At 55.7% G+C, this 230,686-nt stretch carries 209 protein-coding genes, 1 tRNA gene and 3 pseudogenes (2 of these 213 only partly in view); 84 read left to right on the forward strand and 129 right to left on the reverse strand.

The features are described 5' to 3' along the window. The 18 genes and pseudogenes from O4G22_RS01520 to O4G22_RS01605 form a co-directional block, all read right to left on the reverse strand. On the reverse strand, positions 1-2,131 hold the 5' portion of the coding sequence (locus tag O4G22_RS01520; protein ID WP_306701989.1) for a hypothetical protein. 128 nt of this gene lie to the left of the window's left edge; only the first 2,131 of its 2,259 coding nucleotides appear in the window; it begins with the start codon at positions 2,129-2,131; its stop codon lies off the left edge, out of view. Between the two features lie 63 nt (positions 2,132-2,194). Further along, positions 2,195-3,478, reverse strand: coding sequence for a hypothetical protein (locus O4G22_RS01525; RefSeq protein ID WP_148669318.1), 1,284 nt, complete (start codon positions 3,476-3,478; stop codon positions 2,195-2,197). 209 nt (positions 3,479-3,687) lie between these two features. After that, positions 3,688-4,176, reverse strand: a complete 489-nt coding sequence (locus O4G22_RS01530) for a hypothetical protein (RefSeq protein WP_087393766.1) — start codon at positions 4,174-4,176, stop codon at positions 3,688-3,690. Further along, a complete protein-coding gene (locus tag O4G22_RS01535) occupies positions 4,173-4,421 on the reverse strand; it encodes a hypothetical protein (protein WP_087393764.1) in 249 nt (82 codons plus the stop codon). The genes O4G22_RS01530 and O4G22_RS01535 overlap by 4 nt, the downstream gene beginning before the upstream one ends. Positions 4,422-4,506: 85 nt before the next feature. Beyond that, on the reverse strand, positions 4,507-6,102 hold the full coding sequence (locus O4G22_RS01540) for an ADP-ribosyltransferase (protein WP_102739341.1): 1,596 nt from the start codon (positions 6,100-6,102) through the stop codon (positions 4,507-4,509). Then, on the reverse strand, positions 6,096-6,395 hold the full coding sequence (locus O4G22_RS01545; protein WP_102738826.1) for a hypothetical protein: 300 nt from the start codon (positions 6,393-6,395) through the stop codon (positions 6,096-6,098). Before O4G22_RS01545 ends, O4G22_RS01540 begins: the two co-directional genes overlap by 7 nt. Continuing rightward, complete coding sequence (locus O4G22_RS01550) at positions 6,392-7,132, reverse strand: replicative DNA helicase (protein ID WP_306713904.1); 741 nt, start codon at positions 7,130-7,132, stop codon at positions 6,392-6,394. The genes O4G22_RS01545 and O4G22_RS01550 overlap by 4 nt, the downstream gene beginning before the upstream one ends. Then, positions 7,065-7,742 (reverse strand): DnaB-like helicase N-terminal domain-containing protein, encoded by a 678-nt coding sequence (locus tag O4G22_RS01555; protein ID WP_306713905.1) that lies wholly within the window; start codon positions 7,740-7,742, stop codon positions 7,065-7,067. Before O4G22_RS01555 ends, O4G22_RS01550 begins: the two co-directional genes overlap by 68 nt. A gap of 21 nt (positions 7,743-7,763) precedes the next feature. After that, a complete protein-coding gene (locus tag O4G22_RS01560) occupies positions 7,764-8,534 on the reverse strand; it encodes a hypothetical protein (protein ID WP_306713489.1) in 771 nt (256 codons plus the stop codon). A 640-nt stretch (positions 8,535-9,174) separates the two neighbouring features. After that, a pseudogene (locus O4G22_RS11550) lies at positions 9,175-9,663 on the reverse strand (DNA cytosine methyltransferase); the annotation flags it as partial. After that, the gene (locus O4G22_RS01570; RefSeq protein ID WP_306701993.1) at positions 9,656-10,078 is read right to left on the reverse strand and encodes a hypothetical protein; all 423 of its coding nucleotides are present in this window, start codon (positions 10,076-10,078) and stop codon (positions 9,656-9,658) included. The pseudogene O4G22_RS11550 and the gene O4G22_RS01570, both read right to left, overlap by 8 nt. Further along, entirely contained in the window at positions 10,071-10,322 is a 252-nt protein-coding gene (locus O4G22_RS01575; RefSeq protein ID WP_065529054.1) for a hypothetical protein, read from the reverse strand. The genes O4G22_RS01570 and O4G22_RS01575 overlap by 8 nt, the downstream gene beginning before the upstream one ends. Then, a complete protein-coding gene (locus O4G22_RS01580; RefSeq protein WP_306701994.1) occupies positions 10,319-10,744 on the reverse strand; it encodes a RusA family crossover junction endodeoxyribonuclease in 426 nt (141 codons plus the stop codon). Before O4G22_RS01580 ends, O4G22_RS01575 begins: the two co-directional genes overlap by 4 nt. A 9-nt stretch (positions 10,745-10,753) precedes the next feature. After that, positions 10,754-11,305, reverse strand: coding sequence for a hypothetical protein (locus tag O4G22_RS01585; protein ID WP_306701995.1), 552 nt, complete (start codon positions 11,303-11,305; stop codon positions 10,754-10,756). Positions 11,306-11,310: 5 nt separating this feature from the next. Next, positions 11,311-12,480 (reverse strand): hypothetical protein, encoded by a 1,170-nt coding sequence (locus O4G22_RS01590; RefSeq protein ID WP_306701996.1) that lies wholly within the window; start codon positions 12,478-12,480, stop codon positions 11,311-11,313. Then, positions 12,471-13,478: an ATP-binding protein gene (locus O4G22_RS01595; RefSeq protein WP_215709458.1), complete on the reverse strand. Its 1,008-nt coding sequence runs from the start codon at positions 13,476-13,478 to the stop codon at positions 12,471-12,473. The genes O4G22_RS01590 and O4G22_RS01595 overlap by 10 nt, the downstream gene beginning before the upstream one ends. Positions 13,479-13,920: 442 nt before the next feature. Next, positions 13,921-14,112, reverse strand: a complete 192-nt coding sequence (locus O4G22_RS01600) for a hypothetical protein (RefSeq protein ID WP_306701997.1) — start codon at positions 14,110-14,112, stop codon at positions 13,921-13,923. A 71-nt stretch (positions 14,113-14,183) separates the two neighbouring features. Then, positions 14,184-14,396 carry a hypothetical protein gene (locus O4G22_RS01605; RefSeq protein WP_155844495.1) on the reverse strand — a complete coding sequence of 71 codons (213 nt, stop codon included), beginning with the start codon at positions 14,394-14,396 and terminating at the stop codon, positions 14,184-14,186. Between the two features lie 129 nt (positions 14,397-14,525). Between O4G22_RS01605 and O4G22_RS01610 the strand changes: the two genes are divergently transcribed. From O4G22_RS01610 to O4G22_RS01635, 6 genes are all read left to right on the forward strand, one after another. Further along, complete coding sequence (locus O4G22_RS01610) at positions 14,526-15,428, forward strand: LexA family protein (RefSeq protein WP_306701998.1); 903 nt, start codon at positions 14,526-14,528, stop codon at positions 15,426-15,428. Between the two features lie 15 nt (positions 15,429-15,443). Next, positions 15,444-16,196 carry a DUF5131 family protein gene (locus O4G22_RS01615; protein WP_249850636.1) on the forward strand — a complete coding sequence of 251 codons (753 nt, stop codon included), beginning with the start codon at positions 15,444-15,446 and terminating at the stop codon, positions 16,194-16,196. Positions 16,197-16,205: 9 nt separating this feature from the next. Further along, the gene (tcmP, locus tag O4G22_RS01620) at positions 16,206-17,303 is read left to right on the forward strand and encodes a three-Cys-motif partner protein TcmP (RefSeq protein WP_249850635.1); all 1,098 of its coding nucleotides are present in this window, start codon (positions 16,206-16,208) and stop codon (positions 17,301-17,303) included. Positions 17,304-17,493: 190 nt separating this feature from the next. Further along, complete coding sequence (locus O4G22_RS01625) at positions 17,494-17,700, forward strand: type II toxin-antitoxin system HicA family toxin (RefSeq protein WP_249850634.1); 207 nt, start codon at positions 17,494-17,496, stop codon at positions 17,698-17,700. A 305-nt stretch (positions 17,701-18,005) separates the two neighbouring features. Next, positions 18,006-18,980 carry a tetratricopeptide repeat protein gene (locus tag O4G22_RS01630; protein ID WP_102732301.1) on the forward strand — a complete coding sequence of 325 codons (975 nt, stop codon included), beginning with the start codon at positions 18,006-18,008 and terminating at the stop codon, positions 18,978-18,980. Then, positions 18,977-19,924, forward strand: coding sequence for a tetratricopeptide repeat protein (locus O4G22_RS01635; protein ID WP_022198320.1), 948 nt, complete (start codon positions 18,977-18,979; stop codon positions 19,922-19,924). Before O4G22_RS01630 ends, O4G22_RS01635 begins: the two co-directional genes overlap by 4 nt. Before the next feature lie 209 nt (positions 19,925-20,133). On the opposite strand, the gene O4G22_RS01640 is transcribed toward O4G22_RS01635, so the two are convergent. The 9 genes from O4G22_RS01640 to O4G22_RS01680 all read right to left on the reverse strand — a co-directional run bounded on the left by O4G22_RS01640 (position 20,134) and on the right by O4G22_RS01680 (position 27,187). Further along, positions 20,134-21,198 (reverse strand): tyrosine-type recombinase/integrase, encoded by a 1,065-nt coding sequence (locus O4G22_RS01640; protein ID WP_162378719.1) that lies wholly within the window; start codon positions 21,196-21,198, stop codon positions 20,134-20,136. Positions 21,199-21,328: 130 nt separating this feature from the next. Further along, positions 21,329-21,405: transfer RNA gene (locus O4G22_RS01645), tRNA-Arg, on the reverse strand. Positions 21,406-21,472: 67 nt separating this feature from the next. After that, entirely contained in the window at positions 21,473-21,970 is a 498-nt protein-coding gene (gene ybeY, locus O4G22_RS01650; protein ID WP_179218596.1) for an rRNA maturation RNase YbeY, read from the reverse strand. Further along, a complete protein-coding gene (locus O4G22_RS01655; protein WP_306701999.1) occupies positions 21,954-23,720 on the reverse strand; it encodes an HD family phosphohydrolase in 1,767 nt (588 codons plus the stop codon). Before O4G22_RS01655 ends, ybeY begins: the two co-directional genes overlap by 17 nt. Before the next feature lie 5 nt (positions 23,721-23,725). Next, positions 23,726-24,775 carry a phosphate acyltransferase PlsX gene (plsX, locus tag O4G22_RS01660; protein ID WP_094137513.1) on the reverse strand — a complete coding sequence of 350 codons (1,050 nt, stop codon included), beginning with the start codon at positions 24,773-24,775 and terminating at the stop codon, positions 23,726-23,728. A gap of 148 nt (positions 24,776-24,923) precedes the next feature. Then, positions 24,924-25,115: a 50S ribosomal protein L32 gene (gene rpmF, locus O4G22_RS01665; RefSeq protein WP_094137512.1), complete on the reverse strand. Its 192-nt coding sequence runs from the start codon at positions 25,113-25,115 to the stop codon at positions 24,924-24,926. A 23-nt stretch (positions 25,116-25,138) separates the two neighbouring features. Further along, positions 25,139-25,630: a YceD family protein gene (locus O4G22_RS01670; RefSeq protein ID WP_143245752.1), complete on the reverse strand. Its 492-nt coding sequence runs from the start codon at positions 25,628-25,630 to the stop codon at positions 25,139-25,141. Positions 25,631-25,740: 110 nt separating this feature from the next. Continuing rightward, complete coding sequence (locus O4G22_RS01675) at positions 25,741-26,085, reverse strand: histidine triad nucleotide-binding protein (RefSeq protein WP_295977757.1); 345 nt, start codon at positions 26,083-26,085, stop codon at positions 25,741-25,743. A 55-nt stretch (positions 26,086-26,140) separates the two neighbouring features. Then, on the reverse strand, positions 26,141-27,187 hold the full coding sequence (locus O4G22_RS01680) for an L-threonylcarbamoyladenylate synthase (protein ID WP_297547123.1): 1,047 nt from the start codon (positions 27,185-27,187) through the stop codon (positions 26,141-26,143). Positions 27,188-27,449: 262 nt separating this feature from the next. On the opposite strand from O4G22_RS01680, the gene O4G22_RS01685 reads away from it, so the two are divergent. After that, positions 27,450-27,980 carry a shikimate kinase gene (locus O4G22_RS01685; protein WP_297547125.1) on the forward strand — a complete coding sequence of 177 codons (531 nt, stop codon included), beginning with the start codon at positions 27,450-27,452 and terminating at the stop codon, positions 27,978-27,980. A 164-nt stretch (positions 27,981-28,144) separates the two neighbouring features. On the opposite strand, the gene rpsP is transcribed toward O4G22_RS01685, so the two are convergent. From rpsP to O4G22_RS01720, 7 genes are all read right to left on the reverse strand, one after another. Then, entirely contained in the window at positions 28,145-28,387 is a 243-nt protein-coding gene (gene rpsP, locus O4G22_RS01690; protein ID WP_012419329.1) for a 30S ribosomal protein S16, read from the reverse strand. 337 nt (positions 28,388-28,724) lie between these two features. Further along, on the reverse strand, positions 28,725-29,627 hold the full coding sequence (locus O4G22_RS01695; RefSeq protein ID WP_297547127.1) for a tyrosine recombinase XerC: 903 nt from the start codon (positions 29,625-29,627) through the stop codon (positions 28,725-28,727). A 10-nt stretch (positions 29,628-29,637) separates the two neighbouring features. After that, positions 29,638-30,480 carry a hypothetical protein gene (locus O4G22_RS01700; protein WP_306713907.1) on the reverse strand — a complete coding sequence of 281 codons (843 nt, stop codon included), beginning with the start codon at positions 30,478-30,480 and terminating at the stop codon, positions 29,638-29,640. 133 nt (positions 30,481-30,613) lie between these two features. Continuing rightward, complete coding sequence (gene yajC / locus O4G22_RS01705) at positions 30,614-30,934, reverse strand: preprotein translocase subunit YajC (RefSeq protein WP_157738216.1); 321 nt, start codon at positions 30,932-30,934, stop codon at positions 30,614-30,616. 8 nt (positions 30,935-30,942) lie between these two features. Continuing rightward, the gene (tgt, locus tag O4G22_RS01710; protein ID WP_306702001.1) at positions 30,943-32,076 is read right to left on the reverse strand and encodes a tRNA guanosine(34) transglycosylase Tgt; all 1,134 of its coding nucleotides are present in this window, start codon (positions 32,074-32,076) and stop codon (positions 30,943-30,945) included. 5 nt (positions 32,077-32,081) lie between these two features. Then, positions 32,082-32,678: a tRNA (guanosine(46)-N7)-methyltransferase TrmB gene (trmB, locus tag O4G22_RS01715; protein WP_295977746.1), complete on the reverse strand. Its 597-nt coding sequence runs from the start codon at positions 32,676-32,678 to the stop codon at positions 32,082-32,084. 129 nt (positions 32,679-32,807) lie between these two features. Next, positions 32,808-33,530 carry an NUDIX hydrolase gene (locus O4G22_RS01720; RefSeq protein ID WP_094137504.1) on the reverse strand — a complete coding sequence of 241 codons (723 nt, stop codon included), beginning with the start codon at positions 33,528-33,530 and terminating at the stop codon, positions 32,808-32,810. 215 nt (positions 33,531-33,745) lie between these two features. On the opposite strand from O4G22_RS01720, the gene O4G22_RS01725 reads away from it, so the two are divergent. Next, positions 33,746-34,264 (forward strand): septal ring lytic transglycosylase RlpA family protein, encoded by a 519-nt coding sequence (locus tag O4G22_RS01725; RefSeq protein ID WP_094137503.1) that lies wholly within the window; start codon positions 33,746-33,748, stop codon positions 34,262-34,264. A 4-nt stretch (positions 34,265-34,268) separates the two neighbouring features. On the opposite strand, the gene rnhC is transcribed toward O4G22_RS01725, so the two are convergent. Continuing rightward, complete coding sequence (gene rnhC / locus O4G22_RS01730) at positions 34,269-35,153, reverse strand: ribonuclease HIII (RefSeq protein ID WP_306702002.1); 885 nt, start codon at positions 35,151-35,153, stop codon at positions 34,269-34,271. A gap of 192 nt (positions 35,154-35,345) precedes the next feature. Between rnhC and O4G22_RS01735 the strand changes: the two genes are divergently transcribed. From O4G22_RS01735 to O4G22_RS01750, 4 genes are all read left to right on the forward strand, one after another. Next, complete coding sequence (locus O4G22_RS01735) at positions 35,346-35,678, forward strand: HU family DNA-binding protein (protein WP_256150996.1); 333 nt, start codon at positions 35,346-35,348, stop codon at positions 35,676-35,678. A gap of 106 nt (positions 35,679-35,784) precedes the next feature. Beyond that, entirely contained in the window at positions 35,785-36,417 is a 633-nt protein-coding gene (locus O4G22_RS01740; protein WP_306702003.1) for a hypothetical protein, read from the forward strand. 79 nt (positions 36,418-36,496) lie between these two features. Continuing rightward, complete coding sequence (locus tag O4G22_RS01745; RefSeq protein WP_094137500.1) at positions 36,497-36,760, forward strand: hypothetical protein; 264 nt, start codon at positions 36,497-36,499, stop codon at positions 36,758-36,760. A gap of 13 nt (positions 36,761-36,773) precedes the next feature. Then, complete coding sequence (locus tag O4G22_RS01750) at positions 36,774-37,217, forward strand: hypothetical protein (RefSeq protein ID WP_094137499.1); 444 nt, start codon at positions 36,774-36,776, stop codon at positions 37,215-37,217. Positions 37,218-37,480: 263 nt separating this feature from the next. On the opposite strand, the gene O4G22_RS01755 is transcribed toward O4G22_RS01750, so the two are convergent. The 4 genes from O4G22_RS01755 to O4G22_RS01770 are packed head-to-tail and all read right to left on the reverse strand — an operon-like array spanning position 37,481 to position 40,125. Beyond that, positions 37,481-38,245 (reverse strand): energy transducer TonB, encoded by a 765-nt coding sequence (locus O4G22_RS01755; protein ID WP_306702004.1) that lies wholly within the window; start codon positions 38,243-38,245, stop codon positions 37,481-37,483. Positions 38,246-38,264: 19 nt separating this feature from the next. Continuing rightward, on the reverse strand, positions 38,265-38,696 hold the full coding sequence (locus O4G22_RS01760; RefSeq protein WP_290488430.1) for a hypothetical protein: 432 nt from the start codon (positions 38,694-38,696) through the stop codon (positions 38,265-38,267). Between the two features lie 24 nt (positions 38,697-38,720). Next, positions 38,721-39,371, reverse strand: a complete 651-nt coding sequence (locus tag O4G22_RS01765) for a MotA/TolQ/ExbB proton channel family protein (RefSeq protein ID WP_295977736.1) — start codon at positions 39,369-39,371, stop codon at positions 38,721-38,723. Between the two features lie 55 nt (positions 39,372-39,426). Next, the gene (locus O4G22_RS01770) at positions 39,427-40,125 is read right to left on the reverse strand and encodes a UbiA family prenyltransferase (protein ID WP_306702005.1); all 699 of its coding nucleotides are present in this window, start codon (positions 40,123-40,125) and stop codon (positions 39,427-39,429) included. 205 nt (positions 40,126-40,330) lie between these two features. On the opposite strand from O4G22_RS01770, the gene O4G22_RS01775 reads away from it, so the two are divergent. The 4 genes from O4G22_RS01775 to O4G22_RS01790 all read left to right on the forward strand — a co-directional run bounded on the left by O4G22_RS01775 (position 40,331) and on the right by O4G22_RS01790 (position 48,394). Next, positions 40,331-41,449: a peptidylprolyl isomerase gene (locus tag O4G22_RS01775; RefSeq protein WP_179218594.1), complete on the forward strand. Its 1,119-nt coding sequence runs from the start codon at positions 40,331-40,333 to the stop codon at positions 41,447-41,449. Between the two features lie 297 nt (positions 41,450-41,746). Continuing rightward, on the forward strand, positions 41,747-44,707 hold the full coding sequence (gene galB, locus O4G22_RS01780) for a beta-galactosidase GalB (protein ID WP_306702007.1): 2,961 nt from the start codon (positions 41,747-41,749) through the stop codon (positions 44,705-44,707). 153 nt (positions 44,708-44,860) lie between these two features. After that, complete coding sequence (locus tag O4G22_RS01785; RefSeq protein WP_306713909.1) at positions 44,861-47,533, forward strand: valine--tRNA ligase; 2,673 nt, start codon at positions 44,861-44,863, stop codon at positions 47,531-47,533. 18 nt (positions 47,534-47,551) lie between these two features. Continuing rightward, positions 47,552-48,394, forward strand: a complete 843-nt coding sequence (locus tag O4G22_RS01790) for a DUF4332 domain-containing protein (protein ID WP_295977724.1) — start codon at positions 47,552-47,554, stop codon at positions 48,392-48,394. Between the two features lie 482 nt (positions 48,395-48,876). On the opposite strand, the gene rplN is transcribed toward O4G22_RS01790, so the two are convergent. From rplN to O4G22_RS01885, 18 genes and pseudogenes are all read right to left on the reverse strand, one after another. Next, a complete protein-coding gene (rplN, locus tag O4G22_RS01795) occupies positions 48,877-49,242 on the reverse strand; it encodes a 50S ribosomal protein L14 (protein ID WP_012419350.1) in 366 nt (121 codons plus the stop codon). Between the two features lie 37 nt (positions 49,243-49,279). Beyond that, the gene (gene rpsQ, locus O4G22_RS01800) at positions 49,280-49,552 is read right to left on the reverse strand and encodes a 30S ribosomal protein S17 (protein ID WP_012419351.1); all 273 of its coding nucleotides are present in this window, start codon (positions 49,550-49,552) and stop codon (positions 49,280-49,282) included. 48 nt (positions 49,553-49,600) lie between these two features. Continuing rightward, positions 49,601-49,804 carry a 50S ribosomal protein L29 gene (gene rpmC / locus O4G22_RS01805; protein ID WP_022198347.1) on the reverse strand — a complete coding sequence of 68 codons (204 nt, stop codon included), beginning with the start codon at positions 49,802-49,804 and terminating at the stop codon, positions 49,601-49,603. A gap of 14 nt (positions 49,805-49,818) precedes the next feature. Then, positions 49,819-50,241, reverse strand: a complete 423-nt coding sequence (gene rplP / locus O4G22_RS01810; protein ID WP_012419353.1) for a 50S ribosomal protein L16 — start codon at positions 50,239-50,241, stop codon at positions 49,819-49,821. 52 nt (positions 50,242-50,293) lie between these two features. Next, positions 50,294-50,983 (reverse strand): 30S ribosomal protein S3, encoded by a 690-nt coding sequence (gene rpsC / locus O4G22_RS01815; RefSeq protein ID WP_012419354.1) that lies wholly within the window; start codon positions 50,981-50,983, stop codon positions 50,294-50,296. A gap of 39 nt (positions 50,984-51,022) precedes the next feature. Further along, entirely contained in the window at positions 51,023-51,361 is a 339-nt protein-coding gene (rplV, locus tag O4G22_RS01820) for a 50S ribosomal protein L22 (RefSeq protein ID WP_012419355.1), read from the reverse strand. Positions 51,362-51,399: 38 nt separating this feature from the next. Continuing rightward, the gene (locus tag O4G22_RS01825) at positions 51,400-52,110 is read right to left on the reverse strand and encodes a hypothetical protein (RefSeq protein WP_297404337.1); all 711 of its coding nucleotides are present in this window, start codon (positions 52,108-52,110) and stop codon (positions 51,400-51,402) included. 20 nt (positions 52,111-52,130) lie between these two features. Further along, a complete protein-coding gene (gene rpsS, locus O4G22_RS01830; protein ID WP_012419357.1) occupies positions 52,131-52,400 on the reverse strand; it encodes a 30S ribosomal protein S19 in 270 nt (89 codons plus the stop codon). A gap of 35 nt (positions 52,401-52,435) precedes the next feature. Continuing rightward, the gene (gene rplB / locus O4G22_RS01835; RefSeq protein ID WP_012419358.1) at positions 52,436-53,272 is read right to left on the reverse strand and encodes a 50S ribosomal protein L2; all 837 of its coding nucleotides are present in this window, start codon (positions 53,270-53,272) and stop codon (positions 52,436-52,438) included. Between the two features lie 27 nt (positions 53,273-53,299). Then, the gene (rplW, locus tag O4G22_RS01840) at positions 53,300-53,584 is read right to left on the reverse strand and encodes a 50S ribosomal protein L23 (protein ID WP_012419359.1); all 285 of its coding nucleotides are present in this window, start codon (positions 53,582-53,584) and stop codon (positions 53,300-53,302) included. A 6-nt stretch (positions 53,585-53,590) separates the two neighbouring features. Beyond that, positions 53,591-54,199 (reverse strand): 50S ribosomal protein L4, encoded by a 609-nt coding sequence (gene rplD, locus O4G22_RS01845; RefSeq protein WP_012419360.1) that lies wholly within the window; start codon positions 54,197-54,199, stop codon positions 53,591-53,593. A gap of 41 nt (positions 54,200-54,240) precedes the next feature. Further along, entirely contained in the window at positions 54,241-54,876 is a 636-nt protein-coding gene (gene rplC / locus O4G22_RS01850; protein WP_022198349.1) for a 50S ribosomal protein L3, read from the reverse strand. 45 nt (positions 54,877-54,921) lie between these two features. Continuing rightward, positions 54,922-55,230, reverse strand: a complete 309-nt coding sequence (gene rpsJ / locus O4G22_RS01855) for a 30S ribosomal protein S10 (RefSeq protein ID WP_012419362.1) — start codon at positions 55,228-55,230, stop codon at positions 54,922-54,924. A gap of 37 nt (positions 55,231-55,267) precedes the next feature. Beyond that, the gene (fusA, locus tag O4G22_RS01860) at positions 55,268-57,415 is read right to left on the reverse strand and encodes an elongation factor G (RefSeq protein WP_094137487.1); all 2,148 of its coding nucleotides are present in this window, start codon (positions 57,413-57,415) and stop codon (positions 55,268-55,270) included. Positions 57,416-57,478: 63 nt separating this feature from the next. Continuing rightward, positions 57,479-57,952 (reverse strand): 30S ribosomal protein S7, encoded by a 474-nt coding sequence (gene rpsG / locus O4G22_RS01865; protein WP_012419364.1) that lies wholly within the window; start codon positions 57,950-57,952, stop codon positions 57,479-57,481. Between the two features lie 26 nt (positions 57,953-57,978). After that, entirely contained in the window at positions 57,979-58,362 is a 384-nt protein-coding gene (gene rpsL, locus O4G22_RS01870; RefSeq protein ID WP_012419365.1) for a 30S ribosomal protein S12, read from the reverse strand. Between the two features lie 574 nt (positions 58,363-58,936). Next, a pseudogene (gene gpmI / locus O4G22_RS01880) lies at positions 58,937-60,480 on the reverse strand (2,3-bisphosphoglycerate-independent phosphoglycerate mutase). 5 nt (positions 60,481-60,485) lie between these two features. Further along, positions 60,486-60,917 carry an acyl-CoA thioesterase gene (locus tag O4G22_RS01885; RefSeq protein WP_306702010.1) on the reverse strand — a complete coding sequence of 144 codons (432 nt, stop codon included), beginning with the start codon at positions 60,915-60,917 and terminating at the stop codon, positions 60,486-60,488. Positions 60,918-60,997: 80 nt separating this feature from the next. On the opposite strand from O4G22_RS01885, the gene O4G22_RS01890 reads away from it, so the two are divergent. The 10 genes from O4G22_RS01890 to O4G22_RS01935 all read left to right on the forward strand — a co-directional run bounded on the left by O4G22_RS01890 (position 60,998) and on the right by O4G22_RS01935 (position 72,613). Beyond that, a complete protein-coding gene (locus O4G22_RS01890; RefSeq protein ID WP_179218592.1) occupies positions 60,998-62,200 on the forward strand; it encodes a two-component system sensor histidine kinase NtrB in 1,203 nt (400 codons plus the stop codon). Beyond that, complete coding sequence (locus O4G22_RS01895) at positions 62,197-63,588, forward strand: sigma-54-dependent transcriptional regulator (protein WP_306702011.1); 1,392 nt, start codon at positions 62,197-62,199, stop codon at positions 63,586-63,588. Before O4G22_RS01890 ends, O4G22_RS01895 begins: the two co-directional genes overlap by 4 nt. After that, positions 63,585-65,462, forward strand: coding sequence for an ArnT family glycosyltransferase (locus tag O4G22_RS01900; protein ID WP_297547155.1), 1,878 nt, complete (start codon positions 63,585-63,587; stop codon positions 65,460-65,462). Before O4G22_RS01895 ends, O4G22_RS01900 begins: the two co-directional genes overlap by 4 nt. Positions 65,463-65,469: 7 nt before the next feature. Continuing rightward, complete coding sequence (xseB, locus tag O4G22_RS01905; protein ID WP_306702012.1) at positions 65,470-65,730, forward strand: exodeoxyribonuclease VII small subunit; 261 nt, start codon at positions 65,470-65,472, stop codon at positions 65,728-65,730. Further along, positions 65,711-67,597 (forward strand): 1-deoxy-D-xylulose-5-phosphate synthase, encoded by a 1,887-nt coding sequence (dxs, locus tag O4G22_RS01910; RefSeq protein ID WP_306702013.1) that lies wholly within the window; start codon positions 65,711-65,713, stop codon positions 67,595-67,597. The genes xseB and dxs overlap by 20 nt, the downstream gene beginning before the upstream one ends. Before the next feature lie 7 nt (positions 67,598-67,604). Continuing rightward, positions 67,605-68,378, forward strand: coding sequence for a tetratricopeptide repeat protein (locus O4G22_RS01915; RefSeq protein WP_306702014.1), 774 nt, complete (start codon positions 67,605-67,607; stop codon positions 68,376-68,378). Then, entirely contained in the window at positions 68,378-68,914 is a 537-nt protein-coding gene (gene recO / locus O4G22_RS01920) for a DNA repair protein RecO (protein ID WP_306702015.1), read from the forward strand. Before O4G22_RS01915 ends, recO begins: the two co-directional genes overlap by 1 nt. Positions 68,915-69,065: 151 nt before the next feature. Continuing rightward, positions 69,066-70,157 (forward strand): LptF/LptG family permease, encoded by a 1,092-nt coding sequence (locus O4G22_RS01925; protein ID WP_290488465.1) that lies wholly within the window; start codon positions 69,066-69,068, stop codon positions 70,155-70,157. Between the two features lie 74 nt (positions 70,158-70,231). Beyond that, positions 70,232-71,626: a ribosome biogenesis GTPase Der gene (gene der, locus O4G22_RS01930; RefSeq protein ID WP_300770592.1), complete on the forward strand. Its 1,395-nt coding sequence runs from the start codon at positions 70,232-70,234 to the stop codon at positions 71,624-71,626. A gap of 18 nt (positions 71,627-71,644) precedes the next feature. Continuing rightward, positions 71,645-72,613 carry an ABC transporter ATP-binding protein gene (locus O4G22_RS01935; RefSeq protein ID WP_094137476.1) on the forward strand — a complete coding sequence of 323 codons (969 nt, stop codon included), beginning with the start codon at positions 71,645-71,647 and terminating at the stop codon, positions 72,611-72,613. A gap of 49 nt (positions 72,614-72,662) precedes the next feature. Here O4G22_RS01935 and O4G22_RS01940 read toward each other — a convergent pair whose 3' ends face one another. The 6 genes from O4G22_RS01940 to O4G22_RS01965 all read right to left on the reverse strand — a co-directional run bounded on the left by O4G22_RS01940 (position 72,663) and on the right by O4G22_RS01965 (position 80,951). Further along, positions 72,663-73,298, reverse strand: coding sequence for a CatA-like O-acetyltransferase (locus O4G22_RS01940; protein WP_306702016.1), 636 nt, complete (start codon positions 73,296-73,298; stop codon positions 72,663-72,665). Between the two features lie 213 nt (positions 73,299-73,511). Further along, positions 73,512-76,337, reverse strand: coding sequence for an ABC transporter permease (locus O4G22_RS01945; RefSeq protein ID WP_306713914.1), 2,826 nt, complete (start codon positions 76,335-76,337; stop codon positions 73,512-73,514). After that, complete coding sequence (locus O4G22_RS01950) at positions 76,334-77,080, reverse strand: ABC transporter ATP-binding protein (RefSeq protein ID WP_306702019.1); 747 nt, start codon at positions 77,078-77,080, stop codon at positions 76,334-76,336. Before O4G22_RS01950 ends, O4G22_RS01945 begins: the two co-directional genes overlap by 4 nt. A 15-nt stretch (positions 77,081-77,095) precedes the next feature. Beyond that, positions 77,096-79,318, reverse strand: coding sequence for a TonB-dependent receptor (locus tag O4G22_RS01955; RefSeq protein ID WP_306702020.1), 2,223 nt, complete (start codon positions 79,316-79,318; stop codon positions 77,096-77,098). A gap of 119 nt (positions 79,319-79,437) precedes the next feature. Further along, positions 79,438-80,325 (reverse strand): prephenate dehydrogenase, encoded by an 888-nt coding sequence (locus O4G22_RS01960; RefSeq protein ID WP_306702021.1) that lies wholly within the window; start codon positions 80,323-80,325, stop codon positions 79,438-79,440. A gap of 80 nt (positions 80,326-80,405) precedes the next feature. Next, positions 80,406-80,951, reverse strand: coding sequence for a hypothetical protein (locus O4G22_RS01965; RefSeq protein WP_306702022.1), 546 nt, complete (start codon positions 80,949-80,951; stop codon positions 80,406-80,408). Between the two features lie 262 nt (positions 80,952-81,213). Between O4G22_RS01965 and O4G22_RS01970 the strand changes: the two genes are divergently transcribed. Together O4G22_RS01970 and O4G22_RS01975 are read left to right on the forward strand one after the other, a co-directional pair. Next, the gene (locus O4G22_RS01970; protein WP_297667171.1) at positions 81,214-83,880 is read left to right on the forward strand and encodes an MFS transporter; all 2,667 of its coding nucleotides are present in this window, start codon (positions 81,214-81,216) and stop codon (positions 83,878-83,880) included. Beyond that, a complete protein-coding gene (locus O4G22_RS01975) occupies positions 83,870-84,337 on the forward strand; it encodes a deoxycytidylate deaminase (RefSeq protein ID WP_295977684.1) in 468 nt (155 codons plus the stop codon). The genes O4G22_RS01970 and O4G22_RS01975 overlap by 11 nt, the downstream gene beginning before the upstream one ends. Positions 84,338-84,348: 11 nt before the next feature. Here the strand turns inward: O4G22_RS01975 and O4G22_RS01980 are convergent, their stop codons facing one another. Then, a complete protein-coding gene (locus O4G22_RS01980; protein WP_306702023.1) occupies positions 84,349-84,822 on the reverse strand; it encodes a hypothetical protein in 474 nt (157 codons plus the stop codon). Between the two features lie 131 nt (positions 84,823-84,953). Further along, positions 84,954-85,361, reverse strand: a complete 408-nt coding sequence (locus O4G22_RS01985) for an OsmC family protein (RefSeq protein WP_215836338.1) — start codon at positions 85,359-85,361, stop codon at positions 84,954-84,956. Between the two features lie 81 nt (positions 85,362-85,442). On the opposite strand from O4G22_RS01985, the gene O4G22_RS01990 reads away from it, so the two are divergent. Continuing rightward, positions 85,443-87,758 carry a protein-disulfide reductase DsbD family protein gene (locus O4G22_RS01990; RefSeq protein WP_306702024.1) on the forward strand — a complete coding sequence of 772 codons (2,316 nt, stop codon included), beginning with the start codon at positions 85,443-85,445 and terminating at the stop codon, positions 87,756-87,758. 75 nt (positions 87,759-87,833) lie between these two features. Here the strand turns inward: O4G22_RS01990 and O4G22_RS01995 are convergent, their stop codons facing one another. The 7 genes from O4G22_RS01995 to O4G22_RS02025 form a co-directional block, all read right to left on the reverse strand. Further along, positions 87,834-88,202, reverse strand: coding sequence for a hypothetical protein (locus tag O4G22_RS01995; RefSeq protein ID WP_306702025.1), 369 nt, complete (start codon positions 88,200-88,202; stop codon positions 87,834-87,836). 55 nt (positions 88,203-88,257) lie between these two features. Next, complete coding sequence (locus tag O4G22_RS02000) at positions 88,258-88,851, reverse strand: 3'-5' exonuclease (RefSeq protein ID WP_022198372.1); 594 nt, start codon at positions 88,849-88,851, stop codon at positions 88,258-88,260. A 1-nt stretch (position 88,852) separates the two neighbouring features. Further along, entirely contained in the window at positions 88,853-91,354 is a 2,502-nt protein-coding gene (mutS, locus tag O4G22_RS02005) for a DNA mismatch repair protein MutS (RefSeq protein ID WP_306702026.1), read from the reverse strand. Positions 91,355-91,669: 315 nt separating this feature from the next. After that, the gene (gene rsfS, locus O4G22_RS02010) at positions 91,670-92,020 is read right to left on the reverse strand and encodes a ribosome silencing factor (RefSeq protein WP_012419401.1); all 351 of its coding nucleotides are present in this window, start codon (positions 92,018-92,020) and stop codon (positions 91,670-91,672) included. Positions 92,021-92,041: 21 nt separating this feature from the next. Next, positions 92,042-94,492: an ATP-dependent zinc metalloprotease FtsH gene (gene ftsH / locus O4G22_RS02015; RefSeq protein WP_306702027.1), complete on the reverse strand. Its 2,451-nt coding sequence runs from the start codon at positions 94,490-94,492 to the stop codon at positions 92,042-92,044. 164 nt (positions 94,493-94,656) lie between these two features. Next, the gene (locus O4G22_RS02020) at positions 94,657-95,454 is read right to left on the reverse strand and encodes a hypothetical protein (RefSeq protein WP_306702028.1); all 798 of its coding nucleotides are present in this window, start codon (positions 95,452-95,454) and stop codon (positions 94,657-94,659) included. Continuing rightward, positions 95,444-96,520, reverse strand: coding sequence for an AAA family ATPase (locus O4G22_RS02025; RefSeq protein ID WP_306702029.1), 1,077 nt, complete (start codon positions 96,518-96,520; stop codon positions 95,444-95,446). The genes O4G22_RS02020 and O4G22_RS02025 overlap by 11 nt, the downstream gene beginning before the upstream one ends. Before the next feature lie 215 nt (positions 96,521-96,735). On the opposite strand from O4G22_RS02025, the gene menB reads away from it, so the two are divergent. Next, entirely contained in the window at positions 96,736-97,560 is an 825-nt protein-coding gene (gene menB, locus O4G22_RS02030) for a 1,4-dihydroxy-2-naphthoyl-CoA synthase (RefSeq protein WP_094137459.1), read from the forward strand. A 17-nt stretch (positions 97,561-97,577) separates the two neighbouring features. Next, entirely contained in the window at positions 97,578-98,408 is an 831-nt protein-coding gene (locus tag O4G22_RS02035) for a hypothetical protein (RefSeq protein WP_094137458.1), read from the forward strand. A 70-nt stretch (positions 98,409-98,478) separates the two neighbouring features. Here the strand turns inward: O4G22_RS02035 and O4G22_RS02040 are convergent, their stop codons facing one another. Beyond that, entirely contained in the window at positions 98,479-99,435 is a 957-nt protein-coding gene (locus tag O4G22_RS02040) for a hypothetical protein (protein WP_295977641.1), read from the reverse strand. A gap of 85 nt (positions 99,436-99,520) precedes the next feature. Next, complete coding sequence (locus O4G22_RS02045) at positions 99,521-100,810, reverse strand: hypothetical protein (RefSeq protein ID WP_306702030.1); 1,290 nt, start codon at positions 100,808-100,810, stop codon at positions 99,521-99,523. 196 nt (positions 100,811-101,006) lie between these two features. On the opposite strand from O4G22_RS02045, the gene O4G22_RS02050 reads away from it, so the two are divergent. Together O4G22_RS02050 and O4G22_RS02055 are read left to right on the forward strand one after the other, a co-directional pair. Next, positions 101,007-101,522 carry a hypothetical protein gene (locus O4G22_RS02050; RefSeq protein ID WP_094137455.1) on the forward strand — a complete coding sequence of 172 codons (516 nt, stop codon included), beginning with the start codon at positions 101,007-101,009 and terminating at the stop codon, positions 101,520-101,522. Positions 101,523-101,549: 27 nt separating this feature from the next. Beyond that, positions 101,550-102,032, forward strand: coding sequence for a hypothetical protein (locus O4G22_RS02055; RefSeq protein ID WP_306702031.1), 483 nt, complete (start codon positions 101,550-101,552; stop codon positions 102,030-102,032). 148 nt (positions 102,033-102,180) lie between these two features. Here O4G22_RS02055 and O4G22_RS02060 read toward each other — a convergent pair whose 3' ends face one another. The 5 genes from O4G22_RS02060 to O4G22_RS02080 form a co-directional block, all read right to left on the reverse strand. Continuing rightward, positions 102,181-103,326, reverse strand: a complete 1,146-nt coding sequence (locus O4G22_RS02060; protein ID WP_143245746.1) for a hypothetical protein — start codon at positions 103,324-103,326, stop codon at positions 102,181-102,183. Further along, positions 103,289-103,921 (reverse strand): ATP-binding cassette domain-containing protein, encoded by a 633-nt coding sequence (locus O4G22_RS02065; protein ID WP_094137452.1) that lies wholly within the window; start codon positions 103,919-103,921, stop codon positions 103,289-103,291. The genes O4G22_RS02060 and O4G22_RS02065 overlap by 38 nt, the downstream gene beginning before the upstream one ends. Next, positions 103,918-104,874 carry a hypothetical protein gene (locus O4G22_RS02070; RefSeq protein WP_297667190.1) on the reverse strand — a complete coding sequence of 319 codons (957 nt, stop codon included), beginning with the start codon at positions 104,872-104,874 and terminating at the stop codon, positions 103,918-103,920. The genes O4G22_RS02065 and O4G22_RS02070 overlap by 4 nt, the downstream gene beginning before the upstream one ends. Positions 104,875-105,034: 160 nt before the next feature. Continuing rightward, entirely contained in the window at positions 105,035-105,589 is a 555-nt protein-coding gene (locus tag O4G22_RS02075; protein WP_295977628.1) for a hypothetical protein, read from the reverse strand. 197 nt (positions 105,590-105,786) lie between these two features. Beyond that, positions 105,787-109,323, reverse strand: a complete 3,537-nt coding sequence (locus O4G22_RS02080) for an ATP-binding cassette domain-containing protein (protein ID WP_306702032.1) — start codon at positions 109,321-109,323, stop codon at positions 105,787-105,789. A 192-nt stretch (positions 109,324-109,515) separates the two neighbouring features. Between O4G22_RS02080 and O4G22_RS02085 the strand changes: the two genes are divergently transcribed. From O4G22_RS02085 to O4G22_RS02095, 3 genes are all read left to right on the forward strand, one after another. Next, complete coding sequence (locus tag O4G22_RS02085; RefSeq protein ID WP_012419416.1) at positions 109,516-109,938, forward strand: DUF6941 family protein; 423 nt, start codon at positions 109,516-109,518, stop codon at positions 109,936-109,938. 237 nt (positions 109,939-110,175) lie between these two features. Next, complete coding sequence (locus O4G22_RS02090) at positions 110,176-111,021, forward strand: SDR family NAD(P)-dependent oxidoreductase (RefSeq protein ID WP_306702033.1); 846 nt, start codon at positions 110,176-110,178, stop codon at positions 111,019-111,021. Beyond that, positions 111,018-112,589 carry a glycoside hydrolase family 75 protein gene (locus tag O4G22_RS02095; protein WP_306713915.1) on the forward strand — a complete coding sequence of 524 codons (1,572 nt, stop codon included), beginning with the start codon at positions 111,018-111,020 and terminating at the stop codon, positions 112,587-112,589. The genes O4G22_RS02090 and O4G22_RS02095 overlap by 4 nt, the downstream gene beginning before the upstream one ends. 1 nt (position 112,590) lies before the next feature. On the opposite strand, the gene O4G22_RS02100 is transcribed toward O4G22_RS02095, so the two are convergent. The 4 genes from O4G22_RS02100 to O4G22_RS02115 form a co-directional block, all read right to left on the reverse strand. Next, positions 112,591-113,490 carry a squalene/phytoene synthase family protein gene (locus tag O4G22_RS02100; RefSeq protein ID WP_306702035.1) on the reverse strand — a complete coding sequence of 300 codons (900 nt, stop codon included), beginning with the start codon at positions 113,488-113,490 and terminating at the stop codon, positions 112,591-112,593. Further along, the gene (locus tag O4G22_RS02105) at positions 113,487-115,013 is read right to left on the reverse strand and encodes a sigma-54 interaction domain-containing protein (RefSeq protein ID WP_094137444.1); all 1,527 of its coding nucleotides are present in this window, start codon (positions 115,011-115,013) and stop codon (positions 113,487-113,489) included. The genes O4G22_RS02100 and O4G22_RS02105 overlap by 4 nt, the downstream gene beginning before the upstream one ends. A gap of 196 nt (positions 115,014-115,209) precedes the next feature. Then, a complete protein-coding gene (locus tag O4G22_RS02110; protein WP_306702036.1) occupies positions 115,210-116,997 on the reverse strand; it encodes a chloride channel protein in 1,788 nt (595 codons plus the stop codon). A gap of 167 nt (positions 116,998-117,164) precedes the next feature. After that, complete coding sequence (locus tag O4G22_RS02115) at positions 117,165-117,950, reverse strand: hypothetical protein (RefSeq protein ID WP_306702037.1); 786 nt, start codon at positions 117,948-117,950, stop codon at positions 117,165-117,167. 223 nt (positions 117,951-118,173) lie between these two features. Here O4G22_RS02115 and O4G22_RS02120 point away from each other — a divergent pair, with 223 nt between their 5' ends. Then, on the forward strand, positions 118,174-120,171 hold the full coding sequence (locus tag O4G22_RS02120; RefSeq protein ID WP_306702039.1) for a beta-N-acetylhexosaminidase: 1,998 nt from the start codon (positions 118,174-118,176) through the stop codon (positions 120,169-120,171). A 331-nt stretch (positions 120,172-120,502) separates the two neighbouring features. Here O4G22_RS02120 and O4G22_RS02125 read toward each other — a convergent pair whose 3' ends face one another. Both O4G22_RS02125 and O4G22_RS02130 read right to left on the reverse strand, forming a co-directional pair. Continuing rightward, a complete protein-coding gene (locus O4G22_RS02125) occupies positions 120,503-121,033 on the reverse strand; it encodes a hypothetical protein (protein WP_094137440.1) in 531 nt (176 codons plus the stop codon). Between the two features lie 2 nt (positions 121,034-121,035). Then, positions 121,036-123,573, reverse strand: a complete 2,538-nt coding sequence (locus O4G22_RS02130) for a ligand-binding sensor domain-containing protein (RefSeq protein ID WP_306702040.1) — start codon at positions 123,571-123,573, stop codon at positions 121,036-121,038. Positions 123,574-123,752: 179 nt separating this feature from the next. Here O4G22_RS02130 and O4G22_RS02135 point away from each other — a divergent pair, with 179 nt between their 5' ends. After that, positions 123,753-124,196, forward strand: a complete 444-nt coding sequence (locus tag O4G22_RS02135) for a hypothetical protein (RefSeq protein ID WP_306702041.1) — start codon at positions 123,753-123,755, stop codon at positions 124,194-124,196. 398 nt (positions 124,197-124,594) lie between these two features. Here the strand turns inward: O4G22_RS02135 and O4G22_RS02140 are convergent, their stop codons facing one another. The 4 genes from O4G22_RS02140 to O4G22_RS02155 all read right to left on the reverse strand — a co-directional run bounded on the left by O4G22_RS02140 (position 124,595) and on the right by O4G22_RS02155 (position 131,620). Continuing rightward, complete coding sequence (locus tag O4G22_RS02140) at positions 124,595-125,995, reverse strand: glutamate decarboxylase (RefSeq protein ID WP_094137438.1); 1,401 nt, start codon at positions 125,993-125,995, stop codon at positions 124,595-124,597. A 471-nt stretch (positions 125,996-126,466) separates the two neighbouring features. Beyond that, entirely contained in the window at positions 126,467-127,012 is a 546-nt protein-coding gene (locus O4G22_RS02145) for a GNAT family N-acetyltransferase (RefSeq protein ID WP_306702042.1), read from the reverse strand. Between the two features lie 4 nt (positions 127,013-127,016). Then, the gene (gene dnaE / locus O4G22_RS02150) at positions 127,017-130,541 is read right to left on the reverse strand and encodes a DNA polymerase III subunit alpha (RefSeq protein ID WP_290488497.1); all 3,525 of its coding nucleotides are present in this window, start codon (positions 130,539-130,541) and stop codon (positions 127,017-127,019) included. A gap of 32 nt (positions 130,542-130,573) precedes the next feature. After that, complete coding sequence (locus tag O4G22_RS02155; protein WP_345784511.1) at positions 130,574-131,620, reverse strand: quinone-dependent dihydroorotate dehydrogenase; 1,047 nt, start codon at positions 131,618-131,620, stop codon at positions 130,574-130,576. A gap of 87 nt (positions 131,621-131,707) precedes the next feature. Here O4G22_RS02155 and thiE point away from each other — a divergent pair, with 87 nt between their 5' ends. Further along, entirely contained in the window at positions 131,708-132,352 is a 645-nt protein-coding gene (gene thiE / locus O4G22_RS02160; RefSeq protein ID WP_297545490.1) for a thiamine phosphate synthase, read from the forward strand. A 25-nt stretch (positions 132,353-132,377) separates the two neighbouring features. Here thiE and O4G22_RS02165 read toward each other — a convergent pair whose 3' ends face one another. The 12 genes from O4G22_RS02165 to O4G22_RS02220 all read right to left on the reverse strand — a co-directional run bounded on the left by O4G22_RS02165 (position 132,378) and on the right by O4G22_RS02220 (position 152,128). Then, positions 132,378-133,052, reverse strand: coding sequence for a TetR/AcrR family transcriptional regulator (locus O4G22_RS02165; protein ID WP_306702045.1), 675 nt, complete (start codon positions 133,050-133,052; stop codon positions 132,378-132,380). Positions 133,053-133,079: 27 nt separating this feature from the next. Further along, positions 133,080-133,772, reverse strand: coding sequence for a TlpA family protein disulfide reductase (locus O4G22_RS02170; RefSeq protein ID WP_179219358.1), 693 nt, complete (start codon positions 133,770-133,772; stop codon positions 133,080-133,082). A gap of 67 nt (positions 133,773-133,839) precedes the next feature. Further along, on the reverse strand, positions 133,840-136,119 hold the full coding sequence (locus O4G22_RS02175; RefSeq protein WP_306702046.1) for a tetratricopeptide repeat protein: 2,280 nt from the start codon (positions 136,117-136,119) through the stop codon (positions 133,840-133,842). Positions 136,120-136,212: 93 nt separating this feature from the next. Next, a complete protein-coding gene (locus O4G22_RS02180) occupies positions 136,213-137,538 on the reverse strand; it encodes a hemolysin family protein (RefSeq protein WP_295977610.1) in 1,326 nt (441 codons plus the stop codon). Continuing rightward, entirely contained in the window at positions 137,535-138,869 is a 1,335-nt protein-coding gene (locus O4G22_RS02185) for a hemolysin family protein (protein ID WP_306702047.1), read from the reverse strand. Before O4G22_RS02185 ends, O4G22_RS02180 begins: the two co-directional genes overlap by 4 nt. A 287-nt stretch (positions 138,870-139,156) precedes the next feature. Beyond that, positions 139,157-141,301, reverse strand: a complete 2,145-nt coding sequence (locus O4G22_RS02190; RefSeq protein WP_094137428.1) for a polyribonucleotide nucleotidyltransferase — start codon at positions 141,299-141,301, stop codon at positions 139,157-139,159. Positions 141,302-142,073: 772 nt separating this feature from the next. Beyond that, positions 142,074-142,328: a 30S ribosomal protein S15 gene (gene rpsO / locus O4G22_RS02195; RefSeq protein ID WP_022198419.1), complete on the reverse strand. Its 255-nt coding sequence runs from the start codon at positions 142,326-142,328 to the stop codon at positions 142,074-142,076. A 91-nt stretch (positions 142,329-142,419) separates the two neighbouring features. Further along, complete coding sequence (locus tag O4G22_RS02200; protein WP_297545494.1) at positions 142,420-143,070, reverse strand: sugar O-acetyltransferase; 651 nt, start codon at positions 143,068-143,070, stop codon at positions 142,420-142,422. Next, complete coding sequence (locus O4G22_RS02205) at positions 143,048-143,803, reverse strand: L,D-transpeptidase family protein (RefSeq protein ID WP_179218577.1); 756 nt, start codon at positions 143,801-143,803, stop codon at positions 143,048-143,050. Before O4G22_RS02205 ends, O4G22_RS02200 begins: the two co-directional genes overlap by 23 nt. 225 nt (positions 143,804-144,028) lie before the next feature. Continuing rightward, a complete protein-coding gene (locus O4G22_RS02210) occupies positions 144,029-145,660 on the reverse strand; it encodes a hypothetical protein (RefSeq protein ID WP_306702048.1) in 1,632 nt (543 codons plus the stop codon). Continuing rightward, a complete protein-coding gene (locus tag O4G22_RS02215) occupies positions 145,647-150,830 on the reverse strand; it encodes a hypothetical protein (RefSeq protein ID WP_306713916.1) in 5,184 nt (1,727 codons plus the stop codon). Before O4G22_RS02215 ends, O4G22_RS02210 begins: the two co-directional genes overlap by 14 nt. Further along, positions 150,830-152,128: a hypothetical protein gene (locus O4G22_RS02220; protein WP_306702051.1), complete on the reverse strand. Its 1,299-nt coding sequence runs from the start codon at positions 152,126-152,128 to the stop codon at positions 150,830-150,832. The genes O4G22_RS02215 and O4G22_RS02220 overlap by 1 nt, the downstream gene beginning before the upstream one ends. 114 nt (positions 152,129-152,242) lie before the next feature. Here O4G22_RS02220 and truA point away from each other — a divergent pair, with 114 nt between their 5' ends. After that, positions 152,243-153,034 carry a tRNA pseudouridine(38-40) synthase TruA gene (truA, locus tag O4G22_RS02225; protein WP_306702052.1) on the forward strand — a complete coding sequence of 264 codons (792 nt, stop codon included), beginning with the start codon at positions 152,243-152,245 and terminating at the stop codon, positions 153,032-153,034. 19 nt (positions 153,035-153,053) lie between these two features. Here truA and nadD read toward each other — a convergent pair whose 3' ends face one another. Together nadD and O4G22_RS02235 are read right to left on the reverse strand one after the other, a co-directional pair. Continuing rightward, entirely contained in the window at positions 153,054-153,635 is a 582-nt protein-coding gene (gene nadD / locus O4G22_RS02230; RefSeq protein WP_306702053.1) for a nicotinate (nicotinamide) nucleotide adenylyltransferase, read from the reverse strand. Positions 153,636-153,645: 10 nt separating this feature from the next. Beyond that, entirely contained in the window at positions 153,646-154,323 is a 678-nt protein-coding gene (locus tag O4G22_RS02235) for a M23 family metallopeptidase (RefSeq protein WP_012419445.1), read from the reverse strand. Between the two features lie 187 nt (positions 154,324-154,510). On the opposite strand from O4G22_RS02235, the gene O4G22_RS02240 reads away from it, so the two are divergent. Beyond that, positions 154,511-156,589 carry an alpha-L-fucosidase gene (locus O4G22_RS02240; protein WP_306702054.1) on the forward strand — a complete coding sequence of 693 codons (2,079 nt, stop codon included), beginning with the start codon at positions 154,511-154,513 and terminating at the stop codon, positions 156,587-156,589. 580 nt (positions 156,590-157,169) lie between these two features. Here the strand turns inward: O4G22_RS02240 and O4G22_RS02245 are convergent. Continuing rightward, positions 157,170-157,928: a type II secretion system protein gene (locus tag O4G22_RS02245; protein ID WP_022198426.1), complete on the reverse strand. Its 759-nt coding sequence runs from the start codon at positions 157,926-157,928 to the stop codon at positions 157,170-157,172. Positions 157,929-158,122: 194 nt separating this feature from the next. Next, entirely contained in the window at positions 158,123-158,935 is an 813-nt protein-coding gene (rph, locus tag O4G22_RS02250) for a ribonuclease PH (protein ID WP_094137418.1), read from the reverse strand. Positions 158,936-158,988: 53 nt separating this feature from the next. On the opposite strand from rph, the gene O4G22_RS02255 reads away from it, so the two are divergent. Beyond that, positions 158,989-160,368, forward strand: a complete 1,380-nt coding sequence (locus O4G22_RS02255; protein WP_306702055.1) for an alkaline phosphatase family protein — start codon at positions 158,989-158,991, stop codon at positions 160,366-160,368. Positions 160,369-160,612: 244 nt separating this feature from the next. Here the strand turns inward: O4G22_RS02255 and bioD are convergent, their stop codons facing one another. Genes bioD through cdaA form a run of 3 tightly spaced genes read right to left on the reverse strand, consistent with a single transcriptional unit; the run spans position 160,613 to position 162,188 of the window. Continuing rightward, positions 160,613-161,254, reverse strand: a complete 642-nt coding sequence (bioD, locus tag O4G22_RS02260) for a dethiobiotin synthase (protein WP_102737483.1) — start codon at positions 161,252-161,254, stop codon at positions 160,613-160,615. 12 nt (positions 161,255-161,266) lie between these two features. Continuing rightward, a complete protein-coding gene (locus O4G22_RS02265) occupies positions 161,267-161,419 on the reverse strand; it encodes a hypothetical protein (RefSeq protein ID WP_164917374.1) in 153 nt (50 codons plus the stop codon). After that, positions 161,397-162,188, reverse strand: a complete 792-nt coding sequence (cdaA, locus tag O4G22_RS02270; protein ID WP_306713917.1) for a diadenylate cyclase CdaA — start codon at positions 162,186-162,188, stop codon at positions 161,397-161,399. Before cdaA ends, O4G22_RS02265 begins: the two co-directional genes overlap by 23 nt. A gap of 317 nt (positions 162,189-162,505) precedes the next feature. Between cdaA and O4G22_RS02275 the strand changes: the two genes are divergently transcribed. Beyond that, a complete protein-coding gene (locus O4G22_RS02275; RefSeq protein WP_306702057.1) occupies positions 162,506-162,994 on the forward strand; it encodes a hypothetical protein in 489 nt (162 codons plus the stop codon). A gap of 168 nt (positions 162,995-163,162) precedes the next feature. Next, on the forward strand, positions 163,163-163,306 hold the full coding sequence (locus O4G22_RS02280; RefSeq protein ID WP_306702058.1) for a hypothetical protein: 144 nt from the start codon (positions 163,163-163,165) through the stop codon (positions 163,304-163,306). A 31-nt stretch (positions 163,307-163,337) separates the two neighbouring features. On the opposite strand, the gene O4G22_RS02285 is transcribed toward O4G22_RS02280, so the two are convergent. Together O4G22_RS02285 and panC are read right to left on the reverse strand one after the other, a co-directional pair. Continuing rightward, entirely contained in the window at positions 163,338-163,991 is a 654-nt protein-coding gene (locus O4G22_RS02285; protein WP_287159773.1) for an ABC transporter ATP-binding protein, read from the reverse strand. Positions 163,992-164,021: 30 nt separating this feature from the next. After that, positions 164,022-164,867, reverse strand: a complete 846-nt coding sequence (gene panC / locus O4G22_RS02290) for a pantoate--beta-alanine ligase (RefSeq protein ID WP_094137412.1) — start codon at positions 164,865-164,867, stop codon at positions 164,022-164,024. Positions 164,868-165,016: 149 nt separating this feature from the next. Here panC and O4G22_RS02295 point away from each other — a divergent pair, with 149 nt between their 5' ends. Then, the gene (locus O4G22_RS02295) at positions 165,017-165,613 is read left to right on the forward strand and encodes an OmpH family outer membrane protein (protein ID WP_295977583.1); all 597 of its coding nucleotides are present in this window, start codon (positions 165,017-165,019) and stop codon (positions 165,611-165,613) included. A gap of 39 nt (positions 165,614-165,652) precedes the next feature. After that, positions 165,653-166,690 (forward strand): UDP-3-O-(3-hydroxymyristoyl)glucosamine N-acyltransferase, encoded by a 1,038-nt coding sequence (lpxD, locus tag O4G22_RS02300; protein WP_306702059.1) that lies wholly within the window; start codon positions 165,653-165,655, stop codon positions 166,688-166,690. 59 nt (positions 166,691-166,749) lie between these two features. Here the strand turns inward: lpxD and O4G22_RS02305 are convergent, their stop codons facing one another. The 3 genes from O4G22_RS02305 to O4G22_RS02315 are packed head-to-tail and all read right to left on the reverse strand — an operon-like array spanning position 166,750 to position 169,366. Further along, positions 166,750-167,541 carry an ABC transporter permease gene (locus O4G22_RS02305; protein ID WP_306702060.1) on the reverse strand — a complete coding sequence of 264 codons (792 nt, stop codon included), beginning with the start codon at positions 167,539-167,541 and terminating at the stop codon, positions 166,750-166,752. Next, on the reverse strand, positions 167,538-168,326 hold the full coding sequence (locus O4G22_RS02310; RefSeq protein ID WP_297404463.1) for an ABC transporter ATP-binding protein: 789 nt from the start codon (positions 168,324-168,326) through the stop codon (positions 167,538-167,540). The genes O4G22_RS02305 and O4G22_RS02310 overlap by 4 nt, the downstream gene beginning before the upstream one ends. After that, entirely contained in the window at positions 168,323-169,366 is a 1,044-nt protein-coding gene (locus tag O4G22_RS02315; RefSeq protein WP_306702061.1) for an ABC transporter substrate-binding protein, read from the reverse strand. Before O4G22_RS02315 ends, O4G22_RS02310 begins: the two co-directional genes overlap by 4 nt. A 112-nt stretch (positions 169,367-169,478) precedes the next feature. Here O4G22_RS02315 and O4G22_RS02320 point away from each other — a divergent pair, with 112 nt between their 5' ends. Next, a complete protein-coding gene (locus O4G22_RS02320) occupies positions 169,479-170,243 on the forward strand; it encodes a hypothetical protein (protein ID WP_306702062.1) in 765 nt (254 codons plus the stop codon). A 26-nt stretch (positions 170,244-170,269) separates the two neighbouring features. Here the strand turns inward: O4G22_RS02320 and O4G22_RS02325 are convergent, their stop codons facing one another. Genes O4G22_RS02325 through O4G22_RS02335 form a run of 3 tightly spaced genes read right to left on the reverse strand, consistent with a single transcriptional unit; the run spans position 170,270 to position 172,822 of the window. Continuing rightward, the gene (locus tag O4G22_RS02325) at positions 170,270-170,776 is read right to left on the reverse strand and encodes a D-glycero-alpha-D-manno-heptose-1,7-bisphosphate 7-phosphatase (protein ID WP_094137405.1); all 507 of its coding nucleotides are present in this window, start codon (positions 170,774-170,776) and stop codon (positions 170,270-170,272) included. Beyond that, positions 170,766-171,335, reverse strand: coding sequence for a D-sedoheptulose 7-phosphate isomerase (gene gmhA, locus O4G22_RS02330; protein ID WP_297667241.1), 570 nt, complete (start codon positions 171,333-171,335; stop codon positions 170,766-170,768). The genes O4G22_RS02325 and gmhA overlap by 11 nt, the downstream gene beginning before the upstream one ends. Further along, positions 171,332-172,822 carry a bifunctional heptose 7-phosphate kinase/heptose 1-phosphate adenyltransferase gene (locus O4G22_RS02335; protein ID WP_306702063.1) on the reverse strand — a complete coding sequence of 497 codons (1,491 nt, stop codon included), beginning with the start codon at positions 172,820-172,822 and terminating at the stop codon, positions 171,332-171,334. The genes gmhA and O4G22_RS02335 overlap by 4 nt, the downstream gene beginning before the upstream one ends. A 228-nt stretch (positions 172,823-173,050) precedes the next feature. On the opposite strand from O4G22_RS02335, the gene rpsU reads away from it, so the two are divergent. The 3 genes and pseudogenes from rpsU to O4G22_RS02350 all read left to right on the forward strand — a co-directional run bounded on the left by rpsU (position 173,051) and on the right by O4G22_RS02350 (position 175,780). After that, positions 173,051-173,302, forward strand: coding sequence for a 30S ribosomal protein S21 (rpsU, locus tag O4G22_RS02340; RefSeq protein ID WP_094137401.1), 252 nt, complete (start codon positions 173,051-173,053; stop codon positions 173,300-173,302). Between the two features lie 84 nt (positions 173,303-173,386). Then, a pseudogene (hemL, locus tag O4G22_RS02345) lies at positions 173,387-174,666 on the forward strand (glutamate-1-semialdehyde 2,1-aminomutase). A gap of 52 nt (positions 174,667-174,718) precedes the next feature. Then, positions 174,719-175,780: an ankyrin repeat domain-containing protein gene (locus tag O4G22_RS02350; RefSeq protein WP_297673191.1), complete on the forward strand. Its 1,062-nt coding sequence runs from the start codon at positions 174,719-174,721 to the stop codon at positions 175,778-175,780. A gap of 215 nt (positions 175,781-175,995) precedes the next feature. Here the strand turns inward: O4G22_RS02350 and O4G22_RS02355 are convergent, their stop codons facing one another. Then, on the reverse strand, positions 175,996-177,957 hold the full coding sequence (locus O4G22_RS02355; protein ID WP_290488524.1) for an MFS transporter: 1,962 nt from the start codon (positions 177,955-177,957) through the stop codon (positions 175,996-175,998). A gap of 237 nt (positions 177,958-178,194) precedes the next feature. Continuing rightward, positions 178,195-179,712 (reverse strand): hypothetical protein, encoded by a 1,518-nt coding sequence (locus O4G22_RS02360; protein WP_306702064.1) that lies wholly within the window; start codon positions 179,710-179,712, stop codon positions 178,195-178,197. A 525-nt stretch (positions 179,713-180,237) separates the two neighbouring features. On the opposite strand from O4G22_RS02360, the gene O4G22_RS02365 reads away from it, so the two are divergent. From O4G22_RS02365 to O4G22_RS02400, 8 genes are all read left to right on the forward strand, one after another. Then, positions 180,238-181,917 (forward strand): glutamine--tRNA ligase/YqeY domain fusion protein, encoded by a 1,680-nt coding sequence (locus tag O4G22_RS02365; protein ID WP_306702065.1) that lies wholly within the window; start codon positions 180,238-180,240, stop codon positions 181,915-181,917. Between the two features lie 19 nt (positions 181,918-181,936). Continuing rightward, complete coding sequence (locus O4G22_RS02370) at positions 181,937-183,139, forward strand: bifunctional 3,4-dihydroxy-2-butanone-4-phosphate synthase/GTP cyclohydrolase II (protein ID WP_306702066.1); 1,203 nt, start codon at positions 181,937-181,939, stop codon at positions 183,137-183,139. A 19-nt stretch (positions 183,140-183,158) separates the two neighbouring features. Beyond that, entirely contained in the window at positions 183,159-183,647 is a 489-nt protein-coding gene (gene ribH / locus O4G22_RS02375; RefSeq protein ID WP_094137395.1) for a 6,7-dimethyl-8-ribityllumazine synthase, read from the forward strand. 26 nt (positions 183,648-183,673) lie between these two features. Further along, positions 183,674-184,558: a transcription antitermination factor NusB gene (nusB, locus tag O4G22_RS02380; protein ID WP_306702067.1), complete on the forward strand. Its 885-nt coding sequence runs from the start codon at positions 183,674-183,676 to the stop codon at positions 184,556-184,558. Positions 184,559-184,572: 14 nt separating this feature from the next. Then, positions 184,573-185,421, forward strand: a complete 849-nt coding sequence (ftsY, locus tag O4G22_RS02385) for a signal recognition particle-docking protein FtsY (RefSeq protein WP_306702068.1) — start codon at positions 184,573-184,575, stop codon at positions 185,419-185,421. A gap of 18 nt (positions 185,422-185,439) precedes the next feature. Further along, on the forward strand, positions 185,440-186,519 hold the full coding sequence (rlmN, locus tag O4G22_RS02390; protein ID WP_290488529.1) for a 23S rRNA (adenine(2503)-C(2))-methyltransferase RlmN: 1,080 nt from the start codon (positions 185,440-185,442) through the stop codon (positions 186,517-186,519). A gap of 100 nt (positions 186,520-186,619) precedes the next feature. Continuing rightward, on the forward strand, positions 186,620-188,074 hold the full coding sequence (gene dnaB / locus O4G22_RS02395; RefSeq protein ID WP_094137391.1) for a replicative DNA helicase: 1,455 nt from the start codon (positions 186,620-186,622) through the stop codon (positions 188,072-188,074). Positions 188,075-188,462: 388 nt separating this feature from the next. Then, on the forward strand, positions 188,463-189,290 hold the full coding sequence (locus tag O4G22_RS02400; protein ID WP_094137390.1) for a PEP-CTERM sorting domain-containing protein: 828 nt from the start codon (positions 188,463-188,465) through the stop codon (positions 189,288-189,290). Between the two features lie 128 nt (positions 189,291-189,418). Here O4G22_RS02400 and O4G22_RS02405 read toward each other — a convergent pair whose 3' ends face one another. Beyond that, positions 189,419-190,657 carry a competence/damage-inducible protein A gene (locus O4G22_RS02405; RefSeq protein ID WP_179218572.1) on the reverse strand — a complete coding sequence of 413 codons (1,239 nt, stop codon included), beginning with the start codon at positions 190,655-190,657 and terminating at the stop codon, positions 189,419-189,421. 112 nt (positions 190,658-190,769) lie between these two features. Here O4G22_RS02405 and pyk point away from each other — a divergent pair, with 112 nt between their 5' ends. Next, entirely contained in the window at positions 190,770-192,191 is a 1,422-nt protein-coding gene (gene pyk, locus O4G22_RS02410) for a pyruvate kinase (RefSeq protein ID WP_306702070.1), read from the forward strand. Then, positions 192,191-192,706, forward strand: coding sequence for a GNAT family N-acetyltransferase (locus O4G22_RS02415; protein WP_306702071.1), 516 nt, complete (start codon positions 192,191-192,193; stop codon positions 192,704-192,706). Before pyk ends, O4G22_RS02415 begins: the two co-directional genes overlap by 1 nt. Here the strand turns inward: O4G22_RS02415 and O4G22_RS02420 are convergent. The 7 genes from O4G22_RS02420 to queG form a co-directional block, all read right to left on the reverse strand. Beyond that, positions 192,694-193,485, reverse strand: coding sequence for a hypothetical protein (locus O4G22_RS02420; RefSeq protein ID WP_306702072.1), 792 nt, complete (start codon positions 193,483-193,485; stop codon positions 192,694-192,696). The two genes, O4G22_RS02415 and O4G22_RS02420, sit on opposite strands and share 13 nt — an antisense overlap. A gap of 413 nt (positions 193,486-193,898) precedes the next feature. Further along, on the reverse strand, positions 193,899-194,783 hold the full coding sequence (locus tag O4G22_RS02425; RefSeq protein WP_094137385.1) for a hypothetical protein: 885 nt from the start codon (positions 194,781-194,783) through the stop codon (positions 193,899-193,901). A gap of 126 nt (positions 194,784-194,909) precedes the next feature. Beyond that, positions 194,910-195,677, reverse strand: a complete 768-nt coding sequence (locus tag O4G22_RS02430) for an HAD family hydrolase (RefSeq protein ID WP_306702073.1) — start codon at positions 195,675-195,677, stop codon at positions 194,910-194,912. 130 nt (positions 195,678-195,807) lie between these two features. Continuing rightward, complete coding sequence (gene rpsD / locus O4G22_RS02435; protein ID WP_022198459.1) at positions 195,808-196,419, reverse strand: 30S ribosomal protein S4; 612 nt, start codon at positions 196,417-196,419, stop codon at positions 195,808-195,810. 33 nt (positions 196,420-196,452) lie between these two features. Continuing rightward, positions 196,453-197,004: a 30S ribosomal protein S11 gene (rpsK, locus tag O4G22_RS02440; protein WP_022198460.1), complete on the reverse strand. Its 552-nt coding sequence runs from the start codon at positions 197,002-197,004 to the stop codon at positions 196,453-196,455. A 32-nt stretch (positions 197,005-197,036) separates the two neighbouring features. After that, positions 197,037-197,414, reverse strand: a complete 378-nt coding sequence (gene rpsM / locus O4G22_RS02445; RefSeq protein ID WP_012419492.1) for a 30S ribosomal protein S13 — start codon at positions 197,412-197,414, stop codon at positions 197,037-197,039. Positions 197,415-197,532: 118 nt separating this feature from the next. After that, the gene (gene queG / locus O4G22_RS02450) at positions 197,533-198,594 is read right to left on the reverse strand and encodes a tRNA epoxyqueuosine(34) reductase QueG (protein WP_306702074.1); all 1,062 of its coding nucleotides are present in this window, start codon (positions 198,592-198,594) and stop codon (positions 197,533-197,535) included. A gap of 102 nt (positions 198,595-198,696) precedes the next feature. On the opposite strand from queG, the gene O4G22_RS02455 reads away from it, so the two are divergent. From O4G22_RS02455 to O4G22_RS02495, 9 genes are all read left to right on the forward strand, one after another. Continuing rightward, a complete protein-coding gene (locus O4G22_RS02455) occupies positions 198,697-199,620 on the forward strand; it encodes a mitochondrial fission ELM1 family protein (protein WP_306713920.1) in 924 nt (307 codons plus the stop codon). Then, the gene (locus tag O4G22_RS02460) at positions 199,617-200,729 is read left to right on the forward strand and encodes a glycosyltransferase family 4 protein (RefSeq protein WP_306702076.1); all 1,113 of its coding nucleotides are present in this window, start codon (positions 199,617-199,619) and stop codon (positions 200,727-200,729) included. Before O4G22_RS02455 ends, O4G22_RS02460 begins: the two co-directional genes overlap by 4 nt. Beyond that, on the forward strand, positions 200,726-201,853 hold the full coding sequence (dprA, locus tag O4G22_RS02465; protein WP_306702077.1) for a DNA-processing protein DprA: 1,128 nt from the start codon (positions 200,726-200,728) through the stop codon (positions 201,851-201,853). The genes O4G22_RS02460 and dprA overlap by 4 nt, the downstream gene beginning before the upstream one ends. Before the next feature lie 735 nt (positions 201,854-202,588). Continuing rightward, a complete protein-coding gene (locus O4G22_RS02470; protein WP_306713969.1) occupies positions 202,589-203,335 on the forward strand; it encodes a D-alanyl-D-alanine carboxypeptidase family protein in 747 nt (248 codons plus the stop codon). Between the two features lie 58 nt (positions 203,336-203,393). Beyond that, positions 203,394-204,515: a redox-regulated ATPase YchF gene (gene ychF, locus O4G22_RS02475; RefSeq protein WP_094136964.1), complete on the forward strand. Its 1,122-nt coding sequence runs from the start codon at positions 203,394-203,396 to the stop codon at positions 204,513-204,515. 75 nt (positions 204,516-204,590) lie between these two features. Beyond that, complete coding sequence (gene gcvT / locus O4G22_RS02480) at positions 204,591-205,676, forward strand: glycine cleavage system aminomethyltransferase GcvT (protein WP_128154890.1); 1,086 nt, start codon at positions 204,591-204,593, stop codon at positions 205,674-205,676. Between the two features lie 70 nt (positions 205,677-205,746). Then, positions 205,747-206,127: a glycine cleavage system protein GcvH gene (gene gcvH / locus O4G22_RS02485; protein WP_012419500.1), complete on the forward strand. Its 381-nt coding sequence runs from the start codon at positions 205,747-205,749 to the stop codon at positions 206,125-206,127. Positions 206,128-206,224: 97 nt separating this feature from the next. Beyond that, entirely contained in the window at positions 206,225-209,071 is a 2,847-nt protein-coding gene (gcvP, locus tag O4G22_RS02490; RefSeq protein WP_306702079.1) for an aminomethyl-transferring glycine dehydrogenase, read from the forward strand. 352 nt (positions 209,072-209,423) lie between these two features. Further along, positions 209,424-210,389: a hypothetical protein gene (locus O4G22_RS02495; protein WP_345784512.1), complete on the forward strand. Its 966-nt coding sequence runs from the start codon at positions 209,424-209,426 to the stop codon at positions 210,387-210,389. Positions 210,390-210,420: 31 nt separating this feature from the next. On the opposite strand, the gene O4G22_RS02500 is transcribed toward O4G22_RS02495, so the two are convergent. The 3 genes from O4G22_RS02500 to O4G22_RS02510 all read right to left on the reverse strand — a co-directional run bounded on the left by O4G22_RS02500 (position 210,421) and on the right by O4G22_RS02510 (position 215,492). After that, positions 210,421-211,053, reverse strand: a complete 633-nt coding sequence (locus O4G22_RS02500) for a DUF805 domain-containing protein (protein WP_306702081.1) — start codon at positions 211,051-211,053, stop codon at positions 210,421-210,423. 8 nt (positions 211,054-211,061) lie between these two features. Continuing rightward, positions 211,062-213,221: a sulfatase-like hydrolase/transferase gene (locus tag O4G22_RS02505; RefSeq protein ID WP_306702082.1), complete on the reverse strand. Its 2,160-nt coding sequence runs from the start codon at positions 213,219-213,221 to the stop codon at positions 211,062-211,064. Between the two features lie 465 nt (positions 213,222-213,686). Then, complete coding sequence (locus O4G22_RS02510; RefSeq protein ID WP_306702083.1) at positions 213,687-215,492, reverse strand: DEAD/DEAH box helicase; 1,806 nt, start codon at positions 215,490-215,492, stop codon at positions 213,687-213,689. A gap of 219 nt (positions 215,493-215,711) precedes the next feature. On the opposite strand from O4G22_RS02510, the gene O4G22_RS02515 reads away from it, so the two are divergent. From O4G22_RS02515 to O4G22_RS02585, 15 genes are all read left to right on the forward strand, one after another. Continuing rightward, a complete protein-coding gene (locus tag O4G22_RS02515; RefSeq protein WP_306702084.1) occupies positions 215,712-216,488 on the forward strand; it encodes a VC0807 family protein in 777 nt (258 codons plus the stop codon). Between the two features lie 10 nt (positions 216,489-216,498). Further along, on the forward strand, positions 216,499-218,037 hold the full coding sequence (locus O4G22_RS02520) for a sialate O-acetylesterase (RefSeq protein ID WP_297667285.1): 1,539 nt from the start codon (positions 216,499-216,501) through the stop codon (positions 218,035-218,037). A 21-nt stretch (positions 218,038-218,058) separates the two neighbouring features. Further along, positions 218,059-219,036 carry a GDSL-type esterase/lipase family protein gene (locus O4G22_RS02525; protein ID WP_290489662.1) on the forward strand — a complete coding sequence of 326 codons (978 nt, stop codon included), beginning with the start codon at positions 218,059-218,061 and terminating at the stop codon, positions 219,034-219,036. Positions 219,037-219,231: 195 nt separating this feature from the next. After that, on the forward strand, positions 219,232-219,693 hold the full coding sequence (locus tag O4G22_RS02530; RefSeq protein WP_094136955.1) for a DoxX family protein: 462 nt from the start codon (positions 219,232-219,234) through the stop codon (positions 219,691-219,693). 103 nt (positions 219,694-219,796) lie between these two features. Next, entirely contained in the window at positions 219,797-220,798 is a 1,002-nt protein-coding gene (gene purM / locus O4G22_RS02535; RefSeq protein ID WP_300771363.1) for a phosphoribosylformylglycinamidine cyclo-ligase, read from the forward strand. A gap of 62 nt (positions 220,799-220,860) precedes the next feature. Continuing rightward, positions 220,861-222,780 (forward strand): amidophosphoribosyltransferase, encoded by a 1,920-nt coding sequence (locus tag O4G22_RS02540; protein ID WP_295977511.1) that lies wholly within the window; start codon positions 220,861-220,863, stop codon positions 222,778-222,780. 33 nt (positions 222,781-222,813) lie between these two features. Further along, positions 222,814-223,413: an RNA polymerase sigma factor gene (locus O4G22_RS02545; protein WP_094136953.1), complete on the forward strand. Its 600-nt coding sequence runs from the start codon at positions 222,814-222,816 to the stop codon at positions 223,411-223,413. Positions 223,414-223,520: 107 nt separating this feature from the next. Beyond that, positions 223,521-224,042 carry a hypothetical protein gene (locus tag O4G22_RS02550; RefSeq protein WP_094136952.1) on the forward strand — a complete coding sequence of 174 codons (522 nt, stop codon included), beginning with the start codon at positions 223,521-223,523 and terminating at the stop codon, positions 224,040-224,042. A gap of 6 nt (positions 224,043-224,048) precedes the next feature. After that, positions 224,049-224,924, forward strand: a complete 876-nt coding sequence (locus tag O4G22_RS02555) for a PDZ domain-containing protein (protein WP_297404976.1) — start codon at positions 224,049-224,051, stop codon at positions 224,922-224,924. Between the two features lie 111 nt (positions 224,925-225,035). Continuing rightward, a complete protein-coding gene (locus tag O4G22_RS02560) occupies positions 225,036-225,404 on the forward strand; it encodes a hypothetical protein (RefSeq protein ID WP_012419515.1) in 369 nt (122 codons plus the stop codon). A 12-nt stretch (positions 225,405-225,416) separates the two neighbouring features. Beyond that, complete coding sequence (locus tag O4G22_RS02565; RefSeq protein ID WP_094136950.1) at positions 225,417-225,956, forward strand: flavoprotein; 540 nt, start codon at positions 225,417-225,419, stop codon at positions 225,954-225,956. Positions 225,957-226,029: 73 nt separating this feature from the next. Next, entirely contained in the window at positions 226,030-226,605 is a 576-nt protein-coding gene (locus O4G22_RS02570) for a hypothetical protein (protein ID WP_094136949.1), read from the forward strand. Between the two features lie 21 nt (positions 226,606-226,626). Then, positions 226,627-227,670, forward strand: coding sequence for a M23 family metallopeptidase (locus O4G22_RS02575; protein ID WP_306702085.1), 1,044 nt, complete (start codon positions 226,627-226,629; stop codon positions 227,668-227,670). 7 nt (positions 227,671-227,677) lie between these two features. Beyond that, complete coding sequence (locus O4G22_RS02580; protein ID WP_306702086.1) at positions 227,678-230,332, forward strand: tetratricopeptide repeat protein; 2,655 nt, start codon at positions 227,678-227,680, stop codon at positions 230,330-230,332. An 18-nt stretch (positions 230,333-230,350) separates the two neighbouring features. Continuing rightward, positions 230,351-230,686, forward strand: partial view of a PPK2 family polyphosphate kinase gene (locus O4G22_RS02585; protein ID WP_094136946.1) — the 5' end (the start) only. The gene runs 1,008 nt beyond the window's last position; only the first 336 of its 1,344 coding nucleotides appear in the window; its start codon is at positions 230,351-230,353; the stop codon falls past the right edge of the window.

The raw sequence follows: 230,686 nt of genomic DNA on the forward strand, positions 1-230,686 counted from the left end.
CTCCGATTCCCGCATAAACAGAAACGTCGCCACCCGCATTATTCACAACATCAGTCACCCAACTGGAAATGCCGACGCCGGTCTCAAAATTGGAGACGCCCCGGCATGTGGCAATTTGATACAGATTATACCCCTGACCTCCGGTGAGCATGAGCCAGAGCGCGCCCGTATCTTCATACCTGGCAATACTGGCGACAGATTTCTGTTGGTAAATAACCTTGGCAATCGTCCACGGAACAGGCTCATTCTGACTGGCCGGAATAAAGCTGGTTGTAGTCTTAACCTGCCAGCTGTCCGTATTATTAAGCGCAAAAATCTCACGCACCCGCACCGTATAACCGTTGCGTTCCGTATTTCTCACGTTATCAAAAGTAATATCCAGAATTTCGCCTTGATTATAAGCCAAACCGTTTGCCGGGATAATACTGTAAGAATCTATAGATAGGTCGGGACGAATCGTCTTCGTGCCACGGCCGATACCAAAAGACAACTTTGCGGCATTGGTAGCGCGCCAAAGGAAAGAAAACCCGGCGAAACTGGAATAATTCCATTGAGGATTGCTCCCTTCAAATTTCGCCTGAATGGTCGAATGAGTACCCTTGGGGATCTTAATGCCAGCCAAATGGTAGGGAACCGTCTTGGTCACCGTCGAAGATCCTGACGCGGTAATGGCATCCGTATTGAGGAAAGCATTAGAGGTCAGGATGCCTGTCACGCCGGCCATACCCGCGGCGTACAGGCGGTTGACCGCTGACGTATCCGTTGCCGCCCCCACGGTCAGAGGGATGTTGATGCCGCCATTGGCGTTGACGGCCCCCGCCGCCGTCAGACCTCCGGCCAGCGTCATGTTGCCGGATGCGTCCACCTGCGGCATGGCCGCCAGAGCATTAGCCGCCGCCGTGGCGGAGTTGGCCGCAGCGGTGGCAGAAGTTGCGGCATTATCGGCAGCCGTGGACGCGGTGGCGGCGGACTGGCCAGCCGTCCGCGCCGCAGCCTCGGCGGTTGCGGAAGATTGGCGCACATCCCGCCCCAGGCTATCCAGTTGCCGCGCGGTGGCCAGCTCCATCCCTCCCAGGGTAATGCCGTCGTCATAGTCCACCACCACGGTCATCAGCGGGGCCATCGTGCCGTTCACGGTGGGAGGGTTGGCTACTTCCGTGATCAAACCACGCCCAGGGACGGACGGAGTAAGAATGGCGTGCATTCCCAGCGCGTAAGGCGTCATCTCGGTCCCTTCGCATACCTGGATGATGATCTTGTCCCCGCGCGTCAGGGGAACGCCCGGCGTAAATACCCACGTGGCCGTCTGGCCGCTGGACAGGTTGGACACATAGGCGGAGGTGCCAATCAGGCTGTAAGTTCCGTCCACCAGCTTCCAAATCCGCAGGCAATACTGATTCAGGGCGGGATTGTCAAAAAAATACACGGTTGAAATACTCGTCAGGCGGCAGCTGTCGGGCAGATGCCCGGCCAGTATCTCGTCTCCCCACGTCATCGCATAGCCTCCCACGATGGTCCAGGTGTCGGCGGCGTCTCCGCTGGACAAGGTGGATTGCCCGGTCACGGCTTCCAATTCCACTCCCGCATCCTTGAGCGCGGCGGGCAATTTATTTGCTACAGCCTCATTGACCAATTCCCCGCTTTCCACCTGGTCTTCCAGCGTTTCCACAAGCTGCTTTGCTTCATCCCGGGCCGCTTCGGCTTGTCGTACAAGTTCCTCGACCACAATGGACGGGTTTTCCACAATGGTCACGGAGCCGTCTTCCGTTTCGGGGATGGAGACATCAAGTGCACCAGCTACGGCCGCGGCATCTTCCGTTCCATCCGGAGGCGTAACGCGAGACACTACATGCACGGCTCCCTTCAACAAGGGGTATTCTTTGCCCGATGCGTCGGTCAGAAAAATATCATAAGCGCCGCATCCGGCGGCCAGCCTCGGCCATGTCACCAATGCCGCACTCGCCCCCGTAACGGCACAGTCCAGCATGATCACCCCATCCTGTACTACCGCTCCGCGTAGCGTCATGCCGCTGATGTCCATATCCTCACCGGATGGAGAAATAAAATGCAGCGCAAGAGACTGCGGCAGGGATTCCGTGGCGTGTACGTTGTAGTTGGCGGCTTGCCTCATGCACGCATTATCGCCCCAACGTGAGGGAGGGTACAACAATGTCAAAATGGGCTACGAACAGTCCTAAATGGGATAAAATTTCCCCGTATGTTTGACGGCGTGCTGACTCTTGCCCACAATAGGCCTGTTGCCCTCTCCTGTCCAAACTCCGGAAGATCCACGAAAGGAAGCCCATATAGCCCCCAGCAAGGCGTCCGCGCGATCAGGAGAAGACAGGTTGCGAGCCTTCATTTTCTCCTTCTTCTCGTTCCTGAGCCTGGAATCGTCCGCATATTCTTTCTTCCGGGTAGTCAACTGCACGAAAAGCGTCTTGTCCGGCCGCCTGGACCTGATATGCACTCGCCCGGTCATGAGTTCCAGTCCGGCGTCATTCCAGCATTCCGCCGAGAGATTGATGTAGCGGTCGCGGTCTTCCGGAGGGTTGTTCCCAAAGAACTCATTCGGATACCAACCTGATTCATTAAAATCGCTGATGACAGCCAGGCCCATGCCCGGAGCGTCCACCCACAAATCACAATCCGCAATGCCCAGCCCCTTGAGGGTGGCAATGCACTTGCGGACACTCTGCACCGTGTCCCGCTGTCGTTCCGCGTATTCAATCCAGGCTTCGTTTCCGTCGCAGATGGCAAGGACTGTTTCATCCCCGCCCGCGGCAATGTCCAGGAAGGCCACGGGGCGCCCCCTGCGCGGCTCGTAGGGCTGCCGCTGACCCCATTCCAGTTTTCCAGGGTCAATGATGTACAAATCTCCTTCCAGCGTGAATTCCGCCAGCACGACGGAACGGAAATAGGAATCATCCTCATTACCCCCCACACGGGCCAGAATGCGGTCAATGCGCTCCTGGGAGATATGGGGGCAATCAAAGGCCGTTACCACCATCGGACAGAAGAGGTCTTTTTCCTCGTGGAAACAGCGATAAAATTGCCCTTCCGGCTTGCCTGGGGATGAAAGGTAGATGCAGAATTGAAGCGTACATCGTTCAATGGCGTCAAAGATTTCATCTGGAACCGTCTTTGCCTCGTCCACCACGAAAAACACGGGGGAGGAAGGATCATCTCCGGTAAACTCGTCAACGTCAAACAGACGGGCTTTCTTCTCGCTGCGGGGGTCTTCCTCATCCTGTTCCTTCCGCTCATCCTTGAATTCGTCCGTCACACGCCCGTGCCAGCCTTCCGCCTTCCCGGCGTGGTTGGTGGAAAAGCCTTCGATGAATCCCCCTTCCGGCGTTTCCACGCGGCAATTCTTGAGCCATTTCCAGCCCGCAAGGGATGGGTTGTTCCGGTGCCGTTCCAGGGCAGGCCAGAGCTGGTTTTTTACCTGGCGCCATGAGCCGGACGTAATAGGCATACGCCCACGGGGGTAGCGCCAGAGAAACCATAGGGCAAGGATACCAATTACCTTGTCCGTCTTGCCGGAACCATTAGCAGCGCGCAGGGCAACCCGCTTTCCCCGGGCAGCCCTTTCAAGGGCCCGCATCTGCCATTTGTACAGCCCTGTTTCCCCCAGAATCAGGGCGGCAAAGATGACGGGAGAGTCTTCCGGCCTGACCGGAGCCCCTAGCTTTCTTCCTCTTCGGACCATATTTCTCTCAAGGCTGTCACTAACGGAACGATTGCTTCTGCTGGAAGTTTATGGGTCACCTCTACGTTTTTTTCTCCACCTTCCAGAGCCAACGCCGCACGGTCTCCGTACTTCTTCGGCATCAGCTTGGCAAGCATCCATTTGAGTGTGTCTATTTCCAACTTGACCGCCTGCAACATGGTTCCCCCTATTTCGGCACGTGGGGCCACTTCATGCCCTTTCTCCACAAGGTCAAGCAACTTGTCTTCTAGGGCGGCAAGCCGTTCCTCGCACGCGCGCGCGTATTGGTTTGCAAAATCCGCGTTCTCTCTGGCCCAATTCATCACCGTGGGATGGGGAATGCCTTCCTTTTCGGCAGCCTTCCTCAGACTATCCCCGCAACGTATATGACCGCAAATGCGTTCAGAGAGGGCAGCGCTATACCTGGAAACATTTCCCTTCTTCCCGGTCCTCTCTTTCTTCATTTCGCATACTCCTTGTTGATTTTTTCCCACCCTGCCGGAGGTATATCGTCCTGGCGGGGAACGTACGCCTTTCCGGAGAGTTTCACATATCCTTCAATCCAGCGCAGCCCTTCCGCGTCAATACAGCGTTCAAAGCTGGGGCAGTCCGCGTTATCGTAGAGGATACTATCAGGTTTACGCTCATAAGCGCTACATTCCATACTACCCGGGTTGAGCTTCTTCTTGGAGCACAAAAGGCATTTCATCAGGAGAGGGTGGGATGTTTTGCATCCTTTGAAATCAGACTCCCAAATTCTCTTGTGCGCTGGTGATGTTTCTTCTTTCATATCATTATTGTATCAATTCACAGTCAATGATCAATTTCCCGTTCTGATTATGGAATTGGAGAAATTTGAGGGTTCCTCCCTTCTGGATGATGATTTCATCTTCACTGCTAAAATAGGTTTGCGGGCTAAGGCCGTCCCAGTCCTTACCGGCCCCTGCCCCGAATCTGGAAAAGGGCTCTGCATAAATGGCACGGGTTTTCTTCTTCAGGAGAATTCTGAACAACACGGGACGGTTCATGAATCCTTTCCCCTCCGCTACGGCAGCAGACATGAAACCTTCGTCTTTGAGAGGGTTTCCCACTACGGAGAGATTGAGCATATCAACCAGCTCGTCTGTTATTTCTTCTCCTTTCCAGTTCAAAGCGTCTTTCAATTCCTTGTAAACCCCACAGCCACGGAAAACAACCATGTCTTGAGGCACTTTGCATCTGTCAATGACTTTGGCGATCTGTTTCGCCTTGGCGTTGGACTTCCCCTTCCTCAAATCGTTGTTGATGCGGGCATATCCATTTCCGGTGTAGGAAAACAAAGCGTTCTTTTCCAGTCTGGATGCCTTTGCCCACACTTCCCCGGTAACGCTTCGCAAAAGGTCATCAGCTTCCTTATCCGTCAACGGGGCAGGCATCTTCACCTTGGGGACATCTCCCAGGCTGACCGTGTGCGTGACGGCTGAGACTGGCGCAGGAATGGGAGCAGAGGGAACCTTGATGACTTTCTCCGCCGTTTCCCTGGCCTTTTTCGCCACTTCCTGTGAGGGAAAGACAACCTCATCAGATTTGTCCTGTTTGACTCCCCAGCGGTCTTCATAGACCTTTTTCAATTTGGCCTTCAGTTCCTCCGGCAACTTCGCCGTACTGGCCTTCTTGCCGTACCCGTACCGTTCAATCAGGTCAATCCCGAAGCGCTCCGCACCCCTTGGACGCTTCAACGGCTCCCCGGGTTTGAGTAGTCCCAGCCGTTCGCATTCTTCCCGGGAAACAGGCTCCTGATCCATGTAGGAGTTGAAGCCGAACGGCGGCCAGGGGACCTCAAAGCCCCCGAGGCTGGCGGCGTTCATTTCGTCTGCCCAAAAAGTAAAGTCGGTTTTAAGCCGGACAGCATCTTCGTTGACGACATGAACAAGCCGCTTTGTCTTGGCTCCCGGAAAGCGGATGAACCGGAAAGCAGGCCATGCTTTGAGATTGGCTGGTTTCATGGATGCCTCCCATTGAGCAGCCCCAATGCTTTGCCGGACGTTGGTCTTGAAAATGAGCTTCAGACGGGCCAGAGCACCGATGTTTTTAATATCGTTGTGATACTTCGGGCCTTCGGCGTCCGGTGGAACAAGCCCCTCGGTTTGGAGCCATTGAAGTGCCTGGTTGGAAAAGTCCGCGGCGCTTCCTACCTTGATAACCGTTTCCCCATTGGGTAAAGTCTCCTTTTCTCCTGTCAGATAATTCTTAATCAACCTGTGCAGCCGTTCCAGCAATCTGATATTCTCCACCTTGGAAGAGAAAAACTTGTTTTCCTTCATGGCAGCGTTCAGAGCAGCCCATTCCTTTGAATCCATGCCGGAGGGTGTGGGATGTTTTGCCAGGAATTTTTCCAGGGGTGTTACCATAGAGGCAATTCTGGATGTTCAAAGGGGGGAGGTTCAATCTTGCCAAATTGGGCTACGTGATGTTCCAGAATGCGGACGGCGGGAAGACGGTAGAGTCCGGCGGATTCCAGAGCATTGATAATGCTGTTGGCGCGTTCTTCGGCTTCCTGTCTGTCGTTAGTACCAAGTCCCAGCTCGACAAGTTTGCCTTTCTTTCTGGGATCCACCAGAAGCGTTAAGCGCAGTTTGTAGGATCCGGGCTTTCCTCGCCGCGTCGGCTTGTTTTTTCGCAGGGATGGTTTGGGGGGTCTCATTTGTTGGTGACGGGATAATTCTGTTCTTCCTCGTATTTTGTGAGTTCCGCGGTCCAGCGGAATTGAATACGCCCCAGCCGTCCGAAGCGGTTTTTGCCGATGATCCACTGCGCTTCCGTGGGGTCGTGCTTGTCGGGCTTGTACATGTAGGGGCGGTGGATCATGATGATCTGGTCGGCGTCCTGCTCAATGGAGCCGGAGTCGCGCAGGTCGGAAACGACCGGTTTGCCCTGGGCGTTCCCGGCTCTTTTTTCCACGTCGCGGTTGAGCTGGGCCAGCACCAGGACGGGAATATTGAGTTCCTTGGCCAGGGATTTGAGGCCGGCGGAGATTTCCGAGACTTCCCGTTCCCGGCTTCCCCGGGCCTGCTGGGTCGTGGAGCGCACCAGCTGCAGGTAGTCCACGCCGATGCATTTGACGCCGTGTTCCCGGACCATCCGGCGGCCGCGGGCTCTGATGCTGTCAATGGTGAGGGAGCTTTCGTCGTCGATGTGCAGCGGAGCGGCCGTGATTTTCCTGACGGCGGCCGTGAAATGCTGTTGCTGTCCGATCGTCATCGGCTTGCCGCGGCGGATGTCGTCGGAGTTAATGCCGGCCATGCCGTAGAGGACACGTTCCAGGAGCTGGGATTTCGGCATTTCCAGGCTGAACATGCCCACGGGGGTTCCCTCAAGGCAGATGTTGGTGAGGATGTTGACCAGGGCGGCGGTTTTTTCCGACTCCGGGCCGGGCGGCAAGCACGATCATGGCGCCGGGCTGCAGGCCGTCCAGGGTCAGGTCCAGGCGGCGGTATCCGGAGGAGATCCCTTTGATGGCTCCGGGGTTGTTCATGCGCCATTGCAGGTTTTCAATGATGGCTCCCACGGCCCCGCGGATGGTTTCGGTCTGGCGGACGCCGCACCGGTCCCGCAGGGCGGACATGCCGCGCTCGGCTTCATCAAGGGCTTCTTCCGCGCTTTTGAGCTGATCGCCGGCAGCTTCCGCCATCCGGGAGGCAAACGCGAGCAGCGCATGTTTTTTGGCAGCTTCCGTGACCATTTCCAGGGCGGCGGCGGTTTTGTACCGGGCAAGGGCTCCGTAGGTGGCCGTCTCCACGACTCCGGCGTGCCCTCCCACGGCGTCAAGCTGGCCCTGGGCTTCAAGGCGGGCGATGACAGTGAGGGCGTCCACGGTTCCTCCCGTGCCGGCGACGGTTTCCAGAGCGGTCCAGATTTGCTGGTGCGCCGGGAGGCTGAATGTCTGGCGGCTGATGCCCTTGTCCCGGAGGTCCGCAAAGGCCTGGGTGCCGTCCATTGCCTGGGAGAGCACCAGTTTTTCGGCGTCGATGAGTGTCTGAGAGTCGATCATGTTTTTTGAAATTGTTGATTGTTAAAGTTCTTCAAAGTTGCTGTAAGGGTCTTTGTCTCCGTTCCCAGGGGGTGGCGGATGGTTGACGGCGTAGGAGGTGGCAAAGCTGACGGCATCAGACTGCCACCTAGTCACGGGGATGCCGCTGCGGGTCCAGTTGACGGCGTCCCGGCTTCCCCAGTAGGCCGTGGCGCAGTCCGGTATCTGGTCGGGGGTTAAACGCACACGCCCCGCAAAGGCCGCGTCCCGAAGATGGGCTTCGACTTCCTCCACGGTGCACGGAGAGGGGGTAAGGGGGTGAATTCCTTCCTTTCTTCCTTCCTTCCTTACGGTTTTTGCTGGGTTTTCTTCTGGGTTTTCAAAAATAACCGGCTTGGTTTTTGCTGGGTTTTCGGAAATAACTGACGTTGGTTTTTCGTGGGTTTCCTTTTCGGTTCCTACACTGGTTCCAATGTCGGTTTTCCTGGGTCTCCCCCCAAGTTTCCCATTTTCACGGGCGGTCTTCCGGCGCGTTTGCACGCTGTCCTGTATTTCATGCGGATAGCCGAATACGACGAGATTGTCGCCGTCAAAGTGGTAGAGTTCGTTTTCCGCGCTGATTTCCTGGTCAGTCACGCCGCAGGTCTGCATCCAGCGGCGCATGCCCCAGGAGCGGCAGCCCTCAATGATGCCGCCGTTTTCCTGTTCGCAGCACCAGGCCAGCAGAGAGATCCAGGTGGCGCGCTGTATGGGTTCCGCCCCGATATATTCGGGGCTGGAAAACAAGGCTGTTGGGATATTGATGAATTCCATAATCAAAAAAGCGTCAGTTGGGGGTTGTTTTCATGAATCTGCCAAGCAAAACCTGGAATGCAGTTGCCGCCACTCCCGGAACTTGTCCGTTGCCAATGGCTTTAATGCGGTCCACTCTAGCGGCCACCCCATGAGCCACTCGACCCACGTCGGGTTCAGCTGACCACCACTCCCCGCAGTCATTTGTCTCCGCTCGTCCGGCGTGATAATCCCCTTGGCTTCCAAGTCTTTCATTTTCTGATAACTCCCCGTCCCCCCGCACATGCCCTTGGTGCGGGGTGTTGGAAACTGTGAAACCACAGTTATCAATTTCTTCCCTGTTTCCCGGTTGCTTTCCTTGCCGCCGCAACTGGCGGTTGGAGTAGGAAACATCTCTACAAACTCGTGTGGATTGGGCAGCTTGTTCCCCTCCCGAAACTTCTCGCTCCGCTTCTTCCCGGAAGCGGAGCGAGTTCCAATCCATACGCCTTTTTTCAGCAAGGCTTTCCGGGAATTCGTCCCCCCGTCGAGACCTTTCGTTGTTGCGGTCGGCCACATCATCCCCGGCATCCAGCCTGTGGAGGCTACATCCATCAATGACTTGGGACCCCGTGAATGGCTCCCCTTGTTTGGGGCGTTGCAAGCCGTCGGCGTGGGGATCATGTGCAAGTATCCAGATGCGTTTCCGGACGTGCGGGGCTCCCACGTCGTCCGCTCCCAGCACCATCCATTCCGCATCGTACCCGATCGAGGCCAAGTCTCCGAGTACTCGTCCAAGCCCGCGAGAAGTGAGAACTGGGGAGTTTTCCACGAAGACGAATTGTGGTCGAATTTCGCAAACAACGCGGAACATTTCCCTCCACAGTCCAGAACGTTTGCCGTCGATGCCGGCGCCTTTGCCTGCAGAGGAAATGTCCTGGCAAGGAAAGCCTCCAGATACCACGTCAACAAGGCCGCGCCACGGTCGTCCGTCAAAGGTGCATACGTCATCCCAAACCGGGCAAGGCGGGAGTATGCCGTCATTCTGGCGGGCGAGCAGTACGCTTGCGGGGTAGGGATCGAGTTCGACGGCGCAGATGGTTCGGATGCCGAGCAATTCGCTTCCGAGTATGCCTCCACCAGCGCCCGCGAAAAGATGTAGCTCATTCACTCGCCCTCCTTTCTAAAATTGCTGCCTGATCCGGGGTAAGATACTGCCAGCTCTGCGGCGGACGTGCCATGCCAATGGCAGAGAGTGGTACAGCATGAGGTAGCCGGGCGGGATCCCGGACGACCCAGGTGAAGCAAGGAATATAATGAAAAATGTGTTCTTCCGTCACGCACGCCGACTTGCAAACGGCTGATAAACTATCTGGGGAAACCTCTTTATTTATTGTTAAACAAAGAGCAAGTCTGCACTTGCCGATAATTGCCCGCTCTCCGTCCTTTCCGGATTCGTAAAGCCATATCGTTTCAAATTCTCTACCCCTAAGGCGAGGCATGTTTTTCCGTAATTCCAATGTCTTTTCGCCGGACAGAATTTTCCCAGAGAAAGGTCGCCTGACGGATAAGAGGATGTTAATCATTACTGGCCTCCTTTCCGTCAATGATGGCCCTTAATTCATCAAATACCCGTAGACGTGTATGATTCCTTGTCGTGCAAATAAGGTGCTGCGCCCACCGGGCATGCCGTTTCGTGGGGTACTCCATGCGATAGCGGGCGATAATTCCTTTGTGGTGTACAATCGCGGCCTGAACTTCGTATTTCCCGTCGTCGGTTTTCTTCATGGGGCAAACCTGCTGAACGATGATGTGAGGATTCCGTTTCATTGCTCTGATCCTTCTTGCACAGTGATTGTTATTTGTGGTTCTTCGCCCCACCATTTATCCACGGACGCGGAATACACCTGGGCGTCATCCTCCCAAAATCTCAACCGGGTCAGGACATCCTGCAGGGTTTTGGCCAGGTTGTCCCAGTCCGGGTTGGTCGTTTTCGGAATGAGCCCGATCCGGTTTTTTTTCGGCTCGCTCTTGCGGTAGGGCCAGACGAAGGCCAGCTTCAGGGAGACCGGCCCCGTCAGGGGCCGGGCCGGTTGATAAGGTTTCAGCAGGGTCAGGTAATCGCTGATGACCAGTTTCAATTCTTTCGTGTCCGCCAGTTTGGCGTGTTTCCCGATGTTGACGATTTTTTTGTTCTGGTGCGTTTTCGTCGGGGGAACAATCGGCAGCATGATGGTTATCGGCTTGTTCATGGCTGTTGATTAGAAGGGGATTTCGTCTTCTTCCGCCGGCGGTCCCGCCGTGGCGCTCATGTGGTTGTTGGCCGGCAGGTCCGCCGGGCGCGGAGGCAGGGGCGCTCCGCCGCGCCCCGCCGCTGTCCTGTCCTGCGCCGCCATGATGGCCCGGGCTTCGTCCGGCCCCAGCACGTCTTCGCAGTTGCTGAATTCGGGATAAGTCCCGTCTGCCCTGGGCTTGTCTCCCTGTCTGACGTTGAGCCGGACGTAGCAGGGTTTGCCGAGGTATTCCGCCGGGTTGATGATAACCTGCTGGCCGGGTTGGTAGACGTTCCCGGTAACGTTTTTGACGAACAGGTCAATTTTCCAGGCCAGGTCTTTCGAGTTGGTCAGGTAGTAACGGACCGTCGCCGCCCCTTCAGGGCCGAAGGCTCTGATGTGGACGGCCAGCTGCGGGCATCCCCGCGTTTTGGCGCCCTGGGAGATTCCTTCTTCCATTTTGACGATTTTTCCTTCGTAGACGCCCGCGGGGAGGAATCCGTATTCGCCGGGCTCGCCTTCTGATATGTAACTGAACATAATGGTTATTTGGTGGTTGCGGTTTTGGAGACGGAGATTTTTTTGACGTAGGAGGATCCGGCCCCCGTCCTGACCAGTTCTTCCGGGAATTGTTGTTCCGGCAATGCTTCCGCGAACAGGGCGCGGAAGACGTCCGCCTTGAGCGGGCCATAGGATTTCAGGAGTTTCGGGACGCCAATCCAGGTGGCGTATTTGGCGACGTCTTCCGGAGCGACGGTGTCCGCGCCTTTCCGGGAGACGCGCCTGAATCCGGGGACTTCCGTTCCGTTGTTGAGGTAGTCGAGGATTTTTTCTTTTCCTTTTTTGGCATAGGATTCCAGGATTCCGGCCTTGGTGACGAATTCCGCCAGCCTGGAAGGGTTTTCCGCGATTTCGGCGAAGCTCGCTTCCAGCGTTCCGGCTTCCGCCAGGGACAGCATTTCCTGCGCCGCCCGGTTCCGCAGCGGACAGGTGTCCTGCGAGGCGCACCAGCCGCAGTAGTCGCAGAGGCGCGGCCCACCGCCGCGATCCACGGAGTCCACCACGTCGTTGACGATGGAGATTGCTTCCCGGTAGGTGAATTTCCGGGTGACAATTTGCTGCTGGTCGCAGAAGAGGAGGTGGCAGGTGATTTCATCCAGGAATTCCCGTTCCATGAAGGATTTCGCGTAAGAGGCCTGCTGTTCCCAGTAGTTGCGGATTTGGCCGCTTTTGAGGTCGAAGAGCTTGCCCAGCGCGGGGCAGAGGCAGTCCGCTTCCCCGCCTGTCACGCGGGGGTGCCATTGCGGGAAGGCGCAGCGGTTTTTGTCGGCAATGACTTCTTCCCCGGAGCAGAGCGTCCGGACCGTTTTCACCGCCCAGAGGATGGATTCTTTTTCATCGGCTTTCAGGTGTTCACACGCCCTGAATTCGTCCACGCCCATGAGCAGGGCCCGGAAGGCGTCGTCCATCCGGGTTCCCCGCCGGGCCGCTTCCCCCGCGTCGGGGGAGGAGACGTAGCAGGGGCATTGCGCCAGCTTGGGGAGCAGGGACGGCTTCAATAGTTCCGTGGCCGGGGCCGGACGGGGCCCGGCAATGTCAGCGAGGATTTTTTGCAGGTCGTCCAGGCTGACGGCGTATTCCGCTCCGTCCAGGGAGAGGACGGCATGCCCGGTTTCGCGGGCGACGTTGATGCAGGTGACGGGTTTCATTGGCACGCCCCTCCTTCCATGAATTCTTTTACGGAGTTATTGAACCGGGCGGGAGTTTTCAAAATCCGGGCGGCATATTCCGCCGGGACTTCTTCCAGCCCTTGTCCGGCAGTAATGATTCCGCGGCTGATCATGAAGGCGAGGGCGTCTTTTGCGTGGTCAATCACCGCGGCCAGGGCATCCGCCTGACGGTCTCCCGCGGATGCGTCCGGAGGCGGCTCCTGTCCATTGTTTGCCGCAGGGGCATCATTCGCCGAAGCATTGGCAGGTCCGCAGCCCTCTCCAAACAGCAGGCGGGAGATTTCCCCGGCGTCCATCGCCATCACCGCGGGCATCCCGTGCCGGTTTTTGGCTTCCCACGGGGCGGAAGGAGAGGTGTAGACCATGCGTTGGTTTCCTCCATGTCCCTTGCCGTCCTGGACCGTTACGACGAAGTTGCAGAAGAGCATGGCGTCAGCCCATTCCTTGACCAGCGGCGCGACAAATTTGGAGAGGTTCAGTTCGTGTTTGTCGTAGGCGCCGGCTGTTTCCGGCATTTCAAATTTGACGCGGCGGGAGTGTCCCACCAGCACCACATTCATTCCTGCGCTCATCAACGCGTTGAGGCGTGACAAGAGATCCATGGCCACAGGTTCGATCATCTTATATCCCTTGCCGTAGCCCAAATCTTCAATGGAGCGATGATGCGCGTTTTTCTTTTTGTTTTCTTCCTTCAGGAAGGAATTTTGAAGGAATCGCTCGCACCAGTCGATGGAGTCAATGATGACGGTTTTGAAATCATGCGGTTCCGTCCGCAGGGATTCGATGGCGTTCAGCACGTCTTCATAGCTCCGGCAGTCCAGCCGGGCAACGTCGATGTGGGAAGATCCCTGTTCCGTGTCCAGCAGAACAGGAGCGGGCAGCCCGGCCGCCAGCGTGGATTTTCCCACGCCTTCCGGCCCGTAGATGATGACTCGCTGCGGACGCTGCTGCACTCCGCGCTTGATGTTTTGTAATAGGCTCATATTATTTCCTTGTTTGATTGTATTCAGGTCGGGCGTCAGTTCCTGCTGGCCCCGGCCTTTTTGGTTATGGGTAGTTGGAAAGGGTACTGACGGAGTTACGTTTCCGCTTAGCGGGAGGTTTGTTCATGTCCGTCCTGGTTTTGGATGTCTTTTGGGTCAAATACCTGTACACGCTTATCGCGGAAATTCTGTATTCGCGTTGATTGGTGCCAATGTCTTCTATTTCATGGTTCTGCAACAGGTTACGAACCTTTTTCCTACCCCATAAACAAGCAGGGTGTTTCCGCAGATCCTCAAGGGTAAGCCATATTTTGCCGTCGAACATGCGAGTGGCATTCTCTTCCTCGGACTCATTCAAAATCAACAAGCCACGTTCATGAAGGGATTCTATGGTTTGCTCCACAATAGAGGTTACAAATTGATCTAATCCGTTCATAATTCACTAAGATTTAACGATGAAATAAATGATCGTGAAAATTCCAACCAGCAGAGCGGAAAAGACAAGGTTCTGTACGATACCGGGCCGGGGCTTGAGTTCGTCTTCCGAAAAGTCTATCGGGCAGCCGTAAAGGGATCCCATTTTCTCGGCACGGTCACGGCGCATCCAATATTGTTCGTTCGTCATTTTTTTCATTGTTGTTCAGGGGGCGGGTTAAAGCTCGTGCCAGCCGAGCAGCTTCAATTCGTCAATCAGGGCTTCTTCCATTAGGCTGCCGGCTTCTTGGGGTTCTTCGGGCTGGGAAGGTTACTAGCCGTGGTTAGACGGCTACTATTAAAAAGCAGGTGTCCGCTGGAATTGATTGCAGAAGACATGGCCTCCTGTGGCGAACATTTCAGTTTGGCGGAGATTCCCAGCAACAGAAGCTTTCCTGCTTCCGTCAGGTCTTCCATGTTGATTTCAATAGTTGATGGTTTCATGTGTCCGTCCGGTTGATGAGATTGTTTTATGCAATTCTATTAGATTTTGCAACAAAATTCTACTGATTTTGATAGAAATCATGCGTACAACAAGCTTGACAATCTCACAAAATTACATAATATCAATGCATGACGCCGACCAAGAACGACATAAAAAAATGGCTCAAGACCATCAGAAAAGATCGTGAATGGCTCGCAAAGCAGTGTGGTCTGAATTCAAAACAGAGCGTAGATAACTGGTTCGCGACCACAGGGAAAATTCCTAAAGCCAAGCTCCTGCTTATTCAGAGGCTCATGGCAGAAACTCAAGCCCCCCCTTACGAAATAGAGGGCAAAGATAATATGGGAAAGCTCTTCATCACTTTGAATGAAGAATCCCAAGAAGCTGTATTGGCGGAGTGCCGCCGCCTGAATATCACTCTTTCCGCCTACTGTTCCCTAATGATGGAATGGTGCGCTACCACACAGGAGGGGCATGCCGTCATTCAATCTCTCATAACAGGGGCTCCACTGCCTTCTGTTAACATGAATCTTGCCCCCTTGGTACAGTCATCTACTACAAATGCCGCCAAAGAAAAAGAGGCAGCCCGCAAGAAGTTTACCCCGGTAGAAACATTCACAACCCCTCCTTTGGAGGCTCAGGGACGAATCATCGGCAACATTGCAGCCGGCAACCTGGCGGATGGAGACACCATTCCGCAGGACATCCGGCTATACCGTGAACTGGAAAAAGGGGAATACCTGCTGCGCGTCAACGGTCACTCTATGGAACCCTCCATCCCGGACGGCTCCGTGGTCATCATGAAAAAATACACTATCCCCCCCATCCCCAAACCCGGAACCATTGTTCAATACCATGATGAACGCGGCGTGACGCTCAAAAAACTGGTCCGCAGGAAAAACCCGGAAACCGGTAAAATGGAATACACCCTCCATCCCATCAACCCCGACTTCGGAGACATAGAACCCATGGACGGCGGCAAAATCTCCGGCATCTATGTGGAAACGCTGGATAGGTGGGAGAAAGCTTAATCCAAAAAGAATTTTATGAGCGATAATAGTAAAATAGAGTGGACTGACGCAACGTGGAACCCCGTTCGTGGATGCACGAAAATCAGCGATGGTTGTAAAAATTGCTATGCCTATGCCTTTGCTGAAAGATGGAGAGGCATCAAAGGCCATCCGTTTGAAAAAGGATTTGACGTTGTACTAGTCCGTGACAACCTTGACATTCCCATCAAATGGAAAAGGCCTAGAATGATATTCGTTAACTCCATGAGTGACCTTTTCCATGAAAAGGTTCCAGACGAATTTATCAAGCAAGTCATTCAGGTGATGTTGCGAGCCAGACAACATATTTATCAGGTCTTGACAAAAAGGCCTGAAAGAATGAGAGACTTTCTTCAGAAGAATTTTCCCAACATGGAATTGCATCCTCATATCTGGTGGGGAGTAAGTGTTGAGAACAAAAAGCAAGGTCTCCCCAGAATTGATACACTCCGTCAAACGCCGGCCGCACTTCGCTTCCTCAGTTGCGAACCCCTGCTGGAGGACTTGGGTCCCATGAACCTATCTTTCATTGACTGGATCATTGTTGGAGGCGAAAGCGGACCCAACGCCCGCCCAATCAAACCGGAATGGGTACGCAGCATCAGAGACCAGGCGGAAAAACGCTCCATTCCTTTCTTCTTCAAACAATGGGGAGGGCGGAATAAAAAAGTTACAGGATCTGAACTGGATGGAACCCACTATAGAAGCATACCGGAATTCCGTTGCATTCCTGTATATAAAGGAGTATAATGCTTGTTAATGTCAAGTAATACAGGATTTCACAATCGTGCTTTTGATGCAGGTACTCTTCAAAAACTCAATATATACGCCAGTTACCTAAAGAGTGCTGTCGCAGTATTCCTAAATTTGCCTCCTACTTCTCCTGTTAAGTCCATAAATATTTATGACTTTTTTGCAGGACCAGGAATGGATGCATTAGGACGTTATGGTAGCCCTCTTCTTGCCATTAAAACAATATTGGAAATGGCAACGGCACCTCAAACCAAACATCTATGGGGAAAACCAATATATTTTCATTTTTTTGACCGTAAAGAAAAAAGTATTAACTCCCTCCAGAAAAATATCAAAGACATTTTTGGAGACAGTCTATCTTCCCATCCACATATAAAAATTGAGTTTAAAACATCAGATTTTGAGACTTCCTTCAATGATCATATAGAAGAAATAAGGAAAACAAATACTGCAAATATTCTTTTTATTGATCAATTTGGAATGGCTCATTTCGATATGGAGAAGCTTATTAGCTTGTCTAAATGCTACTATACAGATTGTATGGTTTTTATGGCTTCCTCGTCTTTGCACCGTTTTAAAGAACTTCAAAATCGATTTTCTGATATGGGATACAAATTCAAAAATCCCAAAGATTATAGACATGTTCATACTCAAATATTAAAAGCATTTAGAGAAGCCCCTTTAGAGAAAAAACTATTTTTCGGATCATTTGCTTTTAAGAAAAAAACAAATATTTACGGCTTAATCTATTTTTCTGGAAGCAGAAGAGGAATAGATCAATTTTTACGCCTGTGTTGGAAAGAAGATCCTGTAGAAGGGTTGGCAAATTTCTTCCTACATGAAGATCAGCCAAATAAAGACAGTCAACTTTTGTTTGCTTTTAAAAAAACTCATATAGAAAATCTTCAGGAACAATTTAAACTCTTTATTTTAGAGAATCATCCTATTTCAGAATCCGCACTCTATGATAAATGTTGTGATTTATGGATGCTCCCAGAACATTGTGAACCCGTATTGAAAAAGCTAAAGGACAATAAAATTCTGCAATGCTCTTTTAGAAGACCTCAGCCAAATCAAGATAGAGAAATCACATATTTTTCATAAGTGACCCTTTTAGATACTCTTTTCAGTATCCTTTACCCCTCTGACATCCAAAAAATAATTTTCTTGTGATCCAATCAATTGAGTACGGTGAATCTCTCCTAAGCAATGCAGACTGTTAAAAAGGCTGATTTTTCCATTCGGACAGCGTTCATTGAAACTCTCCTTTCTTCTCGTATCTTCAACATCACTTATGCGAATACGAGATTTAATCAGACGGTTACGAGATGCTGGATTCATTCTGCAGCAAGGACAAGGACGGGGTTCCCATCGTGTATACGATCATCCTCATGGACAGACGGTAACTATCCCGGGCCACGATAATGACAATGCCCCCCACTATCTTATAGCGCAGGTACGGCGTGCTATTGAAGCTGCAGGTGGAACCTGGGAAGATTAACACCTCCCCCTATTATATTCAGGAGCTGCCTCTATCGGGGCAGCTCCTTTTTGTTGAGCATAGTCTCCTTAATAACAATTTCAGTATATATTTTTACATGATGATACTGAAATGATGATTTAGGAGTTGCTTATTCTGAGAAGAGAGGCTATCATTCGGTCTCTTTTGTTAGAATGCTTCGCCCCTTGACCTCCGGGTCAGGGGCTTTTTTGTTGTCTCCGCGGGACTCCATATAGATGATTATCTATTCATATTGATTTTTTCACTCTTGACTTTATCGTGTATTTTTTCAGTATGATTCCTTTATGTTGCTCAATAGTAAAATCATCTCACTTGTTGCGTTGACGGGGATTATTGGAGGACTTGTGGGAGGGGGTGTTGTCAAAGTATGCTTTAAAGATTCATCCACGCCAACGGACATCCCTCAAGCCCCCTCCGAAATAATTAAGGCTGACCTAGTTTCTACATGGGAGCTTGCCCAACAAAATGACCTTTATTCCCTAGAAAAACTCGCCGATACTTACGAAACAGGTGAATGTGTGGAACAAAATCTCCCCAGAGCTCTTACATATCGAAAAAAAGCGGCTAACCTTGGTAGCGCGGAATCTGCATACTTAGTCGGATATTCCTACGAAAGAGGAATAGGCATCAAAAAAAACGGGGTAAAAGCCGAGAAATACTACTGGCAAGCAGCAAAAAACGGACATCCCAAGGCACAATATTCGTTAGCTTTACATTCTTCTGGGTTGGATGAAGACGGAAATGATCCTTTTTCCCCATCTCTCAAGTTTAACATATCAAAGGAGAAAGCCTTATCTCTTTTAAAAAAATCAGCGGACCAAAACTACGGTTTGGCAGAACATATGCTCGCAGGTTTTTATTCAGAACAAAAGAAATACGACGAAGCAATTCTATTCTATGAAAAGGCAGCGAAGCACGGAGAAACGGATAAATGGGGATTGGAAAAAGCTAAAAATGGAAAAATGAATCAAGCAATCAACATTGAAAATCCTTCCACAGAAATTTTGGAAGAATTTGATGATGGAAATATTGAATATAAATGGAAAGTCCTTCTTACTAACACTGCTGATACTTTATGGAACGGATCTGTGACTTTCAAGCTTTTAGATATTAATGGAAAAACAATAGATGAAGCCATTGAATTTGATATTTCCATACCTGCGAAGGGAAATATTACAGTAGAAGGTGCTCGTTTTATACCAAAAGAAAAATTTGATTCTAAAACAAAAATCAACATTAATGTCGAATATAGTAAATGAATATCTATTTCAAAAAAATAATTAATTATATTTGTTTTACTCTTCTTTTTTCAGGAGCGGGAAAATCCTTTGGAGAGTCACACGAAGTCTCATTTGATGTTAGTCAAGTCGAAGAAATATCTCTGATCAATTCCCTGACTAAAAAAGCATTGGATGGCGACGGGGAGGCAGCCTATGAGGTCGGCAGAATGTACCTGCTGGGAAAAGAAGTTCCAAAAAATGAGCAACGCGCTTTCTGGTGGTTCGAGCGAGGGAAAAAGGCTGGGGATATAGGTTCTCAAATTATGGTTGCTAGATGTCAAATATGGGGATGGGGAACTAATGTTGAGCCAATGGAAGCTTTAAAAAATTTAGTTGCTCCATTAAAAAATAAATCCAGCTTTGCTATATCAACAACGTGCTCCTTATTAGATAGACATCCAGATATTTTCCTTATTTCTAAGGAAGCAAGAAAAACATCAACCTCTTTAGTATTGATGCTCACAGAATTATTAAAAGAAAAAAATGATCCTGAACTTGCTAAAGAGTGTGCAGAAAAATTACAAAGTTTTCTTCAAAAGTTTGAAGACAAAGCATCTATAGAGGCGGAATTTGCTAATATGACTAAAACACAAGCTAAGCGGCAAATCAAAGCACAAAAAATTGCACGTAAAGAAGCTCCTTTAAGCGTTCTAAGTAAAGGTATCAAAAAAATATCTGAATCCACAAACTATGTATGTTACTCATGGAAAGCAGAAATACTCAATACTACTGGGAAAAATTTAAATATGGATGCCAAGCTTGTAATCAAAGATAAAAATGGCTATCAAATAAAATATACATATTCATCTCAAACTGTTATTCCCGCAAGAGAGAGCAAAGTTATCACTTCACAAGGAATGCTAGAAAAACATTTATGGAAACCTGGAAACACGATTGAGATTATTCCTTATATATACGATTAATTCTATTCGAAACTTTTCTTTCTATCAATCATTTTGGAAATATGGCGTCATGGGTAAATTTCGCGACAAAATCCGTGCTGTTTAAAAATGTTGAATTCGATAAACAGCTTAGAAACACGGTGCCAGTTCGAGCTATCTCATGACGGCGAGAGGGAATATATATTCGTCTGTAAAATCCCCTTTCTTTTAAGTTGCAGGTTGTGAATAACTTAAAAAGTGAGTTTTCTGGCCGCTTCCTTACTGTGTTCGTCCCGGAGGTGCCCATATACCTTCATAGCCAATGCTCCGCCGTCACGATGCCCCAGCCATTTAGCCACCGTAGGAATATCAATGCCTGCCTCAATGCAGGACGTGGCGAAGAAATGCCGTAAATCGTGAATACGGACGTGAGGCAGTCCAAGCCTGATACACGCGTTTGTGAGAGCCTTCCGGGGGCTTTCTATAGAAAATACCGGGTCATCGGAACTATTCCCCCGTCTTTCTCTTCGGAGGCTTTCTATCACCTCAGCCAGAGATGCGTTAATGTACAGGGTCCGGCGTGAGGTGGCATGTTTGATATCAGGCACGGAAATGGACTCTTTCCCGATATCTCCCCACGCCAAGCGCCGGGCTTCCTCAATACGTAACCCTGAATAAGCCAGGAAAGCGATCATATCCGCCGCTTCGGAATATAGCCCCTTCTTTTGCCACTTCCTTAATATAGGGGCTTTTTTCACTTCCTCAACGATTCTTCGGAAATCTTCTTTTTCCGGAACGTTAAGATTTGAACTCCTCAAAGTCATCCGTTCAAGCTTGGATGCTGGATTGCTCTTGATACTTCCTGCTTCCTGAAGCATGGAAAAAACATTTTTCACAACAGCGAGTGTTCCGTTTGCTGTTCGTGCAGACACAGACAACGCATCTTTTTTCCACCAAGCCCGGCACATTTGTTCCGTGATGGCCTCTGCTGCAATATCACGAGCAACAAGCTTTTTAGCGCGGCTGGAAAAGAACTTGATGGATTCTACAGCGGCCGGCTTCAAATGGGGGCGCATTTCCTGCCGCTGGACGTACATATCAACCGCCAAATACCAAGACACGGATTCCACGGGTAATTCATCCCTCCCTTGCTCTGCCAGGAACCCGGCCAGCCTGGAAAGGGCTTCCGTCAACACGCGCGTTTTAAGAGATTTTTTCACCGTTTTTCTTCCGGTATCAATTCGGGCATAGAAAATTTCCGACTCTTTTGACCGATACAAGTTCGGATAATCCGTCGCAACAAGGGTGTTTTTCATACTTCCAAGCATGCCCTGCGGCCCTTAAACCGCAAGAATAATCTCTTTTTACGGACAACCATACGGACAACCAACACAAAGACAAAAGAAAAGGAAACCCCGCAAACCTTTCAGTTTACGGGGTTTATAATGGCACGTCCAACTGGATTCGAACCAGTGACCCACTGCTTAGAAGGCAGTTGCTCTATCCAACTGAGCTATGGACGCATGATGCGGCAAAAGAGTAACAGAGTTCATCTCGACTTGGCAAGCCCGGATCTTTGAAAAGCGCGCTTTAAGCACCGGAGCTGCGGTCATGCGTAAAAGATAAATTCGCCAGGGCCGCTCCAAACTCCCGCACCAGAGGCTCCTGACGGGAAAACATGCGCTCCCGTTCCTCCGGTTCCGTATCTATATACCCGTGCAGATGCAGAAGACCATGCACCATGTACCGGAAAAGTTCTCTAAAAACAGGTTCTCCGAATTCCGAAGCCTGCCGGATAGCGGTATCAAAGCTGACGATGATCTCTCCTATTCCGTCTCCATGCGGAAAAGTAATAACATCCGTCGCCGTCGGGTCATTCAAAAAACGGGCATGCACATCCTGGATGACTTCATCGGAAACCACGCTGATTTCTACTTCATCCAATCCGGAAAGTACGGGGACAGGACCTTCAGTCAACGCCAACACAGAGGGAAGGCAACTTTCCAAGGCGCCAATCAGGGCATCCATGACGGATGAATTGAGCCTCCCCTCCTCCAGATGATTGTAGAGTTCAAGATTCGGTTTCATTTTTCTCCGTAACCGCGCCGTTCTCCATCTCCGCTTCCGTGGATTTTCCCTCTTGAAGGGTTCGGGTTCCGGCATCGGGCAACTCCATGATTTCCGGAACGGCTTTGCCCTCACTTTCCTTTTTCACCGCTTTCTCTTCCTGTTCCCTGACGGACACATCAGGAAGAACATTTTTTTCAATCTTTGCCTCCGGATTGTGGGAAGGATAGGCAATGCGGTTGTGGTGAATGCTTTTCAGCGTCTTAATGAAACTGTTGCGGATCTTCTTGAGATCTCCGAAGGTAAGACCGCTATCGTCCAAATGGCCGTCCACCACCCGTTGCTTCAAAAGTTCATCCACCCTTTTCTGCATTTCCTCACAGGAAATTTTACCCATGGAGCGCGTGGCGCTTTCCACGATGTCCGCCAGGCTGACGATTCCTGTTTCCTTGCTCTGCGGGTTGGGCCCCTTGTAACGGAAGTTGGATTCCACTACTTCCGGAACGTCATCCGGAGAAGCCAGGCCGCTTTCCACTCGGCTCAGGATCTCGTCCCGGTATTGAAGGGCTTTCCGGTAAAAGAAGTAAGCCAGTGAGGTGCCGTGATGCTGCTCTATGACGTCCACCAAAGGACGCGGAAGGTTATTCTCCCTGGCCAATGCCACCCCGTCCTGAACGTGGTCGATGATGATACGGGCGCTCATGCTGGGCGTCAGCTCATCATGGGGATTGGGGCCGTCCATGATATTTTCAATAAAATAAAGGGGGTTTTGCATTTTGCCAATGTCATGGTAATAAGCCTCCACCCGGCATTCAATGGGATTGGCCCCAATGGCTTCCGCCGCAGCCTCCGCCAGCTGGGCAACCATCAGACAATGATGAAAGGTTCCCGGAGCTTCCATTTGCAGCCTTTTCATGAGAGGGCGGTTCATATCCGCCATTTCCAGCCAGGAAATAGGCGTAATGATTTTAAAAGCTCCTTCTATGATAGGCAGGACGCCGCTGATCAGCACGCTGGTCAGCATGCTTACGCCAAAAGCCACAGCCAGGCAAACCAGAACTCCAGTGAGGTTGTAATCCCATGCCTGGAGATTGATGACCCCCATGATGCAACACAGTACCATGACAAGCAGCCCCACAAAGAATCCCGCCCGCAGCAACTGGGCGCGATTCCGCAGGTTATGGGTAAGCAACACGGTAAGCATGCCGGAGAGAGAACTCAGAATCCAGAACTGGACCTGCTTTTCCGGAGCATATTGCTCCGGCAGAATGAAAAATCCGCCAAGCATGCAGATGGAAATAGTGGCAAACATACCCAAAAGAGGCCCCAGCAGCACCGTGACAATCAACGGAGCCATCATATAGGGAATGTACAAAAGCTCATTGCCTATGTCGGAAGTAATGTCAGCCGTTACATGCCGGATGAAGCCAAAAAACAGGAGCTGAACCAGAACCGCCCCCCATGTGACGACAAAGGTTTTATTTTTTCTGCGCAGGGAACCGGCGCATAACCAGTACATAGGCATCAGCGCCAGTGTCACGGAAAAAAGCAGAAAAGCTTCCGACACATGATGCCATATGGATTTTCCCCAATGGGGGCTGTAACTGCCCATCCATTGAAGCACGATAAAAACCAGCACGCACAACCCGACGGATACCGCCAGGCTGGAGTCCAAACGATCACCAGCAGAACGGGACACGGAAGCAGCGCCTTCCGGGGGAACTCCTTCTTTTGCCGCGGCGGCGGCATGCTTTTTCAGAAACTGAAACATGATGATTATTTGGGATACACTTCGGCAACCTCCGGAATAGTGCCCAGCCGGGCCATCTCCTCTTCTATGAGGGGATTGACACCCTGCTGGACCATTTCCATGGAAACTCTCAGGGCATTGCGGATGGCTACGGGGGTAGAACTGCCATGCGCTATGATGGTCACGCCCTTAACGCCCAAAAGAGGGCTTCCCCCTACGGAGTCCGCAGAAAGGCGTGCTTTCATGGCGCGGAATGCTCCGGAGGCGCAAGCAGCTCCAACCATGCGGAACGGGTTTGCCTTAAGTTCCTCTTTCAGCCATTTGCTGAAAGCCTTGGCGGTGGCCTCGCATGTTTTCAGCAGGACATTTCCGGTAAAACCATCTGTCAGAGCCACATCTATTTCATGCTCAAAAAGATCGTGGCCTTCCACATTGCCTACAAATTTAAAAGGGAGCGCACCGCGCTCCTCCAAATGCTTCAACAGACAAAAAGTTCCTTTGGTAAAATCTGTTCCCTTTTCATCTTCAGAGCCATTGCTCATAACTCCCACCTTAGGCATCTGTTTGCAGTAAACGGAACGCGCCAGAATGCTGGCCATAACGGCATATCCTACCAGATGCCGGGGCTTGGCATCCGGGTTGGCTCCGGTATCAGTCACATTGCAGACTCCGAATTCATTTGGAAGCTGGGTCACAATGCCCGCACGCTCCACGCCCTCAAGCAACCTCAGTTTGACGGTGGCAGCCGCTACAGCCGCCCCCGTGTTGCCCGCGCTGACCACGGCATCCGCATCTCCGGATTTGACCAGATCCACGGAAATGGACATGGACGAATTTTTTTTCTTTCTCACCGCCAGCAATCCGGACTCGTTCATTTCCACAACTTCCGCAGCCGGAACGATCTCCACGCGCGGACCAGAAAGTCCCCAGCGGTCACAAGAGCTGCGCACCGTTTCTTCCCTTCCCACAAGGTAGATCTTTTCAATGAGAGGGAAATCCCGGAGGGCCCGCTTCGCCCCGTCCACATTAATATCGGGCGCATTGTCGCCGCCCATCACATCCAGTGCAATCTTCATATTATTTGTTGAAGAAATGTGTTAGCAGAAAAAACAGCCCGCTTCAAGCAAGTTCAGCCGCTTTGCGAAGCAAAAGCGGCTGGAAAGTCTATATGATGGCGCCGCAATACGGCGATAATTTTCAAGGCAAATGCGGCGCCCGCGGAACTTACGCTTCCGCCTTCACCACGATTTCCTTGCCGGAACGGGTCTTGTACGTACCGCAATTGGGGCAGGCGGTATGACCGGGGGTGCTGCTGCCGCAATTCTGGCACTTGCGGAGCTTCGGCGCGCGCCATGCCTGCGCGGCAAGGCGGGTACGCTGCTTCATCTTGGACGTTCTGCGCTTAGGTGCTGCCATAATTTTAGTTGGTAAAAAGGTGATTAATGATGATCTCCCAGTTCATTGAGGGCGTCCCACACGCCGCTATTCCTGATCGGGGCAGAACTGTTTACACCCGTTCCCCCCTCTTTGTCCACTCCAAAATACGGAGTTTTCGCCATACAGTCGTTTTCCATGCCTCCGTCAGCACACTTCGGGTATGCCGGAAAATCCAGAACTATTTCCTCCCTCAGGGAATCTGAAACATCCACAACATTCTGTGAATCAATCTGGAAAGAAGCGGCGAAATCACAAACTTCCACCACGTAGTCAAAGTAGCCCAGGCAACGCACGCAGCGGAATTTGAAGGGGGCGGAAATGTTGCCTCTTATAAACAATTCGTTTTCAAATCTCTGCACATGCAAATCAAAAGCAAGAGGCCCAATGGAAGTAACCTCTTCATCATCAATGCCGAAAATTTCAGAATCCAGCTCGCCGCTGTATTTTTTCCCGGCCTCCGGCAAGTTCTCCAGTTCTACCAGCAATCTTTTCATGAATATATTTTACAGGCATACCTGATGCCTGGCAAGCAGGCAGGGCGGCACCATTCATGGGAAATGACACACCTATTCCCCTTTCAGGCAATTCCTAAATTCGCTCCGGCCTAACCGGGAGGCCATTCCAGCTTGCGGCCTGCCAGCAGATGCATGTGCAAATGGGGAACAGCTTCCCCGGCGTCATGCCCGTTGTTGATAACCAGGCGGAATCCTCCTTCATCCAGATGAAGAGTCCGGACAATCCGCCCGACTGCCAGCATCATGTGCCCCAAAAGGGCTGTATCTTCCTCCCCGGCCTCGGAAAGGCGGGGAATGGGCTTGCGCGGAACCAGCAGCAAATGTTCCGGCGCTTGTGGGCTAATGTCCCGGAAACAAACACACAGCTCATCCTGATACACAATGTCCGCGGGAATTTCCCCGGAACAGATTTTTTCAAATAACGTAGCGGCCATAAGATTAAAAAAGAATCTGCAATAACTTTAACATGTTTTGTAAACCGTGGGCAAGTTATTCTCTGACGGCCGAAGCGCGTCGCAGACGATCCATAATAGCGCGGCCCAGGCCGGATTCCGGGACGGATTCCGCCACAATGACGTCAATAGCTTCATTTTCATCCATCTGCCTCATTAGGGCAAACAGGCGGACGGCAGCTTCTGCCAGCCGCCCGCTGCCGGGACTCATGGCTACCACTTCCGCCCAATTCCCTTCCCGGGCAAGATCGGACGTTCCTTCATAAGAAAGCAAGCCATACCTCACACCCTCCGCCGGAGCGAAATCCCTCCCCGGTTCCAGCAACAGCATAGGTTTACGCGGGGCATAATGGCTGGTGAGCTGTCCCGGCGCATCTGCCGGAGATGTTTCTGAAACAGGGCGGCAGGAAGGCTTGCGGCGCACTACCTTGACCAGATTGCGGAATTGTTCCCGGGGCACCGGCCCCTCACGCAGCAATTCCAGGAAAGGCTTGCCCTTCTCGTCAAGCATAGGGCGCACAATCGTGCTTTCCAGCCCCTCGGAACAGGCTCCGGCGTCCAGAATCATTTCAATACTGCCCCCCAATTCCTTCTGCACGGCAGAAGCGGAAGTAGGGCTGATATGGCCGAAGCGGTTGGCGCTGGGCGCAGCTATAGGACGCCCCAGCGCTTTCGCCACCCCCCGCATGGCAGGATGAGCGCTTACGCGAACGGCCACCGTAGGAAGGCCGCTGGTTACAATATCCGGAATAATATCCGCCTTTGGCAACACCAGGGTCAGCGGCCCCGGCCAGAATCTGGAAGCAAGCGTATGCACCAGATCTTTCAGCCCCTCCGGAACGGCGGTATATTTTTCCACCTCACTCCCATGATGCACATGAATAATCAACGGATCAAAAGAAGGCCTTCCCTTGGCTTCAAAAATCCTTGCCACCGCTTCCGGGTTCAAGGCATCCGCTCCCAGGCCGTATACAGTCTCCGTGGGAATCCCCACCAGCGCTCCCGCACCCAGAGCTTCCGCCGCACGGGCATACAGTTTGCGGTTGTCTGACAGGGGATCTACCTCGAACAATTCGGTTTGCATGGCTCTATCCTTGCCTGAAGAAGCTCCTGCGTCAAGCAAGACCTCCTTTCCCGGAAGGGAGAAAACAGACAAATGAATAAGAGCACGCCCCGCGGCACCATCCTTCTCCTCTCTTTTTCCAACTGCCTTTCCTCCGCACTACCTTTACGGACTTCCCTCGAATGAAAGCTGGCGTGAGAAAAGGCCATTCCGCTAAAAAGTTGTTTTCTCACGCCTCCGGATTGAGTACAATCGAGCCGTGAATGGGGCCGCGTCAACATCCTTGCCAAACATCATCCTGATCGGGCTGATGGGATGCGGCAAAACAACCATAGGAAAGGAACTGCACCGGGAAACGCACCTTGGTTTTACGGATACGGACCAGTTAATCGAACGCCAGACGGGGATGCACATTCCGCAGATTTTCAAAATCCATGGGGAATCACATTTTCGGGACCTGGAAACCGGAATCCTGCGGCAGCTTCAAACGTCCGCCGTACAAAGCCGCATTATTTCCACGGGAGGCGGCATCATTATCAGACCGGAAAACCGGCTGCTACTGAAAAAACTGGGCTTCGTCGTCTGGCTTCATACAGACGTGAATATCCTGTACCAGCGTATTTCCAGATGCACCAACCGCCCCCTGCTCCAACACCCCAATCCCAAAGCCGTGCTGAAACATCTCATGAATGAACGGCATGATTTTTACCGGGAAACGGCGCACTTGACCATTGATACGGCCAATCTCCACATTCATGAAATCGCATTCGGCATTCTGGAATCCGCCAGAGTATTCCGGTCCCGACGGCAATAATGCCGCACCGTTTTTCTGTGGGCGGGAACCTTTCTCTTCCTGATCCGCCTTAACGCAAGAACTTCCAGGGAAACCCTTTTTCCCGCTCCATGCGCAAGAAACAACAAAAGGCGATCCCCGTCAAAGGAACGCCTTCAGGAAAATGATAATGTACCGGAAAAGGCTTAAGCCTTACGGGCTTTACGGATCATTGAATTCACCGTTTCAGAGGGCTGCGCTCCGTTAGCAAGCCATTTGTCAACCTTTTCCAGGTTAATGGTATAGTTGACACCTTCCTTCATGGGATCATAAGAACCCACTTGTTCGATGTAACGGCCGTCACGACGCGCACGGCTGTCGACAACAACGATTTTGTAGTAAGGACGGTCCTTGGAACCCTGACGGTTGAGTCTGATTGCTACTGCCATATCAATTATAAATAAAAGGTGTTAATGGAAAACTTGCGCGCCTTGCCACTCACATGCGTGCGCGTTTGGCTTTCCATAGCGGGTGCAGATGTATGCGATATAATGGAGTCATTGTCAATACCAGAGTTATTTTTACGGGAAAAAAGCCTCTCATCCATTTCTGCGTCAGGGGAAATTTTCCACCGCCATGAGGTCAAAAGAATACAGCATGCTGAATCCTCCCGCCTCCAGAACAAGAGACAATATTCCATCCGGTATTCCGGCATACCGTCCCGTAAAAGGAACGAATGGGCTGCCAGCGGAAAATAAATTCCTCCTTCATGGAACAAAACAATCCTTATGCCCTGGGATGCGACTGTCTGTACACTTCCGCCATTCTGGCACGCGTCACATGCGTGTAAATCTGGGTAGTGGACAGGGAAGCATGGCCCAGCAGTTCCTGGACGGAACGGAGATCTGCCCCGGCCTCCAGAATGTGCGTGGCGAATGTATGCCTGATCTTATGGGGAGAAATGGTAAAAGGAATGGAAGACAGCTTCACATATTTATTCAGCATCATCTGTACGGCGCGAGCGCTTAGCCGGGTTCCTATACGGGAAACAAACAAGGGGGAATTCTTCGGCAGGCAGGCCATGACAACGTAAGTCTCCAGAGCTGCCAGAGCAGGAGTTCCCACCGGCAGAATGCGCTCCTTGCGCCCCTTCCCCATTACTTTCACGCCCCGGAAACGGTGATCCACACTGCCGACATCCAGCCCTACCAGTTCACTCAGGCGCATCCCGCAGGAATAAAAAAGTTCCAATATGGCCGCATCACGGTAGGGAAGCCATGCGGGGGCATTGGAGGGAACGGCAGTCTTGTAGGGAAGCTCCAGCAATTCCAACATCTGGTTGAGCGTCAGAAAAACGGGAAGTGTTTTCTTTTTCCTGGGAAGGGAAACGCCCGTCATTGGATTCGCCTCCAGCCCGCGCCTCCGCATCATGAAACGGTAAAAACTGCGCAGGGCGGCAAACCTCAGCCGGATGGAGGACGTGGCGGCTTCATCCTTCAGCTCCTGGAAAAGCCAGTCCCTCATCTGGTCCGGCGTGCACTTCTCCCACCCTGGGAATGAATCAGCCGCCCAGGCCCTGAACTGGCGCAAGGCGCGGGCGTACACCTCCACCGTATGAGGAGAAGCCTGCTTTTCCACCTCCAGATATTGAAGAAAGTCCTGTTCCGGTTCCAGAGGAATCCCCATCATGAAGAATAAATTACTCCGTACCTTTATCTTTTTCATCCCCGGCATCCACCGGCGATTCCTTCAGCAGCACTTCGCTGATATTGGCCCGGATGAACAAATCAATATCGTCCGGTTCTTCCATGGAATACAGAGGGCTGTCCTCATGGCTGTCCGCCAGGGCCTGCTCTCTCTCCACCGGGCTGAGCACACCGTCCTGATCCAAATCGTAAAGCTCCATCATCTCCTTCATTTTGACCTGGTACAGAGCCGCGGCATCTTTCATGACAACGGCATGCTCCTCCGGATCAATGCGGCCATTCCCATTGGCGTCATAATGATGCAGTAACATATTACGAGTCAGCAGAAACAATCCGGGAGCAACCATGAAACGCTTCTTCCCCACCGTGCGAATTTCCACCAGAGGCATTTCCATTCCCTCCGCAGGGGGGGGAGGCGGAGGAATTTTCCGCCTCTCACCGGGTGGGGAAAGCGGAATGCCGTCTCTCTTGTCCGGACCAGCATCCGCTCTGCGTCCCCCTCTCCGCTTTTCTACATGTTGCCGGAAAGCCCTGTACTCTTCCGGGGAAAGCCTTCCGTCCCCATCCTTATCAAACTGCCTCAGAAAGGCCTTTCTGGCCTCCCGCCGCGCAGCGCGGGCATCCTCCACTAACCGGGCCTTATCCTGATCGGACAAAATTCCCGTGCCCGTGCTGTCATAGCGGTCCAAGACCATTTGGCGGATAAGCAAAGTCACCTGAAGGCATTCCAGTCCGGCCCCGGGGGCGGTCTCCTTTTTCCCGCAGTCTCCGGAAAACACGGATTGCCCTGCCGCAAACGGGAACAGACCACACGCCAGCGCTGCAGAACATGACAAAATAAACATGTGGGGCAATCTCATCATCACTTTTACTAACCCCGCCGGGAAAAGACGGTTTCAAAAATAAACATCCGCCCCTGCCGGCGGGCGACATGGGCGGATGCAGGAAACGTACGGAAAGCGGAAAAACTTACTTCTCCACTTGAACGATCGCGTTCTTTTCCAATTCAATCACCACGCCTTCCGCAATCTTGAGGGAAACGGTGCGCTCATTCACCTTCTCCACAAAACCGTGCAGCCCTGCGTTTGTAATCACCTTGTCTCCGCGCTGCAGGGCCGCGATGCGCGCCTGCTGCTCCTTCTGAGCCTTTCTCTGGGGACGGATCAGCATCACCCAGAACAGGACGATGATAATCACAAACATGAACATGGGACTGGCGAGAATCTGCTGAAACATATTTGCAGGTTCCTGCCCGGCGGCGCCCGCCGCATCCTGAGCCTGTGCTAACATAAAGATATTCATAAAATGTCGTTTGCTTGATACCGCGCGATAAACGAATCCTTGAAGGAACCGAACGTGCCGGCGGCTATGGCCTCGCGCGCCTGGGCCATCAGCCGGAGATAGAATTCCAGATTCTGAAAAGAAAGCAATCTTAAAGCGAGTATTTCACCGGCTTTAAACAGATGCCGCACGTAAGCGCGGGAAAATTGCGTGACATGCGGATGCCCCTCCGGATCAATCGGGCGGGAATCCGTCGCCCAGCGCTGATTTTTGATATGCATGGGGCCGTCCGGAGTCAAAGCCACGCCGTGGCGGGCCAGGCGGGTAGGCATCACGCAGTCAAACATATCCACGCCGCGGGCAATCATCTCCAGCAATTGGGGGGGGGTGCCCAGCCCCATGGCGTACCGGGGCTTTTCCTCCGGCAGCCAGGGAGCGGAATGATCAATGGCGCGGAGCATTTCATCCTCCGGCTCTCCCACGGAAACGCCGCCGATGGCGTACCCGTCAAAATCCATGGCTGCCAGTTCTTCCGCGCACTTCTTTCTTAAATCCGCATACACGGAACCCTGCACAATGCCGAAATGGTGCTGACGCCCTTCCCCGGAACGGGGCTGATGTTCCTGCACCCACGCCTTGCAGCGGCGGGCCCAACGGAGCGTGTAACCCAGGGAAGCCTCCGCGTACTTCCTGTCGCAGGGATAAGGGGGGCACTCGTCAAACAGCATGGCAATATCACTGCCCAGGTCCGCCTGGATCTCCATGGACCGCTCCGGGCTCAGCATCATGTACGCCCCGTCCAAATGGTTCTGGAAACGCACCCCTTCTTCCGTAATCTTACGGAGCTTGGCAAGGGACCAGACCTGGAACCCGCCGGAATCCGTTAAAATAGGGCGGTTCCAGGAGGAAAATTTGTGTAATCCGCCCATTTGCCTAATCAAAGAGGAACCTGGGCGCAGGGACAAATGATAGGTATTTCCCAGAATAATTTCAGCACCCAGCGTCTCCAAATCCTGCGGATGCATGGTTTTTACGGAACCCTGCGTTCCCACCGGCATGAAAATGGGGGTGGAAACCTGTCCATGCGGCAACTCAAGCGAACCCAGGCGCGCAGCCGTGGAAGAATCTTTTTGATGAAGTATAAAAGGCATCGGAATCAGACTTTCTGCAATTTGATAAAACGGGCGCGGTAAATCGGTTTTCCCATGGCCTCCCATTGAAGCTGGAAATCCGTTCGGGGATAAAAAAATTCGTCCTCATCCCAACTGGCGCGGCTAAACAGCCCGCTGCGCGCCACATGGTCCAGCACCCACAGAAAATACCCTTCATGATCCGTCTTGAACAGAAACTCCCCGCCATCGGACAGGGCTTGGTGCAGCACGGGAAGAAAATCCTCCTGCACCAGCCGGTTCTTATGGTGTCTCTCCTTGGGCCACGGATCCGGACATAAATAATGCAGCCGGGAAATGCAGCCGGGCTGCATCATCCACTCCAGAAAATAACGGCTCTCCACGCGAAACACCTTCACGTTATCCAGTCCGCGGACGGCCGCCCGGGAACAAACTCCCCGCACACGGCCCAAAAGCCGTTCTATCCCCAGAAAACGGCGCTCCGGATAATGATCCGCCATCTGGAGCAGGAACCCACCGTCCCCACACCCCAAATCAACCTCAAAAGGACCATCCGCGCCAAAAATATCAGAAGGCGCCAGCACCTTGAAAAAATCGTCTGGAATAAAGGCCGGATTTATCATGGGAATCAACGTGCGGATAAGATGCGTTACAAAGCGGACTCTGTCAAACGAGAAGAACCCCGCCCCCGCAAACATGGCGGGGCGGGGCCCGGAAAAACGGAAAAATTAAACCGAAACGGCCCGACGCCGTCAGCTCCGGCAATAAAGGCGATTATAAATTTTACGGTCAAAACGGTAATAGCGCGCGGCGCGGTGGGGAACCCCCTCCTCCTTCTCATCCAGCGGCACAATGTAGGGGCGGGAAGCGATTTTTTTGTGGAAATTACGCACATCCATGGGCTTGCCGTGAATCTCCTCATTCAACCGCCGGAGCTGAAGAGCCGTAAACTTGGCAGGCAGCATGTCATAAATCAGCGCAGGCTCCTTCTTCACGGAAGAACGCACTCTCTCCAGCGCCAGGTCAATAATATCCCGGTGATCAAACGCCAGTTCCGGCAGGTCATCTACAGGCACCCAGCGGGTCTTGTGGCTTTCCATCAGTCTGCGCAGCTTGGTGGAAATCCTGATCATGGCCATGTAGGCCACCGTCACCAGACGCCCTATCTTCTGGCCGGAAACAGCCTCCACCCATGCCCTGTCCTCCGGATTCTTGATGCGCGATGGCGCGCCGAACGTATGGAATTGTTCCAAGTGAGGGGAAGACATGCCGGTCATGTCAAACAGAACGCGGCGGGCGGCGGCATCCAGTTCTTCCTCCTCATAAATCAAATCGCCGGGCAACTTGGAAATAGCGCCGGTATGTCCTGGTTCAAACTGCGTCTTCTCTACCAGAAGAACTTTCAAACCTTCCTCATCGAACCCGATCAACACACAATCCACTGAGAGATGCGGATAAAATGCCTGTCTGCTCATTATGTTATCTATTATTGTAGTAAGTTCCCAGAATCGTACCAACGCTACGCAAGCGGTCCAACCAAGTCAACCAAAATCAAAATAGGAACGGCAATGAAAAAACTCCCCCTTTACCCCAGCAAACATCACGCCACTTCAGGAATCCAGTTTCTCATGGGCGGCAAAACGCGCCCGCGTCTTGCATTTCACCATCTTCCCGTCCATATAATAGAATCATGCAGACAGGTATCATCAGGGGAATGTCCGTGCTGGCCGGGCTGCTATGGCTGGCATCCTGCTCATCTTCTCCCAAAAGCCGGGATTATCCGGGCTACATGATCCGTCCCTACACCATCCGGGGGCACCGCTACCATCCCATGAACGTGGAACAGGCGCTGACGTATGAACAAACGGGAATTGCCTCCCATTACAATGAATGCGCCCTTTGGGGGCTCGTCAGCGGAAAAACGGCTATCGGAGAAAACGTGCGCCCCTGGCACCTGCACGCGGCGCATCCTACCCTTCCCCTCCCGTGCGAAGTGCTCGTTCAATCCCTTCGAACAGGCAAAACCGTGAAAGTCCGCGTGAACGACAGAGGGCCCTTCATCAAAAACAGAATCATCGACCTTAGTGAAGAGGCCGCAGAACGGCTGGACATGAAACACCACGGACTGGACAAAGTCAAAATCACCGTACTTTCCGTAGGAGACGGGAAATGGAAAAAAGAAGCGCCCCCTTGCGCCACTCCGGTCTGATTCCCTACTTCAACACATTCCGCGTGGTCTTAAAATGCATCTTGGCCACCTTGGGCAGCATTTCTTCCCCATGCAGGGCCACCAGCTGGCGCGCGGCCTTCACCACTTGGCCGGAAGCGCCCAGCGGCAACTTCATGCCGGCACCCTCCCCCGCCGCATCCATCCAGTTCACAAAACGTTCGCGCGCCAGAATGGATGCCGCGGCCACAGCCACATCGCTCTCCGCCCGGACACGCTGTTCCAGCCGGATAGACACCTTTTTGGCGGCAAGCGCCCTCTTCAGAACAAACGGATTGGCGAACTGGTCGCTCAACGCCATGGGGCAATCCGGCACCTTGGCAGCCAGCCCCTCAATCACCGTAGCATGCCCCCAGGCCAGAAAACGGTTCAAATTCCCGAACTCCGGATAAAGCTGGTTATACCGTTCCGGACCAATGCTTACCAGGTGAAACCGGATGCCAGGCACCCTGCGGATCCCCTCCGCCAGGAAACGGATTCTGGATGAAGACCCTACCATCTTGCTGTCGCAAACGCCCAGCTTGCGCAAAGCGGAGCCGATGCCCCCGTCCACATAAACGCCTGCAACCACCAGCGGGCCGAAGTAATCTCCCTTTCCACTCTCGTCAATCCCGAAGTGGGGAACAAAACCGCCTCCTTCTTCCATCTCTTCCGGCTGGGTCAAAACTCCGGTCACCTGCGGTTCCAGCGTAAACTCTACAAAATCATCCGTTCCCTTCCCCTGCAGAAGAAGCTTGTTCTTCTTCTCGTAAACCGTCGCCAGCAGGGAAGGCCCGGCAAAGGAAAAACGCGCGTAGGGAACCTCTCTTCTTTCAAACCCCTTTTCCTCAAGAATGGACTCAAGCCTTCCGGCCTGGGCGTCAGTCAGCATGGTTGTAAACGTGGTTCGCATATATCATCCTTCCCGGAGCCGGAACACCCCGGCGGCAAGCAATGGAAGCATCCCAACCATTCCGGTCAAGCAAAATTCCCGCATCGCGCGGTTAAGGACGTAAAAATCAAGCATGCCACGGATTATGTGATTTTTTAGGAGACAAATCATGCACGCTGAACTATAAAACTCATACATTCATATCATTCTGCACTTCATATGGCTAAAACATTAACAAAACGAGACCTCGTTAACAAAATCAGCGCCGAAACCAACTTCACCCAGATTGAAGTGTTCGACATCGTACAGCGTGCCGTGGACATTATCTCCAGCACCCTTGCTGAAGGCGACCGTGTGGTGATTCGCAATTTCGGAACCTTCCAGGTGAAGGAAGTGAAGCCCAAAGTAGGCCGCAACCCCAAAAACCCTGACCAGGATGTGCCGATTCCGGCCCGTTCCGTTGTCAAATTCAAGGTTGGCAAGGAATTGAAGGACCAGGTCGCCAAGCTGACCGCTTCCAAGTAATCCCTGCAGGGATCAGACAGATTACTCCGGGCGCCTCCATCAAACAATGGAGGCGTCTTTTTGTTTGCAATTTGCGCGCCATTCGGGAATATAAGGAACCGTGAGCATGTTCCGGATACAGCACCTTCTTCTGATTGCCGCAGCAACGCTTTGCTCCTGCGCCACAGAACGCACGGTAGCCACAAACTTTCAACCCCGGCAACGCCCTGATTCGGAAAAAACGGACGCAGAGCTAATGGATGCTCTGGAAGCGAAATTCGCCGGCGGCTTCGGCCAGCAAACGGACAAGGAAGGAAATACCAGGATGGTGTCCCAGAAACGAAGTTCTTTTGAAGGGCTCCGGTACAGCGGCAACACGTCTCAAATCGCAAAAAAGGCTTTTGAAACCGCATCCTTTGAAAAAAAGAACTTTGACGGCGCCTCCACCCGGTTTGAAACAAAGAAATGGGACGGCATCAAATCCTTCACGGATGGCAAACTGGAAACGCCAGACTTCATCGCCCACGCCAGGGGAGTAAATACTCACTCCTGGCAGGATGCCTCCAAACAATACGCCACGCAGCAATCCGGCTTTCAGGGGCGCTCCTGGAAAGAAGCGGACAAAAGCCTCGGCCGCACCGTCAACCGGGACATTGAAGCCAAGAGACAAAGCTTTGGACAACCAACTATCATGGGTGCGAGGCAGGCCCAGGCGCACACTATCCAGGAAACGAGGGAAATGATGGGGCGTACGGACTAACGCGCCGATGTTTCAGACGTGATCCCATGCCACATTTCAGATTCGACATTGTTTTCAGCCGCCATCTATAATTCCTCCCGTGAGTGCCAAAGACGTTCCTCCTTCCATCACCCTGCCTACCAGCGACTACCATACCATTGTCAAAATGAGCAATCATGCCGTCGTGGGAGTCTTCCGCCAGCATGTCTTTGCGCGCCGCAGCACGCGCCGTTACGCGCCCCCCATCCCTGAAGAACACGACTCCTATTGCGTTAAAAGAACTCCGGAGCGTGTCATGGTTCAAATCTTTCATAACGGCAACGAAGTTTACCGTTGCATTTTTGTGCCGCCTGCCGATTATTGACGGCAGGACAACCATGAAAGCGCCTTTTTTCAGTCCGGCCTTCTGCCTCATTACAAGCCTGATTACAGCCTGTTCTTCCCCCTCCGGCCCCAATGCGTGGACGCCGGTCACCTCCGGTTCCCCGCGTGCGCCCATCCCCCAGAACGAAGTTCTGGTCATTGACGAATACCCCATGGGGGAATACACCAACGTGGGGCATTTTAATGGACCGGAAGGGCGCATTGTCCATGTCTCCATGGAAGATAAGGAACTAATCGACTACTTCACCAGGGAAGCTGCGGCCATGGGAGGCAATACTGTCGTCATCAGGGAACCCCGCATTCGGTACCGTTCCGGTGAAGGCAAGAGCAGCCGCGTGGACGTCATCTATGTTCGGGAAGAAATGGGAACGCACGGGGCGGAAGACCTGGGCATGGACTCACTCCCCATTGATGAAGAATCTCTGCGGATTTACTAGTTCCGCCGGAATCTTCCCGTGCGCCCTTTCCTGCCCGGAATTTTCTCACCCCCTTCTATTGGCCGCACCGCAATGCGGACATTCTGCACGGGAATTCCCATCCTCCATATAAAACCGGAATCCGCATATCCGGCACTGGAACTTGCGCCTCCGCTCCAGAAAAGACCGTACCCATCCCACAACCAGGAAAACAAACACCACAGCGCAAAAACCGCCGGCGGCCAGTAAAAACAGGCGCAGCAAAAAATCCTGGAGGGTCATGCTCACGGTTCTTCCTCCTTCCATTCGATGGACATGGTGCCGCTCCGCGGCTCCCTGGACGGAACCCAGCGCAAAGACCGGGCGAACCTCATGGCGGACTCATCCGCGCCATTGCTGCCGGAAGACTCCAGCAACAACACTTGAGAAGGAACGCCCCAGACATCAACCACCACAAAAAAATCACTCCTCAGCCCCGTGTGATCTTCACTTCTGGAAAAACCGGACAGTGAGCCGGCTGTAACAATCCGTCCGTCCAGCCCCGGAGAACAAAAAGACAAATAGGGAATGCATGCTCCGGAAACCTCCAAGGAAGGATTCATCATGGCGCGTATATGAAAATCCGGATGCTGCCACATACGCCAGACCTGATCCGCCACAGTAGGCACGGACAGGGAAGGCAGAAGCGCCAGAGAAGTATCCGTGGAACGCGGAGAAGGCAAAGCCACGCCCATTTCTCCGGTCGGGCCAGCCGTGACCGGATCAGCCCAGACGGGGCCTCTCACAGGCAGAGGAGTATTGCGCAGTACATACTGGTGCAGGCGCGGATGATCCGCAGGCAGCAACACCACGGCCCCCGGCTGCTCCCCCCTGCTGCGGATTTCCGGCATCCCCACATGAACAAAAAGGGCGGCGGCAAAAGCGCAAACGCCAAAAAAAAGCATCCACATCAAAATGCGCCAGCGCAGCATGCCGGTCTCCCTCCAGTCAAACGTCAATCCCAAATGAAGGTCGAAAATTTTATCCCGGCTCTTTTTATTCAGCTTCATGAGGTAAAAAGGGAAAAAATCAATCCGCGGGCTCGGCGGCAATATAACACGTCATTCCCTTGGCAAGCACCATATCCACCAGCTGTTGTTCCAGGGCCCGTGAAACGGAATAATCCAAACGCAGGGCAATCCCCATACGGCTCCCATTCTCCCCGTGCTCCCGGGAAATCCGGTCCAATTCTGAAGAAACGCCTGGCAGACCGCCTTCAATCAGGCGGTTTCCGATATAAAAAGCGGGCTGGTCACCAGCCGTAACTGAAATAAACTCCACATCCCCCACAATGTTCATCAGAAAATGGGAAGAAGGAGCCTTTACTTCATACCCGTACGCCATACCCACACGGGAAGTCATGAGCGTCAGCACGCAAACAAGAACGACCAAATCCAGCAGGACGACCACCTGAATAAAAAACGCCCCGGCGGGCAATGTTGAGCGGGTCTTGATCTGCATGACTTTCCTCCTTCCCTGTTGCACTCACACGCCCCGGCCGTTCATGCTCTCTCCGGCCTCGCGCCTTTGCCGGGCATCACACACCAGGCAAACGGCCTCCGTACCGGCCCGTTCCAGGGAATGTACAATCTGGCGGGAGCGGGAAGCCAGGTAGGAATAAAACAAATAAGCGGGAATAGCAATGCTCAGCCCCAGCGCGGAACTAAGCAAGGCCTGGTAAACGGCATCCGACATGGCGAGAGTGGGCGCCTTCCCTTCCAGAACACCCGGCTGGGAATAAAACCCCACCAGCCCCTGGATCGTCCCCAGCACGCCGATGAGCGGGCTCACCGTAGCCACTACCAGCAATCCGCGGATATTCTTTTCAATCTGAAACACCTCCATCTGCACGGAATCCTCTGCCACAGTCCGGAGCTCTTCACGCCTCAATCCGGCATGAGCCAGCACGGAAGAAACCACTCGGGCCGCAGGTTCCGGCAAAATGGAAGCCTCATGCCGGGCTTCATCCGTCTTCCCGGCATTTACCAGCTTGGAAATGCCTCTTAAAAAATCTCCAGTATTAATCTGAATCCTGTGAAAATACAAAATCCGCTCCGCAACAACCGCCAGCGCGTAAACGGCCAGAACGCTCAAAACCCAGAACAACGGACCTATCTTGATGATCAATTCATTCATAACCCTCTTTTTCGCGTTAGATCATGCACACTTCCCATGTAAATTCAACTCAAACCTATGTGGCCCGGCAGCCGAGCTTCTGCAGCAACCGTGCTCCCGCCCATAATAAGACGGCGCCAACCCACAGCAGGGAGCCGAAACTCAGGAGCCATACCGCATCAAACAGGCACATGCCGGAAAGCAGCACCACTACGGCCGTTTGAACCCGGGGCCTGCCCGCCTCACGCCGTGCTGCGGCGGAAATCACGCAGGTAAACAAAAACAAACCGAAAGCATACCACAACAACGCCGGAGGAAGAACGGACTCTCCCCCCGCACGGGCAAACGCCAGACCGGCGGCCAGCGCCCACACACCGCGGCACAACCCCATCAAAACAATGGAGCCACTCCACAGTTTATGGAACACATTATACAGGGAAATCACAACCAGCAGCAACGCCCCCACGGCAAACTCCCCGCCCAGCGCCATATTCAGCAACAAACCGGACAACCCGGCCGCCAAAGACAACAGCCTCAGTACGGAAACGCTCACCGCGCCGCACGGAACGGGGCGGTCTGGATAACGGGCGGCATCCCATCCGGCGTCCACACGGTCATTCTCCCACATGCCATACAAATAAAAGCACAGCCCCATCAGCGCTACGCCCGCATACAGGGCGGGAGGCGGCAGCTCCGCCCCCCGGACGGAAGCCCACGCCGCCGCCGCATTGGTAAACAACGTGGGAATATTGGCCGGACGGGAGGAACGAAGCACTCCTCTCAATAAACGGCAATCATGCATCGCCGCATACTGTACAGGGAAAAACAGCAATGACCAAGCACATCCACAGTCAGTAAAAGTGCGGGAACCGCTATCCCCCCCAATGCAGGGAGGCATCCATACATACCCAGAAATAGATTGTCTTTGCGGGGCGGGCCCCTATCATGCCGGAAGCATTAAAAATACTCTTCTCTCCCCCATGAATATCAGGACCCACATCCAGGCGCTTCTCATCTGTACCATGCCCCTGTCCGCACAGGGACAAAGCATCGTGGATTCAGGGGCCTCCCTTCCGCGGGCCGTCCAGCTTCACGGGGATGATGGCAGGGAAACGGTACGGCCAGACGAATCCAAGCGCATCTCCCCGAATGAAGCGCCAGCCTCCCGCGTTCAACCCCAGAGAATCGTCAACCGGATTGCTGCCACAGTCAACGGCCGTCCCATCACAGCCAATGAAGTCAGCGTGCGGCTCATGCCCATCGGAGCGCAACTCGCGGCCCAATACCCCAAACAGGGGCCCGAATTTTACAAACAACTTGCCCTGGCGAAAAAAAACATCATTGAAGACCTGGTGGAAAGAGAACTGCTCCGCAACGAATTTGAAGGCATGGGCGGCGTCATCAGAGACTCACTCATTGACCAGGAAATCAACCGCACCATCCTGACCACTTTCAACGGAGATCGCTCCGCCTTCCTGAAAAATTTGAACCTCTCCGGCATGACCATCCGCGCTTTCCGGGAAATGACGAAAAAACAGCTTCAGGTTCAAATCATGCGGGCTTCCAAATACGACCAGGAAATACCGCCTACTCCGGAGGAAATACAGCAGGAATACGAGGCTACCAAAGAACAATACCGGGACCTGACCAAAGACAAAATCAAATTCAAGAAAATCTTCATCCCGATGCTGGGGGATGACTCCGCCTCCACGCCGGAAGTACAGCTTAACCTGGCGGAACTCATCGCCAAGGAAATCAAATCCAAAAACGCCACCTTTGAGGAAATGGCCAAACGCTATTCCAAGGATCTATATGCGGAAAAAGGCGGTGACTGGCCCGTTACGGAACGCTCCACGCTCTCCCCGGAATCCGCGGCCATCATCTTTGGCGCACAGTCCGGCGAAATCATCGGGCCGCTGGTGGACTCCACCGGCTTCACCATCGTGCTGGTGGAGAAAAAAGAACTGGCTCCTCCGCCCCCCCTCTCCGCCATCAAGGAGCAGATTGACATCATGGCGCGCAACAAACGCAGCAATGAACGTTATAAAAAATGGGTGGAACGCCTCCGGAAAAAAGCCATCGTCAAAATATACATCTGACTTTTTCTCCTTCCCCCCGTTGCCGGACCGGCCCATTCAGCAAGGCCGGTCCGGCGTTCTCTCTTTCATTCCCCCGTTTCCCTGGCCGCCGGCCGTTCCGTCCGCTCTCCTTCTCATAACCGGGGCATCTTCCGCTGGCCCATATCTCCGGAAGACGCCTTCATACATAACTGGACGGCTGCGGCAAGTCATCCCGCCTGACGCGTGAAACCCTGTTGACGGAATCCGGCCTGAAACCGGATTCCGCTGAATAAAAATCTTGCAAGATCGCAGATTTCCAGTCGTAATATCACAGATATGTTCACCAATATTACACGCACGACCCTCTGCATTACTGCGTTCAGCATCGCCGGCCTCATGGCGGCGCCTCTGGATGCGACCAAAACGGAGAGCCTGGATTGGAACTGGAAATTCGCCCGTTTCGGGAAAATGCCGGATGGCAGTACTCAACCGGAACCGGGAAAAGCCATGGGCTTCGCCACTGCCACCAGTGAAGAATCCGGCAATCCGGCGGACAATGCCGTGGACGGGGACAAGTCCACCCGCTGGTGTGCCGACAGCGGCAAAAGCGGAGAAAAAATCACCGTGGACATGGGACGCCCCGCAGACGTGAAAACCGTCAACATCCTGTGGGAAAAACAAAGCAACCATCTTTTCAAGCTGGAAGGCTCCGGTGACGGGAAACGCTGGACGACTATTGAAGACAAAACTTCCGGGCAAAACGACTCCAGGGAAGACACGGTAGAAAACAAAACCGGCAAACCGCGTTACTTCCGCATCACCGTCACGGGCAACAACCAGAGCAACTGGGCCAGCATCCGTGAAATCACCTTTAAAAACGACAAAGGGGAAATCATCCGCCCTCAGGCCGCCGCCGGAACCGGCAACGCGGACAATCCCTCCAGCCCCTCTTTCAACGACAAAAACTGGCGTTCCTTGAACCTGCCGCACGACTGGGGCGTGGAAGGCCCCTTCCGGATGGAAATTGAGAACAGAACAGGAAAACTCCCCTGGGTCGGCATTGGCTGGTACCGCAAGACGTTGGAAATCCCGGCGGATGCCAAGGGCAACCAATTCTACCTGGACTTTGACGGCGTTATGTCCCGCCCGAAAATCTATGTGAACGGGCATCTGGCCGGCGAATGGAAATACGGCTACAGCTCCTTCCGCGTAGACATCACGCCCTTCCTGAAATTCGGGCAGAAAAACACCATTGCCGTCAGAGTGGACAATCCGCCCAGCTCCTCCCGCTGGTATCCGGGCGGCGGCATCTACCGCCATGTGTGGCTCACGGAATCCAATCCTGTGCATATCGAACACTGGGGCGTCTTCGTCAAAACTCCGGAAATCACCAAATCCGCCGCCAAGGTGGAAGTGGACACCACGGTGAAAAACACTACGGACAAAGCCGTCATCCCCACTGTTACTGAAGAAATTCTGGACGGCGGTAAAATCGTCGCCTCCACAACCGCCAAGGGGAAAGAAATTCCCGCCGGGGAAAAAGGCAAAATCACCAGTACGCTGACGCTCAAAAACCCCACTCTGTGGACGCTCAACGCGCCCCATCTGTACAAGATGAAAACCACGGTCCGGCTGGGAGACAAAATCATCGACCAAAAAGTCACCAACTTCGGTGTAAGAACCGTTGAATGGAAACCCACGGGATTCTACCTTAACGGGGAGCGCGTGCAGCTCAAGGGCGTTTGCCAGCACCATGACCTGGGACCGCTCGGCTCCGCCGCCCACAAGCGAGGCTATGAACGCCAGATTGAAATCCTGAAGGAATTCGGCGTCAACTCCATCCGCACATCCCACAACCCGCCCGCTCCGGAAGTGCTGGATCTGTGCGATAAAATGGGCATCCTGGTCATTGACGAGCTTTTCGACGTATGGCAATGCTCCAAAGAAGGCGTCAACAACGAATCCTTCAACGAATGGCATGAACGGGACGTGGTCAACCTCTGCCACCGGGACCGCAACCACCCCAGTGTCATTGCGTGGAGTTCGGGAAATGAAGTTCCGGAACAGGGAATGACGAATCTTCACCATATCTCCCAGACCCTGACGGATCTTTTCCACCGGGAAGACCCCACGCGCAAAGTAACCTCCGGCTGCAACAACGCCAATGCCGCACGCAACGGCTTTGGGGACACCCTGGACGTTTACGGTTACAACTACAAGCCCTGGGCTTATAAAGGCTTCGCCAAGGACCGCCCCCACCAGCCGTTCTATGGTGCGGAAACAGCATCCTGCGTCAGCTCTCGCGGAGAATACTTCTTCCCTGTGGACTGGAACAAGGGCAAGGGATTTTACCTCTACCAGGTCAGTTCCTATGACCTGTACGCCCCAGGCTGGGCCAACCGTCCGGATGTGGAATTCGCCGCTCAGGAAGACAACCCCAACAGCGCGGGAGAATATGTATGGACGGGCTTTGACTACATCGGAGAACCCACCCCGTACAACCTGGACGCCACCAACGCCCTGAACGTTCCGGAAGGGCCGGAACGCGAAAAGCTGATGGCGGAACTCAAAAAACTGGGAGACCGCGCGCCCTCCCGCAGCTCCTACTTCGGCATCGTGGACCTGTGCGGCTTCAAAAAGGACCGCTTCTACATCTACCAGGCCCACTGGAGGCCGGATGTCAAGATGGCGCACATCCTGCCGCACTGGAACTGGCCGGAACGCAAGGGACAGGTAACGCCCGTGCATGTTTACACCAGCGGGGATGAAGCGGAACTCTTCCTGAACGGGAAATCCCTGGGCGTCCGCAAAAAGGGCACTGGGGAAAAAGACCGTTACCGCCTCGTGTGGGAAGACGTCAAATACACGCCCGGCACCCTCAAAGTAGTCGCCAAAAAGGACGGTAAAATTTGGGCTACGGACACGGTAACCACTACCGGAAAACCTGCGGCGCTCACCCTCAAGCCGGACCGCAACGAAATCAAGGGAGACGGATATGACCTGTCCTATGTCACCGTAGCCGTCCGCGATGCCCAGGGCCGTATGGTGCCCCGGAGCAAAAACCAGCTCACCTTCAAGGTAAGCGGCCCCGCGGACATCGCCGGCATCTGCAACGGCGATCCCACGGACTTCACCACCATGGCGAATCCGGAAAACAGGAAAATCATGAAAATCAAGGCCTTCAACGGCCTTGCCCAGGTCGTTCTGCGCTCCCGCAAGGGAGAATCCGGAAAAGTGACGCTCCAGGTCATCTCCAACGGCCTCAAGCCGGCTCAGACCACTGTGACGGTCAAATAACAAACCGGAAAACTCTCCGTTCCGGCCGCCGGGATCCGACAGGAACCCGGCGGCTTTTTCATCACATTATTCCGGGGGAAAAGAGACATCTTTCCCCTCTCTCCCGGACAGGTAGGGATTGAAAGAAAAAAACTTTATGCTACCCTTTTGCCCATGTCTGATCTGCCCAAAGCATATGATCCCTCCCTGGTGGAAGAAAAATGGCAATCCCGCTGGATTGAAGAAGGTTGTTTCAAGGCTGACCCGGCTTCTGAAAAGCCTGCCTACTCTGTCGTCATCCCTCCCCCCAACGTCACGGGAGTGCTGCATCTGGGCCATGTGCTGAACAACACCATCCAGGACATCCTGGTACGCCGCGCGCGCCAGAAAGGATATGAAGCCCTCTGGCTGCCCGGCACAGACCATGCCGGCATCGCCACGCAGGTAAGGGTGGAAAAAGACCTCAAACAGACAACGGGCCAGAGCCGTCATGATCTGGGCCGTGAAGCCTTCCTGGAAAAAGTCTGGGAATGGAAAGAAAAACACGGAGGCATCATCATCAACCAGCTCCACAAGCTGGGTTGCTCCTGCGACTGGGACCGCGAACGCTTCACGATGGATGAGGAATACACCAAAGCCGTCGGACAGGTCTTCATTGAACTCTTTAAGGAAGGGCTCATCTACCGGGGGCGCCGCATGGTCAACTGGTGTCCCGTATCCCTCACGGCCCTCTCTGATGAAGAAGTCATCATGACTGAGCAAAAAAGCAAGCTCTACACCGTTCTTTACAAACTGGAAGACGGCTCCGGCGCCCTCCATGTAGCCACTACCCGCCCGGAAACCATCATGGCGGACGTGGCTGTGGCCGTCAACCCGAAGGATCCGCGGTACGCCCACCTCATCGGAAAAAACGTCATGCGTCCGCTCAACCCCACCCCCATCCCTATCATCGGAGATGAATATGTAGAAATAGAATTCGGCACGGGCGCTCTGAAAATCACGCCGGCCCATGACAAGGCCGACTTTGAAATAGGCCGGAAATTCAACCTGGAAATTATCGACATCCTTACCCCCGACGGTCATATCAACTGCCCGGAAGTACCCGAACTTCACGGCATGGACCGCTTTGACGCGCGTCGTAAATCCGTGGAAATGCTGGAAGCCTCCGGACTCATGGTCAACATAGAAGACTATGATAACAAAGTCGGGTTCTCCGAACGCGCCAATGTCCCGATTGAACCGCGCCTCTCCATGCAGTGGTTCCTTAAATACCCCTGCGTAAAAGAAGCTGCGGACGCCGTAGCGGAAGGGGATATCACTTTTCGCCCCGCGCGCTGGGCGAAAACCTACGCCCACTGGCTGGAAAACATCCAGGACTGGTGCATCTCCCGCCAACTCTGGTGGGGCCATCGCATCCCCGTCTGGTACCGCAAGGACAAGGCGGAAGAACTCAAGAACGCCCCGGCGCTGGACGCCTCCGCACTGGAACAGGGCTTCCTCTACGTGGGAACCGAACCGCCTCAGGACCCGGACAACTGGATTCAGGACAACGACGTAATGGACACATGGTTCTCCTCCTGGCTGTGGCCTTTCTCCACCATGGATGAAGAGACCCGCGCCAAATTCTATCCCACTACGGATCTTGTCACGGGACCGGACATCATCTTCTTCTGGGTGGCGCGCATGATCATGGCCGGATACCGCTTCCAGCATAACAAACCGTTCAGCAACGTCTTTTTCACGTCTATCATCCGTGACAAAATCGGGCGTAAAATGAGCAAATCCCTGGGCAACTCCCCGGATCCGCTGGACCTGATCGCCAACTACGGAGCAGACGGCCTCCGCTTCGGCCTCATGCGTATCGCCCCCACGGGAACGGATGTGCGCTTTGACGAAAACCAGATCAGCGAAGGCCGCAACTTTGCCAACAAACTGTACAATGCCACGCGCTTCCGGCTGATGCAGGGAGATGCCAGGGGAGGAACGGCCCCGCACTACTCGTCCGTGCATATTTCCATCATCTCCAAGCTCAAGCAACTGCATGCAGATGTAGAAAAAGCGCTGGCGGACTACGAATTCAACGCCCTCATCCAGACCCTGTACCAATTCTTCTGGAACGAATACTGCGACCGCTTCCTGGAAGCCGTCAAAGGTGACCTGAAGGACGGGGCGGACCCTGCGGCGCGGGCGGCCACGCTCACCACCATGGACACGGTGCTCAGGCACTACCTGGCTCTTCTGCATCCGGTCATGCCTCATATCACGGAAGAACTCTGGGCCTCCCTGGGCTTTGCGGAAGGCAACGGCGGCCTGCCGCTCATGCGCACTCCCCTCCCCTCTGCCGAAAACCTTCTGGCGGGACTTGATGAAAGCCGCATCACCCTGGCGAATACCCAGGCCGCGGCTCTTTATGAAACGGCCAACAAGGCCCGCAACCTGAAAGCGGAATACGACCTTTCCAACAATAAAAACGTCAGCTTCATCCTGAAAACTCCCCACGACGTTCCCCAGGACCTTCTCTCCCGCCTGGCCATTCTGGCGAACGCCAAATCCGTCATCCGGGACGCGGCCTACTCCTCTCCCAAAGGAACGCCGGCAACCCTCACGCCGCTTGGGGAACTCTTCCTGCCTCTGGAAGGCCTTATTGACGTGGAAGCGGAAAAGGAACGCCTGGGCAGGGAACTGGACAAAATAGCCAGGGAAATAGCCAAATCCGCGGCCAAGCTGGGTAATGCAGGCTTTGTGGAAAGAGCTCCGGCGGAAGTCGTGAACCAGGAAAAAGCCCGTCTGGCGGACTGGGAAGCAAAACAATCCCAGTTAAAAGGGATGCTTGATTCCCTTTCCTAACCATCTATCATTCCGGGAATGAATAATATTCAAAAGTACTTTGCCGGCCGCGAGCAATTCATTGAATTGCTTGAAGCGGTGGGCATACGCACTCTTGAACAATTCGCTTCCGCGGACCCCTCCACCGTTTTGCCTGAACTCCACCAGGCAAAACGGATGTTGAAACTGCAAACGGAAATTCCTTCCGCTCCCGTTTTCAGGGAATGGGTGAATCAGGCTCTTTCCTCTCCCACGGCGCCGGAACCGGAGCTTCTTCCCTCCCATGAGGAAGACGCCCTCCCCCTTGCCACGCCTGTTGACCCTCCGGTTACTGATTCTTCAGAAAACAGAAAGGAACGGGGACGTTCCCATACGGACGGTCCGCCAAAACATCTCTCCGCCAAGGCCAGGCTGCAGGAAGAACACTGCTACCATCCCGCAAAACATGTTCACACCCTCAAGAAGCCGAAAACCTACCTTCGCAAAAAGGGCATCAAGCACATGACCTCCTTCCGGACATGGATGGGAGCCGTTACCGTCCTGCTCCTGTTCGTCTGCATCCTCTTCTCCATTTCGGTCACCACTCTTGTGCTTCTCAATGGAGAACGAGGCTGGCCATTAATCAGCCTCTGCTTCGGCCCCTGGATTCTGGCGATGATTCTCTATCTCTCCCTGGCGCTTCCCCGGAAATGCAGCGTGTGCAGGGCTCATGTCTTTTCCTTTAAAAAATACACTCGCAATAAGGCGGCCCACCACATTCCCCTGTTCGGCTACGTATTTGCCACGGCGCTGCATATATTCCTCTTCCGCTGGTTCCGTTGCCCGGCCTGCGGTTCCTCCCAGCAGCTGGGAAAATGCCGAACTGAACAGCACAGGCATTAACGAATGCCTTAGCTCCTGCGCCAGACTTCCCGGGTTCCCGGTTTCTTGCCTTCTCTTTTCCCCTTGCCAGGCATTTGGAAGGAGATTCCTCATCTGTCCGTTCCTTCCATTATTTCCCCTGTTCCCTCACTTCAAATCCGCGTTTTGACAGAACAGAAAGCCCCTTCCTGCTTCTCCTGGTTCCAGGGAACGGCTTCCGGCAAAGCCTACCCCCCTTCCGGTAACTTATTCTATAAAAATCCACCAACAGGAACCGCCCCAAAGCCGGCCAGGAAAAATACGGCTATAAGGCCGCTGCCCCGGATCTTCCGAATAAAAACGTCTCCTTCCTCTTCTCGTACGCCAGGCAAGGGATGTGTTCCGACAACCTTTTCCCTATATGGGAACCACACTGCAATGCAAATTGATCAGCAAAATGCGGACAATAAAAAACGCCGTCCTCCCTTTCAGAGGACGGCGTTTAAAATCCTGAGGCGTCTTGATTAGAGCACTTCCGGAGCAAGGGAAACAATCTTCATGAACTTCTTTTCACGGAGTTCACGAGCGACTGGCCCGAAAATACGGGTGCCGCGCGGGTTGTTATCCTTGTCGATGATGACGACGGCATTGCCGTCAAAACGAAGCACGGAACCGTCATCACGGCGGATCGGGGCGGCGGTGCGTACTACCACGGCCTTCACCACGGTTCCTTTCTTCACGGAAGCGGTGGGAATGGATTCGCGGATGTGGCAGGTAATAATGTCGCCAATGTGAGCCTGACGGGTGCGCTTGCCGATAACGCCAATCATCTTGGCGGAGCGGGCGCCGGTATTGTCGGCTACCTGGACTAGGGATTCCATCTGGATCATGGTATCAAATCTCCTTTACTTAATGGTTGATTCCTGATTAATGGGTAAGCACTTCCACCAGTTCCCAGCACTTCAGCTTGGAAAGCGGGCGGGTTTCAACGATACGTACCTTATCGCCTACCTTGGCCGTGGAATTCTCGTCGTGGGCATAGAACTTCTTGCTCTTCTTGACGATCTTCTTGAACTTGGGGTGCGGAACGCGGGCGACGTACTCCACAACGATGGTCTTGTCCATCTTGGTGGAAGTCACCACGCCGACGCGCGTCTTGCGAAGGCCGGGCTTCTTGGTTGTTTCGGTTTGTTCGGACATTGGATTCTAAAAGTGTTAGAATATTCTGTAATTACCGGAAATCCTCAATTAAACCTCCCCGGTTTCGCCCTGAATGGTAAGGGCGCGGGCAAGGTCCTTGCGGACGGTGCGGATTCTCTGGTTGTTTTCCAGCTGACCGGTAGCCTGCTGGAGGCGGAGATTGAAAAGTTCTTCACGAAGGCTGCGCACCAGAGCGGAAAGCTCCTTGGCGGACATAGCACGAAGTTCTTTGGCGGAGTTCTTATCGGACATGGTGATGAGTAGCTTTAGTGTTGAACGCCTTGACGATAGACGAAGCGGGTTGATACGCCCAGCTTGTTGGAAGCCAGCCGAAGGGCCTCACGCGCCTGAGATTCGGTCACGCCGCCTACTTCAAACAGAATGTTGCCGGGACGGACAACGGCTACCCAGCCTTCCACAGCGCCCTTACCCTTACCCATACGGGTATCCGGGGGACGGGACGTAAAGGATTTCTGCGGGAAAATGCGGATGAACACCTTACCTTTACGTTTCAGGTAACGGTTGATCGCAATACGGCAGGCTTCAATCTGGTTGTTGGTGATCCAACCACGGTCGAGCACCTGAAGGCCGAAGTCACCAAAAGCAACATAGGTACCGCTGGTGGCATTGCCGGAACGGCTGCCGCGGTGCATCTTGCGGTGCTTCACTCTCTTGGGCATTAAAGGCATATCTTATTCCTCCTTGTGTTAAGTGTGATGAACAAATGTGGTAGCGGCTTTCTCAGGCGCGCGGACGACGGGGTCCGCGGGGGCCGGACGGACGGGAATTCTGCTGGGAGACGACTTCATCGCGCTTGTTGACCCAGCACTTCACACCGATGATGCCGTACAGGGTACGGGCTTCGGCGAAACCGTAGTCAATCGGAGTGCGGAGCGTCTGCAACGGCACCTTGCCTTCGCGGTACCATTCGGCACGGGCAATATCAGCCCCGCCAAGACGGCCGGCGCAACGGATGCGGATGCCGTCGGCCCCGCGTTCCATGGCAACCTGCACGGCGCGCTTCATGGCGCGGCGGAAGGAAACGCGGCGTTCCAGCTGGACAGCCACGTTCTCTGCAATAAGCTGGGCGTCCGTTTCAGGGGAGCGGATTTCCACAATGTCAATGTTGACCTGGGTGGAAGCGCCGCACAGGCCCTGGAGATACTGGCGGATCTTTTCAATTTCCTCGCCCTTGCGGCCAATGACAAGACCCGGACGGGCAGTGTGGACGGTGATACGGACACTGTTCCAGGCGCGTTCAATCACGATGCTGGAAACGGCGGCGGACATCAACTGTTCCTTGATGTACTTGCGCATCACCAAGTCTTCATGCAGCTTGGTGGCGTAATCCTGGCCCGTGGCGTACCACTTGGAGCGCCAGTCCTTGTTGACGGCGAGGCGGAACCCGATTGGATTTACTTTCTGACCCATGATATTAGTTCAGCTATATGTGTGTTAGATTGGTATGGCCTAGCCTTCTTGATCGGCCAGGATAACGGTGATATGGGATGTGCGCTTGCGGATCATGTTGGCGGATCCGCGGGCGCGGGGCATCGTGCGGCGCATCGTGGGGCCCTCATCGACCATGACGGACTTGACCACCAGCGTATCAACGGACAGTTCCGCATTATTTTCGGCGTTGGCCAGCGCGGACTTGAGCGTCTTATTCAGCAGGTAGGCACCCTTCTTGGGGGTGTAGGACAGGATGTCGGTCGCCTGGGAGACGGACAAGCCTTGGATTTCTTGAGCAACATCGCGCATCTTCTTGGCGGAGATGCGGGCGTATTTGTAAACAGCTTTCACTTCCATGGGTTTTTCCTCGTAGTGCAGGTTATTATGAAGATGATTTAGTCGTTGGTTTTTACTGAGGCAGAATCTCCGACGCGCACCGGATCGGCAGGCGTCTCAAGCTTCTGAACAAGCGCGCCACATACTTCCTTGCGGACGTCCGTGACTACGGCTTCTCCGATGGTTTGAGCTCCCCGGGTTAACCGAACCGGCATCCCGACTTGCATTCCTGCCGTTCTGCCGGTATTCAGCACCACCACTCCGGACTCGGAATCAATGCTGAGCACCTTGGCTTCCGCCAGGGTTCCCGCGCCATCTCGCACGGGCTGTTGCCTGTATCCCAGAACGGATTCCAGCAGGCGCAGAGAACTCTCCACAGCCGTCCTGGCGTTCGCATCTTCGGATATGGCTTGTTTCATGTAGGCAAGGATGGCTCCGGAGAGCTTGACGGACGCCTGCTCCAGCCGCTGGATGCGGTCATTAAAGGCTTCGATGTCCGCCATCGCCTGAATCAGGCGTTCCTCGCTGTTACCTAGCGCAGCGCCCCCCAAAGCTTCCAGCCTGGAACGGATGTCCACCAGCTGTGCGGACGCCTTGTCGGCGTCGCTGCGGGCCTGGGCATAAGATGCCTTGAGGGCCGCATTCTGCTTTTCGAGGCGCTCGATTCTGCGCGTCAGTGCCGCCGTATCCTCTTCCGCTCCCTGCAACGCCCCGCCCAGCCCTACAAGGGTGGTAAGAGAGTATGCAAGGATGGAAGAAGAATTCGACATGTTGATTGTTAACTTACTGATTACTTCTTACCGATACCGCCGTGCTGTTTGAAGACACGAGTCGGAGCAAATTCACCAAGCTTGTGGCCTACCATGTTTTCCGTGACGTACACGGTGGCAAAGTTCTTGCCGGCGTGCACCAGGAAAGTCAGGCCGACGAAGTCAGGCGTAATCATGGATGCGCGGCTCCAGGTCTTGATCGGCTTGCGGTCGCCGGATTCAAGCTGAGCGTCGATCTTGGCAAGAAGCTTTTGGCTGACAAAAGGGCCTTTTTTGAGAGAACGTCCCATGTTATATAATCCTAGTTAAAGTTATAATATATTGATTACTTGGCATTGCGGCGCTGTACGATGACGGAGTCGCTGGGCTTGCGGAGACGGCGGGTCTTCTGGCCCTTGACGTGGCCCCACGGAGATTTGAGGTGCTGGCGACCGCCACCGGACTTGGATTTGCCTTCACCACCACCGTTCGGGTGGTCGACAGGGTTCATCGTCATACCGCGCACGGTAGGACGAACACCCATCCAGCGAGTACGGCCGGCCTTGCCGGACATTTCATTCATGTGCTGGGTATTGCCCACCTGACCGATCGTGCAGTAGCAATCTTCATTGAAACGGCGGATTTCACCGGAAGGCATCTTGATCAGCGCGTAGCCTGCTTCACGGTTGGAAACGATGGCCTGCTGGCCGGCAGCGCGGGCAACCTTGCCGCCGGAACCCGGACGAATTTCAATGTTGTGAACGGAAGTACCCAGAGGAACGTTCTTCAAGGGCATGGCATTGCCTACCTTGGGAGCAACCTTCTGGCCGCTTTCCACCTTCATGCCCACCTGCAGCCCCGTGGGGGCCAGAATGTAGGATTTTTCACCATCCTTGTACTCAATCAGAGCAATGCGGCAGGTGCGGTTGGGATCGTATTCGATCGTAAGAACGGTAGCGGGCACGTCAAACTTGTTGCGCTTGAAGTCCACCAGACGGTATTTGCGCTTATGACCACCACCAATATGGCGGGTGGTGATGCGGCCGTTGTTGTTGCGGCCGCCGGATTTCTTGAGGGGTCTGCAGAGACTCTTTTCCGGGGTAGAGGTGGTGATTTCGTCAAAGGACGGCCACACCTTGTAACGGTTAGAGGGAGTAACTGGCTTGAATGACTTGAGGGACATGATAGCTTTCCTTCCTAGTAGGGGGCGTTAAACGAGATCAAGGGTTTCACCGTTGGCAAGCTTGACGTAAGCCTTTTTCCAATGAGCGGTGCGACCTGCATCAGAGCGGCGCTGGCGCTTGAGTTTGCCGTCATAGTTGGCGGTACGCACGGATGCGACCTTCTTGCCGAAAGCGACTTCGACAGCCTTTTTGATTTCGATTTTGTTGGCGTCACGATCAACTTCAAAGACCAGCTCGCCGGTAGTTTCCTGGAGCATGGTGGCCTTTTCGCTGATGCGCACCTTCTTGATGACTTGGTAAATGTCTTTCATGGCTTCTTAAGCAGTACGGCTGGCGAGGGTTTCTAAAGCGTTGTCAACGAGGATCACTGCATCAGCATTCATGAGCTGTTCAATGTTCACTTCCGCGGCGGTCATCAGGAGGACTTCCTGAACGTTGCGGGCGGCACGGTAAGTGGTTTCGTCAAAGGAAGCTGCCACGATGAGCACCTTCTTGGCGTCCGTCAGGTCTTTGACGGCTTTGATGAAAGATTTGGTCTTGCCGTCAGCCACGGAGAATTCGGAAACGGTGCTGACCTTGGAAGCGGCAATCAGGTCACCCAGAACGCGGCGCAGAGCCAGGCGTCGGGTGCTCTTGTTCACCTTCTTGCTGTAGTCGCAGGGACGGGGACCGAAGACCACGCCGCCGCCCACAAAGATGGGAGCGCGCTTATCGCCGTGACGGGCATTACCGGTGCCCTTCTGACGGAAGATCTTCTTGTTATTGCCGCTGACTTCTGCGCGGGTCTTGGAATTGGCGGAACCGGTGCGGCGGTTCGCCTGGTAAGCCACGATCAGGTCATGCACAGCCTGGGAGCCCTTGTCACTGCCTACAACCTGGATGTTGGCGGCGGCGGCGGCTTCTAATGTAAAGGTATTTGCGGACATAGATAGGTTTTCCTATAATCAATGTGAGGTTAACTAAAGCCTTACTTCTTCTTGGCGGGGCGAATCACGAGGTAGGAACCGCGCGCGCCGGGCACAGCGCCGGAGATAAGAATGACATTATCTTCCGGACGAACGGCGACGACCTTAAGGTTCTGCACCGTGCGCTTGGCATTGCCCATCTGTCCGGGCATCTTCTGGTTCTTCCAGACGCGGCCGGGTGTGGAACAGCCGCCTACGCCGCCGGTACGGCGGTGCATCATGGAACCGTGGGCGGCGGGAGAACCGTGGAAGTTGTGGCGGCGCATCGCGCCCTGGAACCCCTTGCCTTTGGAAGTTCCGATCACATCAACCCACTGTCCGGCGGAAAAGAGATCCACGCCGGGATCTTCAGCGCCTTCAGCAGGCAGTTCGGATGCTTCTACGCGGAATTCCTTGAGAAGTTTGGTAGGCTGGATGCCCAGTTTCTTGAAGTGGCCAGCCTGAGGCTTGGCCACGCGGCTTTCCTTCTGCGCATCAAAGGCGACCTGGATAGCATTGTAGCCGTCCTTCTCTTCCGTTTTAATTTGAGCGAAGGTGTTGCCTTTGACGTCAATGACGGTCACGGGCACCATAGCGCCGGATTCCTGGTCAAACAGACGGGTCATGCCGACCTTTTTTCCGATAAGTCCTAGAGCCATTGTAGTGTGTCTTTCTGTTTTTTAATTACTTATCCGGGTGCCAAACTAGATGCGGATCGTGATGTCCACCCCAGCCGGAAGATTAAGCTTCTTGAGCTCATCAATCGTGCGCGCGGTCGGATCGACAATGTCGAGCAGACGCTTGTGGGTGCGGATTTCAAACTGTTCGGCCGATTTTTTGTTGACGTGAACGGAGCGGTTCACAGAAAACTTTTCAATGCGGGTCGGCAACGGAATCGGGCCGTGAACTTTGGCTCCGGTGCGCTTGGCGGTTTCAACGATCTCCTGGGAGGAGCGGTCGATAGCGCGGTAGTCAAATGCGCGGAGTCGAATGCGGATTTTTGGACTTTGCATGGACGTGCGGTCTATTGGTTATACTTCAAAGGTTTGTTTATTTAGCCTTCTCGCTGACAATCTGGTCAACGAGGTTCTGGGGCACCTGTTCAAAGTGGGAGGGCTCCATGGAATAGGAAGCGCGGCCACTGGAAAGGGTTCGGATGGCGGTGGAATAACCGAACATTTCGGACAAGGGGACCATAGCCTTCAAAATGCAGGCATTGGCCTTGTTTTCCATGTTGCTGATCTGGCCGCGGCGGCGGTTCAGGTCGCCCATGATGTCGCCCTGGTAATCGGTCGGGGTGGAAGCTTCAACGGACATGATGGGTTCCAGCATGATCGGCTTGGCTTTCTTGAAAGCGTCCTTCATGGCGAAGATGGCAGCCATCTTGAAAGCGTTTTCATTGGAGTCCACTTCGTGGTAGGAACCGTCCACCACTTCAACGTGCACGTCCACCACCGGATAACCGGCGACGACACCCGTGGTCATGGCTTCATTAAGGCCGGCATAAACGGCGTTCATGTATTCCTTGGGAATGGCACCGCCTACGATCTTGTTTTCAATGGTAAGCCCCTTGCCGCGTTCGTTCGGCTTCACATCGATGACCACGTGGCCGTATTGGCCGCGGCCGCCGGACTGCTTGACCAGCTTGCCGTCGCCATGGGCAGGGGCAGTAATGGTTTCGCGATAGGCAATCTGGGGCTTGCCGATGTCGGCTTCCACCTTGAATTCGCGCATCAGGCGGTCAATAATGATTTCCAGGTGAAGCTCACCCATGCCGGAAATCAGGGTCTGGCCGGTTTCTTCATCAGTCTTCACCCGGAAAGTCGGGTCTTCTTCAGACAGACGGCCCAGAGCATTGGACATTTTTTCCTGGTCAGCCTTGGTCTTGGGTTCTACCGCCATGGAAATAACGGTTTCCGGGAAGGTGGGGGGTTCCAGGCAGATATCATTGTCCGGGCTGGTGATGGTGTCGCCCGTGGTCACGTTGCGCAGCCCCACGATGGCGGCAATGTCTCCGGAGTACACGGCATCAATATCCGTATGCTGGTCAGCTTGAATCTGGATAATGCGGCCCACGCGTTCCGTCTTGCGGGTGCGGGGATTGTACACAGTGTCACCCTTCTTGAGAACACCGGAGTACACGCGGATGAACACCAGCTTGCCGACGAATTTGTCAGCCCAGAGCTTGAACGCCAGCACCATGGGCTTGGCGTCGTCCGTAGCGGTGATTTCGAAGGTCTTTTCCGGATCCAGCGTGCTTTCCGCATGGGCGGGAACAGTTTCTACCGGAGAGGGGAGGTAATCCACCACAGCGTCAAGCAGGAACTGGACGCCTTTGTTTTTGAAAGCGGAGCCACCGGCAACGGGCACAAATTTGTTGGCGATGGTGGCGCGGCGGATAGCTTCCTTGAGCTCTTTGGGAGTGAAGGGTTCTTCCATGAGCACCTTTTCAGCAAGCTCATCGTCCACGTCGGCCACACGGCTCACGAGTTCATGGTAGGCCAGCTCGGCTTCTTCCTTGAGTTCGTCGGGAATATCCTCAATCGTGTAGGTGGAGCCCAGGCGGTCGTTGTCGGCGTAAATGACGGCCTTCTGGTTCACCACGTCGATCTGACCGCGGAGCTGGTCTTCAGCGCCGATGGGAATCAGAATGGCAGCGGCATTCGCGCCCAGCTTGTTGTGGATATCGTCCAGCACATTGTTGAAGTTGGCGCCGGTACGGTCCATCTTGTTGACGAAGCACATGCGGGGCACGCTGTACTTGGTGGCCTGACGCCACACGGTTTCCGTCTGGGGCTGAACGCCGGCCACGCCGCAGAACACCACGATGGCGCCGTCAAGCACGCGAAGGGAACGTTCCACTTCAGCGGTAAAGTCAACGTGTCCGGGAGTGTCGATAATGTTCAGCTGGAAATTTTCGCCTTCGAACACTTTGCTGATACCTTCATTCTTCACCTGCTTCCAGTTGGTGGTGACAGCAGCAGAGGTAATGGTGATACCGCGTTCGCGTTCCTGCTCCATCCAGTCGGTCGTGGTGGAACCGTCGTGGGTTTCACCAATCTTGTGAATCATGCCGGTGTAGAAAAGAATACGCTCGGACAACGTGGTTTTGCCGGCGTCAATGTGAGCGGAAATACCGATATTGCGGTAACGCTCAAGGGGAGCCTTGCGATTGGGATTATTTACGTGATCGGACATAGTGTCTGGAAAGTATCTGTAGTGATCGAAAGTGAATGATTCGGCTGACAGTCGCGGAAGGAATTACCAGCGGAAATGAGCAAAGGCGCGGTTGGCCTGAGCCATTTTATGAACGTCGTCGCGCTTGCGAACGGAAGAACCCTGATTGTTGGCGGCTTCCTTGATTTCGTTGGCGAGAGCCTTGTGCATCGGCACCCCTTTGCGGTTGCGGGCATAGTTCACAATCCAGCGCATGGCCAGGGATTCGGAACGGGCCGGATCCACTTCAAGCGGCACCTGGTAAGTAGCGCCACCGACGCGGCGGCTCTTCACTTCCACACGGGGCTTGGCATTTTCAATGGCGCGAGTGATCACTTCCAGAGGATCAATGCTGTCCGTGCCTTCGTTAGCCATGTCAATAGCGGCATAAACAATGCGTTCCGCAAGGGAGCGCTTGCCATCCAGCATAACCTTGCTGATCAGTTTGCCAACAAGAGCGCTGTCGTAACGGGGGTCACGACGTTCGATTTTTCTATAAACGCGTTTACGGCGAGCCATAATATATAGTAGGTAAGATGTTTGGTTTACTTGGCAGCAGCCTTCGGACGCTTGGCGCCATACTTGGAGCGGCCCTGACGACGCTTGTCAACACCGAGGCAGTCAAGAGCGCCGCGGACGATATGGTAGCGAACACCCGGCAAGTCCTTCACACGACCGCCGCGAACAAGCACGATGGAGTGTTCCTGAAGGTTATGACCTTCACCGCCAATGTAGGCGATCACTTCTTCACCATTGGTAAGACGGACTTTAGCCACTTTACGGAGAGCCGAGTTCGGCTTTTTGGGCGTACGGGTCATCACCTGGAGACAAACACCGCGGCGTTGCGGACAGCTATGAAGAGCACGTGATTTGGACTTCTCTTCCGGAGTAATACGTCCCTTGCGGACGAGCTGATTAATGGTCGGCATGTTTTCCTGCTTTGGTTGTGGTTCGTCGGTCTGATCCGATATTCAAGGCGAACATTCCTTTTTATAAGCAGGAAGCGCGCCTTTTTTCCGGAGGCAAACCCGATAGAAAACGTATTTCTTGTGCCTTTCGGCACGTTTGGGGACGGCCAATATAACGTGATTTTATATCATGACAAGTCTTTTATTCATCTTTTCCTAAATATTTTATCCGTGCCATTTTCCCCGCTCCTTCCAAAACTCCATTTCGGATTCCCGGGACCCTTTTTCTTCCCCGTCCGGCAGTTTCTCCACAGATGAAGAATAAAACAGAAAAATTTCCCCGCAGGCAGAAAAACTATTTCTTCATGTCCGGCCCCTTACCGCAAAAAAATGCCTGAAGCGCGGGAGAGACACGAACAAAACACGCCTGTCATCAGAATTCGCGAAAAAGTTTTTTTCATCAAAAACGGCAGCCGGGCTATTCATTGCGCATCCGCCAGCTGTCCCATTTTGCCCTGTCCGGAAAATATGACATAAAAAATCCGTTTCCGGAACGCATCCAGAAACGGATTTCATGAATTAACCAGGCAGACCGCTATTTCCTGGACGCCACCAAGGAATGCCCGGACATTTCAGCAGGCTGTTTCAACCCCATCAGGCTCAGCAACGTGGGAGCGACATCCGCCAGAATGCCATTGGAAAGGGTTACCTGATCCTTATCAGCCGCCACATAAATAAGGTCCACAAGGTTGGTCGTGTGGGCTGTATTCGGGGAACCATCCTCATTGCGCATGTGTTCGGCATTGCCGTGATCCGCCGTAATAAGCAGCTTGCCGCCAAGTTCCAACACCTTCTTCACGCACTTTTCCAAGGCGCTGTCCACCGCTTCGCAGGCGGCAATGCCGGCTTCCACAAATCCGGTATGGCCCACCATGTCCCCATTGGCGAAATTCATGATGACCACATCGTACTTGTCCACAGCGTCCACAAACTTATCCGCCACTTCCGCCGCGCTCATCTGGGGCTTCAGGTCATAAGTGGCCACTTCCCGGGGGAAGGAACAAGAATGCGGTCTTCTCCGGGGAACTGGGTCTCCACACCTCCGTTAAAGAAGAAAGTAACGTGGGCGTACTTTTCCGTTTCCGCTATGCGGAGCTGGGTTTTCCCGGCTTCCGACACAATCTGCCCGAAAATATTGTTCAACTGTTCCTGTTCAAAAACAATGGGAGAGGGATACTTGGCATCATATTCCGTTAACGTCACATAGTGCACTTTAGGCGTCACTTCACGGTCAAAGCCGTCAAATTCGGGATAAAGGAAAGCGTCGCTCATCTGCCGGGCGCGGTCCGCACGGAAATTGAAGAAGAACACCACGTCGTTATCCCGTACGCGCTGTTCGTTGCCATAGGCAAAAATGCCGGGCTTCAGGAACTCATCCGTCTCACCCTTCGCATAACACTGCTCCACATATTCGGCAGGGGAGCAGGAGCACTGTTCGCCGCGTCCCAGCACGATGGCATCCCATGCCAGCTTATTGCGGTCCCAGCGTTTGTCCCGATCCATCGCATAGAAACGGCCGACAACCGTGGCAATTTTGGCGCCGTACGGCCTGACGGCTTCCTCCAGCTGGCGGACAAAACCGGCTCCGCTGGTCGGCGAACAATCGCGACCATCCGTAATGGCATGGATGCAGATATCGCGGACACCCGCTTCATAAGCATATTTGACGATGCCGATCAAATGGTTGATATGGCTGTGCACGCCGCCGTCGCTCACCAGGCCGAGCAGGTGCAGGCGGGAAGAAGCGGCCTGGGAAAAAGCGGTCTTCAGCACGGCGTTTTCCCCCATGGAACCATCTTTGATGGCATTGTCCACCCGGCAGAGATCCTGAAAGACAACGCGGCCCGCGCCCAGGTTCAAATGCCCTACCTCGGAATTGCCCATCTGACCGTCCGGAAGGCCCACATCCTCCCCGGAAGCGCCCAGCAGGCTATGGGGATAGTTGGCAAGGAGGTAATCAGTGAAGGGGGTATCAGCCAGAACAGTGGCGTCACCGTACTCTTTCGCGACATCAGGCCCCAACGGATTGCGGCCCCAGCCGTCGCGAATAACAAGAACGACAGGCTTTTTAGAAGACATGGGCTTTATTTACAGACATCTCCTCCTTTTGAAAAGCCTGAAATCAGGCATTCCCTCTCCGATTCTGAAATTGCCTGAGGTTTGCCGCCCCTCCCCAAACGAACGACCACATATCTTCCCCTCATCACCGGACGCCCGGAATGAAACACGGCAAATTTCCATTCCAGAGAACTGGTTCCCACCGTTCCCAGACTTAATTCAATGCTCAGCCAATCTCCCAGCCCCGCGGAGCTGGAGTAATCCGCCTCCACATGCACGCGGGGCCAGCCGCAGTCTGGGGAAAAAATCTCCACTCCCCGGGAACGCAGGTACTCGTGCTCCACTTCCTCCACCAAACAAAGCAGACGGGAGAAATGGGCCACCCCGGAAGCATCCGTATCATGAAAAGCTACCTGGCGCGTTCTGACAAAAGGAATGCAGGGAAAATCTTCAGGCATGCCGTCATCCTGCCCTCTCCCCCGGAATCATGTCCAGCCGCAAATGCGCGACAATATGTCACATCAGCTTGATTTGTGACATGCCGCTCTTTATATATAAGAGCGAGCCGCACGGCAACGGAACCGCCGCCATGAAAAAAGACACCATTGACAAGCTGATCGGCCGCATTGACCACATCAAGGAGGAAGACCTCCAGCGCTTTTTTGTCAAGCTGGCGGAACAGCAGGGTTTTTTTCAGCAGGTATTTGAAGCCATTCAGGAAGGCCTGATCCTGCTGGATAACAAGGGAAAAATTCTGTTCGTCAACCAGGCTGCCCTCAAACTCTTTGACAAGGAACGCGGGCAGATCACTCCGGATGACTTCTGTATTTTCCTGGGCAGGGACTGTACATGGGACACTATCCAGCAGAGCCGGACCGCCGTCTCCCGGGACACGGAAATCTTTTACCCGGAGCACAGATTCCTGAACATCTTCATTTCCCCTATCGGCGGCAAAAACCAGGGCCACCTGGTCCTGATACGGGATGAAACACCCCGGCAGAAGAAAAACGCGGAAAACATTGAGGCAGAACGACTGAATGCCTTGACGCTACTGGCCGCAGGAGTGGCTCATGAAATAGGCAACCCCCTCAATTCCATAGGCCTCCATCTCCAGCTCCTGGCCAGAAAGGCAAAGCAGCTGCCTCCAAAATACCGGACGGATATGGAGGAACTGCTGAAAACAGCGGAGAGCGAAACCACGCGGCTGGACGTTATCCTGAAGCAATTCCTCCAGGCCATCCGCCCCACCAGGCCCATCCGGGAACCCTACAATATTGAAACCATCCTCATGGAAGTGCTGAAACTGCTGGAACCGGAAATCCAGCAGCGCGGCATCCAGATCAACACGGACCTCCAGCCCAGTCTTCCCATCCTCAGCCTGGACCCCGTCCAGATCAAACAAGTCTTTTACAACCTGATCAAGAATGCCTACCAGGCCATTCCTCCGGAGGGAGGCACTATTCTGCTCAAAAGCGGTTATACGGATGACAGCGTATTCGTCACTGTGGCGGATACCGGCTGCGGCATTTCACCGGAGGTCATGGGCAGTATTTATGAACCTTTCCTGACCACCAAATCCACCGGCTCCGGACTGGGGCTGCTTATCGTTCGCCGCATCGTGAAGGAACACGGCGGCTCCATCACCCTGGCCAGCCAGCCGGGTCAGGGAACCACCATTACGGTCTTCCTGCCGCGCGTGGAACGCACCATCAGGCTCCTGCCCCCCTCCATTCCATCATGAAGATGCCTGTCTTGCTGATCGTAGATGATGAAAAACCTACGCGCGACGCTCTGCGCATGGGTTTTCAGGATGATTACGAGGTGTACACCGCCGCCAATCTCTCCCAGGCTTCCGCCCTCCTGCGGGAAGAATCTCCGGATCTGGTCCTGACGGATCTGAGACTGGGCGGGGAAAGCGGTATGGATGTGCTGAAAGCCGCCGCCGCCCTGCCCCACCCTCCGCAAAGCATCATGATGACTGCCTACGGCTCCGTGGATGCCGCCGTAGCAGCTATGAAAGAGGGAGCGTACGACTTCGTCACCAAACCCCTGAATCTGGACGCCGTGGAGCTGGTGCTCAAACGGGCGCTCCACACCCGGAACCTGGAAACGGCCAACCAGGAACTCACCACCCGCATCCAGGCGGACTCCGGCCTGCAAAAACTGCTGGGCAGGTCCGCCGCCATGGAACACGTATTCTCCATTATTCGCCAGGTGGCTCCCAGCAAAACGACCGTGCTGATTGAGGGGGAAAGCGGCACCGGGAAAGAACTCGTAGCCCAGGCCATCCATTCCCTCTCCGGAAGGCCGGAAAATAAATTCGTGGCCGTCAACTGTGCGGCCCTTTCCCCCCAATTATTGGAAAGCGAACTGTTCGGCCATGAAAAAGGCTCCTTCACCGGAGCCGGACAACGCCGCATCGGCCGCTTTGAGCAGGCGGACGGCGGCACTATCTTTCTGGATGAAATCGGGGAAATAGACGCCGGAACGCAAGTCCGGCTGCTGCGGGTGCTGTCTGAACGGACCATAGAACGCGTAGGGTCCAATGTATCCATTCCCGTCAATGTGCGCGTTATCGCGGCCACCAACAAATCATTGAAAAAACTCGTCCAGGAAGGGAAATTCCGGGAAGACCTCTACTTCCGTCTCAATGTGGTGCATATCCAAATGCCCCCCCTCCGGGACCGCCGGGAAGACATTCCCCTGCTTGCTACCGCCTTCCTGAAAGAATTCGCCAGAGAAAACAACAAGGAATTCAAGCCTCTTTCCCGGGACGCGCTTGAAGCCGTCCGGAATTACCAGTGGCCGGGAAACGTTCGTGAACTCCGCACGGCCATGGAACATGGCGTCGTCATGAGCAATTCCGCCAGCATAGGCATCCACCATCTTCCCCCTCAACTGCAGGATACTTCTCCGGAAACCCCTCCACAGGAACGGCCGGAGGACAATGCACCCAACACGCAGAATGGGCTTGTCCCGGCCGGGGTTTTGAATTTATCCTTGCTGGAACGGAATGCCATCCAACAAGCACTGGCCCAGTCAAACGGCAACAAAACGGCAGCGGCCCACCTGCTGGGCATCAGCCGGCGCACCCTTCAACGCAAACTACAAGATATCCTCCATTCATGAATGAGTCCTCCTCGGCATCCCGCACCCCTTTTATCATCATCCTTATCCTGCTGCTGGCAATCACGGGGGTGCAGTACTTTTTCAACTTTAACGGGCTGGGCACCGACGCCGCCATGGACCACGCCCAAATCGCCCGCAACGTAGCCAGGGGGCAGGGGATGACCACCAACTGGCTGAGGCCCATCCAGATGGTCTCCGGGAGTACCCGCGCCGGCCTCAACCCTTTTCTTTCAGACGCCCAGATACACGAACAGGAAGCCATCCGGGCCGGACAGGGCGAAACCCTTGTCGATCCGGAAAAATTCAATCCCTACGCCCTCCGGGACACACGCAACGCTCCGTTGAACATTCTGGTGGAAGCAGTCGTCTTCAAGATGGCCGGCGTCCACAAATTTGATCTGTGGAGCATGACGGGCTCATCCATGATTTATCTGCCTGACCGAATTGTGGCGGGCATTTCCTGCATGTTTTTCATCCTGGCCGTCCTGAGCTGCTATTATATCCTCCTCCGGATGTTTGACGTCACCATCGCCTGCTTCACCTGCCTGACGATGATACTCAGTAATCTTTTCCTGCAATACGCCACCAGCGGCCTCCCGCAGATGATGATGCTCTTCTTCTTTGCCTGGGGCATCTATTTTCTGTACCGGGCGCTGCAAAACAAGGAGGAGAACCGCGCATTCCTGCTGCCTCTCATCGGCAGCTCCATCTGTTTCTCATGCGTTTGCCTCACCGGGTGGATCGGACTGTGGCCCATGGCCGGTTTTCTGATTTTTGCAGGCATCCGGTTCAAACCGCACGGCCTGTACTGCATCCCGGGCCTTATCATTCTCCTTCTTTTCCTGGCCTACCCCATTTACATCAACCGCTCCCTCAGCGGGGGCTTCTTCGGAACGGCTTACTACACCATCTTCACGGGGCTGACCGGCAATGAAGAAATAGCGATGAATGCTCTGGTTTCCGGAAGCATTCCCATCGCCGCCCAAAAAGTCGTCACTTCCGTCATCAACAACATTCTGACACAGGGTGACCTTCTCTATGAAAACCTCGGCAATCTTCCCCTGGCCATGGTATTTCTGCTGGCCCTCCTGCATAAATTCAAACGGCCGGAAGTCAACCAGTCCAAATGGGGCATTTTTGCCATGTGGGTTCCTGCCGTCATCGGCATGGCCATTTATACCTCCAATAAAACCGGCATTTCCTTAGGGCAGATTCAAATCCTCTTCGCTCCCTTTTTCACGGCCTACGGCACGGCATTTGTTCTCAACCTGATTGCCAGGCATTCCAACAGAGAACTAATCTCCATCCTTCGGGGCGGCGTTCTGCTGCTTTCCCTGCTCATCACCTCCCTTCCGCTTCTGCTCAACCTTCCGCACATTGTGCGGGTGGGCATCCTGACAGCCGGCCGCGGTATTCCGGCATGGCCTCCCTACTATCCCCAGGGCCTTAACCGGGATCTTCGCTCCCAGACGGCGGAAAAGGATTTCATTCTCACGGACCAGCCGGCCGCCGTCGGCTGGTATGCAGACCGGAAAGCCATCGGCATCCCCAAAATGGTGGAACAACTCATGGTGCTGGAACGCATTCTGAAATTCCACGGCGGCAAGGTGGGCAGCATTCTGGTGACTCCCTCTTCCACATCAAAAATGAACCTCCGCACCATTGCCTCCTCCTACGGAGAATTCACTCCCCTCGTTCTGGAAGGCACCGTTCTGTTCCAGACCAAGGATAAAAATCCCGTGTACCTCTTTGACCACAGTCAGGCGCTTGCTCCCCTGGCGCAGCGCTTCGGAACGCCTGATTCCCGCCAATTCATTCAGGGAGCGGAAATGATTCTTTACAAAGACCTTCAGGAAACCACTCCTCAACCTTAATCCCCATATGGCCAAACAACGGAAAAACGCTCCAGGATTTGAAGAATCCGTAGCACGCCTGGAAGAAATCATACGTCTGACGGAAGCCCCCATTACCGAGCTGGAAGACATGATAGCCCTGGTGGAAGAAGGCAATAAGCTCATCCGTCACTGCCGCAGCATCCTGCATGACGCGGAACTGCGCATTCAAACTCTCAGCAACCCGGAAGCCGTTCAGGATAAAACGGATACCGATGAACCAGACAGCAATGAATTCTCCCTCACCTGAACTTCCGGAACTGCTGGCAAGCATCCGCAGCCACGCAGACCTGATGAAAATTCCTGAGTCGGAACTGCCCAGGCTCGCGGAAGAAATCCGGAATACGCTCATTCACTCCCTTTCCCTCACCGGAGGCCACCTGGGCCCCAACCTGGGCGTAGTAGAACTGAGCATTGCCCTTCACCGCGTCTTTGAAACGCCGCGGGATAAAATCATCTTTGACGTCTCCCACCAGGCCTATGTCCATAAAATGCTGACGGGGCGCGCTCCCCTGATCCATACCATCCGCCAGCATGGGGGGCTTTCCGGATTCGCCAAAATGTCCGAATCCCCTCACGACTCCTACGGAGCGGGGCATGCGGGCACGGCGCTTTCCGCCGCCCTGGGCATGTGCGCGGCCAGGGACCTGAAAGGAGAAGACTACCATGTGGTGGCCGTAGCCGGAGATGCGGCATTCACCTGCGGCACCACTCTGGAGGCGCTGAACAATATCAGCCAGACCACCAAACGCTACATCACCATTCTGAATGACAACGAATGGGCCATCGACAAAAACGTAGGAGCGCTGGCAAAATACTTCAACTCCCTGCAAACTTCGGAAACCTTTTCCTGGTTAAGGGATAAAACAGCCTCCTTCATTGAAAAGCTGGGCGGCGCGCAGGCCAGGGACTTTGCTTTCAAGCTGGAAGGCACCACCCAGAACCTGATCTTCCCGTCACTCCTGTTCAACAAATTCGGGCTGCGCTATTTCGGTCCCCTGGACGGACACGACATTCCCACCCTGATACGTACCCTCGCCTACATCAAGGATCTCAACGAACCCGTTATTCTGCATGTGGTCACCCAGAAGGGCAAGGGCTACCAGCCCGCCCTGGACAACCCCACCAAATTCCACGGCCTGGGCTCCTATTGCGTGAGGGACGGGGAAACGCAGGCCGCCCCCACCCCCACATTCTCCCATATCTTCGGCTCCACGCTGGTGAAAATGGCGCGCGAGGATGAATCCATCACAGCCATCACGGCCGCCATGGCCAGCGGCACCAAGCTGGACTTATTCAAGGAAGCTTTCCCCAAACGTTATTTTGACGTAGGAATCGCGGAAGAGCATGGTGCCCTCTTCGCCTGCGGGCTGGCGGCGGAGGGCATGAAACCCTACATCGCCATTTACTCCACTTTCATGCAGCGCTGTATTGACATGATTCAACATGACGCCGCGCTGCAAAAACTGCCCGTGCGTTTTTGCATGGACCGCGCCGGACTGTCCCCGGACGACGGCCCCACACACCACGGGCTGTTTGACATTGCCATGATTCGCAGCATCCCGAACATTGTCTTCATGCAGCCCAAGGATGAAGCTGAATTCGTCCACATGCTCCGAACCATGAACCATTACCAGAACGGGCCCACCGTTATCCGCTATCCCAGGGGCTGCGGCGCCGGAGTACCCGTCCCCGCCAAGGGGGAAATCCTCCCCATCGGCAAGGCGGAAGTACTTCAGACGGGACAGGATGTAACCCTCGTCTCCCTGGGCACCATGATCGGCATCGCCCGGGAAACCGCCTCGCTGCTGGAAGCCCGCGGCTACACCGTTACCCTGATCAATGCCCGTTTCATCAAACCTCTGGATGATGAATGCATCCGCCGTCACGCAGAACGCAGCAGGGTAGTCTGCACCTTCGAAGACCACTCCATCAGCGGCGGCTTCAACTCCTCCGTCCTTGAATCCCTGGAAACCGGAGACATCAAGACGCCCGTGGAGGCCATCGCATGGCCGGATCAATTCATTGAGCATGGTTCGGAATCCATCCTCAGAAAAAAATATGGACTCACGGCGGAAGCCGCGCTACAAAAAATCATTCCCCACCTGAACTCCTGATTGATTCATGAAGACACGCTCCTTCCTGCTGGCGGCGCTTGCGCTCGCCTTTCTTCCCGCCTTCGCGCAACAGTCCTTTCCGGGCTCCCCTTCCCCTGCCTGGATTCAGGAATTCAATAAACTGCCGGAAACAACCAGGAAAAGCTATATAGACCAATTCCGCAAAGCGGAACAGCTCTTTGCCAAAAAAAGGATCATGGAATGTCTTTTTTCCCTCATGGAACTGGAAAAACTTTATACCGGGAATCCGGGCTTATACAACCTCCGCGGCGCCTGCTACATTGAAATCCGCAATATCGAAAAGGCCCTGGAAAATTTTGAAAGAGCCCAGCAACTGGATCCCTTCAACCTCACCATCCGGTTCAACCTGGCGGAAGCGCATTACGTCAATCACGACTATTCCAAAGCGTTGAAAGCTTTTACGGAACTCCTTCCCTCCTTCAAGGACAATTCCGGCATGACGCCCCTGCTGCAATTCAAGCGTTATATCTGCGCCCGAAAACTGGATAACCAGCCGCTTGCCGCGGAACTGGAAAAGCTGTACGGCCCGATGGATGATACGCCATACTACTATTGCACCCAGGCCATCCTCAAACTGATGGAAGGGGACAAGGAGGCTGCCCAGGAACAGCTCCTTTCCGCCATCCGCATCCACGGAGGCACCAGCGCCATCCAGGCCTTTACGGACGCTATGACGGAAGCCGGCATCCTTCCCTCCCCCTACGGGCAGACCGTCCCCACCGAACAGCCGGTAAAAACCGGACTGGAAAAACGCCGTTAATGAACGCGGAAGCGACGGTCCTGAAGCTCTACCCCCTGGGAGAAAACGGCCTGATTGCCGTCTGGTGCACGGAGGAAGGCCTTATCAGAACGGCGGCAAAAAGCGCCAGAAAACCTAGCAGTCCCTTTGCCGGGCGTCTGGACATTTTCTATCAGTGCCGCATGCAGTGGACGCAGGCAAAAAAAGGGGATCTGCACACCCTGACCTCCGCAGATCTGCTTTCGCCGCGCCTGGCCCTCCGGAAAAATTACCTCCGGCTCAGTGCGGCGGGCTATTTCGCGCGCCTGTTTCTCCAAATGCTGGAACCGGACACGCCCATCCCGGAATTTTACGACTTGCTGCAGAGGGCCTACACCTATCTGGAAAACAATGACCCTACGCTCCGCGCCGTCCTGCACTTCGAACAGGAACTCGCCCGGCTGCATGGAATAGCCCACCCAGGCATCCCGGCGCACGTCATTCTGAAATCCCACTTCGGCAAGCTTCCCCCGCAGCGGGAAAAACTGCTCGGAAACCTGGAACAAAAAGAAAGCTGAGCAACATGCCTATCCCGCTTTCATTTGCAGCAAAGGAAGTTCCCCTCCCCGCTCACCAAGCCCTTCCTCCGGGACGGGATGTGCATTGTTCCGTGCGCGAGATTGACTTGTCCGCAGCCTTCAGGCACAATATCAGGCACGGTTTTACTGCATGAAGATCCTTGACAGATACATTGCCCGCCAGCTGCTTGGTGTCACGGCCCTGGGGGTAATGGCCCTGAGCGCCCTGCTCCTTCTGGGCAACCTGTTCAAGGAACTGCGCCCCCTCCTGGTGGAGAACAAGGCCCCCATCAGCATCGTTCTGGAATTCATCTTCCAGGTCATCCCCTTTTCCCTGATGTTCTCCATTCCGTGGGGGTTCCTGACGGCCGTTCTTCTGGTGTACGGCCGTCTGGCCTCGGACAACGAACTCACCTCCATGCGCATGTCCGGCATGAGCCTGTGGCGTCTGAGCGCTCCTGCCATCGCCATCGGCATTGCCCTTTCCGGCCTTTGCTACTGGATTAACATAGACATCGCACCGCGTGCCAAGCAATCCATTTCCGAGCTGCTCATCAAAGCCGCTTCCATCAACCCGAAAGGGCTTCTCAATGAAGGCCAGGCCATTACCAAATTCGACAACCTGGAAATCTACATCGACAAACGCGTGGATGACGTCATCCACGGCATGCACATTTACCAGAAAGCGGACGAAAAATCTCCGGCCGTGGCCATGCACTCGGAACGCGTAACCATGGATTTCTCTCCCGAGAAAAAAATCCTCACCCTGCACCTCATCAATCCCCTCATCACCACTCAGGAAAAAGACTCCATCTCCCAAAGCGTGACCATGGACGAAATGCCTCTGAGCATCAATCTGGACAAATCCCGCTCCCGGCGCATCAAGGCCAACCGCTTCACCAACCGGGAAATCCGGGAAGCTCTGGACACGCCCGGCTATCTGGATAAAAGACAGACTACGGAATTCGCCACGGAACTGCCCAGGCGCGCCTCCTTCTCCCTGGCCTGCATTGTCTTTGCCCTCATCGGCGTGCCGCTGGCCATCAATACCCGCAGAAAAGACACCTCCACGGGATTTGCCCTGGGCATCCTGATCGCCTCACTCTACTTTTTAGCCCTGATCTTTGCGGACTTGTCCCGTAAAAACGACACGATGCTCCCCTATATTCTGCTCTGGCTTCCCAACATCATCACGGTTGCCGTGGCGCTGCGCCTTCACAAACGGGCCACGCACAAGGGATAAGCCCCCGGCGGAAGTCCCTCCCGCTGGCGTGGAATTAGCTTTCACAGCATGGGAGCTTCGGATAGCATGTGTGCATGCAGCACGTCCCCACCATCGCCATCGTAGGCAGGCCCAATGTCGGGAAATCCGCCATCTTCAATAGAATGGCAGGCAGGCGCATCGCCATCGTGCATGATGAACCCGGCGTCACCCGCGACCGGCTCTCCGCCCCCTGCAGGATTACGGACCGCGCCTGTAAAATCATGGACACGGGCGGTATCGGCGCGCGCCTGAGCGACGGCTTTGCGGAACAGGTGGAGGCGGAGGCGGACATTGCCATAAAAACGGCGGACCTCATCCTCTTCGTGCTGGACTGCCGGGATCACCTTACCCCTATCGACCAGAGCATCGCGGACCACCTCCGTAAATCGGACATTCCCGTCATCCTCCTTCTTAACAAAGCCGACCATGAAAAACAGGATCTCAATCTGGGCGAATTTGCCGGACTGGGTTTTGACGACCATATCTTTCTCTCTGCCGCCCACGGCAGAGGCTTCTCCGAATTAGCCTCCCGACTGGACGGTTTTCTCAAGCAGAAAGGGGCTCCGCTTAAAGAAGAACTGGAGGAAAAACCGGAAAACGGAGAGGAAACGCCCCTTCCCATCAAGGTAGCCGTAGTAGGACGCCCCAACGCTGGCAAATCCTCTCTGGTCAACGCCATCCTCCAGGACAGGCGCACGATCGTCTCCAATGTGGCGGGCACCACCCGTGACGCCATTGACATCCCCTACCTGCACGACGGCCAGCCCTACGTGCTGATTGACACCGCCGGCATGCGTCCCCGCTCCCGTCGGGACACCTCCGTAGAAGTCTTCTCCGCCATGCGCAGTGAGAAAGCCATCCGCCGGGCGGATATCTGCCTGCTGGTTATTGACATCGCGGCGGGCATCACGCAACAGGACCGCCGCATTGCCGGCATCATTGCGGAAGAAGGAAAACCCTGTATCATCATCGTCAACAAATTCGACCTCTTCCATCCGAATGCCCCCCGCAAGGACCGCATGGCGGAAGTGGAGGAACAGGTGCGCAGGGAACTCTTCTTCATCAGCTACGCGCCTTTCATCGCCACCTCCGCCAAAAAAGCGGAAGGCGTGGAAATCATCTTCAAAGTCATCACGCGCATCCGCCGGGAATCCCATAACCTGCCCACTACCGGCCAGCTCAACCGCCTGATCCAGCTCGCCCAGCAGATGAACCCTCCCGGCTCCGCCAGCGGTTCCGCCAGAAGGCTGAAAATATATTACGCCACCACAGCGGTGGACCCCAAGTACAATACTATTCCCGTCCCGCGCTATGTTCTTTTCGTCAATGACAAAAGCCTGCTCACGGACAGCTATTCCCAGTACCTGCGCAACAAAATAAGGGAAGCCTACCCCGCTCCCGGCATTCCGGTCATCTTCTCCGCCCGTTCACGCGTGCGCAACGACTGATCATCCCTCCTTCTCCGCATGCTCTCCGTCAGGAACCTCAGCGCCTCCTTCCACACCAGGGCCGGCATTGTCCGGGCGGTAAGGAATGTGTCCTTTGATGTAGCTCCGGGGGAAACGCTTGGCATCGTGGGTGAATCCGGATCCGGAAAATCCGTCACCTGCTACTCCATGATGGGGCTCATTCCGATGCCTCCGGGCCGCATTGAAAGCGGTTCCGCCATGCTGGACGGCACGGATCTGCTCCGTTGCACGGAAAAGGAACTCCGCGCCATCCGCGGCAAACGCATTTCCATGATCTTCCAGGACCCCATGACCTCCCTCAACCCGTACCTGACCATCGGGGAGCAAGTGGCGGAACCCCTTATCATTCACGAAGGGGCCGGCAAAAAAGAAGCGCGGGCACGCGCGCTGGAACAGCTTGCCCTGGCAGGCATACCGGATGCGGAACAGCGCATGGACGCATACCCCCACCAATTCTCCGGCGGCATGCGCCAGCGCGTCATGATTGCCATGGCCCTCATCACCAGGCCGGAAATACTCATCGCGGATGAACCCACCACCGCCCTTGACGTCACTGTCCAGAAGCAGGTGCTGGATCTCATCAGAAAACTTCAGCAGGACATGGGCACCTCCGTCATCCTCATCACGCATGACCTCGGCGTGGTGCGCCAATACGCGGACCGCATCAACGTCATGTATGCAGGCCGCATTGTGGAAAGCGCCCCGGCGGAAGAACTTCTGGAACATCCCCGGCATGCCTACACCAGAGCCCTGATGAAATCTATTCCCGGACTGCATGCGAAAGGCGCACCCCTCTATACCATTCCCGGACTGCCACCCAACATGACTCAGGAGCCCTGCGGATGCAGCTTCCGCCCCAGAAACACCCTCGGAAACCCGGCGCTCTGCCTCACGGACCGGGAACCGGAGCTGGTGGAAATATCCCCGGGGCACTCAGTCCAGAACTGTCCGGGCTGTCTGGCTTAGTTTCCTTTCCTGTTTGCTCGCAGATAATGCTGCGCACAGGAAAATCCTTTTAACTGAATTGATTTCCGCACAATTCTTCCAGAATGCCGTAAAAACGGCCCACGTGCACTCCATCCACCAGCACATGGTTCGCCTGAATGGCTACGGGCATCATCATCCTGCCGGAAGCATCCGCCTCCATCTTCCCCCAATGAATGAGGGGAAAGTATTGATCCCGGAACACCCTGTAGGCGCTGGCCACCTGTGTGAATGAAATCCACGGCAAACAACTGAATACGGCAATATCCGCCCTGTGGCACGGATTCGCCTGGGCGGGAGCAAGTTTGGCCGCCTGGACAAGAGGAACGGCATGTTCCAGGAAATCAGCCAGCTCCATTCGGTATTCCACTAAAATCTGAGTGAATTCTCCATCCGCTGCCAGCACCGGAACTAGGGCATTCACGGACTCATACTCCCACACCTCCCCTTCTTCCACCCGCTGGCGCAGCTGGGGCACCCTGTTCAACGCCTTCAACAGCACAAACAGGCACAGAATGAAAAAGGAAATCCCCTCCTGTTTCGCATAACGGTACAGGGCATCCACCCGGACCGGAGACGTAATGGAAAACGAAGGGCAGTCAAACGTCCGGAAATACTCATAATGGGACCTTCGAGGCCAGGAAGCGATTTCTATTTTCTTTTTCATGCACTTATTTTCTATTCAGGGAAGGCTTCCCCGTACACGTTTTCGCGTTGTTGCTCCGGCAGCAAAAAAACAGGACAGAAGCAGTCAAAGCAACAATATTCCCCGCCTCTCCCGGAAATTCCAGCCCGGCTGTTCCCAGCGCCAACGCATTGATTAATGCCTTTATTTATCCAATCATCAACTATGTTGCAATAAAGAACATCCTGAATGCTTCTACCCCTCGCGAACGGAAAGCAAATCCGTCACGGACGCATGCTTCATGCGCCACGCAGGCAGAAGACACGCCAGTGAGGAGAGGACAAACACCAGAAGCACAGCACAGGCCAGATGCGCCCAGGGCATCGTAACAGGAGGAGTAACGATGCCGAAGTGGTAACCGTATTCCAGAATCTGAATGGAGCACCAGGCGCCAAGCACTCCCAGCGCAAGACTCATGACAACGGCGCACAGGGAAACCATCAGCGTCTCCGCCCAGAGCATCCGCATCACCATGCCGCCCGGCACGCCCACCGCACGCATCAATCCGAATTCCCGGCGGCGGGACTGAACGGACGCCAGCACGGTATTGAGCACGGCCAGAACGGCGATCACCATGATGATGATAGGAAGCTTGCTCATTGTAAAAATCACATCATCCCCGCGGCTGGTAACACTCCCCCCCAGGCTTTCCCTGGTCAGGGCTTTCACCAGAGGCCTGGCTCCTTCCCCTCCGTTCTCCTGCTGCCTCACCTTCATCAGGGCATATTCTCCCAGGTCGTTCTGAAGTTCCACGTTGCTAATCCCCGGAGCGGTATCCCCCCAGATGAACTGGAATCCCTGATGCGCGTATTCCTCTTTGAGCCAGCGTTCATCGGCAATCGCCAAAGCAGCGACAAAGCCTCCCCGGCGGACGCGCATTCCGCTGGTTTTGGTCAACCAGTGCCAGCCGGGGAAGGAAACTACTCCCGCCACTTTCCAGGGTTCTCCCCGCACGGCGGCCCCCCTGCCCCGGCCGCGAATACCGGAAGGAGACTCATTTCCGGGACGGCGTTCCCGGGAAGACGGATTAACCAGCATCAAGTCATCCCCGACCTTCAACCCCACCGCCCGCGCGAACGTGTCCGGAATCAGGAGAGAACGGGTGGATTCCAGCATAGCATAAGCCTCCTGCGGATTTCCGGAAACAAACACGGGGTTGAACAGCGGATGGCTCCCCCCGGTCATCTCCTCCACGGGAATGCCGGCCAACACGATGGAACGGTTGCGCATCCCGGAAAAACCGGGGGTCTTCATCTGTGCCGGAGCAATATCCGGTTCATCCACGTAGATGGGATACATTCGGGAATTCCGCAGGCTGGGGCGCGTCATCAGCTCCGGAACGTCCGCGGATTTGAACTCCGTATGCAGGAAAGAAACCAGGGTTCCGGGCGTCGACGTATCAGGAGAAAAGGGAACCAGCATGGAATAGCCCCATGTCTGCACCCCCACAAAAAGAGACAGGCCCACAGACATGGATACGGCAGTTCCCACGGAACGGCTGAGGTTGCGGCTGAGCTGCATGTTCAGGAAAGAATGCGGAACGCGCAGCAGAAATCCGGTAATCCATGCCCCGGCCCACTCCGTCACGCGCACGAAGGAGGGGGCCAGAAACAGCGCACCGGCTACCAGGCCGGGGTAACCCAGCCAGAAAAATATCCATTTGCGCGTTTCTGCCTCCAGACCCGGCAACAGCAGGGCCGCAGGCTGAAGACATACGCATGCGAGACCCGCCGCGACAGACCACACAGGAACACGGCTCACCTTCCCGATGAATCCGGAGGAAGGAACGGCCGCTTCCAGCGGAGACTGGCGGGAAGCGCGCCACGCAGGAATGATGGAAGCCAGCAAGGCCCCGCCCACAGCGCATACGGCGGCGGTTAATACGGTGGACCAGGCCATCACGGGGGCAGAAGCAGAGCCTTCCTCCAGCAGGTACACCAGGAAAAAACCGGCGCCCAGCCCTCCCAGCAATGCCGGAATGCACAGAAAAATCCCCTCTCCTGCAATCAGCAAAGCAATTTGCATGCGCCCCAGCCCCAGAGCGCGCATCAGGGCCAGCCTGCGGGCACGTTCGCTGACGCCGATGCTCAACGTCGTAAAAATGATGAAAATGCAGGAGAACAGGACAAGCCAGACGGACATTTCCGCGCTATCCTTCTGTGAACGGACGGAACGGTCGCTGGAAAGCCGCCGGATGATGGAATCCGTATCCGCCACCGCAGCGGCGGCCTGGACCAGCTCCTGCCGGAAACTTTCCGCAAATTCCTTTTTGTCCACTCCTTCCTTGAGCTGAACGTAAATCAAATTAGGGACAAAAGGCTGTCCCGTAATTTTCTCGCATACCTTCACGGGCACAAAAAGGGAGGAGAAAGCCGGGCCGGACATGCCGCCCGGCCCCATGATGACGCCGGGAGTGGCCTTGGCCTGCTTGACGATGCCCACAATCTTGACGTCGTACACATGCGTTCCCACGCGCACGTTCATGACGGTTCCCACTCCCGCGCTGAAATATTTGGCGCTTCCGCTGCCCAGCACCCCCTCCATGGCTGAGGAGGAAGCCATATCCGGCCAAACTCCCTCCTTCAATTCATAAGGGCACTCCACAGCATGGTTTCCCACCAGGATGGGGCTCTGGGGAGGAATTCCCATGCGGTCGCGCGTCTGCTCGTCAAAGCTGCCCCGCTCATTTCCGCAGCCGATTTGGAGGCGCGGCACCTGGCACGCGGTGTTCACCGTTTCCACAAGGGGAGAGGCGGCCAGACGGGCGGGCAGCTCCTGGTCACGGAACTGCGGGTACTGTCCGGGAGGAAGGGGCCCTTTGGGAGGCTCCGGCACCAGGCAGAGGTCATAATTCCCCATATAGGCCTCCGCATCATTATCAAACTCCCTGACCAGCGTATCATAGCTCCCCATCATCCATACAATGAGGCTGACGGAGACAAGGATGGCGAACACGCTGACAGCCATCCGGCCGGGGCTGGCAAGCAAATCTCTCCAAATCAGTTTGACCAGCAACCTCATAAGGCATCATTCAGTGTACGTTCATAGAAGGAGGACAATTCCGCAGGACCGGCAAATTCCGCTGTGGACCTGTCGTCCACAATGCTGCCGTCCTTGAGCACGATTACACGATCCGCCCACATGGCTACGTCCGGCGCATGCGTCACCAGGACAAAAGCACAACCTTGCGCACGATGCAAATCCCGGAACAAATCACCCATAAGACGGGTATTTTCAGAATCCAGGTTGCCCGTAGGCTCATCCGCCAGCACCAGAGCGGGACCGGAGACCAACGCACGGGCAATCGCCACACGCTGCTGCTCCCCGCCGCTGAGCGTATCCGGCATGGCATGCCGACGGTGAGACAGCCCAACCTTCTCAATCATGGCGTCCAGGGCGGAAGGAATCACCTTCCTGCCTCCCGCCAGGGACGGCAACAGAATGTTTTCCTCCACGTTCAAGGTGCCCACCAGGTTAAACATCTGGAAAATGAACCCTACACGGTCCCGCCGGTACACCGTCAGGGAGGCATCCGACATGGAACCGAGATCCATCCCATCCACCGTCACCGTGCCGGAATCCGGAGCCAGCAGCCCTCCCAGCACGTTCAGCAGAGTACTTTTTCCGGATCCGCTTGCGCCCATCACGGCAACGAACTCTCCCCGGTTCACGGTAAGGCTGATATCTTTCAGCACAGTTATATTCCCGGAACCGGATTTGAAACCGCGCTTGAGATGGCTGACGGAAATGACGGGGGAACTCATGGCGGAAACGCAAGGTTAAAACGTGGTCTTCAGGCCTACTTCAAACGTGCGCGGCTCTCCCACCGTGCACTGCACGGCATGGCGGGTGGACTGCACGTACTTTTTATCGAAGATATTATACACAGCCAGCCTCAGCGTGGCATCTTTCAGCCATTTGGATTCCGGCAGGGGGATTTCCACCGTAAAGTCGAATACGCTATAGGAGGGGATGGTGTAGTTGTCCGCAATTTTTGCGCCTCGGAACGTAGCGTAGTAGGAATCCTTGCAGCGGTAGCCCAGGCCCAGCACCGTACCGTTCAGCAATCCTCCGTCAATGCGGTACTTCTGCCAGAGGGCCAGAGCATTCGGAGCAATCGTGGGATACACTTCCCCGGTGGTCCGGTTCTTGGTGCGGGTGTAGGTGTAGGAAAGATAGGAACTCCAATTCCTGGTTATTTCCCCGTTCAGGGAAAGTTCCACGCCTTCCGCCCTCTTGGAGCCGTCCGAATAGTACCGGTTGGTATATCCGTCTATGGCGACAGGCGTATTATTCTGGATGATGTCAAACCAGGAAGCGGAAAACCACACCTTATCAACCGGGCTGACCCGGAAACCGAATTCCATCTGGTCCGTACGCCAGGAATCGGTCAATTCCTTCCCGTTTTCATCCAGATACCCGAAGTTGGGGGCGGACGTACGGGCTGCGTTGGCGAACAATGCTACGCGTTCGCCGAACATGCGGGTAATTCCGAAGCGGGGGCTCCACGCAAACGCATAATTATTGTCCAGGCTGAAATGAGCGTCACCGCGCACGCCGGCCAGAAAACGCCACTGTCCATAGCTGAGAACATCCTGCAGCAGAAAGCCCGCCCTCTGCACCACGGTATCCGTCGCATTAGCGCCGGAATAATCGCGTCCTGCCGGGAAAAAAGGAGGAGGATTGTACAGGGGAAAATAGCCGTTCGTGTTCGCGGTAGCATTAGTCACCAGGCTGGAACCGTCCCCATAAACGCTGCTGCCCGTGTAAGAAATGCCCATCAGGGCTTCATGCTTCACCTGCCCGGTCTTAAATTCCGCCAGTGCGTTGGAATAAAAATTCCAGTTGATATTCCACTCGTCGCTCCAGGCGGCTTCATATTTGGCCTTTCCGGAAGCAATCATCTGGTTGTAATAATCCGCCGTGCTGGTTCCTCTCCCTGCGGAAGAGGAAATGCCCCAGACATTATAATCCACGTCGCTGTACCCAATACCGCCGCCAATGCGGATCGTCCATATCTTTTCCAGCTTGCGTTCGAAATCCAGCATCGCCAGCAGGGATTTGGAATTGAGTCTTCCGCTCGGAGAACCGTACCAGGCGTCATACGGCCCCACAAAATGGCCGCCCAGCACAGGAATGCCCATCGTCGTCGGGGAATTCTGATACTGGAAACTGGTCGTCAGCACCGTCTTGGTGCGGGAATCATGCTGCCAGCGGAAAATGGGGGAGACCGTGTACTTCTGGCCTCCGTTGGCGCCGTTGCTCAGCCAGAACGGGCGTTCATACTCGGCGGCTACCACCGTGCGCAGGGCAAATCCATTCGTTTCATCCCCCCTGTACCGGGTATCGTCAATCGTTGCGCGGTATTTCTGCCCGTGGTGGGAAAGGCGGGCGTAGGCCGTCAACTCCGTCCGTTCCAGGAAATCAGGCTCCTTCAGAATCAGGTTGATGGAACCGCCGGCGCCGTATGCCCCAAGCGTACTGGTCTGGCCGCCGGAAATGGAACCGATGGGGCCTTTGACAATCTCAATATTTTCTATCAGGGACGTATCCATGCCGTACCCCATGCCCCGCGGAAGAGGCATGTTGCCGAGCTGGACATCACTGCCGGCAAAGCCGCGGATCGTGTACTGGTCCGCCGTACGGGATAAAAGCATGTCTCCGCCCGTATTGACGGAAGAATCCATACGCAGCGCTTCCACCAGGGAATCGGACCCTTTGGAATCCATCAGATCCCTCGTAATGACGTTTACCGTTTGCGGAACTTCCTCCGTCTTCATATTCGTAAGAGTGGCGGAACTGACCGTTTCCGCCCGCAGGGACCTGGAACGGATGGTCATCACGCGTTCCGGCATTTCCTGCACGCCTTCCTCTGCTGCGGCAGGCTGTGTCTCGGCATAGGCAGACTGTCCGAGAACAAGCAGGCTGCCAATGGCGGCGGCACGGTGCAAGCCGCGCCCCTGGCGGCAATGGCGGGGGATATTCATGTTGGAAAAACGCATGGCGTCAAGTATAGGACGGAACAAAGGGCCGTCCATTCCCGATTGTTAACAATTTGATAACAGACCGTTCCTTTTCCTTCAGGCAAAAGCGTATCTGGCGGCAGAACGGCCATGCCCTTTCACAAGCCCAACGCCTGCGCCCGGCTCTCCGCCGCGGCCTTCAGCCATTCCCGCAATGCTTCCTTATCCCCTGCGGCCAGCCAATTCCTCACTTGCCCCAGCTGGGCCAGGGCTTCATCCAGACGCTCCAGAACAGCAGGGGAATTTTCCGCCAGAATTTCCGCCCACATGGACGGTTCCCCCATGGAAACGCGGGTGGTGTCGCGGAAACCTCCGGCGGATACCAGCCCCAGCAGCTTCGCATCCCCTCCATCCAGGGCGCTGTGGACGCACAAGGCGGACAAAGCATGAGGTATGTGGGAAATGCGCGCTACGGAAGAATCATGATCCGCCGCTTTCATCCGGATGCAGTGGCAGCCCACACGCTCCCAGAACCGCTGGAGCAACAGCAGCACATCTTCATGCACATGCTCGTCATTCGTCAGGATGCAGGTAGCATCCCGGAAGAGCTCTCCGGAAGCATGCTCCATACCCTGCTTTTCGGAACCGGCCATAGGATGGGAGCCGATAAACGCCACGCCGGCTTTCGCCAGCACGGACCCAACGGCCTGGTGCACACACCCCTTCACGGAACCCACATCCGTTACCAGAACTCCCGGCTTCAATAAAGGAAGCATGTCGGAAACAAGGCGGGGCATCACGCCAACCGGGGTAGCCAGCACAATCAAATCCGCCCCTTCCACCACCTCTTCCATCCGGGTGGAAGCAACATGGGCGGCTCCGGAAGAACGGGCATATTCCAATGGTTCTTCCCTTCTGCCCCACAAACGCACATGGACATGCGGCAACTGCTTCCTGACGGCCAGCGCCAGTGACCCGCCCAGAAGGCCAGGGCCGAGAATGGCGACGGAGGAGAAGAAAAACTGCTTTCGGGAATATTCTCTCATGGACTTACAGGGGAATACATCAGCGCCCCGGAACATCGGCATGTTCAGGGGCGCGGCATGATCTCGCTGCGGCGGCCGCATCAGGGCACGCGGAACTTCTTAATCTCGTTGGGGAAGTTGGTGTCCCGCAACACCGTCCCGGAGGGATACGGCTTATTGGTGCTCCTGTTCAAAATCTTGATCTTCTTGGTGCGGTCATACGGGCTGACCACCACCGTGGGATCCGCCGTAGGCCACGCCACCGGTACGGAAGAAGAAGCGGAAGGTTCCACAGGCCTGGGGGCGGCAATGCCGGAACCGGCGGAGCCACCCACGGGATTCGGAACGACGGGAGCCGGAGGCGTGATATTGTTGGCCCCTCCCACCATATTGCTGATGGTCCCGGAATTAGTGCGGGCGGGGTCCGGGTTAAAACCGGAATTCTGCCCGGCCATCGGGTCCAGAGAATTTTCACGCTGGATATCATTCAACAGGCTATCGCCCTGGGCGCCCATAGCGCCGGACGGATAGACATTTTCCGTAGGATAAATGCCGATGGGACGTTCATTCACGCGCTCCGTTTCACAGGAAGGCAGAAGAATCGCACCTGCGGCCAGCAACACGCCTATCGTCGGGGAAGTATTCATATAATCTCTCTTCGGGTGATAGCTTTCTGCCAGCATCCTACGGCCCCGCAACCTCATGTCAACCATAAAGCCTGTTTGCCGAACCTCTTCATGACAAGGAATCTCCGGCTTCCGCTCCCGCACGCGGGCAAAGCTGCCCGGACATGCCGCGCCAGCCTCCGGGCCATCCCCTGCCCGCCCCTTTCAAAAAACCGGAAAAAACGGTTCCCCCTCCTCCCGGGAACGCGCCTGTACGGGAACAGATTATCCTTCCCTACACCCCATGATCTGCTACAATCCGCCCCACATGGATGACGTACAGACATCTAAGAAAAAAATGCCCTCAAAAAAGGAATGGAGGGGTTTTTATTCCCTGATTCTCATTCAAGCCCAGAACGCTTTCAATGAAAAAGCCGCCCAGTTCCTGCTGATTCCGCTGGGCGTCTGGCTGGCTTCCACCAACGCCGCATACGGGCCGGACTCCTGGGTCAACTCCCTCCAGTACATTCTAGCCTGCATCTTCGTTCTGCCCTACATCCTGTTCTCCCCTTTCGTCGGATGGCTGGCGGACTGCTTCTGTAAGGCCCGCATCATTCAATTCATGTCTTTCCTCCAGATCCTGGTGCTGGGGGCCATGCTTCTGTGCTATAAATACGAAAACATTGAAATGGCCGTTTTCTGGTTTTGCGTCTTCTCCGTTCAGGCGACCATTCTGAGCCCGGCCAAAAAGGGAGTGGTCAAGGACATGGTAGGCTCCCGGCAGCTGGGCTACGCTTCAGGGCTGATGGAAATGAGCCTCATCCTGTCCATGCTGGCGGCCCAGATAGGCATCTTCGCCTGGTTCGACATCCTGCAAGTCTCCTCCAACGACGGCTGGGAAGCGGCCGCTTTTCCCACATTCATCCTCACCTGCATCGCCGTTCCCGTAGCCATTGCGTCCCTTTACCTCCCGCGGTATCCGGCCAACCAGACCAGGAAATTCGAATGGAAGCTCTTTTACGAACATTTCGTGCAGCTTAAATACCTCTGGAGCCAGCGGGACTTGAGGCTCAGTGAAATCGGCGTTTCCTACTTCTGGTTCCTGGCCGGGGCCCTGATGCTCATCTCCCTCCAAATCGCCCAGGAACACCCCATTGACGGCACCGGATTCAGCATGTCCGCGGCCATTCTCATGGCATGGCTCAGCGGCGGCACGGTGGTAGGCGGCGTCATCGCCTCCATCATCTGCCGTAAAAAGATTGAACTGGGGCTCATTCCCCTGGGCGCGATCGGCTTCACTATCGGGTGCATATTCATGTCCTTCTTCGCTCCCGGCTCCCTTCCCAGCAACATCGGGTTCGGCATCACCGGGGCTTTCGCCGCCGCGTACCTGGTGCCGTTAAACGCCCACCTTCAGGACAACTGCGACCCCTCCAACCGCAGCACCGTCATCGCCGCCGGCAACCTGATGGACTGCCTGATGGGGCTGGTGGCCGTCGGCTTCCAGCTCATGCTCAGGAATATCTTCTCCATCCAGAACCAATTCTGGGTGCTGGCCGCCCTGGGCGTGGTCATCACCATTGTGGCATTCCGGCTTATTCCCCGTGAATTCATCCGCATGATGGGCCTCTGGATCATGAGGATTGTCTACCGCTCCCGCATCATCCACCAGGACCGCATTCCGGAAGACGGCGGGGCCGTCATCGTCTCCAACCATGTCACCTACGGGGATGCGCTGTTCCTTTCTCTCATCTGCCCGCGCCCCATACGGTTCATCGTGGCGGAGGAATTCGTAGCCATCCGCTGGCTCGGCTGGATTCTGGAACTCTTCAACTGCCTGCCCATTTCCTCCCGTAATCCGCGGGAATCCCTGTCCAAGGCCATTCAGGCCCTGAAGGCCGGAGAAGTCATCTGCATCTTCCCGGAAGGCCAGCTTACCCGCACGGGCACCCTTTGCGCCGCGCGGCGGGGGCTGGAAATGCTGGCGAAAAAATCGCGCTGCCCCATCGTGCCCATTTACATGGACGAACTATGGGGCAGCATCTTTTCCTACTCAGGCAACCGCTTCTTCTCCAAGGCGCCTCTCCGCGTTCCCTACCGTTTCACCGCCGCCATCGGAGAGCCCATTGAGCCTGACGCCGTCAATCCCCGCATGGTCATCAACACGCTGCGGGAGCTGTCCTCCACATGCCTGGAAATTGCGGCCAGCATCGGCAGGGATGCCATCCTGAACCATCTGGAGCGCATCGCCCACAAGCCGCTGGTCTTCTCTAAAAACGCGCGGCTCTCCGGGTATGAAATAGCGGAATGCCTGATGAACGACACCGTGGAAGCGGAGCATCCGGAACTCAGGAAATGGTTGTCCACCCTGCTGGACAGCACCCGCTCCCAAAGCCGCCTGTGCGACTTCTGGATGAACGCCCAGCAGCTGGAACGGGTGAACTCCCTCCAGCCCCGGGAACTTCTGCTCACCAGCGTAGGACGCGAAGAAGTCCACGAAACGGTGGCAGCCGTCCTCTGGCCCATCCTCACCAGCACTCCCGTTTACCTCATCAGCGACGGGGACCACAGCATGCCGGAAGGCATCAGGCAGATAGCCGGCTCCGATTTCCTGCGCCGCAGGCTCTACAGCCTGGTTCCGAAGACGCGCACGCCGTTTTATGACTTCAGCGGCTCGGGAGACCTGGTTCTTCCCAACATCGGCTGGCGGCCCTGCTTCGCCACGGACCGCGGCATTATCCTGGCCATGTCCATGAAGAGAAGCGTCTTCAAGCTGGATGACGGCACCGTGCAGCTCGGCATGCGGGCCAGGACAAGAGGGCGCCTCCTTCCCGGCTTTTACCTGAATCCCCCTCTTTCCAACGTCATCGCCGGGGCCACCCTCTCCACCCCTTATTCCCTGCCGCCCAACCTGTACCTGGACGAGTCGGGCTTCCTGGCGGAACTCCAGTCTTCCAACCATGAACAATAACTCCTCGTCAACCCGCCTTCCCATCCCGCAGTATGTAATGACGCTGGCGCACGCGGCAGCCCTGCGGTCGGAGGACCCGTACCGCAAGGTGGGAGCCGCCGCCCTGGATGCGGACAACCGCGTCATCGGCACCGCCTACAACGGACTGTATCCCGGATTCAAGGCTCAGGACACCTTCTGGGCCAGCCGGGAAGAACGCCAGAAATACATGCTGCATGCGGAAATCAACCTGTGCAGCCTGTTCCGGAGGGGGGAAGCCAAGGTGGTGGCATGCACCACAATGCCCTGTACCTCCTGCATGCAGGCGCTGTGCGCCCACGGCGTAAAGACCATTTATTACTGTGAGCCTTATGATAAATCCGAAGCCCCTGCCATCGCCAGCCTTTACGGTGTGAAACTGATCCAGGTTACGGACTATCCGCTCAGCCGACACTTCCCCCTTGTCCTGGACAACTGATCCCCGGAAAATCAATCCCGGTGCACGCGGCATGTCCAACCGGCCATGGACCGGGGAACGCCGTCAATGGCCGGGTCCAGATCAAGCCCGGTTTCCGTAATGGTGCCGGAAGTAATGACGCCCGCATTCCGCCCGGCGTCGTCAAAGGCAATGTTCACATCCTCCATATCGCAGAAGGAGAGGCTGTTGGATTCGTGCCTGATATTCAAGACGCCGCTGTTTTCGCTGCCGGAAAACCGGTACGTATATCTTTCATGATCATAGATGGCAACGATGGAGGAGCCATCCATTTTGACGACCTTCGCGTCCCATCCGCTGAACTGGAGCTGGAATAAGATGCTCCCTCCCTCAAACAGGCTTACCTGTTGTCCGCTCAAAGAAGTATTCCCGTCGTCTCCGGATTTCCCCGAACCTCCGCCGCATCCGGACAACAATCCGCACACCGTCACAGGAATCATCAACAAGACAGGGAACAACTTTTTCATCCCCGGAAAAATGCACAACATAAAAATATAAGTCAAGCGCACTCAACTATTATTTCATTTTTCCAACATTTTTTAACATCATAAAAAAACCGCCTGTTTTCACAGGCGGTCTCAAGAAAATACGGAAGCTGTCAGCCAACCCATTTCCAGGTAATGGGTATTTCAATATCAGGGTGCAGGCTGTGCTTGACCGGACAGCTCAGAGCTGCCTGTTCCAGCAGATTCCTGTCCGGACAATCGGACGGAAGCGGAACGGTAATGACGACTTCCAGCTTGCCGATACGGCGGGGATCCGCATTCATGTGTTTGGCCACTTCCACCGTCATTCCTTCCAGATGGATTCCCTTACGCCCGGCAACAATACCCATGATCGTGCTCATGCAGCCGGCAAGCGCCGCGCCTACCAGGTCCGTGGGAGAAAAAGACTCGCCCTTGCCGTTATTGTCCACGGGGGCATCCGTGGAAAGCGTGGCCCCGGAAGGTTCATGAACCATGGAACAATGGAGGCCGCCCTCGTACGTCGTTTTAGTTTTTACCATGGCCTTATTTTATACAAGGCTCCCCGCCATGCAACACACAAACATTGAATCCCCCCGTTCTTTATGGTAACCGCCTTTGTTATGAGAAACTTTTTGAAAACAGCCGCCGGCTGCCTGGGCATAATCGCCGGGTGTTTCAGCACGGGGGCGGCCCAGGACTTCGGCGGCATGAGCTTTGGAGAGGCGGGGGACTTTGGCCCTCCCCGGACATCCGGTTCCTCCAAGGCCACAGTCACCTCCTATGGAGAAGCTCCCTTCGTCATCGTGACGGAGCTGGAGCTGCCGGACCACTGGCACGTTTACTACAAAAATCCGGGAACCGTGGGCCTTCCCATGGAAGCCGCCTTCCAGCCTGTGTCCGGTTTCCGGGTGGAAGGCCCCTTCTGGCAAGTTCCGGAACTGGGGAAAGGGCTTGTGGATTTTTACGGATACAGCGGAAAGGCTAAAATGGCGTTCCGGGTAACTCCGGAAAAGGACGCTCCCCCGGAAGCGACGTTCACCACCACCATGACGTGGCAGATGTGCGCGGAACAGTGCGCCGCCCCGGAAACCAGAAACTTCAGCGTCACGCTGAAGCGCGGAGACGGGCAGACAGCCCCTGACGCGGCGGAATTGACCGGGAACATGGCAGGGCTTGCCGCCCCCGACTGGGCGGAAGGGCTGAAAGCCCGGATTTCCCAGGAAGGGAAAACCGTCACCCTGCACCTCAGGACAAACGGACGCCCCGTTCCGCAGGATTCCGTCTATTTTTTCTGCAATCAGGGGGAAATCAACCCTACCACTCCCCAAACCTTCAAAAAACTGGATGACTCCAATTATGAGCTGTCCATGCAATTCAATGACACCACGGACGGCCTTTACCCCAACAACCTGCCGGACGCGGACAAGGGGAAACCGCTGACCAGCCTTTCCGGCATCCTGCGCGCCGGCAGGGAAGGCATCATCATCACCGCGGACGACCGCCCCTTCTCCGGGGAATCCCAGGCAACAGCCGCCGGAACGGAATCCGCCCCGGAACCTTCCGCCTCCATCCCCGCGCCTCCGCTGATGGGCCTGGGGGAAATCATGTTCTTCATGTTCATCGGCGGCATCATCCTCAATGTCATGCCGTGTGTCTTCCCGGTAATCGGTCTCAAGATTATGGGATTCGTTCAGCTGGGAGGGGGGGAACGGAAAAAAGTACTGGCCCACTCCCTTACCTTCGTACTGGGCATCCTGATTTCTTTCTGGATCATTACTGCCATTCTGATTGCGCTGAAAGCGAACATGTTTGACTGGAGCGCCCCAGCCGGCCCCGGCATATTCAGCGGAGACTTCTGGCTGGGCCGCGGCGCGGAGGGCATCGTCAACTGGGCGTTCTGGTTTGAAAACCCCTGGGTGAATTTCTGCCTGCTGGGCCTGATGCTCGCCATGGGGCTGAGCATGTTCGGCGTCTTTGAAATAGGCGTCAAAGCTACGACCATGGGCAACGACCTCCAGCGCCGGAAAGGTTATGCCGGCTCCTTCTGGTCCGGCGCCCTGGCTACGGTCATCTCCACCCCGTGCAGCGCTCCGTTCCTGGGCCAGGCTATCGGCGCGGCCATGCTCCAGCCGCCGCTGGGCATCGTGCTCTGCCTGACCATGATGGGGCTTGGAATGTCCCTTCCCTACATCATTCTGGGCGCCTTTCCCGTCCTGACCAAATACCTGCCCAAACCCGGCGCATGGATGGAATCCTTCAAGCAGGCCATGTCCTTCCTGATGTTCGGCACCGCCGCCTACTTCCTCTGGATTTACATGGCATTCTTTGATGCTGACAACCATCCCCAGGACATCCTGTTCCTCTTCTTCGGGCTGGTGCTGTTTTCCCTGGCCTTTTGGGTATACGGCAGATGGTGCCCCATGTACCGCAGCAGAAAGTCCCGCATCACGGGAGGCATCTTCTCCGTAATCTTCCTGCTGGCCGGCTTGTACTACATGCTTCCGCCGGAAGGAGCCGCCTGGTTCGGCCGCGGTTCCGCTCCCGGGGCGGCGGAGTCCTCCGCTGCCGCAGCACCCTCCCTCCAGGAGGAAGGAAACATCTGGACGCCCTGGAGCCCGGAAGCCATGCAGGCCGCCCTGGACGGAGGGAAACCCGTTTATGTGGACTTCACGGCCCGCTGGTGCTCCACCTGCCAGGTCAACAAGGCCTCCTATACGGATGAAGTGCTGGCCGCTTTCAAAAAATATGGCATCGTCATGATGAAGGCGGACAAGACCCGCACGAGCCCCGCCATTGACCAGGAACTTAAAAACCTGGGGCGCACGGCCGTTCCCGTCAATGCCCTGTATCTTCCCGGCAGAAAACCCGTCGTCACCAGGGAACTCCTGTCCCCGGCCTACCTGCTGGAATTCCTGGAAAAGGAAATGAACCGCTAGAATATCCTGTTATACGGACGGCCATCCGCCGCCCTTCCCATCAATCCGGGCCGGACAGCTGAAAACAGGGAAAGCTTATCCTTCCCCGTTCAACAGCGGCAGCAACGCGTCCGCCCACGCCTGATAACCTTTCTCCGTCAGATGGACATGATCTCTGAACATGCCCTCCCTGAACGTCCCGTCCGGCTTCAGCAGGCGTACGGCTATCTCCCGGATGCCCTTCACCGTCTGCGCCGCGGGCTGCCGCCCCTTCCAGCGGCCGATATTATTCGTCCCGGCCAGCAAAACGCAATAGCGGGGGGAAGTCTTGACCGCCAGTTTCGTATCCTCCATGCGCCACAGCATGCTGTCCGTCCTGTCCCCGCTCACTCCGAAGTTGACCGCCTTCATCGGCAGAAGAAGCAAAGGAGAGCAATAAAAAAACGGCAGAGAAAACAGAAGCATTCATCTTTTTCCGAATACGCGGCCCGGAAAAGCATTCTTTCCCCTGCCGGGAAAATCATGTTCTCACCGCCTTGCCCAATACCTCCAGAGGCTGGCCGGACAAATTCAATTCCTTTACCAGAAAACGGACAATCAGCAGGCTTGCCAGCGCATCATACAAAGCGTCATGCCAGCGGCGCGCAGGAAGCAACGCCTCCACGGAACAGGTCAACCCCAGGGCGCCGCACAAAGAAGACAGGGAATAATCCTCCAGACCGGGGACGCACATCCTGCCCAAAGCCAGCGTATCCAGCCACGGACCGAAGCCGTGGCCCGGAAACCGCCGCAGGAACTTCCGTTCCGTAGCCGGATTATGCCCCACCACCACGGCCTGCCCCAGCCGGGAACGTATCTCCGGCCACAGGGAAGGAAAAGACGGGGCATCCGCCAGCATCTCCGTAGTAATGCCGTGCACCTGGGAGGCGGACCATAAAACCGGCTTCTCCACCGCAATATAGGAAGTCCACAACTCAGGTTCGTCCTCCAGGCGGGAACATGCGGCTATGCCTATCTGGACGGGCTGGTCCGTCTCCCCCCGGGCCGCGCCGGCGGATTCAAAATCAATGGCGGCAAAACGCAGGCCGCCGATTGTATCCGAAAGCGGAGGCATATCAGAACAACTCCAGCTGAGCATATTCCCCGACAGGCATATCGTCGTCCATGTCCGTATTCTTGGCTCTCGGTTCAGCCAGACGGGAACGCCCCTTTTTCCTGGGGCGCGTGGAATTCATCTCCAGATGGGACAGGATGGCCTTGGCGCGGTCCACAATGACGGCAGGCATGCCGGCCAGTCGGGCCACCTGAATGCCGTAGGACTTGTCCGCCGCTCCCGGCACGATCTTGCGCAGAAACACAATTTCCTCCTTCCACTCCCGTACGGCCACATTGTAATTCTGCACGCCCTGCCTGGAATTGGCCAAATCCGTCAGCTCATGATAATGCGTGGCGAACAGGGTGCGGGACTTCAACTCGTCATGCAGGTATTCCGCCACGGCCCAGGCGATGGAAAGGCCGTCAAAGGTGGCCGTGCCCCGCCCGATTTCATCCAGAATAATCAGGGAACGCTCCGTGGCGTTATTCAGAATCAGGGAGGTTTCGCTCATCTCCACCATAAAGGTGGACTGGCCGCGCGCCAGGTCGTCGCTGGCTCCCACGCGGCAGAAAATGCGGTCCACCAAACCGATGTGGGCGGCTTCCGCCGGCACATACGCTCCAATCTGGGCCATCAGCGTAATCAGGGCCACCTGGCGGATATAGGTGCTCTTGCCCGCCATATTGGGCCCGGTCAGCAGAATAAGACGGTTTTCCTCCGGTTCCAGAAAAGCGTCATTGGGAACGAACACATCGCCGGAAACATTCTGCTCAATAACAGGATGGCGGCCATTGACAATGCGCAGGATCATGGAATTGTCCAGAACGGGGCGGCAGTACCGGTACTGCTGCGCGCCCTCCGCCAGTCCCAGCAGCACGTCCAGATCCGCCATGGCGTCCGCCGTAATCTGGATATCGTCAATATGGCGGCCCACTTCTTCACGCAACAGGAGGAACTGCTCATACTCCACCTGGCGGGAACGCTCGTCCGCCCCCAGGATGGTATTCTCCATCTGCTTGAGCTCCGGGGTAATAAAGCGCTCCGCGTTCACCAGCGTCTGCTTGCGCTGGTAATCCGGGGGCACTTTATCGTAATGGCTCTTCGTTACTTCAATGTAATAACCGAAGACATTATTAAAGCGAATTTTCAGGGAATCAATTCCCGTGCGCTTGCGCTCCTTCTCCTGCAGCCGTGCCAGCCACTCCTTCCCGTCGCGGGAAGCCAGACGCAATTCATCCAGACCGGCATGGTACCCTTCCCTGATGATGCCGCCTTCCTTGATGGTCACGGGCGGTTCATCCACCAGGGCGCGCTGGAGCAAATCCACCAGCTCATCAAAACAGCCCATGCGGGAACGGATGCTCTCCAGCATCTCCCCACCGCCGGGCAGGGATTCCAAATCATCCCTGAGCGCGGGGATGCGCGCCAGGGAAGAAGCCAGAGCCTGGAGGTCGCGGGCATTCCCGGCGCCCTGGGAAATGCGGCCCGTCAGCCGCTCCATGTCCCGCACATTCTTCAGGCTCTCCCTCAGCTTGCTCATCAGGTAGGGCTCCTGCAGCAGAACGGCGATCACCTCCTGCCTCGCCAGAAGCTTTTCCAGATCGCACAGTGGGTGGAGCAGCCAGTCCCGGAGTTTGCGCGCTCCCATGGGGGTGCTTGTCCTATCCAGGGTCCCCAGCAGGGAAAGCTTCACGCCGCCGCGGGAATCCACCAGATCCAGATTCCTCTGGCTGGCCTGGTCAATCAGCACGGCGTTCTCCGTGGCGCGCACGGAAATGCGGCGCAAGTGGTCCGTGGGACGGCGGAGCTGGTAGCTCAGATAATGGAGCACCGCGCCGGACGCCCCCAGGGCGGCGGTCATCTCCCCGCAGCCGAAGCCATCCAGGGAATGTACCCGGAAATGGCTCAGCAAATTGGGAATGGCCGTGGAAGGCAGAAAAGTATATCCGTCGTAATAAAGCGTGGGGTGGGTTCCGGGGAAGCAGTCCGTCTGCTCGTCGCTGACCAGGAGTTCGGAGGGATTGATGCGGGACAGCTCGTCCAGAAGCAAATCCATGTGTTCGAACTGGGCCACGGAAAATTCCCCCGTGGTGTGGTCCACGCATGCCAGACCGAAGCGCTTCTTGTCCCTGTACAAAGCCACGATGTAATTATGGCGGGAGGAATCCAGCAAATTCATGTCCGCCAGGGTTCCGGCGGAAATCACGCGGGTCAGTTCCCGCTCCACCAGCTTGCCCGGCTGCGGAATGGTGGTCTGCTCCGCAATAGCTACCCGCTTACCTCCCTTCACCAGCCGTCCGATATACCCTTCCGCGCTGTGGTGGGGAACCCCGCACATCGGAATGCCGTGGCGCTTGGTCAGCGTCAGGCCCAGAATGGCGGAGGCCTCCTTGGCGTCCTCAAAAAACATTTCGTAAAAATCCCCCAGCCGGAAAAACAGCAGCACGTCTTCCGGCAAGCCCTTCTTCATGCGAAGGTACTGATCCATCATCGGGGTTGAGGCAGGTCCGGAACTACTCATAAATAACGGTGAAAGAGTAATCCGATTGCGGCTTCAAAGCAAGGTTGGAATCTTGTTAGAACCGGGGTTCCCCACCGCTTTTCCAAGGAAAAGCTAGGGAGAAAACATCCAATGCCCCGCAAAGAAAATGCGTTGCCGCAGCCATCATTACACCTTTTTTCTCCTTCCCGGAAACAGGCCCTCATACGGAAGAACCCGGCCACGCTGCCTTTCATCTTTTTGCGGTGTGCGGTTGATAACAGGCCATTTACTCCAAGGAAGAAAAAAACCGTGCCGCAACCGGCAGCGGCACGGTGTAAAATCAGATTGACGCAATTAATACTCCACCACGGGAGCATCCTTCCACAGAGTGTCCATGCCGTAGAATTCGCGCGTTTCCTGCCCCATGATGTGGACCATCACGTCAATATAGTCCACTACGGACCACAATGCCACAGGCGTATCTTCCACATAGGTGGGGAGGGCTCCCGCCTTTTCCCGGACGGCTTCTTCCAGCTCTCGGATGACGGCGCGCAGATGGGGGACGGACAACCCCGTGCACACTACCATGAAATCCGTCAGGGAAGACATGCCCCGCAAGTCGTACACCCGTACATTTTCAGCCTTGGCGTCATCCGCGGCGCGGGCGCACATCCTGGCCAGTTCCATCGCATCATTGGCTACCATATTCGATTCGTTTCTATTGAATTATTTCTTTTCTCCGCCGTCCATGCCGGACTCATCAGCGGGATTGCAGGAGGAAGGATCACGCTCCGCCTGTTCCTGCTTCTCTTCCTCCTCCCGTTCTTCAGCGCCGTCCTCGCGGGGCTCTTCAGCTTCATCCTTCGCGGAATGGCCGGGATCATCTTTCCCGGGCTGTTCCTCCACTTCGGAAGGCATGGGGGGCGGAGTCACCCTGGCGGGAGGGTTCTTCATTTCCCCGTATTCCAGAATATCCATGACCTGGGAACCTTCCAGCGTTTCAAACTCCATCAGGGCTTCCGTCAGGATGTCCAGCTTGTCCCGGTTTTCCGTAAGGATGGCCATGGCGCGTTCATAAGCGCTGTCCACCAGGAAGCGAACTTCCGAGTCAATCAGTTCCGCCGTGGATTCGGAATAATTGCGGGAACGCGTTCCCAGGTCGCGGGCAATATAAACTTCTCCCTGGTGTTCTCCGTACTCAATCAGCCCCAGTTTTTCGCTCATGCCGAATTCGCACACCATGCGCCGGGCCAGGTTGGTGGCGCTCCTGATGTCTCCGGTAGCGCCGCTGGTCACATCGCCAAAAACGATCTGTTCGGCGCAGCGCCCGCCCATCGCCACGACGAGCTGGTCCAGCATTTCAGACCGGAGATGGTGCATCTTGTCGTCGGAAGGAAGCCACATGGTCATGCCTAGGGCCCCGCCACGGGGAACAATGGTCACCCGGTGCAGCGGCTCGCTGTGCGGCGTTTTCAACAGGCAGATGGCATGCCCCGCCTCATGCACGGCGGTAATGCGGCGCCCCCGTTCGTTAATCGCCAGGCTGCGGCGTTCACGCCCCCAGCTGACCTTGTCGCGGGCTTCTTCCAATTCGGCCTCCGTAATCTCCTTCAGCCCCTTGCGGGCGGCCAGCAGGGCGGCTTCATTGACCAGGTTGGCCAGCTGGGCTCCGGAGAAGCCGGACGTGCCGCGGGCAATCCGCTCAAAGCTGACTCCGGGCGCCATTTTCACTTTTCTGGCATGCACCTGCAGGATCTGTTCGCGCCCCCGGACGTCCGGCAGGTTCACCACCACCTGCCGGTCAAAGCGGCCGGGACGCAGCAGCGCCGGGTCCAGGATGTCCGCACGGTTGGTGGCGGCGATGACGATTACATTGGAGTTGTTTTCAAAACCGTCCATTTCCACCAGCAGGGCGTTCAGCGTCTGTTCCCGTTCGTCATTGCCGCCGCCCATGCCGTAGCCGCGCTGACGGCCCACGGCGTCAATTTCATCAATGAAAATCAGGCTGGGAGCCGTCCTTTTGGCCTGTTCAAACATGTCGCGGACGCGGCTCGCGCCCACCCCCACGAACATTTCCACAAAGTCCGAACCGCTGATGGAATAGAAGGAAGCCTTGGATTCCCCGGCAATGGCCCGCGCCAGCAGGGTCTTGCCCGTGCCGGGAGCCCCGACCATCAGCACGCCGCGGGGAATGGTGGCGCCCAGGTCACGGAATTTTTCCGGATTGCGCAGAAACTCCACCAGTTCCCACACTTCCTCCTTGGCTTCGCTGATGCCGGCCACATCCTTGAACGTCACTTTGTTTTTGTCCGGGGAGATGAGGCGCGCCCGGCTTTTGCCGAAGCTCATCGCGCCCCGGGCTCCGCCGCTCTGCGCGCGGAACATGAAGAACAGAATCACCAGAATGAGCACGATGGGCAGCAGATTCAGCAGGATGCCGCCCCAGGAGCCGGATTCGCGCTTGAACTTCGTATCCGGCCCCAGCAGCTGCTTGACGCGGTCTCCCTGGAACTCCAGGGTAAAAGGAACTTCCACGCGTTCAAAACGCTGCTTGTCCACGGAGGCGTCTCCCGTGGCCGCGGGCCAGATGCGGGTGACAATCTGGCCGACCAGCACGTTCTGGTTGCCGTCTTCCGCCAGGATGATGCCGTCTTTTCCTCCGGCGATGCGGCCTTCCAGGGCCAGGCGGTTGAATTCGGGCACGGAGAGCTTCTGCGCTCCCTCGGGAATGAGGGAAACATTCTTTCCCTCTTCCGTCCGGTACGGGCTCTCCACCACCCTGTAGCCGGAAAGCTCATTCAGCAAAGGCTTGTCGCGGTCCGGAAGGGACATGGAATAAGTCAGCGCAAAGGGGGTCATTTCCACCTTCGGCTGAATTTCCTTCCTGTACACCAGCGCGTGAATAACGCCTTCGGAACCGTTCTCGCTCAGCACCACTTCCACGGGGGCCTTGGGATCGTTCAGCACCACGCGCCCCGCCTTATACTGGGCTTCAAAGGATTCCAGATTTTCCTTGCGGGGGCCCAGCCCGAAAGATTCAGGGGTGAAAAAGCCAAACGCAAGGACGCCTACAATGAGAAGTACCATGACCCACACGCCCCAGTTGGGGGATTCGGGCCTGCCGGAGCCGGGAAATTTGGGAGGACGGGGAGGACTTGGTGGCATTCTGTCAGACATAATGTGGTTAGCACACAGAAGTTAATGAATAGGGCGGCATGATACGCGAGTCCTTGTAAAATAAAACTTTTTTCCGAGACATGCCAGACAGCCGCCGCAGGACGGGTCCGCACCGTTCCGGGCCGGGGCTCTTCCCGGCAATAAGGCCTTAGCCGGCGCAGGCATCATTCCCGCTTCCTTTTTCTGCGCCGCCCCTCATGGTTCGCGCTTTCTCCGTTCATGCGCTGCCGGAGACGCCGCTTCCACTGGGGCATCCTCTCTTCCGCCGGGGCCGCATGGGAACCGGCACCTTCCCGGCTCTTTTCCTGCCAGGCCCCCTCGTCCTGCGCGTTCAGCCGCTCCCGCCGCCTCTGCTCCTGGATTTCCGCCAATTTTCTGGCGCGCCGGATTTCCACCCGCTTGCTCACCTCCCCGTGGGCGGAGGTCACGCGCCAGGGGCCGATGCGGCGGGGATAGGTAATGGGCGCGCAAACCAGTTCCGCATCCAGAAAACGCATGGACCCCACCAGCAGGTTCTTGACATTCGCCAGCAGGCCGCCGTCCGTCCAGACGCCGCCCATGCCCATTTCCAGCAGAAAGGCCAGATGAAGCGTTTCCGCTCCTGAGGCCTGAATGGAAAAATCCCTCAGGGAAATGCCCTCCGCCGGCTCCTCATCCGGGGCGGCCACGGAAGCGGCCCGGAGGAGGAACATCGTATCCCGGACCTTGCGGCTCAGGGCGCAGACCAGTTCCCCCACCTTGGGCCGGGCGTCAAAACGGTAATCCTTCACTTCCACCAGCCACAGATCCCGGCGTTCCGGATGATACAGCAAAAAATCCATTTCCTTGCATCCCCCGCAGAAATTCTGCGCCTGCCGGGAATAATAATCCGAGCATTCAATGCGGCACACCACGTAGCCTTCATCGATCCAGAAACGGTGGACGCCCTCCACGTAATAAGCTTTTGACGGCTTATGACTCATAACTCAGCTTCAAATACCTGTCCGCCTGTTCGATTTCCGCTTCAAGAGACTCGATAGGCCCCACGTCCTCCAGGGATTCCCCCCAGGACACCCTTACCCCGGCATGCCCCCCCCGCGGCACGCTCATCCCGAAAAACTTTCTCTGCACCATGGCATTGCGGGGTTCGGAGAGTTGAATCATCAGCTCCCGCAGCAGGAACAGGCTGTGGGAGGACAACATAACCTGCACCCCCGCCTTGGCAAGCCCCGTCAGGGTTTTCACCAGCACGGGCAGGTGGGAGGCGTTCAGATTCATTTCCGGTTCATCCCAAAACAGGACGGAACCTTTTTTCACGGAACCGTTCCGGATCAGGTAGCTCAGCGTTCCCAGCCTTTTGAATCCTTCCGCCACCAGGCTCATTTCTATCGGCTGCTGTCCGGGGCGCTGCAAAAAGAAACGCCCGTCACGCTTCACCACCTTTCCCCCGATAATTTTTTCCAGCCTGGCAACCACGCGCCTGGCATCCGTGCTGATGGGTTCCGCTTCCGCCTCCATGTCCAGATAACGGCAGAGATCCCAGCTGCCGCCGTCCAGAAACTCGGGGAACCTGCTCCCTACTTGAACAAAGCTCGGATAAATGGTCAAAACCTCCCGCGCCGCCAGGAACACCACCGGCACGTTCAGAAAACGCCGGGGCATTTCCCGGATGCTCAGCCCTTCTTCTTCATGCCCCGCCTGGAAATCAAACACCAGGTTTCCCATGCCCTCCGGCACGCCGTCCCCCTCCATGGAGGCCTCCACGCGCGCATGGGCGTTTCCCCGGTTCCGGGCCGTCAGCCCGGCCAGCCCGCGGGACGCGAACACCCGCATCAGGTCTTTCCTGAGCCGCTGTTCCTCCGCCCATTTCTCCGGCAGGGATTTCCTTCCCCCGTCAGCGCTCCACTTGGCCACGGTATAACATAATTTCAGCAAATGGCTTTTGCCGGAATCATTGCCCCCCACCACCACATTGATTCCCGGAACAAATTCAAAATGCTCTCTCCCGGGAAACACCGTCACGCCGCTCACCAGTAGGTCATGTATCATACCGTTCCCAATGTAGCACAGAAGCGCAGGCCGTAAATGACAAAAGCCGCCAGCTTCCGGCCACCGAAGAGCCTGCCGGGAAAACACCGGAAACGGCAAGGAAAACGCCTGCGGCCGCCGCGCAGCCCCAGCCCCGCAGGTTCCCGACATACCGGAACGGAAAGGCGGCGCATTTTAGGCTTCCCATTGCCAAGCGCCTTATTAAAGTAATCCGTATGAGCGCACAATGGACCACCGCCAGGGAATACACGGACATCAAGTATGAAACAACGGACGACGGCAGCATCGCAAAAATCACGATCAACCGCCCCCACGTCCGCAATGCGTTCCGCCCCCTGACCGTGCATGAAATGCTCAACGCCCTGAACGCCGCCCATGAAGACCCCAAGGTGGGCGTAGTCATCCTGACGGGGGAAGGCCCGGACGCTTTCTGCTCCGGAGGCGACCAGAAAGTGCGCGGAGACGCCGGCTACATCGGAGAAGACGGCGTGCCGCGCCTGAATATTCTGGACGTGCAGCGCACCATCCGCACCATGCCCAAGCCCGTCGTCGCCATGGTGGCCGGATACGCCATCGGCGGAGGCCACGTCCTCCACGTCGTCTGTGACCTCACCATCGCCGCGGACAACGCCAAATTCGGACAAACTGGTCCCAAAGTAGGCTCCTTTGACGGAGGCCTCGGCTCATCCTACCTGGCGCGCATCGTGGGCCAGAAAAAAGCGCGGGAAATCTGGTACCTGTGCCGGCAGTATGACGCCCGGCAAGCGCTGGACATGGGCCTGGTCAACACCGTGGTGCCCCTGGAGAACCTGGAGGAGGAAACGCTTTCCTGGTGCCGCCAGATGCTCCGCCACAGCCCTCTGGCCCTGCGCTGCCTGAAAGCCTCTCTGAACGCCGACTGCGATGGGCAGATGGGCCTGCTGGACCTGGCCGGCAACGCCACCCTGCTCTATTATATGAGCGAAGAAGCGAAGGAAGGCAAAAACGCCTTCGTTGAAAAACGCGCTCCGGATTTCTCCAAATTCCCCAGACTTCCGTAACCTCCCCCCTCCGCACCATGGCACCCAGCTCCGACAATGAAGGCGCCCCCCGGAACGGCGCCGCCGGCAGAGAATCCCTGCGCGACCTGCCGGAACATGAAAACATCGTGGAACATTTCTACGATCCGGAAGATCAGGGCTCCCGGGAAAAACCCGTCCGTGAAAAAACGCCTTTCTCCCTGATCGGCAATCTCATTTTCCTGCTGACCATAGCTATTCTGGCCGCTATTGCCTGGCTGGTTTACTCCTCCTGGTGCCCGCAGAAAACGGACGACCTGCCCGGCTTCCGCCAAAGGGAAAACGCCCCGGATATCCCCAGAATCCTGAAACAGGCCATCAACAGAGACGCCTCCGTTTCATTCTCGGAAGAAGACATCAACCGCTATCTGGCTTCCTCCATCCATCCCCTGCAGCACGGAGCCCTGGCCATCTTCGCCATCAACCCGGCGGCAGGCATCCGGCTGCACGGCGGCAAGGAACGGCCGGACGGCACCATCGGGGAAGGATACATGGAGATCATCATCGAACGCTATACGGGCATCGACTCCCGCCAGACGATTTCCCTGTTCCTGACGCCCTTTCAATCCCTGGACCCGCACAACTACATGGCGGTGCAGACCCGCTTCGAATTCTACAATGACGAAACGCTGCCGGGAGGAATCCACGTGGGGGGCACCATCGGCAGCCTTTCCGTTCCCCAGGGTTACATGATCTTTCTCCTGCCCGCTTTTGAAAACCTGCTTCAGGCCTATCTGCCGCTCATCCACATGATTGAAGAAAGCGGCATGGGCATTCATATCAGTGAAGGCAGGCTGAACCTGACGCCTCCGCAAAAGCGCACGCTGTAGCGGAAAGCCGCAGGGCCTTCCGCAATCACCGGATACCCTGCCGGGCAATACCCCCTTCCGGCCCCGGCATTCAATTTTTCTCCAGATCCCTGACCATCAAAGTCATATACTCCTCAGGCCAGGAATGGGTAATCTGCCCCGCATCATTGAAAACCGCCACCAGGCGGATGGAATCCCTCCCATCTGAAAGCACCAGCACGGTTTCATCCTTTTCAAAATCGTAACGGGGTTTGCCCAATTTGAATGCCGCATTCCTGCGATCCGTCCTCAGCCACGCGCGCGCCTGCTCCATCGTCAGCCCCCGCAGAGCCCGGGCATCCCTGAAAACGCGGCGCGCCGCATTCATCGCCGCTGGGCTGGAAACCACCATGCCGTCCCGGAACGGACGGGTCTCCCACATGCGGTCAATATCCCGGTCCAGCGCGCCGCTCATCCCCCCGGAAAGGAAAAACACGGCTGCGGGCCAGACCAGGAAAATACCTACAGCCCATATGGCCAGCCGTTTGCGGCTTTTGGAAAGAGCTACGATTCCCTGGGCTATTTTCCCCCACTTTTCCACCAGTTCCCGGTCCGCATGCCCGAACAGGAAATTCACCTGTCTGCGTTCTATGCCGCCCCGCAGTTCAGCCACCGTCTTTCCCTTCTCCGGGGCCAGATCCTCCAGCGTGGGGCTTCCTTCCACGAAGTAGCGGAAAACCCTGGGCCACAGCACGGGAATAACCGCGAACCGGATCGTAAGCAACACCAGGCTGCCCACCAGACAGCCGCTTATCAACAGAATATCAAACGAACGGCTGAAAAAATAGTCCGGATTCCACATCCAGATAAAAGGAGCCGCCAGATACATTCCCAGGGAAAACAGGCACCATGACCAGACTATGGCGGAAAAACGGCTGGTCGCCACAATCACCCCCAGCAAAAACAAAAAGGCCCCCAGGGCAATTCCCCATGGAAACGCTCCGTAAATGGCGGCCGGGAAAGCCAGAATCATCAATGCCGTGCCCGCGGGCTGCCGAACTTTTTGCATATCCGGATCATAGCACAAGCCCCTGAAAGCATCAAGAAAGGAAGCCCCGCAGTCACACAGGGAAGCCCCCTCATCCTCCCTTGCCTTACTTCAGCCAGCCGTATTCCATGATGAGAGCCGCTTCCACCTCCGCATTCTTGGAAGCTTCATTATCCAGGTCAGCATACATCTTCCTGATATCCTTCCTCTGTTCCAGATATTCCTCTCCGGAAACGGATAATCTGGACTCCTTGAACGCGATTTCCTTCATCAGCACCCCCCGCCAAAGTTCAAACCTCCTGCGGCTCTCCAGCAGCGCGGCTATCTTGATGCGCCGCCGCTGCAGTTCCATCACCACTTCACGCTGCAGCAGTTCGTGGCTTTCCCTGGCCGATTTATGCTGAAACCAGGAGGTCAGGCGCGTATCCAGCTCTTCCCGCAGGCTCATGTTCACCTTCATATCGCCCGCGCCCGCAAAAAAACCGCCGTACGTCCCGCCCGTGCTGGAAAACAGAGTGGGGCTGTAAAAATTAATATCCACGGAAGGCAGGAACTTCAGCTTGGCATTCAACACCTGGAGGCGGGAAGCTTCCAGCTCCATGGCCACCATCGTCACCACCAGCAGATCCAGTTGGCGGGACGCCGCCCTGTACCTGCCCCAATCCAGTCTGGGCATCGTTTCAGGCTTCACCAGCCACCGGGTGTCCATATTCCCCAGCAGCACGGCAAAACCCTGGGAAATCTCATTCAAATTCCGTTCCCGTTCCACGTCCAGCTTCTTTTTCTGGACGCCATCATCGTCATAAGGCAGGGAGCCCAGCTGGTTATTGTAGCTGATCTGCGCATTCCGGTAAGAAAGCACCTGCTGGTACAATCTGGCCACCAGCTCCCTTTTTTTCATTTCCAGCGTCTTTTCCGCCGTATAAACGGCCGCCTTGGCGGAATAATAATCAAACGGGATCTGGGTGAGGGACGGCATGTTGAACAGGATGTTCGTGTTGTATTCCACATCGCTGGCCGTCACCTTGGCCAGGTCGCTCAATTCCTTGGTCAGCATCCAGTCCAGATTGACGCCGGGGATAATCTGGGTAAAAACATTGATGACGGAACGTTTTGTCGTCTTGAGAGACTGTTCCGATTTTTTCAGGTCAATATTCCGCTCCATCATCATCTCCAGAGCCTGGCTCCATGAAATTTCCTTCCGCGGCAGCTGCCGCCAATCGGGAACGGCATCCATCCTGGCCATCAATTCCCCCGCTTTTTTTTCCATGTGCCTGTCCACGGAGCAGGAGGCGCATACCGCCGCACAGAGGCAGAAGCGCAACGCAGCCCTCAGCCACGCCACTTCAAACAGGGAAAACAGGAAAGAACGGACAACCGGGGGAAAAGGGAACATACAGGCCCCTTGTTACATAGCTCCTGCCCCTGAAAAGTCAAGCATCAACACGGCAGGCCGGGGAAGAAGGAAAAAGGGGCCGGAGCGCAGGGAATCCGGTTTTTCCCTTTCCCGTGTAAAAAATACTTGCCATCCGATTCCTATCTTGACAAATCAAGTGCGATATCACAGTTTATCGGAAAATTATTATCCTCTTATGATGCGTCCTCTTTTTACCTCTTTTTCTGCGGTCTGCTGCACCCTCGGCATTCTTACGCTGGCTCAGTGCGGCGGAAGCAGTTCCGATGCTGAAGGCCTGGCGCCTTCCACCATCGGCAGCAAGGTGTTAAACATGCAGGTAACAGGCATTACGGATGCCGCCATAACGCTTCCCGCCATTTTTGACATGACCACCGGTGATAACGGGATGTTCATCATCCAGACACAAGGGGAAGACATGAACATGTGGAACGGAGCCGGCATTTATTCCTATACCAAAACCGGGAAAAACACGGCGGAACTGAGTCTGTCCTACAACAGAAACAGCGGTTCATCCTCAGAACCCAACACCCTCATGAGCACCATCAGGATCCCCCAGTTAACCTTTGAAAACGCCACCCATGCTTCTTCCGGAGAAGGCGGAGCCAGCATTTCCTACATGCAAGCGGAAGACAGGACGCCCATCCCCATCGACGGCATCACCATCAGCATCAACATCATATCCCAGTCTTAACAACATCAACCTTCTATTCATCAAGATATGAATTCCCGCCTTTACATTCCCGCTTTAATTACTCTCGGGCTTGGGACCCTCTCCGGTTGCGGCGGATCCAGTTCCAGTGAACAGGCCTATCTTCCCATCGGCCTTCAGCGCACGTTGGACATTACGCTTCCGGACGGCAATCCTTACGTCTTCTCCTTCATCACAACCTCAGAAAGCAACGCCGCCATTTACACCGGAACCAGCCCGACCTCCTCGACGGCATCCGTTCACGTCATCAACTACAAGCCCGCCTCCGACACTGCGGAACAGATAGGCTTTTACTGGTCATCCAACAACGGGACAACAACCAACCATATGGACGCTCTCGTCGTGCTGTATAACCCCCACAACATCTCCAAAGGCCTCGGTTCCGCCACTTGCAGCGTCAGAGACGCCGAATATACCGAGACGGAGACCCAGCAGGACAACTGCCAGGCGGTCATCAGAGACTTCAGAGTCCCCCCCCAGCTGGATCAATAACCCCCTTTTTTCATACGTCCCTTCCCGCTCTCATGGCGGGAAGGGATTTTTTTATCCAGTATCTCCCACCCTGCCGGGACACAGCCAGCCTTTTCCCCAGGCAGGCAAAGACGGACATGCCGGAAAGCAGATCCCGAATCCCCGTCACTTACTTAAGCACCTTCCCTATGGGACGGCAGGCGGAAAAGGCGACCGGGATGGAGGAAAGCAGCACACACCCCGCCAGGGAAATGCCCAGCAGCCACAAATCCTGCCGTATATCGGCATAAGTCAGGACGGAGTTTCCCAGCTTAAAGAATTCCCCCAAGACGATTCTCTGGGTTTTCATGAACGCCCAGACGGCGCCCGCAAAGGAGACGCCAATCAGGAACGCGTTTTCCACGATAAACGCCATAATCAGCAGAACAGGGCGCACCCCGAAGCTCTTCATCAGCGTATAGACATATTCATTCTGGCGGAATTCCATGGATGCCAGGGCTGTCAGCAGAATGCCGACGATCACCGCAATGCCGAGGGAAAACCCCGTCCTGCACTCCGTCTGGTTGCCCATCAGCACTTCCAGCCTGTCAAGCAGCCCCACGTGAGTCTGAACCATAGTCATGCTGCCGTCATAACGCACCATGTTGTTCAGCACTTCTTCGATGCTCCGAATGCGTGCCGCCGTCATTTCATGCACCCGGATGATATAGCGGCAATTCTCCATGGGGACCTCCTGTCCGGAGCTGAAAGTTCCCTCCGGGGCTAAAATGACACCGGAAGGATACAGCCTGCCCAGCAAATGCCCCTCCGGCAAAGGGGAGGCATTCAGGGAAAAATCAAAATCCGCTATGGTAACCGTACAAGGCCCCGCCTGCAACGGGCTCCGGGAGGGATTGTACAGAAGGACGGTGGCCACGTCCTCCAACCCGAGCGCGGAAAGAAAGGAGCAGGACTCCATGTTGTATTCCAGAACGGGGAATACTGTCTTGCCCACGCGCGCCACACCCGCACGGGCGTCATTCAGCACCAGGACATCGCAGCCATACAGGGACGGCAGTTCATGTTGCAGTAAATTTTTCTTGGAAGGGTCCCCGTCGCGCACAGTATCAAAAACAATAATCAGGTCCGCCCCGTTCTTCCTGATTTCATCATGCAGCATTTTTGAGGAGAGAACATAATTGGCGAGAAAAGAGAGCGCGCACAGGGAAAGGAAAAAGGCCACCAGAATCCGTGAAAGGGGGCTGGCCGGGCGTTCCTTCCAACGGTGGAGAGTATCTTTAAAGAGATACAGACAGGTTAAAATCAATGATTTCATGGGTCAGGTCGAACAGCCGGGAATCATGCGTGCTCAAAATGCAGATTTTGTCAGCAGGGTATTCCCGGATCAAATTTTTAATGATTTCCGTATTGCCGTCATCCAGGCCGGAAGTAGGTTCATCCAGAAGCAGCACATCGGAATCCTTCATCATCGTGCGGGCAAGAGCCGCCCGCTGGGCCTGGCCGCCGGACAAACTCCCCGCTTTTTTATGCCTCAACGATTCCAGGCCCAGGCGGGCAATCAAATCATCCGCCCTCCGCGTCCACTGTTTTTTAGGCAGCATGGCCATTTCCGCGCATAATTGAAGATTTCTCTCCACCGTGGCCAGGGGAAGGAGATTAAGCCCCTGGAACATGTAACTCACCTCCTTGCGCCGATAGAGTGAATCCGCCTGAACCTTCCGCCGGGGAGTAATGACGCGCCCGCGCTGCGGTCTCAGATAACCCGCCAGAATTTTCAACAGAGTTGTTTTCCCGCATCCGGAATACCCTTTCAAAATGGTGATTCCGGAAGTGAACACCCTGTTATAATTTTCAAAAATCCACTGCTTGCCTGAATAACTGAAACAGACTGATTCGCATAGCAACTTCATTTTTTTCGAACGATCAATTCCGTTTCCCCATTCACCACCAGTTCCAGTTCCGGATGCACTTTTTCAAGAAGTTCCTGCCAGGACGAACATTTTTTCCCTTCCGGCAGGGAAGCCAGCCTCACCTTGTTGAGATGAAACACTTCTCCCTGCGGCATATAATAAAGACGGGCCGTGCAGTTGGAGCCCAGCATGGAATGGGCGCGTTCATGCTCCTGGCGGGGCAGACGGAAAAAATACGCCAGCAATTCCCCTCCGCCGGAAATATTTTTCTCTACCCGCTTGAAGGCAAAAACCCCCTTCAAAGCGGAACCGTCACCCAGGGGGACGGACAGGGAAAGGGATTCCGGCGGCAGATTCGTCAAATCAGGGTCCGAAATGGAAATGGTCAGATAATAAGAGGAATCATCGCACACGGTCGCAATCGGGGACGCGGCATCCATGTACAGGGCGACGCTGTTATCCGGCGGAATGGAAAACTGGTACTGCAGTTTCCCGTCAAAAGGCATTCTGAGGATATATTTTTCCTCCTTCTTGCGAAAATCCAGACGCGGCTTGTCCTCCACCAGGGACAACTCCTTTTTGGAAAGCTCAATCTTGTCTTTCAATGCCCGGATGGCCCTTTCCCCGCCTTCCGCCTGCTTGCTGGCATATTGCCGTTCCTCCCTCGTCAGGGAAGAGTAGAATTCTATCTCTTCAAGCTGTTTTTCCAGCTTTGACAACTCTTCCTCCCTGGCGATGCGATCCTTCAGAATTTTGACTTCCAGCTCTTTGCGCTCCAGTTCAATTTCATCTTCATTGACTGTTGCAATAATAGTATCCTTCTGAACGCGCCCGTCCGCGGGAATCCAGTTGCTGACAATTCCATCCGCCGGCATGACAAAGGAACGCAGCCTCTCCGGGACAATTTTGGCGCGGAAGGTCTTGATAAAACAGGCATCTTTCGATGCCGCCATATCAATTCCCCGGTCGGCCGATTCCGCATTCCAGCCGCAAAGGGCCAGCCCAGAGCACAACCAGATGCCCCAAAGACATTTCTTTGCCCTTCCGACCATAATTTCAAACAGGCCTGCCCCGTTTCACGGCGGCAAAGCCCCGTCATAAATGATCAGAACTTCAGGATACCGTGTAACTCACCGCTCCTTCCGTAGCGGTCCAGTTTTGCGCTTCCTCCTCACCTTCATCATTTTCAACGGGAACCTGATAAGTGATGGAACCGGTAAACGTCCCGCCGCAGCTTTCACGTTCATTGGAAGAGTTGAAGGAAATATTCGCATCCACAAAAGCCTTGTCCCTGTTTGTCACGACAATCGGCCCCGGAGCCGTCCACTGTCCGGAAGTAATCGTGAAGTTTCCCCTCAGAATAGCGGATGATCCCGTCCTGCGGTACACTACGGAAGCAATATTCATAGGAGCGCTTTCACTGCTGCTTGCCGCGTTAATGCTTACCAGGGGAAGATCCGAACCATTGCCCGTCAATTTGACGACAATATTCCACGGCCCCAGCCCATCTTCCGTGGAAAGAGAAGCGCTCAAATCCAGCATGGTGCCGGAAGGAAGGCTTTCCCCGTCACCGCTGCCGCCGCTGCCTCCGCAGGAAAAAAGTCCAAAGGACAAGGCTGCTGCGGAAAGGGAAGATAATACGCACCTGTTCGTCAATCGGGAAAACATAAAGAAAAAGATTTTCTTCAAGGATAGTGATTCCGTCCGGCGCGTCAACACATAAATAAAAGAATATTTGAAGGAGTCCCTCCGTTTTTTGCGGGACGCACGGGGGGCTTACGGGCCGCTGCCATCCCCGGACGCGCGCGCCGGATTTTCCGCCTTACGGAGGAAATACAGGCGCCAAACCCCGCAGGCCGCAAGCGTCATCCGGCCCTTTCCAGCCTGCGCTTAAGGACGCGGCCCGTGACCAGCAGGGGGGCGGTCCCCATCAGGAACAGAAACAGGGAATCCTTCCATGGAGTGGGAACCGTTCCGTCATCCGCGCTGTATCCGGAATCCCCCGGGGACTGGCCGGAGCCTTCCCAGGGCAGAGGCTGGCGGCGGGCCAGAAAAATTTCCGGCCTGTCCAGGGCATCCCGGCTGACGCGCTGAATCTCGGAGGATTCATCCAGCATCACAACACGGTCATTGACGTAGAAGGATTTGACGGACGGATGCCCCTTGCCCAGGAGTTCCAATTCAGCAATGGTCCGCCTGTAGCTTTTTTCCGAACCGTCAAGAGCCGCCCTCCGAACCTGCCGGACGGCGGCTTTAGCCTGTTCCGGTCCATCCGCTCCAATAGCGGCAATGTGGAGCAACGCCATCTTGAGCAACTTGAATTCTTCAAATTCCCTGTCGTCCAGATGAGGGCGTTCCTTCAGATCATCCACTTTCTCCTGAATGATTTCACGCTCCCTCTCCCATACATTCCTGGACGCCTGATCCACCAACATTGTTTCAAAGGAGTAACGCAGAGGACAGAATTCCGCCACCAGCGGCACGCGCCCCGGCTTGAGGCGCCCATGTTCGTCCGTACGGTGGGCGGACCACGGAATGAACTGGTTCATTTCATCAAAGTGGACAATGGCCCCGGCCATCAGTATCTGGGGAATCAGAAGCAGAGGCACCATGTTAAGCGCCGCCCTCTCCGTCCTGGCGAAGACGGAGACCAGCAGGGACAGGCTTACGCCGACGAAAGCCGTCAGCGTCATCGTCCCCAGGTAAATCAGGAACATTTCATGGATTTCCAGAATGGCATTCCCCACCCACAGGAACAGGGCGGACTGCACGGCGGAAAGCCCCGTCAGCACCAGCGCCTTCGCGAGGACATAACCGGTCACGAACACCTTGGCGTTGCTCTCCCTTTTGAGCAGGGCGCGATCCTTGAGCACTTCGCTGGCCGCCCCGGTCAGGCCGAAAAACATGGCCACAATGGTCGCCAGAAACAGGTAGGAAGGTATGTGAAGAGCCGTGGCAAACGTGTATTCCGGGCTGGAAGAGGCGCGCAGGGTCACGGAAATCAGCAGGGCCAGAACCGGACCTTCCAGCAGCATGGTGTACAACCCCATGCGGCTTCGCACGCGCCCCAGGAAGGTGCGCACGGCCCAAATGCGGAAAAGCCGCCAGAGCTGCATGACGCTGCGCCTGGGCACGGGCGGAAATTCCAGCGTGCCTTCATACAGCGTCCTGGGAGCGCCCCCTTCATGATGATGCCCCATCACATTGCGGAACCGGTAGCCTTCAAAACGCTCCTGCCACAGACGGGGGTGCTGCCGCCTGCGGCGGTCATGCCAGGAAAGGGGGGCTTCCAGCGCTTCAAACACGTAGTCCGCGCCTCCGGCCGTCCGCGCCTCCTCGGAAACGTCAATGCCCATGTCCGCAGCCGCCTTCCGGAAATACCGCATCATGCCCGGCACGTCCCCCCAGTAAGCCATCTGGCCGCCGTGGTCCAGCACCAGCACTTTGTGGAACTGGTTCAGAATAGCCGTGCTGGGCCGGTGCATGGTGGCGATTACCATTTTGTCGCGGCTCATGCTCTGCATGGTCTGCATGACCAGCTTGGCATCTGACGTGGACAGGCCGCTGATAGGTTCGTCCAGCAGGAAAACGTCCGCAATGCCCGCCAGGTCAAGCCCCAGGTTCAGGCGCGTGCGCTCCCCGTCGGAAATGGTGCGGGCGTTCATTTCGCCCACGCGGCGGGAGGCGATGTGCGTCAGCCCCAGGAATTTCAAAATGGCGTTCACGCGCCTGACGCGTTCCGACCGGTTCAGCCGCGGACGGCGTATAATGGTGGCCTGGGAGATGTGTTCGGAAACGCTCATGGCCGCATCCAGAATATCCTCCCGGGGAATGAAAGCGATGTAAGGGCGTATGAGATCCGGGGCGCTGTACAGAAGCTGGTTGTTGTAACGGATACAGCCCCGGGTGGGCGGCAGCTGACCGGCCAGCATGGAGAGCAGCGTGCTTTTCCCGGACCCGCTGGGCCCCAGGATGCACACCATTTCCCCGCGTTTCACGGTCAGGTCAATATTGTCCAGAACGCATCCGGAGCGCAGGAATTCCTTAGTCACCCCCTCCACGCTGAGGGTCCTGATCGCATGGTATTCTTCATCCAGCACCCCGGCGGAAAAACGGCAGCGCAGCGCATGATAGACGTTCAGATGCACTACGTCTCCATCTCTCAGGGCAACCCTTCCCCGGATGAGACGGCCATTGAGCAGCAGAGGCATGGAGGCCTCCACCACTTCCAGCCAGCCGGAGTTGGTGGCGCTGGAAAAAGAAACCTCCAGAACCGCACCGGGAGCCAGCCCGGGCGTCAGCAGCATGTCCCCCTTGCGCGCTTTTTCCGGAAGATTGGTCACCCGCAGCTTGCGGGTGCCGGGGTCAAGGCGGAAGCGGCGCCCGATGTCCGACATGGAATTCTGCACCTCTCCCATGGAGAAAGGCCCTTCCCCGTCCAGCATGAAAGAGGAATAATAGGCCATGCGCACGCTTTCACCGGGATACAGACGTTTCCCGTCAACCGCAAATTCCACCTCCGGCCTCAGCACTTCCACCTCGCATGCCAGTCCCATGTTCACGCGCACCTCGCTGGCCCGGGAACGCACCCGGCTGATTTGCAGAGAACCGCCGTCCAGGGAAATATAGCATACTTCCTGCTTGCCTGAACGCTTGCAGTTCAGAAAAAACGAAAAGTCCTCAAAGCTCAGCGGCCCGGACGGCAACAGCACCACCTGCCCGTTGGTCAGCGGCATCACCCCGCCGGGCGGCAAATGGCGCCCGCGCACCACAATGGGGCGGGAGCCGTCGTTCACCACCAGCACCAGGCGGGAACACCGGATCAGACGGAAGGAAATGCCCTTGTCCTGCTCCGGAAGGGATACCTCCGCCCCGATGCCGGAGGAAAAACTGACGCTGTACGCCGGTTCCTGGGCCTCCACGTCCGGCGTCATCAGCAGCTGCCTCAAGTGGTTTGCCGTGCCCGGCAGTTCCAGACCGTACGTCACCTGGTCAAACAGCTCCCCGGTCATGCGGGAATCTCCCGTATTGATCAGCAGGGAGAGCACCTCCAGAGCTATCGTCATGCGTTCCGTCTCATCCCTGCCGGAAGCGGCGGAGGCCAGAACGTCCGCCACCGTCAGATTGGCCCTCATGGAGCGCTCGAAACGGGTGGAAAGCCAGCGGTGCTCCACTTCCGGGAAAGTATAGCGCAGAATATCCAGGGCAGCGTCCGCATCACGGGCGCTCAAATGGCGGCGCCCGCTCAAAATAGTGGCAAACAAGTCCACCAGCGTGCCGGCATGCACCTTCATGGAACCGTCGTCACGGCGCAGCCACGGTACGTAGGCGCCCAGCGTCCTGACCAGATTCAGCCTCCAGTGAATCAGCTTGGAAGGAATGTCAAAAAACCATTGGATCATGCCCGGGAACGCGTTACCGGAACCAGTAGTACAGGGATTCCCGCCCTATCTCAAGCGCAACCGGAATTTCACGGAGAAATGACAATATTTTCTACAGCTTTATCTTGCAATAGGTCCGGAGGGAGTATAGTTCTGTCCAATGTTCATGCTTTCCGCGTGAAAGCGAGCCAAATACATCAACATTATCACAACATGGATATTTTAGTTTCTACTCTTTGTGACTTCGCCGCCGACTACCAGGGCAAGCTCTGCATCCAGGGCGGTTTTGACTCCCTGGTCGCCCGCCAGTTCCCGGTCGTGCATCCCGTCTGCGCCGTCGCCCTGCGCATCTGCCTCACCCCTGAAGACGAAGGCACGCACGAACTGGGCCTGAGCATCGTTGATGCCGACGGCACGCCGCTGGACAAGGAACGCATGCCCATCAAGATCAATTTCCCGGTTCCCGCTTTCCCGGAAGGGGCTTCCTTCTTCACCCGCAACCTGATCATGAACTTCCAGGGCCTGCGTTTTGAAAAGCCGGGCAACTACTCCATCGACCTGACGGTTGACGGCGAACTCGCCTCCCGCGTGCCCTTCCGCGTGGTGCAGGTGCAGGAAGAAGCCGCCCAGGCCTAAGCAAATACTCCCGCTTTCACCAAACCGCCTCCCGTTCATCCGGCAGGCGGTTTTTTATTGGAGCGGACGGGCCGCCCGGAGGCGCGAAACAATCCGGCTCCGGTTCCATGCGCCCGGAAACCGCAGCGCCCGGCCCCGGCCTCAAAAAGGGCGGCCTTGCTTTTTGCGTCCTCCTTCCCCCTTTTTCATTGCGGTTCCGCACCGGATTGACCATGATGCGGGCTGCTCCGACCCGCCATGCAAACCGCACGTCTCCAATACGACAGGATTATTATTACGGGCGCCTCATCCGGCTTCGGGGAAGCGTTTGCCGGAACGCTGGCGCTCCATACGGCGGAACTGGTGCTCATCGCCCGGAATGAAGCCGCCCTGCGCCAGCTTGCCGCCGCCCTGGAAAAACGCCATCCCGGCCTTCACGCCGCCGTCCTTCCATGCGACCTGGCGGACGAAACCTCCCTGAATACGCTCATTTCCCGCCTGGAGGGCCTTCCTCCGGGGAAAACCCTTCTGATCAACAACGCCGGAGCCGGAGATTACGGAGATTTCGCGGACGGCCGCTGGGAAAAAATACGTTCCTTGCTGCGTCTGAATGTGGAAAGCCTCACCCGCCTGTGCCATGCGCTGATCCCCGCCATGAAGAAAAACGGAGGGGATATCATCAACCTCAGTTCCCTGGGCGCCCTCCTGCCTATTCCGGATTTTGCCGTTTATGCGGCCACCAAGGCTTATGTTTCCAGCCTGTCGGAAGCGCTGCGTCTGGAACTGCGCGAACACGGCATCCGCGTGCTGGCCGTCTGCCCCGGCCCGGTTTCCACAGGCTTTGGAAAAGCGGCGCGGCGTCCCGGCTTCACCGGAAATATGATGCCGGGACGCAACGCTTTTGACACGTCCGTCGAGACCGTCGTGAAAGACAGCCTCCGCGCCCTGGTCCGCGGACGCGCCCGGGTCTTTCCCGGCATGAAAATACGGCTGGCCGCCATGCTTCTGGCCGCCGCCCCGCTGGGGCTGATACGCCTTTTCATGGGCAGGCGCCCCCGGAAAGTTCTTCCGGCATCCAATGACTTACCTTCTTCAATATCATGAAAGCGCATCGCCGCGGAATACCCCGCCTCACCTGGTTCAAGCTCGCAGTCTGCATCTGCCTGGCAGCCATGGCAGCCTCCCTGTTCACGCCGTATCCCGCCCAGATCATACGCGCCCTGAAAGGGGAGCCGGAACTGGCGCCGACGGACTCCGGAACCTGTCCGCCCCATGAATTCCCCCCTGCGGAACAGCCCGGGCAGGAAGAACCTTCAATAACCGCTGCTCCATCCGCCTCCGGAAAGGAACCCCAGGATGAGCGGCTGTACACGCCATGGACGCCGGAGCGCACAATCGCCCTCCCCCCGGTGCAGTACCCCCCATTTCCGCCCGTGCTTCCCACAAGGCCCGCGGAAGGGGCCATGACCCATATTTATGAACTGGCCCGCGGACTGAACCTGAAAACGCAGGTTAATTTCCAGCCCGGAACCCTGGCCTCCAGGGACAGGGAAACCAAAAGCAATTACCAGATGACCCTTTCCCTGAACGTCAAGCAGCCCAAAGCATTGACGAAAAAGGAAGACATTCTGAAACTCAATCCGAAACTGGACTCCATGCTTCCCGGCCTGACCACCCTGTTCAGGCATGCGCGCGTCTCCCCTTATTACGGCCAGATCTACGTCCGCAAACAGACGGAAATCCGCAAAAACCTGGCCTCCCTGCTCAAACTCCTGGACCGCCATAATTATTACGATACGGAGACGATTCTGGAAACCGCCTATCCGGACACGGGAAGGAAACTTCTCTGGCTGCAAAGTGAAATGGACGTTGTTTCCGACGGCTCGGACGGAGACCGGCTGGCCGCCATGCCGGATAAAATCCTGAAAAGCTCCTTCTACCAGCCCAGCACTTCCTACCGCTGGAAAAAGCGCACAGACAAGCCCAATCCCCTGCTCAAACCCTGGCAGCAGAGGCTGGCCTCCTACAAGAAGACGCTGGAAAAAGCTCCCGCCGCGGAAAAAACGGCTCTGCGCCGCAAAATAGACCATGCGGAACGGGTCATTGAGGAACTGAAGCGATACAGCTTCCTGATCTCGGAATATGATCCGTTCATCGTCGTTCCGCTGGGAGTCGTCAATCAATCCTCCCCTTTCTCCCCGCAGTTCGGGGACTATGCCGTCGTCATCGTAGGAGACAAGCTGTACCCGGCCCTGGTGGGAGACGCCGGACCGCGCTACAAAACGGGGGAAGGTTCCCTGCGCCTGAGCCGGGAAATCAACCCCAAGGCGGGCCCCTACAGCCGCCCCGTCTCCGATCTGAAGGTCAGCTACCTGATTTTTCCCGGTTCCGCAGAGCCTGAAGCAGGACCTCCCGACTATAAAAAACTTACGGACAAATGCCGGGAACTTCTCAACGAAATAGGCGGCATGGGGAAGGAATTCAAGCTCCACCAATGGGAAGACCTGCTGGCGCCCAAGCCGCCGCCCTCCCCAAAACCGGAAACCGGCGGCGCAGCGGAAACATCCGCGGATAAGCGGAAAAAGGAGGAAGCCCCCGGGAACAAGCCTGCGATTGCCCCGGCTTCCCCGCAAGCCCCGTCGGCTCCGTCAGCCGCAAAAAGCGCCGCATAAACTACAGAGCCTCTTTCCAGGAGAAGAGAAAGGCTTTCCACACCCGGGAATAAACGTCTCCGCGCGTAATCTTCACCTTTCCGGAAGCCGGATGCCGCCGATCCGACCGTTGAAGCAATTCCAGCGTGTCCTGCCCCAGCCAGGCGGGCAGGACGGTGGAAAAACGCAGCCGCCCATTCCGCAGAGATTCCGCGTAAAATACTCCTTCCTTCAGCCAGCGTTCCGCACGCTCCAGCCATGGACGGTCATCGGGCGCGGGCAAATAGCTTCTTCCGCGGTCAAGGTCTTCCTCCCGGTCACGCAGAATGTTCACCAGCTGCAGCCCCATGCCGTAGTGCCTGCCCCAGCGCAAAAGCTGCTCCTCCGGCTGCGTGCTGAAGCCCGGGCCCAGCGCCAACAGGCCCAGCCTGGTCCAAAATTCCCCTACGCAGCCGGCCACCATATAAGTATAGCGCTCCAGCTGTTCCGGGCATGAGACGGCGGCATGGCTTTCAAAATACTCCAGATCCCACGCCTGCCCTTCCACGATGGAGGCCAGCACCTGCCGCACCAGCTCCCGTTCATGCGGGGAAAGGTTTTCCAGCAGAGCCAGGCATTCGGGGAAACGGGCCAGCAGTTCCGCCTCCCCCCGGTGCGGCTGGACTGTGGAAAGAACGCCCAGACGGCCAAAGCAGGTGGCGGCATCCTCCCTGGAAGAGGAGCCAGCCACCGTCTCCCCCATCATCCTCAAAAGCGCCAGGCGTTCCCGGCAGTCCATATCCACGGCATCCGCCACCGTATCCGTGGCGCGCGCCAGCAAATAGCCCACGGCCACGCCGGAACGCATTTCCCGGGGCAGGAAGCGCATGCTCAGGTAGAAGGACCGGGAGACGGCCGATAGAAGCTGATCAAGGCCTTTCATGATTTCTGCAGGCCCAGCCTGTGCATTTTATAGTGGAGTACCCGCGGGGAAATGCCCAGTTCCCGGGCCGCGGCGGACATATTGCCCGGAGAACGTTTCAATGCGGCCACAATCAATTCCCGTTCAAAGGAGTCCACCATGGTCGGCAAATCAGCGGGAGCCTCCCCGTCACGGGAATAAGGAGCGTCATGGCTGGGCATTTGGAGGGAGGCGGGAAGGTTGTAGCCGTAAATGCAGTCGTCCTGCGCCGTAATGACGGCACGTTCCATGCAGTTTTCCAGCTCCCGCACATTGCCGGGCCAGTGGTAAGCCATGAGCATGTTGATGGCGGGAGTGGACAGCCGCTTGATGTCCTTCCCGTATTTCAAATTGAACTTGGAAAGAAAGTGTTCCGCCAGCAGCATGACATCCCCCTTGCGTTTGGACAGATCCGGCATGACGATGGGGAAAATGTTCAACCGGTAATACAGGTCTTCCCGGAACTTGTTCTCCGCCATCAATTCCTCCAGATTGCGGCTGGTGGCGGCGATGAAGCGCACATCTGCATGAAGCTCCCTGTTGCTTCCCACGCGGGAAAAAGTTTTTTCCTGGAGAAAACGCAGCAGCTTCACCTGCATCTGGAGGCTTAAATCCCCGATTTCATCCAGAAACAGGGTGCCGCCGTCCGCCGCCTCCGCACGGCCGATGCGGCGGCTGGTGGCTCCGGTAAAAGAACCCTTTTCATGGCCGAACAGCTCGCTTTCCAGCAGGTTCTCCGGCATGGCCGCACAATTCAGCGTCACCAGCGGCTTATCCTTTCTGCCGCTCAGGTTCACCACGGCGCGCGCCACCAGCTCCTTCCCCGTTCCGGAACTTCCCCGAATCAGCACCGTGGCATCGCTGGGCGCCACCTGGCGGATCTGTTCATACACCTGGAGCATGGTGCTGCAATTGCCGATCAACTCTCCCGGATTAGTCGTCAGAAGCTCCCGGAGTTTCTCATTTTCCGCCACCAGGGCGGCGCGTTCCTCATGCGCCTGGAGGCTGGCAGCCAGAGCATCCCCAACGATATTGCCCACAATTTCCAGCAGTTTCTGGTCCCGCTCCAGATCGGTATCCCGGTCCACGGCACGGTCAATGCTCAACGTGCCGATGACCTGCTGCAAATGAATGATGGGAACGCAGATGAACGCTGCTCTTTCACCGCTTTTGCGCGTGCGGGTACGGTTCAGGAACCTGGGATCACGGGAAATGTCCTCAATCACATGGGGCCTTCCCGTTTCCGCCACATGCCCCGTAATGCCTTCCCCCACATGGTAATGGCCGCGTTTCATTTCCTGCTCGTCCAGTCCGTGGGAGGCTTCAATCATCAAATCGTTCCCGCGGCGGATGGTAAATGTGCCGCGCAGCATCTTCATGCGGCGGTAAAGCACGTCCAGGATATGCCGGAGCAAAGCCGTGCCATTGCGTTCATTGACAATAGCGGAGCTGATTTCCTTCAGCACGACCATCTCCAAATCCGGTGACCTGTTTACTTCATTCATGCAATCCGGGGCTGGGCGAATATTAACCGCACGCCCCCGCCATACCAACTACTTTTTCTTTCACCGCCATGCAGCCGGGCAAAAAAACAACGCGGGAAATACGGATAACATCCTGGTGCTTAATTTTGGTAATGTTACGAACGGAAATCAAAAAATTTTACAAAATTGTAATACTCAACCCTTGCTTCGTCTCATTTTACATGCCCACGTCTCCGCCGGACTCCCGCTTCATCATCTCCGTAATAACCTGAAACAACGCGTTGCGGTACAGCACGCCGTCCAGCCTCCCGGTATTCTTCCAGACTACGGGAAAGGCGGGTAGGTGGGTTTGTTCAAACAGCTTCAAAGCATCCGTCAGATGGGTGCCGGCATCCAGCACGGGAGCGCCCGTACGAACCAGAGCCCCCGCATCGGGAGGAGTTCCCTCTTTCTGCACCTCCATCTGCCGGCGAACCTCCAGAAAATCCTCCGGATAAATGGCCCCTTCATAAATCCCATCTTTATTCACCACAAAAACCAGGTCTCCGGGGTTCCGCAGCATCAGGGAGGAAACGTCATCCAGGGATGCGTCCGGAGCTACCTGGGGCACTACGTGCCGCGCCAGGTCATGCACATAGACCTGCGCCATGGGCAGGTTGACGACGGACGCCGGGCTGCCGGCCAGACTGGCGGCATACATGGAACGCGCGCGAATCAGCTTTCCCGTGCCATAAGCGCTTACGACACCGATCAGCAGGGGATAAATCATTTGCCCGCTCATGGAAAACTCCACCACCATCACCAGGGCCGTCAGGGGGGCCTGGGCCGCCACGGCGAAAAAGGAAGCCATCCCCACCATCGCATACGCCACCGTATGGTTGCCCTCCATTCCCAGGGACGTCAGAACCGTACTGAAAATAAACCCCACCATGCTACCCACGTATAAAGTGGGCGTCATGGCTCCCCCCACCGTACCGCAGCCAAACACCACCGCCACGGCAGACACCTTTACCAGAAGCAGGATGAGCGCCTCCCGCGTGCCGTAATCCTCATGAACCAGCCCGGTAATGAGAGCCTGACCATTGCCCACCACTTCCGGATAAAAAACAGCCAGAATCCCCACGACCAGCCCGGCGGCCGCCAGACGCAGCGGCAGAAGGGATTGGCGGCCATTCAAATATCTGGCGGCCGCATCCAGCAAACTGACCCATCCCCTGGCCGCCACGGCAGCCGCCGCCCCCAGGGCAATGCACCAGAGAGACTGGGAAAAGACAGTAAAGCTTTCAAACGGAGAACTGTACAGGGGAGAGGGATCCCCCAGCAGATGCAGCATCACGAATCCGGTACAGGAGGCGATGAGCAGTGGCGCCAGAATATCCATGCTCACGGTGCCGATGATGATTTCACTCACGAACAGGCAACCGGAAAAAGGGGCATGGAACGCCGTCGTGAACCCGGCCGCCGCCCCGCAGCCCACCAGTAGCCGGAGCCGCGGAATGGATACGTGCAGGCGCTGCCCCACATTAGACGCGATCAGAGCGGAAGACTGGATGATTGGCCCTTCCTTGCCGATGGCAGCCCCGGAAGCGATGCTCCATGCCGCGGAAAAGACTTTCAGGGCGGAGGCACGGAACTTGATCAGCCCGTTTCCGATGGACATGGCCTCCATGTATTCCGTAGCCTGCCCCGGCATCCTCTTCTTCAGGAACAGCAGGATGCTGCCGGCCACCAGGCCGCCCGCCACCGGAATAAACATGCGCCATTCCGGCTCCACCAGGGAAAAAGTGCCTACGCGGGAATCCGACCAGATGCCTGTGAGCATCCATTGGATTACTTCCACCATCCACTCAAAAAACAGAGACATGCAGGAGCCCACCATCCCGACGAGCACGGCCCATACATAGGTGACCTGCCTTTCCCCCACTTTCCAATGATGGAACAGTTTCAAAATCCATCCGTACCAGACGGAATCCGGCGGCTGAGACTGGGGGGACGGAGTATTCATGAAAAGAGAGAAATACTATTCCGTTGTGACAAAAAAATGTCCCCCGCCGTTCGATACGGAAGAAAAAAACTCCCTGCCCCACACCCTCCGGAACCAGCGGAAATTCGCAACGGACACGCTGACGACCCGTCCGGAACTCAGCCGGGGCCTGGCTTCCTGTCCGGGAGTCAGAATGTATATTTTAAATTGACGCCATAATAGAAATCATCCCCCAGCCCCTTCTGCTTTACCACGGTCAGCGCCTGGCTGTAATTGGTAAACAATTCCACAGTCAGGCGTCCGGTGGCACGGAAGGTAACGCTCAGATTATAATCCAGGGCATTGGAGCCATGGTGTACCACCGGGCCTACATACCCTCCATTGTAACCGTAGCGCACTACGGCGTCCACCCGCACGCAATCCGCTATTTCCTCATGCAGCCCCGCAAATACGACGTAATAACCGCGGAACGTATGGTTGTTATACTGCCAGTACAGATCCGCGCCGCCAAACCAGCGGTCGGAAAAATGGTAAGTCGTTTTCAAGCCGGGACGCGGAATTCCCTTGTCTCCCGGAAAAACAAAGCTGTGCTCATACCAGGGCATGACCGTCCAGTTTCCCAGTTCCCTGACGTAATCCAGCCGGTATTTCAACTCCGCATGATTCCGATGGTTCGTGGAAACGCCGTACCATATTTTCCCCACCCACTCTTTATACTGTATTTCAGGGACAAACATGCAGAGAGGGCCGTCCCACAAGTCCAGGCCCTCGCACTCGTACTTGCTGGCCCACCCCGTCTGAAAGCGCAAATAAACACGCTCATCCGCAGGACCGGCCAGGGAAAGGGGATGAGGACATGCCGTCTTCAGGTGGTAGGCCTGTTCCTGGCAAACCGCCGCCGCCCAGGCTCCGGAGCACGCCGGCATGCCCGTGCAGGCCGCCAGCGACAACAGAATTACGGTTTTCTTCTTCATATTGGTCATGGTTGGAGATTTTCTGAAATGGCGTATCCGGAAGCGGCTCCATCCTGCGTACCCGCACCCCGCTTTTGCCGCAAACGGACGCTGCGTCCGCCCCGGACACATACCTTCTGAAGATGAGACCCGCATCAAAAAACAATATTCAGTTCCAGGAGCCAAAAAAACAAATTCCCCATGAAAGATTGTGTCAGCAGCCTTTGTACCTATAACCGTGTCCATGAAATTCCTTATCCCCGCACTTGTTCTGTCCGCCAGCTTTCCAGCAGCTTTCTCACAAGAACAAATTATCCCGAAACCTGCGGAAATCACCTTGTTCAAAGGAAGTCCGGCCCGGCTCACCCGGAATTCCTTCATCATCACGGCAACGCAGGACAAGGCTTTCCTGAATCAAGCAGGGCAATTACAGCAGATGCTCAGCGAAGGGACAGGGCTCCCTCTTCCCCTTAAAACGGCCGGACAAGCGTCGAAGAAAGCCGCCTGCATCATCATCAAAAAAGACCCGTCCCTGGCCGCCAGGGGAGAAGAGGCCTACTCCATCCAATCTTCCCCTGGCGGCATCATCCTTTCCGCGGCCGATGCCAGGGGCATCTTTTATGCGGGGCAAAGCCTGGTCCAGATGATGCCCGCCATTTTCCACGACGGGACGGCGGATAAATCCATCGTCCCGTGGAACATTTCCGAAACTCCGTTCCGCATAACGGACTACCCGCGGTTCTCCTGGCGGGCTCTGATGATTGATGAGGCGCGCCACTTCTTTGGTGAAAAAACCATTAAGCAAATCATCGACCAAATGGCTCTGCTAAAAATGAACATTCTGCACTGGCACCTGACGGACGACACAGGATGGCGCATTGAAATCAAGAAGTATCCGCTCCTGACCTCAATCGGCTCCAAACGCAGGGAATCGGAAATCGGCACATGGAACAGCGGCAAATCAGACGGAACACCGCATGAAGGCTTTTATACCCAGGAACAAATCAGGGATATCGTGCAATACGCAGCCCGCCGCAATATCACCGTCGTTCCGGAAATTGAAATGCCGGGCCATGCCAGCGCGGCCGCCGCAGCATACCCCTTCCTGAGCCTGAAAACTCCCGTGGAAGTGCCCACCACATTCATTGTCAACACAGCCTTCGATCCCACTTCGGAAAAAACTTATGCCTTCCTGTCCGATGTTCTGGATGAAATCGCGGCGCTCTTCCCCGGCAAAATCATTCATATAGGCGGGGATGAGGTGCGCTATGACAAGCAATGGAAGGGCGTTCCGGAAATTGAGGAATTCATGAAAAAAAACGGCATGAAGAATTATGCAGACGTCCAAATGTATTTCACCAACCGCATGTCCGGCATTATTGCCCAAAAAGGGCGCCGCATGATGGGATGGAATGAAATTTACGGACATGACGTCAATGGGGACGGAGGAGGAAAAGCCGGCGCCAAACTGGACACCAATGCCGTCATCCAGTTCTGGAAGGGCAACACCGGCCTGGCCAAAAACGCTATCCGGGACGGACATGACGTCATCAATTCCCTCCATACCTCCACCTATTTGGATTACAGCTACGGCAGCATTCCCCTGCAAAAGGCATACGGATTCGAACCCGTTTTTCCCGGGTTGGAGGAACAGTACCATTCCAGAGTCAAGGGGCTGGGTACCCAAGTATGGACGGAATGGATTGCCACACCGGAACGTCTGCATTACCAGGCGTTTCCCCGTGTCTGCGCTTTTGCGGAGGTTGGCTGGACTCCCGCAGGCAACAAGGATTTTCCGGATTTCAAAAAACGCCTGAAAGCGTATAGCGAACACATGGACCTGATGGGAATCAAATTTGCCCGAAATATCATCAGTCAAATAGACAAGTCCGACTTTTTCAATACGCCCAGGATCGGTACATGGACGCCCGCCGTCCTGACCGGACAGGAACATTCGTTTGACGTTACCAAACTGGTCAGGGCTCCCGGCAAATACACCGTCACCCTGCTGTACGACAAGGGCGCTCACGCCATTGAAATCGAATCCGTAGCCCTGTATGAAAATTCCCGGGAAATCTCTCGGGACGCCCATGCGGGCAGGAGCGGCGCCCATAAGGAAAATATCCAGTACATCCTGAATGCCCCGGAACCCAGGCAAGGAGCAACCTATACGGTCAAAGCCAAATTCAAAGGGGCCGGAGGCCGGGATTCCCACGGAACAGTATATTTTGAAGCGCCATAAAAACGCAGCCCCGCCCACGCAAAAAAACGCAGAGACCTCGCACAGGGCCCCCTTTATTCCGGCAAACGGGGTATTCCCTCCGCAGCCTCGTGTTTTACGGACAGGAGCTTTTCAGTATCATCGGCATCCCAAGGCGCCGGATGTTTTCCCGCCGGGGAAGCAGCACCTTTCCATCAAGCGGCACGAAACTGCCCCTCTAAACCGGAAAGGCTTGCCCCGAAAGCAGGATTGACCCAACAAAGCTCCGGAGGTCGCCGCCTGCGGACCTCCGGAGCCTAAATAGCCGGGAACTGGCGGAAGATGATTTTCATCCGGGAAAACCAAACGAAATTCACATATTATCATCTACTACTTTTTCTACATACTTGAAAAAGATGCTACCGTCCTCTCCGCTGATTCCATAGTCTCTGACATCCTCGATATTCGCATTTTTAATCCGGGTAATAATATAGACTTTGGAGTACAAAATCCCCCATTCCCCATGCTTTTTCTCATGAAACCAGATATGATGGTTATAGTATGGTTCAAAATAAATGGTACCCCCGTCTCTCGGATCTGAAATCGGGCCGGAATATTTGACAACAATATAGCTGATTCCCTTGTAACACCATTCCCTGCCGCATTGCGGATTTTTGGAAAGGGTGGTGCTCATTTCAAGGGTGGTGTTCATGACATCATAGGACAACCTATCCTCATCATGGTATTTGATTCCTTTTTGAGGCAGATTGAACTGATTTTTGATGATGACTCCATCATAAATAAGGCGTCCCCCTTTCCATTCCGTTTTCTGCGGAACTGTTTCTCCTTTCAAGAGACAGATTCCCGAGAGAGAAACCATTATAGCACAGGCAATTTTATTCATTGTTATTTTCTACTTTGTTGTTGTTTCAGCAATTCTTTATTAAGGAATGCCTTCATTTCCTGAACAGTTTTTTCAGGAGGAGTCTTCGCATCGTCCCGATACTGCCGCCAGTCAATGCGCAGTTTGGCCATCAGGCGCAATTCACTGAGGGAGAAAGGGACAGTACCCGGGGCATTCGGCATAAAATCCCGGGACCTGTTGCCGATATAATAAATCTGGCTCTGATCCCAGGAACGCTTCATGGTTTCATCGAAGGAAGCTCTCACTCGGTCGTCGCTCACTCTGGCTTCCCACTGGAGGCAGTCCGCCAGGCAACCACCCTCGGCCCGGCTCTCCCGGGCCTGCCGCCACAGAGCAAGAATATACCTGTTCTGAAGACTGCACGCAGCCGGCGTCAGGTATTTGCGCGTATACTGCAACTCATACAAAGGCTTGCACACAGCCTTTTCCCTCTGTCCCAGAGCAGCTCCATTCACCCTTTCCGGAGTGGGAACAATGCCAGCCAGCGCACCGGATACGTAATAAGGCAATTCCTCAGGCATTCGGATTTCCCACGGTATTTTTTCATTCACAAACACCCCGTTTAAAATGGTATTAAAGGAACCGTTCCGGCAAATACGGAACAGGTAAATCCCCCCCTTCCTGCTCATGAACCTTTTATAAACCCCGGACCCCGCAAATCTGGAAACGCGAGTGCGCGCCTCCACCGGGTAGGAATACCACTGCTCCATGGAGGAGGCAAGTTCCTTCCCCCGACTATTCTGTTCTCCTATCGCAAGATCCCCCTCAATATTGAACTGGAACACAAGGGGGGCGGTGGAAGGGTGCCTTCTGGCTTCCACTACGTAATCCCGCCTGGATTCATTGGTGAGATAACCGTTGGGATTATAAAAATACAGAGCTATTTCATGGACACCCTCCGGCACCTCCACGGCTACCCAGATATCAGGTCCGTCCACAAAGCCAGGATACGCTTCCCCGTGGTCATCCCACTCCGCCTCTGTCCGCACGGAATCCGTAGGGTCGAAAAGAACGTTGCGGTTATTATTTTCCTTAATGCTGTGCACCCACCAGCGCAGCGCGTCTCCCTTCTTGCGGTTGAGCCCCATCAGCCCTTGAATCCAGTAGGGAGACAAGGCCCCCTTGTATCCTGGATGGCCGGGAACGGAAGAAAGGGTACGGAACCGGATAGTCTTGGCTTTAAACTCGGAATTGCTCATGGGGGCATTCGTGGCGCACAGCGTGGCACGCGTGTGCCCGTACTTCCCGCACCAGTCCCCTTTCGTAGTCCAGTCCTCCCCCCGGAACACAATACTCTTCCCCGCATGCGCATCGGATCCCAGCTTTTCCAATCTTCTGAGTACCACAGAAGGATCCTCCATCTGCGCCGGACGAGGGAACGGAACTTCATTGTCCTGCGGGCTCCTGTCCAGTTGATAAGCCAGATCCCCCTTTTTCAGGCGAACAAGACCCCGTCCATATGTCCCTGCCCAGACGCTCCCATCCCGAAGCACCAGCAAGGAAGGGACATCCACGTTTTCCAGCCCCTTTCTTATTCTCTGATTCACCGTCATCTTTTCAGCATCCAGCACATCCACTCCCTGCATCCGGTAGCCGACGAAAATCTCCTTTCCCTGCTGGATAATGGAAGAAATAAAATCTTCAGACAACATTCTGGAATTCGACTCTCCCGGAACCGCGGTTTTCCGTGCGGCAGAACCATACAGATGACTGTTTTTCTGGGCATAATCACGCCCTCTCATATAACGCCAAGAACTGATGCCGTTACTGTACGCCAGCCCCGAACAGGTACCCACCAGAATCTGATCCTTATCCGTACAAGTCAACACATTGCAGATATTGGAAGGCAAGCCATCACCATACGGCTGGTACGGCTGACGGGCGAATTGCCTGTTGTCCCAGTACCAGGGGGCCTGAACATTCTTCCACTGCATATACCTTGATTGGCGGGAAGAACAGGATACTCCGCCACAGGCATAGGCCAGCCACAAATTGCCCCTGGTATCAAAACCTGCGGAAGCCGCCTGGTCTTCCGCCAAGCCAGTGGATCTGTCCAGCGTCTTCCACGAATCGCCTGCAGGATCGTAAACGGATACGCCGCCGGATGAGGCTACGGCAACCTCCCCGGAGACAGGAGAAATGGCCAAAGCATAAACATGCTCGCCATTCAGTGCATTGCTACGGTTATACATTTTCCATTCTCTTCCGTTAAAAACGGCTACGCCGCTGTCATCCGTGCCCGCCCAGATGCGCCCCTGCCTGTCCTCCGCAATACAGGTGAAATTCTTTCCTTTGGGAAAACCGGAATAATAGTCCATATTAAGCCACGACTTTTCATATGCCCGGTCCCCAACCTGAAGGCGGTAAATGCTTTCTTTTTCTCCTACAACCCAAATGGAGCCGTCACCAGCTACCAGCGTACCGCGAATAAACCGGACCGGACATTCCGGAAGCTGCTCCGGTACCTGAACGGTTACGACTTCTCCTGCCGCCCACGCCCCCAACAAAAGGAAAATCAACGCAAATATCCTTATGAAGTGTTTGAATTTAATCAACATAACCAACTATCCCCTGATTATTACAGGAGAATATTATTGGTTTTTATCACTGTCAATTCCGTTTTCAATTTATTATCAAGTTTTCAAAAATAAAATACAACACAATCCGTTTATAATTATACATATAAATAATTTAATATATGTTAGTTGTCTTAAAAATTTTGATTCCTGAAAAAATCCTTACTAATACTTTTTCATGCCTGAATGGGAAAATACAGGGAACAAACCTGGCAACAACACCCGGCATCCCGTTTTTTCAACATGCTTTCCCCAATTATTCTCTGATTCAAATTTCAACTCCGCTATGCGTTTTCCCATATCAAGTTATATTCACCGGCCTTCTTCGCGGCAGGGGAATAAGCACAGTTCAACATCCGAATGGAGATGGAAACCATATTGTCATCTACTTTTCCGGAACGATCATAGGAGATAATATGGCCATTCCCGGAGGAGGATTCCGCGATGATTGCCCAAGAAGAGAAAGTGTTGTCCGCACCAACACGAACAATTCTTCCGAACCTGATTCCAGTACCCAGTTCCGGCAGAGTCAGGCGGAACCCTGTTGGCGATGGATAAAGAACTGATTCATAAGGTGGAACTAACAGCCACCTGTATATTAAAGCCACCAAAGGAAAGGCGGCCGGAACCAGCCCGGCAGACCGGAAGAGGGGAAAACGGAGAAATCGAACCGCCCTGACATAACCAGCCTCTCCGGATTATTTCCGGTGAGGGGGATATTTCATTCCTCAACAAAAGAAAGGAACTTCATTATTCTGCCCCGGCCCATAGCGGAACAGCCTTTCCTCCCCGGATTGTCTGCCAGGGAACCGTTGAATGCCCCGCTGAAATATCAAAACGCATCAAATAAACGCTTATGAAAGCTCCGCAGCTGTCAGGTCCACGCACAAACCTTGACAACTGCGGAGCCGCGCTTACACACACTTATTCATCCAACAAAAATCGCTCAGCAGAGCTTCTTCCATCAGGAATGGTGGAAAGCCGTTCCTTCTTCCGCCGTCATCGGAGAAGAAACCGGGTGTTTCTCAAAGAAAGCGAGCATGCGCTTGTAATCTTCCAGGAACAGATCTGCCAAATCCTTGGAGAAGCCCTGGCGAACCATGACGCGCATCACCACCGTATCCTGACAGTTGGCAGGGAGCGTGAAGGCGGGCACCTGCCAGCCGCGGGTTCTCAGCTTGTCTGAAAGGTCAAAAAGCGTGTAGTTCGTATTGGCTCCATCCTTGATGAAGAAGCAGACAGCGGGAATACCTTTTTCCGGATCGCCCGTGCAAATAAATTCGTACGGACCCAGTTTGGAAAGCTCATCTGAAATGTACTTCGCTACCTCATAAGCCTGCGTATGGATGTTCGTATAGCCTTCCTTGCCCAAGCGGATGAAATCATAATACTGGCAGATAATCTGTCCGGCCGGCCGTGAGAAATTAATGGCAAAATTGGGAATTTCTCCGCCAAGATAGTTGACATTGAAAATCAATCCTTCAGGCAGGTAGGAAATATCTCTCCAAACGACCCAGCCGACTCCGAGCGGAGCCAATCCGTACTTATGGCCGGAAGCGCTGATGGACTTGACGCGGGGAATGCGGAAGTCAAAGACAACATCCGGGGCGCAGAACGGGGCAAGGAAGCCGCCGCTGGCGCCGTCTACATGGATGTCAACGCTGATGCCAGTCTTGTCTTCGTAATCGTCCAGAGCCTTGGCAATTTCCGCCGGCAATTCATAAGCGCCCGTATAGGTCACACCAAACGTAGGAACCACAACGATGGTGTTCTCATCAATCTGTTCCAGCATCCGGTCAACATCCATCTTCCATTTCCCGGGCGCCATCGGGATTTCACGCATTTCAATATCCCAATAGCGGCAGAACTTGTGCCAGCAGATTTGGACAGGACCGCATACCAGGTTGGGCTTGTCAATGGGTTTGCCGGCAGCTTTCCGGCGGGCTCTCCAGCGCCACAGGGCGGCCATGCCTCCAAGCATGCATGCTTCACTGGAACCGATAGTAGAACAACCAATGGGTTTTTCATTTTTGCTGGCATTCCAAAGATTGGCAATGATGGCAGCGCAACGCATTTCAATAGCGGCTGTCTGGGGATATTCATCCTTGTCAATCATGTTCTTGTTAATGCTGAGGTTCATCAGCATCCTGACCTGCTTTTCATCCCAGGTCTGGCAGAAGGTTGCAAGGTTCTGGCGGGCATTGCCGTCCAGCATCAATTCATCGGACACCAATTGAAAAGCGTCCTCCGCGCGCATCGCGTAATCCGGGAACTCATCCTTGGGGAGAAGGTTATCTGCTTCCGGAGAGCCGAAAATGGAATTTTCCGCCCGGGCTGTATCAGGTTTTTGATTTGGATCAAACATGACGGTATTTATTGTTTCATCGTTTCCGGGCTGACCATTACAGGCTGCCCGCATGAAGGATAGAAGCACCCGCGAATCAAAGCGTTCATATTTCCATTGTCATTATCCTATATATAAATTTTCCAGAAAAAAAAACAAAATATGGATATATTTCATTATTCATGGACTATTAAAATGATTTAATTGCAGACCTTCTTATAAAAATCCGTCCATATTTCTAAACTCCACCTGCACCAATTCAACGCCGTGGCAAGTTACACCTTTTAAGTCACGCTTGGCGACAAAGGCTCCAACGCGCACCCTGCATTTCTTCAGCATTGCAGTCCGTTCGATTTTCCGGGAGACAATGAAAAAAAGAATGGATAAACCTGCAAAATATCACAACCTGTTCATCATTTTCCTATAAGGGAGAACAAGCCTTCCCATGAAAAGCCCGGGATACGGTGTCGAAAATCAGCCAGAGGCTCATCTTCAGGGAGCATCCTTTACATAAAGTACATGCGGATAAAGGACAGAATCCGGAGCTACTTTGGGATGGTTGAATTCCGCTATTTTCCTCATTCCAACGCGTTGCATCACGGCTTGTGAAGGGAAATTCACGCAAGCAGTAAAAGAATATACCCGGTCAAAACCGAATCGTTCAAAACCATGTTTCAGGCATGCACGGGCGCCTTCCGTAGCGTATCCGTATCCCCAGGCTTCCGGCACAAGCCTCCAGCCTATTTCCACACATGGTGTAAAATCCGCTTCAAAATCAGCCCAATGAAAGCCGAGAAGACCAATCAGGGAACCGGAATGTTTCAATTCCGTTGCGTACAATCCATATCCTCTTTCATCCAGTTCTTCCCGCATACGGCCCCACATGGAAAGAGAATCCTTTTCCGTCATGATGCCGGGGAAAAAACGCATTACCCGGGGATTGGCGTTCATAGCCGCAAAAAAGGGCCAGTCTTCTTCCCGCCACGCCCGTAATACCAGGCGTTCAGATTCCGGCAATGACAGCTTTCCTCCCGGCATGACCTTAATTGTACATAGAAAGCTCTGTTTCCAACTCCGGACAGCGATTCACGCGGAACCGTTCATCCAGTTCCAGAATTTGGCTATGTCCCAGGCTGTCCTTGATGGTGAGATTGACTTTGGAGCGACCGGGATACCTTTTCAGAATATCCCGTATCTGTTCCAGATTTTTTCTCGTGTGGCGGAGGGGACTGACAATGATATTCAGAGGCCCCTGCTCCCCGGATTTGGATTTGCGCTTTTTGCCTCCCAGGGGGTCAATGCCCTGCGCAGCCACGCTTTTGGAGGATGTGCGGTCATCCTCCCGGATGTTGGCTCGCACGGAAACGAAAACGCCCGGTTCCAGGCCGCCCTCCATTTCCTGAGCCTTTTCATAAACATCCGACCACAACAACACTTCTATGCTGCCGGTAAAATCTTCCAATGTCAGAATGGCGAATTTTCTACCGGCCTTGCTGATCTTGGGGGTGACGGAACGAACCATGCCGGCAATCTGGTGCTTCTGCTTGAGTTCGTGCGGTTCCAGTGTGTCAATGAGCCCTATGCGGGTGTATTTTTCCGCATCAATGACACCGCGCATGGAGTCCAGAGGATGGCCGCAGAAGTAAGCGCCCAACAGATCCTTTTCATCCCCCATACGCTGCTCCTTGGACCATTCCGGAACGGCGGGCTCGTCCTTTACCCTGGGCGCTTCAAAGGTCATGTCAAACAGGGAACCCTGCCCCAGAGCCTTATCCTTGTGTACCTGGGAAGCGCCGCTGAGAGCCAGATCCACACGTTCAAACAGGACGCAACGCGGCTCCAGCGTCCAGTCCAGCGCTCCCGCACGGATCAGGGATTCAAGAATTTTTTTGTTGACAGATTTGGAATCCAGCCTGTTGCAAATGTCCTCCATACTGGAAAATTCCCCGTTCTTCTCTCTTTCTTCCAGAAGAATCTGCATAGCCCCCTCTCCCACGTTTTTAATGGCCGCCAGTCCATAACGCACAGCCAGCTTGCCGGAAGGCATTTTCTCAGGAGTGAACTTGAGCATGGATTTATTCACATCAGGAGGCAGGATTTCAATACCCATGCGGTTGGCTTCCTGAATGAACACCCCGATTTTGTCATTGTTCGCCTCATTAGACATCAGCCCGCAGAGAAATTCCACAGGGAAGTGGGCCTTGAGGTAGGCCGTCCAGTAGGAAATATGCCCGTAGCAGGCGGAGTGGGACTTATTAAAACCGTACCCGGCGAATTTTTCAATTTTGTCAAAGATGGCTGTAGCCGTCTTTTCATCAATCTGGTTTGTTTTCCAGCATCCTTCCACAAAATGGGCTTTTTCCTTGGCCATCTTCGCCGGGTCCTTCTTGCCCATGGCGCGCCGCAGAAGGTCGGCCCCGCCAAGCGTATAACCGGCCAACAGCTTGGCAGCCGCCTGCACCTGTTCCTGATAGATCATCACGCCATAGGTTTCCCCGCTGACCTGTTCCAGCAAAGGATGCTCGTACTCCACCTGGCGCAACCCCTTCTTGACTTCAATCATTTCATCCATGAACTGCATGGCTCCCGGTCGGTAAAGAGCCAGCAGGTCAATGATGTCTTCTATTTTCTGAATCCCGTAACGGCGGCAAGTGTCCACCATACCGCCGGATTCCAACTGGAAAACCCCCATCGTATCTCCCCTGTTCAGCAGGTCCAGGGTTTCCCGGTCATCCAGAGGGACGGAATCCAGTTTGAATTCCGGCACGCGCCAGCGGGCGTATTGCTCCGCATCATGCATAACGGTCAGGGTCTTCAAACCCAGGAAGTCCATCTTCAAAAGCCCCACTTCATAAATCGCGCTCATATCGCACTGGGCGACAACAGCGGCATGGGGATCGGAAAGATCATCACGAGTGAGGGCCACATGCTCGTCCAGGGGGCGGTCACCGATCACGACGCCCGCCGCATGTACCCCCACGTTGCGGATCAATCCTTCCAGGCGGGTCGCGTACCCCCACAATTCCGCATACCCCTCATCAGAGGCAATCAGTTCCCTCAGCTCCTCATTACTCTTGTAGCTGGACTGAAGAGTCACCTTGGGGCCGGTTTCGATAAGTTTGGAAATACGGTCTCCATCCGCATAGGACATATCCATCACACGGGCTACGTCCCTGAGTACGGACTTGGCCCCCATGGTGCCGTACGTAATGATGTGGGAAACAGCGCGTTCCCCGTATTTCTGCCGGACGTAGTCGATTACTTCCGGCCGGCGAGTCTGACAAAAGTCAATATCGATATCCGGAGGGCTGACGCGTTCCGGATTTAGGAAACGTTCAAAGATTAATCCGAACCTCAGAGGATCTATATTCGTGATTTTCATGGCATAAGCCACCAAGGAACCGGCTGCGGAACCGCGTCCGGGACCTACGGGAATGTCATGATCCTTGGCCCAGTTGATGAAGTCCGCCGTAATCAGGAAATAGGAAGGGAATTTCAACTGGTTGATAATTCCAAGCTCATAATCCAAACGGTCGCGCAATTCCTTGTCCGCAGCTACACGTTCCTTTCCATACCGTTCTTCCAGCCCCTTATAACATACTTTACGCAGGTATTCTTCGCGGGACGACCCGTCCGGCGTGCCGAATTCAGGGTATTTTTCCGTACTGGTGGAATCCAGCTTGATAGTAACATTGCACCGTTCCGCAATTTTCAACGTATTTTCCACGGCCTCCGGATAATCCCTGAACACCTCCCGCATTTCTTCAGGAGATTTCAAATACACTTCCGTGGAATAGCGCATGCGTTTTGGGGAAGCCAGCTTTTCGTTGGTTCCGATACAAATCAGAACATCGTGCATGTCGTGATCTTCCTTCCTGAGGAAGTGCACGTCATTGGTGGCAACAATGGGGGTATTAGTCTTGCGGGCGATGCGCACCAGCTCCGGCAGACATTTTTTCTGTTCCTCCATGCCGTGGTCCTGAAGCTCTACAAAAATATTGTCGTCCCCAAAAATATCCTTTAGAGCCAGAAGGGCTTCCTCCGCTTTTTCAGGCTGGTCATTGAGCAGCCATTCATTAAGAGGTCCGGCAATGCACGCTGTACAACAAATGAGGCCCTCATGGAATTCCCGCAGGGTTTCCATATCCACGCGGGGTTTATAATAAAAGCCTTCCAAGTGGGAACGGGACACCAGCTTAACCAGATTCTGCCATCCGGTTTCATTTTCCGCTAGTAAAAGGAGATGTGTGTATTTGCGGCGTCCGGGAAGCTGTTTTTTCACGCTGATGGGCGTAGGAGAAAGGTAAACTTCGCAACCAAAGATAGGCTTTACTTCCTGCCTCCGCGGACCTTCCGGATGCTCCTTGTTCCAGGCGGCCACGGATTTATTGAGGCTGTTTGTCTCCATGACCAGTTCAATGGCTCCGAACAGATTGCCGTGATCCGTAACGGCAACGGCGGGCATTCCCATGCGGGAACACTCAGCAATGAGATCCCTGATATGGACTGCGCCGTCCAACAAGGAATATTCCGTGTGATTGTGAAGGTGTACGAAGGAGCCGGGCATGAATGGATCCTGTAAGCGGTTAATAAAGGAAATCAGCTATTAACAGGGCATTCGGCCTTCATGGCTTCCACGCATTCCCGGATAAGGTCCGGGCCGCGATAAATGAAGCCGGTATAAAGCTGCACCAGGCTGGCTCCTGCCTTGATTTTGGCGACGGCATCCGCGCCGCTCATGATGCCGCCAACGCCAATGATCGGAATACGCCCCTTCAATTCGGAAGCAAAAGCTCCAATCACTTCCGTGGACCGTTCCGTCAGAGGGGCGCCGGACAGGCCGCCCGCTTCTTCATGGCGAGGATTGGCTTCTACCCCGGCGCGGGAAAGAGTCGTATTCGTAGCAATAAGACCATCCAGCCCTTCATCCAGAAAAACGCGGCTGAGTTCCGCAATATGCTCATCCGTCACATCCGGAGCCACTTTCATAAAAATGGGCACATGGCGACCGGTTTCCGCAGCCAGGTTGGATTGCTCCGATTTCAGGGAAGCCAGCAGACGGGCAGCGGGTTCCGCCGCCTGAAGGTCGCGCAGGCCGGGCGTATTGGGAGAAGAGAAATTGATGGCTATATAATCCGCCACTGGCCATGCCGCACGCAGGCAAGCAAGGTAATCCTGGGCCGCGTCCTCATTGGGAGTTATCTTATTTTTCCCAATGTTGACGCCCAGAACACCGCGAAAACGAGTGGCGGAGCGGATGTTTTCCACTCCGGCGGCAATACCTTCATTGTTGAACCCCATCCGGTTGATAATAGCTTTCTGGGGAATCAGGCGGAACAGGCGGGGCTTTTCATTGCCCGGTTGCGGCCGGGGCGTCAGCGTACCCACTTCCACAAAACCGAATCCGGCCTGACCAAAAGCGTTTACCGTATCCGCTTCCTTGTCCATTCCGGCGGCAAGCCCCACCCGGTTGGGAAATTTCATTCCCAGAATTTCCACAGGATCAGAAGGAACTTTCCCTATTACTAGAGGCAGGACACGCATCTTCTCTGCCAGGCGCAACCCCCACAAGGTCACCTTGTGGGCAGTTTCCGGATTCATTTGGAATAATACACTTTTAGCGGCGGAATATAAGGCGGGCGACACGATGCGGGGAGTATACCACACCCTCTTTTAGGGTCAAGAATGGGAAGCGTCTTGCCGGGATGATTTTATCCGGTACAATTCCTTGCCATGAACAGGAAGGAATGCCTCTCATCCTGCCGTTTGTACGGCATTGTAGATACGGGATATATTGCTGAACATCAACTACTCCCTGTAACAGAAAAATTATTGGCCGGCGGCTTGCGCATTCTCCAGTTAAGGGCGAAAAACCATAACCCGGAACACATTGAAAATATGGGGCGCCAGCTTGTCCCCCTGTGCCGCAAATGCGGCTGTCTTTTTATCGTCAACGATTATCCTGAAATTGCCCTGAGTATCGGCGCAGACGGCGTCCATCTGGGGCAGGATGACGGGAACCTGGCGTCCGCAAGGGCTCTGCTGGGAAAGGATGCCGTCATAGGACGGTCCACGCACAGTCCTGAACAGGCCCTGGATGCATGTGGAGAGCAGGCGGACTATATTGGGTTTGGGCCCTTGTTCCCCACGGGCACCAAACCGGGAAGACAGGCCATCGGCCTGGAAGACATCGCAAGCGTACGGCAACAGCTACCGGAAAATTTCCCCGTCTTCTGTATCGGCGGCATCAATGGGAACACACTGCCCTCCGTACTGGAGGCGGGGGCAAACAGGGTCGTCATCGTTTCCTGGCTGCTTACACACTCCGACATCACGGGAACAGTCGGAACACTCAAAAAGGAATTGGGGGAAGCATAAGGAAAAACATGCGTCTTCATCCATATTATCCCTGCCTTTCCTCTTCCTCCAGTGAGAAAGCCGATCGGGAAATCAGCAGGACTGCCGTATCTACAATCATCTGCAAAATGCGGTCCTGATCTTTCATCCACGGCTCCTTTTCCTGGAGATCCATGCACGCGACATACTTCCCCAACGTGGCATGGAAGATAGAACTCATGATATGCGCATGCCAGGACAAGGAAAGCTCATCACTCCACGGACAGAATTTCCGGATTCTTGCTATCATCTCCTGGATTGATGGAGCATAAAATTCATCATAGATTTTTCTTCCCAGATATTCCGGTTCCTGCGGCAGACGCCACAATAAACGGACATGATCTGGACCGCCCAGGCTCTTATCCAGAAACAACCGGAAAGCAGGTTCTATAAATGCGCGGGCATAAGCCCTCAGGGACGGCTGAAGATCCGCCTCCTTCAGCATCTTCATGCGCGCTTTCATCAGAGGTTCCGCATACTGCCTGTAAACAGCCAGATACAGCCCTTCCTTGTTCTCAAAATAGTAGACGATAGAAGCCAGATTTACTCCTGCTTCAGAAGCGACCGCCCTCATGGTCACGCCATTAAATCCCCTGAGGGCAAAAAGCTTCTGCGCAGCACGAAGGATTTTGCCGCTGGTTTCCGCAGAACGGTCAGACTGGGATTTGCGGGGAGAAGACATCACCTCAGAAATCAGACAACGCGCCGCCTAGCGGGAAGAACGGCTTGAACCGATGGCTTTCACCAACTGTTCCATGTTCTGGGAAGACTGAATAGGCTTGCCGTCCTTATCCACCAGAATCATGGTGGGAATACCGCGCGGAGCTACTTTTTTGGCAAGATCCGTCAAATCCTCTCTCAACAGGATAGGCCATGGCATGTTATTGGCAACGGCCCATTTTTGGGCGTCATCCAGATTTCGGTCCATATTGCACATGATTACCTCCACTTCCGGATTATCTTTTACCACCTTGTTGTAGGCTTCCACGCTGTGCGGCGCATTCCGACAACAAGGGCCGCACCAGCTTGCACTGAAATATAAAATGAAATGCTTGGGATTCAATTTCCCATCCCTCTTTTTAAGTTTGCCGTTTTCAAGCATGTAAGTCTTTCCCTTCATTTCCTCCGCCACAGGGCCGGACGGCATGGACGACCATTCTGCAATAGGCTTGCCGATCACTTCCTTGTGTTCCTCCAGCCATGCGCGATCTTCGTCGGAAAGTTTTTCCAGCGGCATCGTAATGGGCTTTTTGGCCGTTGTCACCAATTTGACGGTCTTCATATTCAGGGCTACTGGCCGGGCTTCCACCGTACTGCCCGTGTTTTTATTAGTCCAAGTACGGAGGGAGGGATCATCCGCCGCTCCTGAAGAATCCCCCCAACAGAGAGAAGATCCTGTCATGAACGCAGACGCCAGCAAGATACACCAAGATGAAAATTTCATACACATGAGGGCAATATACTATTTCTTATCTTCCATGTCGAGAGGCTGATTCCAGAATTTGCCTGGCCCGGACATGTCCCGAGTCGCGGCGAAGGGCTTCCGCAGCCGCGGCAGCGGCTTCACGATACCGCCCATTGCGGTAAAGCATCACCGCAAGAGTGAAAGGAATATCCGCATTTCCCTTATCCAGGGAAGAACAGTTTTCCAAATCTTGCAAAGCCTGCTCCAACCGGCCCACCTTTTCATTCAACAGAGCCCGGTTAAACAAAGCGCGAATAAAGGCGGGCTCTATTTTTAAAGCTTCATTAAAGGATTCCAAAGCTCCCGGCTCATCATTATTTTCAATTTGCCCCAGTCCCAGAAGATACCACAGGTTGGCATCCTTGGGAGCCAGACGCACAGCCTTTTGCATCTGGGCCACCGCCTCCCGGCTGCGGCCTTGAGAAGCTAGGAAAACGGCATAATCACGGTGCACCACGGAAGAAGTGGCATCCCATTTCAAAGCTTTGGAAAACCACAATTCCGCAGTTTTCGCATCCTTGCGGCTGATGGCTATCTGGGCCAGCTTCATAGCTCCGGAAGGTTGGTCCGCCTGGTGCAAAGCGGCGGCAGTAAGCTCCCTCATTCCCGGACTGTCCGGAGGAAGGGAATCCCGCAAAGCCCACTCCGCCTGCAAGCGCACGACCCTGAACGGATCATTAAGAAGTTTGCCCGCAGCTGGATTACCCGCACGCCCCATCACTTTGGCGGCGGCGGCCCGCGTCAGAGGATCCGGGTCCTTAACCGCCGCGGCTGCCACTTCCTGAACGGAGGGTTCATGAGCCCACGCATCCATCAAATCCAATAACGTAGCGCGCCATGCGCCCACTTCCTCCCTCTTGAAACATTCCATAAGCAGAGGCAGAACATCCTCCTTCCCTTCGTAGGCATGCTGAACGGCCCGGGTCCGTTCCCTGTACTGCGCCATCTTGGAGTTAACCCCGTAATATTCCTTTACCGCCTCCGCAGCCCATTCATTGCTTTTTTCCCTGTGGCACATGGTACAGGCATTCGGAATACCCAACTCTACGCTCAGCAAAGGATCAGGAGAATTGAAAGAATGATCCCTGCGGGGGTCACGAGCCATATACAGGCTTTCCGGCATATGGCATTCCACACACCGGGAGCCCATGCTGGACTGAGGACATGGCGTATGCGCAGCCATGTCAATAATGGGAGCTTTTACGCCGTTTACCGCTTCTCCAGTACCATGGCACCTCAAGCAAAGCGTATTATCTTCTTGAGGAAGCTTCAGCGTCCCCGTATGCGGATCATGACAGTCCAAACAGGTCACCCCCGCCTTGCCCATACGGCTTAACCGCAGGCCAGTCTCGCAATAATCCTCATCCCTCTGCATGCCGTTGGGCCAGAAAACGCCGGGCTGAACGGGAAGCACCAGTTGGAAATGATTGTCAAAGCGGTTGCCTACGGCAAAATCATGATCGAATTCATCCCTTCTGGCATGGCAGGAAGCGCAGTTATCATGAATCTGCTGCGGCGTCAGCTTGTTCCTGGTGGAAATCATGCACCCCGTCCCCGCCTCCGGATTGTCCAGCAGGGGGCCGTGGCACTGAATGCAAGTCACTCCGGGCTCCGTCCAAGTAGAAGCATACCGGTCTTTAACAGGATCATAATTTTTATGGAACAGAGACATGTGGCACCACGCACACTGCGTGTTCCAATTCATGCCGCGCCCTGTCCAGTGTCCCCAGTCTCCCGGCTGACGGGCATCCTCGCCGAAAATATCAAACCATTCTTTGCGGTTCACGTCCCATGCAGCGCTCAAGGTATGAAAACCGCCGTCCCTGGCGGGAACCAGATACTGCACCAGGGGAATCCTCCCTGTGGCCCATTCCGCGCGCCAGGAAGTTGAGGACTGACTGTCATGGACCATGCGCCCGTGGCCATCCGTAGAGAATTGGAGAATGCTGCCATGGGCATCCAGCTTCATATTATGGAACGCTTCAGACTCCCACTGATCTCCCAGTTTGCGGAATGCCCAGGCATGGTCTGAACCGGCCCACTGACGGAATTCCTTTTCATGACAGGCTCCACACTGCATGGAAATGGGCACCTCATTCTGGTCCCAGTGCTCACTGCCTCCTGAAAAAACAACCGGCTGCGCCGCCGCTCCAGCGCGTTTGTCCATCCAGGCTTTCATCATCGTGCCCAGTCCAACCAAAGCCCCAAGAATAACGAGGAGAACCACCCATTTTTTCATGGAAGGGCGGTTCATAGGCGCATCGGCAGATTCAGGGGCGGACATGACGGAAATATTCTGCCATAGCATACGCGCTCCACCAAGGAACTTTTGCATCAGGCAGGGCAGCCCTGACATGCCCAGTCCGCAAACGGCAGATTATTCCTCCTCTTCCAGGGCCTCATCCTTCATCAGGGGAGTAACCCGGGTCACGGTACAGCGCTCCACACCGCCATTCTCCGTCCGGGTCACCTTGAATTCCAGCCCTCTATAGCTGACAGTATCCCCTTCCTCCGCAGGAGCCTCCAGCAAATTAAGAATCAGGCCACCTACGGTATCTATTTCCCCGTCCTCCAAATCCATATCCATGGCTTCCCCCAATTCCTCAATGCGTGCCAGACCGGATACGTCACAGGAGAAGCCCACCGCATCTCCAGGCAGCTCCGTCAGCACTTTGATGCGGCCGCGGTCCCAGCCCATTACTTCTGAAAATACATCCGTCAGGGTCAGAAGTCCGGAAGTCCCCCCGTGCTCATCCAGAATAATGGCAAGGCGCACATTGTCCTTCCTCATGATTTCCACCACATTGTCAAACTTTACCGTTTTGGGGACCTTGGGTATGGCATGGATGTACTCAGGAGTCAGAGCCTTCCTGCGGAACATGATACGGAACAGGTCGCGGGCATGCACCATGCCCACCACATGGTCCAGGTCACCGCGGTAGACAGGGTAACGAGTACGGCGGGTGCGACGCACAATTTCCCGTATCTGCTCATGTTCCGCCCCTTCAGGAATGGCGTCTATCCTGACGCGCGGGGTCATGACCTGGTGAACATACAGATCATCCAGGTCAAACAAGCCATCCATAATTCGGCCGGATTCCTGCGGCAACGCCCCGTTTTCATGGCTCTCTTCAATAATATACTGGAGTTCTTCCGCAGAATGGTAGTGGGACGTGGATTCATTCCGGTCCACGCCCAGCAACCCCAGAAAGAAATTGCCCAGAGCATTCATGCCCACTACCAGGGGATACAGGCAGAGCTGGATCATGTACATGGGCATCGCAATCATGAGGCAAAGCTTTGCAGCATACTGGAGTGAAAGCGCCTTGGGCACCATTTCCCCAAGCACAATATGCAGGTATGTCAATACCGCCACGGACAGAATGCTGGCCGCGCCATGAGCCACCAGCCAGGAAGCCCAGCCGTACTGCGCCAGCCATTCATGAAGCCATCCGGCGACAGCATGCTCTCCATACATACCCAGCCCCAGACTGGCGAATGTAACGCCAAGCTGTGCCGTAGCAATATAGCGGTCCTGCAACCGGGGCGTTTTCAATATCAGGGAAACACGGCGCGCTACCATGTTCCCGGACACCCCCATCTGCTCCAACGCCGCACGGGGCGCGCCAAGCAAGGCAAATTCTGCGGCCACAAACAGGCCGTTCAACACAATCAGCAACAGAATAATGAAAATAGTCATCATGCGCCCACCCCGCTTTCCATGGCAGGTTCATTCTCCTTGCTCTCCGGAGGCAGCAGCAGGATGGAGGAAACGCGGTTATGGTCCATCTTTTCCACCACCAGCACGCGCCCGGCGATAATCAGGCGCTCCCCTTCCTTCGGAATGCAGGACATGTGCTTAATCACGCAGCCGCCCACCGTAGTGGCGCCATTCATCAAAAAAGGTATTAGGCATTCCACCTTATGGGCACGCATCATACCGGGGATGCGCACGGAACCATCCGGCAGGTTTTCCACTTTCTCCCCGGAACGGATGAATTCCTCATCAATATCTCCCACCATTTCACCCAGCAGACGTTCCAGCGTTACCAGCCCCACAAACTTTCCGTATTCATCCAGCACAAAGGCTTCCTTGGCTCTGTCTTCCCGCAGCCGGGCCATCAGCATCTCCACCGTCTGCATTTCCATCACGCACGGCACCTGCCTCAACATGGAACGGAGAGGAGGCAGAATCCCCTTTTCCGCATACGCGGCTACCATATCCTTGATATGCAGCATGCCAATGACGGACTCACGACTCCCTTCATACACGGGAATATGAGTATGGGGCCTGTCTGCAATCATGTCCAAAATATCTTCCTGCGTGGCATCCGCATCCAGGCAAACAAGCTGAAAACGGGGAATCATAATTTGTTCCACCGTGCGTTCCGCCAGAGACAAGGCGCTGTGCAGTCGTTCATGCTCATCCTCTTCCAACATCCCGCCCTGATGACTTTCATCCAGCAGCATATTAATCTCCTGCTGGGAGTGGATGTGCTGATGGCCTCCCGGAGGGAGACGGAACAGCTTAAGAAGCAACAAACCGCTTCCATTCAGGAAGTCAATGAACCATGCGAAGCAGGCCTGTGTCCAGCGCATGGGATAATAGGTATACAAAGCTGCCTGTTTGGGAAACTGAAGCGCCAGGGATTTGGGCATCAATTCCCCAAGAATTACCTGAAAAACCGTCAGGCCGATCAGCACAACAAGGGCTGCCACAGAATTGGCCATTACGGAATCCATCCCGCCAAACCGCTCAAACAGAGGGAACAGATAGGCGGCCAGTTCAACCTGTCCGTACGCGCCCAGAACCAGGCTGGAAATGGTAATACCGAACTGACAGGCCGCAATGTATCGGTCCAGCTCCTTGGTATTTTCCAAAATCTTAAGCAACTGAACAGCCACCCTGCTGCCGTTCTCCGCCATTTCCCGGATCATGTTACGGCGTACGCTTACTGCAGCGAATTCTGCCGCAACATAAAAGGCGTTGACCAGAATCAGAAAAACAATAACGAAAGTGACAAAAAGAATCATGTATGGCAGGGGGTGTCCGCAGAACGCAACGGGCGTCCGCATCATAGGAACCGAAAAAATCCTGTCAAGAACGGGAAACAAAAAAATCTGCCATGCGGAAGGAACTCCATCCCTCCCGGTCCTTTCCGGCATTGCCAAACTTCCAACTTCCGGCATAAACAGAAAAAATTCTGGATGATCGCTCAAGCAGTTGAGCCAACTGCAAAACATCTTTCCAGCAACCGAAAAGCCCCGTTCCCGGAATAACCGGAAACGGGGCTGAGAGTTTAAAGGCTCAACGAAAAACGTTATTCCGTAATGCCAGCAGCTTCTGCTTCGGCAGCCTTGGCATCGCGTAGAGCGGCACGTATGGACATTTTCACGCGTCCCTTGTCGTCAATGCCGATGCACTTGGCAGTCACCACGTCTCCAACGCTTACGACATCCTCCGTCTTGGCGGTGCGGCCTTCGGCCAGCTCGGAGATATGAATCAGGCCATCCTTGCCGGGCAGCACTTCCATAAACGCGCCAAAGGTGGTCGTGGAAACAATCTTACCGGTGTACAGTTCCCCGATTTCAATGGTCTTGAACATGCGGGTAACCAATTCCAGAGCACGGTCCAGGCCTTCCTGCTTGGCGGCGTAAATATGCACGGTGCCATCTTCCTCAATATTGATATCGGCGCCGGATTCAGCCTGAATAGCCTTAATGTTCTTGCCGCCGGGGCCAATCAGCTCGCCAATGCGGTCGGCGGGAATCTTGGTGGTCTCAATACGGGGAGCATTCGGGCTCATCTGGGCCGGAGCGGCAATGGCGTCATTCATGACCTTCAGAACATCCGTGCGGCCGGCTTTCGCCACGTGAATGGCTTCCTCCAGTATGGAGAGGGGAATGCCAGGCAGCTTGAGGTCCAGCTGGTAGCCTGTCACGCCCTCCGACGTGCCGCAAAGCTTGAAGTCCATATCACCGTAAAAGTCTTCGGAACCGATGATATCCAGCAGAGTTTTGTAAGAGGTGATTTCATGCTGGTCATTCTGTTCCGTCACCAGGCCCACGGAAATACCCGCCACAGGACGCTTGAGGGGCACGCCGGCCGCCAGCAGAGACATCGTGCCCGCGCAGACGGAAGCCATGGAGGTGGAACCGTTGGATTCCATGATTTCAGAAGAGACGCGAATGGCGTACGGGAATTCCTCTTCGCCAGGCACGACTGGAGCGATGGAACGTTCCGCCAAAGCGCCGTGGCCGATTTCCCGGCGGTTCTGACCACCGAAACGGCCAGTGTCTCCCACGGAGAAAGGCGGGAAATTGTAATGCAGGATGAAGCGCTTTTCATTCACGCTTCCCGTGTAATTGTCCATGTACTGGCGTTCTTCCATCGGAGCGAGCGTCGCCAGGCAAAGGGACATTGTTTCACCGCGGGCGAACAGCGCGGAACCGTGCACCACAGGAGGCAGCACATTGACTTCCGCGGTCAGAGGGCGCAGCTGCTTGAGAGCCCGGCCATCGGCCCGTTTGTCCTTTTCCATGATGGAGATGCGGAAGGCCTTTTTCTGAATATATTCAAAAACCTGTTCCACATCAAAGTCAGTAGCTTCCGGATGGCGTTCCTTGATGGCAGCCTCCACCTCGTCGCGCAGGGCTCCCACTTTCTTCTGGCGCTCCACCTTGGAAGGGGCATAAATAGCTTCCTCAATGCGATCGCCGGCAATTTCATAGCCGATTTCCAGCAATTCCGGCTTGGCAAGGCAAAGTTCATAAGCGCGCTTCTCCTTACCGCAAACGGCGCGGAGCTCTTCCTGCTTTTCGCAAATGACCTTCACGTTTTCCTGGGCAACACGCAAAGCGGCGATAAAATCTTCTTCCGGCAATTCATTAGCGGAACCTTCAATCATGATGACCTGGTCCTTCGTGCCGGCAAATACCAGATCCAGCTGGCTATGTTCGCGCTGGGAATTGGTCGGATTGATAACGAACTGGCCGTCAATACGCCCCACGCGCACAGCCCCCACAGGTTCGGCAAAAGGAAGGTCGGAAACGACACAAGCGGCGGAAGCGCCGTTAATGCTCAGAATGTCCGGTTCGTTTTCACCATCGGCGGAGAGCAGAAGAGTAATTACCTGCGTATCGTAGAAGTACCCTTTGGGGAACATCGGGCGCAGGGGGCGGTCCGTCATGCGGCACGTCAGGATTTCCTTTTCCGTGGGACGCCCTTCGCGTTTGAAATAGCCGCCGGGGAACATACCCGCCGCAGCGGCCTTTTCCTTGTACTCCACGGACAGGGGGAAGAAGGTTTGTCCTTCCTTGACTTTGGTGGCGCTTACCACGGTCACAAGAACGACGGTATCGCCGCTGCGGACAACAACAGCGCCGTCCGCCAGACGGGCCATCTTACCGGTTTCAATCGTGATGGGATTCGTACCAACGTTGCATTCAACTGAATGTATGCTCATTATATTTTTGTCTTTCAATCACCCGCAGCCTCATCAGCCCATCCAGACCGGCTCCGGGCGGGAAGCCTGAATGGCGTCAGGTACGGGCAGTGCCTCAGGAAGATGTTATCCGCAACAGTCCTTTCCCAGAAACAGAGGGGAAATACTGTCGGCGCGGCAGGACGCGCATCCCAGATGGATCAAACGCTCCGGCCCAGTCTTACCGGCTTGACAGCCTGTGAAAATCCGAAAATTTCTCAAGGCATGCCCGACAGAAACGTTTCGGGAAACGAATCCCCAAACGTCGAATGCGAGCATAATCCCTGTCAAGGATAATGCAAGCAAATAGTTTGATAGCCATAGCAGTTCATTTCCTTCAAGAATCTTAAATATCTCATCCGCATCAGGAGCCATCCTGCTTTCATCCATTCCATATTCTTCGCATTCCTGATTGAAAGGCATTCCTCCAAGTAAGCTATCCGGAGACGCCTGTCTTTCTTCGCCGAGTGAAAATGCAGAACTTAAAGGGCGAACCCGTATTACTGCCTGACGCCCATAACAGCCGCCAACTGCTCTTTCATCCGTATTTTCCTATTCCTTGCGCGCCTGCATCATACCTACAATAAAAGACAGGCCTTCCAAACTCTCCCGACTAAAACGCAAATCCACCATGCCGACACCCTTTCCATGACGGCATTACCGCCCCGGTAGCTTCCTCCCGGAAAAGCCGTAAAAACAACGGCCGCTGCGGAAAACCGCAACGGCCGAATCAAACGGGAATATGCTCCGCCTTTTAGCGGCGAAGGCCAAGACGCTGAATCAGGCTCTGGTACTGAGCCAGATCTTCACGCTTGACGTAATCAAGAAGCTTGCGGCGCAGAGCCACCATCTTCAACAACCCGCGGCGGGAAGAAACATCGTGCTTGTTCGTGCTCAGGTGTTCCGTCAGGTGGGCGATGCGCTGGGTCAGGCGGGCGATCTGGTAGCTGGAGCTACCGGAATCCTTCTCATGCATCTTGAATTCCTGCAAATTGATTTCGTTACTCATAAGTGTTTTCCTTGAATGTATTTAGCTCGTGGCAGCGGCTAATCGACACTGTGAGGGCGCCAACTATGCACCATCCAGCCCTAAAAGCAATTCAAATTTCGTCATTCCGGGGAATTTGCCTTTGTTCCTGCGAAAGCGGCCCCTCTTCATTTTTCCCGGTATTCCAAACTTCGCGGTCCTTCTCCGTCACGGAGCGAACCACGCGGCAGGGATTGCCCACAGCCACGACATTGGCGGGGATGTCCCTCGTCACCACGCTGCCCGCTCCTATCACGGAATTTCTTCCGATACGCACGCCCGGAGCAATCACCGCGTGACCGCCTATCCATACTCCGTCCTCAATGGTAATAGGCCGGGCAAATTCCAGCCCCTGCCGCCTCAGCTCCGGGTCTACGGGATGCCCGGCAGTATAAATGCCCACATTGGGACCTATCAGCACGTCATTGCCGATGGTAACGGCAGCGCAGTCCAGCACCACGAGGTTGAAATTGGCATACACCCGGTCCCCCAGCCGTATATTGGAGCCGTAATCACAACGCAGCGGAGGTTCCAGATAACACCCCTCTCCCATTTGGCCGAAAAGCTCCCGGGCCAAATCCCGGCGCAGACACTCATCTTCCGGAGCGGACTGGTTGTAGCGGAAAACGAGCCGGCGCGCCCTGAGCCGGGCGGCGGCCAATTCAGAATCCTGGGCATGATACAGGCGCCCGGACAGCATGTTATTCCAGTCCTTCGAGGCCATTGGATGAAGAAGAGTTCACAGCGTCCGCCTCAGAAAAAGGCAGTTGCCTGTTTTTCTGTTTTCCCACAGACGGCATGGCGGCGGCGTCCTTTTTTACGGACATTTCCGATTTTACAAGTTCCTTCTTTCCGGAGGAAGCCGAATTGGCGCCAGCCACCGGAGCGGAAGACTTGTGCACCGTCCTGAATATTCCGGACGGCTTTTTTTGAAGCTCGTGAATGTTCCAGTTTCCATCCCTGACAACCACACGGGTTCCTACGGGAGCTATTTCAAAAAGATTTTTCGCGATCAGGTGGGGGACACGGATACATCCATGGGAGGACGGATGACCGGGCAAGTACCCTTCATGAATTCCTACGGCCCCGTTCACTCTCATGAAATAGGGCATCTTGGCAGGTTCAAACCTCTCGCCGGGGCGGGGGGAATCCCTTCGTATATCCCCGTCCCGCAATTCTCCGTCAGCATTAATAAACGCGCCGTAATAAGAATGATGATCCTCATCCTTGGAAGAGATGAGGAAGTAGCCGGAGGGCGTCATGCCGGAACTTCTCCCGGAACTGATGGGAGCATACGCAATGCGGTGCGTCCCCCGGTAGATATACATCATCTGCTTTTTCTTATCCACTACGACCAGCAGCTTTCCGGGCAGAGACGGATCATCTTCCCACTTGAGCAGGTGCCCCGGAATAGTCCCCGTTTCCTCAAAATATCCCGTCATTTCTTCTACCGGCATATGGGAAGATGGAACAGGGGAAGGGGCCCTTCCCGTAGTATCGCAGGACGAAATCAAAAACGGAACGCACAGGCAGGAAACCAACGGATGGAAAAGGGATAATTTCATCTCAATAAATCGCATCACTGCGTTAGACAGCTGAAGGCCGGAAAAAAGAACCGCTTTTTGACAAAACTGTCAACTATCAATCAAAAAAAATCTCTTTCCCGTTTCTCCTCCCCGCCGTCACCACATCCGGGCGCGCCTGCCGCGCTCCCGTCCATTCCCGGTTCCATGAAGCAGGCCATGAGACCACGCCTCCGCAAAAGTACGCGCGGCATCCGCCGTGTGAGAATGCCCGTCATGCACGGGACTTTCCGCAATGGCCCCGCCTACGCCGGGAGGCCTGGACCTGTACAACTCCAGATGCTCTACACCTCCGGGCTCCTCTTCCCCGCAAATGCCTCGCGCCTTTTCCTGGGTGCGGGCATGGAAAAAACTGCGCTCCAGCAATTCCCTCAGCGTATTAATGCCGCGCCAGACATCCGTGGTTCTGGGGACGACGCGCACATTCACCAATCCCAGCCTTCCCATATTCTCCACGTAGGAAATGCCGTGGGCATCCCTCCGTGCAGCGTCATGGGGCAAAAGATGGAACGTTACCGCAACACCATGATTTTTTTCCCATTCCTTCATTCTTTCAACATAATGGGCCAGGGGCTGCTGGCTGGCGGCATAATGGTCCAGCCAGTGGAAACTGTCTCCCATGATCTGCACAAGCCAAATGGCCGTATGGTCACTCAGCCCAAGATCCCATGCCGTGAAAGTGGGAGCGTCCGGATCAGCCTCAAACTCCACCCCTACCCGCCCCCGCTCCCGCAGGGCCATGATACGGCTGCCGTAAATACTGCCTTCTTCCCCTGTAGCAAAAGCCTCCTGCGGCGTTCCCGGATACTCCTGCTTCATGGAGGCGCCCATCACCCGGGCCATCCGGGCATACCATCTCTTCTGCCCCGCATCCAGAACCACTCCGGTCTCCCGTTCCAGGGAAAGGAAATACTCATCCAGTTCCCTGCTCCATCTGCCGCGCCCCGGCAAAGTGTACTCATCCTGGTCAAACCAGCTGAAAAAAAAGAATCTGAAATCCAAGGGGGAAAGCTCGCTTTTGCCCATGTTTTCCATGGCCTGGCGCGTCAGTTCATAATTCACTCCGTACCGTCCGCCCTCATGAGTGCTTTCTTTCAGAATAAAACCGCCGGGAGGAACTGTATTGATTGCCCCCGTACGGATTTCCCTGGCCCTCCACGGGGCATGCACGGAAACATACGCCAGCTCGGAAACATGGAGAAACTGCATGGTTCCCCCTCGCAGATTCGTCCCCACCCGCACATCGCTCCCATTGGAAAAAGCCAGGCGGCTGCGCGCCAGCGTACAGGGCTGCCATTCCCCCTTTTTTTCCACGCCGGAAAGGCTCTTGATTCTCTCTCCCAGCCGGGCCAGGGCCACATCCATCGCAGAGGGGTTGGGCGGCACGTAATCCAGATGGTCCCAGGCAAAATGCAGCTTGGCCAGTTTCTGCTGGGCGTCCGGCAGGCTTTTGTCAATGATTCCGCAATGGAAATTGGACCGGAACAGGCTCATATCCAGCATCAGCATGGCCACATACGTGGAAATGCCCAACTGGCGCGCCTTCAGGATGTCATTTCTGTACCACAGCCGCTCATGCAGCCGCCGCTGCGCCCTGTTCAGGGAAAAACGCTGAAGCTGACCGGCTTTGTTCTCTATCCAGTACAGGTGTTCCAGTCTCCAAAGCTGGCTGGACAGGACGGACTGCCACGGCAGGCTCCATGATTCCGTCAAATGATTAGAATGTTCCATGTTCCTCTATCAATTCTTTCAACAAGGCTCCTTCCCTGGTCATCCCCTTCTGTGCCTCCGTCCCTTTGTCCAGGGGAAGGCGGTATGCCAGTGGATCGTTCAGCACGTGGGAAACGAACCGGAGCGTCTGCACCATCACGGGATCAAGCAAATCAAACTTTCCCTTCAAATAATTTTCACGCACGCCCAGTTCCTCATACAGCCTGACGACATCCTCCATGAAGCATCCCACAGCCTGCCTTCTGTCCCACCACCATCGTTCCTGGGCATCTGCATCCCCCAGCGTTTCCAAAATCCGGTCCAGGAACCGGGTGCGGCTCATCCGTGAATCTTTCAGGGAAGGTTCCTCCCCGGCTCCCGTAAAGCACTCCAGAGGAATATAGGAATCCCGTTCGGACACCGCAGGCGCTCCCCGGCTGTCCAGATAAACGCCGTTCCATGCATGCACCACATAAGGCGCGCGCGCCTGCCGTACGGGACTTTCCGGAATGCCCGGCATCAGGCGCACGGTATGCCCCGGGTCGTCCGGGTCACGGTAAATCACGCAATTGGCATACATCGCGCGCGCTTCCTCCGGCTCAGGAAGGAAGGGAAGCATGCCGCCTCTCAATTCCTCCTGCCTGCGGTCCAGAACATCAATCAGGGAAATGGCCTCATCCAACGGGAGTTCCCGTTTCCAGGCAGACGTCACCCCCGCGGGAGCCGCTTCGGAATCAATCCGGTAAATCCCCCCCTTCCAGCTAACGCCGGACTCCGTAGCTTCCGGTCGGCCTGCAAAATCCCGCCTCACGGCATCCAGCGTCTCCACAGCCCGGACCACATCCGGACGGCTGCGCCATGCGGCAGGGGCGGGAACGCCACGCCTGACGGAAAAATCTTCTTCCACATACAGGGGGGCTTCCAGAATGGGTTCCGGAAGATGTTCTCCCAAAGCCTCCAGGGAAACATCCTTCGCGCGCAGAGGCCCCAGTCCGGCTCGGAACGGCTTTTTCACCAAATGCAGGTACAGGCCGGGATGTTCCGGATCAGGACGCCAGGAATTCAGCTGGGGGAACTCCTGAAACGCCCGGGACAGTTCCCTCATGCGGTTTTCCGCCAGCCGCTCCATCCTGCGTACGGAACCGCCCGCGTATCCGTCCAGAGCGGACAGGGAACGCGCCAGCCCCTCTTTCACGTGGTCCGGAACGGTAGACAGCAGCCGACCGGACATCAGGCTGTGAGAGTACCTCTCCACCATGGGGAGGCGGACCTCCCCTCCGGCCGGCTCCCAGGCGCGTTCAGCCCGTATCCGGTCATTCATCCCCACCGTCTCACGGAGCATGCCCATGAATTCAACGGTTTCCGGTTCCTCCTTCAGCGTTTTCTTCAGCAGCCCGGCGCGGCGCGCCAGCTCCTCCAGAGGCTCCATAGCCTTATCCGGGCTTGCTGCCCCGTAGCGCGCCCAGGAGGCTACCGTTTCCGGTACGGCGTCATGATCCAGATGGGCAAAAAAATACTCCTTGGACAGCTGGGACAACTCCTCAATCAATTCCGTTTCCCCAGAGAGCTTCCTGCGGCGCGGCACACGTTCCAGACGTTTCAACATCTCCCAAGCGCCTTCCGGGGAAAGCTGATCCGTGCGCATCAGCCTGTCCCATACGACTTCCGCCTTGTCTTCGATCAAAGCCAGGGGATTGGCCGTATTGTGAAGCCTCAGCCGGTGCATTACCAACCCCTTGGCTGAGGAAACGGGCAAATTGTCCGCATCCACGCCCAGCCTCTGCGCGTAACCTACATACTTTTCGTGAATATTCATGCGCTCCAACAGGGCGTCACGGCTCATCAGCGTTTCAGCGGCAAGACGGCCCCGGCCCGTCACCTCCAGACGATCCCCGGACCCCACTGCTCCACGCACGCCGTAACCGGCTTTCAGCATATCCGCCACCGCCATGGCCGTCAGGCTGTCATACAGGCAGGAAAGCCGCCCCCCCTGCACATTTTCCAACCCGGCTGTCAGCCGCAGATAATTGGTATCCCACTCCGGCCGCCCGTTGAGGGCATGCCATTTCCAGCTACGGATCAAATCCCTCTTGGCTGAGCAGGCGGCAGAAAACATCATGGAAACATTAGCCATCAGGTCCGCTTCCGCCGCCGCCCGAGAAGGATGCCAGTCCGACCACCTGCCATTGGGATATTTTATTCTCCACAGCCTTTCCGCCCCCTCCCCTCCGGGAAACGACTGAAACAGGCGCGGAGTCAACTGGAGAAGATTCTCCACCGTTTTCCGCGTCCCCGGATAAATACGCGGAGAAACCTGTTCCGGCCCGGCATGCAGCCGCGGGGCATCCAGCACAGAGGCATAACGGGCCACATTTTCCGGCGCCACCTCCAGAAACCGGGCCAGCAGCCGCCCGTAACTCTCCACAGGCGTGTAGCCGCGCCCCACATGCACGTCAAATTCCTTCATGTTGGGAAGCACGTGGTACAGGCTGTTCACATCCGCCTGGGTTCCCCACACTATGCGGTTCATTTCCCGCAGCTCCGGACTTACCCCGTGGCGTTCCGCTCCTCCAAGGGCGGCCATCATGCCGCTCATCCTGGCCAGGGCGGAGGGCAGGCCGTCCCGGTTAAAAGATTCAGACAACAAATCCGGAGCGTTCAGCAACGCACTTCCTTCCTCCAGCCACCGGCGCGCTCTGGCGCAAGCGCCTTCATCCCGGCAAAATGACTTCCATAAACGAAAAGCCACATGGCCGGACACCTCCTCATGCGGGACGCCGTGCACCCGTTCCATCACTCCTTCATAAACATTGGCTCGTGTCCGGAGATCCATATCCGCCGTAACGGCGTCCCAGTCCCTGCCGGAAAAACCCGCACGGCTTCCCGCCTCTTCCGGATAAGCCAGCAACAACATCCTGTACGGCCGATAAGCGCGCTTCTTCAGCCTCTCTTCCACAAACGCCCGGCGCAAAGCATCCGCCTGGATGTCATATTCCTCCGCATTCCTTAAACGCCATGGGATTTCCCGTCCATTCCTGTTCCGGACCAGCCCCAAATCTTCCTCTTCCATACGGACCAGCGTCTCATACCAGGAAGAAAGAGCCTCCTCCACAGAAGGCCGGCCCTGCGTTCGCTTCATTTTCACGCCGGGAGCCGGTTCCGCCCCATAAACGGGCTGCCCGTCCGCTGCAGCGGCTTCCCCCACGCGGGGCAGGCCGGCACGCAGCAGCCACTTGGTTCTGGCCGCAGCATAATCCGGATGAGGAAAAAGCTTTTTCAACACCGCTTCCGATTCGGGGAAATCCCGCATCTTCCAAGGTCTTGTACGTACAGGAGAAGGCAAGTCCAAAAAATCTCTTACATCCTGCTCCGTCTTCAAAAAAGGCTCTCCGGCTTCATCCAGTGCGCGAGACCACTCCAAAGCCTTTCTGGAAATGTATAAAGATCCCCATAGCGGAGAATTCCGCAGGGACTTCTGCAACAATTCCCCGGCACGGCTTACATCCTTCTCCCGCAAAATTCGGGAAACCGTTTCATCCGGAATGCCGAATACTTTCAGCGGGGAACCGTCTCCAAGCAGCATTCCGGCATGGCGGAAATGATTCAGAGTAATCTTTCCCGCGCCTATCAGCAGGAAAGGCATCATCATGACGGCCTCCCTCAACTGGTCATCCGCGGAAGCCTGTCTGGCCCGCCATCCCTCCCAGTCCACGCCGGACGCCTTATTTGTAAGAGCGCCCACGCCTTCCTGAATGACCATGGGAGTCAACTCCATCAATTTATTTTCCGCCTCCATCTTCACGGCATCCGCCGCAACGGCTCCCATTCCGGAAAAAAACGCACCGGAATTCCCGGATGCGGGCCTCATGGCCCGGAACGCCCGCATTCCCTGCCCCAGCATCTTCTGGCCCAGCTTCGTCATTCCAAAGGAAAGCAAGGTATTCACCCCGCCGGAGACGACAGCTCCCCCCATCTGGGCATCAAACACACCGTCCGGATTCATGCGCCGGGCCTCCGCCATATGGCGCCCCGTCTCCCCCGCCATCAACATACCAAGCCCGGCAGGGCCGCAAAACGCCAAAGCCGTGGACGCTCCCTGCTGGGCCATGTCCACCAGCATCTCCCGGAACCAAGGGGAATCCTTTCCCCCGCGCAGCGGGGCAAACTCCATCCTGGCAAAATTCCTCAGCTCTTCAAAACTCCGGGAATAATTGTCCAGCGCCTCCTTTTCCCTCCCCTCCGGCAGGAGCCATGCCGCGCCGTTTACAGCCAGCTGGGCCGCATTCTCTGCGACCTCTGCGGCGCCGCGTTTAAGCGCGCCCCCCAGGGCATCCCGGAAGGCGGAACGGGAACGAAAATAGGGAGCCATCATGCGGAACACCTTTTGACGGTCTCCATCCCCCAGGGAAGCCAGACAATCCACGGCGCGTATGACGTCCGAAGCTCCGGCAACGGCTTGCCGGTTCAGTTGCACGGCGGGAAAACTTTCTTTCGCCGGCTCATCATTGGCTACCAGCCCCTCCAATCCCTTGCGGATAATCCCGGCGGCATCCGCCAGACGGTTCCTGTCATCCAGAGCATCGGACACGGCCCGGCCCTTCAATTGCCGCGCCACAGCCTGCAACTCCTCCGGCCATAAGGAAATGGCTTCCCTTCCCCGTTCGTCAGGAACCATCCCGCCACCGGACAGAGTACGTTCATACTCTTCCTGGTACAATTCAAACAAAGTCTCCCTCCGGGAAAGGCGCACCTGATTGTGCATGGAAACTGCCACGAATAATTCGTCATCAGACTTTCCGGACGCTCCATACTGCCGCGCCACCTGTTCCCGGATATTCTTCCAGTCCCTCCGGATGCGTTCACGGGGAATCGCCCCGGAATCCGCCACCCAGGACTGCATGACGCACGCGGCAATTCTTTCCCGGTCCGCCGTCCCTGCCGGATACATCGCCTCCGCTTTCATCCTCACTTCCCGCGGAATGGTCATCACATCCCCCGTCAATACGCTATTCCAATATTCCTCCCTTTCCGACTCCCGTTCCGGGAATTTTTCCGTACCGGAAGGTTCGGAGAGCGCCGCGTTCTCTTCCCGGATATGGCTTTCCCCCACAATTCCGGGAACCTCTTTCGGAGAACTCCCTTCCATAGGGAGCGTCTCTGCCTGTTTCCTGTCTCCATGATCCTCCATCATCACTTTCTTTCTTTTTCGTTATTCATATCTGAAAACCCCACCCAGCCGGCATCCTGGAGGCGTTTCTCTTTCTCAAAAACCTTTTCCATCTCCGCCGCCGGCTGCTCCGGGGCCCTCTTCACCGCCTCCGCCAATTCCGTCTGGACACGCTTCCATTCCTCTGCCGCGCGGGCATCATCAGGCGGCCCCCACGCGCCATTCCGGAACATGGAGGACAGGCGCCGGGAAGCAGCGCGACGCAATTCGCGGGGTATTCCCGACATTACCTCGCGCCGCCGGAGCAGCCTTTCCACCTGAACGGCTGGCAAACCTGAAGTGGCCACTTCTATCAGGGCATCAGCATCTTCCTCCCCCCCGCAGTCCTCATCAATCAGAGAGGTCATGCGACACAACAGCATATCGTCCTCCGGAATGCTGATACCGGAAAATTCCGCCGTCTGCCTCCGGTCGCGGGAAGCCGTATAACGCCTCAACTGCTCGGAACTGATCAAGCCATGCTTCTCCGCATTCGCCAATCCGTCATCCCGCAGCAACCCGCCGCCGGACACAGTGGCCGCCAGAGCATCCGCATAACGCCGCTTCAACTCCCCATACGCCGCAGCAGCCTCTTCCGCCACCTTCTTTTCCTCCGGAGTTTCCGGCATCTTCTCCTGCCGGGAAACGAGACGTACCGCAGCAGCAGGATCACGGCGAACCTCCTCCACCGCCCGATTCAGCGCTGCGCGGGAATGCGCTTCCTCCGCCATACGGGAAGCCTCGTCTCCCGTTACAAATATTCCGCTGCCCTCCCTAATCCTGCGTTCGGCCAGAGCGGCCTCTCCCTGCTCCACGGCGGACTCCACCCCCCCGGCCCAAAACCGGCGCGCCTCCTCCAACTGCCCCAGACGGGACATCTTCTGCAAATAAATGCTCCCGGCCGTCTCCAGATTCTCCCTCGCCAGGGCCACGCGCTCCCTCACCGGGCCGGACATCCGGGCAGGCAGATAGGAAGGAAGCCGTTCTGTCAGCGCCTTCTTCCATCTCTCCTGAAGGTGTTCCGAATCCCCTCCTGCTTCCAGCTCCCGCATCACGTCCTGTTCAAAACGGTACATCCCGTCACGGGCCTGCGCCCATTGGCCGGCATCCCTCACCTCCTGCATTTCCTTCAGCGCAGCTCCAGCCGCTCCGGACACATCCATCACGCCCGCCGCCAGGTCCCGCACACTGGCGGCCTGTGCTTCAAAAGCATTCAACGGAATCACGCCGGACAAATCCGGAGCCACATGCAACATTCCAAAATCCTGTATTCGTATAGCCATCGTTAACGGCTTCCAAGCTAGAGAGCGGATGGAACGGACGGCATCCATTCCAAACCGTCACCGTCCGACACTTGCCACTTGCCAAAACCGGGCCGTTCCAACACAATCATCCCTATGCCCCGCATTCGTTTCATTGCCGCATATGACGGACGCCCCTACCTGGGCTGGCAAAGCCAGCCGGGAGGCCGGACCGTCCAGGACGTGCTGGAACGAGCCTTTTCCGGGCTCTTTGGGACCTCCTGCCGCATCCACGGTTCCGGCAGGACAGACGCCGGCGTTCATGCGCTGGGCCAGGTTTTTCATGCAGACGCTCCGGATACCCACCGCATTCCTGCAGACAAATGGCCTGCTGCGCTCAACACGCGCCTGCCCCGAACCATCCGGATTACCCATGCGGAATACGTTCCGCCCGGTTTCCATGCCCGGTTCAGCGCCACGGGAAAAACCTACCGTTACTGTATTTCACGCGCGCCCATCCTCAACCCTTTTGACGCCGGGCTGGCCTGGCACCGCCCTCTGGCATGGAGCGTGGATATTCTGGAACAGGCGGTACACCTGTTCCGGGGAACGCATAACTTCACTGCCTTTGCCGCCCTGCGCGGCAATGAACCGCGCCCTATTCCGGAGGATTACTTCCGCCGGACCATCATGCAGGCGCAAGTGGAACAGGCGGGGGAACATGTCTTCATCACCTTTACCGGAACGGGCTTCCTCTACAAAATGGTGCGCCTCATGACGGGCGCCGCCCATGAAGCCGCACGGGGAAAAATAACGCTGGACGAACTGGCGCGCCTCATCAACGTTCCGCTCCCGGATGACAAAAGCCCGTTTTGCGCCCCGCCGGACGGACTCACGCTGATGCAGGTCCACTACCCGGAAGAAACGTTCGGAGACAAAAAGAAATAAATTGGAACCAGCCGTCCTTCTAGACGCGTGCCGCGCCGTACAGCCCTTCCCTCCTGATCAGCTCCTCCACCTTCCGGTTCAGATGGGGAACCGGACATACGCCCGAACGCAAATCATACCGTATGCGGGTGGAAGAAGCGGGTTCATCCCCTTCAATGAAAAGGGCGCGCACCCCTTTCCTGGGTGATGGAGCCCCGCCGCGGCGGTAAACAATGAACGTCACCAGGCTGGACAAATATTCCCAGCGTCCCCACTGTTCCAGAGAATCCCACTGATCCTTGCCCATCAGCCAGAACAATTCCGCACCGGGATAACGCTCCGCCGTCCGCTCAGCCACCCTCCATGACCATGAAGGAGGCGGAAGTTCCAAATCCGTCCGGTCAAGCACAGCCCAATCCAGCCCTTGAAGAGCCAGCTCAATCATCCGGCAACGCTGGTCATCCGTCACGGAGGGGGCCTGTTCCTTCAGCGGAGACAGGGAACACGGCATAAACAGCACGCGGTCCATTCCGTAATATTTCCGTGCATGCCCGGCCACGCAAACATGCCCCTCATGCACGGGATCAAACGAACCGCCGAAAATACACAGCTTCACCGTCATCCAGCAGAAGTCAGAGTCCTTCCGTTCCCTTGTAAGGCAGAAACCCGCCGATGGGGACGCGCACCATCCTTTTCTCCAGAGGCAGGCGACGGAAGCGGGTAATAAAATCCGTCAGGCGGCCGTAATTGCGCTCCGTCTTGGGAATCCCCTGATGGCCGCAATTCACATCCGGGTTGTAATGCAGCTCAACATGAAGATGGGCAGGATACATGCCGCGGTTCGTGCCGATAGTGCCTACCTGGGTGCCGCGCAGCACCAACTGTCCCAGCACAACGTTAATATCGTTCAAATGGGAATAAAGCGTCTGGCAGCAAAGAACCTTTCCGGACTTGGGTTCACGGAAAGCATGGCGCACAATCACCACCTTTCCCCACGCGCCCCGGGCATCCGCCGCATAAGTTACCACCCCGTGGCCTACGGAATAAACGGGATCGCCCAGATCGGAATTGCCTCCTTTATTGCCGTTCCAATCCTCGCCCATGTGACGGGGACTTTTCAGGCGCAAACCGCGGGACCGGTAATAGCCGTTGCCGTCAGGCTTCCCTACCGGAAAATCAAAACCGTCACAAAGAGGAACAAGCGCAAACTTGCTGTCCCGCCGGGCCATGTAAACGGGAGCGCTCTCGCTGATCAACGCGGAACCGGTCAGAAAAACCAGCGCCAGCAGTAAAAAACGGAAATAGGACATGGGAACGAAAGTCCTTTGTATGCTAAACGGCTCCCTACTCCGTATCAAGCGGAATTCCCCGCATGTCGAAGTTAGAATTCACTAACACGCTGTCCCCTGTTTCCCGATTCCTTTCAACTTGACAGCAAAGCCCCCGTATGAAAGAAGGGAGGAGCGACTCCGTATTTTTCAACACACTTTTTTCTGCATGAATAAGCTAACAACACTCTTCCTCGGAACAGTTCTCTCTTCCTCCATGCTTCCCGGCTGGACCGCAGCACCGCCCAAACCATACGGCGCAATTCCTACACCTGCCCAAATCAAATGGCAGCGCATGGAATTCTACGGTTTCATCCACTTTGGCCTGAATACGTTCACGGGACGGGAATGGGGTTACGGCGATGAAGACCCGAAAATCTTCAACCCCACGGATTTTAATGCCTCCGATATCGTCTCCACCTTTAAAAAAGGCGGAATGAAAGGAATGATTTATACGGCCAAACATCATGACGGCTTCTGCGCCTGGCCCACCAAATCCACGGACCACAACATCACCAAAAGTCCTTGGAAAAACGGCAAAGGAGATGTAGTCAGGGAATTCGCCCTTGCCTGCAAAAAGCATGGTATCAAATTCGGCACCTACCTCAGCCCCTGGGACCGCAACAACGCGGATTACGGCAAAGATGGCTACCTGGACGTTTACTATAAACAAATCCGGGAATTGCTGACCAATTACGGGCCTGTCTTTGAAATCTGGTTTGACGGAGCCAATGGAGGAGACGGCTATTACGGAGGAGCCAGGGAAAAGCGCAATATCGGTGACGCGGAAAAATACTATAACTTTGAAAAAATCGTGGAAATGATCCGCAAAATCCAGCCCGGCTGCATCATCTGGGGAGCGGGCCACCACGGAGACGCCCGCTGGGGAGGCTCCGAAAAAGGCCACGTCAATTATCCCCATTGGAGCACCGTAGGGCTGAACGGCGGAGGCGGAGGCACCGGCATGCGCGGCGGAGAACGCTGGGTGCCGGCGGAAGGAGACACCACCATCAACCATGCCGGCTGGTTCTGGCATCAGGGACAGGCATCCCGCGTCAAATCCCCTGAAGAACTTATGCAGGTATGGTTTGATTCCGTAGGCCGCGGAGCTAACCTCATTCTGAACGTGGCGGCGGACAAAACAGGCAGACTGGATCCTGCGGATGTCAAATCCCTGCTGGAATTCAAGGAACTGCGCGATAAGCTATATGCTAGGGATTACGCGTTGGGAGCAACCGTCACAGCCAGCCAGACGCGCGGCAACGACAAAAAATTCTCTCCCTCCAACATGACGGACGGCAACATTGAAACCTACTGGGCCGTGGAAGATGACAATCTGACCCCCACCGCCATTATTACGCTGCCCAAACCCGCCACTTTCGACGTCATCCGGCTGCGCGAACAAACACGCCTGGGACAACGCGTGGACTCCTTCAATATTGACGCTTTCATCAATGGCAAATGGGTTTGTATCGACAATGAAGGGAAAACCATCGGCAACCAGGTCATGCGCCGCCTGCCCCGCCCCATCACCACCCAGAAACTGCGTCTGCGCATCACGGGCAGCCAGGCCACGCCCTGCATCTCGGAATTCTCCCTCTTCCGCCAGCCCGCGGGCGCCGTACGGCCCTCCATTTTCCGCCGCGGAGACAACCTTATCATCATCGCGGACGGCAAAAATAAAATCCTGTACACGACGGACGGCAGCGAACCCAAGGCAGGATCTCCCGTTTACAGCCAGGGTGCTAAATTTACGAAGTGCGGCACTGTCAAAGCCCGCTGCCAATTCTCCAACGGTAAACTGGGCCCCGTCAGCCAGGCCAAATTCGGCATCAGCAAAACCGGATGGAAAGTGAAAACCGCCACATCCGGAAATGCGGCGGCGGCCATCGACGACAACCCGGAAACCTCCTGGCTAGCCAAGGCGGAAGCGCCTCAATCCTTTGTGGTGGATATGGGAAAACCGTACCAGGTTTCCAGCTTCTCCTACCTTCCCAGACAGGATGGGAAAACCTCCGGCATGACGGATAAATACCAATTTGAAGTAAGCGCGGATGGGAAGAACTGGACGAAAGCGGCGGAAGGGGAATTCTCCAATCTGCGCGCCAACCCCATTGAGCAATCCATTAATCTCAAGAACGTGAATGAACCCGTGCGTTATTTCCGCTTCATCGGCACCAGATCTCTGGACGGCAACAGCGCCTCCGCCGCGGAAATAAACGTTTTCGGCACTCCCGCAGACAAATAAAACCTCCCAGGCTTTCCCCACCAGGGCATTCCGGTTTTTACGGCCGGAATGCCTTTTTTGCGGCACGAATTCATTTTTGCGAAACAGGTTCCGACACAAACTGGCATCAAAACAAGCAGGAGAATATAAGCCGGAATTCCTCCCAACTCATCCTGCAGCGCTTCAGCAGGCTGGGAATATCCCGTATATTGCCGCAACGGCCAAAGGGTCAAAGAGACGGTCCGGCATGGCTGCATCTTCAGACCCAGCGATATGCGGAACATATTGAAATCGGCAAGAGCCCTGCAACCCCATACCAACGGCAGGCCCCCGGGAAAAACGCCTGCTTCCTGAAATCAGCCACGATATCATCTCCAGAAGGTTCTGTTCCGTCTCCTGTCTGTATAGACAATCTTCTTATCGTCTGGAAACCCGGCACTTTCCTTACATCGTAAAATCTATTTTAAGCAAACAACGGACAGAACCGGTCAACTCGGCAGGAGATTTCCGTAAAACAGAAGATTTCCTTTTCAAAAATCAGGCATGAAAAAGGGCGCATCCGAAAGGATGCGCCCTGTACAAAATCATACTGCCGGCAAACTTATTCCTGGCCGCTGAAATCGGGCGTGAGGATCAGGAACTGGTCGCTGATGTCCTTGCCCCTTCTCTTGGGAATGAAGGTATCCTGAAGGTTGTCGTTGTCGTCCAGTTCCAGAGTCTTGGCGCTCTGGGCAGTCGTGAAAATCAGAACCTTGCCACGGAAGCTTTCCGGGTCGAAACGCACGGCATTGCCGGCCACAACGGTGCTGCCGTCTTCACCGGGAAGCACGGAAGTGACCATCAGGGGATATTCCCCTACGGAACTTCCAATACCTACCTTCTTGTTATTGTCGCCCTTGCGCATGACATAGGAAATGCCCACTTCACCGGGGGTCAGGGCCTGTCCGTCGTAAATTTCGCCGTTGGGAGTAACGGTGGAACCGCCGGAAGGAGTCTGAACCTTGGCGTAGAAGTTGCTTTCGGAAACAGACTCATTGCCCAGAAGCTGGCGGAAATAGTCATTGGAAGTATCGCCCTGAAGCGCGCCCAGGCCGCTCATGTAATTATGCTGGGCCACAACGCGGTCGGCAGTGATGTCATCGGGGAAATTGCCCAGTTTGCTGTTGGCCTTGAACTCGTTCATCGCCACACCCACGTTCTTCATGTTGGTCAGGGCCTGCATCTGGTCGCCTTTGTTGATCTGATTCAGAATAGGACCATATGCCACGGAAGCCAGCAGGGCGATAATGGCAATGACAACCAAAAGTTCAATCAGGGTAAACCCCCTGCGTAACTGGCGTGTTGCAAAAGATACTTTCATTGTTGGATATGATGGAATGTTTACAGTTTAAGAAAACCGTACGTGGTTATCTATGTTCGTTTCTACTATTAACGCGATTTCCCAGTCAGGACAAGCATATTCTCATAAAAATCTTGGCCCTGCAAGGGCGTGAAAACTCCGCCTCCGCCCCCCTTGCAAAAGGCCCGGGCCCCCCCGGGCCACAGGGGAAATTCCTACCTGCCGCTGCCGAAAAAGGAACTCAACCCTTCCAAAGCTCCGGCGTCCGGCCTGTCCTCCTCGGCAATCACCTGCCGCTGGAGTTCTGCAATCTCTTCCAGCCCCTTGCGGCCTAATTCCAGCATCCTGTTCATCTGGTCAGCCGTGAACACGGCCTCTTCACCGGAACCCTGCACCTCCACAAACTCTCCCTGGTCGGTCATCACCAGATTCATGTCCACTTCCGCATCCTTGTCCTCCACATAGCAGAGATCCAGCAGAGCCTCTCCCCCCAGTATTCCCACGGATACGGCGGAAACCAGCCTCTTCATGGGAGACTCCGCCAGTTTTCCTTCCGCGACAAGCTTGTTTACGGCAATGGCCAGAGCTACGGAAGCCCCGGTAATGGAAGCGGTGCGGGTACCGCCATCAGCCTGTAAGACGTCGCAGTCCACCCAAATCGTGCGCTGGCCAATCTTGCCCAGATCCACGGCCGCCCTCAGAGAACGGCCGATCAGACGCTGGATCTCGCTGGAACGTCCGTCCAGTTTCCCCGCCGTAATATCCCGGCGTTTACGGTCAAGCGTGGAATAGGGAAGCATGGAATACTCCGCCGTCAGCCATCCTCCCTCCACACGCTGAACCTTCATCCAGCGGGGCACATCCTCCTCAATCGTAACGGCGCAAATCACCTTGGTGCGTCCGAAAGTCACCAGCACGGAAGCCGTGGCATTCGGGGCAATACCCGTTTCAAAGCTGATCGGACGCAACTGGTCCACAAGTCGTTTATCCTGACGTTCCATGCGGGGAATCATGACGGATGCCGTCATCTTTTTCAAATGGAAAGATGGAATTCCCCTTCCAAACAGCTAATATCCCTCCCATGAAACACCCTCGCACCCGTGTGGCCGTCATTGACGTGGTGGCCCTTTCCCTCCAGATGATGGAACACATGCCGCGGTTCTCCGCCTGGGCGGGGGAGCGGAGCGTTTCCTCCTTCCCTCCGGCCTTTCCGGCCCTCACCTGTTCCGCCCAGAGCACCTACGTGACAGGGCTTTCCCCGCGGGAGCACGCCATTCCCGGCAACGGATGGTACAACCGGAACATGTGTGAAATCCAATTCTGGAAGCAGTCCAACAAGCTGGTGCAGGGCCCGCGCCTCTGGGAGAAACTGCGTGAACGGTACGGCTCCGGCTTCACCTGCGCCAAACTTTTCTGGTGGTACAATATGTATTCCACGGCGGACTGGACCATCACGCCGCGCCCCATGTACCCGGCGGACGGCCGCAAAATCTTCGACATTTACACCCAGCCCATGGAACTCCGGGAAACCATTAAAAAGGACCTGGGAGAATTCCCCTTCCCCACCTTCTGGGGCCCCATGGCAGGGATCCGGTCCTCCCAATGGATAGCGGACTCCGCCCGGTGGATAGAACGGAAACACCGCCCTGACCTCAGCCTCATCTATCTGCCCTATCTGGACTATGACCTTCAGAAATTCGGTCCATCCTCAACTCAGGCGGCCCATGCGGCGGAGGCTATGGACGGTCTTCTCTGCGACTTGATCGACTTTCTGGAACGGGAAGGCGTCACCCCCCTCGTCCTCAGTGAATACGGCATTTCCGACGTATCCCGCAGCATTGCCCTCAACCGCATCTTCCGGGAACGGGGCTGGATCACCGTCAAACCGGAAATGGGTACGGAAATGCTGGACTGCGGCGCCTCCCGCGCCTTTGCCGTGGCGGATCACCAGACTGCCCATATCTACATCAATGATCCTTCCGTAAAAGAAGAAGTGAAAGCGCTGCTCTCCGCTACCCCCGGAGTGGAAGAAATCAGGGAAACGGACTTCTCCGGCCTTTCTTTCACGGCTCTGGAACGCCTGCCGGAATTCACCGCCGTCGCGGCCCCGGACGCATGGTTCACCTACTATTACTGGCTGGATGACACCAAGGCGCCGGACTTCGCCCGCTGCGTGGACATCCACCGCAAACCCGGCTATGACCCCGCGGAAATGTTCTTTGATCCGGACCTTGCCTTCCCCATGTTCCATGCCGCCGCCTTTCTGCTGAAAAAAAAGCTGGGGTTCCGCGCCCTGATGAAAGTTATCCCCCTCAACGGAGACCAGGTGAAAGGCTCCCATGGCAGAGACCGGGTGCCTGCAAACCAGCAGCCCGTGTTCATCGGCCCGGCCTCCCTGCCGAAAATTCATGCCGCTGAGGATGTCCATCAAGCCATCCTCTCCGTCTTTGAAAAAGAATAATGACGGGAAGGGACGCCCTGTCAGCAGACATCCGGACAGGAATCATACTCCATACAAAGAAATTTCCCGCAACGGATGCCGTTCCGCAAAAACAGGGCTTCCACGCCTGGGAAACCGTAGCGTTCTCCCCATCCGCTCCAACACGACATGATTATTCCTTCACATCGCTGTTTCACTCCGCAACCCTAGCAATAAGGGACAGGAGCCTTCACCGCTATCCCACTCATTCGCTACCCCCGCCCTGTCAGAGCAAACGTTTCAGCAGGGGTTCCATATCCATGTAATCCTGCCCATGAATCAGTTCGCCGAGAATGGGCGCATCGGAAAACTCCTCTACCATGCTCCTGTTCGTCACGCAGGCAGTATCCCATTCCTCTTTCACATTATTAAACACGATGCCCAGGCATTCCAAGCCGCGTCTCTTGATCGCATTCAGCGTCAGCAGGGCATGGTTGATGGCCCCCAGCTTGTTGCCTATCACCAGAAGAACAGGCAGCTTGAAATCCGCAGCCATGTCGCTGAAATTCCGTCCGGGGCCAATGGGTACTTCCCAGCCCCCCACCCCTTCCACCAGCACGCATTCATGTGCGGCGGACAGCGCGTCATAAGCGTTCCGGATAACCTCTTCATCCACCTGCGTATTCTCCAGCCGTGCGGCTACATAGGGACATGTGGCATTCCTCAAAAAAACGGGATTCAGTTCATTCAGCGTCAGCCCCTTTGGCCCGGCTTCACGCAGAAGGCGGGCATCCTGCCTGTCTCCGCAGGCCACGGGCTTGAACCCGGCGGCATTAATGCCCGCCTCTCTTAAAGATTTGACGATCAGGCAGCTCACATAAGTTTTCCCGACTTCCGTATCGGTACCGGTAACAATGAAATTCCTCATAACGATAAATATTCAGGGATGGGATCTTCTAATCTCCTCAAGCTGCCCGCGGGTGGACACGCCGTCATTCGTAGTCACCCAGTGATTAATGAAAGACCAGATAATCACGGCCAGCACCAGACAGAACAGCTTGGCCGGCCAGTTAAGCAATAGCAGTTTTTTCATTGGAAGAAGAAATATTCAGCAGTTCCTCAAGACGCCCCTTCAACTGTTCCGGAGTCAGGTTGCGTTCCAGTTTCCCGCCTACGGCCAGGGCGATAGCCCCCGTTTCCTCGGACACCACCACCACCACGCAGTCGCTCTCCTCAGACATGCCCACGCCCGCGCGGTGGCGCAGCCCCAGGGTGCGGTCGCTCATTTCCTTCTGGGAAACCGGGAACACGCAGGCAGCAGCGGAAATGCGGTCGCCGAAAATTACCACGCCTCCGTCGTGAAGGGCCGTCTTGGTATGGAAAATCGTCAGGGCCAGCTCCGGAGAAAAAATGGCGTCCAGCTTCACGCCGGAATCCTCAATAGGCTTCATGCTGATGCTCCGCTCAAAAGCGAACAGGGCGCCGAACCGCTGGTTGGAAAGCTTGCTTACCGCCTTGCAGAAATTATCCAGGAAATCTACCCGCTGAAGCTTGGCGAAGGAAGAGAAAAACGGGTGGCTTCCCAGCTTTGCCAGCCCTACGCGCAGCTCCGGCTGGAAAATCACCACCAAAGCCAGCGCCAGACCGGGGGCGAAAATGCGCGTCAGTATCCATGAAATAACATTGAGCTGAAAGAAAAAGGCCAGCACCACCAGGGCCAGAAAGCAGGCGAACAGCCCCACCATAATGCGCGCGCCGCGCGTTGCGTGGAAAGCGCGGTAAATCTGGTATAGGAACACCCACAGGATGAAAATTTCAACGATCGCCCGGAGCGTATCCTTGATCACAATCCAGTCCCACATGCCCAACAAGCTACACAACAACCCACCCGAATGCAATACCGATCCTCTCGCGTTGCCGGAAGGCGCCGGGAATTTACCGTTCATCTCAATTCCCCAAATCTGAAAACATCCCTGTACGTTCCGGAGACAGATAGAAGCTCTCAAAAAAAAGAACGGCTCTTTGGGAAACAAATAATAACAATAAGCAAAAATCGGATTAAATTAACGATGTAAATCCGCATAAAGCAAGACTTCAAAAAACAGGGATTTTCCCCGGCTCTGCGCATGAGCTTGCGACGGATACGCTGAAAAAACAAACACGAAAATAATACCGCAAAATGATAACAGTCGAACAATTGAAAGGAGCAGGAAAAATCTGGCTCGCCTGGGTGAAACTTCAAGATAGGGATCCTGCTGAAGTTACGCAAATATTTGAACAAATTAAAGGGAAACTGGATATAAAATTGGGAAGAGGCTGGCAAAAATATGACCCGGTAATAAAAAAAGGAAGGCCCCAATCCTATAAAAAACTCTTTCAGGAATTGGATAATGACAGCCAGGAATCTGCAAATGCATTTATCAAATATTTCAATGAGGGAATCCCGGAAGACGCTCCTGTATCACCAGCCATACACCTCATTCTCATCTTATGCGTCTGTGAAGTAGGACGTGGATACGGACAGGCGCCGGACAATATGCTGACTTATGCACACGATCTCATTGATTACCCCAATCTCACATGGAGCTCACTGCTGGACACAGCGGGAAGTTCCCCGGATTTCGCATTTCTAGGCAAAGGTGATTCCGACGAAGACTACAGGGAATAATGTATGATCGCCGTCATCGGCAGAAGAGACAGCGGCAGACGGGCCCGGACAATTTAGAAACATAGGCGTCCCTTCCTATCTGCCGTCTGTCTCAATCCTGCGGAAGTCAGAAGTTGGAGCACCAGCTTTTGACTTCCGCCATTTTCGGGCCAAAACCTGGCCGCCGTCATGATGCCGGACTCCTTTCTTTTCCGGAACCCGAACTGCCATCAGCAGGGAGACCGTCCGGAAACGCCGGATTACCGCTGCATAGCACAGGTGATCCGGGGAATGTTCCAGGCCGCCCTGCATCTTGCGGCGGACATCAAATAATAACGGTAGGCACTCCCTACGCCCGGCAGCCTCAGACGGCCTGCCCGTCCATAATCGTAATAATGCGGTCCCCTCTCCTTGCCAGATGTTCGTCATGCGTCACAATCACCAGCGTTTTGCGGGACTCGTCCGCCAGGCCGAATAAAAGATCCAGCACCTCCGCTCCGTTCTTCCGGTCCAAATTTCCGGTGGGTTCATCCGCAAAAATAATGGGGGCGTCGTTCGCCAGGGCGCGGGCAATTGCCACGCGCTGCTGTTCCCCGCCGCTCAGCTCGCTGGGCAGATGGTTCAGGCGGTGGGACAAGCCCACGCGCTCCATCAGTTCCCTCACATATTCCACTCGCGGCCTCCGGCCGATGGAGGAAGCCAGACAGGCGTTTTCCAGTGCCGTCAATTCCGGCATCAGCAGGTAATTCTGGAAAATAAACCCCATGTTCCGGTTCCGGAACACGGACCGGGCCGTGGCGGACAAGGCGTAAATGTCCGTACCGTCAATCATTACCTTTCCCTCTTGAGGCGTTTCCAATCCGGCCAGCGTATACATCAGCGTGGTCTTTCCGGCCCCGCTGGGTCCGCACAGGAACACCTTCTCTCCGGCGGCGATGTGCAAATCCACCCCATGCAGGATTTCAATGGACTTCTTGCCGATGGAATAGCTGCGGTGGAGGTTGGCGGCGGTAATCACGGGGCGCAGTATAAGAAAATCCTCTCCGGATTAAAGTTCTATGTTGTCAATAAGACGCACGTCTCCGAAATAGACGGCTGCGGCCATCAGGGCCGGCTTCCGGTTCACTGCCAGCGGCTGCATGGTCTCCGCATCCACAATCTCCAGATAATCGATGCTCGTGCCGGGCACCCCTTCAATCATGGCGGCGGCATGCTCCTTCACTTTGGAGACGTCCCCTCCGGCCTGGAACTCGTCCCGGGCCTGAAGCATGGCCTGCCGTATTACCACGGCCTGTTCCTTCTGCTCCGGCGTCAGACGGGCATTCCGGGAGGAATAAGCCAGCCCGTTACTGTGCCTTACAATCTCCGCCCCGTGAATGCGCACCGGAAAATCCAGGTCGCGCACCATGCGGCGGATAATCGCAAGCTGCTGGTAATCCTTCTTGCCGAAAATGGCGTCCGTGGGCTGCACCAGGTTAAACAGCTTGGCAAGCACCGTGCAGACGCCGGAAAAATGCCCCGGGCGGGACGCGCCGCACAATGTTGCGGACAAAAAGCCTTCTTCCACGGAAATGCTGCGTTCTCCGGCATACATTTCTTCAGAAGCAGGGGAAAACACATAATCCACGCCTGCTCCTTCGCACACCTCCAAATCCTTTTCAGGAGTCCGGGGATAAGTCTGGAGGTCGGAGGAATTGTTGAACTGGATAGGATTGACGAAAATACTGGCAACCACTACGCCATCCTCCCCGGCCAGTTTGCGCGCCTGTTCCAGCAGAGCGCGGTGTCCGGCGTGGAGAGCCCCCATTGTAGGGACGAGAACCACATGGTCATGCTTGCGGTGATGCTTGAGGAGGGCAGCTCTCAACTGGGCCTTGGTGGAAAATGTTTGCATGCGCCTAAAGTGGCCCCATGATGACAAAAGTTCAATCCTGAAATATTGCTAGAAGGTTGACGCATGCCATTCCACATGTAAACTGGTAAAGTCAGAAGACGCTAAAAATTATGAGATTCTTCAAAACAGCATTAGGTGTATCAGCAGCAATGGCATTAAGCGCCACGGCCAACGCTGAACTGAAGGTAGCGACGGTGGATGTGCAGAAACTCTTCGCTGACTACTACAAGACCCATGAAGCCCAGGCGGAAGTAGACAAGGCTGCCCAGACGGTGCAGGAAACCAACAATACCCGCGCGGAAACCATCAAGAAAATGGAAGCGGACTTCAATGATATGGTCAAAAGGCTCCAAGATCCCATGCTGAATGAAAAGGACAAAAAGGAGCTGGAACAAAAAGCCCAGATCAAGCGCCAGGAAGTCATTGCGCTGGAACAGGAACGCCGCGGATTTGTGGAACGCCAGCTTAAATCCCTTCAGGAACAAATGAAAGTGCGTTCCGCCAAAATCATGGGGGAAATCACAAAAATCACGGAAGGCATCGCCACCCAGGGCAACTATGACCTCGTTCTGGACAAAAGCGCCCAGGCCCTCCGGTCCAACCAGGTATTCGTTTACACGAAGCCCGGCATGGACATTACCCCTGCGGTGATGAAAGAACTCAACAAGGACGCCCCCAAAGGGTTTGACCCCACCAAGAAAAAGACCCCGGCCGCTCCCGCCGCTCCCGCGGCCCCGGCCAACTAACCCTTGACATTACCCCCGGGAAGGCGGAATCATATACCCATGAAGCTTACACTTGAAGCCGTGGCCGCCCTCACCGGGGGAAAAATCCTTTCCGGCGACCCCGAACTGACTGTATTCGGGGTCGCTTCCCTTCTTGACGCATCCCGCGAGGAAGCCTCCTTCCTTGGCAACGAAAAATACTTCCAGGACTTCCTGAACACCTCCGCCGGAATCGTGCTGGTGCCTCCGGGTCTGCCTGCGTACCCGGAACATGCCGCATTCGTGGAAGTGGACAACCCCTCCATGGCATTCAACGCCCTGGTGAAATACTTCATGGCTTCCGCCTACCGGTTTACCCCCGGAATTCATCCTACAGCCATTATCGACCCCACGGCCAGCTTCAACCCGGACAAAATCCATGTAGGAGCCTATACCTACATCGGCGCTCACTGCGTAATCGGAGACGGAACGGACATCGGCAACGGCTGCGATATCGGAGACGGCGTCTCCATGGGGGAAAACTGCCGCCTGCATGCCCACGTAACTATCAGGGAACGCTGCAAACTCGGTAACCGGGTAACCATCCAGCCCGGAGCCGTCATCGGTTCCGATGGGTTCGGTTTCCTGATGGGAGACAATGGGCGCTATGTGGGCATTGACCAGGTGGGCATTGTGGAACTGGGGGATGACGTGGACGTAGGAGCCAACACCACGATTGACCGCGCCAGATTCGGCCGCACCATTGTGGGGGAAGGCACCAAAATAGACAACCTGATCCAGCTCGGTCACAACGTCGTTGTCGGCAGGCATTGCATCATCGTCGCCCAATCCGGCATAGCCGGCAGCACCAAAGTGGGGGACTACGCCACCATTGCCGCCCAGGTCGGCATCTCAGGACACCTCAAAATCGGTTCCAAATCCACGCTAGGAGCCAAAACGGGAGTCCTCTCGGACATTCCGGAAAACTCTACTTACTGGGGCATGCCGGCTTTCCCCTACAAGGACGCCACCCGCCAATACGCTGCCCTCAAAAAACTTCCGGCATTGATTAAAGAAGTCCGGGCGCTCAAAAAAGAGTTGGATTCTTCCGGCAAATAACGGGCATCATATCGTCTGAACGCTCGGCCCTCACCTCCGCGTTTCTGTCTTCCGCCGCTTCAGGCCTGTCCGGTCCCCCAGCGGCGGTGCAGAAACCGTTCCAGAGGAGAAAACAGAATCTTGTCGGACAGCAGCCCAATCACCACAATCACGAACATAATGCCTACAACCTGGTTCATCGCGTTCAGCTCGCGGCCGAAATGCAGCAGTTGCCCCAATCCGAACCCGGTCAGGATGGGAACAAAAATTTCCGCAGCCATCAGGGAACGCCAGGCAAAAGCCCAACCCTGCTTCATCCCGCTCACGACAAACGGAGCGGAAGCGGGAAGCGTCACATGGACCAGGCAATAAATGGGGCCTGCGCCCATGGTGCGCGCCGCACGGGCGTAAATGGGCGGCACGTTCCGCATGCCGTTGGCCGTAGCCAGGATTACGGACCACAGCGTCCCCATAATCACCACGAACAGCATAGCCCCTTCCGTCTGGCCGAACCACAGGGTCGCCAACGGAACCCAGCACACGCTGGGCAAAGCCTGGAAGCCCAGGGAAACCAGCCCCAGGGTATTCTGGATAAGCTGGAAACGGGAGCACAGCATGCCCAGGGGAATTCCCGTCACCAGGCCTATTCCATACCCCATTACCAGCCTTTTCACGGTAATCCACGAAGCCTCCTCCAAAGACCCGTCCTGAAATGAAGAACGCAGATACTCCCACACTTCCAGCGGAGAGGGAAACAAATAAGGCTTCCAGACCCTCAGGTTGCTCAAATACTGCCATGCCCAGACCACGAGAATGAAAAACACGAGCGAACAGGCGTGAGCTCTCCACTTGGACCATTTATTCCGGTTCATGCCGTGGCTCCTTTCAAATCACGGGTGATGCGGGCGGACAATTCCGCCAAACCGCTGCTGTTGATATCCCTGGGATGAGGAAAATCCACGAAATACTCCTCACAGATGCGCCCCGGATGCGGAGTAAGCAACACCACGCGATCCCCCAGGCACACGGCCTCGCGCATATTGTGCGTAACGAAAACAATCGTCATGCCGCAGCGCAAATGAATCTCCTGAATATCCTGATAAAGCTGTTCGCGGGTCATGGCGTCCAGGGCGGCAAAAGGCTCGTCCATCAGCAAAATGCGGGGGCTGGCAGCCAGGGCGCGGGCAAGCGCCACGCGCTGCTTCATCCCGCCGGAAAGTTCATGAATATGAGCATGGGCGCACTCTTTCAGCCCCACCAGTTCCAGATTCTTCTCCGCCATGGCGAGCCGGTCACCCCGAGTCAGTCCGGGCGTCAGCTTCAAGCCGAACATCACGTTTCCCATCACGTCCAGCCACGGAAACAGGGCGGACTCCTGGAACATCACGGTGCGGTCCCGTCCGGGCCCTTTCACAGGCTCCCCGTCCAGCTCCACCACCCCGGAAGAGGGGAACTCCAGCCCCGCAATAATATTCAGCAGGGAAGTCTTTCCGCACCCGCTGGCTCCCACCAGGCACACGAACTCGCCCCCCCTGATATTCAAATTAATGTCCTCCAGAGCCACCACCTTTCCGCGCCTTCCGTCAAACACCTTGCTCACGCCCGCAATACGGAGCTTGCAGCCTCCGGGGCCGCAATGTTCTGCACCCGCAATCATCTTCCGCCCTCCTTCACCATGGTCAACTGTTCCTCAGCCGCATCCGGCGCTACCAGGCCGCCTACATCCGGGACCTCTTTCATAAACCCGGCCTGATGGGCGTCCTGCACAAACTGCCGGAGCTTGGGAATGGAAATCCTGTCCTTGATGACGATGCTTTTCCAGGCCTCTGCAATCAATGCCGGATCTATTCTGGAATGCGTCAGCTGCTCCAGTTCCCTGACCACGATTGACTGGGCCTCCTCCGGATGCAGCCTTATCCATTCGTTCAGCTCCGCATGCGCCTGCACCAGGGCTTTCGCCACCTCCGGCTTTTCCCTGAGAAACTCAGCTCCGCATACCAGCACGGTCGCGATGGATTCTTTCTCGTCCACCAGCACCCTTCCTCCCGCCGTCATCACCAGGCGGCTCACCCACGGCTCCACCGTCCACGCGCCGTCCAGCTTGCCCTGCCGGAACAGGCTGAGCTGTTCGGGGTTGGGAGTCGGCAGAATCGTCACGTCCCCGCCGCGCTGCGTCACATGCAGGCCGCCGCGGGAAAACCAGGCGCGGGCGGAAACATCCTGCGTATTCCCCAGCTGGGGGGTCGCAATCACCCTGCCGCGGAAATCCGCAGGCTCCTTCAGCGTGGAATCCTTCGGAACCACCAGGGCGGCTCCTCCTTCCACGGCTCCGGCAATCATCCTGATATCCTCCCCTCGGGAACGCACAAACGCGTTAATGGCCGGGCTGGGCCCCACGTAAGCCAATTCCACGGAGCGGGCGAACACGGCCTCCATGGCGCTGGGGCCCGCATTGTACACGTACCAGTTGATCCTGACGTCCTTTCCGGTGGCCTCCTTCAGCCGTTCTTCAAACCACCCCTTCCCCTGCCGGGAAAAATGATGCGCCACCAGGCCCTGCACATGCGTCACATTGGGAAAATGACCGAAATTCAATTCCACGACGTTAGGATCATCCTTCTCCTTCTTTCCGCAGGAAACAGCCAGCAGGCAAAAAAACAGAACCGGTAAAATCGTCAGGAATCTGGAACAGGGCATAAGAAAAAAGAATGGGGTACTGAGTCACAGCTGTTTTTCTGCGGCCTTTCAGGCGCCGACTAACAAAAAGAGACGCCCGCGGCAGGAATCCGAAGGCAGCAACTTTGTCACAATGTGGACAACAAAAATGCCCGTTTTGTTGAAAAAAAAGCCCGTCTCCGGACCTGAACCGGGCTCTATTGACAAACCTGTCCGTTCCCGTTACAAAAACTCCATTCCCAACCCGCCTATGCAGTTCCTCTCCAACCAGCACTCATCCGGATCATGGCTGGGCCTTCCTCCGGATGAAGAACGTCCGGTAAGCCGGGCCGTCAGGTACCGCTGCATTTTTCTGACGCTCCTGTATTGGGCTGTTCTTTCCGCCATTCCCCAAGGAGCGGACTGCCTTGCAACGATAGAAACCGATATCCCCCTTTGGATGGGAACGCTGGAACTGACGCCCTTCCTGCTGGTGCCGGCCTTCCTGTTCCTGGCGGTGCGAACGGGAGCCCAGTGGAGAGCCCTGATGATGACCGTATATATGGGACTGTTCCTGAACCTGCTGATGAACCTGGCGCTTCCCGCAGGCGCTATGTGGGGCGACCTCCCCGCATCCGGCCCCTACGGTACGCTTGTCTGGCCCGGAGGGAACCGGGAGTGGCTGGTTACGCTGCCCCGTTTCCCGCAATTCTGGGCTCTCGTCATCTATGTCTTCCTCTCCGGCAGCGGGGCTCCGCCCCTGCTTCGCGCGCTGTCCCTGGCCTGGTGGTTCCTGCTCTGCGTGGCCCCCGTGAACACGGGCATGGTGGGGTACGCGGACATCCTGGGGCCGCTGGTCATCATCGCCCTCATCCTCGGCTGCATGCACCTGGCGGAAAAACGATTCTCCCGGCAATGATTCTTCCCGGGAGAGTCATTCCCGGCCTACAGCCTTGCCGCTACTTCCTCCAACGTCTCCACACGGGCTGTGGCGAGGGTGGAAACATCTTCCGTAGAAAACAGGAAATTGCGGCCCACTCCAGCGGCAAGAGCCGCCCGGATATCCCGTTCCCGGTCACCTACGGACACGCAGGCTTTCATATCCAGCCCATGCGCGGCGGCAGCCTTCAGAAACAGGCCGGGATTCGGCTTCCGGTCCGGATGCCCGTCATCCGCGCTGGGACAGTAAAACACATCTGCAATCTCCGCGCCGGACGAACGGAACACCCCTCTCATATATTCCGTCAGCCGTTCAAAGTCATCTTCGGAAAACATGCCGCGTCCTATGCCGGACTGGTTGGTCACCACCAGCACCTGGTACCCCTTCTCCTTAGCCTGGCGGCAGAGATTCAGAATTCCGGGCACCAGACGAAAATCCTCGATGCGGTGCACATATCCGCCATCCACATTAACCACGCCGTCCCTGTCCAGAAACAAAGCCTTACCCGCCATATATCTCCCGTTCAACCAGTTCGCAAACCAGATGCCCCACTGCAATGTGCATCTCCTGAATGTTGTTCGTGGCCTCGGAAGGAACGGCAATACAGAAATCCGCAGCTTCTTTCATCTCGCCCCCTCCGCGGCCCGTCAAAGCTACAGTCCGGACGCCCATCCGGTGCGCCTGCTCCATCGCCAAAACGATGTTCCGGCTGTTGCCGCTCGTGGAAAGCCCCACCAGAAGATCCCCGGGGCGGCCCACTCCCTCCAGCTGCCTGGAAAATACCGTCTCATATCCGTAATCATTACCCACGGCGGTCAGGATGGAGGTATCCACCGTCAGGGCCAGCGCATTCATGGCGGGACGGTTCAGTTTGTAGCGCCCTACCAATTCGGCGGCCAGATGCTGGGAATCCGCGGCGGAGCCCCCGTTGCCGCAAAACATGATCTTATTCCCGGCCCTGAGGGTATCCGTGCAAATGCGGGCGACCTGCTCAATATCCCCGGCCATGGAAGCCAGGGTTTTGAAATTATCCGCTATCCCTAAAATCTGGTTCCTGATGTATTCGCTCATTCCGGGCTGCTTTTCATGCGGTTGATGATATTGGTAGAGGAAAAGCCCTCCAGGCGGGGAAGTTCCAGAGCCTGCCCCCCATAAGCTTTCACGAACTGGCCTTCCGGCCAGCATTCCAGGGGATATCCCTCTTTGGCAATCACGTCCGGACGCAGCTTCTCAATCAGCGGCAGAGCCGTATCTTCATCAAACGGCACTACGTAATCGACAAAATCCAGGGACGCCAGCAGCAGAGAACGCATCTCCTCATTATTAATCGGCCTGTCCTCGCCCTTCAGCCGCTTGATGGAGGCGTCCGTATTCAGCCCTACAAAAAGCACGTCGCACGCTTCACGCGCCTTCATAAAGGAATGCATATGCCCCAGGTGGAGCAAATCAAAACAACCGTTCGTAAACCCAACCACCTTCTTTTCCCGGCGGAAACGCGCCGCCAGCTCCGCCGCGGCCTCCGGCGTCAGGATATTGTCGCGGTGATGCCAGGAAGGCGTCCGGATATCCTTCTCCTTCAGAGCCTTCTTCAACTCCGTTCCGGTCACGCTGGCCGTTCCGAATTTGCCCACTACGATGCCGGCGGCCACATTGGACACGACCAGAGCGTCCGGCACCGCGGCTCCGGCAGCCAGCGCCGCGCCCAGACTGGCAAGGGAGGTATCCCCCGCGCCGGACACGTCAAAAACCTCCCGGGCCTCCGTAGGAATGCAGACAAAATCGGCAGGGTTGGAGGAAGGAATGAAAATCATGCCGTGTTCGCTCAGAGTAACAATCAGATTCTCAATGCCGAATTCGGAAAACAGCCTTTGCGCCCCCGCCACGGCATCCCGTTCCCACCCGTCCATGGCTGGATTGAGCGCCACGCCGGTAGCTTCCTGGAACTCCTTCATATTGGGTTTTACCAGCGTGGCCCCCCGGTAGCGGGAATAGTCCGCTCCCTTCGGGTCCACGATGACGGACTTGCGCGCGGCACGGCACCGGGCAATCACCTCCGGGGTGGTACGTCCGTCAAACAGGCCTTTCCCATAATCGGATAAAAGGACAAGATCCGCCTCCGGCAAACAGGCATCCACCCGTTCCAGAAAACGGGAAGCCAGCTCCGGCTCCATGTTCAGCGGCTGTTCCTGATCCGCTCTCAGCAAATGGTGCTTGCCCGCCACAAAACGGATCTTCACGGTCGTCTCATACCCCTCGCGCACCACCAGCTCCGGAACGCAGTGCGTCTCTTCCAGAAAACGCCTTACCTGCCGCCCATGGTCATCATCCCCGACCACGCTGATAAAGGTGGTGCGGCATCCCAGCGCGCACAGATTGGACACGACATTGCCCGCGCCTCCCAGCATGCGCGTCTCCCGGTCCATCTTCATAATGGGAACCGGGGCCTCCGGGGAAATACGGCTGACGCTCCCATACAGGAACTTATCCAGCATTACGTCCCCGATGCAGAGAATCCGCACCCGGGAAAATCCGTCAATCAATGTATGCAGCCGGTTCATGGGAGACGCCTCTTTCTACCACGCCCCCTGTTATAAGGCAAGGACAGTTGAACCGCGCTCTGGAACCGGGAAACGGGGCAACGCGGCCGCTCCCCGCCGTTCCGGACGGCAGAACTCTCATTCAGGAGCAAAAAATAGGTCAGTCATGATAAAAATCTTGACCTGTAAGCAGGAAAGCACTACCTATTGTCTCCCGTTCCCGGACGAATAGAAAAAGGAAAACAAATCATGCGTGAAGTTACCGTAAGAAAAGGTGAACCTATCGACCGCGCTCTCAAGCGCCTCAAAACAAAACTGGATGTTGAAGGCATTCTGGATGAAATGCGCCGCCGCCGCGCTTTTGAAACCCCGATGGACGAACGCCGCCGCAAGGCCCGTTCCGCCAGCAAGCGCAACAAGGTAAAATGGCGTTTCAGCAACAAGAGCGAAGAAACCGCTTCCGAAACCGCCGAAACACCCGCTTCCGCTCCTGAAGCTTAAAACAATATTGGTTCGGGAATAAGAACCCAATTTCCATGAGGGCAACCCTTTCTCAAGGTTTGCCCTTTTTGCTTCCCTCAGCACATGAATCAGTCAGCCCAGCTCTTCTCCCGCGCGCGTTCCGTTATCCCTGGCGGAGTCAACTCCCCGTCAGGGCCTTCCGCAATGTGGACGGGGACCCCTTCTTCGTTCAATCGGCCAAAGGAGCCTACATCACGGATGCGGACGGACGCCAGCTTATTGACTACATCGGCACATGGGGCCCGGCCATTCTGGGCCACGCTCCGCAACCCGTTCTGGACGCAGTACATGCCGCCGTGGACAGGGGTCTGGGCTACGGAATTCCTGCGCCGGCGGAAGTGGACATGGCGGAAATGATCACGGACATGGTGCCCTCCGTGGAAAAAGTGCGCATGGTCAACTCCGGAACGGAAGCGACCATGTCCGCCATCAGGCTGGCGCGCGGCTATACCGGACGCCGCAAAATCATCAAATTCATCGGCTGCTACCACGGTCACGTGGACTCCCTTCTGGTGGCGGCGGGTTCCGGAGCGCTCACCTTCGGAGAACCGGACAGCGCGGGAGTGCCCAGGGAAATGACGCAGCTCACCCTCACCGTGCCCTACAATGACCGGGAAGCAGTGAAAAAAGCCTTCGAACTCCATGGAAGCGACATTGCCGCCGTCATCCTGGAACCCTTCCCCGCCAATGCCGGACTCTACTTTCCGCAAAACGACTTCCTTCACTTCCTGCGGGAAATCACGCTCCGCCACGACGCCCTCCTCATCTTTGATGAAGTCATGACGGGCTTCCGGGTCGCTCCCGGAGGCGTGCAGCAGCTTTACGGCATCACTCCAGACCTTACCTGCATGGGCAAAGTCATCGGCGGAGGCCTCCCCGTGGGAGCTTTTGGAGGCCGCTCGGAAATCATGGACTGCCTCTCTCCGCTCGGCCCCGTGTACCAGGCGGGAACCTTGTCCGGCAATCCGGTCGCCATGGCGGCGGGATTGGCCCAGCTCCGGGAACTCCTGAAAGGAAACGCCTATGAACGCCTGGAACAGCTCGGAGCGCGCATGGAAGAAGGCATTCGCGAAGCCCTTAAAAAACACGGCAGAAATTACACCTTCCACCGTGCAGGCTCCATGTTCTGCCTCTTCTTCACGGAAGAGGAAGTCTATGACTTGGAATCCGCGCAAAAAGCTTCCAAAAAACTCTTCAAATCCTTCTTCTGGAACATGCTGGAACAAGGCGTCTACTTCGCTCCTTCCCCGTATGAAACGGGCTTTATCTCTACGGCCCATACGGAAGAAGACATTGACCGCACGGTGGAAGCCGTCCGCATCAGTCTCTCCAGGTTGGGTTGACATGCCCCTGATTTGAAGTGACAGCTCACTACCCTTCCCCTATAAGGACTTCATGAGACAAATGACAGGGACCATGCTGCTTCTGTCCTCAGCAGCCGTCATAGCCGCTCCCTGGACGCATGCGGAGGAAAAGACGATCCGGCTCACGGAAGCGGAACAGCAGGAAATCAAGACGGCCAACGAAAAACTGCTGGGCCTTACCCTTCGTTTCCTGCATGACTCCTGGCCGCTGGAAATCATGTTTCCCGGAGAAGCGCAGGAGGAATTCCACTCCATTCTTCAATGCCATCAGATGCTGGAACAATTCCGCCAGACCGGCAGCCTCCTGCTCCAGACGCCGGACCGCACTACGCCCCTGCATCTCTGCATTGCCCTGGGATTAAACCAGCTGGCCGTCCGGATGGTAGAAAAGGGCGCTCCCGTCAATGCTCAATCCATTTTCATGCATGACGGCACCAAAGAGCCGGGAGACACTCCCCTTACCTGGGCGTGCCTCTCAGGCCTCTATATGAATTCCACTGCAGAAGAAAGACTGCCGCTGGTGCACGCCCTGCTCAAACACGGCGCCGACCCGGACCTGCCGGGGCCCTGGGGCGTCACCCCGTTCATGTATTCCGCCGCCCTCAATGACTCCGATCCGGGCCAGGAAAAAATAGCGCTGGCGCTTCTGGACGCAGGTTCCCCGGATCTCAAGCGCAGAATGAACGCTCAGGCGCGCGGGGTCGGCTTCCTCAGCCTGTCCTCCGCCATTTACGAACGGCTCATCAAGGCGGGATGCGATGTTAACGAGCGCTTTTTTGAAAGCAAGCAATCACCCCTTCACCTGATCTGCACCAAGGAAAAACCGTCGGAACGCCTCATTCCGCTCATTGAACTTCTCATCAAGGCGGGAGCGGACCCCAACCAGCCGGATGTGGATGGCCTGACCCCGCTGATGGTCTGCAACTCTCCGGAAATAGCCGTTTGCCTCATGAATCACGGGGCCAATCCCTCCCTCCGCAACGATGACGGCCAGACAGCCTATGACTTCCATATGAAAAACGGTTATCCCTCCATTGCGGAAACCATCAAGCTCTGGCAGTCCAAACAGAAAAAAGGGGGCCCCGCCAAGTAGAACCGTCATCACGGACTTCACAGCCCGCCATTCTCCCCTTCTGGTTCGCGAAAAAAGGGAGGGTAACCGTTACGGCCCGGTTACGGGTCTGAAGCCTATCCCCGGAACTGCCGCGCTTCCGAAACCATGCAGGCAGCCCCCTCTGTTTCCTGTTATAAAAAAGCCGCTTCCCCAATTCAGGGAAAGCGGCTTTGAAAATCACAGGAAGGAAGAATTTATTCCTCCGCTTCAATGCCTTCGCCGATCATCTTGGGATCTTCCGGCATCTTGCCTGTCGTAAAGTAACCTTCAATTTCTTCCAGGGAACGCCCCTTGGTTTCAGGCAGGAAGAAGGTCACCGTAATGAAATACAGCACCGTAATGCCGCCCAGCGTAAAGAACACGCCGGAATAACCGCAGCTGCCCACCCACGGGAGGAAGGAACCGGCAATGACCGTGGAAACCAGCTGGTTGATCAGCAGGGCAATCGCCATACCGTTGGAGCGGATGCGGGCAGGCATCAGCTCGGACAGCGCCAGCCAGACGCATACGCCGGGGCCGGTGGCATAAAAAGCAATGAAGATGATGAAAAACGCAGTCACGCCCCAGCCCATGGAGGTATCCGGCTTTTCACCCAATTCCGCCTTCAGAATGGAAACGGGCTTCATGGCATAGCCGTCCTTGCCGTTCACCACCATTTTATTGGTGGAATCCGGAACAGCCTTGATCACGGCCAGGGAAGCCTTGTCCTCTTCCTTCTTGATATCCTTGGTATCCTTGGTCAGTTCGGAAAACTCTACGACGGAAAGCTGGGTGGAGGACCCCATCAGGAACTGGTACCAGGCGGGATTGGCTTCCGGCTGGTCATAGGTGATGATGAGCTGCATCCTGTTGATGTCCTTGTCGGCCATGCCGTTCTTGGCAAGGAGATTCTTGATGAAGGGGGAATCCGGAGTGCGTTCCAATTGAAGCGTGCGGATGGAACCCACATCCTTGCCCTGTTCAAATTCCTTCTGGACGGCAGGGCTCTGGGCGGCCAGCAGGGCGGCCACATCCGCAGTCACGTCCTTGCGGGCTTTTTCCACATTATTGAACAGGAACCCGGTGCCGAGAAGGCCGACTACAATGCCGGCCGTTCCGATTTTAAGCAGGAACTTGCGGCCCTTGCGGTCCACCAGCACCATGGCGACGATAGTCATCAAGCAGTTCACGACCTTGATGGTAAAGTCCGCCCAGTTGGCAGTAGTGCCTTCCAGACCTGCCTGCTGGAACACCTTTACGGAATAATTCAGCACGGAATTAATACCCGTAGCCTGCGTGAACGCCAGAACGAGCACCGCCAGAACAAAGGGATAGATATACTTGCGCTGAAGAAGAGACTCTCCGGAAGAACTCTGCTTCTTGAGTTCCTCCGCCTTCTGTTTTTCTTCCTCTTCAATGTGAACCATCTCATCAAACACTTCCTTGGCGCGGGACTCTCCGTAACTGCGCACCAGCACAGCCATGGCTTCATCCTTGCGGCCGCGGCGGAACAGGTAACGGGGAGATTCGCTCAAACGGAAGGAACCGAAAAACAGGAACAGGCCGGGAATGGCGCAAACCCAGAAAATAGCCTGCCAGGCCAGAACCTTGGCGGAAGTCAGCGATTCTTCGCTCGCGCCGGAATTTTCGACGCCGCCCACATAACTGGCGGCAAGCAAACCGACGACGGCGGCAAACACCAGGCCCACCGTCAGCAGGAACTGGAACATCCCCGTTCCCTTGCCGCGGGACTCGGCGCTCAGGCACTCGGCCAGATACAGCGGAACAACCACGCCCACAATACCGGCGCTGGCTCCCTGGAGAATACGGCCCAGCAACATAATGCCGAATACTTCCTGGGACAGGCAAATCACGGGAATACTTGCCGTGAACAAGGCGGCAGCCACGGTAATCAACGCCTTGCGTCCCATCTTGTCGGCCAGATAGCCCGCAAACAGGGAAGAAAGAACGCTGCCGAACAGCACAGCGGCCACCACCTGGGAAAGCTGGGAAGGATTAAAACCGGCCGTCTGCTCAATATAGGGAAGCGCAGCAGCAATCACGCCAACGTCCACACCGTAGAGCAGGCCGCCCAAACCGGCCATGATGAGGAGATAGCGCATATACCGCCTGGCCGCATCCGGAATGGCGGCCTTCATGTTTTCTTGGTCTGTCATGGTCGTTGCATTTTAGTAAATTGGCTTTCCTCCGCAACCAAAAAAAGACGCTTCCCGGGCAAAAACAAATTTCCTTCCCGCAAATATGCTCAAATGGTGAAAATATCGCAAAAGAAACAGGTAGCAAACCCTCCGGGAGCAGGAACCCATTTGAGAACCTCTGCACCAATGCCTCGTCTATATTCCCTTCCTGCCCAGAAAACAGCGCGATGCGCCATCACGGAAACGGAGCCGCCCTCATCGGCCCCCTTTGGCGGAAGAATCTATCCCGAGCCGCTTTTCAATCAGATTCACAGACAACTCCGCGCACAGGCGCAATTCATTATCGGCGTCATGAGTGAATGCTTTGAGCGCGGACAGGGAAGCTTCCGAACCAATTTCCCCAAGAATGCGGGCGGCGGAACGTTTCAACACAAAATCATCGGACTCATTCAGCGAACGAATGATATCGGCTTCTCCCGTTGGGCCGGCAGCCTTGCATTCGTCCTCCCATTTCTGGGGATCCTTTTTCCATTCCTCCAGAAGCAACGCGAAACTTCCCTTTTCCGGGCCATGCAGTAAAAACCTGACCAGAGACGCCGGAATTTCGCAATCCGCCTTCTTCAGCTCCGTAGCCACGTAATGAACCACGCGCTGAGCCTCCTCATGATCCGGTTCAGCCCATACCACAAGAGCCGAAGCCAACGCAGTCACATATTCCGCATCACGCCCCCACGGTTCCCGGAGAAGCTCCACCAGCCTGTCAGAAACCTCTCCCCGCATCTTATCCGGATTTACGGCTGACAGGCGTTTTGCAGCGGCAATAACGCGGCGGATGTCCAGACAGGACAGCTCCTTCAAATTGGCCAGCACAAAATACTGGTGGCGCTCATCCTGCAACGCGGCGGAAGCGGGCCGCGCTTCAAACCTGTCCCGGTTCAAAATCACTTCCACAAAAAAACGCTCCTTATCCTGCAGGGACACCTTCCCCATCTTACCCGCGACCTCTACAAATTCCTTAAACGTAATGGGAGTGGGAGTAATAACGAACAGCCCGCCGCCCGTTCCCTTGCGGTCATAAAAAATAGGTTCGTCCTCAGACTGGGTCATCCTCTTCAAATACGCCTTCACCATATCCCGGTTGGCCGCATTCACCCCCACCACCCATACGCCCAGAACCCCCTGGGATTCCTTTCGGTCAATAGCGGAAAACAGAGGTTTCAAATCACTCGCCCCATAATTCTGGACAGAAGCATTCTTGGAGGGCAGCTGCTCCAGGCCCATACTGGTAAATCCGGAGACATCTTCTTCCCCGGCGTTTCCCTCTTCATGCCCTCCGAGCAGGGAGGGATTCACCTTGACCGGATACACGAAAGGCAGGGAAGCAATCCCCCCAGCAACCAGCAAACCCAGCAAAATGAAAACAATCTTGTGCCTGCGTCCGGCACAGGCCATCAAGCCTCCGGCAAGACAGGCAAAAAACAGGGCAAATGCCTTCTGCTGGGGCTGCTGCAACATGGAAAGGAAAAAGGACCCATCCATCTTGGAAGAAGCATTGTAAAAAATCCACACGCAACCGGCGGCAACAGCCAGGGACGCGCAAAGACACACCAATTGAATCAGCCCCGTTTCCACCAGGGCGCTTTGGATGACCTCCCTTCTGTCTTTGGGAGGATGGACGGAAACGGCCCTCTTCGCCTTGGCAAAAGGTTTCTTAGGAATCAGTTTTTCCCTGTCGCAAAGAAACTCATGCCCGCATTTGCTGCAATTCACCATAGAACCTTCCGCGGAAGAAGGAACATTGATATGTCGTTTGCACTGTGGACAATTCAGATTCACCGGGCTCCAATATGCACGTTTTTCATTCTTTTGCAATACCAATCTTCCAAACTTTTTCTTGATCATGCGCCCGCTCAAATTTTCAAGAAACTCCCACCGAACCCCATTCCCGTTATATCTTCTTTTCATTCCGCAGTTCTGATTTCTTCAGAATTTTAAAATTCTGATCAAACCGCTCTTATTGAAAATCTTATTCACCTGAAAACTATTCCGTAAACTCCGGAAAACAAGGTAAGGGAAAAGTTCCCATTTTTTCCTGACGAAAGGATGGTTTTTTAGTCCGCTTTCATAAATAAAAGGCTCATATCCCCAAACGCCCCTTCATATAAATTATTTGAATTTGACGACACGGGCCATTGAAAAAAAAAAGACAAAAACACTCGTCATGCTTATCCTCCCGCCTCACGTCATTCCGAGTGAACACGCTTGCAGAAGAGAAAATTTGGTAGTAGAATTTCCGCCATGTCATTGCAGCCTGCCGAACGCCGAGATTTCATCCGCGATATGATTTCTGATGACCTTGCCTCCGGCAAGCATCAGGCCCCGGTAACACGCTTTCCTCCGGAACCCAACGGGTATCTTCATATCGGACATGCCAAATCCATCTGTCTCAACTTCGGCATCGCCCAGGAATTCCCGGGTGCGCGCTGCCACCTGCGTTTTGACGACACCAACCCCAGCAAGGAAGACCAGGAATATGTGGACAGCATTCAGGAAGACATCCGCTGGCTGGGCTTTGACTGGGGCGACAACCTTTTCTTTGCCAGCAACATGTTCGACTTTTTTTACGAATGCGCCGTTTCCCTCATCCGCAAGGGATTGGCCTACGTAGACGAACAGACGGTGGAGGAAATACGCGCCCAGCGCGGCAACGTGAACGTGCCCGGGCAGGAATCCCCCTACCGCAACCGATCCGTGGAAGAAAACTTGGAACGGTTCCAGGCCATGAAAAACGGGGAAATCCCGGAAGGCAGAGCCATCCTGCGGGCCAGGATAGACATGAGTTCCAGCAACATGAACATGCGTGACCCCGTGTTGTACCGCATCATGTTCGCGGAACACCACAACACGGGCAGTTCCTGGTGCATTTATCCCATGTATGATTTTGCCCACCCGCTGGAAGATGCCTACGAACACATCACCCACTCTCTCTGCACGCTGGAATTTGAAAACCACCGTCCCCTCTATGACTGGGTCATTGAAAACTGCCCCGTCCCGGCGCGCCCGCGTCAGACGGAATTCGCCCGCCTGAACCTTACCTACACCGTCATGAGCAAGCGCAAGCTGCTGCAACTGGTGCAGGAAGGACACGTCTCCGGCTGGGACGATCCACGGATGCCCACCGTCTCCGGGATGCGCCGCCGGGGTTACACTCCTGCCGCCATCCGCAACTTCTGCCAAACCATAGGCATCACTAAATTCAACGGCTTCACGGATGTGGCCCTGCTGGAATACAGCGTCAGGGAAGACCTGAATGCCAACGCGCCGCGCCGCATGGCCGTGCTCAATCCCCTCAAGGTCACCATCACCACCCTGCCGGAAAACGCGGAAGAAATGGCTGAAGTGCTGAACAATCCGGAAAAACCGGAAGAAGGCGTCCGCCGTCTCCCCATCACAAGGGAAGTCTGGATTGAACGGGACGACTTCATGCTGGATCCTCCTAAAAAATACTTCCGCCTGGCGCCCGGCCGCACCGTACGCCTCCGGGGGGGCTACTGCATCACCTGCACGGACTACAAACAGGATGCGGAGGGAAATATCACGGAAATCTTCTGCGAACACATTCCCGGCACCATCGGCTCCAACCCGCCGGAAGGAATCCAGTGCCGCGCCGCCATCCAATGGGTAAGCACCAAATACGCGGTGGACGGGGAAATCCGCATCTATGACCGTCTTTTCACGGAAGAAAACCCGGACGCTGCCGAGGAAGGGTTCCTTTCCGTCATGAATCCTTCCTCCCTGTCCGTCATCACAAACGCCAAACTGGAACCCTCCCTGGCCGGAGCGGAACCCGAATTCCGCTGCCAGTTCGAACGCCTCGGCTACTTTGTGGCGGACCGCAGGGACCATGTGCCGGGCCGGAGGCCTGTGTTCAACCGCACTGTGGCTCTCAAGGACTCCTGGGCTAAAAAACAAAAATAACCTCTCTTCATCCCCTTTTATGGACAATCAGCTTCAATTCTGCACCGTTGAAGAAGCCGTGGAAGAAATACGGCGGGGACAGATGATCATCGTTACGGACGACCCCGGGCGCGAAAACGAGGCAGACCTGATTATTGCCGCCGAATTCGCTACGCCGGAAGCCATCAACTTCATGGTCACCCACGCCAGGGGCCTCGTCTGCGCGCCGCTTTCCCCGGAACGGGCGGATGCCCTCCAGCTCCCGCTCATGACCTCCGTCAACCGGGAAAACATGTCCACCGCATTCACCGTCTCCGTGGATGCGGCCCATGACATCACGACAGGCATCAGCGCCGCGGAACGGTCCCTCACCATCCGCACGCTAGCGGACCCCAAAGCCACGGTCAACGACTTTGTACAGCCGGGGCACACATTCCCTCTCCGCGCTGTTCCCGGCGGCGTGCTGCGCCGCGCCGGCCATACGGAAGCCACCATTGACCTCGTGCACATGGCGGGCCTCCAGCCCGCCGGCGTCTGCTGTGAAATCATGAAGGAAGACGGGACCATGGCCCGCATTGGAGACCTGGGAGAATTCCAGAAAAAACATGGGTTGAAAGCCTGCACCGTAGCCCAGCTCATTGAATACCGCCGGGCTAAGGAAAAGCAAATCCGGCTGGTGGAAACCGTCAACATGCCCACAGACTACGGGAACTTTACCTGCCACCTTTATGAATCCCAGCTGGACGGGGCTCTTCACCTGGCCCTGGTTCACGGAGAAATCTCCCCGGACAAGCCCACGCTGGTACGCGTGCATAGTGAATGCCTGACGGGGGATGTCTTCGGCTCCCGCCGCTGTGACTGCGGCAGCCAGTTGCACACCGCCATGCGCCGCATCGCCCAGGAAGGAGGCGTCCTGCTCTACCTGCGGCAGGAAGGCCGTGGCATCGGCCTGGCGGCGAAACTCAAGGCTTACAAACTTCAGGAACAGGGTCTGGATACTGTGGAAGCCAACCTCAAACTCGGCTACCCGGACGACCTGCGCGACTACGGCATCGGCGCGCAAATCCTGCATGACCTAGGAGCAAACCAGCTGCGCCTGCTTACCAACAACCCGCGGAAAATCGTGGGGCTGGAAGGCTTTGGCATAAAAATCACGGAACAGGTTCCTCTCATCATCCCACCCAACGAACAAAACAGCAAATACCTGGCTACCAAAAAATGCAAGCTGGGCCATATCCTGTAACCTTTCACTCCATCCCTTCATGTCCACGGAACTTCCCCGCCGCCAGCGCGCCACGGGCACGCGCGCCAAAATCTGCATCGTCGCCTCGGAATACAACGAACAATACACCCAGGCTCTGGTAGACAACTGCTCGGCAGAACTGGAAACCGTGCTTCCCTCGGTTCGCCTGGAAATCATCCGCGTCCCGGGAGCTTTTGAAATTCCGGTAACCATTAAATCCGTTCTCTCCCGTTCTCCGGAAAAACGTCCCGATGCCGTGGTGGCTCTGGGGGTCATCCTGCGCGGAAGCACAGACCATGCGGACCTGATCGGCTCCACCATTACCCAGGCCCTGATGCAGCTTGCCCTGGAATTCACCATCCCCGTCATCCATGAAGTCCTGCTCCTGAATGATGAAAAGCAGGCCTTCGCCCGCTGTATCGCCTCTCAGCTCAACCGCGGCCGTGAAGCGGCCCGTACCGCCGCCCGCATGGCGGAACTCTTCCTCAACTCCCTGTCCCGGCAATAAGGCCCATCTCTCTCTTCTCCATCGCCATGCTCTCTCGTAACCAAATCAGACAAACAACCCTCCAATACCTTTACGCCGCCTCCCAGACGCCGGAAACGGAATGGGAGGGAATCTGGGATATCCTGATGGAACCTTTCCGGGGCGACTACTGCAAACTCAAAGCCAGGGCCGTCTCCGGCCACCTTACAAGGGACTATCCGGACAAATTGCGCCTCTTCATCACCCGTGCGCGGGAAACGGCGGACAAACTGCAGCAAGACCCTCTTACCCTGCCCGTCCGCGACCAGCTTCAGGACCTGCTGACCAAGGAAGGAGAATTCAACGCCGCCCTGCTCCGGCTGAAAAAAGCCCTGCACGAAGACCCCGCCAATGACAAGGGCTCGCTTTCCGCCGCCTGCGACGCCGCCCAGGAACTCAATACCGCGCTGATGCAGATGAGACGCCGCCTGCTGGACACGCTCAAGGACTTCCCAGCTTATAACGGAATCTGGCCCTCCCTCATTTCCTCCTGCAGGAAACTCCAGGAAATCAATGACCGCATCAACTGCCTCACCCACCCGGACGACCGCCCCTCCCTGGCGGAAATAAAAAAAGTGGTGGAAGCAGGACGGGATGCGGATGAACTCTACCGGGAAGCCAAAACCCTGGGAGAAGACATCCTGCGCCGCCGGGACGGGCTGGACGCCGCCATCGACTCCACGTTGGAAAACTACTCCCCGGAACGCGTCAGCGCCATTGACCGCGCCATCCTGCGCCTGGGCGCCTATGAACTCCTTCATCGCAAAGACCTCCCGGCTCCCATCGTCATCTCGGAGGCCATCCGCCTGTCGGAACGCTTCTCCTCTGCGGAATCCCCCCGCTTCGTCAACGGCGTCCTGGCCGGAATCTCAAAAACGGAACGCCCGGCATAACTCCGCTTCGCGCCATGGCAGGATTCTTTAAAAAACTATTCACCAAATTCTCCCGAAGTTCCCGGATAGACTGGGATGAACTGGAAGCTGACCTGGTAGCCGCAGACATCGGCATCAGGCGCGCCATGGGTATTGTGGACCAGCTGAAAGAAAGCAAAGGCCTGAATGCGGAAAATCTGGTGGAATCCACCCGTGAAGCGCTTCGCCAGGCCTTTCCTTCCGCGGCCCCGTCCCTGCCCGTCCCTCCGGAAGGGAAACCGCTGGTCATTCTGGTCGTGGGCGTCAACGGCACCGGGAAAACCACTTCTGCGGCCAAATTGGCCCATCTGCTGCAAAAACAGGGTTCCCGCGTTCTCCTGGCTGCGGCGGACACTTTCCGCGCGGCCGCTGTGGAACAGCTTCAAAGCTGGGCGGACAAGCTGAACATTCCCATCTACAAGGGAGCTCCCGGCCAGGATCCGGCCTCCGTCTGCTATGAGGCCCATACGCGGGCCATCAGGGAAGGTTTCCCATACCTCATTTGCGATACCGCGGGGCGCCTCCATACGCGCCACAACCTCATGGAGGAACTCTCCAAAATCCGCCGGACTCTCGCCAAGCAGGATGCGGACGCTCCCCATCACACCCTGCTGGTGGTGGATGCCACCACAGGCGCCAATGCCCTGGCGCAAGCCAGGGAATTTCATAAAGCGACGCCCCTGGACTCCGTCATGATCACCAAAATGGACGGCTCCGGAAAGGGAGGCGTGGCCGTGGCCATCATGGATGAAATGCATATCCCCCCCTCCTTTCTGGGAACCGGGGAAGGAGCCGAAGACTTTGAACCCTTCAATCGGGACCGCTACGTGGATTCCCTGCTGTAACGGGACCGCCTCAAATCCATGTCCCCACTTCCCCTCATCACCGCCCAGACGGAGGAAAAGCTGCTCGCCTTCCTGACGGAACACGGGCACACCAAATTCCGCGCCCAGCAGGTTCTGGACTGGGTGTGGCGCAAGCGCGTCACCACCTTTGACGCGATGAGCAACCTCCCCCCCGCGCTCAAAAATCTGCTGGCGGAACATTTCCGCTTCCATACACCGGAAATCGTGGAAATTCACGGTTCTGCGGACACCACACGGAAATTCCTTACCAAAATGGAAGACGGCAGCCTGGTGGAATCCGTCATCATTCCCGCCGCCGTTGCGGAAAATGGAGAAAAATCAGAGCGCGTTACCCTCTGCGTTTCCTCCCAGGTAGGCTGCGCTTTCGGCTGCAAATTCTGCGCTTCCGGTCTGCTGGGCCTTAAACGCCACCTCACCACGGGAGAAATCATCGGGCAAATCCTCTCCGCGGAAACCATCGCGGAAAAACGGGTCAACAACATCGTCTTCATGGGCATGGGGGAACCTCTCTCCAACTTTGACAACCTGGCGGATGCCCTGGAAATCATCACTTCCCACCGCGGTCTGGAAATAGGGGCGCGCCACATCACCATCTCCACGTCAGGATTCGTTCCCGGACTGAAAAAACTGGCGGCCTATCCCAGGCAAATCCGTCTGGCCGTCTCCCTGCACGGAGCTACGGACGAAGTTCGCGACCAGATCATGCCGGTCAACAAAAAATGGCCGCTCTCCCAGCTCATTCCGGCCCTTGAGGAATGGAGCAGAGGAAGAAACCAGATGCCCACGCTGGAATACATCCTCATCCGGGACATCAACGACTCTCCGAAAGACGCGTCCCATCTCGTCCGGATCGCCAAACGCCTGCACGCCAAAGTCAATCTCATCCCGTACAACACCGTGGAGGGGCTTCCGTGGAAACGCCCCTCAGAAGAACGCTGCCGCTCCTTCCGGGATGCTGTTCACAAAGCGCGTATCCCCGTCACCATGCGGTATGAAAAAGGCCATGACATCAACGCCGCCTGCGGGCAGCTGAGGCTGAGGAAGGAACAGGAAAAAAACGGAAGTACGCCCCGTTGACGGAACGGGACTTTTCCTGATTGGCAACGTTGCCTATTGCCCGGCGCCCGCCGTTGTGCTATCCTTTCCGGCCGGATGCCACCCATCCTGCCGCCCCGCCATGGAAACTACAACAACCACCACTGCCGTTCCCCCGCTGGAACTGACCAGGGCCCCCCGAAAAATTCAGTCCCTGGACCTCAGGGACATCCCGCAGGCTCCCGGCCCGGAAAAGGGAGTGCTGGCCCTCATGGCCATGGACCCGGCCACTTATGTGGGGCAATGCGTCACCATCGGCATGACGGAGGACTACTTCTACCTCCCTGCGCACAAGCTGCTCTGGCGCCTTTTCCAGGCCCGATATAACAAAAACGAACCCATTGACATCGTTTCCATCACCCAGGCCCTGGAAGACATGCACCAGCTGGAAGCCGTAGGCGGAAGCGCGGGCCTGGCGGAAATCTACACCTTTACCACCACCGGAGCCTATTTTGAGCACTACCTCAATGTCCTGAAGGACAAATTCATCCTTCGCTCCATCATTGACATCGCCAACCAGTCCACTACGCAGGCCTTTGACAATCCGGACGACGTAGCGGAACTGCTGGATTCTGTGGAAACCCATATTTTCCAGATACGGGAACGCTATAACAGCGCCAAGGATGAACAAAGCCTGGCCAGCATCCTTAAACAGGCCGTCACCAATTTTGAAAAATTCATCGCAAGCAAAGGCCAAATCCAGGGACTGACCACGGGATTTGAGGAACTGGATAAAAAAAGCAACGGCCTTAAACCGGGGGACATGTTCATCATCGCCGCCCGTCCATCCATGGGTAAAACCTCCTTCCTGCTCAACATCATTGAGCACATCGCGCTGAATGAGAAAAAACCTACTCTGCTCTTTTCCTGTGAAATGCCCGCGGTCCAGATTGTGGAACGCCTTCTTTTCGCCCGCTCCGGAGTCCGCAGCCGGGAAATCATCAAGAGAGGCAACCTCACCCAGCTTGAAATGAAGCACTTCAAACAGGCCGTCAAGGAAGTGGGGGCTTCCCAGCTTGTCATTGACGATACCGCAGCCATCTCCATCAACGAACTCCGGGCCAAAGCGCGCCGGGTCATGCGGGACCAGGGCGGTTTGGCAGCCATCGGCGTGGACTATCTCCAGCTCATGCGCTCCCACTCCAAACAGGCGGCCAACAGCCGTGAACGAGAAGTAGCGGAAATATCCGCCGGTCTCAAAGCCCTGGCCAAGGAACTTAAAGTGCCTGTTATCGTCCTCGCCCAGCTCAACCGCGGTCCGGAAAGCCGCACGGGAGCCAGCCTGGGCGTCCCCCGCATCTCCGACCTTCGCGAATCCGGCTCCATCGAACAGGACGCGGACATGATCGGCCTGCTCTACCGCTCCGCCTACTATGCGGAAGATGAGGAAAAACGCCAGCAAATGGCCGGACGGGCCAATCTGCATCTGGCCAAAAACCGCAACGGCCCCACGGGGGACGTTCCGCTCCACTTCGAAGCGGAACTCATGCGCTTCTCCACCCGCGAAGCGGATGAACACGACCAGGAAAGCGAATAAAAACTTTCTCTCCAGGCGCCTGTTCTCTACGGATTAGCAATCCGGGGTCAAGCTTTGATTCTAAGCGGGAATGACTTGTATTGGCGTTTCCTTCCATGCCAGGAGGCGTTTTTATGAAATGAAGTCTGCCCGGCGCCATTGGCTTCCAATGAAAGCCCGGAGATCCTTTGTGTTATTTAAATCTGTAGTTAAATTTTGATAACTCTCTTTTCTGGAATACGTTACATGTAAGAAGAAGTCTGTATTTCAATGGCTGTAGCTCTTTGCAACTTTTTCTAAGTCAAACAGGATTTTCTTCGGTTTCAGCCTATAACGGATTGCTAACCCGGTAGCATCACGGTAGCGCCAGCGTTTCCTCTGGGCTTATTAATCTAGTTATTTTTTTAATATGAAAAAAAACTTATTTATTGCGGCAATCCTCTGCGGATCATGCATCTGCGCCAATGCCGCCAGCATGGTTACGGAATGGACTGGCAACGCTGGTCCTACGGAAGGCAATACCTATGAACTGGGTAATGCGGACAACTGGAGCAATGGAGTTCCCGCCCGCAGCAACGGGCAGGGGCCGGACGTCATCTTCAATAACACCGGAACTATCAATATCAGCGGCTCCATGGTGGACACCTCCGACGGCGGCAGCATCACCGTCACAGGCAACAGCAATGTTACGGTTGGGGGAACCCGCTGGACCGGAAACGTCACCATTGGAGCCAATTCCTCTCTTTCCCTCACACAAGTGGACTTCAAAAGCAGTGAGATCATCCTGGACGGGATCTTCCATCTTGGCGTTTGCGGCATTGACAATGGAGGCAATGGAGCCCGGCTTGTTTTCGGAACAAACGGTATCATGAACGTTAATCAGCAAATCTGGGGAGCATCCGGCTTCTCCGTTTCCGGCATGCTGGCCACCATATCCACTGACTTGGCTGCTGGAGAATTTCAGTTTGTTACCCGCACGCTGATTACCTCCGCCGGTTTTGACGGCGGTTCCATTTCCCTGGGAGACTTCACCGCGGAAGACGGCGGCGCGCTGACCAAGGCGTCCGGAATTATGGAAGGGAACGCCGCAGACTACCAAGGCCAGTACTATCTCTACACGGAAAACGGAAACGTCAAGGTGCAGTACGTAGTGGCGGGAGCCGTGCCGGAACCTGCTACGGCCACCCTTAGCCTGCTGGGTCTGGCTTCCCTGATGCTGCGCCGCAGGCGCGCCTGACCTTTCATCCCCCCCTATCTTTTCTCAACAGCCTGTATGCCCCGCGTACAGGCTGTTTTATTTTCCAGACGAATGACGGGAACGTCACGGAAAACATCTTCGCGCCCTTGCCGGAACCCCGTAGCAGCTTAAACAGGCGCCTTTCCCCTGGCATCCAGAAGCCCCGCAAGGGCCCGCTGGGAAACCATTTTACGGAAAGACAGGCGGTCCCTCGGATAAAACATTATCTCCGCCCGCGTCTCTCCTCCCCGGAAAGCCCAGGCAAGCCATACGGTCCCCACAGGCTTTTCCGGCGTACCGCCTCCGGGGCCCGCAATACCGCTGACGGCAACGGCGACATCAGCTCCGGAGCGTTCCAGGGCTCCTTCCGCCATCGCTCTGACCACGGGCTCGCTCACAGCACCGTAACGCGTCAGAACCTCCTTCGGCACGCCCAGCATCTCCGTCTTTGCCCGGTCGGCATAAGTAACCCATCCGCATTCAAAAACTCCGGAAGACCCCGGCACATCCGTAATTCTCTTGGCAATCAGGCCGCCGGTGCAGCTTTCCGCCGTCGCCGCTTTCAGCCCCTGCTGCGCCAGATGGCACACAACCGCTTTCTCCAGAGAAGCCCCAACAGGAGCCAGCACATACGCCCCGGCCAAAATGCGCAAACGGGCCTCACCCTGTTTCAAAGCCGTCTCGCTGCCCACCAGACGGACGTCCACTTCCCCGACGCGCGCGCAATACGCCACTTCCAGCCCCTCCACCTGGTGCAGGGAACCATCCACCAGTTCCTGAAGATCGCTCTCCCCTATCCCTACCAGGCGGAACACGCGCAAATGCGGAATATCCTCATCCGCCAAATCTTCCAGAAGCGGCATTACGGAATCTTCCACCATCGGCCTTAACTCTGCCGGAGGCCCCGGCAGCAGGATAAACATGGGAAGGGAACCGCTGGCAGGCATCACCAGCCCGGGCGCCGTTCCGTTGGAATTCTTCAATACCGCAGCTCCATCCGGAACCATGGCCTGCTTGAAATTGCACTCCGCAATGGGAATCCCCCTCCGTTCAAAATAACTCTTCAGTCCCTCCGCCACACGCTCATCATGATGCATATCCACGCCGCACACGTCGCACAGGGCTTCCCGGGTCACATCATCGCTCGTCGGCCCCAATCCCCCGCTCACAATCACGATATCTGCGCGCCGGGCGCTCTCCCTCATAGCCTCGTTGATAGCGTAACCGTCGGGCACGACGGTTACCCTCCCCACACGGAATCCGGCCTCAAATAATCTGTTGCCCAGCCATGCGGCATTTGTATTCACAATACTCCCCAGCAAAATTTCCGTCCCGGTGTTGATCAATTCAACCCTGATCTCTTTCATGCATCCAATATGCTCTCTCAAGAGCTCCGTGACATGCAACAATCCTGCCATGTATCATAAAAAACTTCATTTAAATGCTCCGTAAGATACATTATGGGCACTGACAAAGACCATGAACATACCCTCCCGGCCTCGGGCCACCAAAATCATCTGCACTATTGGACCCGCAACAGACACTTCCGACATGCTGGGCCAGCTTATTGAAGCCGGAGCCAACGTCTTCCGGCTCAATATGAGCCATTCCCAGCACGACTGGGTTCGGGAAGTCGTCTTCCGCATCCGCCGGAAAGCTGCGGAACTGAAAGCGAACGTGGCCATCCTCTTTGACCTCCAGGGGCCTTCCATCCGCACGGGAGATCTGGTTGAACCCTACCATTTGAAAAAGGGAGACACAATGGAAATCCGCCTGGGCACGGCCAAGCCGGAACTTCCTTTTTCCACCACGGTAAACTATGACGGCCTCCTGCAGGACGTTCAGGCGGGCCATACCATGGTGGTGGATAACGGAGGCATCCTCATGCGCATTGCGGAAGTGCGCCCGGACAGGCTTATCTGCGACGTGCTCACGGAAGGCGTATTCGGCTCCCGCCGCCACATCAACCTGCCCGGCGTAGCACTGCGGCTCCCGGCCCTGACGGAAAAAGACCTGGCGGATCTGGCCGTGGCCGTAGAATGCGAGACGGACTACGTAGCCATGTCCTTTGTCCGGGATGCCGCCCATATTGCCCAGCTCCGGGAACATATCGACAACTTGGGAGGCAAAGCCCAGATCATCGCAAAGATTGAAGACCAGCAGGCTATCCGCCACATTGACGATATCATCCTGGCCGCAGACGTCATCATGGTCGCGCGCGGAGACCTGGGCATTGAAGTCAGCATTGAAGAACTGCCCATCATCCAACGCCGCATCATCCGCCATTGCCACAGGCTGGGACGCCGCTGCATCGTGGCAACGCATATGCTGGAATCCATGATCACCCAGCCTACGCCCACCCGTGCGGAAGTCACGGACGTTTCCAACGCCATCTTTGAACAAGTGGACGCCGTCATGCTTTCCGGGGAAACCTCCGTGGGCCATTACCCCGTACGCTGCGTGGAAGTGCTGGACTCCATCGCCCACCGTATGGAACGCTCCGGCAACCTCAACTTCGCGGCATCCGCCATCCTGAACGGAGACCGTCAGAAAGCCACCAAGGCAGCCATCTCCCTGGCGGACTCCGTGGAAAACGCCTGTCTGGTCGTCTTTACCCGCCGCGGCCTGGCCGCCACGCAGGCAGCCGTCCTCAGGCCGGAACGGGCGGCCATCTTCGCCTTCAGCAATGACCCTGTCGTTGTCAGGCAGCTCGCCCTGGCTCGAGACGTAACCGCCTTTGAATCCCCCTTCCTGAAAGATCCGGCCCGCATGATTTCCACCGCTCTGGACCTGTTGAAGGAAAAAGGGCTGATCTCCTCTGGTCAGCCTGTCGTCATCCAGGGGGACAGTCTGCAAGGGGAACTGCTGGCGGACTCCATCATCTTCATGCGCGTGGAATAATGGCCCGCACCTTTCCTATAGAGCGGGAAACGGCCGTATGGCCCCCGCCCGCCCCCCTCAGGGAACTTCTGCGGGATGCAGATCCGGACGAACGCCGGATAGCGGATCATCTGGCCCACGGCGAACTTTACGTCGCAAGAAACTGCGGAGCTGCCGCCGGAGTCATCCTTATCCGTCAGACGGGGGAAAATACATGGGAAATCATGAATTGCTCCGTAGCCCCTGAATATAGAAGGCAGCGCTGCGGAACAGCCCTGGTGCGGCACGCCCTGGACATCATCAGAAACAAAGGGGGCCGGTATGCGGAAGTGGGAACGTCCGATGCGTCTCCGGGGCCAATGGCCCTCTATGAAAGCTGCGGATTCCAGGTTTCTGGCGTCATCAACAACCACTTCACGGACAACTATCCGGAACCCGTCTGGGACAACGGCGTGCAATGCATTGACATGATCCGCATGCGTGCGGACCTCTCCCTTCGGGAAGAAGGGGGGCCCCATGCTGCTCAGAAAGCATAAACCAGGCTGGCTCCCGTCACCCAGCTATTACCCTTCACCAGCGTTCTTCCATACACGCGGTTCACCCCGTGGGAACCTTTGCCGAGCCAGTGCAGGCCAACGAAAGGCTCTATAAAAACATTCCCGAACAGGCGGTAATTCGCCGTCACCCTGAAATAGAGAGACTGCCAGCCGTTGCTGCTGGAAGGCCAATAGGAAGAACTCAACACGGCGCCGAATTTAAAGCCCATATAAAGGTTTTCCGTCATCCGGAAATCCGATCCCGTGCACATATCAAACCACCAGCCCGTGATTCCGTAAAAGGAATATGCGGCACTTCCCTGCGCATAAAAACCGGGAAGGAATCCCACATCATGGCGCATAATCAGCGCCGTTTCATACGTTGTCCCCCCATTGCCGAACAAACGTTCGGAAGCAAACCCCGCTAATCCGCCGTCATTCGCACGAAAGGATAATGCCGCATACGTAGCCTTTCCAAGCTTCCGCTGAAGGCCAAGATCCACCATCGTCTCATTCTCTATATCCGCCGCCGGATGCCCCAGTAAAATCTCCTCCTTCAAAGCCAGAATCAGGAAATACCGGTCATTCAAATCGCTTCTCCAATCCAGCCGCAGAGGCGCCGTGGGATTACAGCCTGCGGGAATCAGGCCTCTAAACTCGTAATTAGTGGAATACCCGGCTTTGATACTGCCGCTGACCGGTCTTAAAGCAGGAGCGGAAGGAACCTCCGGAATGCGGGAGTCCGCCGAAGAAACGGCCATGAAAGCGACGGAGGCCATGCCTGCTCCAAGGAGAAAAGAAAAAAAGAAATTCATAACATCGAAATGCCGTGCGGAAAGTATTCTGGATAAAAAAACTCCTCTTGGCAACAAGCAAAAACGCCGCTGATCCCTGCTCCGCTTCAGGAAACATCATTCAAGTTTGCCCCCCGTCAACTTCAGAAAGGATAAACGGGGCCAAAACAGTCCACTACTTTGAAAGTCTTATCCGGCTTGCCGCACCTGCCCTAACCCCGGTTGGACTTCAAGGACCCGGTTGAAGCTGGCAAAAGGAACGAGAGACAGGTTCCTGGAGACCAGTTTCACCGGAAGTCCAACTTTCAGTCATCAGGCCCGGGAACCATTGGAAATAAAAAGTGCGGCGGATTTCTCCGCCGCACCTGAAAATATCATTCAATCGTTGGCCGGATGGCTTAGAAAGAATAGACGAGGCTGGCGCCAGCCACCACGCCGAAGTTCTTGTAAGGCTTGTCTCCCTTATCCAGGCCCTTATTGACCTTCAACGCGCCGCAGCCGGCCCAGTTGAAGCTGACAAAGGGAACAAGGGAAAGGTTCTTCACGCCCAGCTTCACCGGAAGTTCAGCTTTCACCCACCAGGCCTGAGCGCCATTGGCCTGCTCAAACGCAGCGCCAAAATAGCTGGACGTGGCGGACATGCCGGCCGTTACGACAATGTCCGTGGCAGGGCAGAGGGCTGCCTTGTAGCCAACGTAAGGCTGGAACCACCAGCCGGTCATGCCCTGGAAGGCATAGCTCGTGGTCACGCCGGCAAACCAGTTCTTGGTCACATCATAGTTCAGGTTCAGGTAAAACTCCTGCGTGACGGAATGAGCGTGGTCATACTTGGCAAAGCTGCCCAGCAGGCCGCCATGAATCAGATTCCAGCCAAGCGTCGTGGACAGATTGTTCAACAAACCGTCCTTATTCTGCCAGCCAAGATTGAAATTGGTCTCATTGTGGAAGGACGTATCCCTGTCCCCCATGAGATGGTGGCCTGAAGTCAAGGTCGTATAAGAAGCGGAAGCCACGATGGAGTTGGCATCACACAGCTTGTAATTCAGATTGACACCAGCAGGGATAACGCTATCCCCTTCCGCCAGCGCGTGGGAAGCCACAATGCCGCGGCAGGTGTAATTGGAAGCGTACCCGGCGTAAATATCGCCGGACAGCGGGCTGGTAGTCGCCACAGGAGCGGGAACCGGAGTCGGAGCAACAATCTTGACGGGAGTCCCCGCAAGAGCGGCTCCGGCAAAGGATGCCACAACTGCAGCAACACTGATGATGTTCTTGGTTTGCATGACTATTACTTGGTTAGGGTATTAATTGTTGATTTGCTAACATGGAAAGAAAAACGCTTTTTTCCCCCTTGTTAAGAAAAGTGAAACATTTTCGTCACAAAAGTAAAGCATTTTTCTCTCCACCCATCAACCAATCATTGATTTTCTGTCATTTACATTTACCAGCCCCATGACAAAAAAGACAATCTTCCATATCTTCCCAAGCCTTCCCTTCCAGGGTCTGGCAGGATACAGACACTCCGCGCCATCCAGACGCCTGTCTTTCTTCAGGGCAGGAGAAGGATTCACCAGAACCTTTCTCCTGCAGGAAAGCAGCATGGGCATATCCGCTGCACTGTCGCTGTAAGCAACGGCGTTTTCCAGAATGCCATGCTCCGGAAGCACATTCCGCTCCCGCAAGCGTTTCACTTTCACCGCCCCTTTATTATTACCGTGCGGCAGTTCCGGCATTGCCGGCATGCGTTTCTCCAGAAGCACATCCGTTCCCAAAACTCCATCAAACCCCAGCAGCTCCCCCAGAGGCTTCACATAAAATGAAGGAGAGGCGGAAACCATGAGGCACAGATACCCCTTCTTCCGGTCTTCTTCCAGCCGTTCCTTCAGCTCCGGATAAATCCATTCCTGCGCCATCCTGGCAAACTTCCGTCCATATTCCCGTACCGTTTCAGCGGGGAGCCCCCACAAATACATGAGATAGGCTCGCTTCATCCGTTTTTCATCCCATATTTTCAAAACATAAAACGGAATACAGGCCAGGAAGAGAACAATCAGCAGGCGCCTCCAGGGATGGAGCCTTACCACGAAACAGGAGAAAACATATTGCGTATCCCAGGGCAGGAGCGTTCCGTCCATATCAAAAAGAGCCACGCCTCTTCCTTTCCAATCGTCCGTCATGGTTTCATCCTATACCCGCTTTCCTCAACTCTCAACACCCAACTCTTCCATTACTCCCCCCCTGAATGCCCAAAACCCCGGCCGCCGAAAGGCAACCGGGGTTTTGAAGCAAATCCAGAAGGAAATAAGATTAACGGGAGTAGAATTCCACGATGAGCTGCTCGTTGACGATGGGAGCAATCTCTTCCTTGGAAGGCACGCGGGCAATCTTGCCCGTGAGCTTGTCACGGTCGCATTCCAGCCAATCCGGGACCACAGTAGCCTGAGTCAGGTCAAGGGAACGGGTAACCAGCTGCTGGGAGGAAGCCTTGCCGCCGACGGCAATGACATCGCCCGGACGGCAGGAGTAGGACGCAATGTTCGTCTTCTTGCCGTTCACGGTGATGTGGCCGTGGGAAACGAGCTGACGGGCTCCGGCGCGGGTGTTGCTGAAACCGAGGCGGTACACAACATTGTCCAGACGAAGCTCAAGGAGCTGAAGCAGAATATCGCCGGTAATGCCGCGGCGGCGGGCGGCTTCTGCATAATACTTGCGGAACTGGCCTTCAAGCACACCGTACTGGAAACGCAGCTTCTGTTTTTCAGCAAGCATCACGCCATAGTCGGACTTTTTCTTGCGGCCGGCGCGCATGCCATGCTGGCCGGGAGGGAAGGGGCGCTTTTCAAGAGCCTTGGTGGAACCGAAAAGGGCAACGCCAAAACGGCGGGACACTTTATCGCGGGGACCGGTATAACGAGCCATGATATATTAGATCTATAGGTAAAGGATTCTCAATTAGACGCGGCGGGCCTTCGGAGGACGGCAGCCGTTGTGGGGAATGGGAGTCACGTCCTTGATGGAGGTGATTTCAATACCGATCGTCTGCACGGCACGTACAGCGGATTCACGACCGGAACCGGGGCCCTTCACACGCACTTCCACTTCACGCAAGCCGTGGCCCATGGCCTGGCGGCAGGCGTCCTGGCACACCACCTGCCCGGCATAAGCCGTGCTCTTGCGGGAACCCTTAAAGCCCATCTTGCCGGCGGAGGACCAGCCGATGACATTGCCGCGCTGGTCGGTCACAGTCACGACGGTGTTGTTGAACGTGGAGGAAACGTGAACCACGCCCGTGGAAACGTTTTTGCTGCCCTTGGCCTTCAGGATTTTGGGCTTGTCGTCATCGCCGCCCAGACCAAGTTCCGCAAAGATGTCCTTGCGGGGTTCAGGCTTCTTGATTTCTTCAGGAGCGGAAACAGCGGCGGCCGGAGTTTCAGCGACGGGAGCGGGAGTTGCCGCTTCCACAGGCTGTTCGGCGGTTTCGTTGGTGATTTCTTCGCTAGCCATAGTAAAGCTATATTAAAATTCAGATTGGCGGATTACTTCTTCTTGGCCTGCGCGCCAACAGTCTTCTTCTTGCCTTTACGGGTGCGGGCGTTCGTACGGGTACGCTGGCCGCGCACCGGAAGGCCGCGGCGGTGACGCTGACCGCGATAGCAGTTGATGGAGGTCAGACGCTTGAGGATGGATTGCTTTTCACGACGAAGGTCACCTTCAATCAAAATGCCGTCAGTGGTGATCACTTGAACAATCTTCGTGAGCTGTTCGTCGGTAAGCTGTCCCGTGCGGATGTCGGGATTGATGCCTGCTTGTTCCAGGATTCTCTTAGAAGTCGAGCGACCAATTCCGTAAATATACGGAAGGGAAGCCTCGATGCGCTTCTCGTTGGGTATTTCTGTACCGAAAAGGCGTGCCATAATGGATTGGATTTGCTAGCTGTTATTTTTCTCTGCCTCGCGCAGAGCTATTGCTTGGGGCAAGATGGATACCATAAATTGAGGTTTTGACAAGACCAAAACATCATTTTTTCTATTTTTAATCTCTTGCGCCGCTTGAAGATGCATGCCGTCCGTAACGGCGGAGGATGCGCTCCACCGCCCAGGAGGCATGCTCCTCCACCAGAGGGGACTCCCCGTAAAGCGTCTTCAGAAAATCAACGTCATCCGGAGTTCCCGCATTCCCCATCACAATGCAGCCGTTGCGCAACAGCCCCTCCCTCTTGAGCCTTTTCAAAGGAGAATTCCGGAACAGGGCGGCAAAACCGCCGGCATCCAGGGAAAGAAGATCGCGCAGGGAAACAGAAGACAGAAAACGGGACATGCGGAACCGTTCGTCAGCGGCCGGCAGAGGTTTGCTGTTCCAGGGACAGACCGTCACGCAGGTATCGCACCCGTACAAGCGCGTACCTATCAGGGGACGGATTTTTTCCGGAATAACCCCCCGGTGTTCAATCGTCCAGTAGGAAAGGCAGCGGCCGGCATCAACCTGACCGTTCTCCATAATCGCGCCTGTCGGGCACAGGGCCGCGCAACGGCGGCAACTGCCGCATCCGTTTGATACAGGAGCGTCCGGCTCCAGTTCCAGCGTAGTCAGCAGGGTGGCGATAAAAAAGCGGGAACCTCCTTTCCTGCGCACAATCAGGCCGCTTCTTCCGCGCCATCCCAGGCCGCACGTCTCCGCATGATCCCGTTCCATAACAGGGCCGGAATCCACATACCCCTTCTGCTCTCCTCCGTAAATGGAAAGCAGCTCCTGCAAATCCGCCAGTTTTTCCTCCAGAATTCCGTGGTAATCCTTTCCATGGGCGTAAAGGCAAATGCTTCCCTCCCCCTCCGGCCGCATAACGGGGCTGTCATAATCATAGGACAGGCAGACGACGGAACGGCATCCGGGAAGCACTTCCGCGGGGTCCGCGCGCCGCTCCGGGGAACGCGCCATCCATTCCATTCCGGCGTGCCATCCGCGCTCCAGCCATTGAAATAATTTCTCCGCATGCAGGCTCTTTCCCGCGCGGGCCACCCGGCAACCGGAAAATCCAAGCTGCCGGGACACGGCGCACAAGGAATTTTTAATAACAGCGGGATCCGGAGTCAGCACGCCGGAATCATGAACAAGAACGCGCCTTCCACCAAGAATTTTCTTCTGTCCGGAGGGAATTGGATTGCCTGCGCCTCGCCGCCGCTTCATAATAACGCTTATATGAACATCCGGATTCTGAGCGATGGGAAACAGGGCCACCTCAACCAGTCCCTGGGGCTGGCGCAGGCCCTGATATCCAAAGCGGGAGGAACCGTGGAAACGGTGGATCTGCAGGGACTTTCCCTTCTGGGGAAAATCCGGAAGGTCGTCTCCGGCAGCGATATTCCGCGGCCGGACCTGTTCATTTCCGCCGGCCACGCAACGCATATCCCGCTCATCTGCGCACGGCACCATTTCAAAACCCGGGCCGTCCTCTGCATGAAACCCACGCTTCCCTGCTCCTTTTTCGACCTCTGCCTTATTCCCCGCCACGACCTGGATTCCGGCCGCGATTACACCGACACGGATATCTTCCCCACCCGGGGAGCCCTCCACCCCATGAGGCCAAACCCATCCGAACCAAAGGATATCACCCTGATTCTCATCGGAGGCCCCAGCAAAGACTTTGACTGGGATGACGAAAGCATGCTCAATCAGCTCTCTTCCATCAGCATCCACACCCCCGGGAACATCGTTTTGACCACCTCACGCCGGACGCCGGACGGCTTTGCGGAAAAAATCCGGACAGCCGTTCCGGAAATCACCGTCGTTCCCGTAGAGGAGACCCGGCCGGGCTGGGTGGCCCGGCATTTGGCGCACGCCTCCGCCGCCTGGGTCAGCCAGGACAGCGTCTCCATGGTTTATGAGGCTCTCGGCTCCGGCGCGCCTGTAGGCCTCCTTTCCGTGCCGCGCCGGCATGGCAACCGCAAATCCCGCATCCTGTCCGGCCTGGAGATACTGGAGAAGGAAGGCATGGTTACTGGATACAGTGACTGGAAAAAACAGAACTTCCGCCTGGCGGCTCCAGGTTCTCCCCTTCTGGAAGCGGACCGTGCGGCAGACTACATCCTCTCCAGATTTTTCCCCCAGCTCCGCGCCTTATGAAAATAGTGCATCTCGTCCCCTCCATGGAATCCGGAGGCGTGGAACAAGTCGTTATGGAACTGGGCAGCGGCCTTTCTTCCCGGGGCGTGGAAAATATCGTCGTTTCCGGAGGCGGACGCCTGGTGCCCCGTCTGGAAAAGGAAGGCTCCCGCCATATCCTGATGCCGATAGGGAAAAAAAGCATCTCCACTCTCTTCCGCATCGGAGCCCTCCGCGCCCTGCTTCAGGCCGTCAGGCCGGATATCCTGCATCTCCATTCCCGCGTTCCTGCATGGGCGGGCTACCTGGCATGGAAAAAGCTGCCGCCGGAAGACCGGCCCGGCCTCGTCACCAGCGTTCACGGCTTTTACTCCGTCAACCGGTACTCCGCCATCATGAGCCGGGGAGAGCGGGTGATCGCCGTCTCCAACTGCATCAGGGACTATATCCTCGCCCATTATTCGTCCACCCCGCCGGACCACATCAGAATCATACCCAACGCCATTTCTCCTGACCAGTATCATCCGGATTACTCCCCCTCCCGGGAATGGCTCACGGGCTGGTTCATGTCCTATCCCGAGCTGAAGGGCAAATTCACCCTGTGCCTGCCGGGCCGCATCACGCGCCTGAAAGGGCATCTGGATCTGATTCCGATCGTCAGGCAGCTTCTGGAACAGGGGATTCCGGCCCACGCCGTCATCGTAGGAGAAGCCAAGAAAGGAAAAGAAGAATATAAAAACGAAGTCCTGCGGGCAATAGAGCGTTCCGGCGTCTCCCAGGCTTTCACCTGGACAGGACATCGCCAGGATCTGCGGGACATTATTTCCACGTGTTCCGTCACCCTCTCCCTGACCAAAAGCCCGGAAGCCTTCGGCAAATCAACCCTGGAGGCTCTTGCTCTGGGCAAACCCGTTGCCGGATACGCTCACGGAGGAGTCAAGGAACAGCTGGACGCCTTCCTTCCGGAAGGGAATGTCGCCGTAGGAGATACCGCCGCCATGGCGGACCTGCTGGCACGCTGGCACGCCCAGCCCCCCCCCCTGCCCCGGCAAATCCCCTCCCCTTACAAAATGCAAGATATGATTCAATCCCATCTGGACGTTTACCAGGAACTGACCACCTCTTCATGACTCCCCGGGAAGCAGCCATAGCCCTGAACCTGATACCGGGCCTGGGCCCTGTCAGAATCATGCGCCTTCTGCAGGTATTCGCCACTCCGGAACTGATTCTGGAATCCCCTGCCTCCCTGTTGATGGAGATTCCCGGCATCGGAGCGCAACTGGCGCGCCATATTTCCTCCTGGCGGAGCACCGTCAACCCGTACAGGGAACTGGAACTGGCGGAAAACGCGGGAGCTTCAGTCACCACGGTTTTTGACGGCTCCTATCCATCCTCCCTGCGTGATCTGCCGGCCCCGCCCATTGTCCTCTACTCCTGGGGAAACTGGACTGAAACGGATGCCGAACGCTCCATTGCCGTCGTCGGCTCACGCATGGCCACCCATTACGGCAGGCTTTGCGCCAGAAACGTCTCCCATGACTTGGCGGAAGCCGGAGTAACCGTTATTTCCGGACTGGCGCGCGGCGTGGACACGGAAGCCCATGCCGGGGCCATGGACGCGGGAGGACGCACCATTGCCGTCATCGGGGCAGGGCTCAACAAACTGTATCCTCGGGAAAACAGCAATTTGGCGCAGCGCATTGCGGACGGGCATGGAGCGGTAGTTTCCGAGTTCCCGATGGATTTGCCTCCCTCCCGCACCACTTTTCCCATGCGCAACCGCATCGTGAGCGGCTGGAGCCGCGCTACGCTGGTGGTGGAAGCGTCCGGACGCAGCGGAGCTTTGATCACAGCCCGGACGGCGGCCGAACAGGGCCGGGACGTTTTCTGCATCCCCGGACCGGTTGACCGGCATTCTTCCGACGGATGCCATGCCCTCATCCGGGACGGAGCTATCCTGGCCACCGGAGCCTCCGATATTTTGCAGGACATGAACTGGGCCGTTCCGGAACAGGGACTGCCTCTCTTCTCTCCAGGCGCTCCTTCCAGAGCCACGCCCCCACCGCTTCCCACTTTGGAAGAAAAGGAAATTCTCCACGCCATCAGACTGGGGTTCAATACGATTGACACCCTCTGCACCTCTCTGGGAAAAGCGGCGCACATCATCACCCCGCTTTTGGCAAAAATGCAAATTGCAGGGCAAATCACTCCGGACGCCGGAGGGTATTTTTCCATAAACAGCAGGAAACTGTAGGAGGATTCTGCTTTTCCGCCGGGAAAAACGCCGGTTCCAGGGCACCTTTCCTTGACCGTGGCGCCGTAAGGCGCCTCCGGCCATCCCCACATAAAAATCTTCTCAGCCGGAAGCCAAACAAACATCTTCAAACAGCCGCCAAATTCTTTCCTTCAATAATTATTATTCCAGAAATTAAATCTATCAGCAACGCATCCCCGGCATTTTAAATGCCAGCGGCAAAATTGACATGTCTGCAAAACAGAATATGTTCAGAAAAAATCTCTGATATATTTGCTGAACGCAAGCCAGGGCGCATACGGAAACACCTCCTGAAAGAACTGTTGACGAACATATTTTGAACGCATTTCTCCTGCACGGAGTCTTATCCTTCACAAGATCTGTCCGACGGGTGAAAAAAATAATTCAAACTCCGTTCAGGGTGGTTTTTGGTTCCATAGGTAGTTAATAGAGAAAAAAGGCCGCGGATTGTTTGATCCGCGGCCTTTTTTCGTCCGGCTCTCTTTCAAAGGCGGAGTTTGGGCTTGATGAATGAAACTTCTTACTGTAGCAACAAGACATGCGTTTATTCGCCCTCCTTGCAGGATTCTCCCTTTGCCTGAGCTCCACAAGCTGCCAATCGTTCGGGGATTCAAATGATTACATCCCTCTCGCAACGCCCGTCCCCCCCAGCTCTCCCAGCCGGTTTCCAATGCCCTCCCCCGCCCTGCCAATTTCCCCACACGCCCTGTAGCCATTCCCTCCAGCGCCCCGCGCACGCCCCGCTGCGCCAGCGCCTGCGTTATGGACGCCCTCACCGGCAAAGTGCTCTTTTCGCACAACGGCCTTCAGCGCCGCCAGGTAGCCAGCACGCAGAAACTCGTGACGGCCATGGTCGTGCTGGATCACGGCAGCCTGGACAGAAAAGTGGTTATCCAGCCTTCCGATACCAAAGCGGACCCAACCAAACTGGGCTTCCGGGCGGGAGAAACCTATTCACGCCGCGAACTGCTCAATGCCTTGATGATCCGCAGTTTCAACGACGTAGCCCTGGCCCTGGCCCGTGATACGGCGGGTTCCGTTCCCCGTTTCGCCCAGCTGATGAATGCCAAGGCCCGGCAGATGGGCATGTACAACTCACGCTTCGCCAACCCCAACGGCCTCCCGGCAGACCAGTACTCCACCGCCATTGATATGGCCCGCTGCGCCTATTATGTGTACCGCAGCCCGGAACTGCGCAATATTATCTGCAAACGCCAGTATGCCTTTACCCGGGCCAACGGCAAGACGCTCCTGCTGAGAAATACCAACAAGCTGCTCAACCAGCATCCCTGGGTTACCGGAATGAAAACCGGATACACCAACGCCGCCGGACGTTGCCTGGTGTCCTCCGCCGGCTTCAATGGCCGCCATGTCATCGTCGTCGTCCTCGGCTGCCATCCGTCCCGCATCTGGGCGGAATCGGAAAATCTGCTCAAATGGGCTCTGGGAGCCGCGGCGTAAATACCCGGCGGCAATTGGTATTTGACTTTCACGGCGTGACCCGCTATCAGTCCTGCCTATGTTACAGGCAGGTATTGTAGGTCTCCCCAACGTCGGCAAATCCACTCTCTTCAATGCGGTCACCCGGACACGCAAGGCCCAGGCGGCCAACTATCCTTTCTGCACCATTGACCCGAATGTGGGTATGGTAACAGTCCCGGATCCCCGCCTGCAGGTGCTCTCCGACATGTCCGGTTCTGAAAAAATTATCCCCACGCTTATTGAATTCGTGGATATCGCCGGCCTGGTCAAGGGCGCTTCGGAAGGCGCCGGCCTGGGCAACCAGTTCCTGGCGAACATCCGTGAAGTGGACGCCATCGTGCAGGTAGTCCGCTGCTTTGACAATGACGACATCATCCACGAACTTGGTTCCGTGGACCCTTTGCGCGACATTGACATCATCAACTCGGAACTCATTCTGGCGGATATCGCCACCATGGAAAAAAGACTTTCTTCCCGCGAACGCAAGGCACGCAGCGGCGACAAGGAAGCCAAAGCCGAAGTGGCCCTCATCACCAAACTCCTGCCCCACCTGAACGAAGGCAACCCTGCCCTCACCTTGGAACCGCAGCTGGACGACGACGAACGCAAACTGCTCCATTCCTTCCAGCTGCTTTCGGATAAAAAAAGCATTTTCGCCTGCAATGTCAATGAAGACGAACTGGCGGACGCCATCTCCAACCCGGACGCTCATCCCTACGTCTCCCAGGTGAAAAAATACGTAGCGGAACACCACAACGCGGAAGCCATTGTCATCTCCGCCCGGATTGAAGAAGAACTCATCGACGTTTCGGAAGAAGAATCCCGCGAATTTCTGGAATCCCTGGGCGTGCAGGATTCCGGCGTTTCCGACCTCATCCGGGCCGTGTACCACCTTCTGGGCCTGCGCACCTACCTCACCACGGGAATCAAGGAAACGCGGGCCTGGACCATTCCGGCCGGGGCAAAAGCCCCCCAGGCGGCCGGCGTCATCCACACGGACTTCGAACGCGGTTTTATCGCTGCGGAGGTAGTGCACTACGACGACCTGGTTTCCTGCGGCGGCAAGACCGGAGCGAGGGAACACGGCAAGCTGCGTATCGAAGGAAAAGAATATGTCGTCAAGGACGGGGACGTCATCGAATTCCGCTTCAATGTCTAGAGCGGAGCGTTACCGGAATTCCATTGACTTTTACTGATATAAGGGGCAGATTGCTCATAACCTTCACATCGCCTCATGACTGATACAGACGTCAAATCCACCCCTCTGGCAGCTAAACATGTTGAACTGGGAGCCAGAATGGTTCCTTTCGCCGGCTGGAATATGCCGGTGCAGTACACCGGCATTCTGGACGAACACAAAGCAGTGCGCGAAGCCTGCGGCATCTTTGACATCTCCCACATGGGGCAGTTCACGGTAGCCGGGGCCTCCGCCGCAGCATGGCTGAACTCCATGCTGACCAATGACATTAACAAACTGAATGTCGGCCAGGGACAGTACTCCGTCATGCTCAATGACCGGGCCGGAGTCATTGACGACCTCATCCTGTACCGGATGGAACCGGAAACATTCTTCGTAGTGGTGAATGCTTCCAAAATTGATGAAGACTTCGCATGGCTCTCCGCCCACAAACCTGCAGACGTAACCCTGGAAAACCATTCTGATGAATACGTGGGTCTGGCTGTCCAAGGCCCCGAATGCGGGGAAGTATTCTCCCGCGTCATTCCCGGCGTGGAACTTCCCCCCCGCAACGGAATTGCCCGCATCACGGCGGAAGGGTCGGATCTCATTGTCTGCCGCACCGGCTATACCGGGGAAGATGGTTTTGAATTCTTCTGCCCGGCTAAGGAAGGCGTTCAATGGTTTGAAGCCTTTCTTGGGGCAGGCGCCAAACCCTGCGGTCTGGGCGCCCGCGACAGCCTGCGCCTGGAAATGTGCTATCCTCTGAACGGCTCCGACCTCTCTCCGGACAAGACGCCTCTGGAAGCCGGGCTCGGCTTCTTCTGCGCGCTGGATACGGATTTCATCGGATCCGACATCCTCCGGGAACAAAAAGCCAACGGTCTCAGCCAGCGGCTGGCGGCTATTGAATACACCGGCAAGGGAGCCCCTCCCCGCGCCCATTATGCCGTTCATGTCCCCGGCGGAGAAGCCATCGGAGAACTTACCAGCGGCGTGCTCTCTCCTTCGCTGATGAAGGGTATTGCCCTGGCCTACCTGCCTGTCGCCCATGCCAAGGTCGGCACGGAGCTGGAAATTGACGTAAGGGGAAGGAAATTCCCGGCCGTGGTCGTAAAAAAACCCTTTTATAAAAAAGGCTGACACGACGGCGCAAAAATAAACTGACAAACACCTCATTTTACTACACTCTCACTTCAAACAATTACATCTTATGCACGACGTACCAGAAAATCTGCTGTATTCCAAGGATCACGAATGGATTGAAATTGACGGGGACATCGGCACCATCGGCATTTCAGACCATGCGCAAGCCGAACTCTCCGATGTCGTCTTTGTAGACCTTCCCGAAGTAGGCGCTACCGTCGCGGCCGGCGACCCCGTCGCCGTTGTGGAATCTGTCAAAGCCGCCAGCGACGTGTACACTCCCGTTTCAGGAGAAATTCTGGAGGTGAATGAAGAACTTTCCAATGATCCCTCCCTCATCAACTCCGATCCCTACGGCGCAGGCTGGCTGTACAAAATCCGCCTGGACGTTCCCACGGAAACGGAAGATATGATGAATGCCACGGATTACGAGGAATACTGCTCCTGAACCATTCCTTCCTCCCCCTGCCCCGGTGATTCCATCCCGGGGCATTTTGTTTGGCCCGCCCCCGCGGCCGAACGCTATTACCAGCCAGAGAAACCACATGAATACCCACTCAGATTTTGCCAGCCGGCACATCGGCCCCCAGGGGGAAGAGCGCCGGGAAATGCTCAACAGCCTCGGCTACCAGACGCTTGACGAACTCATTGCGGACATCGTTCCCGCAGATATCCGCATGAAAGCCCCGCTGGACCTGCCCGCCGCCAAATCGGAAACGGAAGCCCTGGAGGAACTCCGTTCCATCCTGCGGAAAAACAAGCTTCTGAAAACCTTCATTGGCCAGGGCTACTACGGCACCATCACTCCTTCCGTCATCCTCCGCAATGTACTGGAGAACCCCGGCTGGTACACGGCCTACACCCCTTACCAACCGGAAATCGCCCAGGGACGTCTGGAAATGCTCATGAACTTCCAGACCATGGTCTCTTCCCTGACAGGGCTGCCGGTGGCGAACGCCTCCCTGCTGGATGAAGGCACCGCCGCCGCAGAAGCCGTCACCATGTGCCGGAACGCGCGCCCCAAAGCAAACACCTTCTTTGTGGCGGACACCTGCCATCCCCAGACCATCAGCGTCATCCGCACCCGCGCCGCCTTCCAGGGCGTCAACATCATCGTGGGAGATTGCTCCTCCTTTGACCCCGCCTCCATCGGCGCGGATTTGGCCGGGGTGCTTGTCCAATATCCGGACACGCTCGGCCGCATCTGCGATTATACGGACTTCTTTTCCCGCGTACATGCCACGGGCGCGCTTTGCGTCGTGGCGGCGGATCTCATGGCCCTTACCGTCATCCGGGAACCCGGCGCCTTCGGAGCCGATATCTGCATCGGCAACACGCAGCGTTTCGGCATACCCATGGGCTTCGGCGGCCCCCATGCCGCCTACATGTCCTGCACGGACGCCCTCAAACGCCGCATGCCCGGCCGCCTTATCGGCATGTCCATAGATACCCTGGGCCGCCCTGCCTACCGCCTGGCCCTGCAAACGCGGGAACAGCATATTCGCCGCGACAAGGCGACTTCCAACATCTGCACCGCCCAGGTGCTCCTGGCTGTGCTGGCCGCCTTTTACGCCGTATACCACGGCCAGGAAGGCCTCAAACGCATCGGCATGGAAATCCACCGGAAAACCAAAAACCTGTACAGGGCGCTCACGGAAGCCGGCATCGCCATTGAAAACAAAAACTTCTTTGACACCCTGCTGCTGTCCGTTCCCGGACAAGCGGACGCCATGGTGCAAAAAGCCCTGGAAGCCGGGTATAACATCCGCAGGGTGGATGCCGACCACGCTGCCGTCTCTCTGGATGAAACCGCAACCTGTTCGGATGTAGCGGCGCTGGCCTCCGCCCTTGCAGGCACGGAAACATCCGCCACCTGCGGCTGCGACGCTCCCGCCTGGGATCCCGTCCACACGCGCCAGACGCCTTTCTGCACGGAAAAGGCTTTCAACTCCTACCATTCCGAAACGGAAATGATGCGCTACATCCGCCGCTTGGAATCCCGGGACCTGGCTCTAAATGAAGCCATGATCCCTCTGGGCTCCTGCACGATGAAGCTGAACGCCGCCTCCGAAATGATTCCCATCACGTGGCCGGAAGCCAACTCCCTGCATCCCTTTGTTCCGGCGGATCAGTCGGAAGGCATCCGGGAAATGCTCTCCGTCCTGTCCGACCGTCTGGCGAAAATCACCGGCTTTGCCGCCGTCTCCCTCCAGCCCAACGCGGGCGCCGCAGGGGAATATGCCGGACTACTGGCCATCCGCCGCTACCAGAAACACGCCGGAGAAGGCCACCGCAATGTCTGCCTCATTCCCACCTCCGCCCATGGGACCAACCCCGCCTCATCCGCCATGGCCGGTCTCAAGGTGGTGCCCGTCAAATGTGACGAAAGAGGCAACATCGACATGGCAGACCTGAAATCCCAAGCGGAAGCCCATAAGGACAATCTCTCCTGCATCATGGTCACGTACCCCTCCACGCACGGGGTGTATGAACAGACAATCAAGGAACTCTGCGACATCGTCCACGCCAATGGAGGCCAGGTGTACATGGACGGCGCCAACATGAATGCCCAGGTAGGCCTGACTTGCCCCGGCTGCATCGGCGCGGACGTCTGCCACCTGAACCTGCATAAAACCTTTGCCATGCCGCACGGCGGCGGCGGTCCCGGCATCGGCCCCATCGGCGTAGCGGAACACCTCGTGCCCTTCCTGCCCGGACACCTTACGCTGGGCCATGAAGAAGGGGCCGTAGCGTCTGCTGCGTGGGGGAGCGCCTCCATTGCCGCCATCTGCTGGATGTACCTCTCCATGATGGGGCCGGACGGCCTCAAGGAAGCCACGGAAATGGCCATCCTCAACGCCAACTACATCGCCAAGAAACTCGGCCATCTCTTCCCGGTTCTCTACTCCGGCAACAAGGGGCTGGTGGCGCATGAATGCATTCTGGATCCGCGCCAGCTCACTCATGACGCCGGTCTCACGGTGGATGACATCGCCAAGAGGCTCATGGACTACGGCTTCCACGGCCCCACCATGTCCTTCCCCGTTCCGGGCACCCTGATGGTGGAGCCGACGGAATCGGAACCCAAGCAGGAGCTGGACCGCTTCATTGAAGCCATGGAGCGCATTCATGCGGAAATCACGGCCATTATCAACGGTACGGCGGACAAGGAAGACAACGTCCTGAAAAACTCGCCTCATACCGCAGAAATGGTCTCCGCTGACGAATGGCGGCATCCCTACTCCCGCAGTGAAGCGGCCTATCCGGTCTCCGGCCTTCTTATCCACAAATTCTGGCCGTATGTCGGCCGGGTGGACAATGTGTATGGAGACCGCAACCTGGTCTGCACCTGCGACACGGTGGAGGAATTCACCAAGGCCGTAGAGTCATAAAAAATCTCACCCCACCTTTCAAAAAGGCTGTTCCAAATAAATGGAACAGCCTTTTTTATTGTTAAAATCGGATTTCTAATCCGAAGAAATAAACGCATTCGGAAAACAATTAAGCATAAAAGAGGTATGGATAAAAAAAGAGAAAAGACATATTTCTCTCACCCCGCTTTTTCCCCCTTGCATCTTGATGACCCGTTTGTTCTCAAAATAGAGTGTTGACTTCGGATTAGAAATCCGTTGAGCTAGGTTTCAGATGAGCTTTTTCTCTGCCCTTACTGTACCTGGACTGCAACAGCATCTTTCTTTTTCCAGGGAAGACTCCGCGATTCTCAAAGGGTATGGAATTCTCTTCATGATCTTTCATCATGTCTTCGGCTTATACGCTCTCCCCGCAGGCGTGGATACGGCATGGATCGCTCCCTGTCTTACAAAAGCCGCTCCCATCTTTAAAATTTGCGTACCCATTTTTATTTTCATCACAGGGTATGCTATGGGATGGAAAACGAATTCATCTTCAACCCTCGGTTCCCTCGTTAAAACAGGCTGTTCCCATTACCTTAAATTCTGGAAAATTTATTTCTTATGCCTTCTTCTGGCTACTCTGGTTTCCTGGGCATTCCCCTTGCCCATTTTGCCATCCGTTGCCGACATGGGCTGGAAAAACGGCCTGCTTGCCGTAACAGGATTGAAGCCCTGTTATCCCGACTGGTGGTACATGGCTCTTTTCGCGGCAGCCTCCATAGCCCTTTATCCCACTTGCGCATGGATCACGCATCACATTGCGCCTGTTCCATCCATGGCCGCCCTGCTGGGGGTGTCCCTTTTACTTCAAAGCATGACCCACATTCCCTGTCTGCCGGAAATCGCCTCCTCCTTCCCCTCTTTCCTTCCCTGCTTCATTCTCGGTTACATGTGCGCCTTTCTGGCTTCTCGCTTCTCTGCTCTTTCAACGTCCCAACGCCTGGGAGCAATCCTGTTGCTGGTTCTTGAAATACTATCCATCCATCTCTTCAGCTTTTCAAAAGCCAAAACCCTGACGGTTATCTTTCTCTTCACCCTCTGGTGCCTGCCTTGGATAACCCGGAAACTCCGCCTCACGCCGCTCCTGACGCTGCTGGGGACTTACTCCGCGCTTATGTGGCTGAATCACAGATTCATTTTCGGTTACCACTTTAGTTGGGATCTCTATGGGACCCGAAGCATCAGCATAGTATTCATCGTGACGCTGGCCTCCTCCCTTCTGCTGGCCATGGCCATGCAAAAACTTTTCAACCGGATGATTCGCCCTAATCCGCAAGCGCAGTCAAAACCTTTGTAACAACCTCACCAAGTACGGATTCCAACGCCTTTTAATTCCAGGGCGGATCTCCGTATTTATTCTCTCCAAGCCGGCTTTCCCCGTGAAATAAATACCACAACAGCAGCCACCCTACAAAGGGGACGGCCAGAAAAACCAGGAAAAAGCCGCTTCTCCCCACATCATGCAGACGCCGCACCATGGTAGCCGCCAACGGAACAGACAGCACGGCAAGCGCCATGTACAGCAGCGGGGAAACCAGTTCAACCCACGAAGACAGGGAAGGGAAAAAACCGTATTTCACAACGGAGGGGGCTCCCGCCACGGCCAGCCACGCGACCCCCACTCCGGAAAAAACTTCGTGCAGATCTCCTTTTCCGGCACGGCCCTTAAAACTGCACCAAGCCTTGATGATGCGCATCCAGTACTTCCTCCTGCTCCAGCCGGGTCCGGCATCCTCAGGCCCCGTTCCGGCTTCCGTCAGAACGGGCGGCACTCCATCATCATCCATGACAGTCATGGAAGGAATAAAGGAGGCCAAGGGCCTCCAGTCTCCATCGGGGACCTTCCGGACCAACGTCCGGTTGGACAACCGGCCGAGATTACGGGCCCGCAGCAAAAGCTCCAGAGAAACGGGGCCTTTGGGAGAACCGTCAATCGCCTGGTACTCGTAAAGACCTCTCATGGAGGAGCTTATCTGGATTCCTTCCCATGGCTGAAGGCGGAGGCGGGTATGTCCTGCCTGGGCAGACCGGGGCCTTCCCACTTCAAAACCAGCCTGGAGGCAGCACCGGAATTCCCCACATAGCCGATGCGGATGGGATGAAGGCCGGCTTTCAAATAAACGGGATTCTTCCGGTCGCCCAGATCAGAGGAAACCTCGGCTCCCGGCTCATAAGTCTTGTCCGCGTCAATCAACTCCATGCCGTGCAGCCGGACAAAAGCCTTGCTGCCCTTGTTTTCATCCGTGGTCAGATAAAACGTATATGCCCCGTCCTCAGGGATCTTCACATACCCCGTCAGCTCCACGCCGCGCCTGGCCGGACCGTTCATGTTCACGGACGGGGAAGGCGTCACGCCATGGGCGGAAGCAGGCTTCTTCCACTGGCGGAAATCCGGGACCCAGGGAAAATCCCCTTCATACAGGGACCATTGCAACCCGGGAGAAACGGTTCCCTTCACGTCCACGGCGGGAACCGGCGCAGAGTCAAACACTGTTTTGGAAGGAAGGGAAGCCCGGCGATTGGACAAAGCGGCGGTTTTCATGCGGGCCTGAAGTTCCGGCCTGGAGGATGCCAGATCCCTGCTTTCCTGCGGGTCATTCAAAGTATCGAAAATCATGAAATCCCTGTCCGCATCCTTCACACCCATGCGCAGGCCTTTCAATCCATCCACAAAAACAATCTGCTGCTGGCCCCGCTGCGCTCCCTTGTGTTCACCCAGAAAATCCTTATACTCCGGCGTTTTGCCTGCGAAATTATATTCGGCATAAACAATGCCGGGCTTCTGCTGGTCCGCATGGCCAGTTAGCGTCGGCAGCAGGGAAACGCCGTCACTACGGGCAGGAACCGGAACCCCAGCCACATCAGCCAGCGTAGCCAGCCAGTCATGAAACTGGCCAGGGTTCAGACTGATCTGCCCCTTGGGAACGCGTGCAGGCCAGCGTACCAGCGCCGGCACGCGCATCCCTCCTTCCCAGCAATCTCGCTTAATGCCGTCCATCATGCCATAACTCTTGAAAAACTGCGGATTTTGCGCTCCGTGCCAATGCCTGGTATCACTCCCGCCCTCATTGTGTGGGCCATTGTCGGACGTGAAGACGATCATCGTATTATCGTCAATCTTCAAATCTTTCAGCAGCCGTACCAAATCAGCCACGGCATCGTCCACGCGGCGGATCATGGTGGAATGACGTTTGGCCACATCATTCGGGAAATGGGAATTGTCCGGATGAATATAAGTATCCTTATTCTTCTCCGCCTTGGCGTCAAAAGCCGTATTTACGGATTCCGTTCCTTCCTTCTTCACCCATTGCAGACCTCCCTTCAAACCGCCTCCGGAGGGATAGGGAGTTCCCGGAACCGTCAAACTTCCGTGGGGAGCCGGAAAAGCCAGATACAGGAAAAACGGCTTGCCGGTTTTGCGGGCGGACTTGCGCTGATCCACAATCCACTGCTTGGCGCGGGCGGCAAACAAATCCGTGGAATAAGCCGTCTGGGGCACCTGATCCTTGATATTCTTCCACTCGGGATTGGAAGCGTAGCCGTTGTACTCGAAAATGTCACGGGATTCGGAAGGATAGTGGAAATGCCCCGCCAAATGGTCCAGGATACCGTAAAAATAATTGAATCCCCGCTGATGGGGGCCGGCGGTCATGGCCACCTGGCTCTGACCTCCGCCTCCTACACCCCATTTGCCAATGGCGGCAGTATCATACCCGGCATCACGCATCACGGTGCCAAGCGTGTGGGAATCTTCAATAGGATGATCGAAACGGTTATTTCTCACCACTCGGGAATTCCCCTGATGCACCCCCAGCAGCAGGGAAGCGCGCGCCGGGGCGCAAACCGGAGCGGCGGAATAGTGGCGGCGCAGCTGAATTCCCTCCCGCGCCAAAGCGGACAGGGCCGGAGTCTTGAACTCGTTCTTTCTCTCCACCGTCCGGCCATTCAACTTCTGCTGGCTCCAGTTGGAATCCAGGTCTCCCCAGCCCATGTCGTCCACCAGAATGAAAATAACATTGGGCTTCGAAGTCTTGACAGACCGGGCAGCCGGCTTCGCAGCCTGCCCGGAAGCGCCCATGCACGGAACCAGGGAAGTCAGAAGAACGGATAATAAAGATACCAGCTTCATGATTCAAAAGAAAATAGACTCTGAAAAAGACGTTAAAACAAGGCGTCATCTTACATGAATTTTCTCATCCCTCAAGAGAATTGCACGGAAAGGGCACAGAGGATTGAGCCGACAGGGCCCAGCGGAAAAAAACCATGAAAGAACCAGCCTTACAGCCGGGAACAGCTACAATTCCGCCATACTACCAATGACCGAATTTTCCGGACGGAGCCATGAATGGAAAAAGCTCCGCCAGCATTCCCGGCTGCCGGAACCTCAGCCCTCCCGCGCCGCCCGGTTATGCCTGCCCCTGGAGAGAACGGCAGATCCTGCAAAGGAAACCCGGCAGGATAGATATTCCCCCCCTCTGCCAGGCAGAAAATACAGAAAACCGGCGGGAACAGTAATCATGAACCGGAACGCTCCCAAACATCCGCGCCAATTCCGGAAGCAATGTTGATGACCTTGCCCGGAACAGCGGAGGCGTCAGAAACGCTTCTTCCTGTCGTCCCTGCGGGAACGTTCTCCCCAGCGTTCGCCGCGGTCACTGCGGAAGCCCCCGCGGCTTCCCCTGAATCCGCTGCGGTCCCGCTCTCCACGGTAACTGCTGCGGAATCCTCCATTGCGGCGGGGCGGGCGCGGTGTGCCGGAATATTCCGGAGCGCCCTTGTCTTCACGGACATTAACTTCATAGCCGCAGACGGTAGCCGTCGCCAGAGCCTCCAGAAGCTGGGGCGCCACGGAAGCGTCCACTTCTATCAGGGAATGCTTGGGGAAAATCCGGATATCGCCCACGGCGCCCTTTTCCATTTCCACCGTATTGTAAAATAACCCGGCTATGTCCTTGGGCCGCAAGCCAATCATCCGGCCTCCATTCATAAACAGCGTAACCGTATCACCCTTATGCTGCCAGGAATCACCCTTCTGCGGGCTCTCCGCATCCTCCCCGGTTTGCGGCATACGCCGCGCCCTGCGTGCCGGCTTGTCTTCCGGAATGGGCTGCACCTCCCGGTGCGTACGTTCCCGAAGCAAATCAAACAGGGCCGCAGCCATGGCCTCCGGCGCAGCCTCCACTTCTTTCAATTCCTCCGGCAGCACGGCATCCGGCTTGAGACGTTCCAAAATATCATCCACCAGAGATTCCGTCCGGAGCTGATCCACCTGAACGGCAGTCAACACAGGTTCCGGAGTCAACTTAACGCCGATGAAGCGCTCTATGCGGCTCATCAGGGAAAAATCACGGCGCCCCACAAAAGTGATGGCCTTCCCCTTGCGGCCGGCGCGTGCCGTGCGGCCGATGCGGTGCACGTAATCCTCCGGATCACGCGGCAATTCAAAATTCACCACGGCATCCACATCATCCACATCCAGGCCGCGGGCGGCAATATCCGTCGCCACCAGAAGACGCAGGCTCCCCCTGCGGAAGGAATCCATGACGCGTTCCCTCATCATTTGAGGCATATCCCCATGAAGGCGGTCCACCGCATAACCGCGGGCCGTCAAACCGTCCACCACGTCATCCACCACCTTTTTGGTATTGGCGAACACCAGCCCCATTTTAATCTTTCCGGTGTCGAGCAGCCGGCTGAGCACCTCAATCCGGGAGGAAAACACCACCTCGTAATAAACCTGTTCAATGGTAGGCACCGTCAGCGTGGGCCGTTCAATGGAAATCTGGACGGGCTCTTTCATGAACCTGCTCACCAGACGGTTGATTTCCGGAGACATGGTAGCGGAGAAAAACAGGGTCTGCTTCGTTTCCGGCATGGCCTCCGCAATGCGTTCGATGTCTTCCAGAAAACCCATATCCAGCATCTCGTCCGCTTCATCCAGAATCAACATGCGGAGGCCGTCCAGCCTCAACGCCCCGGATTCCATCAGGTCCATGACGCGTCCAGGCGTTCCCACCACAAACTGCACCCCGCGGCGCAGGGCGTCCAGTTGCGGACGGAAAGAAGCCCCCCCGTAAATGGGGACGGCGGAAACGCCGTCCATGAACAAAGCCAGCTTGTCCACCTCCCGGCAAATCTGGACGGCCAGTTCCCGAGTAGGACAAAGGGCGAGCACTTGCACGCAGCGTTCCTCAGGCTCAATGCACTCCAGGGCCGGAATGGCAAAGGCAAGCGTCTTTCCGGAGCCCGTATGGGACAGCCCCACAATATCGGACCCTCCGATCGCGGCGGGAATCGCCTGCTCCTGAATGGAGGAAGGAGTATCGAAGCCGAGCACTTCTATAGCCTCCAGAATCTCCGGTGAAATGCCAAGCGTCGAAAAAGAAGATGTTTGAGCCATGGGGGAAAAATGATCTGTCAGAGTCACGGGAGAAGCTGAACATTATTCCCTCCCGTGTCCAGCCAAAAGAACGGAAGATACCGTCAGATGCCACGATTTCCGCAGAGCCGCCTGCGAATAAAAACCGGTTTCCCCCGCTTCTGGTCTTTACATTCATACACGGAGTTGCAACTTGCAGGAGCGCATTTGCGTATGATACAAATAACGGCCTTCGAATTCATGGATAAAACGCCAAACAAATCACAGTCCTCCCTGCTGGGGATTTTCATCAACATCCTTCTCCCGGTGTTGATTCTGGACTATTGCAGCGCGGGCCCCGCCAATCCTCTGGAACGCCCGGAAGGAGAAAATTTCTGGCATATCGGCCCGGTATGGGCCCTCGTCATCGCCCTTTCCCTCCCTCTTGTCTATGGCATCCGTTCCCTGGTCGTCTCCAGAAAATTTGACCTGATGTCCGGCGTCGGCATGGCCGGCGTGCTGCTGACGGGCGTCATCAGCATTTTCGTCATCGGCCCGGAAGGGCGCATCCACAGCGCCACTCCCTGGCTGTTCGCCGGAAAAGAAGCTCTGATTCCCCTCATTCTGGCGGCGGCGGTCGTCGTCTCCCGGTCTGCCGGCACGCCCCTTCTCAACATGTTTATCTACACGCCGGAATTATTCGACGTGCGCAGGATAGAACAAACGGTGGCCGCCAACGGCGAGGAACGGGCTTATCAGAAACTGCTGGCGAACTCGTCCTGGATTCTTGCGGGCACGCTGGTTGCCTCCTCCACCGGCAATTTTTTCCTGAGCCTCTCTTTCATGTCTTCCGTCATACAACAGCCGGAAGCGGAACAGCAAGTGGCCTACAACGCCGCCATCGGCAGCATTACCTGGTGGGGCTTCCTGATCATCGGGATACCCATCCTGGCAGCCCTTGTGTTTATCATGACCCGCCTGATTAAACGGCTCGGCAGGCTGACCGGCCTCTCGCGGGACGAACTCCTTCTCAAATAATCCTCAAACCATGCGCCTCCATACTCCATGCATCCTGGCTGCCGCCATCGCCCTTCATGCGGCGTGGGCGGATACTCCCCGGTTCGACCGGATTTTCGGTTCCCATATGGTACTTCCCCATGGAAAAAACATTCCCGTTTCCGGTACGGCCGCCCCCAACAGGGAAATAACCGTTACTTTTGGGAACACAGCCCTGAAAACAACAACCGACTCCAAGGGGAAATGGAGCGTCACGCTGCCCCCCATGCCTCCCTGCGCCACAGGCCAGACGCTGGCGGCCGAGCAAAACGGAGACTCCGCCAAATTGGAAGATGTGCTCGTGGGGGAAGTGTGGCTGGCTTCCGGCCAATCCAACATGCTGTTCCGTCTGAACCAGACCACGACGGCCAAAGAAGACATAGCGGCTTCCGGAGACGACCAGCTCCGCCTGCTCAACAACGTTCCGCAAGCCCATACCAACAACGCCCCCTACTCCGCGAAAGACTTTGACGCAGTCACCACGGACAACTTCTATAAAGGTCAATGGGCCGCCAGCTCTCCCTCCACCTCAGGGCCAATGACTGCCGTGGGCTACTACTTCGGGAAAAAACTCCGTGAAGGACTGGGTATTCCGGTAGGCATCATCCACTCCTCCCTGGGAGGCTCGGAAATCGCAGCGTGGATCCCCCGGCAGGTCATTAATGCCAACAACAGCTTCCGTACCCTGCGCGGCAACCACTGGCTGGACTCCCCCCTTATCTCCGACTGGGTGAGGGGACGGGCCAGGAAAAACATCTCTCCGCGTTTGAACCAGGGCTCTCCGGACCATCCCTATAAGCCGGCGTTCCTTTACGAATCCGGCATTGCATGGACAACGTCCCTCCCCGTCACGGGCGTCATCTGGTATCAAGGAGAATCCGATGCGGAGATCATTGACAACGCCCAAAACGGCATGCTGCTGAAAACCATGATCTCCTCCTGGAGAAAAGCTTTCCGCAACCCGGAAATGCCCTTCGTCATGATCCAGCTCCCCCGCATCAACGACCCGTCAAAAATCCGCGCCGGTTGGCCGGAATTCCGTGAAATGCAGGACGCCGTGGCCAAAACCGTTCCGAAAGTTTACAGCGTCAACACCATTGATCTTGGTTCCACCAATTCCGACGTTCATCCTCCATTCAAGCGCCCTGTGGGGGAACGTGCAGGAAATACTGCCCTGAACAAGGTTTACGGTAAAAAAATCCCCTGTGAAGGACCTGCCTTCAAGGCCTTCAAAACCTCCGGTTCCAGCATCCTGGTTCAACTGAACCAAGCCGCAGGACTGACCACCACGGACGGCAAAGAACCGGCCCAGTTTGAAATTGCCGGAACGGACGGAATTTACCATCCTGCCGCGGCGGAAATCACCAACAGGAAAGGCGACACAGCCGTTATCCGCCTCTCATCCCCGGAAGTAAAATCCCCCAAACACGCCCGATATTGCTGGAACCGTTTCGTGACCCCCAACCTGGTCAACGGCAACCAGCTCCCCGCCCGTCCCTTCCGGACGGACGCACCTGTTCTGAAAAAATAACTCATACCACACCATCACTCCATGAACCTTCATCTTCTCATCGCTTCTCTGACAGCCACACTCTCACTGGGCATGGCGGCACAAGCTTCTCCCGCCAAAGTAGCCTGCGTGGGAGACAGCATCACCTTCGGCACCGGCCTTAAACCCGGAGAAGCCCGATATCCGCAAGTGCTCGCCACACTTATGGGGCCGGACTTTGACGTCAGAGGCTTCGGCAATCCCGGAAAAACGGCAGGCGACTATCCGGGCCAGGCAGGACGCTGGTACGGCAGCACCAAGGAACACAAGCAAGCCCTGGAATTCAAGGCGGATATTTATATCTGCAACCTTGGCATCAACGACACGGGCCGCTGGTGGAACCCCGAACTGTTCTCCAAAGGCTATGACGCTTTGCTTCATGCATGGAAAAACGCCAATCCCAAAACACGGTTCTTTGCCTGGGGGCTGCTGGGCCCGGACTACCGCGGCCCGCTCAACAAGAAGGCATTTCCCGGCAACTGTTATCCGGACGTGCGTAAATATGCAGGCTCGGACAACGGCTCATCCGCCAACCGCCCGGAAGCGGAAAAACTGATCGCCGCCGTTGCGCGCAAGTACAAAGTCAGCCTCTTTGACGCGCTGCACCCGCTCTCCGACCATCCGGAATGGTATGTTGACGGGCTGCATCCTACGGAGCAGGGCGCACGGCGCATTGCGGAAATCACCTTTGCCAAGCTGGCAAAAAGCCTCAAGCTTAAGCAGCCCGCACCCAGGCTGGAACCGGGCACCGGCAACGTGATCATCAACAACCCCGGCAACTCCGGCATTCTTCTGGATGGATGGAAACTGACGGACGGAGCCAATACGCTCATCTTTGAAAACTCCACCGTCATTCATCCCAAGGACAGGCTTATCATCGCCATTGGCCCGGAAACTCAAAAAGACCCGACCAAGCCCCTGCAAATCAAGTCCGCCCAATCCCCCGCAGCTTTCCGCCTCATTCCTGCGAAAAAACATTAAAAACTTCCTGAACAGGCTTATGGGAACACGCGGAACTCCTGCATGTTCCCATAAGCCCAGCGCACGCTATTCCGCCCATACACACGCGCAGCAGGCGGCATGCCTGCGTCACAGGCTGTTTCCCCCTCTACCCTAAAAACTCATTTTCATCCTGTTTTAATTGAGCATTTCTGTTTCCAAAACGGTCTACAGTGCATGGAACAGAATAAAAGCAAATCATCCGCATGCCGCCTGCTTGGCCCCCTGGCCACCAACACCAGCATGGACTTCGGCGTTCTGTTGCTGCGCCTGGGCGTAGCAGTCATGATGCTTGTGCATGGCATTCCCAAACTGGGCATGCTCATCAGCGGAAACTGGGCGGCTTTCCAGGATCCGCTGGGAATCGGCAATTTTCTGTCCCTGCTGCTGTGCGTAGGCGCGGAATTCGGATGTTCCGTCCTCCTCTTGCTGGGATTCCTCACCCGTCTGGCCTCCCTTATCCTGGTCATTAACATGTGTGTAGCGCTCTTTCTTGTCCTTGGTCTTTCCGGGTGGGGAGCGCAGGAACTCGCGGCCATCTACCTGCTGATCTATCTGACCATCTTCTATACGGGACCGGGTAAATTCTCCCTGGATGCCTGGTGGCTCCGGCGCGACTGCAAGATAGAAGTGGAATGAAAACAGCTCCTCCCGCGCGTCCTATGGCAAAAATACTTCTTTTTTCACTCGCCGCGGAAGGAGCCTTCCTCTAGGATGCTGGCACACCCAGTTCATCCGTTCAATGTCCGGCAAACTAACCTACAAGCAATCGGGGGTCGATACCAAAGAAGCAGCCGCCTTTGTATCCGACATCAGCTCTCACGTTAAAAGAACGCAAAAGCAGAGATCTCTTCACCAGGCCTTTGGCCTTTTCGCCGCTGCCTATGATTTGAGCTCCTACAAGGAACCGGTCATCGTCACCGGGTGCGACGGCGTAGGCACCAAGACGGAAATTCTCTTTGAACTGGACATGGTGGAAACCGCCGGCAAAGACCTGGTGGCCATGAACGTCAACGACATTCTTACCACGGGCGGCGCCCCTCTTCTCTTCCTGGATTATCTGGGCATCTCCAATCTGGAACGGGAACGCTCCCGCATCACCCGCCTGGTGGCCGGCATGTGCGACTACCTGGAATCCTGCAACTGCATCCTGGCCGGAGGAGAAACGGCGGAAATGCCCGGTGTGGTGCCGGAATCCATCGTGGAACTCTCCGGCTTCTGCATCGGCTGTTGTGAAAAAAGCAAACTGATTGATCCGAAAACCGTCCGGCCCGGAGACGTATTCATCGGCTACAAATCCGACAGCTTCCATGCCAACGGCTGGAGCCTCATCCGCCGCATTCTGGAAGAAAATCCGGATGTAGTTGATGAAGAGGAACTCCGTTCCCTTCTCCAGCCCACCCGCTTGTACCATGACGTGGTGGCAGATATGCGCCGCTTCAACGTCACCCCGAAGGCATACGCCCATATCACGGGGGGAGGCCTCCCGGAAAACCTGGAACGCTTCCTGGGCGACTACGGAGCAGACCTCTCCATTCCCTATTGGGACAACACCGCAGCCCAGAAAATCCTGAAGCATGTGGATCCGCAGGACCGCTTCAACACCTTTAACATGGGCATTGGCTGGGTAGCCATTGTGAAGCCTGAAGACGCGGAAGCCGCATTGAAGGCAGGTCCGGGCGGCACGGTCATCGGCACGCTGAGAGAAGGCCGCGGCATTCATGTCAAAGTACAGGGCGAATAAAAACACCATCTCCTTGCAGCGGATACGCCACACTTACAGGACAATCTTTTCATCATCTTCCCATGAGCGATTTTCTTAAACACGAGTGCGGCGTAGCCGCCATTCGTCTGCTTAAGCCTCTCTCTTATTTTCAGGATAAATACGGCTCCACCCTCTGGGCATTCAACAAACTGCTCATCCTGATGGAAAAGCAGTACAACCGCGGCCAGGACGGCGCGGGCATAGGCTGCGTCAAACTGAACATGCCTCTGGGGCAGCCTTATCTGTTCCGCACCCGGGACGCCAGCAAAGACGCCCTTACAAGCATCTTCAATGGGCAAATCAAGAAGCTCAACAAAAAGGTCCGCCGCGGCCTGGTCAACCTGAAGGATGCGGAAGACATCAAAAACAAATTCGACTACGGCGGGGAAATCCTGATGGGGCATCTCCGCTACGGCACCTCCGGCCTCTTTGACGAAGGTTCCTGCCATCCCTACCTGCGCCGCACCAACTGGCCGACCCGCACTCTGATGGTTCTGGGCAACTTCAACATGACCAATACGCCGGAATTGAACCAGCGCATGATTGAACGCGGCCAGCATCCCGTCTTCGGAACGGACACGCAGACTGTCCTTGAAGAAATAGGGTATCACCTGGATGAAGCCCATACGGACCTTTACCGCGCCTTGCGGGACAGCGGCATGCCCGGCCCGGAAATTCCCCATGCCATTTCCTCCCGGCTTAACATTCAGGAAATCATCCATAACTCCGCCAAGCAATGGGACGGCGGATATGCCATCATGGGGGCCATCGGCAACGGGGACTACTTCTGCCTGCGGGATCCGCACGGCATCCGCCCATGCCACTACCTGATTACGGATGAATTCATTGCCGTGGCTTCCGAACGCGTTCCTCTGATGACCGTCTTTGAAGTGGACAGCGAACAGGTTCAAGAACTTCCGCCGGCCAATATGCTCTCCATCAAAGCAGACGGCACACATGCCATTACGGAATTTACCACCCCTCTGAAACCGGCTCCCTGCTCCTTTGAAAAGATTTACTTCTCCCGCGGGAACGATCCTATCGTTTACCGGGAGCGCAAGGCGCTCGGCGCGGCGCTGACCCCTCAAATCGTGGATTCTCTGGAAGACCGTTTTGACAAATCCGCTATCACCTACATTCCCAACACGGCGGAAACCGCCTACTACGGGTTGCTGGAAGGCTTGCGCGTTTACCGCCGCAAGCGCGTGCATGCCCAGCTTCTGGAGGCCCTGAGAAACGGAACTCTGGATGAAAACATGCTGGACAGCGCTATCCTGAAGCGCTGGCCGCGCGGTGAAAAAATCGCCCACAAGGATATCAAAATGCGCACGTTCATCACGCAGGAAAAAAGCCGCGCGCAGCTGGTTTCCCACGTATATGACCTCACTTACGGCGCCGTAGGACCGGAAGACGTGCTCGTCGCCATTGACGACTCCATAGTCCGCGGCACCACCCTGAGAAGGTCCATCCTCCGCATCCTGGGCCGCACCAATCCCCGGAAAATCGTCATTGCATCCACTGCCCCGCAAATCCGGTATCCGGACTGCTACGGCATTGACATGTCCGAGCTGGGCAACTTCATCGCCTTCCAGGCGGCCGTCTCCCTGATCAAGCAGCACGGACAGGTCCGTCTGCTGGAAGAAGTGTACACGGCATGCAAGGAAGAACTGACCAAGCCCAAGGAAGAACGGCGCAATTGCGTAAAGGCTATTTACGAAGGGTTGACTGAGGCTGAAATCTCCCGGGAAATCACCCGCCTGGTCACGCCGCACGACGCGCCGTGCCCTGTGGAAGTCATCTTCCAGACCATCGAAAACCTCCATGAATCCATAGAAGGCCCCTGCGGCGACTGGTATTTCACCGGAGATTATCCGACTCCGGGCGGATACACCACAGTTAATGTGGCATACATGCGCTGGTTTGAGGGCAAAGGGGGCCGTGCATACGATTTGCCCTTGTAGCACATCCCTTTTTTTGGGTATTCTGTCGTTGATATGTCAGGACCCATTGCATACACGACCTTGGAAGACACCGAACTGGTCGCCAGGGCACGGGAGGGAGACTCGCGGGCTTTTGACGAGCTCGTCATTCGCCACAGCCGCAAGCTCCATGCCACCCTGTACCAGATGACGGATAACTACGATGACGCCTATGACATCGCCCAGGAAGCGTTCTCCAAAGCCTACCGGGCCTTGCGCTACTTCAACGGGCAAAGCGCCTTTTATACATGGTTGCACTCCATTGCCGTCAACCATGCCAGAAACTTCCTGAAAAAACGCAACCGCAGAATGACCTACAGTCTGGACGACGACGAGTACGGCGACCATACGGAAAAGGACATGAACATGGCGGATGAAACGGATGGAGCGGACCCGGAACGCCGAACCCATCTGAATGAGCTGCAACTTAAAATTAATGAAGCCCTGAAAAAACTTTCGTCCAAACACAGGGAAGTCGTTGTCCTTCACGATGTGAAAGGACTCAATCATACGGAAATATCCGCCCTTCTGGGCATCTCTGAAGGAACGCTCAGATCACGTCTGCATTATGCTCACAAGGAACTCCAGGGGCTCTTGGCGGAATATCTGAGTTAACAGATTAAAAAAATATTGAACGTCAGTTCTCGCTGTCATGTCAAACGCATAGTCCCGCATTTCGGGCTAACATACCCTAACCTCTATTATATTTAATATTAACGAAGATGGATAAACAATCCACAGATCACAAGGAAGAAGCTCTGGTTGCCATGCTTGCGTCTCTCCGTAAGGAACCCTGCTATCATGACAATTTTGAGGAAGATTTCCTCCGCAATTTTCATCTTAGAAAGGAAACCGATCAGGCTGCCAACTCTGCTTGGAAATTGTTACTCGAACGTCTGGACAACTATCTGCAGAACTTTCGTGGTTGGCAGTGGGTCTATGCTTCCATGTCCATCGTGACATTGGCTGCAGTAGGCGTTATTATCGCATCCGGCAACATGGATGATCCAGCCGACTCTTATGTGGCCTCCTCCCAGGAAAAAGAAGAAATTCTCCTGACGGAAAAAGCAATGCCCGTAAGTAAGGAAACTATTGAACAAACCTCTACCGAAGCCGCCCCTGCGGAAAAACCCGAATTCACGACGGGCGCGTCTTCATATGACACATCAGACACCAATAATCAGCAGAAAACCAATTCCAATACCGATAAGAAACCGGTATCCCGCGTTCTCATTGAGATGTAACAATCCATGATGAACCTGGCTCCTATATTGACGGGCATGGCCGTTGCTGGTCTGATTTACCAGGCAGCGGCCGTGCCTGTTCCCTTTAAGATAGAAGCCATTCCCCCCCAGGGGGGAGGAGCGCCGTACACAACCATGGCGGCGCAGGTCGGCAAGGACATGCTGGCCTCCCTGATTCCCTACCGGGTTTTAAAAAACGCAGACACGACCTACCGCCTCGGGGACAGAAACGCCCCGCCCCTTCAGGTCTGGGCTCAGGAAAAACTCACAGGCCTGACCATCTTCAAGGTGGACCCTGCCCGCATATATGACGGGCAGGCGCCCCTTACCCCGTCCTGTATCCTTAAACGCGGCGACAAACTGTCCTTTGCCAGCAGCAAGAATGAGACCACGCAGGGAATTTACGTGGGCATGGAACATTCCATTGGGGACACCAGTTTCCCCCTGCGACTTATCCGCGCCCAGTTCCCCAAACTGGCCATCCCGTCCATCGGCCAGCCATGCTACGACTCGGAAAACCGTCTGGTAGGCATTGTGCTGGGAGTTTCCCGCAAGGGAACTTGCCATCTGCTGCCTGCCCGGGCCATCTCATTCCTGGCGGCCCATCCGGAAGCCAAAAGAGTGCGCCTGGGCTGCCTGCTGGACATCAACTCTTCCACCCCCGTCATTGAGGGCCTTATCAACGGGGGGCCTCTTGCGCGGGGAGGAATCCAGACCGGGGACATCCTCATCAACATCAACGACACGCCTATCCGCAACTACGGGGACATGTTGGACGCCACTTATTACCTTACGGGAGACAAACCTCTGTCTATCGAAGTCATCCGCGGCACCCAGGTGGTCAAAAGCAAAGGAATCATCCCTACGCAGGATTCCCGTTAATCCAAACCCGGCCGCCAAATAAATGCCGGGTCTCCGGACGGCTCCCGCTCAAAATCGTCCTGAACCCTCTTTCAGGCTTGAACTCGCCCGCTGGCGCACTTAAAAAAGGGCGTGCTTCAAATCGTCTTCAATAAAATCAGCGCTGCGGAAGTATCCAGCATCCCCACTCTGGAACAGCTGGATCTGCTCGGAGACTTTCAAGTCTCGGAATCCACCCTCCAAACCCTGGATGACGCCCGTTTCGGCAAAATGGAAAAGGATGGCAAAATTCTTTACCGTTACGTCGCCAAAGATTACCGTATCTACTTTGAAGTCATTGAAGGCAAAGTGATCGTCCACCGCGTCCTGCACGCCAACAGCCTGAACGATTTCCTGTTTCGCACCAATATTTCCCCGACTGCCGGCGAAGATGAAATCCTGAGCCAGTCCAAGCACTTCTGGAAACTCATCGACGAAGGCAAAAACGCCTCCAAAGCCTGACTTTTCCCATTCATGGCCTGCATCGTTCTGGGCGTTACCGGCTCCATTGCCGCATATAAGGCGGCAGACATCGCTTCCGCTCTGGTCAAACACGGCCATGAAGTGCACTGCGTCTGCACAGCCAAGGCCCTTGAATTCGTCACCCCCCTCACCCTGCACACGATTTCCCGCAACCCGGTCTTCTCCTCCTTTGAGGATGAAAAGGAGGACTGGGTCCCCCCGCACATCCAGCTGGCCCAGAGGGCAGATCTTCTGCTTATAGCTCCTGCCACGGCAAACGCCATGGCCAATTTCGCCCACGGCCTTGCCCCGGACATGCTCAGCTCCCTCTACCTGGCCTGCCAGGCTCCGGTGCTCATTTGCCCGGCTATGAATGTCCACATGTGGGAACACGCGGCTACGCAGCAAAACGCGGCCGTCCTGCAGCAGAGGAAAGACCACCACATCTTTGGCCCCAGCGAATCCGGAATTCTGGCCTGCGGAGCGGAAGGCGCGGGAAAACTCATGCCGGTGGACAGGATTGTTCAAAAAACGCTCTCCCTTTTGCCGTAAGGATGGCAAAAATCGCTCCATGCCTGTTTATTGGTTTGCCCCCGGAGAACTAAATCTTCTATCATGGACGCATATGAAAATGCTCCTGCTCCTCTTCGGTTCCCTCATGCTCTGCTCCTGCGGTCCGGATAAATATCCCATCAGCTTTCATATGGAGACGGGAGCGACGGACAGCAGAAAATTCGCCTTTGAAAGGGACGGACATTACTATAGCAAAGCCCCCTTTATTTCCCATAAAGACATTGAATCCTATTATTCCTTCCCTGCACCGGACAACACCTACGGCATCGTCGTCAACGTCCGGAAAGGCCTGGACAGCCGGGTGGAAGGAATAACAGCCGCCAACCTGGGCAGGCAAATACTGCCCATCGTCAACGGCCACGCCATGCAGCCCCTGCGCCTTTACAGCAAACCTGTCACCTCTGGAAAACTGGCGATTATGGGAGGTTTCTCCCCGGCGGATCTTGCCGCCATGGCTGAATTCATTCCTCCGGCGGACCCTAAAAGGGAAGAACCCGTCAACAAACTGGCCGCCGTTACCAAGCCCCTTCTTCCCACCAAGGACCCTGTTCAGGAGAAGAAGGAAGCCAAAGACCCTGAAGAACACAAGGACCGTACCGTGGTCAGCACCCGCCGGGGGCGGATCTGAGCCAGCACCCTTCATATCAGCATGCACGGCAACTCCTTTCCACTCCTGACCGGCATCTTCCTGTTCCTTTGGGGCATGCCACTCCTGATGGCGGATATTGTAGTGCGTTTCCCCACGGAAAATACGGCCCTGCTGGACAACCGCCCGCAGGATTTTTACATGTATGTAGACCGCAACTTTGAGGGGGAGAAATCCCAGCCGTGGGAAGCAGGAGCCTACGGTTTTACACGGACCCTCGTCAGGACCCAGGCAGGCCCCGTAGCCGTCAAATTTCATGAGGGCATCGATATTAAACCTCTCAGGAGGGATGCTTCCGGCACGCCTCTGGACGACGTGCACCCCGTAGCCGGAGGCACGGTAGTCCATGCCTCCGCCAACCCCGCCCACAGCAATTACGGCCGCTACGTGGTTATTGAACATCAACTGAAGGACGGGCCGCTTTACAGCCTGTACGCCCATCTGGCCTCCGTCTCCTGCAAGAAAGGCGACCGTGTGGGCACCGGAAATGTCATTGGAAAACTGGGATACTCCGGGGCGGGTTTGAACAAAACGCGTGCCCATGTGCATCTGGAACTCTGCCTCAAACTGCAGGATGACTTTGAAAACTGGTATTCCAGTCTGAAACTGAGCGCTCCCAACCGCCACGGCTCCTATAACGGACTCAATCTGGCCGGTTTTGACCCGGCGCCGGTCCTCCTGCAATGCAGGGACGGGGCGGAATTCTCCCTCTCGCGCCATATCTCCTCCCTGCCGGTCCAATACGTCGTGCGGGCTCCCTCTTCCGGCGAGCCGCCCAGCCTTGTCAAACGCTACCCCTTCCTGCTGAAGCCGGGCCCCGCCAACCCAAAATCCTGGGAAATCAGTTTTACGGGGGAAGGGGTTCCCGTTTCCGTGACTCCTTCCAGCCAGCCGTGCGCGGCCCCCGTCGTCATCCGGGCCGTTCCGCATCCTTTTTCCCAACTGTACAGGACCTGCAACCGCGTTTCCGGCTCCAGCAAGACCCCTAAGCTTACCGCCGCCGGCAAACGCTACATCCGGCTCATCTTCATGGGGCCTGAATCATAATCCTACGATGATGCAAACCTTCTCCAGACTCCATGTTCCCCATGCCGTTCTCACGTCCTGCGCGGCGGCCCTGCTTTCCCTGGGCGGCGCTTCCCCTGCAACTGCCTCCCTCCCTGCGGGAGAAACCCTCCCGCAGGACAGGCAGGATCTCCTGAAAAACAAAAAATACCAGCAGGGGCTGAAAGCCCTGGAAAACCGCCTTCCCCTGGAAGCCAGCAAACATTTCCAGGAATGCCTGTCTTCCAGAAACCTGGCGGAACCACAAAAAGCCATCATCCGCCCTTTTCTGGCGGAAGCCCTGATCCGCGCCAAAAAAACGGAAGAAGGTCTGAATGCCTGGGAGCAGCTACCGGACTCTCCCATGAAATCCTACTGGACGGCGGTGGGCCTCTTCAATAAGGGCTCCTTTACTAAAGCCCTGGAAAAACTTACCGCCATCCCGGAAACAGATCCGCTTTCCCTCTACGGGTTCCAATTGAAAGCCCGGCTTGCGCGCCAGCTTCAGGACCGGCAACTTTTATCGGAAACCCTCAGCAGGCTGGGTCAGGCGGAATCTCCCGCCGTTTCCCGCCCCGCGCGCCTTCTTCTGGCGGATGTACTGGTGAATCAGGAACGCTACCAGGACTCCGCCGCTATCCTTGAACAGCTCAAAACGGAAGCCGGGACGGACAGCAACCAGCTCATGCGTTCATACGCCGAACTCATAGAAGGAAAGCTGGCCGGCAAACAGGGGAATCTGGACCAGGCCATAAAAACCTTCGCCGCCGTTATGGACAACAAGTCCTATCCGGAAAAAATACGTGATCTGGGCCGTCTGGCTCTCGCCAAGGCGGAAATAGCCCGGGAGAAAAGCAATCCGGAGCAGGCGGAAGAGGAAACGCGTTCCCAGCTTCAGGAAGAGGAAGCTCCGCACACCGCCGGAACGGCGGAAGAACGCCTGCTGGCGTTCATTGGCGGCAAATCGGAATCCGCCCTTCTGATGGATGCCTTCAACATTCTGCTGGATGAAGACATCTTCCGCACCAATCCCCAGGCTCTGGAAAAACTCAACGGCTGGGTAAAGGCCAGGGATGTCTCCCGCCAGCCGGCGGCCATGTATGCCATGGGAAAACTTCTTCTGGAAAAAGATGACCTGCCGGGCGCCGTCAACATGGCGGAAGAAGGGCTCTCCAAATATCCCCAGAGTCTTCCCGTTCAAATTCTTTCCCTGAATACCATTACTGTTCTGCTGGATAAAAACCGCCTGAAGGAGGCGGAACGTCTTATTTCCAAATATCCCGGTTCGTCCCCTGACCTCGTCTTTCAACAGGGCGCCCTGGCTTTCCTCAAAAAAGACTACTCCCTGGCGCAGAACCTTTTCCGGGAAGCGGCCCGCCGAGCTTCGGAAACAACGGCGGAAAACGCCCTGTTCAATGAAAACCTGGCCGCCTTGAACGCCAATGACTCCGCCGGAGCCGCCGCGCTCATCAAGGAAGCCGCAGGCTCTTCCCGGCTCCGGGAAAACATCCTCTTTGAACAGGCCCATTACGCCGCTAAAAGAATGGACCCTCAGGCTGCGGAATTGCTGGCAAATTTCATCGCTCTGGCGGAGAATCCGGCTCTGAAAACCCAGGCGCGGCTGGACCAGGCGGAAGTAGCCCTGAATCTCAACCCTCCGGATCTGAAAACCGTGCAGACTATCATCCCCCTGTTGGAAAAAGAGCAGTTGTCCCCGGAACAGACCATGCAGCTGGCACGGCTAAATATTCTGGAAGCGGAGAGCCGGCAGGAATGGCCCAGCGCCATCCAGGCCTGCCGGAAGGCCATTGCCCTGGATGCGGAAGGCAAACAGGCGGATATGCTTTATCTCAAACTGGGAGAACTTCTGTACAAAAACGGAGACTTCCATGAAGCGCAGCTTGTTCTCCAGCCCTTTCCCTCCAAATACCCTGACAGCCCTCTTCAGGCGGCAGCCCTCTTCCTGGCAGGAAAAGCCGCCCAGCAAAGTAATGCCGGCAGCACGCTGAACGCCGCCCTGAACATCTTCAAAACCCTGGGCGCGGAGGACACCCCCTTTGCCCAGCCTGCCAGAATAGAAGAAGCCTCCATTCTCCTGCGCATGGGAAAAGCGGATCAATGCATCTCCGCCCTGGAAAACCTGCTTTCCACCCCATTGCCGCGCTACATGCGCCTGCTGGCCCTCTCCATCCAGGCGGATGCCTGGGTGACAAAGGAAGACACCCATTCGGACACGCTGCGCAAGGCTATCAACCTCTGTACGGAAATCCTGAATACGCCCAACCTGGGACTGGCCTGGAAATTCAAGGCCCTGACCCAGCGGGCCCAGTTCTACGAACGAATGAACGAACAAAAAAAGGCGCTGGACGACTATGCCTCCATTCTGGCCCATACGCCCAGCGGAAGTTCCTCCAACAAACGCAGGGACTGGCACTGGTTCTACAATGCCGGTTTTGCCTCCATCCGCCTGCTGGGCCAGCTTCAGGACTGGGACGGAGCCCTGGCGCTGGCAAAAAAACTGGCGCAGACTTCCGGCCCCAGAGCCAGGGAAGCAGCGGCCTATGCGCGCCGCATCCAGCTGGAACACTTCATCTGGCAGGATGAACAGGAAGCTCCCGCTCTGGAAAACGAAAAGCCGGCGGCACCGGATCAAACCGCAGATTAAGCAGCCTTCCCTCCCGCCATGGATACCCATCCCACAGCAAAAAACTGGAGACTCAATGCAGCGGCCATCATTATGGACGCTGAAGGCTGCGTATTGCTGGGCAAGGACAGCGGCCGCAACCCGTACTGGCATTTCCCGCAGGGAGGCGTCATTAAAGGCGAAAGCATTGAACGGACTCTTGCGCGGGAAGTATGGGAGGAAGTGGGGCTGCGCCCCACGGAATACACCATTGTCAACCGTCTGCCCGGCCTGCGCTACAAATACCCTTCCGGCAACCGTAAAGTTACGCGCTGGATAGGCCAGGAACAAACCTACTTCCTTGTGCGCTGCAAAACCAGACGCCCTAAAACGGAC

Origin of the sequence: Akkermansia muciniphila, assembly GCF_030848305.1 — a bacterium.
Classification (GTDB): Bacteria; Verrucomicrobiota; Verrucomicrobiia; order Verrucomicrobiales; family Akkermansiaceae; genus Akkermansia; species Akkermansia muciniphila_A.

Bases quoted from the DNA above. Each gene is read 5' to 3' on its own strand.
- truA (WP_306702052.1), top strand. From the start codon at position 152,243: ATGCCCCGCATTCGTTTCATTGCCGCATATGACGGACGCCCCTACCTG.
- rplN (WP_012419350.1), bottom strand. From the start codon at position 49,242: ATGATCCAGATGGAATCCCTAGTCCAGGTAGCCGACAATACCGGCGCC.
- O4G22_RS02115 (WP_306702037.1), bottom strand. From the start codon at position 117,950: ATGAAGAAGAAAACCGTAATTCTGTTGTCGCTGGCGGCCTGCACGGGC.
- O4G22_RS01755 (WP_306702004.1), bottom strand. From the start codon at position 38,245: ATGAAGCTGAATAAAAAGAGCCGGGATAAAATTTTCGACCTTCATTTG.
- O4G22_RS02135 (WP_306702041.1), top strand. From the start codon at position 123,753: ATGTTAGTTGTCTTAAAAATTTTGATTCCTGAAAAAATCCTTACTAAT.
- O4G22_RS02145 (WP_306702042.1), bottom strand. From the start codon at position 127,012: ATGCCGGGAGGAAAGCTGTCATTGCCGGAATCTGAACGCCTGGTATTA.
- O4G22_RS01955 (WP_306702020.1), bottom strand. From the start codon at position 79,318: ATGCGTTTTTCCAACATGAATATCCCCCGCCATTGCCGCCAGGGGCGC.
- O4G22_RS01925 (WP_290488465.1), top strand. From the start codon at position 69,066: ATGAAGATCCTTGACAGATACATTGCCCGCCAGCTGCTTGGTGTCACG.
- O4G22_RS01625 (WP_249850634.1), top strand. From the start codon at position 17,494: ATGCGAATACGAGATTTAATCAGACGGTTACGAGATGCTGGATTCATT.
- O4G22_RS02275 (WP_306702057.1), top strand. From the start codon at position 162,506: ATGATAACAGTCGAACAATTGAAAGGAGCAGGAAAAATCTGGCTCGCC.
- dprA (WP_306702077.1), top strand. From the start codon at position 200,726: ATGACTCCCCGGGAAGCAGCCATAGCCCTGAACCTGATACCGGGCCTG.
- O4G22_RS01975 (WP_295977684.1), top strand. From the start codon at position 83,870: ATGAACAATAACTCCTCGTCAACCCGCCTTCCCATCCCGCAGTATGTA.
- O4G22_RS02365 (WP_306702065.1), top strand. From the start codon at position 180,238: ATGTCATTGCAGCCTGCCGAACGCCGAGATTTCATCCGCGATATGATT.
- O4G22_RS01825 (WP_297404337.1), bottom strand. From the start codon at position 52,110: ATGTCGAATTCTTCTTCCATCCTTGCATACTCTCTTACCACCCTTGTA.
- O4G22_RS02180 (WP_295977610.1), bottom strand. From the start codon at position 137,538: ATGATGACTATTTTCATTATTCTGTTGCTGATTGTGTTGAACGGCCTG.
- O4G22_RS02200 (WP_297545494.1), bottom strand. From the start codon at position 143,070: ATGGCCTCGAAGGACTGGAATAACATGCTGTCCGGGCGCCTGTATCAT.
- O4G22_RS02335 (WP_306702063.1), bottom strand. From the start codon at position 172,822: ATGAACCGGCTGCATACATTGATTGACGGATTTTCCCGGGTGCGGATT.
- O4G22_RS02085 (WP_012419416.1), top strand. From the start codon at position 109,516: ATGGATATTTTAGTTTCTACTCTTTGTGACTTCGCCGCCGACTACCAG.
- O4G22_RS02515 (WP_306702084.1), top strand. From the start codon at position 215,712: ATGGATAAAACGCCAAACAAATCACAGTCCTCCCTGCTGGGGATTTTC.
- O4G22_RS02215 (WP_306713916.1), bottom strand. From the start codon at position 150,830: ATGATGGAGGATCATGGAGACAGGAAACAGGCAGAGACGCTCCCTATG.
- O4G22_RS02175 (WP_306702046.1), bottom strand. From the start codon at position 136,119: ATGTCCGCCCCTGAATCTGCCGATGCGCCTATGAACCGCCCTTCCATG.
- xseB (WP_306702012.1), top strand. From the start codon at position 65,470: ATGGCCAAACAACGGAAAAACGCTCCAGGATTTGAAGAATCCGTAGCA.
- O4G22_RS02545 (WP_094136953.1), top strand. From the start codon at position 222,814: ATGTCAGGACCCATTGCATACACGACCTTGGAAGACACCGAACTGGTC.
- galB (WP_306702007.1), top strand. From the start codon at position 41,747: ATGTTCACCAATATTACACGCACGACCCTCTGCATTACTGCGTTCAGC.
- O4G22_RS01990 (WP_306702024.1), top strand. From the start codon at position 85,443: ATGAGAAACTTTTTGAAAACAGCCGCCGGCTGCCTGGGCATAATCGCC.
- O4G22_RS02400 (WP_094137390.1), top strand. From the start codon at position 188,463: ATGAAAAAAAACTTATTTATTGCGGCAATCCTCTGCGGATCATGCATC.
- O4G22_RS01640 (WP_162378719.1), bottom strand. From the start codon at position 21,198: ATGAAAAACACCCTTGTTGCGACGGATTATCCGAACTTGTATCGGTCA.
- plsX (WP_094137513.1), bottom strand. From the start codon at position 24,775: ATGAAGATTGCACTGGATGTGATGGGCGGCGACAATGCGCCCGATATT.
- O4G22_RS02505 (WP_306702082.1), bottom strand. From the start codon at position 213,221: ATGAAGCTGGTATCTTTATTATCCGTTCTTCTGACTTCCCTGGTTCCG.
- rlmN (WP_290488529.1), top strand. From the start codon at position 185,440: ATGTCCCCACTTCCCCTCATCACCGCCCAGACGGAGGAAAAGCTGCTC.
- rplD (WP_012419360.1), bottom strand. From the start codon at position 54,199: ATGTCCGCAAATACCTTTACATTAGAAGCCGCCGCCGCCGCCAACATC.
- O4G22_RS02555 (WP_297404976.1), top strand. From the start codon at position 224,049: ATGATGAACCTGGCTCCTATATTGACGGGCATGGCCGTTGCTGGTCTG.
- O4G22_RS02035 (WP_094137458.1), top strand. From the start codon at position 97,578: ATGGCACCCAGCTCCGACAATGAAGGCGCCCCCCGGAACGGCGCCGCC.
- O4G22_RS01960 (WP_306702021.1), bottom strand. From the start codon at position 80,325: ATGAGAGAATATTCCCGAAAGCAGTTTTTCTTCTCCTCCGTCGCCATT.
- O4G22_RS01575 (WP_065529054.1), bottom strand. From the start codon at position 10,322: ATGAAACGGAATCCTCACATCATCGTTCAGCAGGTTTGCCCCATGAAG.
- dnaE (WP_290488497.1), bottom strand. From the start codon at position 130,541: ATGCCCGGCTCCTTCGTACACCTTCACAATCACACGGAATATTCCTTG.
- O4G22_RS01945 (WP_306713914.1), bottom strand. From the start codon at position 76,337: ATGAGGTTGCTGGTCAAACTGATTTGGAGAGATTTGCTTGCCAGCCCC.
- O4G22_RS02315 (WP_306702061.1), bottom strand. From the start codon at position 169,366: ATGCCCTGTTCCAGATTCCTGACGATTTTACCGGTTCTGTTTTTTTGC.
- dnaB (WP_094137391.1), top strand. From the start codon at position 186,620: ATGGAAACTACAACAACCACCACTGCCGTTCCCCCGCTGGAACTGACC.
- O4G22_RS01540 (WP_102739341.1), bottom strand. From the start codon at position 6,102: ATGGTAACACCCCTGGAAAAATTCCTGGCAAAACATCCCACACCCTCC.
- O4G22_RS02355 (WP_290488524.1), bottom strand. From the start codon at position 177,957: ATGACAGACCAAGAAAACATGAAGGCCGCCATTCCGGATGCGGCCAGG.
- gcvH (WP_012419500.1), top strand. From the start codon at position 205,747: ATGCACGACGTACCAGAAAATCTGCTGTATTCCAAGGATCACGAATGG.
- tgt (WP_306702001.1), bottom strand. From the start codon at position 32,076: ATGCCTTTTATACTTCATCAAAAAGATTCTTCCACGGCTGCGCGCCTG.
- O4G22_RS02055 (WP_306702031.1), top strand. From the start codon at position 101,550: ATGAATTCCCGCCTTTACATTCCCGCTTTAATTACTCTCGGGCTTGGG.
- O4G22_RS02240 (WP_306702054.1), top strand. From the start codon at position 154,511: ATGAATAAGCTAACAACACTCTTCCTCGGAACAGTTCTCTCTTCCTCC.
- O4G22_RS02320 (WP_306702062.1), top strand. From the start codon at position 169,479: ATGTGGACAACAAAAATGCCCGTTTTGTTGAAAAAAAAGCCCGTCTCC.
- O4G22_RS01950 (WP_306702019.1), bottom strand. From the start codon at position 77,080: ATGAGTTCCCCCGTCATTTCCGTCAGCCATCTCAAGCGCGGTTTCAAA.
- nadD (WP_306702053.1), bottom strand. From the start codon at position 153,635: ATGACGGTGAAGCTGTGTATTTTCGGCGGTTCGTTTGATCCCGTGCAT.
- tcmP (WP_249850635.1), top strand. From the start codon at position 16,206: ATGTCAAGTAATACAGGATTTCACAATCGTGCTTTTGATGCAGGTACT.
- O4G22_RS01965 (WP_306702022.1), bottom strand. From the start codon at position 80,951: ATGAATACTTCCCCGACGATAGGCGTGTTGCTGGCCGCAGGTGCGATT.
- O4G22_RS01655 (WP_306701999.1), bottom strand. From the start codon at position 23,720: ATGTTTCAGTTTCTGAAAAAGCATGCCGCCGCCGCGGCAAAAGAAGGA.
- O4G22_RS02075 (WP_295977628.1), bottom strand. From the start codon at position 105,589: ATGTTTTCCCGATTGACGAACAGGTGCGTATTATCTTCCCTTTCCGCA.
- bioD (WP_102737483.1), bottom strand. From the start codon at position 161,254: ATGAGGAATTTCATTGTTACCGGTACCGATACGGAAGTCGGGAAAACT.
- O4G22_RS01615 (WP_249850636.1), top strand. From the start codon at position 15,444: ATGAGCGATAATAGTAAAATAGAGTGGACTGACGCAACGTGGAACCCC.
- O4G22_RS02265 (WP_164917374.1), bottom strand. From the start codon at position 161,419: ATGAAAAAACTGCTATTGCTTAACTGGCCGGCCAAGCTGTTCTGTCTG.
- rpmC (WP_022198347.1), bottom strand. From the start codon at position 49,804: ATGTCCGATAAGAACTCCGCCAAAGAACTTCGTGCTATGTCCGCCAAG.
- O4G22_RS02425 (WP_094137385.1), bottom strand. From the start codon at position 194,783: ATGCAAACCAAGAACATCATCAGTGTTGCTGCAGTTGTGGCATCCTTT.
- O4G22_RS02360 (WP_306702064.1), bottom strand. From the start codon at position 179,712: ATGGTGAATTGCAGCAAATGCGGGCATGAGTTTCTTTGCGACAGGGAA.
- rpsG (WP_012419364.1), bottom strand. From the start codon at position 57,952: ATGGCTCGCCGTAAACGCGTTTATAGAAAAATCGAACGTCGTGACCCC.
- O4G22_RS01765 (WP_295977736.1), bottom strand. From the start codon at position 39,371: ATGAATGAATTGATCATCAAGATAGGTCCGTTGTTCTGGGTTTTGAGC.
- O4G22_RS01630 (WP_102732301.1), top strand. From the start codon at position 18,006: ATGTTGCTCAATAGTAAAATCATCTCACTTGTTGCGTTGACGGGGATT.
- der (WP_300770592.1), top strand. From the start codon at position 70,232: ATGCAGCACGTCCCCACCATCGCCATCGTAGGCAGGCCCAATGTCGGG.
- O4G22_RS01595 (WP_215709458.1), bottom strand. From the start codon at position 13,478: ATGAGCCTATTACAAAACATCAAGCGCGGAGTGCAGCAGCGTCCGCAG.
- gcvT (WP_128154890.1), top strand. From the start codon at position 204,591: ATGACTGATACAGACGTCAAATCCACCCCTCTGGCAGCTAAACATGTT.
- thiE (WP_297545490.1), top strand. From the start codon at position 131,708: ATGAACAGGAAGGAATGCCTCTCATCCTGCCGTTTGTACGGCATTGTA.
- nusB (WP_306702067.1), top strand. From the start codon at position 183,674: ATGCTCTCTCGTAACCAAATCAGACAAACAACCCTCCAATACCTTTAC.
- O4G22_RS02460 (WP_306702076.1), top strand. From the start codon at position 199,617: ATGAAAATAGTGCATCTCGTCCCCTCCATGGAATCCGGAGGCGTGGAA.
- rpsM (WP_012419492.1), bottom strand. From the start codon at position 197,414: ATGGCACGCCTTTTCGGTACAGAAATACCCAACGAGAAGCGCATCGAG.
- cdaA (WP_306713917.1), bottom strand. From the start codon at position 162,188: ATGTGGGACTGGATTGTGATCAAGGATACGCTCCGGGCGATCGTTGAA.
- pyk (WP_306702070.1), top strand. From the start codon at position 190,770: ATGAACATACCCTCCCGGCCTCGGGCCACCAAAATCATCTGCACTATT.
- O4G22_RS02350 (WP_297673191.1), top strand. From the start codon at position 174,719: ATGAGACAAATGACAGGGACCATGCTGCTTCTGTCCTCAGCAGCCGTC.
- O4G22_RS01530 (WP_087393766.1), bottom strand. From the start codon at position 4,176: ATGAAGAAAGAGAGGACCGGGAAGAAGGGAAATGTTTCCAGGTATAGC.
- ychF (WP_094136964.1), top strand. From the start codon at position 203,394: ATGTTACAGGCAGGTATTGTAGGTCTCCCCAACGTCGGCAAATCCACT.
- O4G22_RS02455 (WP_306713920.1), top strand. From the start codon at position 198,697: ATGAACATCCGGATTCTGAGCGATGGGAAACAGGGCCACCTCAACCAG.
- O4G22_RS01740 (WP_306702003.1), top strand. From the start codon at position 35,785: ATGTTCCGGATACAGCACCTTCTTCTGATTGCCGCAGCAACGCTTTGC.
- O4G22_RS02045 (WP_306702030.1), bottom strand. From the start codon at position 100,810: ATGTTCCCTTTTCCCCCGGTTGTCCGTTCTTTCCTGTTTTCCCTGTTT.
- O4G22_RS02310 (WP_297404463.1), bottom strand. From the start codon at position 168,326: ATGATTGCGGGTGCAGAACATTGCGGCCCCGGAGGCTGCAAGCTCCGT.
- gcvP (WP_306702079.1), top strand. From the start codon at position 206,225: ATGAATACCCACTCAGATTTTGCCAGCCGGCACATCGGCCCCCAGGGG.
- O4G22_RS01915 (WP_306702014.1), top strand. From the start codon at position 67,605: ATGAAGACACGCTCCTTCCTGCTGGCGGCGCTTGCGCTCGCCTTTCTT.
- rpmF (WP_094137512.1), bottom strand. From the start codon at position 25,115: ATGGCAGCACCTAAGCGCAGAACGTCCAAGATGAAGCAGCGTACCCGC.
- O4G22_RS01980 (WP_306702023.1), bottom strand. From the start codon at position 84,822: ATGAAAAAGTTGTTCCCTGTCTTGTTGATGATTCCTGTGACGGTGTGC.
- O4G22_RS02255 (WP_306702055.1), top strand. From the start codon at position 158,989: ATGAAACACCCTCGCACCCGTGTGGCCGTCATTGACGTGGTGGCCCTT.
- gmhA (WP_297667241.1), bottom strand. From the start codon at position 171,335: ATGAGCGAATACATCAGGAACCAGATTTTAGGGATAGCGGATAATTTC.
- O4G22_RS01760 (WP_290488430.1), bottom strand. From the start codon at position 38,696: ATGCAGATCAAGACCCGCTCAACATTGCCCGCCGGGGCGTTTTTTATT.
- rph (WP_094137418.1), bottom strand. From the start codon at position 158,935: ATGACGGCATCCGTCATGATTCCCCGCATGGAACGTCAGGATAAACGA.
- ftsH (WP_306702027.1), bottom strand. From the start codon at position 94,492: ATGTCTGACAGAATGCCACCAAGTCCTCCCCGTCCTCCCAAATTTCCC.
- rplC (WP_022198349.1), bottom strand. From the start codon at position 54,876: ATGGCTCTAGGACTTATCGGAAAAAAGGTCGGCATGACCCGTCTGTTT.
- O4G22_RS01680 (WP_297547123.1), bottom strand. From the start codon at position 27,187: ATGCAAACCGAATTGTTCGAGGTAGATCCCCTGTCAGACAACCGCAAA.
- yajC (WP_157738216.1), bottom strand. From the start codon at position 30,934: ATGTTAGCACAGGCTCAGGATGCGGCGGGCGCCGCCGGGCAGGAACCT.
- O4G22_RS02405 (WP_179218572.1), bottom strand. From the start codon at position 190,657: ATGAAAGAGATCAGGGTTGAATTGATCAACACCGGGACGGAAATTTTG.
- O4G22_RS01585 (WP_306701995.1), bottom strand. From the start codon at position 11,305: ATGTTCAGTTACATATCAGAAGGCGAGCCCGGCGAATACGGATTCCTC.
- O4G22_RS02280 (WP_306702058.1), top strand. From the start codon at position 163,163: ATGATGCCGGACTCCTTTCTTTTCCGGAACCCGAACTGCCATCAGCAG.
- O4G22_RS01675 (WP_295977757.1), bottom strand. From the start codon at position 26,085: ATGGCCGCTACGTTATTTGAAAAAATCTGTTCCGGGGAAATTCCCGCG.
- O4G22_RS02570 (WP_094136949.1), top strand. From the start codon at position 226,030: ATGAAAATGCTCCTGCTCCTCTTCGGTTCCCTCATGCTCTGCTCCTGC.
- trmB (WP_295977746.1), bottom strand. From the start codon at position 32,678: ATGATAAATCCGGCCTTTATTCCAGACGATTTTTTCAAGGTGCTGGCG.
- O4G22_RS02575 (WP_306702085.1), top strand. From the start codon at position 226,627: ATGCACGGCAACTCCTTTCCACTCCTGACCGGCATCTTCCTGTTCCTT.
- lpxD (WP_306702059.1), top strand. From the start codon at position 165,653: ATGAAGCTTACACTTGAAGCCGTGGCCGCCCTCACCGGGGGAAAAATC.
- O4G22_RS02070 (WP_297667190.1), bottom strand. From the start codon at position 104,874: ATGGCGGCATCGAAAGATGCCTGTTTTATCAAGACCTTCCGCGCCAAA.
- rsfS (WP_012419401.1), bottom strand. From the start codon at position 92,020: ATGGTAGCCAATGATGCGATGGAACTGGCCAGGATGTGCGCCCGCGCC.
- rpsD (WP_022198459.1), bottom strand. From the start codon at position 196,419: ATGGCTCGTTATACCGGTCCCCGCGATAAAGTGTCCCGCCGTTTTGGC.
- rpsL (WP_012419365.1), bottom strand. From the start codon at position 58,362: ATGCCGACCATTAATCAGCTCGTCCGCAAGGGACGTATTACTCCGGAA.
- mutS (WP_306702026.1), bottom strand. From the start codon at position 91,354: ATGAGTAGTTCCGGACCTGCCTCAACCCCGATGATGGATCAGTACCTT.
- O4G22_RS02190 (WP_094137428.1), bottom strand. From the start codon at position 141,301: ATGAGCATACATTCAGTTGAATGCAACGTTGGTACGAATCCCATCACG.
- O4G22_RS02500 (WP_306702081.1), bottom strand. From the start codon at position 211,053: ATGAGAGGTCTTTACGAGTACCAGGCGATTGACGGTTCTCCCAAAGGC.
- O4G22_RS01970 (WP_297667171.1), top strand. From the start codon at position 81,214: ATGATCTGCTACAATCCGCCCCACATGGATGACGTACAGACATCTAAG.
- rplV (WP_012419355.1), bottom strand. From the start codon at position 51,361: ATGGAAGTGAAAGCTGTTTACAAATACGCCCGCATCTCCGCCAAGAAG.
- O4G22_RS02110 (WP_306702036.1), bottom strand. From the start codon at position 116,997: ATGAATACTCCGTCCCCCCAGTCTCAGCCGCCGGATTCCGTCTGGTAC.
- O4G22_RS02060 (WP_143245746.1), bottom strand. From the start codon at position 103,326: ATGAAATCATTGATTTTAACCTGTCTGTATCTCTTTAAAGATACTCTC.
- rplW (WP_012419359.1), bottom strand. From the start codon at position 53,584: ATGAAAGACATTTACCAAGTCATCAAGAAGGTGCGCATCAGCGAAAAG.
- ftsY (WP_306702068.1), top strand. From the start codon at position 184,573: ATGGCAGGATTCTTTAAAAAACTATTCACCAAATTCTCCCGAAGTTCC.
- O4G22_RS01890 (WP_179218592.1), top strand. From the start codon at position 60,998: ATGCCGCTCTTTATATATAAGAGCGAGCCGCACGGCAACGGAACCGCC.
- rpsS (WP_012419357.1), bottom strand. From the start codon at position 52,400: ATGGGACGTTCTCTCAAAAAAGGCCCTTTTGTCAGCCAAAAGCTTCTT.
- O4G22_RS01900 (WP_297547155.1), top strand. From the start codon at position 63,585: ATGAATGAGTCCTCCTCGGCATCCCGCACCCCTTTTATCATCATCCTT.
- O4G22_RS01985 (WP_215836338.1), bottom strand. From the start codon at position 85,361: ATGGTAAAAACTAAAACGACGTACGAGGGCGGCCTCCATTGTTCCATG.
- O4G22_RS01995 (WP_306702025.1), bottom strand. From the start codon at position 88,202: ATGCTTCTGTTTTCTCTGCCGTTTTTTTATTGCTCTCCTTTGCTTCTT.
- recO (WP_306702015.1), top strand. From the start codon at position 68,378: ATGAACGCGGAAGCGACGGTCCTGAAGCTCTACCCCCTGGGAGAAAAC.
- O4G22_RS02125 (WP_094137440.1), bottom strand. From the start codon at position 121,033: ATGAATAAAATTGCCTGTGCTATAATGGTTTCTCTCTCGGGAATCTGT.
- O4G22_RS02170 (WP_179219358.1), bottom strand. From the start codon at position 133,772: ATGACAGGATCTTCTCTCTGTTGGGGGGATTCTTCAGGAGCGGCGGAT.
- O4G22_RS01940 (WP_306702016.1), bottom strand. From the start codon at position 73,298: ATGAAAAAGAAAATAGAAATCGCTTCCTGGCCTCGAAGGTCCCATTAT.
- rpsQ (WP_012419351.1), bottom strand. From the start codon at position 49,552: ATGTCCGAACAAACCGAAACAACCAAGAAGCCCGGCCTTCGCAAGACG.
- O4G22_RS02080 (WP_306702032.1), bottom strand. From the start codon at position 109,323: ATGATCCAATGGTTTTTTGACATTCCTTCCAAGCTGATTCACTGGAGG.
- O4G22_RS02325 (WP_094137405.1), bottom strand. From the start codon at position 170,776: ATGGCGGGTAAGGCTTTGTTTCTGGACAGGGACGGCGTGGTTAATGTG.
- O4G22_RS01790 (WP_295977724.1), top strand. From the start codon at position 47,552: ATGAATAATATTCAAAAGTACTTTGCCGGCCGCGAGCAATTCATTGAA.
- O4G22_RS01600 (WP_306701997.1), bottom strand. From the start codon at position 14,112: ATGAAAAAAATGACGAACGAACAATATTGGATGCGCCGTGACCGTGCC.
- rpsP (WP_012419329.1), bottom strand. From the start codon at position 28,387: ATGGCAGTAGCAATCAGACTCAACCGTCAGGGTTCCAAGGACCGTCCT.
- O4G22_RS01560 (WP_306713489.1), bottom strand. From the start codon at position 8,534: ATGGAATTCATCAATATCCCAACAGCCTTGTTTTCCAGCCCCGAATAT.
- O4G22_RS02050 (WP_094137455.1), top strand. From the start codon at position 101,007: ATGATGCGTCCTCTTTTTACCTCTTTTTCTGCGGTCTGCTGCACCCTC.
- O4G22_RS02510 (WP_306702083.1), bottom strand. From the start codon at position 215,492: ATGGCTCAAACATCTTCTTTTTCGACGCTTGGCATTTCACCGGAGATT.
- O4G22_RS01545 (WP_102738826.1), bottom strand. From the start codon at position 6,395: ATGAGACCCCCCAAACCATCCCTGCGAAAAAACAAGCCGACGCGGCGA.
- rplP (WP_012419353.1), bottom strand. From the start codon at position 50,241: ATGCCTTTAATGCCCAAGAGAGTGAAGCACCGCAAGATGCACCGCGGC.
- ybeY (WP_179218596.1), bottom strand. From the start codon at position 21,970: ATGAAACCGAATCTTGAACTCTACAATCATCTGGAGGAGGGGAGGCTC.
- O4G22_RS01570 (WP_306701993.1), bottom strand. From the start codon at position 10,078: ATGATTAACATCCTCTTATCCGTCAGGCGACCTTTCTCTGGGAAAATT.
- O4G22_RS01555 (WP_306713905.1), bottom strand. From the start codon at position 7,742: ATGATCGACTCTCAGACACTCATCGACGCCGAAAAACTGGTGCTCTCC.
- O4G22_RS02580 (WP_306702086.1), top strand. From the start codon at position 227,678: ATGATGCAAACCTTCTCCAGACTCCATGTTCCCCATGCCGTTCTCACG.
- O4G22_RS02100 (WP_306702035.1), bottom strand. From the start codon at position 113,490: ATGAAAGGCCTTGATCAGCTTCTATCGGCCGTCTCCCGGTCCTTCTAC.
- menB (WP_094137459.1), top strand. From the start codon at position 96,736: ATGAGCGCACAATGGACCACCGCCAGGGAATACACGGACATCAAGTAT.
- O4G22_RS01935 (WP_094137476.1), top strand. From the start codon at position 71,645: ATGCTCTCCGTCAGGAACCTCAGCGCCTCCTTCCACACCAGGGCCGGC.
- O4G22_RS02235 (WP_012419445.1), bottom strand. From the start codon at position 154,323: ATGTCCTATTTCCGTTTTTTACTGCTGGCGCTGGTTTTTCTGACCGGT.
- O4G22_RS01885 (WP_306702010.1), bottom strand. From the start codon at position 60,917: ATGCCTGAAGATTTTCCCTGCATTCCTTTTGTCAGAACGCGCCAGGTA.
- rpsJ (WP_012419362.1), bottom strand. From the start codon at position 55,230: ATGCAAAGTCCAAAAATCCGCATTCGACTCCGCGCATTTGACTACCGC.
- O4G22_RS02165 (WP_306702045.1), bottom strand. From the start codon at position 133,052: ATGTCTTCTCCCCGCAAATCCCAGTCTGACCGTTCTGCGGAAACCAGC.
- O4G22_RS01895 (WP_306702011.1), top strand. From the start codon at position 62,197: ATGAAGATGCCTGTCTTGCTGATCGTAGATGATGAAAAACCTACGCGC.
- O4G22_RS02220 (WP_306702051.1), bottom strand. From the start codon at position 152,128: ATGGCTATACGAATACAGGATTTTGGAATGTTGCATGTGGCTCCGGAT.
- purM (WP_300771363.1), top strand. From the start codon at position 219,797: ATGTCCGGCAAACTAACCTACAAGCAATCGGGGGTCGATACCAAAGAA.
- O4G22_RS01750 (WP_094137499.1), top strand. From the start codon at position 36,774: ATGAAAGCGCCTTTTTTCAGTCCGGCCTTCTGCCTCATTACAAGCCTG.
- O4G22_RS01610 (WP_306701998.1), top strand. From the start codon at position 14,526: ATGACGCCGACCAAGAACGACATAAAAAAATGGCTCAAGACCATCAGA.
- O4G22_RS02370 (WP_306702066.1), top strand. From the start codon at position 181,937: ATGGACAATCAGCTTCAATTCTGCACCGTTGAAGAAGCCGTGGAAGAA.
- O4G22_RS02420 (WP_306702072.1), bottom strand. From the start codon at position 193,485: ATGGCCTCCGTCGCTTTCATGGCCGTTTCTTCGGCGGACTCCCGCATT.
- O4G22_RS02120 (WP_306702039.1), top strand. From the start codon at position 118,174: ATGAAATTCCTTATCCCCGCACTTGTTCTGTCCGCCAGCTTTCCAGCA.
- O4G22_RS02495 (WP_345784512.1), top strand. From the start codon at position 209,424: ATGATCTTTCATCATGTCTTCGGCTTATACGCTCTCCCCGCAGGCGTG.
- O4G22_RS02530 (WP_094136955.1), top strand. From the start codon at position 219,232: ATGGAACAGAATAAAAGCAAATCATCCGCATGCCGCCTGCTTGGCCCC.
- O4G22_RS02430 (WP_306702073.1), bottom strand. From the start codon at position 195,677: ATGACGGACGATTGGAAAGGAAGAGGCGTGGCTCTTTTTGATATGGAC.
- O4G22_RS02105 (WP_094137444.1), bottom strand. From the start codon at position 115,013: ATGAATGAAGTAAACAGGTCACCGGATTTGGAGATGGTCGTGCTGAAG.
- O4G22_RS02000 (WP_022198372.1), bottom strand. From the start codon at position 88,851: ATGCCTCCGCTTTCGGATACAATCGGCGGCCTGCGTTTTGCCGCCATT.
- O4G22_RS02540 (WP_295977511.1), top strand. From the start codon at position 220,861: ATGAGCGATTTTCTTAAACACGAGTGCGGCGTAGCCGCCATTCGTCTG.
- rpsK (WP_022198460.1), bottom strand. From the start codon at position 197,004: ATGGCTAGCGAAGAAATCACCAACGAAACCGCCGAACAGCCTGTGGAA.
- rpsO (WP_022198419.1), bottom strand. From the start codon at position 142,328: ATGAGTAACGAAATCAATTTGCAGGAATTCAAGATGCATGAGAAGGAT.
- O4G22_RS02025 (WP_306702029.1), bottom strand. From the start codon at position 96,520: ATGATACATGACCTACTGGTGAGCGGCGTGACGGTGTTTCCCGGGAGA.
- O4G22_RS02090 (WP_306702033.1), top strand. From the start codon at position 110,176: ATGCAAACCGCACGTCTCCAATACGACAGGATTATTATTACGGGCGCC.
- O4G22_RS02305 (WP_306702060.1), bottom strand. From the start codon at position 167,541: ATGAACCGGAATAAATGGTCCAAGTGGAGAGCTCACGCCTGTTCGCTC.
- rpsC (WP_012419354.1), bottom strand. From the start codon at position 50,983: ATGGGTCAGAAAGTAAATCCAATCGGGTTCCGCCTCGCCGTCAACAAG.
- O4G22_RS01775 (WP_179218594.1), top strand. From the start codon at position 40,331: ATGAATATCAGGACCCACATCCAGGCGCTTCTCATCTGTACCATGCCC.
- O4G22_RS02020 (WP_306702028.1), bottom strand. From the start codon at position 95,454: ATGAGTCATAAGCCGTCAAAAGCTTATTACGTGGAGGGCGTCCACCGT.
- O4G22_RS02205 (WP_179218577.1), bottom strand. From the start codon at position 143,803: ATGCCGGTAGAAGAAATGACGGGATATTTTGAGGAAACGGGGACTATT.
- O4G22_RS02185 (WP_306702047.1), bottom strand. From the start codon at position 138,869: ATGATTCTTTTTGTCACTTTCGTTATTGTTTTTCTGATTCTGGTCAAC.
- O4G22_RS01605 (WP_155844495.1), bottom strand. From the start codon at position 14,396: ATGAAACCATCAACTATTGAAATCAACATGGAAGACCTGACGGAAGCA.
- O4G22_RS02295 (WP_295977583.1), top strand. From the start codon at position 165,017: ATGGCATTAAGCGCCACGGCCAACGCTGAACTGAAGGTAGCGACGGTG.
- rpsU (WP_094137401.1), top strand. From the start codon at position 173,051: ATGCGTGAAGTTACCGTAAGAAAAGGTGAACCTATCGACCGCGCTCTC.
- O4G22_RS01725 (WP_094137503.1), top strand. From the start codon at position 33,746: ATGCAGACAGGTATCATCAGGGGAATGTCCGTGCTGGCCGGGCTGCTA.
- rnhC (WP_306702002.1), bottom strand. From the start codon at position 35,153: ATGCTGACTGACGCCCAGGCCGGAAGGCTTGAGTCCATTCTTGAGGAA.
- O4G22_RS02415 (WP_306702071.1), top strand. From the start codon at position 192,191: ATGGCCCGCACCTTTCCTATAGAGCGGGAAACGGCCGTATGGCCCCCG.
- O4G22_RS02040 (WP_295977641.1), bottom strand. From the start codon at position 99,435: ATGCAAAAAGTTCGGCAGCCCGCGGGCACGGCATTGATGATTCTGGCT.
- O4G22_RS01695 (WP_297547127.1), bottom strand. From the start codon at position 29,627: ATGATGGGGATTCCTCTGGAACCGGAACAGGACTTTCTTCAATATCTG.
- O4G22_RS01580 (WP_306701994.1), bottom strand. From the start codon at position 10,744: ATGAACAAGCCGATAACCATCATGCTGCCGATTGTTCCCCCGACGAAA.
- ribH (WP_094137395.1), top strand. From the start codon at position 183,159: ATGTCCACGGAACTTCCCCGCCGCCAGCGCGCCACGGGCACGCGCGCC.
- O4G22_RS01635 (WP_022198320.1), top strand. From the start codon at position 18,977: ATGAATATCTATTTCAAAAAAATAATTAATTATATTTGTTTTACTCTT.
- O4G22_RS02095 (WP_306713915.1), top strand. From the start codon at position 111,018: ATGAAAGCGCATCGCCGCGGAATACCCCGCCTCACCTGGTTCAAGCTC.
- panC (WP_094137412.1), bottom strand. From the start codon at position 164,867: ATGCAAACATTTTCCACCAAGGCCCAGTTGAGAGCTGCCCTCCTCAAG.
- dxs (WP_306702013.1), top strand. From the start codon at position 65,711: ATGAATTCTCCCTCACCTGAACTTCCGGAACTGCTGGCAAGCATCCGC.
- O4G22_RS02245 (WP_022198426.1), bottom strand. From the start codon at position 157,928: ATGAAAGTATCTTTTGCAACACGCCAGTTACGCAGGGGGTTTACCCTG.
- O4G22_RS01525 (WP_148669318.1), bottom strand. From the start codon at position 3,478: ATGCCTATTACGTCCGGCTCATGGCGCCAGGTAAAAAACCAGCTCTGG.
- O4G22_RS02550 (WP_094136952.1), top strand. From the start codon at position 223,521: ATGGATAAACAATCCACAGATCACAAGGAAGAAGCTCTGGTTGCCATG.
- O4G22_RS02565 (WP_094136950.1), top strand. From the start codon at position 225,417: ATGGCCTGCATCGTTCTGGGCGTTACCGGCTCCATTGCCGCATATAAG.
- O4G22_RS01670 (WP_143245752.1), bottom strand. From the start codon at position 25,630: ATGAAAAGATTGCTGGTAGAACTGGAGAACTTGCCGGAGGCCGGGAAA.
- O4G22_RS01535 (WP_087393764.1), bottom strand. From the start codon at position 4,421: ATGAAATGCCTTTTGTGCTCCAAGAAGAAGCTCAACCCGGGTAGTATG.
- O4G22_RS02065 (WP_094137452.1), bottom strand. From the start codon at position 103,921: ATGAAGTTGCTATGCGAATCAGTCTGTTTCAGTTATTCAGGCAAGCAG.
- O4G22_RS02525 (WP_290489662.1), top strand. From the start codon at position 218,059: ATGAACCTTCATCTTCTCATCGCTTCTCTGACAGCCACACTCTCACTG.
- O4G22_RS02210 (WP_306702048.1), bottom strand. From the start codon at position 145,660: ATGGAACATTCTAATCATTTGACGGAATCATGGAGCCTGCCGTGGCAG.
- rplB (WP_012419358.1), bottom strand. From the start codon at position 53,272: ATGTCCCTCAAGTCATTCAAGCCAGTTACTCCCTCTAACCGTTACAAG.
- fusA (WP_094137487.1), bottom strand. From the start codon at position 57,415: ATGTCCGATCACGTAAATAATCCCAATCGCAAGGCTCCCCTTGAGCGT.
- O4G22_RS01785 (WP_306713909.1), top strand. From the start codon at position 44,861: ATGTCTGATCTGCCCAAAGCATATGATCCCTCCCTGGTGGAAGAAAAA.
- O4G22_RS01720 (WP_094137504.1), bottom strand. From the start codon at position 33,530: ATGAGCAGACAGGCATTTTATCCGCATCTCTCAGTGGATTGTGTGTTG.
- O4G22_RS02520 (WP_297667285.1), top strand. From the start codon at position 216,499: ATGCGCCTCCATACTCCATGCATCCTGGCTGCCGCCATCGCCCTTCAT.
- O4G22_RS02140 (WP_094137438.1), bottom strand. From the start codon at position 125,995: ATGTTTGATCCAAATCAAAAACCTGATACAGCCCGGGCGGAAAATTCC.